218 protein-coding genes, 1 tRNA gene, 1 rRNA gene and 1 other RNA gene (1 of these 221 cut by a window edge) are annotated in these 230,686 nt (G+C 50.6%); 79 read left to right on the top strand and 142 right to left on the bottom strand.

Going from position 1 to position 230,686, the window contains the following annotated elements:
* The 3 genes in view from ACN0R1_RS03205 to nfsA are tightly spaced (at most 18 nt apart) and all read left to right on the top strand, a layout consistent with a single transcriptional unit that may run on beyond the window.
* Positions 1-845: the 3' portion of a thymidine phosphorylase family protein gene (locus tag ACN0R1_RS03205; RefSeq protein ID WP_417579860.1), read on the top strand. Its footprint begins 697 nt before the window's first position; only the last 845 of its 1,542 coding nucleotides appear in the window; its start codon lies off the left edge, out of view; its stop codon occupies positions 843-845.
* Entirely contained in the window at positions 845-1,741 is an 897-nt protein-coding gene (locus ACN0R1_RS03200) for a ribose-phosphate pyrophosphokinase (protein ID WP_417579858.1), read from the top strand. Before ACN0R1_RS03205 ends, ACN0R1_RS03200 begins: the two co-directional genes overlap by 1 nt.
* Positions 1,742-1,759: 18 nt before the next feature.
* Positions 1,760-2,500: an oxygen-insensitive NADPH nitroreductase gene (gene nfsA, locus ACN0R1_RS03195; protein WP_417579856.1), complete on the top strand. Its 741-nt coding sequence runs from the start codon at positions 1,760-1,762 to the stop codon at positions 2,498-2,500.
* Positions 2,501-2,545: 45 nt separating this feature from the next.
* On the opposite strand, the gene ACN0R1_RS03190 is transcribed toward nfsA, so the two are convergent.
* The gene (locus ACN0R1_RS03190; RefSeq protein WP_417579854.1) at positions 2,546-2,992 is read right to left on the bottom strand and encodes a flavodoxin; all 447 of its coding nucleotides are present in this window, start codon (positions 2,990-2,992) and stop codon (positions 2,546-2,548) included.
* 140 nt (positions 2,993-3,132) lie between these two features.
* On the opposite strand from ACN0R1_RS03190, the gene ACN0R1_RS03185 reads away from it, so the two are divergent.
* Complete coding sequence (locus tag ACN0R1_RS03185; RefSeq protein ID WP_417579852.1) at positions 3,133-3,465, top strand: hypothetical protein; 333 nt, start codon at positions 3,133-3,135, stop codon at positions 3,463-3,465.
* Between the two features lie 78 nt (positions 3,466-3,543).
* Here ACN0R1_RS03185 and ACN0R1_RS03180 read toward each other — a convergent pair whose 3' ends face one another.
* Both ACN0R1_RS03180 and ACN0R1_RS03175 read right to left on the bottom strand, forming a co-directional pair.
* Positions 3,544-3,753 carry a cold-shock protein gene (locus ACN0R1_RS03180; RefSeq protein WP_036520985.1) on the bottom strand — a complete coding sequence of 70 codons (210 nt, stop codon included), beginning with the start codon at positions 3,751-3,753 and terminating at the stop codon, positions 3,544-3,546.
* A gap of 564 nt (positions 3,754-4,317) precedes the next feature.
* Positions 4,318-6,534, bottom strand: coding sequence for a YgiQ family radical SAM protein (locus ACN0R1_RS03175; RefSeq protein WP_417579850.1), 2,217 nt, complete (start codon positions 6,532-6,534; stop codon positions 4,318-4,320).
* A gap of 191 nt (positions 6,535-6,725) precedes the next feature.
* Between ACN0R1_RS03175 and ACN0R1_RS03170 the strand changes: the two genes are divergently transcribed.
* Positions 6,726-7,283, top strand: coding sequence for a DUF1415 domain-containing protein (locus tag ACN0R1_RS03170; RefSeq protein WP_417579848.1), 558 nt, complete (start codon positions 6,726-6,728; stop codon positions 7,281-7,283).
* A 220-nt stretch (positions 7,284-7,503) separates the two neighbouring features.
* On the opposite strand, the gene ACN0R1_RS03165 is transcribed toward ACN0R1_RS03170, so the two are convergent.
* A complete protein-coding gene (locus tag ACN0R1_RS03165; protein WP_417579846.1) occupies positions 7,504-8,433 on the bottom strand; it encodes an exopolyphosphatase in 930 nt (309 codons plus the stop codon).
* A 171-nt stretch (positions 8,434-8,604) separates the two neighbouring features.
* On the opposite strand from ACN0R1_RS03165, the gene ACN0R1_RS03160 reads away from it, so the two are divergent.
* On the top strand, positions 8,605-9,696 hold the full coding sequence (locus tag ACN0R1_RS03160; RefSeq protein WP_417579844.1) for an efflux RND transporter periplasmic adaptor subunit: 1,092 nt from the start codon (positions 8,605-8,607) through the stop codon (positions 9,694-9,696).
* 1 nt (position 9,697) lies between these two features.
* The gene (locus tag ACN0R1_RS03155) at positions 9,698-12,748 is read left to right on the top strand and encodes an efflux RND transporter permease subunit (protein ID WP_417579842.1); all 3,051 of its coding nucleotides are present in this window, start codon (positions 9,698-9,700) and stop codon (positions 12,746-12,748) included.
* A 2-nt stretch (positions 12,749-12,750) separates the two neighbouring features.
* Here ACN0R1_RS03155 and ACN0R1_RS03150 read toward each other — a convergent pair whose 3' ends face one another.
* Both ACN0R1_RS03150 and ACN0R1_RS03145 read right to left on the bottom strand, forming a co-directional pair.
* Positions 12,751-15,813 (bottom strand): efflux RND transporter permease subunit, encoded by a 3,063-nt coding sequence (locus ACN0R1_RS03150; RefSeq protein ID WP_417579840.1) that lies wholly within the window; start codon positions 15,811-15,813, stop codon positions 12,751-12,753.
* Positions 15,813-16,868 carry an efflux RND transporter periplasmic adaptor subunit gene (locus ACN0R1_RS03145; protein ID WP_417579838.1) on the bottom strand — a complete coding sequence of 352 codons (1,056 nt, stop codon included), beginning with the start codon at positions 16,866-16,868 and terminating at the stop codon, positions 15,813-15,815. The genes ACN0R1_RS03150 and ACN0R1_RS03145 overlap by 1 nt, the downstream gene beginning before the upstream one ends.
* Before the next feature lie 184 nt (positions 16,869-17,052).
* Here ACN0R1_RS03145 and ACN0R1_RS03140 point away from each other — a divergent pair, with 184 nt between their 5' ends.
* The 3 genes from ACN0R1_RS03140 to ACN0R1_RS03130 all read left to right on the top strand — a co-directional run bounded on the left by ACN0R1_RS03140 (position 17,053) and on the right by ACN0R1_RS03130 (position 18,857).
* On the top strand, positions 17,053-17,493 hold the full coding sequence (locus tag ACN0R1_RS03140; protein WP_417579836.1) for an OsmC family protein: 441 nt from the start codon (positions 17,053-17,055) through the stop codon (positions 17,491-17,493).
* 103 nt (positions 17,494-17,596) lie between these two features.
* A complete protein-coding gene (locus ACN0R1_RS03135; protein ID WP_417579834.1) occupies positions 17,597-18,448 on the top strand; it encodes an ion transporter in 852 nt (283 codons plus the stop codon).
* Positions 18,449-18,695: 247 nt separating this feature from the next.
* On the top strand, positions 18,696-18,857 hold the full coding sequence (locus ACN0R1_RS03130) for a hypothetical protein (RefSeq protein WP_417579832.1): 162 nt from the start codon (positions 18,696-18,698) through the stop codon (positions 18,855-18,857).
* Here the strand turns inward: ACN0R1_RS03130 and ACN0R1_RS03125 are convergent.
* The 6 genes from ACN0R1_RS03125 to ACN0R1_RS03100 all read right to left on the bottom strand — a co-directional run bounded on the left by ACN0R1_RS03125 (position 18,854) and on the right by ACN0R1_RS03100 (position 26,634).
* On the bottom strand, positions 18,854-20,512 hold the full coding sequence (locus ACN0R1_RS03125; RefSeq protein WP_417579830.1) for a HAMP domain-containing methyl-accepting chemotaxis protein: 1,659 nt from the start codon (positions 20,510-20,512) through the stop codon (positions 18,854-18,856). The two genes, ACN0R1_RS03130 and ACN0R1_RS03125, sit on opposite strands and share 4 nt — an antisense overlap.
* A 133-nt stretch (positions 20,513-20,645) precedes the next feature.
* A complete protein-coding gene (locus ACN0R1_RS03120) occupies positions 20,646-22,007 on the bottom strand; it encodes a TRAP transporter large permease (protein ID WP_417579828.1) in 1,362 nt (453 codons plus the stop codon).
* Positions 22,008-22,068: 61 nt separating this feature from the next.
* Positions 22,069-22,665 (bottom strand): TRAP transporter small permease subunit, encoded by a 597-nt coding sequence (locus tag ACN0R1_RS03115; protein WP_417579826.1) that lies wholly within the window; start codon positions 22,663-22,665, stop codon positions 22,069-22,071.
* Between the two features lie 43 nt (positions 22,666-22,708).
* Positions 22,709-23,770 (bottom strand): TRAP transporter substrate-binding protein, encoded by a 1,062-nt coding sequence (locus ACN0R1_RS03110; protein WP_417579824.1) that lies wholly within the window; start codon positions 23,768-23,770, stop codon positions 22,709-22,711.
* Between the two features lie 85 nt (positions 23,771-23,855).
* The gene (locus tag ACN0R1_RS03105; RefSeq protein ID WP_417579822.1) at positions 23,856-24,638 is read right to left on the bottom strand and encodes a 3-hydroxybutyrate dehydrogenase; all 783 of its coding nucleotides are present in this window, start codon (positions 24,636-24,638) and stop codon (positions 23,856-23,858) included.
* Between the two features lie 49 nt (positions 24,639-24,687).
* On the bottom strand, positions 24,688-26,634 hold the full coding sequence (locus ACN0R1_RS03100) for an acetoacetate--CoA ligase (RefSeq protein WP_417579820.1): 1,947 nt from the start codon (positions 26,632-26,634) through the stop codon (positions 24,688-24,690).
* 217 nt (positions 26,635-26,851) lie between these two features.
* On the opposite strand from ACN0R1_RS03100, the gene ACN0R1_RS03095 reads away from it, so the two are divergent.
* Positions 26,852-28,312, top strand: coding sequence for a sigma-54 interaction domain-containing protein (locus ACN0R1_RS03095; RefSeq protein ID WP_417579818.1), 1,461 nt, complete (start codon positions 26,852-26,854; stop codon positions 28,310-28,312).
* Here ACN0R1_RS03095 and ACN0R1_RS03090 read toward each other — a convergent pair.
* Together ACN0R1_RS03090 and msrA are read right to left on the bottom strand one after the other, a co-directional pair.
* On the bottom strand, positions 28,305-29,027 hold the full coding sequence (locus ACN0R1_RS03090) for a 16S rRNA (uracil(1498)-N(3))-methyltransferase (protein WP_417579816.1): 723 nt from the start codon (positions 29,025-29,027) through the stop codon (positions 28,305-28,307). The genes ACN0R1_RS03095 and ACN0R1_RS03090 overlap by 8 nt on opposite strands.
* Before the next feature lie 62 nt (positions 29,028-29,089).
* Positions 29,090-29,560 (bottom strand): peptide-methionine (S)-S-oxide reductase MsrA, encoded by a 471-nt coding sequence (gene msrA / locus ACN0R1_RS03085; protein ID WP_417579814.1) that lies wholly within the window; start codon positions 29,558-29,560, stop codon positions 29,090-29,092.
* A gap of 117 nt (positions 29,561-29,677) precedes the next feature.
* On the opposite strand from msrA, the gene ACN0R1_RS03080 reads away from it, so the two are divergent.
* Genes ACN0R1_RS03080 through ACN0R1_RS03070 form a run of 3 tightly spaced genes read left to right on the top strand, consistent with a single transcriptional unit; the run spans position 29,678 to position 31,940 of the window.
* Positions 29,678-30,517, top strand: a complete 840-nt coding sequence (locus ACN0R1_RS03080; protein ID WP_417579812.1) for a symmetrical bis(5'-nucleosyl)-tetraphosphatase — start codon at positions 29,678-29,680, stop codon at positions 30,515-30,517.
* Positions 30,517-30,834: a thiosulfate sulfurtransferase GlpE gene (glpE, locus tag ACN0R1_RS03075; RefSeq protein WP_417579810.1), complete on the top strand. Its 318-nt coding sequence runs from the start codon at positions 30,517-30,519 to the stop codon at positions 30,832-30,834. The genes ACN0R1_RS03080 and glpE overlap by 1 nt, the downstream gene beginning before the upstream one ends.
* Positions 30,798-31,940: a hypothetical protein gene (locus ACN0R1_RS03070; RefSeq protein WP_417579808.1), complete on the top strand. Its 1,143-nt coding sequence runs from the start codon at positions 30,798-30,800 to the stop codon at positions 31,938-31,940. The genes glpE and ACN0R1_RS03070 overlap by 37 nt, the downstream gene beginning before the upstream one ends.
* 18 nt (positions 31,941-31,958) lie before the next feature.
* Here the strand turns inward: ACN0R1_RS03070 and ACN0R1_RS03065 are convergent, their stop codons facing one another.
* The 3 genes from ACN0R1_RS03065 to folB all read right to left on the bottom strand — a co-directional run bounded on the left by ACN0R1_RS03065 (position 31,959) and on the right by folB (position 35,502).
* Positions 31,959-34,559, bottom strand: a complete 2,601-nt coding sequence (locus tag ACN0R1_RS03065) for a putative bifunctional diguanylate cyclase/phosphodiesterase (RefSeq protein WP_417579806.1) — start codon at positions 34,557-34,559, stop codon at positions 31,959-31,961.
* 65 nt (positions 34,560-34,624) lie between these two features.
* Positions 34,625-35,146 carry a 2-amino-4-hydroxy-6-hydroxymethyldihydropteridine diphosphokinase gene (gene folK / locus ACN0R1_RS03060; protein ID WP_417579804.1) on the bottom strand — a complete coding sequence of 174 codons (522 nt, stop codon included), beginning with the start codon at positions 35,144-35,146 and terminating at the stop codon, positions 34,625-34,627.
* Positions 35,146-35,502, bottom strand: a complete 357-nt coding sequence (gene folB / locus ACN0R1_RS03055; RefSeq protein ID WP_417579801.1) for a dihydroneopterin aldolase — start codon at positions 35,500-35,502, stop codon at positions 35,146-35,148. Before folB ends, folK begins: the two co-directional genes overlap by 1 nt.
* Before the next feature lie 29 nt (positions 35,503-35,531).
* Between folB and plsY the strand changes: the two genes are divergently transcribed.
* Positions 35,532-36,119, top strand: a complete 588-nt coding sequence (gene plsY / locus ACN0R1_RS03050) for a glycerol-3-phosphate 1-O-acyltransferase PlsY (protein WP_417579799.1) — start codon at positions 35,532-35,534, stop codon at positions 36,117-36,119.
* A gap of 5 nt (positions 36,120-36,124) precedes the next feature.
* Here the strand turns inward: plsY and tsaD are convergent, their stop codons facing one another.
* Positions 36,125-37,153, bottom strand: coding sequence for a tRNA (adenosine(37)-N6)-threonylcarbamoyltransferase complex transferase subunit TsaD (gene tsaD / locus ACN0R1_RS03045; protein WP_417579797.1), 1,029 nt, complete (start codon positions 37,151-37,153; stop codon positions 36,125-36,127).
* 239 nt (positions 37,154-37,392) lie between these two features.
* Between tsaD and rpsU the strand changes: the two genes are divergently transcribed.
* From rpsU to ACN0R1_RS03020, 5 genes are all read left to right on the top strand, one after another.
* Entirely contained in the window at positions 37,393-37,608 is a 216-nt protein-coding gene (gene rpsU, locus ACN0R1_RS03040; protein ID WP_036521983.1) for a 30S ribosomal protein S21, read from the top strand.
* Between the two features lie 80 nt (positions 37,609-37,688).
* Positions 37,689-38,132 carry a GatB/YqeY domain-containing protein gene (locus ACN0R1_RS03035; RefSeq protein WP_417579795.1) on the top strand — a complete coding sequence of 148 codons (444 nt, stop codon included), beginning with the start codon at positions 37,689-37,691 and terminating at the stop codon, positions 38,130-38,132.
* A 37-nt stretch (positions 38,133-38,169) separates the two neighbouring features.
* Entirely contained in the window at positions 38,170-40,038 is a 1,869-nt protein-coding gene (gene dnaG / locus ACN0R1_RS03030; protein WP_417579793.1) for a DNA primase, read from the top strand.
* 161 nt (positions 40,039-40,199) lie between these two features.
* Positions 40,200-42,044 (top strand): RNA polymerase sigma factor RpoD, encoded by a 1,845-nt coding sequence (rpoD, locus tag ACN0R1_RS03025; protein ID WP_417579791.1) that lies wholly within the window; start codon positions 40,200-40,202, stop codon positions 42,042-42,044.
* Positions 42,045-42,108: 64 nt separating this feature from the next.
* Positions 42,109-42,185, top strand: a tRNA-Ile gene (locus ACN0R1_RS03020).
* A 40-nt stretch (positions 42,186-42,225) separates the two neighbouring features.
* On the opposite strand, the gene ACN0R1_RS03015 is transcribed toward ACN0R1_RS03020, so the two are convergent.
* Complete coding sequence (locus ACN0R1_RS03015; protein WP_417579789.1) at positions 42,226-42,858, bottom strand: LysE family translocator; 633 nt, start codon at positions 42,856-42,858, stop codon at positions 42,226-42,228.
* 361 nt (positions 42,859-43,219) lie between these two features.
* Here ACN0R1_RS03015 and ACN0R1_RS03010 point away from each other — a divergent pair, with 361 nt between their 5' ends.
* From ACN0R1_RS03010 to ACN0R1_RS02985, 6 genes are read left to right on the top strand one after another with little or no spacing between them, the layout of a single operon-like run.
* Positions 43,220-46,015 (top strand): monovalent cation/H+ antiporter subunit A, encoded by a 2,796-nt coding sequence (locus tag ACN0R1_RS03010; protein ID WP_417579787.1) that lies wholly within the window; start codon positions 43,220-43,222, stop codon positions 46,013-46,015.
* Positions 46,015-46,371, top strand: coding sequence for a Na+/H+ antiporter subunit C (locus ACN0R1_RS03005; RefSeq protein WP_417579786.1), 357 nt, complete (start codon positions 46,015-46,017; stop codon positions 46,369-46,371). The genes ACN0R1_RS03010 and ACN0R1_RS03005 overlap by 1 nt, the downstream gene beginning before the upstream one ends.
* Positions 46,371-47,897: a monovalent cation/H+ antiporter subunit D gene (locus ACN0R1_RS03000; RefSeq protein WP_417579784.1), complete on the top strand. Its 1,527-nt coding sequence runs from the start codon at positions 46,371-46,373 to the stop codon at positions 47,895-47,897. Before ACN0R1_RS03005 ends, ACN0R1_RS03000 begins: the two co-directional genes overlap by 1 nt.
* A gap of 1 nt (position 47,898) precedes the next feature.
* Positions 47,899-48,402 (top strand): Na+/H+ antiporter subunit E, encoded by a 504-nt coding sequence (locus ACN0R1_RS02995; protein ID WP_417579782.1) that lies wholly within the window; start codon positions 47,899-47,901, stop codon positions 48,400-48,402.
* Positions 48,396-48,665, top strand: a complete 270-nt coding sequence (locus ACN0R1_RS02990) for a K+/H+ antiporter subunit F (protein ID WP_417579780.1) — start codon at positions 48,396-48,398, stop codon at positions 48,663-48,665. Before ACN0R1_RS02995 ends, ACN0R1_RS02990 begins: the two co-directional genes overlap by 7 nt.
* Before the next feature lie 11 nt (positions 48,666-48,676).
* Entirely contained in the window at positions 48,677-49,066 is a 390-nt protein-coding gene (locus ACN0R1_RS02985) for a Na+/H+ antiporter subunit G (RefSeq protein ID WP_417579778.1), read from the top strand.
* A gap of 5 nt (positions 49,067-49,071) precedes the next feature.
* Here the strand turns inward: ACN0R1_RS02985 and mutT are convergent, their stop codons facing one another.
* The 21 genes from mutT to rsmI form a co-directional block, all read right to left on the bottom strand.
* Positions 49,072-49,509 carry an 8-oxo-dGTP diphosphatase MutT gene (gene mutT, locus ACN0R1_RS02980; RefSeq protein WP_417579776.1) on the bottom strand — a complete coding sequence of 146 codons (438 nt, stop codon included), beginning with the start codon at positions 49,507-49,509 and terminating at the stop codon, positions 49,072-49,074.
* Positions 49,490-50,710, bottom strand: coding sequence for a bifunctional glutamate N-acetyltransferase/amino-acid acetyltransferase ArgJ (argJ, locus tag ACN0R1_RS02975; RefSeq protein WP_417579774.1), 1,221 nt, complete (start codon positions 50,708-50,710; stop codon positions 49,490-49,492). Before argJ ends, mutT begins: the two co-directional genes overlap by 20 nt.
* A 27-nt stretch (positions 50,711-50,737) precedes the next feature.
* Positions 50,738-53,485: a preprotein translocase subunit SecA gene (gene secA / locus ACN0R1_RS02970; protein WP_417579772.1), complete on the bottom strand. Its 2,748-nt coding sequence runs from the start codon at positions 53,483-53,485 to the stop codon at positions 50,738-50,740.
* Positions 53,486-53,694: 209 nt separating this feature from the next.
* A complete protein-coding gene (gene lpxC, locus ACN0R1_RS02965; protein ID WP_417579770.1) occupies positions 53,695-54,609 on the bottom strand; it encodes a UDP-3-O-acyl-N-acetylglucosamine deacetylase in 915 nt (304 codons plus the stop codon).
* An 87-nt stretch (positions 54,610-54,696) separates the two neighbouring features.
* Positions 54,697-55,857 (bottom strand): cell division protein FtsZ, encoded by a 1,161-nt coding sequence (gene ftsZ / locus ACN0R1_RS02960; protein WP_417579768.1) that lies wholly within the window; start codon positions 55,855-55,857, stop codon positions 54,697-54,699.
* A 61-nt stretch (positions 55,858-55,918) separates the two neighbouring features.
* A complete protein-coding gene (ftsA, locus tag ACN0R1_RS02955; RefSeq protein ID WP_417579766.1) occupies positions 55,919-57,187 on the bottom strand; it encodes a cell division protein FtsA in 1,269 nt (422 codons plus the stop codon).
* Positions 57,177-57,995, bottom strand: coding sequence for a cell division protein FtsQ/DivIB (locus ACN0R1_RS02950; protein ID WP_417579764.1), 819 nt, complete (start codon positions 57,993-57,995; stop codon positions 57,177-57,179). The genes ftsA and ACN0R1_RS02950 overlap by 11 nt, the downstream gene beginning before the upstream one ends.
* Positions 57,996-57,997: 2 nt before the next feature.
* A complete protein-coding gene (locus ACN0R1_RS02945) occupies positions 57,998-58,957 on the bottom strand; it encodes a D-alanine--D-alanine ligase (RefSeq protein ID WP_417579762.1) in 960 nt (319 codons plus the stop codon).
* On the bottom strand, positions 58,954-60,402 hold the full coding sequence (murC, locus tag ACN0R1_RS02940; protein WP_417579760.1) for a UDP-N-acetylmuramate--L-alanine ligase: 1,449 nt from the start codon (positions 60,400-60,402) through the stop codon (positions 58,954-58,956). The genes ACN0R1_RS02945 and murC overlap by 4 nt, the downstream gene beginning before the upstream one ends.
* Entirely contained in the window at positions 60,399-61,484 is a 1,086-nt protein-coding gene (gene murG, locus ACN0R1_RS02935) for an undecaprenyldiphospho-muramoylpentapeptide beta-N-acetylglucosaminyltransferase (protein WP_417579758.1), read from the bottom strand. The genes murC and murG overlap by 4 nt, the downstream gene beginning before the upstream one ends.
* The gene (ftsW, locus tag ACN0R1_RS02930; RefSeq protein WP_417579756.1) at positions 61,481-62,707 is read right to left on the bottom strand and encodes a putative lipid II flippase FtsW; all 1,227 of its coding nucleotides are present in this window, start codon (positions 62,705-62,707) and stop codon (positions 61,481-61,483) included. Before ftsW ends, murG begins: the two co-directional genes overlap by 4 nt.
* The gene (gene murD, locus ACN0R1_RS02925; RefSeq protein ID WP_417579964.1) at positions 62,704-64,050 is read right to left on the bottom strand and encodes a UDP-N-acetylmuramoyl-L-alanine--D-glutamate ligase; all 1,347 of its coding nucleotides are present in this window, start codon (positions 64,048-64,050) and stop codon (positions 62,704-62,706) included. Before murD ends, ftsW begins: the two co-directional genes overlap by 4 nt.
* Before the next feature lie 18 nt (positions 64,051-64,068).
* Positions 64,069-65,151: a phospho-N-acetylmuramoyl-pentapeptide-transferase gene (gene mraY, locus ACN0R1_RS02920; RefSeq protein WP_417579754.1), complete on the bottom strand. Its 1,083-nt coding sequence runs from the start codon at positions 65,149-65,151 to the stop codon at positions 64,069-64,071.
* Entirely contained in the window at positions 65,151-66,533 is a 1,383-nt protein-coding gene (locus ACN0R1_RS02915; protein ID WP_417579752.1) for a UDP-N-acetylmuramoyl-tripeptide--D-alanyl-D-alanine ligase, read from the bottom strand. Before ACN0R1_RS02915 ends, mraY begins: the two co-directional genes overlap by 1 nt.
* On the bottom strand, positions 66,527-68,026 hold the full coding sequence (locus tag ACN0R1_RS02910; protein WP_417579750.1) for a UDP-N-acetylmuramoyl-L-alanyl-D-glutamate--2,6-diaminopimelate ligase: 1,500 nt from the start codon (positions 68,024-68,026) through the stop codon (positions 66,527-66,529). Before ACN0R1_RS02910 ends, ACN0R1_RS02915 begins: the two co-directional genes overlap by 7 nt.
* Positions 68,023-69,732, bottom strand: coding sequence for a peptidoglycan D,D-transpeptidase FtsI family protein (locus ACN0R1_RS02905; protein ID WP_417579748.1), 1,710 nt, complete (start codon positions 69,730-69,732; stop codon positions 68,023-68,025). Before ACN0R1_RS02905 ends, ACN0R1_RS02910 begins: the two co-directional genes overlap by 4 nt.
* Complete coding sequence (gene ftsL / locus ACN0R1_RS02900; RefSeq protein WP_417579746.1) at positions 69,716-70,084, bottom strand: cell division protein FtsL; 369 nt, start codon at positions 70,082-70,084, stop codon at positions 69,716-69,718. The genes ACN0R1_RS02905 and ftsL overlap by 17 nt, the downstream gene beginning before the upstream one ends.
* The gene (gene rsmH, locus ACN0R1_RS02895; protein ID WP_417579744.1) at positions 70,075-71,013 is read right to left on the bottom strand and encodes a 16S rRNA (cytosine(1402)-N(4))-methyltransferase RsmH; all 939 of its coding nucleotides are present in this window, start codon (positions 71,011-71,013) and stop codon (positions 70,075-70,077) included. The genes ftsL and rsmH overlap by 10 nt, the downstream gene beginning before the upstream one ends.
* Before the next feature lie 36 nt (positions 71,014-71,049).
* Positions 71,050-71,502, bottom strand: a complete 453-nt coding sequence (gene mraZ / locus ACN0R1_RS02890) for a division/cell wall cluster transcriptional repressor MraZ (RefSeq protein WP_036521942.1) — start codon at positions 71,500-71,502, stop codon at positions 71,050-71,052.
* A 271-nt stretch (positions 71,503-71,773) separates the two neighbouring features.
* Positions 71,774-72,128: RNase P RNA component class A (rnpB, locus tag ACN0R1_RS02885), an RNA gene on the bottom strand.
* A 38-nt stretch (positions 72,129-72,166) separates the two neighbouring features.
* On the bottom strand, positions 72,167-73,006 hold the full coding sequence (rsmI, locus tag ACN0R1_RS02880) for a 16S rRNA (cytidine(1402)-2'-O)-methyltransferase (protein ID WP_417579742.1): 840 nt from the start codon (positions 73,004-73,006) through the stop codon (positions 72,167-72,169).
* Between the two features lie 33 nt (positions 73,007-73,039).
* Here rsmI and ACN0R1_RS02875 point away from each other — a divergent pair, with 33 nt between their 5' ends.
* Genes ACN0R1_RS02875 through ACN0R1_RS02860 form a run of 4 tightly spaced genes read left to right on the top strand, consistent with a single transcriptional unit; the run spans position 73,040 to position 76,374 of the window.
* Entirely contained in the window at positions 73,040-74,839 is a 1,800-nt protein-coding gene (locus ACN0R1_RS02875; RefSeq protein ID WP_417579740.1) for a penicillin-binding protein activator, read from the top strand.
* A gap of 3 nt (positions 74,840-74,842) precedes the next feature.
* The gene (locus ACN0R1_RS02870) at positions 74,843-75,193 is read left to right on the top strand and encodes a YraN family protein (RefSeq protein ID WP_417579738.1); all 351 of its coding nucleotides are present in this window, start codon (positions 74,843-74,845) and stop codon (positions 75,191-75,193) included.
* Positions 75,194-75,216: 23 nt separating this feature from the next.
* Entirely contained in the window at positions 75,217-75,804 is a 588-nt protein-coding gene (locus ACN0R1_RS02865) for an SIS domain-containing protein (RefSeq protein ID WP_417579736.1), read from the top strand.
* A gap of 3 nt (positions 75,805-75,807) precedes the next feature.
* Positions 75,808-76,374, top strand: coding sequence for a BON domain-containing protein (locus ACN0R1_RS02860; RefSeq protein WP_417579734.1), 567 nt, complete (start codon positions 75,808-75,810; stop codon positions 76,372-76,374).
* Positions 76,375-76,422: 48 nt separating this feature from the next.
* On the opposite strand, the gene ACN0R1_RS02855 is transcribed toward ACN0R1_RS02860, so the two are convergent.
* The 15 genes from ACN0R1_RS02855 to glcC form a co-directional block, all read right to left on the bottom strand.
* Complete coding sequence (locus tag ACN0R1_RS02855) at positions 76,423-76,875, bottom strand: ClpXP protease specificity-enhancing factor (RefSeq protein WP_417579732.1); 453 nt, start codon at positions 76,873-76,875, stop codon at positions 76,423-76,425.
* Positions 76,876-76,908: 33 nt separating this feature from the next.
* Positions 76,909-77,541: a glutathione S-transferase N-terminal domain-containing protein gene (locus ACN0R1_RS02850; RefSeq protein ID WP_417579730.1), complete on the bottom strand. Its 633-nt coding sequence runs from the start codon at positions 77,539-77,541 to the stop codon at positions 76,909-76,911.
* Positions 77,542-77,631: 90 nt separating this feature from the next.
* Positions 77,632-78,408: a cytochrome c1 gene (locus ACN0R1_RS02845; protein WP_417579728.1), complete on the bottom strand. Its 777-nt coding sequence runs from the start codon at positions 78,406-78,408 to the stop codon at positions 77,632-77,634.
* Positions 78,408-79,664 carry a cytochrome b gene (locus ACN0R1_RS02840; RefSeq protein ID WP_417579726.1) on the bottom strand — a complete coding sequence of 419 codons (1,257 nt, stop codon included), beginning with the start codon at positions 79,662-79,664 and terminating at the stop codon, positions 78,408-78,410. Before ACN0R1_RS02840 ends, ACN0R1_RS02845 begins: the two co-directional genes overlap by 1 nt.
* Entirely contained in the window at positions 79,664-80,260 is a 597-nt protein-coding gene (petA, locus tag ACN0R1_RS02835) for a ubiquinol-cytochrome c reductase iron-sulfur subunit (protein ID WP_417579724.1), read from the bottom strand. The genes ACN0R1_RS02840 and petA overlap by 1 nt, the downstream gene beginning before the upstream one ends.
* A 235-nt stretch (positions 80,261-80,495) precedes the next feature.
* Entirely contained in the window at positions 80,496-80,888 is a 393-nt protein-coding gene (rpsI, locus tag ACN0R1_RS02830; protein ID WP_151053798.1) for a 30S ribosomal protein S9, read from the bottom strand.
* Positions 80,889-80,901: 13 nt separating this feature from the next.
* On the bottom strand, positions 80,902-81,333 hold the full coding sequence (gene rplM / locus ACN0R1_RS02825; RefSeq protein ID WP_417579722.1) for a 50S ribosomal protein L13: 432 nt from the start codon (positions 81,331-81,333) through the stop codon (positions 80,902-80,904).
* A 233-nt stretch (positions 81,334-81,566) separates the two neighbouring features.
* The gene (locus tag ACN0R1_RS02820) at positions 81,567-82,550 is read right to left on the bottom strand and encodes an MDR family oxidoreductase (RefSeq protein WP_417579720.1); all 984 of its coding nucleotides are present in this window, start codon (positions 82,548-82,550) and stop codon (positions 81,567-81,569) included.
* A gap of 70 nt (positions 82,551-82,620) precedes the next feature.
* Positions 82,621-83,727, bottom strand: coding sequence for a cell division protein ZapE (gene zapE, locus ACN0R1_RS02815; protein ID WP_417579718.1), 1,107 nt, complete (start codon positions 83,725-83,727; stop codon positions 82,621-82,623).
* A 95-nt stretch (positions 83,728-83,822) separates the two neighbouring features.
* On the bottom strand, positions 83,823-84,710 hold the full coding sequence (locus tag ACN0R1_RS02810) for a LysR family transcriptional regulator (RefSeq protein ID WP_417579716.1): 888 nt from the start codon (positions 84,708-84,710) through the stop codon (positions 83,823-83,825).
* Positions 84,711-84,752: 42 nt separating this feature from the next.
* Positions 84,753-86,414: a GMC family oxidoreductase gene (locus ACN0R1_RS02805; protein ID WP_417579714.1), complete on the bottom strand. Its 1,662-nt coding sequence runs from the start codon at positions 86,412-86,414 to the stop codon at positions 84,753-84,755.
* A gap of 14 nt (positions 86,415-86,428) precedes the next feature.
* On the bottom strand, positions 86,429-87,928 hold the full coding sequence (locus ACN0R1_RS02800; RefSeq protein ID WP_417579712.1) for a CoA-acylating methylmalonate-semialdehyde dehydrogenase: 1,500 nt from the start codon (positions 87,926-87,928) through the stop codon (positions 86,429-86,431).
* 156 nt (positions 87,929-88,084) lie between these two features.
* Positions 88,085-88,801 (bottom strand): LrgB family protein, encoded by a 717-nt coding sequence (locus tag ACN0R1_RS02795; protein ID WP_417579710.1) that lies wholly within the window; start codon positions 88,799-88,801, stop codon positions 88,085-88,087.
* The gene (locus ACN0R1_RS02790) at positions 88,788-89,156 is read right to left on the bottom strand and encodes a CidA/LrgA family protein (RefSeq protein ID WP_417579708.1); all 369 of its coding nucleotides are present in this window, start codon (positions 89,154-89,156) and stop codon (positions 88,788-88,790) included. Before ACN0R1_RS02790 ends, ACN0R1_RS02795 begins: the two co-directional genes overlap by 14 nt.
* Before the next feature lie 33 nt (positions 89,157-89,189).
* Positions 89,190-89,945: a transcriptional regulator GlcC gene (gene glcC, locus ACN0R1_RS02785; protein WP_417579706.1), complete on the bottom strand. Its 756-nt coding sequence runs from the start codon at positions 89,943-89,945 to the stop codon at positions 89,190-89,192.
* A 260-nt stretch (positions 89,946-90,205) separates the two neighbouring features.
* Here glcC and glcD point away from each other — a divergent pair, with 260 nt between their 5' ends.
* From glcD to ACN0R1_RS02755, 6 genes are all read left to right on the top strand, one after another.
* The gene (gene glcD, locus ACN0R1_RS02780; protein ID WP_417579704.1) at positions 90,206-91,705 is read left to right on the top strand and encodes a glycolate oxidase subunit GlcD; all 1,500 of its coding nucleotides are present in this window, start codon (positions 90,206-90,208) and stop codon (positions 91,703-91,705) included.
* Positions 91,705-92,814 (top strand): glycolate oxidase subunit GlcE, encoded by a 1,110-nt coding sequence (glcE, locus tag ACN0R1_RS02775; protein WP_417579702.1) that lies wholly within the window; start codon positions 91,705-91,707, stop codon positions 92,812-92,814. Before glcD ends, glcE begins: the two co-directional genes overlap by 1 nt.
* A gap of 18 nt (positions 92,815-92,832) precedes the next feature.
* Positions 92,833-94,050: a glycolate oxidase subunit GlcF gene (glcF, locus tag ACN0R1_RS02770; protein WP_417579700.1), complete on the top strand. Its 1,218-nt coding sequence runs from the start codon at positions 92,833-92,835 to the stop codon at positions 94,048-94,050.
* Positions 94,051-94,084: 34 nt separating this feature from the next.
* On the top strand, positions 94,085-94,492 hold the full coding sequence (locus ACN0R1_RS02765; RefSeq protein ID WP_417579697.1) for a GlcG/HbpS family heme-binding protein: 408 nt from the start codon (positions 94,085-94,087) through the stop codon (positions 94,490-94,492).
* Between the two features lie 341 nt (positions 94,493-94,833).
* Entirely contained in the window at positions 94,834-96,330 is a 1,497-nt protein-coding gene (locus tag ACN0R1_RS02760; RefSeq protein WP_417579695.1) for an alanine/glycine:cation symporter family protein, read from the top strand.
* Positions 96,331-96,550: 220 nt separating this feature from the next.
* Entirely contained in the window at positions 96,551-97,084 is a 534-nt protein-coding gene (locus tag ACN0R1_RS02755; RefSeq protein ID WP_417579693.1) for an OmpA family protein, read from the top strand.
* Between the two features lie 170 nt (positions 97,085-97,254).
* Here ACN0R1_RS02755 and aceF read toward each other — a convergent pair whose 3' ends face one another.
* The 3 genes from aceF to ACN0R1_RS02740 form a co-directional block, all read right to left on the bottom strand.
* Positions 97,255-99,207 (bottom strand): dihydrolipoyllysine-residue acetyltransferase, encoded by a 1,953-nt coding sequence (gene aceF, locus ACN0R1_RS02750; protein WP_417579691.1) that lies wholly within the window; start codon positions 99,205-99,207, stop codon positions 97,255-97,257.
* A gap of 39 nt (positions 99,208-99,246) precedes the next feature.
* Entirely contained in the window at positions 99,247-101,904 is a 2,658-nt protein-coding gene (gene aceE / locus ACN0R1_RS02745; protein WP_417579689.1) for a pyruvate dehydrogenase (acetyl-transferring), homodimeric type, read from the bottom strand.
* Between the two features lie 216 nt (positions 101,905-102,120).
* Complete coding sequence (locus ACN0R1_RS02740) at positions 102,121-102,882, bottom strand: FCD domain-containing protein (protein ID WP_417579687.1); 762 nt, start codon at positions 102,880-102,882, stop codon at positions 102,121-102,123.
* Between the two features lie 160 nt (positions 102,883-103,042).
* On the opposite strand from ACN0R1_RS02740, the gene ACN0R1_RS02735 reads away from it, so the two are divergent.
* A complete protein-coding gene (locus tag ACN0R1_RS02735) occupies positions 103,043-103,936 on the top strand; it encodes an AEC family transporter (protein WP_417579685.1) in 894 nt (297 codons plus the stop codon).
* A gap of 36 nt (positions 103,937-103,972) precedes the next feature.
* Here the strand turns inward: ACN0R1_RS02735 and ACN0R1_RS02730 are convergent, their stop codons facing one another.
* From ACN0R1_RS02730 to gyrA, 12 genes are all read right to left on the bottom strand, one after another.
* The gene (locus ACN0R1_RS02730) at positions 103,973-104,260 is read right to left on the bottom strand and encodes a ComEA family DNA-binding protein (RefSeq protein ID WP_417579683.1); all 288 of its coding nucleotides are present in this window, start codon (positions 104,258-104,260) and stop codon (positions 103,973-103,975) included.
* 128 nt (positions 104,261-104,388) lie between these two features.
* Positions 104,389-105,105, bottom strand: a complete 717-nt coding sequence (pyrF, locus tag ACN0R1_RS02725) for an orotidine-5'-phosphate decarboxylase (RefSeq protein WP_417579681.1) — start codon at positions 105,103-105,105, stop codon at positions 104,389-104,391.
* 15 nt (positions 105,106-105,120) lie between these two features.
* Positions 105,121-106,293 carry a lipopolysaccharide assembly protein LapB gene (gene lapB, locus ACN0R1_RS02720; protein WP_417579679.1) on the bottom strand — a complete coding sequence of 391 codons (1,173 nt, stop codon included), beginning with the start codon at positions 106,291-106,293 and terminating at the stop codon, positions 105,121-105,123.
* A gap of 1 nt (position 106,294) precedes the next feature.
* Positions 106,295-106,600, bottom strand: a complete 306-nt coding sequence (locus ACN0R1_RS02715; protein WP_417579677.1) for a lipopolysaccharide assembly protein LapA domain-containing protein — start codon at positions 106,598-106,600, stop codon at positions 106,295-106,297.
* Between the two features lie 27 nt (positions 106,601-106,627).
* Positions 106,628-106,939 carry an integration host factor subunit beta gene (gene ihfB, locus ACN0R1_RS02710; RefSeq protein WP_417579962.1) on the bottom strand — a complete coding sequence of 104 codons (312 nt, stop codon included), beginning with the start codon at positions 106,937-106,939 and terminating at the stop codon, positions 106,628-106,630.
* A gap of 66 nt (positions 106,940-107,005) precedes the next feature.
* The gene (gene rpsA, locus ACN0R1_RS02705) at positions 107,006-108,691 is read right to left on the bottom strand and encodes a 30S ribosomal protein S1 (protein WP_417579675.1); all 1,686 of its coding nucleotides are present in this window, start codon (positions 108,689-108,691) and stop codon (positions 107,006-107,008) included.
* A 26-nt stretch (positions 108,692-108,717) separates the two neighbouring features.
* A complete protein-coding gene (gene cmk / locus ACN0R1_RS02700) occupies positions 108,718-109,407 on the bottom strand; it encodes a (d)CMP kinase (protein ID WP_417579673.1) in 690 nt (229 codons plus the stop codon).
* An 81-nt stretch (positions 109,408-109,488) separates the two neighbouring features.
* The gene (locus ACN0R1_RS02695) at positions 109,489-110,439 is read right to left on the bottom strand and encodes a prephenate dehydrogenase/arogenate dehydrogenase family protein (RefSeq protein WP_417579671.1); all 951 of its coding nucleotides are present in this window, start codon (positions 110,437-110,439) and stop codon (positions 109,489-109,491) included.
* Complete coding sequence (gene hisC, locus ACN0R1_RS02690) at positions 110,436-111,536, bottom strand: histidinol-phosphate transaminase (RefSeq protein WP_417579669.1); 1,101 nt, start codon at positions 111,534-111,536, stop codon at positions 110,436-110,438. Before hisC ends, ACN0R1_RS02695 begins: the two co-directional genes overlap by 4 nt.
* A gap of 19 nt (positions 111,537-111,555) precedes the next feature.
* The gene (gene pheA / locus ACN0R1_RS02685; protein WP_417579667.1) at positions 111,556-112,452 is read right to left on the bottom strand and encodes a chorismate mutase; all 897 of its coding nucleotides are present in this window, start codon (positions 112,450-112,452) and stop codon (positions 111,556-111,558) included.
* Entirely contained in the window at positions 112,445-113,527 is a 1,083-nt protein-coding gene (serC, locus tag ACN0R1_RS02680) for a 3-phosphoserine/phosphohydroxythreonine transaminase (protein ID WP_417579665.1), read from the bottom strand. Before serC ends, pheA begins: the two co-directional genes overlap by 8 nt.
* 72 nt (positions 113,528-113,599) lie before the next feature.
* Positions 113,600-116,212, bottom strand: a complete 2,613-nt coding sequence (gene gyrA, locus ACN0R1_RS02675; RefSeq protein ID WP_417579663.1) for a DNA gyrase subunit A — start codon at positions 116,210-116,212, stop codon at positions 113,600-113,602.
* A gap of 147 nt (positions 116,213-116,359) precedes the next feature.
* On the opposite strand from gyrA, the gene ubiG reads away from it, so the two are divergent.
* From ubiG to ACN0R1_RS02660, 3 genes are read left to right on the top strand one after another with little or no spacing between them, the layout of a single operon-like run.
* The gene (gene ubiG, locus ACN0R1_RS02670) at positions 116,360-117,082 is read left to right on the top strand and encodes a bifunctional 2-polyprenyl-6-hydroxyphenol methylase/3-demethylubiquinol 3-O-methyltransferase UbiG (RefSeq protein WP_417579661.1); all 723 of its coding nucleotides are present in this window, start codon (positions 116,360-116,362) and stop codon (positions 117,080-117,082) included.
* Positions 117,079-117,753: an HAD family hydrolase gene (locus ACN0R1_RS02665; RefSeq protein ID WP_417579659.1), complete on the top strand. Its 675-nt coding sequence runs from the start codon at positions 117,079-117,081 to the stop codon at positions 117,751-117,753. The genes ubiG and ACN0R1_RS02665 overlap by 4 nt, the downstream gene beginning before the upstream one ends.
* A gap of 34 nt (positions 117,754-117,787) precedes the next feature.
* A complete protein-coding gene (locus tag ACN0R1_RS02660; protein WP_417579657.1) occupies positions 117,788-118,531 on the top strand; it encodes a YciK family oxidoreductase in 744 nt (247 codons plus the stop codon).
* A 21-nt stretch (positions 118,532-118,552) separates the two neighbouring features.
* Here the strand turns inward: ACN0R1_RS02660 and rluB are convergent, their stop codons facing one another.
* The 4 genes from rluB to ACN0R1_RS02640 all read right to left on the bottom strand — a co-directional run bounded on the left by rluB (position 118,553) and on the right by ACN0R1_RS02640 (position 121,475).
* Positions 118,553-119,455, bottom strand: a complete 903-nt coding sequence (gene rluB / locus ACN0R1_RS02655; RefSeq protein WP_417579655.1) for a 23S rRNA pseudouridine(2605) synthase RluB — start codon at positions 119,453-119,455, stop codon at positions 118,553-118,555.
* Positions 119,456-119,493: 38 nt separating this feature from the next.
* Positions 119,494-119,889 carry an H-NS family nucleoid-associated regulatory protein gene (locus ACN0R1_RS02650; protein ID WP_417579653.1) on the bottom strand — a complete coding sequence of 132 codons (396 nt, stop codon included), beginning with the start codon at positions 119,887-119,889 and terminating at the stop codon, positions 119,494-119,496.
* Between the two features lie 83 nt (positions 119,890-119,972).
* Complete coding sequence (locus ACN0R1_RS02645) at positions 119,973-120,593, bottom strand: L-threonylcarbamoyladenylate synthase (RefSeq protein WP_417579650.1); 621 nt, start codon at positions 120,591-120,593, stop codon at positions 119,973-119,975.
* An 18-nt stretch (positions 120,594-120,611) separates the two neighbouring features.
* Positions 120,612-121,475, bottom strand: coding sequence for a PHP domain-containing protein (locus tag ACN0R1_RS02640; protein ID WP_417579647.1), 864 nt, complete (start codon positions 121,473-121,475; stop codon positions 120,612-120,614).
* A 184-nt stretch (positions 121,476-121,659) separates the two neighbouring features.
* On the opposite strand from ACN0R1_RS02640, the gene ACN0R1_RS02635 reads away from it, so the two are divergent.
* Both ACN0R1_RS02635 and ACN0R1_RS02630 read left to right on the top strand, forming a co-directional pair.
* Entirely contained in the window at positions 121,660-121,959 is a 300-nt protein-coding gene (locus ACN0R1_RS02635) for a YciI family protein (RefSeq protein ID WP_417579644.1), read from the top strand.
* 160 nt (positions 121,960-122,119) lie between these two features.
* Entirely contained in the window at positions 122,120-122,713 is a 594-nt protein-coding gene (locus ACN0R1_RS02630) for an OmpA family protein (RefSeq protein ID WP_417579642.1), read from the top strand.
* 107 nt (positions 122,714-122,820) lie between these two features.
* On the opposite strand, the gene purL is transcribed toward ACN0R1_RS02630, so the two are convergent.
* A complete protein-coding gene (gene purL / locus ACN0R1_RS02625; RefSeq protein ID WP_417579641.1) occupies positions 122,821-126,723 on the bottom strand; it encodes a phosphoribosylformylglycinamidine synthase in 3,903 nt (1,300 codons plus the stop codon).
* Positions 126,724-126,830: 107 nt separating this feature from the next.
* Here purL and mltF point away from each other — a divergent pair, with 107 nt between their 5' ends.
* Positions 126,831-128,327: a membrane-bound lytic murein transglycosylase MltF gene (gene mltF, locus ACN0R1_RS02620; RefSeq protein ID WP_417579639.1), complete on the top strand. Its 1,497-nt coding sequence runs from the start codon at positions 126,831-126,833 to the stop codon at positions 128,325-128,327.
* Here mltF and tadA read toward each other — a convergent pair.
* A complete protein-coding gene (gene tadA, locus ACN0R1_RS02615) occupies positions 128,322-128,768 on the bottom strand; it encodes a tRNA adenosine(34) deaminase TadA (RefSeq protein ID WP_417579960.1) in 447 nt (148 codons plus the stop codon). The genes mltF and tadA overlap by 6 nt on opposite strands.
* Positions 128,769-128,983: 215 nt before the next feature.
* On the opposite strand from tadA, the gene ACN0R1_RS02610 reads away from it, so the two are divergent.
* Positions 128,984-130,303, top strand: a complete 1,320-nt coding sequence (locus ACN0R1_RS02610; RefSeq protein ID WP_417579637.1) for a tetratricopeptide repeat protein — start codon at positions 128,984-128,986, stop codon at positions 130,301-130,303.
* 134 nt (positions 130,304-130,437) lie between these two features.
* Positions 130,438-130,845: a YbaN family protein gene (locus ACN0R1_RS02605; RefSeq protein WP_417579635.1), complete on the top strand. Its 408-nt coding sequence runs from the start codon at positions 130,438-130,440 to the stop codon at positions 130,843-130,845.
* On the opposite strand, the gene ACN0R1_RS02600 is transcribed toward ACN0R1_RS02605, so the two are convergent.
* The 4 genes from ACN0R1_RS02600 to ACN0R1_RS02585 form a co-directional block, all read right to left on the bottom strand.
* Positions 130,832-131,116, bottom strand: coding sequence for a sigma-70 family RNA polymerase sigma factor (locus ACN0R1_RS02600; RefSeq protein ID WP_417579633.1), 285 nt, complete (start codon positions 131,114-131,116; stop codon positions 130,832-130,834). The two genes, ACN0R1_RS02605 and ACN0R1_RS02600, sit on opposite strands and share 14 nt — an antisense overlap.
* Positions 131,117-131,193: 77 nt before the next feature.
* Entirely contained in the window at positions 131,194-131,997 is an 804-nt protein-coding gene (locus tag ACN0R1_RS02595; protein WP_417579631.1) for a superoxide dismutase family protein, read from the bottom strand.
* A gap of 105 nt (positions 131,998-132,102) precedes the next feature.
* Positions 132,103-132,546, bottom strand: coding sequence for a DUF2383 domain-containing protein (locus ACN0R1_RS02590; RefSeq protein WP_417579629.1), 444 nt, complete (start codon positions 132,544-132,546; stop codon positions 132,103-132,105).
* Between the two features lie 263 nt (positions 132,547-132,809).
* Positions 132,810-133,730: an ADP-ribosylglycohydrolase family protein gene (locus tag ACN0R1_RS02585; protein WP_417579627.1), complete on the bottom strand. Its 921-nt coding sequence runs from the start codon at positions 133,728-133,730 to the stop codon at positions 132,810-132,812.
* A gap of 62 nt (positions 133,731-133,792) precedes the next feature.
* Here ACN0R1_RS02585 and ACN0R1_RS02580 point away from each other — a divergent pair, with 62 nt between their 5' ends.
* Positions 133,793-134,686 (top strand): NAD(+)--dinitrogen-reductase ADP-D-ribosyltransferase, encoded by an 894-nt coding sequence (locus tag ACN0R1_RS02580; protein ID WP_417579625.1) that lies wholly within the window; start codon positions 133,793-133,795, stop codon positions 134,684-134,686.
* A 148-nt stretch (positions 134,687-134,834) separates the two neighbouring features.
* Here ACN0R1_RS02580 and ACN0R1_RS02575 read toward each other — a convergent pair whose 3' ends face one another.
* The 5 genes from ACN0R1_RS02575 to guaB form a co-directional block, all read right to left on the bottom strand.
* Complete coding sequence (locus ACN0R1_RS02575; protein WP_417579623.1) at positions 134,835-136,727, bottom strand: response regulator receiver domain; 1,893 nt, start codon at positions 136,725-136,727, stop codon at positions 134,835-134,837.
* Positions 136,720-139,689, bottom strand: coding sequence for an ATP-binding protein (locus tag ACN0R1_RS02570; RefSeq protein ID WP_417579621.1), 2,970 nt, complete (start codon positions 139,687-139,689; stop codon positions 136,720-136,722). The genes ACN0R1_RS02575 and ACN0R1_RS02570 overlap by 8 nt, the downstream gene beginning before the upstream one ends.
* On the bottom strand, positions 139,686-140,888 hold the full coding sequence (locus ACN0R1_RS02565) for a DNA cytosine methyltransferase (protein ID WP_417579619.1): 1,203 nt from the start codon (positions 140,886-140,888) through the stop codon (positions 139,686-139,688). The genes ACN0R1_RS02570 and ACN0R1_RS02565 overlap by 4 nt, the downstream gene beginning before the upstream one ends.
* Positions 140,889-141,186: 298 nt before the next feature.
* A complete protein-coding gene (gene guaA / locus ACN0R1_RS02560) occupies positions 141,187-142,767 on the bottom strand; it encodes a glutamine-hydrolyzing GMP synthase (protein ID WP_417579617.1) in 1,581 nt (526 codons plus the stop codon).
* A gap of 108 nt (positions 142,768-142,875) precedes the next feature.
* A complete protein-coding gene (gene guaB, locus ACN0R1_RS02555) occupies positions 142,876-144,345 on the bottom strand; it encodes an IMP dehydrogenase (protein WP_417579615.1) in 1,470 nt (489 codons plus the stop codon).
* 139 nt (positions 144,346-144,484) lie between these two features.
* Here guaB and xseA point away from each other — a divergent pair, with 139 nt between their 5' ends.
* Entirely contained in the window at positions 144,485-145,837 is a 1,353-nt protein-coding gene (gene xseA, locus ACN0R1_RS02550) for an exodeoxyribonuclease VII large subunit (protein WP_417579613.1), read from the top strand.
* Positions 145,834-146,598: an alpha/beta fold hydrolase gene (locus tag ACN0R1_RS02545; RefSeq protein ID WP_417579611.1), complete on the top strand. Its 765-nt coding sequence runs from the start codon at positions 145,834-145,836 to the stop codon at positions 146,596-146,598. Before xseA ends, ACN0R1_RS02545 begins: the two co-directional genes overlap by 4 nt.
* On the opposite strand, the gene ACN0R1_RS02540 is transcribed toward ACN0R1_RS02545, so the two are convergent.
* The 7 genes from ACN0R1_RS02540 to bioB all read right to left on the bottom strand — a co-directional run bounded on the left by ACN0R1_RS02540 (position 146,595) and on the right by bioB (position 152,431).
* A complete protein-coding gene (locus ACN0R1_RS02540) occupies positions 146,595-147,551 on the bottom strand; it encodes a putative metalloprotease CJM1_0395 family protein (protein ID WP_417579609.1) in 957 nt (318 codons plus the stop codon). The genes ACN0R1_RS02545 and ACN0R1_RS02540 overlap by 4 nt on opposite strands.
* A 53-nt stretch (positions 147,552-147,604) precedes the next feature.
* Positions 147,605-147,856 carry a hypothetical protein gene (locus ACN0R1_RS02535; protein WP_417579607.1) on the bottom strand — a complete coding sequence of 84 codons (252 nt, stop codon included), beginning with the start codon at positions 147,854-147,856 and terminating at the stop codon, positions 147,605-147,607.
* Positions 147,857-147,960: 104 nt separating this feature from the next.
* Positions 147,961-148,644, bottom strand: coding sequence for a dethiobiotin synthase (gene bioD / locus ACN0R1_RS02530; protein ID WP_417579605.1), 684 nt, complete (start codon positions 148,642-148,644; stop codon positions 147,961-147,963).
* Positions 148,645-148,655: 11 nt separating this feature from the next.
* The gene (gene bioC / locus ACN0R1_RS02525) at positions 148,656-149,459 is read right to left on the bottom strand and encodes a malonyl-ACP O-methyltransferase BioC (RefSeq protein WP_417579603.1); all 804 of its coding nucleotides are present in this window, start codon (positions 149,457-149,459) and stop codon (positions 148,656-148,658) included.
* The gene (locus ACN0R1_RS02520) at positions 149,453-150,214 is read right to left on the bottom strand and encodes an alpha/beta fold hydrolase (protein ID WP_417579601.1); all 762 of its coding nucleotides are present in this window, start codon (positions 150,212-150,214) and stop codon (positions 149,453-149,455) included. The genes bioC and ACN0R1_RS02520 overlap by 7 nt, the downstream gene beginning before the upstream one ends.
* Positions 150,201-151,373, bottom strand: coding sequence for an 8-amino-7-oxononanoate synthase (gene bioF, locus ACN0R1_RS02515; protein WP_417579958.1), 1,173 nt, complete (start codon positions 151,371-151,373; stop codon positions 150,201-150,203). Before bioF ends, ACN0R1_RS02520 begins: the two co-directional genes overlap by 14 nt.
* Entirely contained in the window at positions 151,373-152,431 is a 1,059-nt protein-coding gene (gene bioB, locus ACN0R1_RS02510; protein WP_417579599.1) for a biotin synthase BioB, read from the bottom strand. Before bioB ends, bioF begins: the two co-directional genes overlap by 1 nt.
* A 116-nt stretch (positions 152,432-152,547) precedes the next feature.
* Between bioB and ACN0R1_RS02505 the strand changes: the two genes are divergently transcribed.
* Together ACN0R1_RS02505 and ACN0R1_RS02500 are read left to right on the top strand one after the other, a co-directional pair.
* The gene (locus ACN0R1_RS02505; protein WP_417579597.1) at positions 152,548-153,252 is read left to right on the top strand and encodes a ComF family protein; all 705 of its coding nucleotides are present in this window, start codon (positions 152,548-152,550) and stop codon (positions 153,250-153,252) included.
* A gap of 72 nt (positions 153,253-153,324) precedes the next feature.
* Positions 153,325-155,172 carry an ABC transporter ATP-binding protein gene (locus ACN0R1_RS02500; protein WP_417579595.1) on the top strand — a complete coding sequence of 616 codons (1,848 nt, stop codon included), beginning with the start codon at positions 153,325-153,327 and terminating at the stop codon, positions 155,170-155,172.
* A gap of 54 nt (positions 155,173-155,226) precedes the next feature.
* Here ACN0R1_RS02500 and ACN0R1_RS02495 read toward each other — a convergent pair whose 3' ends face one another.
* From ACN0R1_RS02495 to ACN0R1_RS02480, 4 genes are all read right to left on the bottom strand, one after another.
* Positions 155,227-155,382 carry a DUF3096 domain-containing protein gene (locus ACN0R1_RS02495; RefSeq protein ID WP_417579593.1) on the bottom strand — a complete coding sequence of 52 codons (156 nt, stop codon included), beginning with the start codon at positions 155,380-155,382 and terminating at the stop codon, positions 155,227-155,229.
* A 148-nt stretch (positions 155,383-155,530) separates the two neighbouring features.
* Complete coding sequence (locus tag ACN0R1_RS02490) at positions 155,531-156,574, bottom strand: alpha/beta hydrolase family esterase (protein WP_417579591.1); 1,044 nt, start codon at positions 156,572-156,574, stop codon at positions 155,531-155,533.
* 91 nt (positions 156,575-156,665) lie between these two features.
* Entirely contained in the window at positions 156,666-156,905 is a 240-nt protein-coding gene (locus ACN0R1_RS02485; protein WP_417579589.1) for a prenyltransferase, read from the bottom strand.
* 138 nt (positions 156,906-157,043) lie between these two features.
* Positions 157,044-157,955, bottom strand: a complete 912-nt coding sequence (locus ACN0R1_RS02480) for a LysR substrate-binding domain-containing protein (RefSeq protein WP_417579587.1) — start codon at positions 157,953-157,955, stop codon at positions 157,044-157,046.
* Between the two features lie 88 nt (positions 157,956-158,043).
* On the opposite strand from ACN0R1_RS02480, the gene ACN0R1_RS02475 reads away from it, so the two are divergent.
* Both ACN0R1_RS02475 and ACN0R1_RS02470 read left to right on the top strand, forming a co-directional pair.
* Positions 158,044-159,108, top strand: coding sequence for a tartrate dehydrogenase (locus ACN0R1_RS02475; RefSeq protein ID WP_417579585.1), 1,065 nt, complete (start codon positions 158,044-158,046; stop codon positions 159,106-159,108).
* 445 nt (positions 159,109-159,553) lie between these two features.
* Positions 159,554-160,102, top strand: a complete 549-nt coding sequence (locus ACN0R1_RS02470; protein WP_417579583.1) for a DUF3087 family protein — start codon at positions 159,554-159,556, stop codon at positions 160,100-160,102.
* A gap of 25 nt (positions 160,103-160,127) precedes the next feature.
* Here the strand turns inward: ACN0R1_RS02470 and ACN0R1_RS02465 are convergent, their stop codons facing one another.
* The gene (locus tag ACN0R1_RS02465) at positions 160,128-160,688 is read right to left on the bottom strand and encodes a TIGR00730 family Rossman fold protein (protein WP_417579581.1); all 561 of its coding nucleotides are present in this window, start codon (positions 160,686-160,688) and stop codon (positions 160,128-160,130) included.
* Positions 160,689-160,871: 183 nt separating this feature from the next.
* Between ACN0R1_RS02465 and tsaA the strand changes: the two genes are divergently transcribed.
* From tsaA to ACN0R1_RS02450, 3 genes are read left to right on the top strand one after another with little or no spacing between them, the layout of a single operon-like run.
* Positions 160,872-161,576: a tRNA (N6-threonylcarbamoyladenosine(37)-N6)-methyltransferase TrmO gene (gene tsaA, locus ACN0R1_RS02460; RefSeq protein ID WP_417579579.1), complete on the top strand. Its 705-nt coding sequence runs from the start codon at positions 160,872-160,874 to the stop codon at positions 161,574-161,576.
* A gap of 35 nt (positions 161,577-161,611) precedes the next feature.
* Positions 161,612-162,907 (top strand): adenosylmethionine--8-amino-7-oxononanoate transaminase, encoded by a 1,296-nt coding sequence (gene bioA, locus ACN0R1_RS02455; protein WP_417579577.1) that lies wholly within the window; start codon positions 161,612-161,614, stop codon positions 162,905-162,907.
* Positions 162,908-162,956: 49 nt separating this feature from the next.
* Positions 162,957-163,388, top strand: coding sequence for an acyl-CoA thioesterase (locus tag ACN0R1_RS02450; RefSeq protein WP_417579575.1), 432 nt, complete (start codon positions 162,957-162,959; stop codon positions 163,386-163,388).
* Positions 163,389-163,390: 2 nt separating this feature from the next.
* On the opposite strand, the gene dnaB is transcribed toward ACN0R1_RS02450, so the two are convergent.
* From dnaB to ACN0R1_RS02405, 9 genes are all read right to left on the bottom strand, one after another.
* The gene (dnaB, locus tag ACN0R1_RS02445; protein ID WP_417579573.1) at positions 163,391-164,776 is read right to left on the bottom strand and encodes a replicative DNA helicase; all 1,386 of its coding nucleotides are present in this window, start codon (positions 164,774-164,776) and stop codon (positions 163,391-163,393) included.
* Between the two features lie 126 nt (positions 164,777-164,902).
* A complete protein-coding gene (rplI, locus tag ACN0R1_RS02440; RefSeq protein WP_417579571.1) occupies positions 164,903-165,349 on the bottom strand; it encodes a 50S ribosomal protein L9 in 447 nt (148 codons plus the stop codon).
* 37 nt (positions 165,350-165,386) lie between these two features.
* On the bottom strand, positions 165,387-166,241 hold the full coding sequence (locus ACN0R1_RS02435; RefSeq protein ID WP_417579569.1) for a hypothetical protein: 855 nt from the start codon (positions 166,239-166,241) through the stop codon (positions 165,387-165,389).
* 18 nt (positions 166,242-166,259) lie between these two features.
* Complete coding sequence (rpsR, locus tag ACN0R1_RS02430; protein ID WP_036547161.1) at positions 166,260-166,487, bottom strand: 30S ribosomal protein S18; 228 nt, start codon at positions 166,485-166,487, stop codon at positions 166,260-166,262.
* Positions 166,488-166,510: 23 nt separating this feature from the next.
* On the bottom strand, positions 166,511-166,933 hold the full coding sequence (gene rpsF, locus ACN0R1_RS02425) for a 30S ribosomal protein S6 (RefSeq protein ID WP_417579567.1): 423 nt from the start codon (positions 166,931-166,933) through the stop codon (positions 166,511-166,513).
* Positions 166,934-167,052: 119 nt separating this feature from the next.
* The gene (locus ACN0R1_RS02420; RefSeq protein WP_417579565.1) at positions 167,053-167,451 is read right to left on the bottom strand and encodes an OsmC family protein; all 399 of its coding nucleotides are present in this window, start codon (positions 167,449-167,451) and stop codon (positions 167,053-167,055) included.
* Positions 167,452-167,480: 29 nt separating this feature from the next.
* Positions 167,481-168,290 carry an indole-3-glycerol phosphate synthase TrpC gene (trpC, locus tag ACN0R1_RS02415; RefSeq protein ID WP_417579563.1) on the bottom strand — a complete coding sequence of 270 codons (810 nt, stop codon included), beginning with the start codon at positions 168,288-168,290 and terminating at the stop codon, positions 167,481-167,483.
* Entirely contained in the window at positions 168,287-169,330 is a 1,044-nt protein-coding gene (gene trpD, locus ACN0R1_RS02410; RefSeq protein WP_417579561.1) for an anthranilate phosphoribosyltransferase, read from the bottom strand. The genes trpC and trpD overlap by 4 nt, the downstream gene beginning before the upstream one ends.
* Before the next feature lie 16 nt (positions 169,331-169,346).
* Entirely contained in the window at positions 169,347-169,943 is a 597-nt protein-coding gene (locus ACN0R1_RS02405; RefSeq protein WP_417579559.1) for an anthranilate synthase component II, read from the bottom strand.
* Positions 169,944-170,137: 194 nt separating this feature from the next.
* On the opposite strand from ACN0R1_RS02405, the gene ACN0R1_RS02400 reads away from it, so the two are divergent.
* The gene (locus ACN0R1_RS02400; RefSeq protein WP_417579557.1) at positions 170,138-170,959 is read left to right on the top strand and encodes a M48 family metallopeptidase; all 822 of its coding nucleotides are present in this window, start codon (positions 170,138-170,140) and stop codon (positions 170,957-170,959) included.
* Between the two features lie 69 nt (positions 170,960-171,028).
* Here ACN0R1_RS02400 and ACN0R1_RS02395 read toward each other — a convergent pair whose 3' ends face one another.
* Positions 171,029-171,478: a cold-shock protein gene (locus tag ACN0R1_RS02395; protein ID WP_417579555.1), complete on the bottom strand. Its 450-nt coding sequence runs from the start codon at positions 171,476-171,478 to the stop codon at positions 171,029-171,031.
* A 208-nt stretch (positions 171,479-171,686) separates the two neighbouring features.
* Here ACN0R1_RS02395 and ACN0R1_RS02390 point away from each other — a divergent pair, with 208 nt between their 5' ends.
* Complete coding sequence (locus tag ACN0R1_RS02390; protein WP_417579553.1) at positions 171,687-171,893, top strand: SlyX family protein; 207 nt, start codon at positions 171,687-171,689, stop codon at positions 171,891-171,893.
* A 7-nt stretch (positions 171,894-171,900) separates the two neighbouring features.
* Entirely contained in the window at positions 171,901-174,165 is a 2,265-nt protein-coding gene (locus ACN0R1_RS02385; protein ID WP_417579551.1) for a 1-acyl-sn-glycerol-3-phosphate acyltransferase, read from the top strand.
* Position 174,166: 1 nt separating this feature from the next.
* On the opposite strand, the gene ACN0R1_RS02380 is transcribed toward ACN0R1_RS02385, so the two are convergent.
* The 5 genes from ACN0R1_RS02380 to mpl are packed head-to-tail and all read right to left on the bottom strand — an operon-like array spanning position 174,167 to position 178,462.
* Positions 174,167-174,970: a class I SAM-dependent methyltransferase gene (locus ACN0R1_RS02380; RefSeq protein WP_417579549.1), complete on the bottom strand. Its 804-nt coding sequence runs from the start codon at positions 174,968-174,970 to the stop codon at positions 174,167-174,169.
* A gap of 1 nt (position 174,971) precedes the next feature.
* Positions 174,972-175,793 (bottom strand): undecaprenyl-diphosphate phosphatase, encoded by an 822-nt coding sequence (locus ACN0R1_RS02375; RefSeq protein WP_417579547.1) that lies wholly within the window; start codon positions 175,791-175,793, stop codon positions 174,972-174,974.
* Entirely contained in the window at positions 175,793-176,479 is a 687-nt protein-coding gene (gene tsaB, locus ACN0R1_RS02370; protein WP_417579545.1) for a tRNA (adenosine(37)-N6)-threonylcarbamoyltransferase complex dimerization subunit type 1 TsaB, read from the bottom strand. The genes ACN0R1_RS02375 and tsaB overlap by 1 nt, the downstream gene beginning before the upstream one ends.
* Positions 176,476-177,099, bottom strand: a complete 624-nt coding sequence (locus ACN0R1_RS02365; RefSeq protein WP_417579543.1) for a flavin prenyltransferase UbiX — start codon at positions 177,097-177,099, stop codon at positions 176,476-176,478. The genes tsaB and ACN0R1_RS02365 overlap by 4 nt, the downstream gene beginning before the upstream one ends.
* Positions 177,092-178,462 carry a UDP-N-acetylmuramate:L-alanyl-gamma-D-glutamyl-meso-diaminopimelate ligase gene (gene mpl, locus ACN0R1_RS02360; RefSeq protein WP_417579541.1) on the bottom strand — a complete coding sequence of 457 codons (1,371 nt, stop codon included), beginning with the start codon at positions 178,460-178,462 and terminating at the stop codon, positions 177,092-177,094. Before mpl ends, ACN0R1_RS02365 begins: the two co-directional genes overlap by 8 nt.
* Positions 178,463-178,658: 196 nt before the next feature.
* Here mpl and ACN0R1_RS02355 point away from each other — a divergent pair, with 196 nt between their 5' ends.
* On the top strand, positions 178,659-179,633 hold the full coding sequence (locus ACN0R1_RS02355; protein WP_417579539.1) for a class 1 fructose-bisphosphatase: 975 nt from the start codon (positions 178,659-178,661) through the stop codon (positions 179,631-179,633).
* Between the two features lie 110 nt (positions 179,634-179,743).
* Positions 179,744-180,283, top strand: a complete 540-nt coding sequence (gene ppa / locus ACN0R1_RS02350) for an inorganic diphosphatase (RefSeq protein WP_417579537.1) — start codon at positions 179,744-179,746, stop codon at positions 180,281-180,283.
* A gap of 72 nt (positions 180,284-180,355) precedes the next feature.
* Here the strand turns inward: ppa and ACN0R1_RS02345 are convergent, their stop codons facing one another.
* Both ACN0R1_RS02345 and upp read right to left on the bottom strand, forming a co-directional pair.
* Positions 180,356-181,663 carry a uracil-xanthine permease family protein gene (locus ACN0R1_RS02345; protein WP_417579535.1) on the bottom strand — a complete coding sequence of 436 codons (1,308 nt, stop codon included), beginning with the start codon at positions 181,661-181,663 and terminating at the stop codon, positions 180,356-180,358.
* Between the two features lie 103 nt (positions 181,664-181,766).
* On the bottom strand, positions 181,767-182,393 hold the full coding sequence (gene upp / locus ACN0R1_RS02340; protein WP_417579533.1) for a uracil phosphoribosyltransferase: 627 nt from the start codon (positions 182,391-182,393) through the stop codon (positions 181,767-181,769).
* A 204-nt stretch (positions 182,394-182,597) separates the two neighbouring features.
* Here upp and ACN0R1_RS02335 point away from each other — a divergent pair, with 204 nt between their 5' ends.
* The gene (locus ACN0R1_RS02335) at positions 182,598-183,158 is read left to right on the top strand and encodes a hypoxanthine-guanine phosphoribosyltransferase (RefSeq protein WP_417579531.1); all 561 of its coding nucleotides are present in this window, start codon (positions 182,598-182,600) and stop codon (positions 183,156-183,158) included.
* A 16-nt stretch (positions 183,159-183,174) separates the two neighbouring features.
* Here ACN0R1_RS02335 and ACN0R1_RS02330 read toward each other — a convergent pair whose 3' ends face one another.
* On the bottom strand, positions 183,175-183,942 hold the full coding sequence (locus ACN0R1_RS02330; protein ID WP_417579529.1) for a ParA family protein: 768 nt from the start codon (positions 183,940-183,942) through the stop codon (positions 183,175-183,177).
* A 253-nt stretch (positions 183,943-184,195) separates the two neighbouring features.
* Between ACN0R1_RS02330 and aroQ the strand changes: the two genes are divergently transcribed.
* From aroQ to ACN0R1_RS02270, 12 genes are all read left to right on the top strand, one after another.
* On the top strand, positions 184,196-184,636 hold the full coding sequence (gene aroQ / locus ACN0R1_RS02325; RefSeq protein ID WP_417579527.1) for a type II 3-dehydroquinate dehydratase: 441 nt from the start codon (positions 184,196-184,198) through the stop codon (positions 184,634-184,636).
* Positions 184,637-184,676: 40 nt separating this feature from the next.
* On the top strand, positions 184,677-185,126 hold the full coding sequence (gene accB / locus ACN0R1_RS02320; protein WP_417579525.1) for an acetyl-CoA carboxylase biotin carboxyl carrier protein: 450 nt from the start codon (positions 184,677-184,679) through the stop codon (positions 185,124-185,126).
* 31 nt (positions 185,127-185,157) lie between these two features.
* A complete protein-coding gene (gene accC / locus ACN0R1_RS02315) occupies positions 185,158-186,498 on the top strand; it encodes an acetyl-CoA carboxylase biotin carboxylase subunit (protein WP_417579523.1) in 1,341 nt (446 codons plus the stop codon).
* Between the two features lie 60 nt (positions 186,499-186,558).
* Positions 186,559-187,455, top strand: coding sequence for a 50S ribosomal protein L11 methyltransferase (gene prmA / locus ACN0R1_RS02310; RefSeq protein ID WP_417579521.1), 897 nt, complete (start codon positions 186,559-186,561; stop codon positions 187,453-187,455).
* Positions 187,456-187,461: 6 nt separating this feature from the next.
* Positions 187,462-188,214 (top strand): zinc-ribbon and DUF3426 domain-containing protein, encoded by a 753-nt coding sequence (locus ACN0R1_RS02305; RefSeq protein WP_417579519.1) that lies wholly within the window; start codon positions 187,462-187,464, stop codon positions 188,212-188,214.
* 137 nt (positions 188,215-188,351) lie between these two features.
* Entirely contained in the window at positions 188,352-189,332 is a 981-nt protein-coding gene (gene dusB / locus ACN0R1_RS02300) for a tRNA dihydrouridine synthase DusB (protein WP_417579517.1), read from the top strand.
* Between the two features lie 24 nt (positions 189,333-189,356).
* A complete protein-coding gene (gene fis, locus ACN0R1_RS02295; RefSeq protein ID WP_417579956.1) occupies positions 189,357-189,635 on the top strand; it encodes a DNA-binding transcriptional regulator Fis in 279 nt (92 codons plus the stop codon).
* 33 nt (positions 189,636-189,668) lie between these two features.
* On the top strand, positions 189,669-191,252 hold the full coding sequence (gene purH, locus ACN0R1_RS02290) for a bifunctional phosphoribosylaminoimidazolecarboxamide formyltransferase/IMP cyclohydrolase (RefSeq protein ID WP_417579515.1): 1,584 nt from the start codon (positions 189,669-189,671) through the stop codon (positions 191,250-191,252).
* A gap of 18 nt (positions 191,253-191,270) precedes the next feature.
* Positions 191,271-192,557 (top strand): phosphoribosylamine--glycine ligase, encoded by a 1,287-nt coding sequence (gene purD, locus ACN0R1_RS02285; RefSeq protein WP_417579513.1) that lies wholly within the window; start codon positions 191,271-191,273, stop codon positions 192,555-192,557.
* Positions 192,558-192,573: 16 nt separating this feature from the next.
* Entirely contained in the window at positions 192,574-192,945 is a 372-nt protein-coding gene (locus ACN0R1_RS02280) for a histidine triad nucleotide-binding protein (RefSeq protein ID WP_417579511.1), read from the top strand.
* Positions 192,946-193,026: 81 nt separating this feature from the next.
* Positions 193,027-193,992 carry a bifunctional enoyl-CoA hydratase/phosphate acetyltransferase gene (locus tag ACN0R1_RS02275; RefSeq protein WP_417579509.1) on the top strand — a complete coding sequence of 322 codons (966 nt, stop codon included), beginning with the start codon at positions 193,027-193,029 and terminating at the stop codon, positions 193,990-193,992.
* Position 193,993: 1 nt separating this feature from the next.
* The gene (locus tag ACN0R1_RS02270) at positions 193,994-195,178 is read left to right on the top strand and encodes an acetate/propionate family kinase (RefSeq protein ID WP_417579507.1); all 1,185 of its coding nucleotides are present in this window, start codon (positions 193,994-193,996) and stop codon (positions 195,176-195,178) included.
* A 66-nt stretch (positions 195,179-195,244) separates the two neighbouring features.
* On the opposite strand, the gene rlmB is transcribed toward ACN0R1_RS02270, so the two are convergent.
* Positions 195,245-195,982, bottom strand: coding sequence for a 23S rRNA (guanosine(2251)-2'-O)-methyltransferase RlmB (gene rlmB, locus ACN0R1_RS02265; RefSeq protein WP_417579505.1), 738 nt, complete (start codon positions 195,980-195,982; stop codon positions 195,245-195,247).
* Positions 195,983-196,151: 169 nt separating this feature from the next.
* Between rlmB and ACN0R1_RS02260 the strand changes: the two genes are divergently transcribed.
* Entirely contained in the window at positions 196,152-196,628 is a 477-nt protein-coding gene (locus ACN0R1_RS02260) for a YbhB/YbcL family Raf kinase inhibitor-like protein (RefSeq protein ID WP_417579503.1), read from the top strand.
* A 9-nt stretch (positions 196,629-196,637) separates the two neighbouring features.
* Here the strand turns inward: ACN0R1_RS02260 and ACN0R1_RS02255 are convergent, their stop codons facing one another.
* Both ACN0R1_RS02255 and ACN0R1_RS02250 read right to left on the bottom strand, forming a co-directional pair.
* Positions 196,638-198,293, bottom strand: a complete 1,656-nt coding sequence (locus ACN0R1_RS02255) for a DUF342 domain-containing protein (protein WP_417579501.1) — start codon at positions 198,291-198,293, stop codon at positions 196,638-196,640.
* A 292-nt stretch (positions 198,294-198,585) separates the two neighbouring features.
* Entirely contained in the window at positions 198,586-200,022 is a 1,437-nt protein-coding gene (locus ACN0R1_RS02250) for a PLP-dependent aminotransferase family protein (protein ID WP_417579499.1), read from the bottom strand.
* 94 nt (positions 200,023-200,116) lie between these two features.
* Between ACN0R1_RS02250 and ACN0R1_RS02245 the strand changes: the two genes are divergently transcribed.
* Together ACN0R1_RS02245 and ACN0R1_RS02240 are read left to right on the top strand one after the other, a co-directional pair.
* Positions 200,117-200,713 (top strand): pyridoxamine 5'-phosphate oxidase family protein, encoded by a 597-nt coding sequence (locus ACN0R1_RS02245; RefSeq protein ID WP_417579497.1) that lies wholly within the window; start codon positions 200,117-200,119, stop codon positions 200,711-200,713.
* Between the two features lie 77 nt (positions 200,714-200,790).
* On the top strand, positions 200,791-201,087 hold the full coding sequence (locus tag ACN0R1_RS02240; RefSeq protein ID WP_417579495.1) for a 2Fe-2S iron-sulfur cluster-binding protein: 297 nt from the start codon (positions 200,791-200,793) through the stop codon (positions 201,085-201,087).
* Positions 201,088-201,130: 43 nt separating this feature from the next.
* Here the strand turns inward: ACN0R1_RS02240 and ACN0R1_RS02235 are convergent, their stop codons facing one another.
* Entirely contained in the window at positions 201,131-202,627 is a 1,497-nt protein-coding gene (locus ACN0R1_RS02235) for a diguanylate cyclase domain-containing protein (RefSeq protein ID WP_417579493.1), read from the bottom strand.
* 175 nt (positions 202,628-202,802) lie between these two features.
* Positions 202,803-204,773, bottom strand: a complete 1,971-nt coding sequence (locus ACN0R1_RS02230) for a sigma-54-dependent Fis family transcriptional regulator (RefSeq protein WP_417579491.1) — start codon at positions 204,771-204,773, stop codon at positions 202,803-202,805.
* Between the two features lie 396 nt (positions 204,774-205,169).
* On the opposite strand from ACN0R1_RS02230, the gene ACN0R1_RS02225 reads away from it, so the two are divergent.
* Complete coding sequence (locus ACN0R1_RS02225; protein WP_417579489.1) at positions 205,170-206,984, top strand: NAD(P)-binding domain-containing protein; 1,815 nt, start codon at positions 205,170-205,172, stop codon at positions 206,982-206,984.
* 362 nt (positions 206,985-207,346) lie between these two features.
* On the opposite strand, the gene ACN0R1_RS02220 is transcribed toward ACN0R1_RS02225, so the two are convergent.
* A complete protein-coding gene (locus ACN0R1_RS02220; RefSeq protein WP_417579487.1) occupies positions 207,347-209,383 on the bottom strand; it encodes an FAD-dependent oxidoreductase in 2,037 nt (678 codons plus the stop codon).
* Between the two features lie 144 nt (positions 209,384-209,527).
* Here ACN0R1_RS02220 and ACN0R1_RS02215 point away from each other — a divergent pair, with 144 nt between their 5' ends.
* Positions 209,528-210,151: a TetR/AcrR family transcriptional regulator gene (locus tag ACN0R1_RS02215; protein ID WP_417579485.1), complete on the top strand. Its 624-nt coding sequence runs from the start codon at positions 209,528-209,530 to the stop codon at positions 210,149-210,151.
* A 9-nt stretch (positions 210,152-210,160) separates the two neighbouring features.
* On the opposite strand, the gene ACN0R1_RS02210 is transcribed toward ACN0R1_RS02215, so the two are convergent.
* The 18 genes from ACN0R1_RS02210 to rpoE all read right to left on the bottom strand — a co-directional run bounded on the left by ACN0R1_RS02210 (position 210,161) and on the right by rpoE (position 227,811).
* Entirely contained in the window at positions 210,161-210,304 is a 144-nt protein-coding gene (locus tag ACN0R1_RS02210) for an oxidoreductase-like domain-containing protein (RefSeq protein ID WP_417579954.1), read from the bottom strand.
* An 84-nt stretch (positions 210,305-210,388) separates the two neighbouring features.
* Complete coding sequence (adk, locus tag ACN0R1_RS02205; RefSeq protein ID WP_417579483.1) at positions 210,389-211,045, bottom strand: adenylate kinase; 657 nt, start codon at positions 211,043-211,045, stop codon at positions 210,389-210,391.
* A gap of 126 nt (positions 211,046-211,171) precedes the next feature.
* The gene (ppc, locus tag ACN0R1_RS02200) at positions 211,172-213,787 is read right to left on the bottom strand and encodes a phosphoenolpyruvate carboxylase (RefSeq protein ID WP_417579481.1); all 2,616 of its coding nucleotides are present in this window, start codon (positions 213,785-213,787) and stop codon (positions 211,172-211,174) included.
* A complete protein-coding gene (mazG, locus tag ACN0R1_RS02195) occupies positions 213,777-214,589 on the bottom strand; it encodes a nucleoside triphosphate pyrophosphohydrolase (protein WP_417579479.1) in 813 nt (270 codons plus the stop codon). The genes ppc and mazG overlap by 11 nt, the downstream gene beginning before the upstream one ends.
* Positions 214,589-216,862 (bottom strand): GTP diphosphokinase, encoded by a 2,274-nt coding sequence (gene relA / locus ACN0R1_RS02190; protein WP_417579477.1) that lies wholly within the window; start codon positions 216,860-216,862, stop codon positions 214,589-214,591. The genes mazG and relA overlap by 1 nt, the downstream gene beginning before the upstream one ends.
* Positions 216,863-216,889: 27 nt before the next feature.
* Positions 216,890-217,792, bottom strand: a complete 903-nt coding sequence (gene cysM, locus ACN0R1_RS02185) for a cysteine synthase CysM (RefSeq protein WP_417579952.1) — start codon at positions 217,790-217,792, stop codon at positions 216,890-216,892.
* 83 nt (positions 217,793-217,875) lie between these two features.
* A complete protein-coding gene (gene acpS / locus ACN0R1_RS02180; RefSeq protein WP_417579475.1) occupies positions 217,876-218,250 on the bottom strand; it encodes a holo-ACP synthase in 375 nt (124 codons plus the stop codon).
* Positions 218,247-219,020, bottom strand: a complete 774-nt coding sequence (gene pdxJ / locus ACN0R1_RS02175) for a pyridoxine 5'-phosphate synthase (protein ID WP_417579473.1) — start codon at positions 219,018-219,020, stop codon at positions 218,247-218,249. Before pdxJ ends, acpS begins: the two co-directional genes overlap by 4 nt.
* Positions 219,017-219,706 (bottom strand): DNA repair protein RecO, encoded by a 690-nt coding sequence (recO, locus tag ACN0R1_RS02170; protein WP_417579471.1) that lies wholly within the window; start codon positions 219,704-219,706, stop codon positions 219,017-219,019. The genes pdxJ and recO overlap by 4 nt, the downstream gene beginning before the upstream one ends.
* Positions 219,706-220,605, bottom strand: a complete 900-nt coding sequence (era, locus tag ACN0R1_RS02165) for a GTPase Era (RefSeq protein WP_417579469.1) — start codon at positions 220,603-220,605, stop codon at positions 219,706-219,708. Before era ends, recO begins: the two co-directional genes overlap by 1 nt.
* Positions 220,598-221,287, bottom strand: a complete 690-nt coding sequence (gene rnc / locus ACN0R1_RS02160; RefSeq protein ID WP_417579467.1) for a ribonuclease III — start codon at positions 221,285-221,287, stop codon at positions 220,598-220,600. The genes era and rnc overlap by 8 nt, the downstream gene beginning before the upstream one ends.
* Positions 221,284-221,664 carry a DUF4845 domain-containing protein gene (locus ACN0R1_RS02155; protein WP_417579465.1) on the bottom strand — a complete coding sequence of 127 codons (381 nt, stop codon included), beginning with the start codon at positions 221,662-221,664 and terminating at the stop codon, positions 221,284-221,286. Before ACN0R1_RS02155 ends, rnc begins: the two co-directional genes overlap by 4 nt.
* A gap of 10 nt (positions 221,665-221,674) precedes the next feature.
* The gene (gene lepB / locus ACN0R1_RS02150; RefSeq protein ID WP_417579463.1) at positions 221,675-222,487 is read right to left on the bottom strand and encodes a signal peptidase I; all 813 of its coding nucleotides are present in this window, start codon (positions 222,485-222,487) and stop codon (positions 221,675-221,677) included.
* Between the two features lie 7 nt (positions 222,488-222,494).
* Positions 222,495-224,285 carry a translation elongation factor 4 gene (lepA, locus tag ACN0R1_RS02145; RefSeq protein ID WP_417579950.1) on the bottom strand — a complete coding sequence of 597 codons (1,791 nt, stop codon included), beginning with the start codon at positions 224,283-224,285 and terminating at the stop codon, positions 222,495-222,497.
* 165 nt (positions 224,286-224,450) lie between these two features.
* Positions 224,451-225,875 (bottom strand): DegQ family serine endoprotease, encoded by a 1,425-nt coding sequence (locus ACN0R1_RS02140; protein WP_417579461.1) that lies wholly within the window; start codon positions 225,873-225,875, stop codon positions 224,451-224,453.
* A gap of 21 nt (positions 225,876-225,896) precedes the next feature.
* The gene (locus tag ACN0R1_RS02135) at positions 225,897-226,334 is read right to left on the bottom strand and encodes a SoxR reducing system RseC family protein (RefSeq protein ID WP_417579459.1); all 438 of its coding nucleotides are present in this window, start codon (positions 226,332-226,334) and stop codon (positions 225,897-225,899) included.
* A gap of 6 nt (positions 226,335-226,340) precedes the next feature.
* Positions 226,341-227,189, bottom strand: a complete 849-nt coding sequence (locus ACN0R1_RS02130) for a MucB/RseB C-terminal domain-containing protein (protein ID WP_417579457.1) — start codon at positions 227,187-227,189, stop codon at positions 226,341-226,343.
* A 31-nt stretch (positions 227,190-227,220) separates the two neighbouring features.
* Positions 227,221-227,811, bottom strand: a complete 591-nt coding sequence (gene rpoE, locus ACN0R1_RS02125; RefSeq protein ID WP_417579455.1) for an RNA polymerase sigma factor RpoE — start codon at positions 227,809-227,811, stop codon at positions 227,221-227,223.
* 233 nt (positions 227,812-228,044) lie between these two features.
* On the opposite strand from rpoE, the gene nadB reads away from it, so the two are divergent.
* Complete coding sequence (nadB, locus tag ACN0R1_RS02120) at positions 228,045-229,700, top strand: L-aspartate oxidase (protein WP_417579453.1); 1,656 nt, start codon at positions 228,045-228,047, stop codon at positions 229,698-229,700.
* On the opposite strand, the gene ACN0R1_RS02115 is transcribed toward nadB, so the two are convergent.
* The 3 genes from ACN0R1_RS02115 to rrf form a co-directional block, all read right to left on the bottom strand.
* Positions 229,633-230,079 carry a protein YgfX gene (locus tag ACN0R1_RS02115; RefSeq protein ID WP_417579451.1) on the bottom strand — a complete coding sequence of 149 codons (447 nt, stop codon included), beginning with the start codon at positions 230,077-230,079 and terminating at the stop codon, positions 229,633-229,635. The genes nadB and ACN0R1_RS02115 overlap by 68 nt on opposite strands.
* On the bottom strand, positions 230,057-230,311 hold the full coding sequence (locus ACN0R1_RS02110; protein WP_036520833.1) for a succinate dehydrogenase assembly factor 2: 255 nt from the start codon (positions 230,309-230,311) through the stop codon (positions 230,057-230,059). The genes ACN0R1_RS02115 and ACN0R1_RS02110 overlap by 23 nt, the downstream gene beginning before the upstream one ends.
* Before the next feature lie 169 nt (positions 230,312-230,480).
* A 5S ribosomal RNA gene (gene rrf, locus ACN0R1_RS02105) occupies positions 230,481-230,596 on the bottom strand.
* Positions 230,597-230,686 lie beyond the last annotated feature (90 nt).

Raw genomic sequence — 230,686 nt, 5'->3', positions numbered from 1 at the left:
AGATGCGAGATGTTGTCAGGCGCGTGGGAGGCTGTCTGGCCTGGGGAGGATCAGTACGTCTGAGTCCGGCCGATGACTTATTGATACAAGTCGAACGCGCCCTCGATATCGATAGTGAGGGGCAGTTAATTGCGTCGGTACTATCGAAGAAAATTGCTGCAGGTGCCACACATGTACTGATCGACATACCGGTCGGACCGACGGCTAAAGTGCGCAGCCAGGAAGCGGCTGACAAGCTCGCAGCCAGCTTTAAAACAGTTGCCGCCAATCTTGGCCTGAATATCCGAGTATTGTTTACCGATGGTTCACAACCTGTCGGTCAGGGTATAGGACCTGCACTGGAAGCCAGGGATATTCTTGCCGTACTGCAAAACCTGGCTGATTCGCCGACTGATCTACGTGACAGAGCGGTATTGATTGCCGGTGCCATGCTGGAGATGGTCAAAGACCTGGCACCAGGAGAAGGGATCGATCTGGCGATGAAAACACTGATTTCAGGGGCCGCCTGGAACAAATTTATGGCCATCTGTGCCGCTCAGGGTGGTATGAAGTCTCCCCCCATCGCCCCTTATCGCTTTGCCCTGATTGCCAAACAAAGTGGCATAGTGACCAACATAGATAACCGCCAACTGTCCAAGGTGGCCAAACTTGCCGGCGCCCCGGCTGATCCGGCCGCAGGCGTTGATATGCATGTACATTTAGGCCAATCGGTAGCGGCCGGAACAGCCTTACTGACCATTCACGCTGAAAGCGTTGGAGAACTGAATTACGCGGTGGATTATCTCGGTGAACATACCGAAATAATCTGTTTAGCCGCCGAACGCAGAGACAAGGAAAAGCACTGATGACAACACTCTTTTATAACCTCGAATCAGATGCTGCCCTGGCAGCACAAATTTGCACAGCACTGCCTGCCGAAGCTGGCACACTGGAAATACGCCACTTTCCGGATGGCGAGAGTTATGTACGCATACATGATAGCTGCCAGAACCGCCCCTGCGTGGTTTTCTGCAATCTGTTTCATCCTGATAACAAGTTGTTGCGCTTGTTATTTTTGGCTGACACACTGCATGAACTGGGAGCCAGCCAGGTAATACTAGTAACCCCTTATCTGGCGTATATGCGCCAGGATAAACGCTTTCATGACGGCGAGTGCGTCAGCTCTGTACCCTTTGCCCGTTTGCTCTCCCAGGCATTTGACGGACTAATCACTATAGATCCACACCTGCACCGCTATGCCAGCCTCTCGGAAATCTACACGATACCAACAACTGTCGTGTCAGCGGCTCCGTTGATTGCCAAATGGATCCAACAGCATATTGCCAATCCAGTACTGATCGGGCCAGACAGTGAAAGTGAACAGTGGGTCTCCCATGTGGCTAAGCTGGCCAGTGCTCCCTTTCAAATTTTAGAGAAACAACGCTTTGGCGATTATCAGGTATCCGTTTCTCTACCGGAACTAGCCCCCTACCACGACCACCAACCAGTACTGGTAGATGATATTATTTCCAGTGGCCGGACCATGCTGGAAACTATTGCTCACCTCGATCAGGCTGGCCTGCCACGCACGACAGCGATAGGCGTGCATGGTATTTTTGCTGGTAGCGCCTATGCGCAATTGAGTGAAAAAGCACGCGTGGTAACCACTGACTGCATTCCGCACATCAGTAATCAGATTGAGACCAGTACCGCTCTGGCAGCCGCGATTCGCTTATTACAAACAGGCCATTCGGCAGCGTAAACCTATTCAGGATCAGCTATGACAACTCCGACTATTGATTTACTCAAACAACATCGCTCTATTCGCAAATTCACCCAACAAACGCTTTCACCAGACTGGATCAATGCCATTATCGAAGCCGGTCAAGCGGCAGCCACTTCTAGCTTTATTCAAGCCTGCACAGTGATTCAGATTACCGATAAGCACAAGCGCGAACAACTGGCTGAATATGCCGGGAATCAGGCTTATGTCGCCACGGCTCCGGTATTCCTGGTGTTCTGTGCCGATATGCAGCGGCACAAGCTGGTATGTGATATGCACCAGGCCGAGATGCTCAGTGGCTTTACCGAGCAGTTCATTACCGCCACTGTAGACTGTGGTCTGTTTGCCCAGAACTGTGCCATAGCAGCAGAGTCCCTGGGACTTGGCGTCGTCTATATTGGTGGTATTCGTAATCAGATAGCGCGGGTGTCCGAGCTACTGGCGCTGCCTGAGCTGGTCTATCCGGTGTTCGGCATGTGTATCGGCCACCCCGATCAGGATCCAGAAATAAAACCCCGCCTCCCCCTGTCTGTAGTATTAAAGCAGGATAGTTATGATGACAGTAACGATGCTGACAGCATCCGCGAGTATGATTTGGCGGTCAGAGACTACTATCGCAGCCGCACAGGTGGCACCAAAGAGATGAGCTGGAGTGAACAAATTTCCGGTATGCTAGTGAAAGAAGCGCGTCCGCACATGCTGGATTTTCTGCACAGCAAAGGCTTTCTAAAACGCTAAAACTTCGGGTTCACGGCACCTGCATGCAGCCGTGAACCCGCTCGATCAAAGCGCCTGCATCCACGCCTTCATCCATGCCACAGCCACCCCTTCCGGATCGGCTGTTTCACAGGCATCAATATACAGTACCTCGCCGATACGTTGCGCCTGAAGCTCTTGCAGCAACTCATCGCACTGCCGCCCGGCATCGGCAAAGGTATCATAGGAGCTATCACCCAGTGCAATGACGCCATAACGACGCTCTGGCATCAGCGGAAACTGTTCACGCAACTCACTTACCAGTGAATAAATATTGTCAGGCAACTCTCCCTGACCGGTTGTGGAGGTACAGATAATCAGCACAGCCTCAGGTTGCGCCAACAAGTCATCCAGCGTTGCGTTCGAATATATCTCGGCTTCATGGTCAGCACTGCGCAGCAGCTCGGCACATTCTTCGGCAACTGATGTACTGTTACCATACACAGACCCTACTGCGAAGATCACACTCGCCATACTTCTCCCCTTTATCCTTTATTAAAACTTACTGATTTACAGGCATGATAATCGATAGTATCGCTACTTAACACGGTGAAGATTCAGGGCTTTTGCGCTATTCTATTAGTCAGGTTACCTGCTTGTCGGAGATAGAGACCATGTTAGACGATTATTTCAGTGCCCTGCTGATAAAACTGGAACGTAAAGCCACCCAGCGCGCGGGGCAGCAAACAGTCACCCTGCCAATACATCAGGAAGACCTTTTCAGGCTACAAGCGCTTTGTGAGGTATATGCGGTGTCGATGGAAGAGCTTGGACCCGCTCTATTTCAAACCTTGCTGCAGGAAATTGAAGCACGCATGCCCTATCGACCAGGGCCGCGAGTCATCCGCGAAGAGGATGGTGATCCTGTCTATGAAGATATTGGTCCGACACCACGTTACCTTGAGATCATCAGGCGACTGGAAAAAACCTCGGATAATTCGCAATAAAGAGGATTATATGACGCTATAAAACAAGACGGCGGACCCTTGGGATCCGCCGTCAGAAGGTACTATCTTAGTCTGAAATCAGACGATAGATACGTTCTCAGCCTGAGGACCTTTCTGGCCCTGGGTAACTTCAAAAGTTACCTGCTGGTTTTCATGCAGTGTACGACGACCATTGCCGTTGATTGCACGGAAGTGTACGAATACATCCGGACCGTTCTCCTGCTGGATAAAACCGAATCCTTTCTCATCGTTGAACCATTTTACGGTACCGGTAACTAGCTGTGACATGTCTTGCCTCTTTCTTTTACGTATTTGCCATCAATTGGCATTTTTTCAAAAGACCGGATTATCCGATCCCGTTTCTGTTCCTGTACCCGGATATTTCCGCATACACTGAACGCTGTTTAGAAAAACCGACCTAAATGATCGGCTTCTCAGAATCTGTTTCCGACTGAACGGACAAAGGCTGCAAAATTACGCACAAAGATTTCCCGAGGATGATGCCATCCTGACGAGGGAAAAACTGATTGATCGATTGAGTGGTGTTCAAACGAGGAAGTGAGCGAATCAGCCTAAGCTGTTTGCTGCTTTGTGAGTATGTGGATCGGAGTGGTGTGTTCCGATCAGTGGCGAACCGCAGTCCGCTTGTTTTAACTTGCATCAAATCTTCTATAACTCTAATCCAGCATCAAGGCTGGTAACCCGGTCAAAACATTTACAGACACGCTGTAATTCGAAGCACAACCGCTTACCGGGAAGCTGTTGATAAAAATAACTATACACCTGTTCCGACGAATTACAACGTTGAAAAGGTTAATAATTGCGGATTTTTGCAAAAACTCCACCCCTTTTTCACCCCTTCCTGTGTCCTACCGTTGCTGGTTTGCGATTTTTGCCCCCTTTGTGCGCACGTGGTGGCAATCCGGTATGCTGGGTCAACAGCTTTCCTTTGGCTGTGCCCGAAGTACGCGGCGCATTTTTGCGGCGCTGGCCTGGATAAGCTTCGGTAACCTCCTCGTCAGGTATTAATTGCTGCTCACCCGAACCGATCAAATCGGCACGCCCCATCGACTTAAGCGCTTCACGCAGCAGCGGCCAGTTTTCCGGATCATGCCAGCGTAAAAATGCCTTATGCAGACGGCGCTGTCGCTCACCTTTAACCGTGTCCACCTTCTCTGCGTTCTTCTTATAGGAAAGGCGACGCAAAGGATTACGCCCGGTATGGTACATGGCTGTTGCGGTCGCCATAGGAGAAGGATAAAAAGCCTGTACCTGGTCGGCTTTAAAGCCGTTAGTTTTCAGCCAAAGTGCCAGGTTGAGCATATCCGTATCGGTGGTGCCTGGATGTGCAGCAATAAAATAGGGAATCAGATACTGATCTTTGCCTGCTTCTTTGGAAAAGCGCTCAAACATTTTCTTAAACGTATCGTAGCTACCGATACCCGGCTTCATCATTTTATCCAGCGGCCCCTGCTCTGTGTGCTCAGGTGCTATTTTCAAATAGCCGCCGACATGATGAGTCACCAGTTCACGCACATACTCCGGATCTTCAACGGCCAGGTCATAACGCAATCCTGAGGCTATGAGGATTTTTTTCACGCCTTTGAGCTTACGTGCATCACGGTATAACTGTGTCAGTGCGGAATGGTCGGTATTCAGATTCGGACAAATGCCCGGATAAACACAGGAAGGTTTGCGACAGGCCGCCTCAATCTCCGTAGTTTTACAGGCGATGCGATACATATTGGCGGTCGGGCCACCCAGGTCTGAAATCACCCCGGTAAATCCTGGCACCTTGTCACGTATCTGTTCAATCTCTTTAATGATCGAGGTTTGTGAGCGATTTTGAATAATCCGCCCCTCATGCTCAGTAATAGAGCAGAAGGTGCAGCCACCAAAGCAGCCACGCATGATATTGACTGAGAAGCGAATCATCTTGTAAGCCGGAATCTCGGCCTTGCCATACAGCGGATGAGGCACACGGGCATAGGACAGATCAAAAACATAATCCATTTCGTCAGTGGTCAAGGGGATTGGCGGTGGATTCAGCCAAACTTCCTGATCACCATGCAGCTGCACCAGCGCCCGAGCATTGCCTGGATTGGTTTCCAGATGCAGTACCCGGCTGGCGTGGGCATAGAGCACTGGATCCTTGCTGACTTTCTCAAACGAGGGAATACGTATCACAGTTTTGCTGCGATCCAGGCGCACGCGGGGTTCAATATGCAAAACCTGCACTTCATCGTCCGCGTCCATTTCGGCGGTTTCACCTGAGCTGCGCTGCTCGATCTCGCACTCAGGAAGATCACGGGTATTGACGTAAGGATTGATGATTTTGTCGATTTTTCCTGGACGATCGATGCGCGTTGAATCGATTTCCATCCAGTTTTCTGGCGTATCTTTGCGTACAAAAGCAGTCCCGCGAATATCACGCAGGCTATCGATAGGCTCACCCGCTGCCAGACGATGTGCCACCTCGACTACCGCCCTTTCTGCGTTACCGTAAAGTAACAGATCGGCCCGCGAATCCAGCAAAATAGAGCGGCGAACTTTATCCTGCCAATAATCATAATGCGCAATACGGCGCAGTGACGCTTCGATCCCGCCAAGCACCAGCGGCACATCCTTATAGGCTTCACGACAGCGCTGGCTGTAGACAATACTGGCCCGATCCGGCCGCTTACCAGCGACATTCCCCGGCGTATAAGCATCATCAGAGCGGATTTTGCGATCGGCGGTATAGCGATTAATCATCGAATCCATATTGCCAGCGGCAATACCGAAAAACAGCCCAGGCTTGCCCAGCGCCTTGAAGGCTTCGGCGGAGTGCCAATCAGGCTGAGCGATAATACCGACCCGAAACCCCTGCGCTTCTAACAGGCGTCCAATAATAGCCATACCGAATGACGGATGATCCACATAGGCATCGCCGGTGACCAAAATGATGTCACAGCACTCCCAACCCAACTGCTGCATTTCCTGGCGGCTCATGGGCAAAAACGGGGCGGCCTTTGACTTACTCTGCCGGAATGCAGGGCGTGTATGGATCGGGGTGAATACCTGGGTCATGTAAAGCTCATTGAGTGAAATTCGACCAAAAATAGTAACAGAAAATGATGCATAACACCCACTATTGTCGAATATGAGGCAGAGGAATTGCTTTGGTGTGAAGCGCCAAGCAGGTGCCAGGTTGGGGTTTCAAAAACAGCAAAATATCATTTACGTTACAATGTCTTTTTATAGCAGAGGCTTTTCTCGACATGGCAATATCAACGCAGGATATCCCGCAGGCGACCCAGCTGGTGCAGCAATGGCTGGAACAGGTGGTGATAGGGCTTAATCTATGTCCATTTGCACACAAGCCTTATCGAGAAGGGCTGATACGCATACAGGTCAGCACGGTTGCAACAGAGGCGGAGGCGCTGGCTCTTATGGTTGAAGAGTTGGGATGTCTTGATGCAAGCCAGCCTGAAACACTGGAAACGACGATTCTGGCATTTCCGAACCTCTGGCCAGACTTTCTTGATTACAATGATTTTCTGGATCTGGCGGATGCCTGCCTGGTATCAGTTGATCGTGTAGACCAGTATCAGGTTGCCAGTTTTCATCCGCACTATCAGTTTGGCGGCACCCAGTCTGACGATGCCGAAAATCTGACCAACAGAGCGCCTTTCCCACTACTTCATCTGCTAAGAGAGGCGAGTGTCGCTGATGCGATTGAGCGTCATCCTGATGCTGAAGGCATACCTGAACGCAATATCCGACGTGTTGGTGAATTGAATGAAGCGGAACGACAAGCACTCTTCCCATGGCTTTAGCCTCTCGCCTCAGACTTACTGAGTGCTGGCGCGTCACAGTAACGTCTGGCCGCGAAGCACTTATGCCAAACCGACTTTACGCCGGCACCCAGGTTGGTAAGGGCTGATGGGATCGGATCTGTCTGACCCTGTGCGCCATGGATGGCGCACCGGAGCCCCCAAGGATGGGTTCACGGCGTGGCAGACAGATCTGGCCCATTAGGCCCTGGACACATGAAAATCAACCGTCCTGATTAATCTGCACAATCAGCTCGTTGAGAACCGTTTCAGCCTGATCGTTAGCCACCTGACAGGTACCTGCCGCCTGATGCCCTCCACCGCCGTATTTCAGCATGAGTTCACCAACATTGGTTTTAGAACTGCGATCAAAGATGGATTTACCTGTGGCAAACACGGTGTTCTGCTGCTTCAGTCCCCAAAGGACATGGATAGAAATATTGCACTGAGGAAAAAGTGCATAAATCATGAAGCGGTTACCGGCGTATATTATCTCTTCATTACGCAGATCCAATACCACCAAATTGCCGTGAACCGTTGCACAACGCTTAATCTGCTCCTTGAACTTGGTTTCCTGCTCAAAATACAGGTCTACACGCTCTTTAACATCTGGCAAAGAAATGATTTCATCAATATTGTGATTTTTACAGTAATCGATCAAATCCATCATAAGGTTGTAATTGGAGATACGGAACTCACGAAAACGCCCTAAACCGGTACGCGCATCCATCAAAAAATTCAACAAGGGCCAGCCTTGTGGATTCAGTACTTCTTCTGGCTCAAATTGCGCCGAATCGCCTTTATCCACGGCGTCCATCATTTCATCCCATTCAGGCGGGAAGGCTTCGTGAGCACCATAATATTTCCACACCACGCGCGCGGCTGAGGGGGCATCAGGATCAATAATATGATTGTCGCGTTTCTCATTACGCAGAGTTTCAGACAGGTGGTGGTCAAATGCCAGATACACACCCTCGACATAGGGCAGGTTGGTTGAGATATCGGTGGCGGAGATAGCCACACTGCCGTCCTGCATATCTTTGGGATGCACAAATTTGATATCGTCAATCAGATCCAGATGCTTCAGTAATACGGCACAAACCAGTCCATCAAAATCACTGCGTGTGACCAGGCGAAACTTTTGAGCTGTCATGGGATTATTGACCTCCAACCAATTAGTCTTCAAGTGTGGGTAAAACATACCCGCAAACCTGTGAAATAGGAACCGTTATAGCCAATAAACTCACTTCTCATACGTTTAACACCCTGCTGCAACTTGCTATGCTGTAGACTGCTATCTGACCGGACACAGGGACACTTTTTCATGGCTTTTTTAAAGATACGTTCATCGCATTTTTCGCTTGCATTAGCCCTGTTGCTTGCCGCTTTATTGGCAATATGGTTACTCAGCGGCTCAGTTTACACCCTCGCCACTGATGCACCTGAATTTACCCCTGCTAGTCAGGAAGCTGAACGCCCTGTTGTGGAAATACAGATACTGCAAGCTAGCACCTACCACCCCCGTCTCCAAGTGCAAGGTCAGTTGGTACCCTATCGACAAAGCACCCTGACAAGTCGGATCAACAGCCAGGTCGAAGCCTGGCATGTCCGCCAGGGTCAAGCCGTTAAAGCTGGTGAGCTGATTATTTCATTGGATCAGGAAGACCGTCAGGCACAGCTACAACGTGCTGAAGCTGACCTGCGACTTGCTGAAGCCAATCTGCAGGCAACTGAGCGTCTGAAAAGCCAGAACCTATCCTCGGAAACAGCGCTGTTAAATCAGCAGGCCCTGGTTGCCAGCACCCGTGCAGAACGAGACCGAGTAAGTATGGAGCTGCAACATACACAAATCTTAGCCCCCTTCGATGGTTTTATTGAGTCTTTACCGATTGAGGTTGGCAACAGCATACAACCAGGTGATGCCCTGGTGAGCCTGGCCGATACACGCACCTTGAAACTAACCGCCGATATCCCACAACAAAAAGCCAGCCAACTGTCCGAAGGGTTGACCACCGAAGCCCAACTGCTGGACGGAGGCCAACTGACAGGAAAAATCAGCTTTATCGCCCATGTAGCTGATAGCGCCACGCGCAGTTATCGTATTGAAGCCCAGATAGATAATCCGGAATTGCGTCGCGTAGCCGGGGCCAGCGCTACGATTAGTATTCTATTACCCGATCTGTCAGCACACAGGTTTTCACCCGCACTACTGGCGTTGGACAGCACAGGACAAACCGGTGTCCGCATCATCAACGATGAACAAATCATGCAGTTCATGCCAGTGCAGATTCTCAGCCTAGACACCGGTGGTGTCTGGGTCAGTGGCTTGCCTGCTGAAATCAAGCTGGTAACCCAGGGCGCCGGTTTTGTCAGTGAAGGCGAACAGGTTACCGCCGTTCAAGTGGAGTCAGACTGATATGGAGTCTCTGATCCGTGCCGCATTGTTTCGCGGCCGCGCCACCCTGACCCTGTTTATATTCTTGATGTTGGGTGGGCTTGCCGCCTATCAGATCATTCCCAAAGAAGCCAATCCAGATGTCGTCATTCCGATGATGTATGTGTCGATGAGTCTTGAAGGCATCAGTCCGGAAGATGGTGAACGCCTGCTGATCCGTCCAATGGAGCAGGAGTTACGTTCACTGGAGGGGGTCAAGAAGATGACCTCAACCAGCAGCGAAGGCCATGCATCGGTCATGCTCGAGTTTGATGCCGGTTTCGATCCTCAAAGCGCATTACAAAACGTTCGCGAAAAAGTTGATACCGCCCAGTCAAACCTCCCTTCAGAGGCTGATGAACCCAGTGTGCATGAAATCAACGTAGCCCTGTTCCCAGTGCTGTCCGTTGCCCTATCCGGTCCTGTGTCTGAAGCCGAACTGGTCTACATGGCACGGCGTCTGAAAGAGCTGATTGAAGGCATCCCTGAAGTCCTTGAAGTGGATATCGGCGGTGACCGAGAAGATCTGCTGGAAATTATTGTTAATCCCCAGGTACTCGACAGCTACCAGATAGATTACACCCAGTTATTTGATCTTGTCTCCCGTAATAACCGTCTGGTGGCCGCTGGCAGCCTCGATACAGGTGCCGGACGCATGTCGATGAAAGTACCTGGGGTCATCGAAAATCTGGATGATGTACTCAGCATGCCGGTGAAAGTTGACGGCGACACAGTCATCACCTTTGCCGACATTGCGGTGTTACAGCGCACCTTCAAAGACCCGTCAGGTTTTGCCCGCATTAACGGTCAGCCAGGTATTGTACTGGAAATCAGTAAGCGTGCCGGTGCCAACATCATCGACACCAACACTCAGGTGCGCGAGCTGGTTGAGCAGGCGCGTGCACAAATGCCTGAAGACATCAGCATCGATTACATCATGGACCAGTCCGATGAAGTCCGGGTAATGCTGGATGAGTTGCTAAACAACGTGTTGACCGCCGTAGTGCTGGTACTGATGCTGATCATAGCCACCATGGGGTTAAAGTCAGCAGTAATGGTCGGACTGACAATTCCCGGTGCATTTCTAACCGGTATTCTGTTGGTCTGGGCAGTTGGTTACACACTGAATATTATTGTGCTCTTCTCACTGATTCTGGTAGCCGGCATGCTGGTCGATGGTGCCATCGTTGTCAGTGAACTGGCCGATCGCCACCTGCGTGAAGGCCAAGAGCCAAAAGAAGCCTGGATAGGTGCTGCCACGCGTATGAGCTGGCCGATTATTGCCTCCACTGCCACGACGCTATCAGTGTTTATTCCACTGCTGTTCTGGCCCGGCGTGGTAGGAGAGTTCATGAAGTACCTTCCTGCTACGGTGATTCTCTGCCTGCTGGCGTCTCTGGCTATGGCACTGATCTTTCTGCCAACCATGGGCGGCATACTCTCAGGTCGTGTGCCCAAGGAAGAAACCCAGGCCGGACTTTTTACCCACGCTTACCGGCGCTTGCTATCAACCCTGCTCAAAGCCCCCTGGTTGACCCTGCTCGGCATGCTGTTACTGATTATGTTGATCTATGCCGCCTATGGTCGTCTCAACCACGGCGTTGAATTCTTTCCAGATATCGAACCGGAAACCCTGCAGCTGCAAGTCCGTGCGCGCGGTGATCTTTCCGTGTATGAAAAAGATGATCTACTGAAGCGAGTGGAAGCTCGTCTGAACCATTATCCGGAGGTCGAGTCGGTTTATGCCCGTAGTTTTGCCATGCCATCGATGCAAATGGGCACCGACGTTATAGGTATTCTGCAGTTCCGCTTAATCGACTGGCACCAGCGCCGAGCTTCCGAGTCTGTTATTCAATCGTTGCGCGAACTGACCCGGGACATCCATGGTATCGAACTGGAGTTTCGCAAGCAGGATATGGGGCCAGGAGAAGGCAAACCGGTCGAACTGCTCATCAGTGCCCAGGATCCACAACTGGCTGAACAGGCCGTGACCCAAATCCGGGCTCTGATGCAGGAACTGGGTGGTTTTGTAGATATAGAAGATGACCGTACCCTACCGGGTATTGAGTGGCGGCTGCAGGTGGATCGTGAAGCGGCGGCCCGAATGGGAGCCGATGTATTGAGTGTGGGCAATGCGGTACAACTGGTCACCAACGGCCTGATGCTGGCCACCTACCGCCCAGAAGATGCCACCGATGAAGTGGATATCCGCGTAAGGCTACCGGCAGACTGGCGCTCTATCGATCAACTCTCACGTTTAACCATCAACACCAACCGTGGACAGGTGCCACTGATCCACTTTGTCGATCTGGAACCGGCGCCACGTGTTGGTAATCTGCATCGTGTGGATGGTGTCCGGACTCTGACACTCCAAGCCGATCTGGCCGAGGGTTTCCAGCTGGATGAACGGTTGACCGCACTCAACAGTCACTTTGACCAGTTGCCTGAAGGTGTGCAAATACGCACTGGCGGGGAGGATGCCGACCAACAAGAGGCCTCACAGTTTCTTATCTCAGCCTTCATTATCGCTATTTTGCTGATGCTGCTGATTCTGCTGATACAGTTCAACAGCTTTTATCAGACCATCTTAGTGTTGTCAGCTGTCGTTTTTTCTACCGCTGGCGTATTACTGGGATTATTGATCAATGGCCAATCCTTTGGTGTGGTAATGGTAGGCATGGGTATTATTGCGCTGGCCGGTATTGTGGTTAATAACAACATTATTCTTATAGACACTTATAACACCCTGCGCCAGGAAGGCATGAGCGCTTACACAGCGGCACTGGAAACCGGCGTGCTGCGCCTGCGCCCTGTGCTGCTGACCGCCATCACCACTATCTTAGGGCTGATACCGATGGTGCTGGGAGTGAATGTCAATCTGCTTGAACCCAGCTTGGGCTTTGGCGCACCCTCAACACAATGGTGGACACAACTATCCAGCGCCATCGCCGGAGGTCTGGCGTTCGCCACACTATTGACGCTGTTGCTGACGCCCTGCATGTTGTTGCTGGGCACCAAAGTGCTGAAGCGCTAATTTCAGCGACTTTCAGCAACTTCAGCGCGACTGGCAACTGGCTGGCGGATATGGAAGAACAGGCTGTACAAGGCCGGTACCGCCAGCAAAGTCAGGAGCGTCGCGAAGGCCAGACCACTCATAATGGTCACGGCCATATCAGCAAAGAACACATCAAATGCCAGCGGCAGCATGCCCAGAATAGTGGTAATTGCCGCCAGAACGACGGGCCTCAAGCGCGACACACTGCCTTCGATCAGCGCCTCGGCAGGTGATTCACCCTGAGCAATACGCTGATCAATTTCATCCACCAGCACGATGGCATTTTTAATCAACATGCCTGACAGACTGAGCATACCTAACAGCGCCATAAAACCAAATGACATCCCCGTCACTAACAATCCCCAGGTCACGCCACAAATGGCCATGGGTACACAAAGCCAGATAATTAAGGGTTGTTTCAGTCGTGCAAACAGCAATATTGAGATCAGCATCATCGCCAGAAGGCTCAAAGGTAGCTGGCTAGCCAAGGCACGCTGGGCATCACCAGAGCTCTCATGCTCGCCCCCCCATTCCAACTGATAGCCAGGTGGCAGGGCTAAGGCCTCAATATCTCCTCGCAGCTCAGCAAACGCAGCGGCCACATTTACCCCCGGCAAAGGGTCCGCACTGACAGTGAGCGTGCGTTGCATATCACGTCGCAATATCAGCGCCTCTTCCTGCCGGGTTTCAAAGCGGTCTACTACCTCACTAGCCGGTATGAAGTGATCCGCTGCCTGACTCCAGATCATCCGATCCTGAAGCTGCGTCGCCCGGCCCCGCTCATTCGCAGGGGCGCGTAACAACAACGGAATCAGACGATCTCCCTCACGGTATAATCCCAGCGTTTGTCCGGTGGTGATCATTGACAGGGATTGGGCCAGATCCTGACGGCTTACGCCCAGCACACTGGCACGATCATCGGCCAGATGCGGCACGATCACACGCTCAGGCTGACGCCAGTCAGTACGTAGATGCGTCAAGTGCTGACTGTCACGAAACACCTGCTTGGCGGCTTCCGCCAGTTGTCGTAGCACTTGCGGGTCCTCGCCTTTAAAACGTGCCTGAACCGGTGCTCCCTTTCCAGGCCCCAAACGAACTCGCTCCACCCAGGCCTGAGCCTGAGGGTATTGCTGCAGCTCTGTTTCGATCTGCTGGGTCAACAGCTCAATCTGTTGTATTGAACTGGCAGTAATAATCAACTGGCCATAGGCTGGATTGGTGCGTTCCGGCTGATACACCAGCATCATCCGCGCCGCGCCCATACCGGCAACACTGGTTACCTGTTCTACACCCTCCAGCTCACTGACAAAGGCACTCAGTGACGCCAGATCATGGTCAGTCGCACGAATATCTGTACCCTGCTCCCGCCAGTAATTGAGATAAAAAACCTCTGTCTGCGCATTAGGGAAAAAAATCTGTGGCACTTGGGTAAAGGCAACAAAACTGATACCGGTAAACCCTAGCAATCCCAGCAAAGTCACACGGCGATGACGCAGCACCCGTAATAACAGACCACGGTATCCTGACGAACCTGCAGCTGGAGCAGGTGTTGCGGTGCCTTCGGTTTGGCTGACAAACAACAGGCTGGCCAGCAAAGGGACAACGGTAATCGCCAAAATCCAACTCAGTAGCAATGATAATCCAATCACCACAAACAAAGATAAGGTATATTCACCGGTGACATCCTGCGACAGGCCTATGCCCGAAAACGCCAGAATACCGATAAGGGTTGCCGCCAACAGGGGCATCTGCGTCTGTCCGGTAATCCCGCTAGCCGCTTCCCGCGCACTACGCCCCTGCTGCATCCGCACCAGCATACCTTCGGCAACAACAATGGCATTGTCCACCAGCATACCCATGGCAATAATCAATGCCCCCAACGAAACCCGTTGCATTTGCAAACCAGTGACCTTCATCAGAAACAGCGTTCCGGTAACCGTCAGTAACAGTGCACTTCCCACGACGATTCCGGCACGCCAGCCTAAAAACAGACAAAGCACCAGAATGACGATCGATACGGACATCAGCAAATTGAGCATAAACGCATTCAGTGAGCGTTCGACGATATGGTGCTGTTGATAGATAGGTTGCAGGGATACGCCCAACGGCAGTGCTGTCATATGCCCGGTGAGCGCGGCCTCCACTGCATGACCCACTTCAACAATGTTACTATCGCCCGTCGCTGCAATACCGATGGTGACCGCATCTTCACCAGCAAAGCGGATCAACTGCCGAGGCTGTTCATGATAATCACGCGAGATGACAGCCACATCGCCCAAGCGCAAGGTATCGCCGGATGGCGTGGTAATAAATAGGTTACGTATCTGCTCCAGACTGTCGAAGTCGCCCGTAGGGACAACTCGCACCGCCAAGTCATCGAGTGTCTGACGCCCTGCATCAATAACAGCATTTTGCAGTTGCAGACGCCCAGCCAGTTGCTCCGGACTCAGGCCCAGCTGAATCAAAACCGTCTGGGGAATTTCGATAAGGATACGCTCGTCGCGTTCACCGTTGATCACCACCTTGGCAACACCCGGAACGCGTAGTGCAACCCGGCGTAATTCACGGGCAAAATCACGCAGCTCAGCCACTTCGAATCCGGGTGCCGTCACAGCATAATACAGGCCGAAAACGTCGCCAAAACTATCATTCACACGCGAAGGCCCTGCGCCAGGCGGCAGGTTAGGCTGGGTATCCTGTACTTTGCGTCGCAACTCATCCCAGACCTGAGGCAGATCAGCCGAACGAAAGGCATCTTTGATTTCAACCGTTATTTCTGACAGTCCCGGCATGGAACGGGATGTTAAACGCTTCAGTTGCGGCATCTCTTGCAACGCGATTTCCAACTGATCCGTAACTTCCAGCTCCACCTCCTGAGCCGATGCGCCTGGGTAAGGTGTCAGTATAATCGCTTCCTTGATGGTAAACTCGGGATCTTCCAGTTGCGGCAGCGTCAGAACAGCCCAGACCCCTCCCAATAAACAGATCAAAATTAATAACCAGGTGTTGACTGGCTTATCAATCGATGCGCGTGCAATATCCATCAACGCTGCTCCTGCTGATCCAGATCCGCACGCACCTGCATACCGTCACTTAGAAAGCCTGCTCCAGTTGCAACCACCCATTCACCACGCTGAATTCCCTCCAGAATTTCTATGCCTTCAGCCATTAATCGTCCGGTAATCACAGCCCGAAGAGCCACCTGCTGAGCGTCTGGATCATACACAAACACCTGCGTTTGATCGCCTTCACCCACCAGGGCATGCAAGGGCAATACAGGTAATGGGTTTTTATCTTGAATCAGCGCCACCCGTACGGTGGCACTCATACCGGGTAATAATCGCAGGTCTGTCGGGTTCTCCATATCAAAGGTAACTCGATAGGTGCGCGAGCGTGGGTCTGGCTCAGTGGCGTATTCTTTGAAACTCAGCTCAAACTGCCGATCCGGTACTGACGGCAGCGTGGCCGTGACATAATAACCAGCGGGATCCTGCACTTGTGGCAGCAGCATTTCCGGTACCGCTATCTCAACTTCAATGCGACTTAAATCCTGAATACGCACCAAGGGGGTGCCCGCGGCTAACTGCGTAAATTTATCCGCCATGCGATCGGCTATTAAGGCATCATAGGGTGCAAATATTTCGGTATAAATCAGATTCTGCTTGGCACGATCCAGTTCAACAGACGCTCGGTCATATACTGTACGGGCCTCATCCAATTGCGCTTGTGAAACATGATTCTGACTGCGTAATTGTTCTAACCTGTTCAGATCACGTTCGGCTTGTGCATAGGCTACACGTGTTGATTCCAACAACAATTGATAGTCAGTCTGATCCAGACCAGCGATCAATTCTCCTTTGCGGATCTGATCACCTTTGATGACAGGAAAGTGCACCAGTTTGCCCGACACTTGAAATGACAAATCAGCCGCCTGCGCAGCCTCCAGGCGCGCCGGAAAATAACGTTCAGCTGTAGTAGAGTCAGGACTTATCTGTAACAACCTCACTAGAGGAACCGTCGGTGTCTGTTGCTCGGTATGTGAATCATTGCAGCCGGGCAGAATAAAAAAGGCTGATGCAATTAGCAGTAATCTGAACATTTCACTTCCCTCTGTAACACTATCCTGAAAAACCTGATTGAAGGCGCTATACTACGACAGCATAAGGACATTCCCTTAAGTATGACGCCTTTTACGCAGGCTTCAATAACATTTCAAGTCATTCTGGCAGCAATCAGACCTTTTCAAACTGATGGCCCAGAGGGTAATAATGAACGGAGAGTGTATGAGTCAGACCAAATGCATCAGTGTTAATGCCGAGATGGGCGAGGGCTTTGCTGTAGAAGCGGTGCTCGGAGAGCACAGAGTGGTGATAGATCAGCCTGTCGCTGCCAGAGGGACGGGATTAGGTCCCACACCACTGGAGTATTTTCTGTTTGCCATCGCTGGCTGTATCGGCACCATTGGTCGGATTGCAGCCATGCAACAAAAAATTGAACTGCGGGGCATGAAAATCGCCGTTGCTGGTGATTACAACCCGGCCGGACTGCTCGGCAAACCCTCTGAAGATCGTACCGGCTTTCAACAGATCCGTATCGAAGCTGAAATCGATGCCGACATGAGTGATGCTGAAAAAAAGGTTTTTCTGGATGAAATCTGTGAACGCTGCCCGCTACACGACAACACTCGATTGGAAACCAGTGTCGTTCACAGCTTGAAAGACTGAGTTTTTCAGCTTTCCGTTACACGCCGCTTTTGTGTATCCGCCGTATCAGCGATAATAGCGCGTTCGATACGGCTGATGTTTACCTGCGGAGTGTGTACAGGCTATGAAAAACTATTGGAGTCGCATTCAGGATAAACTGGAGCGGCTGCGCGCTAACAAACTTTTTGAAACCTTTGTAATCTTCGTGATCATCGCGTCAGCCCTGCTGATAGGTGCTAAAACCTACGAAGAAACATCTCGCTTTGATATTGTCATGCGCTGGCTGGATCTTGGTATCACGCTGTTTTTTCTATTCGAGCTCTGTATCCGCTTGGCAGCAGAGAAAAGAACGCTCGATTTTTTCAAAAAAGGCTGGAACATTTTCGATTTTCTCATCGTCACTGCCAGCTTGATTCCAATCGATGATTCTGAAATGGTGCTGATCGCACGCTTGCTGAGAATTTTCCGGGTATTGCGTCTGGTGTCGATGATACCAGAGCTGCGCATGCTACTCGCTGCACTGTTGAAATCCATCCCACGCATGGGTTATGTGGCCCTGCTGATGTTTATCATTTTTTACATTTACGCGGCTATCGGCAGTTTCCTGTTCGAAAGTGTGGATGAAAAGCTTTGGGGGAATATTTCACTGGCAATGCTCACACTATTTCAGGTAGCAACCTTTGAAAGCTGGGCCACCGCCGTACTTTACCCCACTATGGAGCAATACCCCTACAGCTGGATTTTCTTCCTCACCTTCATTTTTCTGAACGCGTTTATCTTTTTGAATATGATGATCGGCATAGTGCTGGATGTGATGCAGAAAGAGAACACGGCAGCCCAATTAGAATCCGGCGAAGGTGAAGCCGCAGAAATTCACTGGATGCGTGAGCACATGGTCACCATGGCAGAGCAACTCAATCGCATGGAGCAACAACTTAACCAGGTCAACAGCCAGAACCGCAGCAACAACGAATAGCAGGGTATGGTTCGTGTGGTGGGCTTGATGGGGTCGGATCTGACTGACACGCCGTAAACCCATCCCTGGGGGCTCAACTGCCGCCATCCAGGCGGCAGATGGTCAGTCAGCCCCCACCCCATCAACCCCCTCCGAGACATAGCAGTTGCGGCTGGCACTTGGCTATAGAAGGGTGTTGCTATCACCTCTGTGTGACCGTCAGCCGCCAGGGAAGGCGGCTGACGAGCGGTCAGGGATGACGTAAAGCGTGTCACACGGAGGTGGTGGCAATACCCTGACTATTGATACAGTCCAAGTACAAGTACAACTGCGCCTTACCCGTAACGCACCGCCGGAAGCCAAAGTACCAGATCCTTCCAGTAGAACACCATCACCACTGCCAGCCGCTGAACTACCTCGACCCTATTAAAATTTTAACTGGCTGACTATGGCCTTGAGTTTATCAGCCTGTTCAGCAATGCGACGACTGGATTCAGCTGTCAATTCTGACGCTTGAGAAGTCTCATCAGCTGCCATATTGATGCGATTAAGGTTTTCGTTCATCTCATCAGCAACAGAACTTTGCTCCTCGGCTGCACTGGCAATCTGCGTATTCATATCATTAATGGCCATAATAGCCTCCATGATCTTTTCCAGAGCCTGACTTGCTTTATTGGCATGTCCAACGCCCTCACTTGCACGCTCCTGGCCTTTATTCATCACCTCAGTAGCATTCACGGCAGAGGTTTGCAGGTGTGAAACCATTGATTGTATTTCACTGGTGGATGCTTGCGTCCGGCTTGCGAGTGAACGTACTTCATCGGCAACCACGGCAAAGCCTCTACCTTGCTCACCGGCTCTCGCAGCCTCAATCGCAGCATTAAGCGCCAACAGATTGGTCTGTTCTGCGATATCGCGAATTACATCTACAACAGATCCTATTTTACGTGCATCTTCAGCAAGATCATTAATGACCCGAGCAGCCGATTCAACCTCAAGGGCAAGTTGCTTCATTCCCTCTGCACTACTACCTACCACGTTTTGACCTTCGCGTGCACGTTGATCAGCGTCATTGGCACTGGATGCAGCGCTGGCTGTATTTTTGGCAACATCATGTACTGTGGCATTCATTTCATACATAGCCGTTGCCACCATGTCTGTTTCAGCTCGTTGCTTTTGAATTCCTCGACTGGCTTGCTCTGCTACGACTGAGCCTTGCTCAGCCAACTCAGATAGATTCAGGCCCGCCTCACCGATCTGGCGACTCATTTCATTCAATTGAGTTCGAGTAGTGATAAATTGACGGATAATATCGCCAAATTCATCAGTTGCTTGATGATGTGTAACCAGGTGGTTTCTAAAATCCCCGTGCGCCATGTAAGTCGCTAAAGTAGACAATCCACCCATACCCTTGTTTAAACGACTAATCACACGCCAGGCAAAGAGTAACGCCAACAATATAGCTATCAGACCCAAACCGTACAATTGATAGGTCAATACAGCCGAAGTGCTATCCATTTTCGCTTTTGCTTCTTGCGCACCACGCAGCTTGCGATCACTCAACGCCTCTCTGGCTCTATCTACCTGAGCATAGAGGGGGTTTACAGAACGTAATATGTGCAAATTTGCCTGAACATATTGTCCATTGCTTATATAATTTATTGTGGGGCGCACACCATCAGTTAAATAGCGTTGATAAGCTGCTTCAAACTCACCACTGAGTTGCATGGCTTCTTCACCATGATATACCGACATAAAGTGTGTCCATAATCGATCCACTTCATCTGCACTGACCTGAATTTTATCAAGATGCAATTTTGTAGGATGATCATGCATCTCTACAAATTGTCCTGCCGGATTATGTTGTATTGATAACAACAACTCGGTGCGTATCTGTTCTATCAAACCGCCGATTCGCTCTACTTCGTATAATGGCACCATGCGACGATCATAATTATCGTCAAATTCAAACGCCTCATATTTAAGGCCATAAAGTGCGAAGGATAAAATACTAACAATAGCCACTAAAAATACTAAAACCAGAAAACGCATCTGGAATTTGATTGAGTTAACATTCAAGGTCATTGGGATGCACCAGTAGCAAGCGTTAAACAAAAATAAGAAGCTGAATTATATAATGGCCATCTAATATTTACACGCCATACTCTCAGCTTCTTAACTGGTTTTATTGTTTATTTACAACCCAAATACATGTAAATCAGCCATAGCGCACCGCCGGTAGCCAAAGTACCAGATCCTTCCAGTAGAACACCAACGCTACTGCCAATAACTGAATTAAAATGAATGGAACGACACCCTTGTAGATATCCGTGGTCTTGATACTCGGGGGTACCACGCCCTTCAGATAAAACAGCGAGAAACCTACCGGTGGCGTCAAGAATGACGTTTGCAAGGCCAGTGCGAACAGCACCACAAACCAGGTCAGATCAAAACCCAGAGCAGAGACGACCGGCCCAACCAGCGGTAACAGAATCAAACTGATTTCCAGCCAGTCGAGGAAAAATCCAGCCACGAAGGTGATCAGCAGAATTACAATTACTATGCCTTCCGGTGACAAGGGAATCGACTTCAGCAACCCTCCGATGAACTCATCCCCACCTAAGGACCGCATAACCACCGCAAAGGCCGTGGCACCGAGGAAAATACCAAAGACAAAGGCCGTGGTGATGCTGGTCTTGATACTCACATCTTTGAGGACTTCTTTATTCAGGCGACCATTCATCGCCGCCAGGATAGTTGCCCCCAACGCACCAACCCCCGCAGCTTCTGTGGGTGTAGCAATACCCAGGAAAATCGATCCCAGCACGGCCAGAATCAGTCCCAACGATGGTACAACAGCCCACAAGGTTGATAGCACCATTTTAAAAGAGATCGGTGGCAGATCTGTTTTCGGTCGTGCCAGTGAGGGGACCAACATCGCCGCTATCACCACATAGGCTATATACATTAACCCCAACATCACACCAGGAATCAAAGCACCCATAAACAGGTCACCGACAGGCAGCGAAAGCTGGTCGGCCATAATGATCAGCATAATGCTCGGGGGGATTAGAATACCCAGCGTACCTGCTGAGGCTACGATACCACTGGCAAAGGCGGGCGAATATTTTTGTTCCAGCATGGTGGGTATAGACAGCATCGCCAGTAACACCACAGAGGCACCGACAATACCGGTGGAAGCTGCCAGCAAAATACCTATGGTAATAACAGCCACACCCAAACCACCCCGGAAGCGGCCAAACAGCTCGACAAAGTTCTTCATCAGCTTTTCAGCTACGCCGGATCGTTCCAGCATTAATCCCATAAAAATAAACATGGGCAAGGCCACCAGCACCCAGTTAGTCATCTGCGTGTAGATTCGTTGGACCATCACCCCAAAGATACGCCAATCAGTCAGAAAGTAGGTATCTACATCAAAATATTGATAGGCAAGGATTGAACCGGCACTAAACAGCACCGAGATACCGGCCAGTATCCAGGCAACAGGATAGCCAGAGAAGATCAGCAGTATAAAACTGCCAAGCATGGCGATTACAATTAATTCATTGGTTTCGAACACAAAAAAGTCCTCTTGCACAGCCTGGTGTTCGCCTGAACCTTAGGTTACAGGCAAGTTTTTATTATTTGTGGCTTGGCTTTCGTTCACGTGGAAAACCGGTCAGAAAAGAAAACGCTCGGATCAATCTCGCAATGGCAGCCATCGCCATCAGCGTAAACGCAAGCAAAATGACCGATTTGATCAACCAGCGCATCGGCAACCCTCCCGGTGCCGCAGATACTTCACCAATCCGGTATGAGCGCTCAACAAAGGGCCACGCGTAAGAAAGGATGAAATAGCAGAAAGGTAAGAACAGCACTACCAATCCGATAATTTCAACGACGGCACGGGTGCGTGGATGCCAGTGTTCTGCCAGGACATCAACGCGTACATGGCCATCATGCAAGACGCAATAGGACAGGCCTACCATGAAGCCTACAGCATAAAGATGCCACTGGAGTTCTTCCAGTGCGATAAAGTTGGTTCCGAGGGTATAGCGCATCAGCACATTGACCACGATCAACAACATCAGCACTATCCAGAGTAAGGAGGTGTACTTGCCGAACAGCTCGACAGTTCCTTCAAGCACATCAGAAACCAGCGTTCGAGGGTATTCGACGGCCGCCTTGTGAGCGACCGCCTCCTCGACTTTATTCAGATCTACGTTATATTCATCCATTGTGAATATCGCCTTTAAGTTTAAGTCAGAGGGCTAGCAAATGTCAGTCTTCAACACCCCAGTCACGCGGCAGGTAACCCAGATGTTTCCAGGTACGATGCTCGGCCTGGAAGGCTTTCATAGACTCGTAAACCTTGGCGAACATAGGATCGCTTTCTGAACGACGCGCCATAACACGATCAGTGGCTTCTTCAAAGGCCTCCAATACGTCTTCGGGATACTGATGCAGAGTTACACCCTTCTCTTTGAAGCTTTCCAGTACCGCCCCCTGCAAGGCTTCAGCCTTAGCAAGTGCCATAGCGTTACCCGCCATACAGGCATTTTCAATCAACGCCTGGGTCTGCTCATTCAAGCGATTCCACTCATCCATATTGACATAAAGGAACTGGTTGGTAGACGGCTGATGCCAACCTGGCAAGTAGTAGTGTTTCGCCACTTGGTAGAAACCTAACTGCTCATCCACGGTTGGCAGAGAAAACTCGGTGCCATCCAGCACACCGGTTTCCAGCGCCTGATAAAGCTCGCCACCTGGCAACAAGGTCACAGACATACCGAATTCGGCCATGATCTCACCGCCGACACCGGCAGCACGGAACTTCAAGCCCTCAAACTTATCCAGTGAATCCATCTCTTCGCGGAACCAACCTGCCGCTTCCGGACTGATGGTGCCACAATGAATCGGATAGACATTATATGGGGCAAAGGCTTCTTTCAGCAGTTCATCACCACCGTGAAAGTTCATCCAGGCGAGGAACTCTTGGGACTCCAGTCCGAAAGGTGTCGCACCAAACAATGCAGAAACCGGCAGTTGGCCCCACTCATAACCCATCCAGGAATAAGCGGCGGGTACGTTGCCGTTACTGACGTTTTCGAAAGCCCCCAAAGCCGGGATCAGGGCACCTGGCTCAAAGGTCTGCAGGGTGACTTGGCCACCACTCATTTCACTGATCATGCGTGCCACTTCCGGCATGGTGTCACCCAGTGCAGTCAGCGTTGAGGGAAAGCCCATCGGCACCTGCCAGCGCACTCGATCGAAATCAGCCATGACAGCTGTAGAGGTCACCAGTGAGAAAGAAACAGCAGCGGCTAGTAGTGATTTTTTCATGCTTTTTTACCTTTTTTTTAGATTTATAAAACAGGCTTATTTAGCTTAGATTTTTTATGTTTACGTGCTTAGTTGTGCATATAGCTCAATGGGCAGTCCAACCTCCATCTATCGGCATTGATGTTCCGGTAATCGCTTTGGCAGCGTCAGAACAGAGAAAAAGTACCAACTGACCTATATCAGCTGGAGACACGAAATCAGGGTAAGGAGCCTTCGCTTTGATCAAGCCTTGCTTGGCTTCTTCATAACTGGTGTTATTGTCTTGCGCATAGGCTTTAAATTGCTCTACCAGCAATGGCGTATCCGTCCAGCCAGGACAGATGCAGTTAGCGGTTATCCCCTTGGCTGCCAGTTCAAGCGCCGTCACTTTGGTCATACCGATCAGACCGTGCTTGGCGGCGCAATAGGCGGCCTTGTGCACCGAAGCTACCAGCCCATGAACTGAAGAAATGTTGATAATGCGTCCCCAGCCCTGGGCCTGCATGGCCGGAATAGCCAGGCGAGTAGTATGGAATGCAGCCGATAGATTCACCGCCAGAATCTGATCCCACTTCTGCGGTGGAAAATCCTGTACCGGCGCGGTGTGCTGGATACCCGCATTATTGACTAGAATCGTTACTGGCCCGGCCTGTGCTTTAATCTGCACCATCATGGCATCAATATTGTCCGGATGACTGATATCGGCCTGAACATAGATGGCTTCAACACCATGCTGATGGTGAAAGGCGGCAGCAAGCTTGTCACCTTCTTCCTGTGAATCCAGGCCATGTAACACAACATCCGTTCCGGCAACCGCAAGCTGATGGGCGATGGCAAGACCGATACCACTGGTAGACCCAGTGATCAGTGCGCGTTTGATTCGACTCATAGGTTACTTTCCATTGTTGTTATTTTTTAGTTATGGCTTTAACACGTTATTACTGTAACTGTGGCAGATCCCTGAACAATTCCAGTGCTTCAGGATTGGCCAGTGCATCTTTGTTTTTAACCACTTCGCCCAGCACCATTTTTCTAACTGCCAACTCCACAATCTTGCCACTGATGGTACGTGGAATATCGGCTACTTGAATAATCACACCAGGCACATGACGAGGTGTAGTATTGGCACGAATAGTGGTTTTGATAGTGTCAATCAAGGCGTCATCCAGGGTAATCTCAGGCTTTAACCGTACAAACAGCACGACACGCACATCATCTTTCCAAGGCTGTCCAATACACAGACTTTCCAGTACCTGATCAACTTTTTCCACCTGGCGATAGATCTCGGCGGTACCAATGCGCACACCGCCGGGGTTGAGTACCGCATCAGAACGGCCATGAATGATCACACCATCATGTGCCGTGATTTCACCGTAATCACCGTGCGCCCAGATATTATCGAACTGAGAAAAATACGCCTCGGTAAAACGGCTGTTATCTGGATCATTCCAGAAACCAATCGGCATACTAGGGAAGGGTTTGGTACAGACCAACTCTCCCTTTTGCAGACGCAGCGATTGGCCCTCGTCATCAAAGATATCCACGGCCATAGCCAAGCCACGGCACTGTAACTCACCCGCCCAAACCGACAGAATGGGTGAGCCTAGCGCAAAACAGGAAACGATATCTGTACCGCCGGAAATGGACGATAGCTGCAGATCCTGCTTGATCTCACGATAGACATATTCAAAGCTTTCATGTGCCAGCGGCGAACCGGTGGATAACACCGCCTTGAGTGAACTCAGATCAAAATCGCGACCTGGTTTCACATCAGCCTTTTCTAACGCGGCTATGTATTTGGCACTGGTCCCAAATACACTGATCTGCTCCTCTTCTGCCATTTTCCAAAGCACTGAGGGCGATGGCGCAAAGGGTGAGCCATCAAATAAAACCAGCTTGCAGCCAGTGGCCAGTCCGGTAACCATCCAGTTCCACATCATCCAGCCGCAGGTGGTGTAATAAAAGAAACTGTCTTCCCGCGAAAGATCGGTATGCAGCACCAGTTCCTTCAACTGTTGCAACAAGGTGCCACCGGCACTGTGAATAATACATTTAGGCACCCCGGTGGTGCCGGAGGAATACATGACATACAGCGGATGATTAAAAGGCAGTTGCTCAAAAACCACGTCAGTGGCAGCCGTATCAGTGAAATCTTGCAGCAAGGTAGCTTTAGGCAGGGAAGTTATATCAGGATTGGCTTCAACAAAAGGAATAACAACAAGGTGCTCGACGCTGGTTAATTCAGACGCTATTCCGGCGACCCGCTCAATCGAACTGTTAACTTTACCGTTGTATATATAGCCATCGGCGGTAAACAGAACTTTGGGCTTGACCTGACCAAAGCGATCCAGCACACCATTGATGCCAAAGTCCGGTGAACAGGAGGTCCATACAGCACCAATCGAAGTAGTTGCCAACATAGCAATCACTGTTTCAGGGATATTGGGTACAAATCCGGCGACGATATCGCCCTTTACAACCCCTTTCTGGCGCAAGGCAGAAGCCAGTCCGGCCACCTGGATATAAAGTTGTGCATAGCTGTAACTTTGTCGACGCCCATCCTCCCCACAGAATACCAGTGCAGGCTGGTCATCCCGGTATTTCAGCAGATTTTCTGCAAAATTCAGTCGAGCCTGAGGAAACCACTGTGCACCGGGCATTTTGTCGGCATCGATAAGTACCTGTGCGCCTTTTTCAGATGCCACCACACCCGCGAAGTCCCAGAAATGATTCCAAAAGCTCTGAATATCATCCACACTCCATTGCCAAAGATCTTGATAAGTGGAAAAGGAGGTACGCTGATGCTGATTAACGTATTGAATAAATGATTCGATACGGGTCGCCTGAATGCGATCGGCTGACGGGCTCCAGAGAGGCGTTGGCATAGACTGTCCTTATTATTATTTTGCTATTGAACGCTGACAGGCAGGTTCAATGAATTTCTTTTTTAATGTTTTTATTGTTGCAGATAACGTGCCAACTCCACACAAGGCAGGCAGTACGCTTAACATCGAAATACCTTGTTGAAATTATGTTTACAAAAAAAGACACCGTGTCTAGTATTAACAACAAACACTGTCCAATAATAAAGACAATACAACTATGACAGCACTGAATCTAAAAGAATTTGACACCCGCATTCTCAGAACACGCATCCTCAAGTTTCTGCAACACTCCTTTGATGATTTTTACGAACACACCATCGCGGTGGATAAAAAAGGCATCATCACCTGGATAAGCGAAAGCTATTGTCAGTTTTTAGGGCTTACTGAAAGCCCAGTCGGTAAACACATCACGGAGATCATTCCCAACAGCTACCTGCCGCAGGTGATCGCTAGTGGTAAGCCGGTATTGCTGGACGTACTGTATATCCGCAACCAATGGGTTCTAATCAGTGCCATCCCGCTGTTGAACAAGCAGAAGGAGGTCGAAGGGGCTTTCGCCTTTGTTGCTACAGACAGTCCGACCACAGCCAAACCCTTGTTGGCTAAATACAACCGCCTGCAAAGCGAAGTGCGCAACTCCAAGCATTATCAGTCCGAACGCAGCTCCCGTTATCAGCTGTCACAGATCTCCGGACAAAGTGAGGCATTAAAAACCGTCAAACATCAGATACGTCAGGCAGGCCGCTTTGATATCTCGGTACTACTCACGGGTGAGACAGGTACGGGTAAAGAGCTGTTTGCCCATGCACTGCATAACCTGTCTGATCGAGCAGATAAACCCTTTGTATCCATCAATGTGGCGGCCATTCCAGATACGTTGATTGAATCAGAGTTTTTTGGTGTCGCACCGGGAGCCTTTACCGGCGCAAAAAAAGAGGGTCGTCCCGGCAAAATAGAGATAGCGCAGGATGGCACACTGTTCCTGGATGAAATTGGTGATATGCCCCTTGCCCTGCAATCCAAGTTGCTGCGGGTTTTACAGGAAAAAGAGTTCGAAAAAATAGGCTCCAACGAAGTCCAGGCTACTAATGTCAGAATTGTGGCTGCCACCAGCCGTGACCTGCTGCACATGGTCTCCATGGGGGAGTTTCGTGCCGATCTGTACTACCGTCTCAGTGCCATGCCAATCCATCTACCACCCTTACGAGAGCGCATGGAGGATATCGAACTGCTCAGTGAACGTATTCTGGATGAATGCTGTGAGCGCCTGGGCGTAGCCACCAAAGAGATGACAGCGGATGCGCTGGAGTTACTCAAATCACATGACTGGCCAGGGAATGTGCGTGAACTTTATAACGTTATCGAACGCGCCTGCATCATGAATGAAAATGCCACCCAGATCAGCGGCAAGGGTTTTCGTGCGGTATTCACCAACAATCTGATACGCCATGACGAGCTGCGCACTCCCCTACCAGCACAAACAAGCGCTCAGCAGCCTCCTTGGCAAGATATGAGCAACGGCCCCAAAACCCTCAAGGAGCAGGTTCGTGAGACAGAGCGCCAGGCCATTATCGAGGCGCTCAAACACGCTAGCGGCCAACGCACTCGAGCGGCTAAAGCACTGGGAATTTCGCGCGCGGCTCTGTATCAGAAGCTGGAATCACTGCAAATCAACTGAGTGGGAAGAGTCGCGCTAACAATACGGGTACAGCCGTTTCCACACGCAATATTCGCGAACCCAGGGACAAACGGCGTAAGCCAGCCTCTTGCAACTTGTCTACCTCGTAGTTGATAAAGCCCCCCTCGGGGCCTACAGCTACCAGTGCCGGTGCAGTGGATGCAGGTGGACAGGGCTCGGCATCATAAGGATGTGCAACCCATCCCTGTCGACCAGCCAACAACCCAGGCAACTCATCCTCAACAAAGGGCTTAAAGCGTTTACGTATCTCGACCCGCGGCATTAGCGTATCGCCTGCCTGCTCCAACCCCAACAGCAACTGAGTCTGAATCATCGCATCACTTAGCAAAGGTGATGACCAGTAACTTTTATCCACTCGGTAGGAATGTATCAACCAGATCTCTTTAACACCAAGGCTCGCCACCGTTTGCATAATACGTTTGAACATTTTCGGCCGTGGCAGTGCCAGCACCAAAATCACCGGCAGGGGCGCTGGCGGCTGACGCGGTGCGCTAAAATCCACCGCCAGTTCCACAGATTGTTTATCCAGCCGATTAACGCGAGCGACCCCGATAGCACCATCCAGTATCCCTACTCGCAAACTGTCGCCTGGCTGCGCACGATGCACATCGCGGATATGTTCAAAACGACGATCCATCAACACCACGGTAGCTGATTCAGTCAGCTCACTGGGGTACAACAGTATAAGGTTCATGATGCAGTTTCAGCCGATACTAGCGGGATAAGCCAGCTATCTTAGCAAAAACACCAGGGTTTTCAGAGTGGGCAATGCCCCTGACCGCGCTTAGCAAGATACTGCTGGTGATAGTCCTCGGCTCGCCAGAAGCTTTCGGCTGGCAGAATCTGCGTCACGATAGGCTGCGCAAACACACCGGCGGCATCCATTTCCGCTTTACTCTGCTCGGCCAGTACGCGCTGCATGTCATCCTCATAGAAAATCACCGAACGGTACTGCGTGCCGACATCTGGGCCCTGTCGATTCAACGTGGTTGGATTATGACACTGCCAAAATACAGCCAAAAGGGCTTCATAGCTGATCTGCTCTGAATCGAACACCACCTGCACCACCTCGGCATGACCGCTATCTCCTTGACACACGGCTTGGTAATCAGGATGTTCCGTATCACCTCCCATATAACCCACGGCGGTCTCTGTAACCCCGTTCAATGCTGAAAATGTCAGCTCCACGCCCCAGAAACAACCGGCGGCAAACGTTGCTATGGCCATGCTTTTACCTCAATTTTCATAGATTAAATGCTTTTATATTCTACGCAAAAACGCTTTACTTAGATTAGAAGTTTATAGCCTAACTGGGGTATGATTCAGTGACAACACAGGGGACTTATGGCTACTTACGCAATTGGCGATATTCAGGGCTGCTATGATGAGCTGATGCAACTGCTTGATCTGATCAACTTCAGCGATACAGACCATCTCTGGTTTGCAGGTGACCTTGTCAATCGCGGCCAACAGTCGCTGGAGGTGTTACGCTTTGTATCCGGATTAGGCGAGCGAGCCCAATGCGTGCTGGGTAACCATGACCTGCACCTGTTGGCTCTGCATTATGGCGCCACACGCGATAAACGTAACAGCACCCTGCGTCAGGTTCTACAAGCGCCTGATCGTGATGAGCTGATGAACTGGCTCAGGCACCGTCCTTTACTAGTGGAAGACGAACAGCTCGGTTATATCATGACACATGCCGGAATTCCGCATATCTGGTCGCTGGGTAAAGCCAGAAAACGTGCTCAGGAAGTAGAGCGCATGCTGCGCAGCAACGATGCTGGTGATTTCTTTAATCACATGTACGGCAACAAACCGGATACCTGGCATAACGACCTGGAAGGCTGGGCACGCTTACGCCTGATTACCAACTATTTTACCCGGATGCGTTTTATCACGCCCAACGGACAACTGGAATTTAACGGCAATGGTGAAGCGGAGACAGCACCAGAAGGGTTTTTCCCCTGGTATGCTGTCAGGCGCCAGTCACCCCTGCCCCGTCGCCAACTGTTCGGACACTGGGCGGCGTTGATGGGTAGCACAGGCCAGCCGGAAACCATTGCACTGGATACGGGTTGCGTCTGGGGTTTTAGCCTAAGCGCTTTCTGCCTGCAGAGCCAGGTAATGACTCGCTGCAGCTGTACCGCCTATCAACCCAAACCACATGAGAACCTTGCCTGATGAGCCAATTTAAAGCCATTGCACCCCAAGCAGCCGCCACCCTCTTGGAACAAGGCGCCGCTATCGTCGATATACGTGACCAGAATAGTTTTAATGCCAGTCATATTGTACAAGCCCATAACCTGAACAACGATAACCTACCAGTCTTTCTGCAACAGGCTGACCGCAATCAAGCGCTGATTATCTACTGCTATCATGGCATTAGCAGCCAGTCAGCAGCTGACTTTCTGGCCGGACAGGGCTTTTCCGAAGTCTATAGTCTGGACGGTGGTTTTGAGCAATGGAAACTGCAGTTTCCGGAACTGTGCCAATCCTAATGGAAATCTGCCTGGTCGGTGGGGCCGTACGTGATCAACTATTGGGGTTGGATATCAAAGACCGTGACTGGGTTGTTGTTGGCGCCACGCCCGAGATAATGCAACAACAAGGCTTCCGTCCAGTTGGTAAGGATTTTCCAGTGTTTATCAAACCGGATACCGGCGAAGAGTATGCGCTGGCCCGCACAGAGCGAAAATCCGGACAGGGATACCAAGGCTTCACCTTTCATACCAGCCCGGAGGTCACGCTGGAGCAAGATCTGCAGCGGCGTGATCTGACCATTAATGCCATGGCGATCCGCCCTGATGGCACCTTGATAGACCCATTTCACGGCCAGCAAGATCTACAGCAGCGCAAGCTACGCCATGTATCCTCGGCATTTGCCGAAGACCCTTTACGCGTTCTGCGCGTGGCACGTTTCATGGCGCGTTTTGCCGCACTAGATTTTAAGGTGGCACCTGAAACCCTGATGCTGATGCAACAGATCAGTGCCAGTGGTGAACTTGACCATCTGAGTGCTGAGCGCGTATGGATGGAATTTGAGCGAGCTTTGACAACCACACACCCGGTTACCTTCCTGCGTTGCTTGGCTGAAGCTAAGGCGCTTGAACCCCTATTACCCGAATTCTGCAGCCTCAACTTCAGCGACTGTGAGCAACTGATCCAGCCGCTGAAAGCTGAAGACCTCAGTGCTGAAAGCGGCTTTGCTCTACTCTGTCAGCAAGGGCTGACAGATGATCCTAACACCCAGTTAAACCGTCTGTGTGACCGGCTGAAGACCCCAAACCGCTTTCGCCAACGAGCCGGTGACTTAATCGACTGGCACACCAGGCTTGCTACATTGGAAAACTGCAGTGCAGCAGAGCGCATGGCTGTGATCAAAGCATTAAAGTTACTGCGAACCCCTGAACGTGTCAGGCCACTGTTGCGACTATCCCGTTTACTGCATCCACAGATGCACGTCTCTGTGGACGCACGCTTGTATGCTTTGCTGGAGCAACTGCAACAACTATCCGTAGAACCCTTCATTCAACAAGGTTTACAGGGTAAGGCTCTGGGCAAAGCACTGGAAGATCGGCAACAGCAACTGGCCGAAAGCTTCTGATACTGCCAGCTTACGCTATTATTCTGAGCCACCCGACCCAACTGGCAAAGCCAGTTGTGGCGAAGGTCGACCGATAAAATAGCCCTGCCCATAATCGATCCCCAACGCACGAATGGCATCCATGACGGCCTGATCTTCAACAAACTCAGCCACCGTCTGAATACCCAGGTTGTGCGCCAGGGTGACAATGCTTTTAACAAATGCCATATCTTTATCGTCAACGAGCATATTACGGATAAATTCCCCTTCAATTTTGATCACATCAATAGGGAAGTGCTTAATGTAGTGGAATGAAGAAAAACCCGAACCAAAATCATCGATGGCAAAGTTAAAACCTTCCAGCTTCAAGTCCTGCACAAAACGCTCCAGCAACGCCATATTGCTGACAGTTTCTCGCTCGGTCAACTCAAACACGATGCGTTTGGGTTCTATTTCGTACTCCATCGCCAACTGGCGCACCCGAGAAATGAATTCACCTATAATGAGTGATTTAGGCGACAAATTCACGAACAGCATGCCTTTGTACTGTTGCTCATGCATCTGCTGAAAGGCTTTTTCGATCAACAAATAATCCATTTTATGTACCACACCGATTGACTCAGCAATATCGATAAACTCGCCAGCCGGCACGATTCGATCACCCATATCAATACGCATCAGCAACTCATGGATTGCAATATCGCCGCTTTCCAATGCGATGATCGGCTGAAAATATGGCACGATTCGCTGCTGTTCCAATGCATCCAGCACCATCAGGTTCTTCTCACCCACAGCCTTGAACACTTCAGCCATTTCATGTTCATCCGGAATGGCGATCTGGTTCTTACCCTTGCGCTTAGCCTTGTACATCATGTTATCGGCTACCACAAACAGGTCACGGGGATCATCAGCATGACGAGGATAGATCGCAATACCAATCGACGTGGTTGCGCGGACATTACTGCCATCCGGTGCTGTCAGTGCCAGCTTTTGTAGTAGCGTGGCAATCCGTTGAGCCACGCTATGCGCCTGCTCTTCACCGGTTTCAGGCAAGATAATGGTGAATTCATCACCACCGTAACGCGCCACAAAATCCCCCGGACGCACGGCATTCTCTAGTACTTTGGCAAATGCATGCAGGAACTGATCACCAAAGGCATGGCCATAGCGGTCATTAACGTTCTTGAAGTTATCCAGATCCAGCATTATCAGGCTGAATTCCTCTTCATGACGTGAAGCACGACCGACTTCGTAGCCAAGCAACTCACGGAACATACGCTGATTATGCAGTGCAGTTAGCGGGTCACGGGTAGCGTAGTATTCCAGATCCTTGGTGTATTTATAAATCGCTTTGACTGAGCCTACCAGGTTCAACAGAGTTGTCAGAATACTGTCAATGACAATATGCCGAATGGGATCACGCGCCATTTCAGACTGCACGCCTATACCGACCACGCCGCCTATCTTTGGCGTTTCCAGCAACAATGACTTGGTCTGCAACTCAATATCATGTGAGCTCAGGCTAAGCTTTTCATGCTCCTCAAGTTCTTCAGGGCAGGCAACATGGTGAATAATATTCAGTATGGGAACACCACTGTGGTAATGCGTATTACTGCCCAACTGGCGTGTCACTACGGCTTCAAACTGCTGCTTGGTGGTTTCACACACTTCGTGATGCCAGAACACCTCCAGCTCATAACCCTCTTCTTCGACCTGGAAAATAGTGACCAGCGTGTGCGCCTTGATGATGGTATTAATATCAACCAACAGATCCTTGATAAAGTCACGCCAGTCTTTAACCACCTCGGAAGTAATGATGAACTTGCTCAGCAGACGGATTTCAAATTCAAGAATATCCTTATCCACCGCCACACCTTTCAGACGTTCCATCAGCACATTGATCTGGCTGAAGGTGTTGTTGAACTCCTGAAAGTACAGATCGACATCACTGATATCCAACTGTTTAAAGTCAGTGACGGTGTTAACCGAACGCAAGCGACTGCCAAACTGCGCTACAGAATCATTAATGCGACGTGACGCAAAAGCCGAAATCAGAGTTGCCACAAAGAAGGTAAATACACCAAACAGCAAAAACAGAATCACGTAGTCACGGCGCAGCTCTGAGCTGATCACCTGTTTGTCCTGCTGCAGCTCAATAACACCCAGCACATCGCCGGGACCGGCATTGGCGTGACAACTCAAACACTCCTGACGGGCTTCAACCGGGTAGAGGCGACGAATATGTGCCGCCTCCTCAAGCACCTGCATACCGGCTCCGGCAAAGGTACGATCAACAGCTTGATCGGATTGACGCTGTGCCACCTCACCATAGAGCCTGGTAACTTTATCACCGCGGTACAATGCAATTTCGAAGGGACTGTTCGCATACGCCGACTGAGTGGCCTCAACGAATGCCTCCATCTCGGCACGCGACCAGCCCTGGCTCATAATCATGAACATGCTATTGAAGGTGTGATTGGCTATCGCCTCAGACGTTTGCTGTGCCTGACGGTCAATCACGCTCTCGTAGAGCAGTGAAACGGCCAGCGTTACCCCCAAGAACACAGCAAGGGTAACGGCCATAATGGCCGAAAATACAAACCCTGGCAGGGTTTTTACAAAATAAATAATACGACTCAAACCAAATTCTCATCAATGCATTGAATATATCCTGCAAAAATATGTGGATACGTGACTCAAGTCAATCAGACCTTTGGGTTTGCGTATGAAATTTGACGACCCTGCCAACTAAAGTCAACCGGCCAGAGCTTCTGATCCTGATCATAAGCCTGCCATAAACTGGCATAAGTCAGGTGACGGACGGGATGGCAATGATCTGGCAGAAGTTCAGCTAAGGGCCACAAAACAAAGGCATTTTTATCTACTTCATCGCGTGGTAAAAGCACGCCATCGACCTCCCCCACTCGATCATCGTAGGTTAGAATATCAATATCCAAGGTACGTGAACAAAAACGCGGGCCATTTCGCTGACGCCCATTAATGTCTTCAATCTGTTTTAATCTACGTGATAGCTCAGCCACCGACAGATCTGTCTGGATCGCCACCACCAGGTTATAAAAGGGACTGCCCTTGAAGCCAACCGATTCACTTTCGTAGACAGATGACAGCGCCAAGTCTCCGAACTGCTCAGCCAGTGCATCCAACCCGGCGGTGATGTAGCGCACCCGATCAAGATTACTGCCTAAGCTCAGCAACACCTGGGCCATTAACGTTTATCTCCACGCTCAATAATGATGCCGACATCACGCGCCTCAGGTACCGCTCCTGGCTTACCCAGCTGTAAACGTAACCAGGGCACGGAAAACTCATCCATCAATAACGTAGCAATCTCTTCTGCCAAGGCTTCAATCAATAAAAACTCACTGCCGGATATAAACCCAATCAATCGATCAGCAATGCTTTTATAGTTCAAGGTGCTGTCGATATCATCCGCCTGTGCAGCCGCACGAATATCCGTGCCTAAATCAAGATCGACACACACTGTCTGGCGAACTTCGCGCTCCCAGTCATATATCCCGATAACCGTTTCCACCTGCAACCCACGAATGTACACTATATCCATTACTTACCCCTGAAAACTGTGAGCCAGCCATGCTAACCGACAGTTTATTAGAACCTGCCCTGATCAGCCTTGCCTATCTATTGGGTTCTGTGCCGACTGCGTTACTGGTGTGCAACTCTATGGGGATCGCTGACCCCCGTCAACAAGGCTCCGGTAACCCAGGCGCCACCAACGTACTCAGAATCGGCAACCGGGTTGCTGCGGTGCTAACACTGCTGGGTGATTCCAGCAAAGGCGCTCTGGCCGTCTATCTGGCCGTCATCACTCAGCAATCACCCGGCATCATCGGACTTTGCGCCCTGGCCGCCGTGCTCGGCCATCTATTTCCCTTGCTAGGGGCCTACCGAGGCGGTAAGGGTATTGCCACTTTTCTCGGTTGCAGCCTGGTACTCAGCTGGCCACTGATGCTGGCTCAGTTACTAAGCTGGTTACTGGTTGCCAGCGTCACCCGTATTGCCTCTCTAGCCTCAGTGATGATGGCTCTGATAACCCCGCTACTGGCCTTATTGCTAGCTCCGCAGCTACTCAGCCCCATGTCCCTGATTTCTTTATTACTGATCGCTCGTCATCGCTTAAACCTGGTACGACTTTTTAAGGGCCAGGAAGATCGTTTTTAGCCAATTCACAACGGCGGTAAACTATCCATCGGCCAACGCGGTTTAGCTATTATGGTAAGATCACTCTGCTGCCCTGCCATTAAACGCTGACAACCCGCATACGCAATCATAGCGCCATTATCGGTGCAAAACCTTGGGCGGGCATAGTACAAACTGGCTTTTTCCGCCGAGACAGTGTCGGCCAACTTTTCACGCAAACGCCGATTGGCGCTCACCCCGCCGGCGATAATCAACTGCTTCAGACCGGTTTCACGCAATGCCCGGCGGCATTTTATTGCCAGCGTATCCACCACGGCCTCTTCAAAAGCCGCCGCAATATCGGCCATGGTTTGTGGATCTATGACACCCTCTGCATCACGACAGGACTGGGCGGTGTTCAGGGTAAAGGTCTTCAATCCCGAAAAACTAAAGTCCAGCCCGGGGCGATCCGTCATCGGCCGCGGAAATCTGAAACGTGTCCGATCACCCTGCTCTGCCAGTTTGGCAATCAGTGGGCCTCCAGGATACTCCAGACCAAGCATTTTCGCCGCCTTGTCAAACGCCTCTCCGGCGGCATCATCAAGGGATTCACCCAGTAGCTTGTACTCACCTATGCCATCCACCTGAACCAGTTGCGTATGGCCACCGGATACCAGCAACGCCACAAACGGGAAAGATGGCGGTGATTCCTCCAACATGGGCGCCAGCAAGTGCCCTTCCATATGATGGACACCGATGGCCGGTATACCTAACCCTAGCGCCAGAGCTCGCCCTGTCGAGGCACCTACCATCAGCGCCCCGATTAAACCGGGACCCGCGGTATAGGCAACAGCATCCAGATCCGCCAGCACCAGCTTAGACTCGACCATTACTTCACGAATCAGCGGTATGAGTTTGCGGACATGATCACGGGACGCTAATTCAGGTACAACACCCCCATACTCGGTATGCATTTCCACTTGACTGTACAGGGCATCACCCAGCAATCCCTGTTCGCTGTCATAGACCGCCACACCGGTTTCATCACAGGATGTTTCAATACCCAGCACACGCATGTTTGTCGCTCACTCAGAGTAAAACAGGCATTCTCAGCCTGCCGAAAGAAGAAAGGCTGCATTATCACCAAAACTCTATTGAATTTCACCCCCATATCACTTTACTTCGCCCCTCGCTACCAGTAAAATTTTGCACCTTGATCACAAACTCGCCCAAATTCCGTTTGTTTAGCGCAAATACTCTGGATGAACTTACTGATCAAGAATTAACCTAACCCTAATCTACTGAAGGAGCATTCATGCCAGCAGTAAAAGTTAAAGATAACGAGCCGTTTGACGTTGCTCTGCGTCGCTTCAAGCGTTCTTGTGAAAAAGCCGGTGTTCTGGCTGAAGTTCGTCGTCGCGAACATTACGAAAAACCAACTACAGTGCGCAAACGTAAAGCCGCTGCAGCTGTTAAGCGTCATGCAAAAAAAGTATCTCGTGAAACCGCACGTCGCGTTCGCCTGTACTGATTAAGCGTTACACCTTTTTTATAACGTAATAACCGACTTGTAATCGAACCCAACAGGTGTTCATAACAACAGGACTCAAGATGTCTGATCTGAAGCACCACATCACAGAGCAGATGAAGGCCGCCATGCGTGCCAGGGATAAAGTGCGACTCGGCACTATCCGTCTGATCCTGTCTGATCTCAATCGCATTGAGGTAGATGAACGCATTGAACTGGATGATGCACGCGTACTGGCCTCATTAGATAAAATGGCCAAACAGCGTCGCGATTCGATTGCCCAGTATCTAGCGGCTGAGCGTCCGGAACTGGCAGACAAGGAGCAGCAAGAGTTGGAGGTGATTAAAACTTTCTTGCCGCAACCTCTCAGTGATAGTGACATAGAACATATTATTGATGATGCCATTAACGCCACAGGTGCATCCAGCATGCAGCAGATGGGACAGGTTATGGCACTAGTCAAGCCCAGGGTTCAAGGGCGCGCCGATATGGGTCAGGTCTCAACCCGAGTGAAAGCCCGGTTCTGACACCAGCAATTTCGCTGGACATTACAGCGGAGTAATTATGGCAGGGCGAATACCGCAATACTTTATTGATGACTTGCTGGCCCGCATCAATATTACCGACGTAGTGGAAAGCCGCGTAAAATTGCGCCGCAGCGGTAAAAATTACTCAGGCCTCTGCCCTTTTCATAAAGAAAACTCTCCATCCTTTACCGTTAGTCCTGACAAGCAATTCTACTATTGCTTTGGTTGTGGCGCCGGTGGCAATGCACTCGGCTTTTTAATGGAATATGAACGCCTTTCTTTTCCAGAAGCTGTTGAAGAACTCGCCCGCCTCGCCGGTGTCGATATCCCGCGTGAAGAGCAAAATCCACAACAAATTGAACGTGATCATCAGGTCAAACAACAGATCTCACTGCTCGATCAGGCCAGCCAGTTTTATCGCGAACAACTGCGTAGCGCCACCACTCGCGATATAGCCATTCAGTACCTGCAGCAGCGCGGACTCTCCGGTCAGATTGCCTCACAATTCCAAATTGGCTACGCACCCCCTGGATGGGACAACCTGATACAACATTTTAGTGATCAGAAAGACTCCATCAACCTGCTGGAAAAAGCCGGCATGGTGATCCATAACGAAGAAAAAAACCGCCACTATGACCGCTTCCGTGATCGCATCATGTTCCCGATTCGGGATATGCGCGGCCGCGTGATTGCCTTCGGTGGGCGGGTACTGGGGGACGATAAGCCCAAATACCTCAACTCACCCGAAACCGACACCTTTCACAAAAGCCGTGAACTCTATGGCCTTTACGAAGCCCGTCAAAGCAATCGCCAACTCAACAGACTACTGATTGTTGAGGGCTATATGGACGTGGTTGGCCTGGCACAAAACGGCATCACCTGGGCTGTCGCCACACTCGGCACCGCCACAACCGAACAACACCTTATCCGCCTGTTCAAATTGGTGCCGGAGCTTATTTTCTGTTTCGACGGCGACCAGGCCGGCCGCAAAGCTGCCCTGCGCGCTCTGGATATCGCCCTGCCAGCACTGCAGGATGGCAAATCCGTGCGCTTCCTGTTTCTGCCTGAAGGCGAAGACCCGGACAGCCTGATTCGCCAGGAAGGCCAAAGCGCCTTTGAGCAACGCATCCTCAATGCCACCCCCTTGAGTACATTTTTTTTCAATAATTTATCCGAAGGCTTCAACCTGGACAGCATGGATGACCGTGCCCGCCTCGCCTCGGCGGCACTGCCACCCATTCGCAGCATGCAGCCCGGCCTATTGCAACAGATGATGCTGGACCGCGTCAGTGAAATCACCGGCCTAAGTGCCGAACAACTGGCGAGCCTGGTCAACCTGCACAAAATTAGCCAACCCGCTACACCAGACACCCAGGAAGGCAGCTATCACCCCGATCAGGAATATGGCGACTACCCGGAATTGAGCCTACCCGATAGTGGCGAAGCCTCCTCCTCCCCAATACAAACCCAACGCCCAGCCGTCCGCAGCCGTACAGTCAGCCTGGTGAACCGGATTATCTCTATCCTATTGCACCGCCCAGCATTGGCCCGCGAACTTAAAGATCCGGAAGCTTTAGGCAACCTGCAGGAATCTAATATTGATCTTTTGATAGAACTGATCACCTACCTGCGCCAGCACCCAGATAACTCACTTGGCACCCTGCTGGTAGACTGGCAACACGACACACAACGCGCCGCTTACCTAATGATACTGAACGAAATATCTCACCTGGAACCCGTGCCTAAAACAGCTGACCCACTGGCTGAATTAAATGGTGCTCTAGAGCGCCTGCTGAGTCGCAACACAGAAAATCAACTCGACCGCCTCTTGAAAAAACAACGTCAGTCCCCATTAACTCAGGAGGAAAAAAATTTATTGCAGCAACTTCTACTATCCGGACGTTAAAAACACCGGAACAGGTTTGGCAAATACCCGTTAATGCTCTACTTTTATACAGTAGATTACGAATTACGGCGCTAAATCTATTCAGCAAGGTCTGAAACAGCTATAATGTTGCGCTTCTTTTTTCACCTATTATTCACATCAGCATTCATCGCAGGGGCTCTATGTCAGATACTTCCCAACAGCAGTCTCGTCTGAAAGAACTCATCGCACGAGGCAAGGAACAGGGTTATCTTACCTATGCAGAGGTAAACGACCACCTGCCAGAAGATATTGCCGACCCAGATCAGGTCGAAGATATCATCCGCATGATTAACGACATGGGCATCAGCGTATCTGAAGAAGCGCCCGATGCAGAAACCCTTCTGATGACTGAAGGTGATTCGGCAGAAGAAGCCGACGAGGAAGCCGTTGCCGCACTTGCCGCGGTTGAATCCGACGCCGGTCGTACCACCGACCCAGTACGTATGTATATGCGTGAAATGGGCACTGTAGAGCTGCTGACTCGTGAAGGCGAGATCGAGATTGCCAAGCGCATAGAAGAAGGCATTCGCGAAGTCATGATGGCGCTGGCACATTTTCCAGGCAGTGTCGAAGCCATTCTTTTGGCCTACGATGCCACCCTGCAGGAAGAAGGTCGCCTCAGTGATATTTTCAGCGGTTATATCGATCCTGACGCACCGATTCCAGAAGAGGAAGTCGAAGTCGATGAAATCGATGAAGATGATGCGGATTCCGATGATGACGACGATGACGATGACAGCACCGATGACAGTGCAGACGAGGAAAAGGATCGCGGTCCAGATCCGGAAGAAGCTCGTCAGCGTTTTGGTCTGATTCGTGACAAGCTGGACGCCTACCTGCTGGTTCTGAGTGATAAGGGCAAAGACAGCCCGGAAGCCAAGCTGGCTCTGGAAGAGCTCAGTATTGCATTTTCACCAATCAAACTGTCACCACGCTTCTATGAAATGCTGGTCAGCCGTATTCGTGCGTTCATCGAGAAGGTTCGTGCACAGGAACGCACCATCATGCGTATCTGCACCCAGCGCGCCGGCATGTCACGCAAAGATTTCATCAGCGGCTTTCCTGGTAATGAAACCAATCCAGAGTGGTTCGACAAACTGGCCAGCGGCAAACAAAGCTGGGCCAGTAAAATTGAACAGAGCCTGGATGACTTGAAACGCGCCCAGCGTCGCCTGATCAATATTGAAAATGATGTCGGCATCAGCCTGGCTGAAATCAAAGATGTAAACCGCCGCCTGTCGATTGGTGAAGCCCGCGCCCGTCGCGCCAAGAAAGAGATGGTTGAAGCCAACCTGCGTCTGGTTATCTCTATCGCCAAGAAATACACCAACCGCGGCCTGCAGTTCCTGGATTTGATCCAGGAAGGCAACATCGGCTTGATGAAAGCGGTAGACAAATTCGAATACCGCCGTGGCTACAAGTTCTCAACTTATGCCACCTGGTGGATACGTCAGGCGATCACGCGCTCGATTGCCGATCAGGCCCGTACCATTCGTATCCCGGTACATATGATCGAGACAATCAATAAGCTCAACCGTATTTCCCGTCAGATGCTGCAGGAAATGGGTCGCGAACCCACCCCTGAAGAACTGGCTGAAAAAATGGAAATGCCGGAAGACAAAATTCGCAAGGTACTCAAAATTGCGAAAGAGCCGATCTCAATGGAAACCCCCATCGGTGACGATGAAGATTCCAGCCTGGGCGACTTCATTGAAGACATCATCATGGCCTCGCCGGTGGACACCGCCACAGGAGAGGGCCTGCGTGAAGCCACACGCAGCGTACTGTCGGGACTCACCGCTCGTGAAGCCAAAGTACTCAGAATGCGTTTCGGTATCGACATGAATACCGACCACACGCTGGAAGAGGTTGGCAAACAGTTTGATGTCACTCGTGAACGTATCCGTCAGATCGAAGCCAAGGCTCTGCGCAAACTGCGTCACCCCAGCCGCTCCGATCACCTGCGCGGCTTCCTCGACGAATAACTCAACGCGTTCAACATATTGCGCCAATGCATACTTCTCTGTATCATTGGCGCTCGCTTTTCAAGGGCCTATAGCTCAGTTGGTTAGAGCAACGGACTCATAATCCGTTGGTCGCTGGTTCGAGTCCAGCTGGGCCCACCACTTCATGCATGCAAGTCACTTATAAATCAGAACATTATCGCTACCCCGATACCTGATTCCGGGATAACAACGCCCAAAGACCCGCCGCTGAGAGTAACGACCCGCCCACCAGGTTAAAACCTCGATGTGCGCCTGGACGCGACAGCAATCGACGGGCTGAACCGGCAAACACGGCGTAAAGGGTTGCATTCAGGGTAGCCATGACCACGAAGGTGACGCCCAGAATCCAAAGCTGCTGAACGTGATCGGTGCCCGGATGAATAAATTGCGGCAGGAAGGCTACAAAAAACACCATGCCTTTCGGGTTCAAGGCCGTTACCAGATAGGTATTCAGAAACAATCGCCAGCGTGATCCGGGTTTTGATGGCGCTGTCATATCAACAGCGACAAAGCCACTGCGTAATAGTTTAATGCCAAGGTACAGCAAGTAGAGTCCACCCAGCCATTTGATCACCATAAACCAAAAGGCTGACGTCGCCAGCAATGTACCTAAACCTAACAGTGATACCGCCAGTGCCGTGGAGTCTCCCAGTGCAACCGCCGTCACCAGAGGTACATTGGCGCGTCGCCCATGAGCAATAGAATAACTAATCACTGCCAGAATAGTGGGCCCAGGAATGATCAACAACACGGCTGAGGCTGCAACAAAGGCAAGCCAGAGTTCGACAGGCATGGGGTTACTCCTTGATAAGCTTGAAATAGAGTCTGTAAATTTAAAAGACTATAGCACCAAGATAAACCAAAATATGTCCTTTGTTCGGCTTTCTGAACCGAACTCTGATAAATTTTCTTGCCCAACTGAAGACCGTCCAGTGTTTTATTTCAACTCACCTTTAAATTAGATTATCCTTATATTTTGAGTCGGTATTGATAATCAGCAAGGCCTAGCGCTGTAAAGGCGCACATTTTTACAGTAAACTTCCACGGCTGCGTATAGCTAGTTAGCAGCACGACTAATTTTAAATGTCTAAGCATGACAGTCGTGCTGAGCAGATTACACGTTATTTATTATCTTGCAGGAGCATGCTGCCACTATGAGTCTTTTCTGGATTCCTTTACTACCTGCCTTGGGAGTACTAGCACCACTGCTATCTCAGCGTTTTGGCAGAACCCGGTGTGCATTTGCAACGGCTGCAGCGCCAGCGCTGGCCTTGTTGCTGCTATTATTTAGTGCCCCGGCTGTATTTAGAGGTGAAACACTGATAGCAACAGCCAATTGGGTTCCAGCACTGAGTATGGATATCTCTTTTCGCTTGGATGGCCTGGCTTTTCTGTTTGCCCTGCTTATTTTAGGTATCGGCTTACTCATAATTCTCTATGCACGTTACTACCTCTCAGCCAAGGACAACATGGCGCAGTTTTATGCCTATTTAATGTTGTTTATGACCGCCATGCTGGGGATTGTCTTGTCTAACAATTTGATTCAGTTGTGGATGTTCTGGGAGCTAACCAGCATCAGTTCATTCCTGCTGATCAGTTTCTGGCATGGAAACACCGAGGGACGCAAGGGTGCTCGTATGGCACTGACGGTCACCGGTGCAGGCGGGCTCGCCTTATTAGCCGGTCTTATTTTAATTGGTAAGATTGTCGGTAGCTATGATCTGCAAACTGTCCTTGAAAGCGGCGATATCATTCGTGCCCATGCGGCTTATCCGGTTGCGCTGATATTGGTGCTATTAGGAGCCTTCACCAAGTCAGCTCAGTTTCCGTTTCATTTCTGGTTACCGCATGCGATGGCAGCCCCCACTCCCGTTAGTGCGTACTTACACTCAGCGACAATGGTAAAAGCCGGTATCTTTTTGATGGCGCGCTTTTATCCCGCGCTGGCGGGTACCGAGCTGTGGATCATTATTGTCACCCTCACCGGACTGGCGACGCTGCTACTGGGGGCCTACACGGCGTTATTTAAGCATGACCTCAAGGGATTGCTGGCTTACTCAACCATCAGTCACCTGGGCCTGATTACCCTGCTGCTGGGTATGGGAACTGAGCTGGCCGCCATTGCCGCTATTTTTCATATTATCAACCATGCCACCTTTAAAGCCTCTTTGTTTATGGCGGCGGGGATCATCGACCATGAGGCCGGCACGCGAGATATGCGTCGTCTTAACGGTTTGTGGAAGTTCATGCCTTACACTGCCACCCTGGCGATGGTGGCCGCGGCTTCGATGGCGGGTGTGCCGCTATTAAACGGCTTCTTGTCAAAAGAGATGTTCTTTGCAGAGACACTGCTGCAGCACACCCTGGGTTCCTTGTCCTGGATGGTGCCCGTTCTGGCAACTCTGGCAGCGGTCTTCTCGGTGGCTTACTCGTTGCGTTTTATCCACGATGTGTTTTTCAATGGCGAGCCGGTTGATCTGCCCAAGATCCCGCATGAACCCCCTCGTTATATGAAAGTACCCGTCGAAATACTGGTTGGACTCTGCTTGTTAGTCGGTCTGTTTCCAGGCTTCATGGTCGGCAGTCTGCTCTATTCGGCGTCTGCAGCCGTACTGGGTGGCGAAGTGCCCTATTATTCTCTGTCTATCTGGCACGGCTTCAACCTGGCACTGATCATGAGCATAGTCGCTATGGTTCTGGGTGTTATCATTTACCATAACCGCCGCAAACTGTTTAAGTTTCAGAGCCAGTTCCCGGAAACCGACGCCAAGCTGGTGTTTGAAAGCCTGATGCAATGTCTTGTCCGGGGATCAACGAAGATTAATCAGTTTTTTGAGAATGGTTCGCTGCAGCGCTACCTGTTCCTACTCTTTTTAATGGTGATAGTGTTCGCTGGAAAACCGCTGTTGCAACTGGTACAAACCACCGGTGATCGCGAACAACTACCCCTTAATAGCATCAGCATAGTACTCGCTGTCATTCTGATATTTGCGGCACTCGCCACGGTTATCTGGCACCGCCAGCGTTACATATCCTTGCTGACGCTGTCGGTGGTAGGCTTAATTGTTTCCGTGTCATTTACGTATTTTTCAGCCCCTGACCTGGCCCTCACACAATTGTCAGTTGAAGTGGTCACTATAATATTATTGATGCTGGCGTTGTTTTTCCTGCCGCAACAGACGCCCAAGGAGTCTAGCCCCGGACGTGTGGCGCGAGACCTGGGTGTTGCCGCCCTGGTCGGTGGTATTTTTGGAACGCTTAACTATGCCATCATGACCCGTTCTGGTCTGAGCATTTCGGATTTCTTCCTGGAAAACAGCAAACCTGGCGGCGGTGGCACCAATGCCGTCAACGTCATCCTGGTAGATTTCCGTGGTTTCGATACCTTTGGTGAGATTCTGGTACTAGGTATTGCGGCTTTGGGTATTTTCAAACTGATCAATCGGATGAAAATATCCAAGCCGTCTGGGGATATTAAAGGGCGTAATTGGACTCAAGACAGCCATCCAATGATACTGCGAACGGTTTCCCAGTCGCTATTACCACTGGCGCTACTGGTATCAGCTTATATTTTCCTTCGCGGCCATAATCTACCAGGCGGTGGATTTATTGCCGGACTGATCACCGCTGTCGCCATCATCCTGCAATACATTGCCCATGGTGTTGATTGGATTAAACCTCGCCTTAAGGTCAACTATCAATGGTCTATTGCCATCGGTGTATTGATTGCAGCCGCCACCGGCGCTGGCAGTTGGCTGTTTGGAAGGCCCTTCCTGACCAGTTGGTTTGATTATTTCCATCTGCCTTGGATTGGTGAGTTTGAGTTAGCCAGCGCCATAGTCTTTGACCTTGGCGTCTACATTACCGTGGTAGCAGCGACACTGCTGATCCTGGCGAACCTTGGCAAGCTGACAACATCGCACCGTCCTAAAATGGAGGATAAATCCTAATGGAAACGCTTTTTGCTCTTTGCGTGGGCGTACTCACCACCTGCGGTGTATTTTTAATTCTGAGAGGGCGTACCTTTCCTGTCGTAATTGGCTTAACCCTGCTGAGCTACGCCGTCAATCTGTTTCTGTTTGCCAGTGGTCGCCTGTCAGTTAACTCGGCGGCCGTTATCGGTGCCAGTGATACTTATGTCGACCCACTACCTCAAGCACTGGTACTGACGGCTATCGTCATAGGCTTTGCCATGACCGCTTTTGTTGTGATTTTGTCCATGCGCGGACGTGGTGATCTAGGCAACGACCACGTTGATGGACGCATCCCCGATCATTCTTCACTGTCAGATAAGGAGCGAGGTTGATGTCGCAGCATCTGGTTATTCTGCCGTTCCTGCTCCCAATCGTCGCGGGCTTGCTACTGCTTTTACCGCCGATTCAGAATAGTTTGCAGCGTCAACGCATCTTTGCCGTCATCGCGGCGAGTGTGTTGATCCTGATATCAGCCAACCTACTGCACACGGCTTACAGCCAAGGTACCCAGATTTATATGCTGGGTGATTGGTCGCCGCCCTTCGGTATCGTACTGGTAGCCGATGTGCTGGCTAGCCTATTGGTGTTGCTCACCGCGATTCTTGGCTTGGCGTCTATCCTGTTCGCTACAGCAGGTGACGATGAAACCGGCATGTATTACCACACTCTGATCCTGTTACTTGTAGCCGGTGTCAATGGTGCCTTTCTGACCGGTGATCTATTCAACCTGTTTGTTTGCTTTGAAATTCTACTCATTGCCTCTTATGCATTGCTGATTCATGGGGGTGGCAAGCAAAAGACCCAGGCCAGTTTGCACTATGTAATTTTGAACCTGGTAGGCTCAAGTGTTTTCCTGTTTGCTCTGGGTATTCTCTACGGCATGCTCGGCACATTGAATATTGCCGATATGGCCGTCAAGGTAAACCTGCTGAATCACGACGACCAATTACTGGTCAAGGTAGCCGGTTTGCTGCTACTGGTAGTATTTGGTCTCAAGTCGGCTATGCTGCCGTTGCACTTTTGGTTACCACGGACCTATGCAGTGGCCAGCGCTCCAGTGGCAGCGATGTTTGCCATTATGACCAAGGTGGGGATATACAGTATTTTCCGCGTTCATACTGTCATTTTTGGTGATTTTGCCGGAGAGCTGGCTAATATCGCCCAGTTCTGGCTCTGGCCTATCGCTATTCTAACCCTATTCATAGGGGCTATAGGTTCACTGGCAAGCTCCAATCTGCGCATGCTAACAGCAAATATGATTTTAATTTCAGTAGGTACGCTATTGGTGGGTGCCGCACTGGGTAGTGAACAGTCAGCGGGGGCGGCATTTTATTACCTATTACACACCACACTGGTATCAGCGGCCATGTTCCTGATCGCTGATATGATCACCCGTCAGAGAGGTAAAGCCGAAGACCGTTTTGTGCCTGCACGCATGATGAAGCAACGTGACCTGCTAGCCGGACTGTTTTTTGTAGCCGCAGTAGCCATGGTCGGCATGCCGCCACTGTCCGGTTTTATTGGTAAGGCTCTAATGATGCAATCGGCACAAACTGGCGCCGAAATGGTTTGGTCTTGGACAGCTATTTTGCTGGCAAGTCTTGCCGCAATCGTTGCCTTATCACGCGCAGGTACCACCTTGTTCTGGAGGGTAACGGGTAGTACCGCTGATGGCGAAGATGTAAAAATGCCGAAACTGATCGCTGTTGCTATTTTGTTGCTATGCTCACCACTGATGGTGCTGTTTGCCGGCCCAGTTACTGCTCTGACCGCTGAAGCCGCCGCAGCTCTGTACAACCCGGAACTATCAGTACAAGCCCTACTACCTCAACTGCTGACACTTTCAGGAGGGCAATAAGATGCTTGCCAAACCACGCTTTCGCTGGTTACCTATGCCGTATCACAGCATCTTGCTGTTTATGACCTGGTTGCTACTAAACAACACAGTAGCACCGGGACATCTGGTGCTGGGGGCCTTTCTGGCCCTGGGTATCCCGATGCTGACCAGCGGCTTGAGCAAACCGCAGCCGGCGCTGCACAAGCCGTTGAAAACCGCACGTTATGCCCTGCTGGTTCTAGGCGACATTATCACCGCCAATCTTGAAGTCGCTCGTCAAGTGATGGGACCGATTAAAGAGCTGCATCCAGCGCTGATTGCTATGCCACTGGATATTGAGGGGGATCTTCCTATTACCCTGCTGGCAAGCACGATTTCACTCACACCTGGAACCGTCAGCTCGGAAGTGTCGGAATGCAAGAAATTCATTTACATTCATGCACTGTCAATGACCGATGAAGCCGAACTGATTGCCACCATTAAACAGCGTTACGAAAAACCGCTGATGGAGATTTTTTCATGCTAGCCTGGACTGTCATTCTGGTGGGCATCATGGTTGTGATTGCTCTGATGCTAAATCTCTGGCGCCTTTTTGCCGGTCCGGATCTGGCCGATCGCTTGCTGGCGCTGGATACTATGTATATCAACAGTATTGCTCTTATCATCTTGCTAGGGATTTGGTTCAGCACAACGCTTTATTTTGAAGCCGCTCTGCTGATCGCCATGCTGGGTTTTGTGAGTACGGCGGCCTTGTGTAAATACTTATTACGCGGCGACATTATTGAATAAGGTAGGTGTAAATGAATTTTCTACTCGAACTGATTGTATCCATATTTTTGCTGACCGGTGGTGTATTTATTCTGGTAGGTTCCATCGGTTTGGTAAGGCTGCCGGATTTCTTCATGCGCCTGCATGCACCGACTAAAGCCACTACACTGGGTATGGGAGGCTTACTAATTGCATCGATGATCCTGTTTACGTTACGCGAACCTGGCCACATCAGTGTTCATGAACTGCTAATCACCCTGTTTTTGTTCATTACAGCACCCGTGAGTGCGCACATGATGGCAAAAACAGCGCTGCATCAGAAACTGAAGATGATGAAGCGTACACAGGGACAACATTTGGTGGAAACAGCCGCACGTCAGGAAGCGCCTGCGCAAGCCAAAGCATCAGAGAACACGCTCTAAATATCTTAAGAAACTGAGAGATCCGCGCTTATGCGGTCGAGAATCGGCTGATTAGCCGCTGGGAAAGGGTAGTGATTCAATTCAGAGGCATCTACCCATGCCAGGGGCTGACCTTCACAGCCTCTGGCTTCCCCTTTGAAAGCCGTCACGCTAAAAACATCCAGTAACACATGACGCTCAGGATATTCGTAGGGTATCTGTATAAACGGCTGGGCAGCCGTCACCTGAATGCCCAACTCTTCAAACAGTTCCCTATCCAGTGCCTGACGCGCACTCTCATCTACCTCAACTTTACCACCGGGGAACTCCCATAACCCACCCTGATGCTTATCGAGCGGACGGCGTGCGATCAGGATACGTCCCAAAGGATCGTATATGACAGCCGCCGCCACATGCAGTGTTTGGCGAGACTCTGAAACCTGTTCAGGAGCGGTATTCGGCATTGATCTTGACATAATCATGTGACAGATCGGTGGTCCAGACACTTTCCTGAACCTGACCGCGGTTCAGCGACACACGAATCAAAATAGTGTCTTTGTTCATGACCGCCTGACCCTGTTCTTCAGTATAACTATCGGCACGACCACCCTGCTTAACAATCGCAATATCATCAAGCCAGATAGCGACTTCATCAACATCCAGTTCGCTAACACCAGCACGGCCGACACAGGCCAGAATACGGCCCCAGTTGGGGTCACTGGCAAACAGCGCGGTTTTCACTAAAGGTGAGTGTGCAATGGTGTAAGCCACTTTTAAGGCTTCATCAACACTGGCCGCTTTTTCAACACGCACTTCAACAAATTTGGTAGCCCCTTCTCCGTCTTTAACAATTGCCTGTGCCAGCTCCAGCATCACGTCGCGTAAGCCAGCAACAAACTTATCCATCAAGGCCGGTTCCATATCACTCAGCTCAACACCACTTTGACCTGTAGCGACCAGCATGCAGGCATCGTTGGTAGAGGTGTCACCATCTACGGTAATACGGTTAAAGGTCTGCTCATTCACCTGGCTCAGCAGTCGCTGCAGCAGGTTAGCATCGATAATGGCATCGGTAGCGATATAACCCAGCATGGTCGCCATGTTGGGCATGATCATGCCCGAGCCTTTGGAGATGCCGGTTATAGTAATCAACTTACCTTGATGGTCTATCTGCACACTGTGGCCTTTCGCACGCGTATCCGTGGTCATGATACCCTGAGCCGCTTCAAGCCAGTGATTTTCATCAAGGTTATCCAGTGCTGCATCCAGCGCAGACACCACCTTAGCAACCGGCAGAGGCTCACCGATAACACCGGTAGAGAAAGGCAGTACAGATTCTGTATCTACACGGGTTTTCTCTGCCAGAGCCGCACAACAAGCGCTGGCGGCGTCTAAACCGGCTGCTCCTGTGCCAGCATTGGCATTACCGGTATTCACCAGCATGTAGCGAGGCAGAGCACCACAAGCAAGATGCTTTTTCGCTAATAGGACTGGTGCTGCACAAAACTGATTACGGGTAAAAACGCCAGCGATCGTAGCGTCTACCGGAATTTCCATCACAACAATATCTTTACGTCCCGGTTTTTTGATACCGGCAGACGCAATACCCAGACGAAACCCTTTGACCGGATGCAGTTCCAGTTTTTTTTCAGCACCTACTGCCATGTTGCCTTCCTCAGTTATGCGCTGGTGTTAAATTTTACCGTGGCATTGTTTGTATTTTTTACCTGAACCACAAGGACAGGGCTCATTGCGGCCTACTTTGGGCACATCACGCACGAAGGGTTCCTGTTTATCGCCTTCAGCACCTGCATCAGCCTCCTTATCCTCATCAGCCTGTTGCATGGCACTGCTTTGAGAATGTTCAAAGTTCATTTTCTGACGCTCAGCCGCTTCACGACGCTGACGCTCAATCGCTTCAACATCCTCAGGCTCACGAACCTTCACATGACTGATAATGCGTACGACATCCTTTTTAATATTCTCGAGCAGCGCCTGGAATAATTGGAAGGATTCGCGCTTGTATTCCTGTTTTGGATTCTTCTGTGCATAACCACGCAGGTGTATACCCTGACGCAGTAGGTCCATAGTTTGCAGGTGCTCTTTCCAGAGGGTGTCCAGCACCTGCAACATCACCTGCTTCTCGAACAGACGCATGGTCTCCGCACCGACCAACTGCTCTTTCTCGGCATATTTATCACTAATAGCCGTATGAATTTTACCGCGCAGGGGCTCTTCATGCAGCAGCTTATCTTCATCCAGCCATTGCTGAATTGGCAGTTCAATAGAGAATTCAGTGTTCAACGCTTTTTCAAGGCCAGCCACGTCCCAGGTTTCGGCCAGACTTTCCGGAGCAATAAAGTCACTGATGGTTGTGTCGATCACTTCTTCACGTATTGCAACGATGGTTTCGGAAATATCATTAGTCGCCATCAGGTCATTACGCTGTTCATAGATTACACGGCGCTGATCGTTGGCCACATCATCGTATTCAAGCAGATTTTTACGTATATCAAAGTTGCGCCCTTCAACTTTCCGTTGGGCTTTTTCAATCGCGTTGCTGACCATTTTGTGTTCGATGGCCTCACCCTTGTCCATACCCAAGGCCTGCATAAACTGGCGGATACGGTCAGAGGCGAAAATACGCATCAGATCATCTTCCATCGACAGGAAGAAACGTGAAGAACCTGGATCGCCCTGGCGACCCGCACGTCCCCGCAACTGGTTATCGATGCGGCGTGATTCATGCCGTTCCGTACCGATGATATGCAAACCTCCAGCGGCAACTACCTGCTCATGGCGCTGCTGCCAATCGGCCTTAGCCGCTTCTATCTGCTCAGTGGTGGGGTTTTCCAGAGCATCCAACTCAACTTCGAGTTTCCCACCCAGCATGATATCGGTACCACGACCGGCCATATTGGTGGCAATGGTAATAGCACCAGGGCAGCCAGCATTGGCAATGATACCCGCTTCACGTCCGTGATTTTTGGCGTTCAAAACATTATGAGTGATCTTCTCTTGTATCAGCATCTTGGACAAAACTTCAGATGAACCGACGGATGCTGTACCCACCAGAACCGGCTGTCCTTTTTCCTGACAGTTACGGATCTCTTTGACGATGGCGTTAAACTTTTCTTCGATGGTCAGGTAAACCAAATCATTGTAGTCAGTTCTCTGCACCGATTGGTTGGTCGGAATCACAACCACATCCAGGCCATAAATCTGACGCAGTTCGAAGGCTTCGGTATCAGCTGTACCGGTCATACCAGACAGCTTTTCGTACAGCCTGAAGTAGTTCTGGAAGGTAGTAGAAGCCAGAGTCTGGCTTTCCAATTGAATTTTGACACCTTCTTTGGCTTCAACCGCCTGGTGCAAGCCTTCAGACCAGCGACGTCCCGGCATAATACGACCGGTATGTTCGTCAACGATCACCACCTGTTGATTCTGGACGATATAGTCTTTATCACGCTCAAACAGGTAATGGGCACGCAGCCCTGCCAGCACATGGTGCAGCAGGTTGAGATTGCCGGAGGCATAGAGGCTTTCATCTTCCTGCAACAATCCCTCTTCACGCAGCAGATCTTCCACTAGCTGGTGACCGGCTTCGGTAAGCTCAACTGTGCGGTTTTTTTCATCCACCACAAAGTGTTCTTCAATAATTTGCGTATCATCTTTAACATCAACCTCACCGAAGAACTGCTTCAGTTTTGGAATGATTTTATTGATATGCGCATACATGGCCGAGCTGTCTTCAGCCGGACCTGAAATAATTAGTGGTGTGCGAGCTTCATCGATGAGGATGGAGTCAACTTCATCGACGATGGCAAAATTGAAGCCACGCTGTACCTTGTCTTCAACACTGAACGCCATGTTATCGCGCAGATAATCAAAGCCGAATTCATTGTTAGTACCGTAAGTGATGTCGCAGGCATAGGCTTCGCGCTTGCCCGCATTGTCCTGACCGGAAATAATTACACCGACGCTCAAACCCAGCGCTTCATACAGTGGGCGCATCCATTCAGCATCGCGGCTGGCCAGGTAGTCGTTCACAGTAACAACATGTACGCCCTTGCCGCTGATGGCGTTGAGGTAAGCGGGCAGTGTAGCCACCAGCGTTTTACCTTCACCGGTTTTCATCTCGGCCACTTTGCCTTCGTGAAGGGAAATACCACCGATCATTTGCACATCAAAGTGACGAAGGCCCATCACCCGACGAGAGACTTCTCGCACAGTAGCAAAGGCTTCCGGCAGTAGCTTCGTTAGTGAGTCGCCCGCTTCAAAACGCTGCCGGTAGGCAGTCGACAGTGCCTTAAGCTCATCATCACTCAGTTGTTCCATCTGCACTTCCAGTGCATTGATGTCCTTAACGACGCGCCCCATACGTTTGAGTTCACGATCGTTTTTGCTTCCGAAGACCTTTTTCAACAGTGATGTGAGCATAATTCAACTTTTACCGTTAATTGGATGTTATTCGCGCAATGTCCATCGCGGAAAGAGCACATTATTCTACAGTGATTCCTGTAGATAATTGAGTTTCCAGACGCAATGTTCAACCCCTACAGGTCGATATAGACAAAAAAAGCCGGACAAGAACCGGCTTTCTGCTGTTATTTTGTTCTTTAGTGGGTTAAAAACACCCGTAAATAGAATCAAATAGCGGCTGCCGGGCGTAGAAAAGCTATGGGGGATGCCTGCTCCATCGTCTCAAAAGTGACTATTTCATAGGCATCTTCGGTTTCCAGCAGTTTCCTGAGCAGCAGGTTATTCAGGTGATGACCTGATTTATAGCCGTAATATTCGCCGATCAGACTTTTTCCCAGTAAATACAGATCCCCGACCGCATCAAGAATCTTGTGTTTGACAAACTCGTTTTCGTAGCGCAAACCCTCTTCATTCAGCACCCGGTAGTCATCTACTACAATGGCATTATCGAAACTGCCACCCAGTGCCAGATTCTGTGAGCGCAGAAATTCGATATCACGCATAAACCCAAAGGTTCTGGCACGACTGACTTCACGCACAAACGCGGTGCTGGAAAAATCCAGGCAGGCTTCCAAATGACGATCCGTAAAGGCCGGATGGTCAAACTCGATACGAAAACCGACCTTATAACCTTCATAAGGCTTGAAACTGGCTGTTTTGCCGTCCACTTCAACCGTGACCGGCTTTTTGATACGCACAAATTGCTTGGCTGCATTTTGCTCAGCAATACCCGCTGACTCTATCAAAAACACGAAGGGTGCCGCACTGCCATCCATGATCGGCACTTCTTCAGCCGTTAGATCGACGTATAGATTATCAATCCCCAGCCCGGCAAGCGCCGACATCAAATGTTCAACTGTTGCCACACGAACACCGTCCACCGATAAATTGGTAGACAACACCGTATCAACTACATGGGTAGCAAAACCCGGAATTTCCACCACCGGATCCTGATCCACACGCCGGAAAACGATACCGGTATTGACCGCTGCCGGCCTCAGGGTCAAATAGACTTTCTGACCGCTATGCAGTCCGATACCCGTCGCCCGTATGCTCGTTTTCAGTGTGCGTTGCTTAATCATTACAATTCGCCAGATAACCACAAAAATAAATGAGAATGATAACAGACTCAGCCCATTTCAGGCAATCGGCCCATAAGGCCGCTGCCTTTAATCCGCCTGGCGTCTGAGGAAGGTTGGAATATCCAACTCACCATAATCCTTGCGTTTACCTGTCTCTTTATCATGGCTATCCGGCTTATCCAGCAACGCTTCCTGCTTCTGCCGGCGCAGGACTGACGGTAGCTCGATTTCTTCCTGACGCAGATCGACTTTCGGTGCTTCAGAAGCCACCAACTTGAACTCTTTTTCTTTTGGGCGATCAAGGCCGGTAGCGACTACTGTCACACGCAGCTCGTCCACCATGTCTGGATCAATCACTGTACCGATTACAATGGTCGCATCGGCATCAGCGCATTCTTCGATAATTTCACCGATTTCACTGTATTCACCCAGACTCAGATCCAGTCCAGCGGTGATATTAACCAGAATACCACGCGCACCACGCAGATCGATATCTTCCAGTAGCGGGCTCATGATGGCAGAACGTGCGGCTTCCTGTGCGCGTTTATCTCCCTTGGCAATGCCTGTACCCATCATCGCCATGCCCATTTCAGACATTACGGTTTTGACATCGGCAAAGTCGACGTTAACCATACCGGTACAGGTGATCAGATCGGAAATGCCCTTTACCGCTCCTTTTAGTACATCATTGGCGGTATTGAATGCATTGATCAGGCTGGTGTTCTTACCCAGCACCGCAATCAGCTTCTCATTCGGGATGATGATCAATGAATCCACATTTTCACGCAGCTCACGTATCCCTTCCTCAGCGATGGCCATCCGCTTGCGCCCTTCAAAACGGAAAGGACGGGTCACCACAGCGACCGTCAGAATGCCCATTTCACGGGCAATCTGTGCCACAATCGGCGCCGCTCCGGTACCTGTACCACCGCCCATACCGGCGGTAATAAAGACCATATCAGCCCCTTTGAGACTTTCAGCAATACGGTCACGATCTTCCAGTGCCGCTTTGCGTCCGATCTCCGGATTAGCACCGGCCCCCAACCCCTTGGTCAATCCACCACCAATATGTAGGGCTGCACGCGTTGCCAGGCGTTCCAGTGCCTGCGCATCGGTGTTGGCGCAGATGAACTCTACCCCGCCCAGATCATCGGATACCATGTGTTGAACGGCGTTACCGCCCCCCCCACCGACACCAATTACTTTAATGACGGCTTCCTGAGGTACATTATCAATTAATTCAAACATTTTTTTCCTCCCCTGACATGCCTGCTTTTACCTTCCGGTCATGCCACGCTTAACGATTCATTCAGAAGTGACGCTTAAACCAGTCTTTTACTCGACTCACCAGATCACCGACCTGTGGACGCTGCAGACGTTTTTCGCGCATTTCCGGTACAATTTCTTTTGCTGTTGGTTTCTGCTCCGCTTTTGCATAGTGCAGTAACCCGATTCCGGTTGCGTAAATCGGGTTTTTAAGCAGCGATTCCATACCCCGGACGCCTTGCGGAAGCGCCAGTCTAACTGGCATATGGAAGATTTCTTCCGCCAGCTCAACCGCCCCTTCCATTTTTGATGTACCCCCGGTCAGCACGATGCCTGCAGCGATCAGGTCTTCAAAACCTGAACGTCGCAACTCGGCCTGCACCAAGGCAAACAACTCTTCATAACGCGGCTCGACCACCTCAGCCAGTGACTGCCTGGACAGATCTCTGGCGGGACGGTCACCCACACTGGGCACCTTGATGGTTTCATCAGGGCGAGCTAACTGTGCCAAGGCACAGGCATATTTAATCTTGATTTTCTCGGCATGCTGCGTCGGTGTACGCAGCGCCATGGCAATATCATTAGTAACTTGATCGCCTGCAATAGGGATAACCGCTGTATGACGGATAGACCCATCAGTAAACACGGCAATATCTGTGGTACCGCCACCGATATCCACGATGCAAACACCTAAATCCTTTTCATCTTCAGCCAGTACGGCATAGCTGGAGGCCAGTTGCTCAAGCACGATGGCATCGACATCCAAACCACAACGACGGATACATTTATCAATATTCTGAATCGCATTGGACGCACCGGTAACCAGGTGCACCTTGGCTTCCAGACGCACTCCAGACATTCCCAGAGGCTCTTTAATACCTTCTTGCGTATCGATCAGGTACTCCTGCGGCAGAATATGTAATATGCGCTGATCAGCTGGTATCGCTACAGCGCGAGCGGCGTCGATCACTCGCTCCAGATCATATTCAGAGACCTCACGATCCCTCACCGCGACAATTCCGTGGGAATTCAGACTGCTGATGTGATTACCAGCAATCCCCACCGTCACGGAGTGAATCTTGCATCCAGCCATCAATTCAGCTTCTTCAACTGCACGCTGTATCGCACTAACAGTTGATTCAATATTCACCACCACGCCACGCTTCATACCGTGAGAAGGCTGTGAACCAACACCGACTATCTCAATACCGCCGTCAGCACAGACTTCCCCTACCAAACACACCACTTTCGATGTGCCTATATCCAGTGCAACGATCATACTGTGATCTGATGTCGCTCTTTTATCCTGCATCGCCTTGCCTCTCTTCGGTGCGCCATCTGACAGCCACACCGTTGGTGTACCTTATATCAACCTGTTCAATCTTATCCGCCGACTGGCTGAGCTCAGTTTCATAGATACTGATGAAACGCCTTAATCTGGGCATCAACTGTTCTCGCCCGGCCACAACCTGGATGCCGTTATCCAACTCCAGATTCCAGGCCCCACGACTTTCCAGTGACAGTCCTGTAATACGCAAACCTGAACGGGCAAACAGCACACTCAGGTCATGATACTGTTCGATAATCGCGCGCGTTTCGTGCGCCGGACCATTAAGCCTGGGTAAAAATTCATAGCCAGCACTCAAATCCGGCCAGAAAATATCGCCCTGATGATTCAACAGTCCGCGCTCACCCCAGCGCGCCACAGGCACCTGCTCAGCAATAGCGACATGCACCGCCGCTGGCCATTGACGCCGTACTTCAGCCATGTGCACCCAGGGATTAGCCAGTGTCGCATCACGCAAACTGCGCAGATCCAGCGACAAGATCGGTGCCTTAACCTCTGTTGCCAGGTGACTTGCCAAGGCCTGGCCATCGAGATAACGCATCTGCCCGCTGATACTGACTGCGCTAACTGGTTTATCCAACCAGGCCAATGCTTTACCCGCCAATCCAAGTACCAGGGCCGCAAACAGTAACAACAATCCCAGCAACATCACTACCCGCTTAATGGCCGGAGGTTCAACCAATTGCTCAGACTGGCGTTGCACGGCCACAGCACCACGTACCGGTGCAACCGGTTGCGGGTCTTGCTTCAGCCAGGGCAACGACAAATTCATTTTCAGCTCTCCCTATCCCGTTTGGCCGTACGAAGAATTTCAACCACCAATTCCGAGAAACTCATACCGGCCTGTTTTGCCGCCATAGGTACCAGGCTATGGTCTGTCATACCAGGCAGGGTGTTCACTTCCAGCAACAGAAACTCTCCCGCACTGTTCATCATCACATCCACCCGGCCCCAACCACGGCAACCCACAGCACTAAAAGCCTTAACTGCCAGGGTTTGCAGCGCCTTATGCTTCGCTTCAGTCAGACCATGCTCAAACAGGTAACGGGTATCATTGGATTCGTACTTGGCATTAAAATCGTAAAAGTCGTGAGAGGTTTCCAACTTGATCACAGGCAGAGCCGCATCACGCAAGACAGCCAGGGTAAATTCAGACCCCTGCACCCACTGCTCCGCAATCACCAGATTGTCATAGCGGGCCGCTTCCGCATAAGCCGCCTGCAACTGCGCCAGGTCCATGACACGACTCATGCCTATACTGGAACCTTCATGTACGGGTTTGACCATCATCGGAAAGCCCAGCTTGTCGGCTACAGCCTGTAAGTCAGTATCTGCATTAAGCTCAGCAAAAGGCGGTGTGGGAAAACCGGCTCCCAGCCAAAGCTGCTTGCAACGCAGCTTATCCATTCCCAACGCAGAGGCAGCCACACCACTGCCGGTATAAGGCTTTTTCAGCATTTCCAGCAAGCCCTGCAAGGTGCCATCTTCTCCACCACGGCCATGCAGAATCAAAAAAGCACGATCAAACTCGGCTTCAAGTAATTGCGCAACCGGATCAGCTCCCTTGGCGCACAGATCGATAGCAAAGGCATCAACGCCGGCCTGACATAAACCTTTCAATACTTCGGCACCACTACGCAGTGAGATACTGCGTTCAGCGGAGTCTCCGCCCATCAGCACGGCCACTCGCCCAAAAGTCTGCTTTTCAGCCGCGCTTATTTCAAATGCTTTCATTGCTGTACCTCACCGACACGGCTTAGATTCAGTTTGCTTAGCGTATGCGCCAGGGTAGTAATATCACCGGCCCCCTGGGTCAACAGCAGATCACCGGGACGCAACAAAGTACTCAGCAACTCTGGAAGGTCATCTGTTGATTCCACAAACACCGGTTCCATGCCACGCTGACGTATGGATCGGCACAGGCTGCGGGTATCGGCACCAGGAATTGGCTGCTCACCAGCGGCATAGACCTCCAGCATCAGTAGCAGATCTGTTTCTGACAACACCCGGGCAAAGTCTTCATACAGATCGCGCGTGCGGGTGTAGCGGTGTGGCTGATACACCATCACCAATCGGCGGTCCGGCCAACCATCACGAATAGCCTGAATAACCGCTTCCACTTCGCGGGGATGGTGACCATAATCATCCACAAGCGTTACGTCCCCTCCCGTGACAGGTACTTCGCCTAAAATCTGGAAACGACGACCCACACCTTCAAATTTCTCCAATGCCCGACAGATGGAGGCATCCGCCAAGCCTTCATCGGTAGCCACAGCAATACAGGCCAAGGCATTGAGTACGTTGTGGCGACCCGGCATATTCAGAGTGACATTCAACGGCTCATGTCCGCTGGGACGCTCGACTCGGAAACGGGTCTGCAAGCCTTCCATGTGCAGATCAACGGCTCTGAAATCAGCCCCTTCATTAAAACCGTAGGTCAGTATTGGACGGCTTACCTGTGGCAGAATTTCAACAACCACCGGATCATCGGTACACATCACTGCCAACCCGTAAAAGGGAAGATTGTGCAAGAAGTTAACAAATGTCTGCTTGAGCACATTAAAGTCACCGCCATAGGTATCCATATGGTCAGCATCGATATTGGTGACGATTGCCACCATAGGCTGCAGGTGTAGAAAGGACGCATCACTTTCATCTGCCTCAGCCACCAGGTAACGACTACCACCTAACTGTGCATTGGTGCCAGCACTGTTAAGCCGCCCACCGATAACAAAGGTCGGATCCAGTCCAGCCTCTGCCATCACCGAGGCCAACAGGCTGGTGGTGGTGGTCTTACCGTGTGTGCCGGCCACCGCGATACCATGCCGATAGCGCATCAGTTCTGCCAACATCTCGGCACGACGCACTACGGGAATACGTGACTGACGTGCAGCGATCAATTCTGGATTATCTTCGGCTACAGCCGTAGAAATCACCACCACATCGGCCATTTCGACGTTGCTTTGCTGATGACCTATATATATCCGCGCACCAAGAGTTGCCAGGCGGTCGGTTACAACCGAGTCGCGAATATCGGAACCAGAGATGGTATATCCCTGATTCAACAAAACTTCGGCAATACCACACATACCAACACCGCCGATGCCGACAAAATGGATTTGACGGATACGACGCATTTCAGGCACTTCATACACGCCCATCGCATCATTTTTACTCATGCCATTACCTCCAGACAGGCTTCAGCTAACTGCCTTCCAGCTTCCGGCTTACCCTGATTACGTGCTAACTGCGCCATTTTTAACAAACGCTCACGTTGATTGAGCTTGCTCAACAACTGATGCAATACATCACTACTTAAATCGGCTTGCTGTACCAGTTCCGCTGCGCCACAATTCACCAGAAACTGTGCATTGGCCGTCTGGTGATCATCCACAGCGAAGGGAAAAGGCACGAGAATTGCTGCCACACCGGCAATAGCCAGCTCGCTCACTGTGAGGGCACCCGAGCGACACAGCACCAGATCAGCCCAGCCAAAGGCTTCATCCATTTGTTCAATAAAGGGCACCACGCGCGCCGCTATTCCGAGTGATTCATAATGCTCAAGCGTCTGTTTATGATGAGTTTGTCCTGTCTGGTGCCACACTTCCGGACGTGCTTCGGCAGGTATCCTGGCCAGCACTTCGGGTAAACGTTCATTGATGGCTTTAGCCCCCAGACTGCCACCTACCACCAGCAGGCGGATGGGCCCTGTCCGGTCTTGCATCCGCTCAGCTGGTTCTGGCAATTCCAAGATCGGTCCTCTGACCGGATTACCGATAGTATCTTTATCCTGGCACTGCTCAAAGGCACCAGGAAAAGCCTGTAATACGCGCGTTGCAATACGTGCAAGCACCTTGTTAGTCATCCCCGGAATGGCATTTTGTTCATGTATCACCACCGGTATACCCATAAGGCGTGCGGCCAACCCACCCGGTCCGGAAGCAAAACCACCCATACCCAACACCACGGCTGGCTTCACACGTTTGATGACGGCCCTGGCCGCCAATACCGCTTTCAGCAGGCTGATGGGCGCGGTCAGCAATCGCAGCGCCCCTTTACCTCTCAAACCAGCCACAGGTATGCAATTCAGTTTGATATCCGCAGCAGGAACCACTCTGGCTTCAATACCACTTGCTGTTCCCAACCATTCCACATGCACACCTTGAGCACGTAACAAGTCAGCTGTTGCCAGAGCCGGAAATACATGTCCACCTGTGCCGCCAGCCATCACCAACAGCGTTTTTGTTGTTTCAGCCGTCATGCGATTGCCCTCCTTGTGGCTTTACGCGAACTACTAGGTTTGCCTGATGCCGATAAAGCAGCCACTTCTGCACGTTTCAGCTCATAATCAATACGTAATACGATGGCGATCATGATGGATGAAGCCAGCAAACTGCTGCCACCATAGCTCAGCAATGGCAACGTCAGCCCTTTGGTTGGCAAAGCGCCGACATTGACACCGATATTGATCAGTGCTTGTCCGGCAAAAACAAAAGCGAAGCCATAACAGACATAGCCCATGAAAAACTGCTGCTGCTTTTCAGCTCGACGTCCGGCCATAAAAATGCGAAACACCAAAAAGCAGTAGAGGGCAATAACGACCAACGCGCCCATCAGCCCTAACTCTTCGGCCAGAATCGAGTAGATGAAATCTGTGTGTGCTTCGGGCAGATAAAACAGTTTTTGTATACTGTTTCCAAGACCTGTGCCGAACAACTCGCCACGACCAAAAGCGATTTGCGCCTGAGATAGCTGATATCCAGCCCCAAATGGATCGGCCCAGGGGTCAAGGAAGGTTTTCAGACGCTGCACACGATAGGGCTGCGTCACAGCCAGCAGACCAGCCATTAAGATGCCTACCAGCAGTACACTTACAAACTGTATAAGGCGCATTCCACTGAGAAACACCATGCCCATAACTGTACACATCAGCACCACTGTGACCCCAAAGTCCGGCTGACTAATCAGCAATCCGACATAGATCGACAGAGGCAAGACCGGTTTAATCACACCTGACCAGGTTGTCCGCACTTCAGACAACCGCCTGACCAGATAGCCGCTGATGTAGATCACCATGAAAATTTTGGCCAGCTCAGAAACCTGCAGGTTAAAAAAGCCCATACTAATCCAGCGACGAGCACCGTTAACTTCACGTCCGATACCCGGAATCAACACCAGCAACAGCGCAATGCCACCAATAGCCAGCAAAGGCACACTATATTTCTGCCAAAGCTGTATCGGTATAGCCGACACGATTGCCAAAGTGATGAGCGCCATGACGACAAAAATGCCATGACGCATTATAAAGAAATAGGCTGAACCAAAATCCCGCGCGGCCACATCCATGGAGGCTGACGCAATCATCACGAAACCTGTCAGCATCAGGGTCACAGCGCTGAGAATTAAAAACGGATCAAATGACAGCTTGCCAGGAGGCATATCCAGCACAGCAGGCCAACTAAGATTCAGAGACAGTCCGTTCATATCAGACCCTCCACGATCTCAATAAAGCGATCACCACGTGCTTCATAGCCACGAAACATATCGAAACTGGCACAAGCCGGAGACAGCAACACCTGATCACCCGGCTGGGCGAATTCAGCGGCCATAGCCACAGCCTGCTCCAGGGTTTCTGCACGTTGTAGCGGCAAGCCCTGCAGATCTTTGGCAATAAGTTCAGCATCGCGACCTATCAGCACTACTTGACGGGCATAGCGAGCCAGCGGTGATTTGAGCTCAGCAAAGTTCTGTTCTTTACCCACACCACCGAGAATAATCAGTAATTTTTGTTCATCGTCCAGTACCGAGCCCAGTCCTTGTACTGCTGCCAGTGTGGCACCTACATTGGTACCCTTAGAGTCATTGATATAACCCACGCCCTGTTTTTCAGCCACCCATTGGCAACGATGTCTAAGCCCTTCGAACTGTCTGGCCGCCTGTAACATAGCCTCTAGCGGCAGACCTGCCGCCGCACCCAAGCTCAATGCCGCCAACACATTCACAACATTGTGTTCGCCCTGTACTTTCAGCTCAGATACCGGCATCAACGGCTGCAAACCACGGAATAACCAGGGCTGATCCGCTTCCAGCGCAATACCATACTGCCCCAGATCCGGCGACGACAGGCCGAAGCTGATCTGCTTCATTCCCTGGGCCATCAGCGGTACGGTCAAGGGGTCATCGCGGTTGACAATACAATGGCGACAGCCCCGGTAGATGCGGTGTTTAGCCAGATAGTAGCTTTGCATATCCGTATAGCGGTCAAGATGATCCGGACTGATATTCAAGACAGTGGCAGCAATCGCTTTCAGCTCATGCGTGGTTTCCAATTGAAAACTGGATAACTCCAACACGTACAGATCAGCGGTGGGCTGCTTAAGCAGGTCCAGTACTGGCGTACCGATATTACCGCCGACAGCCACATTGATACCGGCGGCTTCAGCCATCTTACCCACCAGCGTGGTCACCGTGCTCTTGGCATTGGATCCGGTAATCGCCACTATAGGTGCCGAAACTTCACGACAGAACAGGTCGATATCACCGATCACGCGGCAACCCTGCTGCATGGCGTACTGTATGGCGGTCGAAGATTTGGCCACGCCTGGGCTAAGAATCAATTCGTCTGCACTGGCCAGAAGAACAGGATCAAGCTCCCCCGTGTAAAGCTTCACCTGAGGGAACTCATTGTAAAAATCTGCCGCCAATGGCGGCTTCTCACGCGTATCAACAACAGCGAACGGCCAACCTTTGGCTGCCATATATCGGGCACAGGCATACCCGGTCTGACCCAGACCGATAATAATGCGTAGTGTATCCGTTGCTATCATTGACACTTAGTTCTCCAGTTAACGCAGTTTCAGGGTAGCCAGGCCAATCAGCACCAGCACCACACTAATAATCCAAAAACGCACGATGACGCGGGGTTCCGGCCAACCTTTTAATTCAAAGTGGTGATGAATAGGTGCCATTCGGAAGATGCGTCGACCAGTCAGCTTGTAAGATGCGACCTGCAAAATGACTGACACAGTTTCCATCACGAACACACCGCCCATAATCACCAACACCAACTCCTGGCGCACAATGACCGCTACAACACCGAGCACAGCCCCTAAAGACAGCGCTCCGACATCCCCCATGAATACCTGAGCGGGATAAGTGTTAAACCACAAAAACCCGAGACCTGCCCCGACGATTGCACCACAAATAATAATCAGCTCACCGGCACCCGCCACGTAGGGGATGTGTAGGTAGTTGGCAAACTGCACATGCCCCCCCAGATAGGCAAATACGGCAAGCGCCCCAGCCACCATCACTGTTGGCATAATCGCCAGACCATCCAGGCCATCTGTCAGATTCACGGCGTTGGAACTACCCACTATGACGAAGTAGGTAAATACGATGAAGAAAATCCCCATCTCTATGACGATACCTTTAAAAAACGGTACGATCAGTTGCGTCTCAACCGGACTCTGAACCGTGATATACAGCAACACCGCCGCACCGATTCCCCCGACGGACTGCCATAAATATTTCCACCTTGCGGGCAATCCGCGCGGGTCTTTTTCGATCACTTTTCGCCAGTCATCTACCCAACCCACGGCACCGAAGACAATCAGCACGTACAACGTAATCCACACGTAACGGTTGGTAAGATCGGCCCAGAGCAAGGTACTGACAGCAATCGCCAATAAGATTAAGGCGCCTCCCATGGTCGGCGTACCTGACTTACTCAGATGCGATTGTGGTCCGTCGGTTCTGACCGCCTGACCTATCTGTCGACTTCGCAACTGATTGATCAGGTAAGGGCCCAGTAGCAGCGAAATAGCCAGCGCCGTTAACACTCCGAGAATACCTCGCAGAGTGATATAGCCAAACACTGAGAAGGCTGAGTAGTACTGTGTCAGGTACTCTGTTAGTAACAACAACATTACCGAGCATCTCCATTTTGTAGAGCAGTCACTACTCTATCCATTGCCGCACTGCGTGAGCCCTTAACGAGTAACGTAACTGGCTCGCTCAGCATCTGTTTTAGCGCTTCTATCAAAGCACTCTGGTGTTCAAAATATTGTGCATTCAGGCCAGCTTGTCTGGCAGTTTCAACGGCAAAGCACATCAGTGGACCAGTTGCATAAAGCCCATCCAGCGCCGCGTCAGCGGCATACTGGCCAATCTGGCTATGCAGCTCGATTTCATCTTCACCCAGTTCAGCCATATCACCCAGTACCAGCAGACGCTTTCCCTTACGGGAAGCCAGATAATCAATGGCGGCCTGCATGGCCTGAGGATTAGCGTTGTAGCTGTCATCAATGAGCAGTGCCGATCGCAGTGCTATCGGCTTCATCCGACCTTTCACAGCATCACAAGCTTCCAGACCCGCTTTGGCGGCTTTCAACGGCAAACCCAAAGCAATCCATGCCGCCGTTGCCGCCGCTGCATTGGCAACATTATGTTTACCCAAGAGTTTGAGCTGAACCTTGATTGAATCCTGCTGATGATGCAGTCGAAAATGCCAGGCACCTACCTCATTCTCAGCTAAATCACTGGCCCAGATATCAGCAGCCGGATTGCTAACCGAAAACGTCAGGTAAGCACGGCACTGATTGTCGAGTTTCTCTTGCCAAAAACCGGCATGCGCATCATCCAGGTTAAGGATGCCGGCATCTTCATCTGTCAGCGCATTGAATATTTCTGATTTGGCTCGCACTACACCATCCAGTCCACCAAAGCCTTCGATGTGCGCTGCACAGGCATTATTGAGCAGAGCAACCTGTGGTTGCGCCAAGTGGACGGTGTAGTCAATTTCACCTTCAGCACTCGCTCCCAACTCAACCACGGCATACTGGTGCTCAGCCTGTAAGCGCAGCAGCGTTAAGGGAACACCGATGTGATTATTCAGATTGCCCTGGGTATAGAGGGTCGGGCCAAGCTGCCCCAACATACTTGCCAGTAACTCTTTCACCGTGGTTTTGCCACTACTGCCGGTCACTGCGATCAATTTTCCACTGAAACGACTGCGATTGAGGGCCGCCAGCCGCCCCAGTGCTATCAAGGTATCCTCAACCACTAGCTGCGGCAGTGCATCATCTACGTGATGATCGGTCACAGCAGCCAGTGCCCCCTGCTGCCGCGCCTGGGCTATAAAATCATGGGCATCAAAATGCTCACCTTTCAGACAAACAAACAGATCACCGGGTTGAATCTGGCGCGTATCCGTACAGATGCGCACTATCTGTCTTTGAGGATCAGTAACACCCTCAAGCCTGGCTTCAGTTGCTGTCGCCGCGATGCTCAGTGTCCATTCACCTAGCATGCCGTCCTCCTGCTTTTCAGCACATCTCTGGCCACAGTCTGATCACTGAATGGCTGGCGTTCACCCTGCACTTCCTGGTAATCCTCATGCCCTTTACCGGCAATCAACACGATATCCTCTACGCGGGCCTGCGCTATGGCGGAAGCTATTGCCGTGGCACGGTCGACCTCAACCTGCGGCTGATGCACAGCACTGACACCTGACAACACTTGCTCAATAATCTTATGCGGGTCCTCGAAGCGAGGATTATCACTGGTGATAATCAATTGATCGGCCAAACTGCAGGCTACCTGGGCCATGAGTGGACGCTTACCCTGATCTCGATCGCCACCACAGCCAAACACACAGATGATTCGACTAGCTGTTTTACGATGTTCATTCAGTGCTGACAGAGTTTGCAGCAAGGCATCCGGTGTATGAGCATAATCAACCAACACTAAAGGCTCGCCCGCTAAAGACACTTTTTCCATGCGTCCACAAACTGCTGAAACCTGTGTTAATGCACGACTAATACGGCTAGCTTCATAACCTGACAATCCCAGGGACGCCGCCGTTAAGAGTAAATTGCTCAGATTAAAGCGCCCGATTAACGAGGAACTGGCACTGATTTCACCCCAGGGTGACGCAACAGCAAAACTCATGCCTTCATCATGCAGTTCAGAGGTTTTCACCCACAAATCGGCTGACTGATCCAGCAATGAATAAGTAGTCACTTTATGCCCTTTAGCTTTACTTTGTTCAGCCAGCTCACAGCCAAACGCATCATCCAGATTCAGAATCTGTTGACTACCGGCTTGCTCAAATAAACGCCGCTTGGAGTCGGCATAAGCCGCCATACTCTGGTGGTAATCGAGATGATCGCGGGTAAGGTTGGTAAAACCGACCTGACGGAATTGCACGCCTGCCGTGCGCGCCTGATCCAGCGCATGACTGGAAACTTCCATGACGACAGTCTCGGCTCCGGCCTGGTGATACCCTGACAACAATTGATGTACGCTGAGCACGTCTGGTGTTGTGTGGGTAGAGCGATCCAGTGAGCTGAGAAATCCATTGCCAATGGTGCCGACAATCGCTGTTTTTTCACCTAGCTGATTCAATGCCTGCGCAATAAAATGGCTACAAGAGGTTTTACCGTTAGTGCCGGTGATCCCTATGACCTTGATAGCCTCAGATGGACGCTGGTAATAGCGACTGATCACCTCACCAGCCACTTGATTGAGGTTATCTACCGGAAAAATCCAGTCAGCATAGGCATCCAGGCCGGAATGGTACTCTGAGGCATGCATAATAACGGCAGAAGCACCGGCACTGATGGCCGGAATAACAAAATCAACACCCTTGTACTGCGTGCCGGAGCGTGCAATATAAAGATCACCGGCACGTACATCCCGATTATCCAGCACCACATTACGAATCAATAAATAATCAGGCACGCCGGGAAAATCCGGTAACAGGCTTTTCAAACTGGGAAGGTCTGACCGCACGGCATTCATCGTCCGGCCACCTGTGTTTTTTGCTCCGGCCAGCTATCTGGATCCAGGTTCAATAGCCTTAAGGCACCAGCAGCCACCCGGGCAAAGACTGGCGCAGCCACCTCTCCACCGTATATTTCCCGACCCTTCGGGTTATCCACCATCACTACAATCGCCAGGCGCGGATCGGACACGGGTGCAATACCAGCAAAAACCGTGGTGTATTCTTCACGATTATAGCCACTGCCACCAATACGATGAACGGTTCCCGTCTTACCGGCAACCCGATAACCTTCTACCGCCGCACGACGTGCAGTACCCTGAGGACCGATGACGGTTTCCATCATCTGCAACACCTGATTACCTACACCTGGCGGCATCACTCGGGTACCTATTTCCGGTTCTTTTTTCAACAAAGACACCGGGTGAAAAATGCCATCTGACGCAAAGGGTATATAGGACTGAGCCAATTGCAGCGGGGTTACCGACAAGCCGTAGCCATAGGACAGCGTGGCACGCTCAACAACCTGACGCTCTACCAGATCCGGCAGATAGCCGGTGCGCTCTCCTGGAAAGCCGGTTGTACTCATCTGGCCTATGCCAAAGTTATGCATCAAGCGAGGTAGTCGATCGTATTCCATGTCCATAACCAGTTTTACTACACCCACGTTGCTGGACTTGGTGATGATACCGGTGAGGTCCAAATCGCCGTAGTCGCGAAAATCCCTGATAGTTGCACTGCGCACCCGCATAGTACCCGGGGTGGTATGCACGACCGTTTCTGGTGTATAACGCCCTGTCATCAACGCAGCAGCTATGGTCATGGGTTTAACTGTAGATCCCGGCTCAAACAAGTCGGTCATGGCCCGATTTCTCAGCGCAGCTGGGTCAAGGCGACTGCGATCATTGGGGTTATAGGATGGCTGGTTAGCCATCGCCAGCACCTCACCGGTATGCGTATCCAGTATCACAATAGAACCCGCATCAGCCTGGTGTGCTTCAACAACAGCCTTGAGCTCACGATAAGCCATGTACTGTAGACGCAGATCGATGCTCAGTTGCAGCTCATCGCCCTGATGTGCATCCTGAATTGAACGAATATGCCGGATAGTTCGACCCACCCGATCTCGCATCACCAGCTTGCTGCCTGGTTCACCTGTAAGCCAGTCATCAAAGGCCAGCTCCATGCCTTCTTGTCCATCTCCATCCACATTAGTGAAACCCACCAAATGGGCGGCCACTTCACCCGCTGGATAGAAGCGCCGGTATTCTCGATCAACATTAATACCCGGAATACCCAGTACGCGGACGGATTCAGCTACCTCCGGGGTAACCTGCCGACGCAGATAGATGAAGCGGCGCTCTGCATTACTGCTAAAACGCTCCAACAGACTATCCTGAGGCATCTCTAGCAATTGGCTGAGACGATTTAAGTAGGGGTGTTGTAGATCAATCAATTTCGGGTCTGCCCAGATACTGGCAACCGGTGCACTGACTGCCAGCGGCTCACCATTGCGATCGGTAATCACGCCACGATGTGCCGGAATCAACATGGTTCGAATACTACGGGCATCTCCCTGGTTCTGCAGAAAAGCCTGATCTGTCCAGTAGAGTGAAACCAGCTTTGCCAGAACACCAGCCACAGCAAGGCTCAGCAGGAGGAAAACCACCCACATACGCCAGCTTCTGGCGGCCAAGGTTTGTGTCTGTTCAGTTTCGCTGCTCATTCCTGATTATCTCAGTTTCATCCACTTCGGGAACCCGCATTTGCAAACGGGTCTCTGCTTCACTCTCAATACGGCCATGCCCACCCCAGGTACTTTGTTCCAGTAATAACTGACCCCATTCCACCTGCAGCTCATCCCATTGATGCACCAATACTTGATGATCATTAAACAACCGGCGGTAGTCATAGGCCGCCTTAATGACCGTCAATGCTGACACCAAAATTGCCAATATCAGCACGATTAAAATAACCAAGGGCCGATAGAGTTCCGTATGACTGATGTAACCTTTACCCGTCTCTTCTGCCTTGCCATTACCCAAGACACTAAACACAGCATTCAGCTTCAGACGCACTTCTCAGCCACTCGCATCACAGCACTGCGGGATCGAGGGTTAACCTCAACCTCCGCTGCACTGGCTTTGACGGCTTTGCCAATACCGTTCAATCGCTGGTTAAGCATGGACTGAGTAAACGGTAATCCAGCAGGAAGATGCTCATCCCCTTTTACATGCTTACGGATAAAGCGCTTTACGATACGATCTTCCAGCGAATGAAAACTGATAACCACTAAGCGCCCCTTGGGAGCCAACACATCCAACGATTGATCCAGACAGGTTTCAATCTCTTCCAACTCACGATTGATATGGATACGGATACCTTGAAAGGCTCGAGTTGCAGGGTTTTTCCCCTTTTCCCAGCGCGGATTGGCTGCCGTGATAATGCTGGCAAGACGTGCCGTGGTTGTAATCGGGGATAAGGCTCGCTCGGCGACCACAGCCTTGGCCATGCGACGAGAAAAACGCTCTTCACCATAGTGAAACAACACATCAGCAATTTCAGCTTCTGTAGCACGATTAATCCATTCAGCCGCACTTTCACCCGCTGCTGTATTCATGCGCATATCCAGGGGGCCATCGTTTTGGAAACTGAATCCCCGTGAGGGATCATCCAACTGCGGCGAACTCACACCCAGATCCAGTAGCACACCGGTCACTTGCGCATCCATGCCACGCGCCGAAACCAGCGCAGCCAGTTCACTGAAAGAACCATGAGCAATACTAAAGCGGGGATCATCACCAAAGCGCCGCTGAGCTTCTGCCACAGCCAAGGGATCTTTATCGATGGCCAGTAAACGTCCCTGATCGCTCAGACATGACAAAATACGCGCGGAATGACCGCCCCGCCCGAAGGTGCCATCAATATAGAAACCATCAGTGTCCGTCACCAACTCGGTAACAGCTTCTTCAAGTAACACGGTGATATGGCTGAATTCCTGACTCATCTAAGATCCTGTAAACCTGTATTGAGGATTGTGGCGTTAAAGCGACAAATCCAGCATTTCTGGTGGCAGGGTATCTTCGCCAACCTCGTCGAGGTATTCGTCTCGAGTGGCGCTCCACTGTGCTTCATCCCAAATTTCAAACTTGCGTCCCTGACCCAATAACACAATTTTTTTATCCAAACCTGCGTATTCCCGCAAGCTCGCTGGCAACAGCAAGCGGCCATTACCATCTAATTCCAGATCAGTGGCATGCCCGATCAGCAAACGCTGAATCCGACGAGCCACCTTATTAAAACTGGGCAACGCCTCGATCCGAGCCTGAATATCTTCCCACTCGGGCAAGGGATAAAGCAGCAAGCAGCGGGACTCGGTGTCGATCGTGGCGACCATCTGATTACTGCAATGCGACGCTATCATCTCGCGATAGCGTGCCGGGATCGCCATGCGACCCTTAACATCCAGATTGATCGGATTGACTCCGCGGAACATTATGCCCACTGAATTCCCCAAATTTAACCACTTTGAACCACTTTTACCCACTATTGCACACTATAGTGAGTAACCCCAGGCAATGCAAGGCACAACCCTGGGTCAAAACGGCATGAAAAGTGATTACAAACGCCGATCAATGAAGGGCATCAAAAGAATTATTAGCGAATCAATTAATTAAAGAGAAACAAACAGATAGGCTGTATATACATACAGTTAAAAGATTTTTTAGCGATTATATAATTCGACAGGAAAGTCGTAAGCAGGCAAGTGTGGGAGTCTGCCTGTAAGCCGGGTTTTGTCGGGGACAATCATTCATCTGGGATACATGTCACCATGCACCTCAAGCGACCTACCCGGATCCAGTGCGGGCCACACCTTAAGGATCCCTATTTGGTCTTGCTCTGAGTGGGGTTTTCCATCGCCGTGGAGTGTTGCCACCCACGCGGTGCGCTCTTACCGCACCATTTCAACCTTACCGTGACTCCGAAGAGCCCTTAGGCGGTATACTTTCTGTTGCACTTTCCGTCGGCTCACGCCGCCCAGACGTTATCTGGCACTCTGCCCTGTAGAGCCCGGACTTTCCTCCCTCCTGCAAGCAGAACAGCGATTGTCCGGCAGACTCCCGCGCGCAGGATAACAGGAAACCCAGCAAGTGCAAGCATTACCGCTCCAGCAATGCCTCGTAAAGACTCTTTTTATGTACCCCAGTAATCTGCGCTGCCAGAGCTGCGGCTTTTTTAGGTGGCAACTCCTCTGCAAGCAACCTGACAATTTCCAGGCTTCGGGCATCTGGACCCTCATTATCAGCCTGGGGAGCAACAGCCCCACGTACCAGCACAACAAACTCGCCTTTTTGTTGATTGGCATCAGACTGCATCCAAAGCAACAACTCTGCCAGACTTCCATGCTTTATGGTTTCAAAGGTTTTGGTAATCTCACGCGCAACCACAGCTTCGCGATCAGTACCAAAGACCTCAATCATGGCCTGCAGTGAATCCAGTATACGGTGGGTTGATTCGTAAAAAATCAGTGTGCAACTGTGCTCCACCAACGCAGCAAGGCTTTTTAGACGCGCTTGCTGTTTTGCAGGTAAAAAACCGATGAACATAAAGCGGTCTGATGGCAGGCCCGCCGCACTCAAGGCGGCAATAAAGGCACAGCAGCCAGGCACTGGTGACACAGTATAACCCGCCTCGCGCACGCGCCTGACCAGAGAAAATCCTGGATCCGAAATCAAAGGTGTTCCCGCATCAGACACCAACGCAATCGTCTTACCGGCTGATAAATGGCGTATAATCAGATCTGCACGGGCATTTTCATTGTGATCATGGACTGAAATCAGAGACGATTTAATGTTAAAGTAGGCTAGCAGTCGCCCTGTATGACGGGTATCCTCAGCAGCAATGAGATCCACCTTGCCCAGCAACTCGATGGCACGAGGTGAAAGATCACCCAGATTGCCAATAGGCGTCGCAATAACATATAAAACCGGTTCAGCCATGAAGGTTATTCTCTTTTAAGGATTGATGAGTTTATGACAAAGCAACTAGGCCTGCTTTTATGCCTAATACTGACTTTACTGCTGCTCTCGGCCTGCGGTACCAGACCAACAACAACCCTACCCTCCGTAGCCGACAATGCAGATGTACAGCAGCTACTGACATCCGCACAGCGTGCAGGCCCCGAACAGGCGGCCACACTGAAACTTGAAGCGGCACGACTGCTCGTCGAAGATCAGCAAATCGACACAGCCGTGAGTATACTGGAAAGCATCGACAAACGCAGACTTCCGCCGCAATTGGGACTGGATATTGCCAGCCTGCAGGCCAAACTATTATTACAGAACAACAAGTCCGCTCAAGCACTCGACTCTCTGGATTTCCGTCAGCTCCCTCCTCAACTGACCAACGAACAGGTTATACAGCTCAACCAGCTTCGTGCTGAAGCCTTTTCAAACCAACAGGATTACATCAATGCTGCCCGCGAACTAATTGCTGCCAGTCAGATGACAACTGAGCAGAATATTCGCCAAATGCTGCACACACAGATATGGGGTCTACTGACGTCTGCCAGCAATGCCCAATTGAACAGTGCTACAGATAATAGAGGCAACAACTACACAGAACAGGGTTGGTTTGAACGTGCGTCTGCAGTTGCCGGCATAACTGATTTTGGCGAACAACAGGAAAAACTGTTCGACTGGCAGCTTCTCTGGGATCAACATCCGGCGGCCGAATTACCACCGCAGGATCCCGATGCACTGATTGCCACAGAGCTTTCACCCATACAACTTCCAACGGCAGGCATCCAACGCACCGCCCTGCTCTTGCCTATGACAGGTGAGTTGGCAAATATAGCCCGCATCATTACCGAAGGCTATGTTACAGCAATGCAAGCTGCCGGCTCATCGGACACAGAACTCGTTTTACTTAACAGTACCGAGATACACACGCCCGAACAGCTGTTTTATGCCGCCAGAACACAAGGTGCCAATTTTATTGTGGGTCCCCTGGAACGCAGTTTTGTCAATCAACTGGCCGATTATCCGGAACACCCGATCACCGTTCTGGCATTGAACCCAGCACTGGAGGGTAACAACCCTCCCCTGCAACTTGACCTATCCAGTGATCATGAAGCCCTTGCATTGGTTCAGAAAGCCTTGGATATGGGCTACCATAATGCCATGATCATTCACAGCGACACCCGTTCAGGACAGCGCTTTGAACAACTGATTCGTGAAGAGTATGAGCAGCGCGGCGGCTTTATCCGCGCCACACTCGGCTTCAAGGCCACTCAAAGCAACAGCGAACAAGTTAGAGAACTCCTGCTTCAGGATCCTGAAATAGCCCGCACCATGCCGAATCGTTCCCGTAGCGGCATGAGCGTTAATGTCAGACATGAAACGGATGTCATTTTCATGGCGGCAGAGGCTGGAGATGCCCGCTTGATCCGTCCGATGCTGATGTATCACTTTGCTGGAGCCATTCCAGTCATGGCTACATCTCAGGTGTACGAAGGCAACGCCAGCGCATCCAGAGACACGGACCTGAATGGCATCACTTTTGTGGATTTACCCTGGAGAATTGCCGAACCCAGCCCCACGCGCCTTCAACTGCTTGAATTACGTGATAATGCCGACACAGATCTCGGCAAACTCTATGCCCTGGGTGCTGACGCCTATTTAATCAGCCAGAATCTACCGACATTACTGAGCCAGGATGGCATACTCGCCGGAGAAACCGGCAATCTGCAACTTGGCCCCAATCGCAGGTTGAGCAGAGCACTGGTCTGGGCAGAATTTGTAAATGGAGAACCTCAACTCATTACGGAGTAACTCATGGACAGACAAACTATCGGCAAGGAAGCCGAACGTAATGCAGAAACCTGGCTAACAGCCCAGGGATTGCAATTGATACAGCGTAACCTGCGCTGCCGTCTAGGCGAAATTGACCTGATTATGACTGACGGCCCTCACCTGGTTTTTATTGAAGTCAGGCACAGGAAGTACAGCCTATACGGTGGTGCCGCGGCTTCAGTTGACTGGCGCAAACAACGCAAACTACTTCAGGCTGCACGGTTTTTTCTGGCTGGAAATCCCGGCTGGGCCAAACACCCCTGTCGCTTTGATGTCATTGCATTTGAAGGCAACAACGAACCTTTGTGGTATCGTAACGCCTTTCAGAACTGAAGCCATCAAGCTGGAACCGTACCATGGAACTTGAAGACCGTATTATTCGCCAGTTTCATCAATCAATGGAAGTCAACGCCCAGACGATTGAGCAGTTTACACCGGTCATCGCAACAGCCAGTGAACTGATTCTCCAGTGCCTGATCACTGAGCATAAAATACTGAGCGCCGGGAACGGCGCCTCCGGTGCACTGGCACAACATTTTGGCAGCCTGTTAATTAACCGCTTTCGCCAGGAACGCCCTGGATTACCAGTGGTCACATTAAATGCAGATAGCGCTGCCATCAGCGCCATCGCTGAAGACAGTGGCTTTGCCGATATTTATTCCAAGCAGATCCGGGCGATAGGCATGCCGGGAGATATATTGCTGGCGATATCAGCCAATGGTCGCTCAGCCAGCCTGGTACAGGCCATCCAGGCGGCCCATGATCGTGAGATGAGCGTCATAGCCCTTACGGGTGGAGATGGTGGTAACATGACTGCACTACTCAGACCGGATGAAACTGAAATCTGTGTACCCAGTACTGATGAAGCACTGGTACACCACGCACAACTGCTGGTATTACATAGTCTAACCGACTTGATTGACTTTCAACTTTTTGGAGCCTGATCGATGAAAAAGCTTATTTTTGCACTCTTCACCTGCCTGTTCATTCTTAGTGGATGTTCTACACTGGTCAGCTCAACCCGCGAAACACCCATCGAAGAAAATGAAGGCCGTCGGACAATAGGCAGCTACATCGAAGACAACAGCATTGAATTCAAAGCCAAAGTAAATATCAATAAAGGCTCGCAGGCGCTCTCTCAGTCTAACATCAACGTTACCAGCTTTAACGGCCAGGTACTGCTGACAGGCCAGGTGCCCGATGACCGCACCAAAAATGAAGCCACAGAGGTTGTTAACCAACTCCGCGAAGTGCGCAAAATACACAATGAATTAGAAATTTCCGGACCCACCTCGATGATGATCCGTGCCAATGACACCTACCTAACCGGGCGCGTCAAGGCTCAATTACTGGCTGACAAGAGCACCAACGGCATGCGTATCAAAGTCGTATCTGAAAATGGCACTGTGTTTCTGATGGGGCTGGTCACAAATCAGGAAGGCGATCTCGCTGTCGAGGTCGTTCGTAATATAGTCGGCGTCAACCGGATAGTGAAGGTATTCGAATACATCTGAAAGCATACAGCAGCCAAGACTTAGTCAATGGCTGCTGTATTAGAGGACTTACTTAACCACCTTAAGTGTTGTTCTAGACTTGCTGCCCGCGCCTTTTTTACTACTCACAGAGACTGGGCCACTTGGTGTGGGTGGTGAATCTTCTGGTGGCTGCTGCTCAGCCAGCTGCATTAACTCCTCAGCACCCGGCTCCATGCCAAACCCCATCCCCTGGCCATTCTCCCTGGCATAAATTGCCAGAATAGCCGCCAGCGGGACAAAGATATTCATTGGCACGCCGCCAAAACGCGCATTGAAAGACACACCGTCCTGATCAATGGACAACTGCTGCACAGCAGAATAGCTGATATTCAACACCAACTGATCATCCAGCGTGAATTGCTCAGGAACCATTACACCCTGCACTCTAGCATCCACAGCCAGATAGGGCGTGAGATCATTATCCGTAATCCACTGGTGCAATGCACTCAGCAGATAGGAGCGGCTTGGCGTCATGCTCATGAAAAGTTCAACACCTCTGGTAATTTGGTTTTATCAGTCCCGCATCTCTTTTTCAGCTTCAGACAAGCTGGCCTGAAAAGATTCACGTTCAAAAATGCGCTTCATGTACGACAATAACGGGCCAGACTGCGCCTGAGGCAGTTCGATACCCATCACCGGCAAACGCCACAACAGCGGAGCTATACAGCAATCCACCAAAGTGAATTCATCGCTCATGAAGTAGGGCTTTTCAGTAAAGATTGGCGATATAGAAACTAGGCTATCGCGCAACTCTTTACGGCAATACTCTATCTGCTCAGGATCAGCCGTACCGGTCAGAATGGTATCGGCATAGCCACACCAGTCGCGCTGAATTCGATAGATATACAGTCGACTATCCGCGCGGGCAACAGGATATACCGGCAACAGTGGCGGATGAGGAAAACGCTCATCGAGGTACTCCATCATTACACCCGGCTCATACAACACAAGATCTCTGTCCAGCAAGGTGGGCAGAGTATTGTATGGATTCAGCCCTGCCACATCTTCAGGCATATCATCAATTTTGCAGTCGACAATATCAACTGCTACACCCTTCTCAGCCAGTACAATACGTACACGATGGCTGTAATGGTCATCACCATCTGAAAAGAAAGTCATGGAAGAACGTTTTGCTACCACTCCCATTGAGGTACCTCTTTGTTACAGGGATCAAAAAACAAAAAGCTACGCGACCAAAATGGCCGCGTAGCTGGCGTAACTTGAATAAATTCAAGCTTAATGTATATCTCTCCAATACTCACGTTTCAGCAGGTAAGCAACAAAAGTGAATATAGCTAAGAAGATCAGCACATAAGTACCAATACGATGCGCCTGGAGTTTAGATGGCTCACCCACATAGGTCATGTAGTTGGTCAGGTCATATATCGCCTGATCAAATTCGGCTACAGACATACTGCCTGTTCCTGGCTGAACCTGCAAACACTGACCACTACGGGTACCTGTCAGTGGATCCAGCGTACCTGAAAATCCACCATGGGCCACAAGATCTTCATGGCTGCAATGATTCACTACAACACCCTGAAGGTCTTCCAGCACATTCGGCATACCGACATCTGTGAATACGGCGTTATTGACGCCAAAGCGCGCTGCATCATCACGGTAGAAGGTACGCAGGTAATTATACACCCATTCACCACCACGAAGACGTGTTTCCAGCGACAGATCCGGTGGCGGTGCACCAAACCAACCCTCAGCATCATCCTTGTCCATAGAGATGGTCATCTGGTCGTTAACGCCATGATTTCCCAGGATCAGATAGTCTTCCATCAGATCTTCAGGAATACCTATATCTTCACCCGTACGAGCAAAACGCTGATATTCCATGGAGTGACAACCCATACAGCGGTTAACAAACAGCGCCATACCGCGTTGTAAGGATTCCTGATTACGCAGGTCAGCCTTGAATGAGTCCATCGGGTAGGTTGCGCCGCCAGCCGCTAAAGCCAAAACCGGGAAACATACCATCAATAATGCAAATAGATATTTTTTCATCAGCCTGTCACCCTTTGCGGAACCGGTTTAGTGCTTTCCATTCTGGTGTAGAAAGGCATCAGAAGGAAATAAGCGAAATACAGCACTGTACAGATCTGAGCTACAGTCGTTCGCGCATCAGTCGCAGGCAGCACGCCCAGCACACTCAGAATCACAAAACTAACGGCCAGTATTGCCAGGAACACTTTACTGATCCAGCCTTTATAGCGCATCGATTTTACCGGGCTGCGATCCAACCAGGGCAGTACAAAGAGTATGGCAATCGCCGCACCCATGACCACAACACCCCAGAATTTCGCATCCAGACCAAACAGACTGAAGGTCACGGCACGCAACATCGCGTAGAAAGCAGTGAAGTACCAAACCGGCGCGATATGGTCTGGCGTCTTCAGTGCGTTTGCAGGTTCAAAGTTTGGCTTTTCAATGAAGTATCCACCCCCTTCCGGGAACCAGAAGACTACAACAGAGAAAACAAACAGGAACACGCCCACACCCACCAGATCTTTCACAGAATAATACGGGTGGAAAGGGATACCGTCTTTGGGTATACCGTTTTCATCAAGATTATCCTTGATTTCAATACCATCCGGGTTATTTGAACCCACTTCATGCAGGGCAAGAATGTGCAAAACAACCAAAGCCAACAGTACAATCGGCAGAGCAACCACATGCAGTGCAAAGAAACGGTTCAGAGTAATACCAGAAATCAGGTAGTCACCACGAATCCATTGCTGCAGATCAGGGCCTATGACTGGAATCGCACCGAATAGAGAGATGATAACCTGAGCACCCCAATAGGACATCTGCCCCCAAGGCAGCAAATAACCCATGAAAGCTTCAGCCATCAAAGCCAGATAGATCGTCATACCGAAAATCCACACCAATTCACGCGGCTTGCGGTAAGAGCCATACATCATGCCACGGAACATGTGCAGATAAACAACCACGAAGAATGCGGAGGCACCGGTAGAATGCATGTAACGCAACAACCAGCCATACTCTACATCACGCATGATGTATTCCAACGACGCAAATGCACCCTCAGCTGAAGGGTTATAGCTCATTGTCAGCCAGATGCCGGTCACTATCTGGTTAACCAGAACCAACAGAGCCAACGAGCCAAAGAAATACCAAAAGTTAAAGTTCTTCGGTGCATAGTATTTGGAAAGATGGTCTTCCCACATGGCTGTTGCAGGGAAACGATCATCGATCCATCCCATCAAGCCCGGATTACCTTTATTACGATGACCAGCCATTATACATCCTCCGGATCTATACCAATTATCAGGGTGTTATCATCCAGATACGCATGGGGTGGGATAACCAGATTGGTTGGTGCTGGCTGCGCACGGTACACACGACCTGACAGGTCGAAACGCGAACCATGGCATGGACAGAAGAAACCGCCTAGCCAGTTTTCACCCAAATCAGCGGGTGCAACTTCCGGACGATACGTTGGTGAACAACCCAAATGCGTACAAATACCAATCAACACAGCATAGTCTGGACGCAAAGCGCGCTCAGGTGTCTTGGGAATATAATCAGGCTGCTCTGAACGATTGGACTCAGGATCAGCAAGACGTTCATTCAATGACGCCAGACTTCCCATCGCCTCTTCAGTACGGCGAACAATCCAGACCGGACGCCCACGCCACTCAACAATCATCTGCTGACCCGGTTCCAGCTTGCTCACATCAGCGCGGACAGGTGCACCCGCTGCTCTAGCTTTAGCACTCGGATTCCAGGACGCTACAAACGGCACAGCGACTCCAACAGCACCCACTGCGCCCAATGCAGATGTGGCACCTAAGAGAAGCCGACGCCGACCTTTATTCACGCCGTCATTGCTCATTAATTTTATCTCCACTCATTCAGCCTTGCTGAGCAAAAATTACTCAACTCAGCCGCCAGTCATTAAACCCAAGAATTGAATTCTTCAAATGGCGCAAATATTAAAGAAAATACACAATTTATACAAGGTAAAAACCTACCGACCTTATGCCTATTGCTTCTTATAATACCGTAAAACACAAAAACCCGGACTGTTGTGCAGACCGGGTTTTTTGGACAACCGAAGTGGCTGAAACTTAACGTTTGGAGAACTGTGGACGTTTACGTGCTTTACGCAGACCCACTTTCTTACGCTCAACCATACGTGAATCACGGGTAACAAAACCAGCTTCACGCAGTACTGGACGCAGCGTTTCATCATATTCCATCAGTGCACGGGTAATACCGTGACGGATTGCGCCAGCCTGACCGAAACCACCGCCACCAGCGACAGTAACATAGAGATCAAACTTATCTTTATTGCCAGTCAATTCCAGCGGCTGCATCACGATCATGCGAGCTGTTTCACGACCAAAGTAGTTTTCCATGGTGCGCTGATTGATGGTGACTTTACCAGTACCTGGGCGCAAAAATACGCGTGCAGTAGAGGTTTTACGACGGCCTGTGCCGTAATACTGAGTAGTAGACATATTCGCCTTCCCCTTAGATATTCAGTTCTTTAGGTTGCTGAGCCTGATGCGGATGTTCTTTGCCGGCATAGACTTTCAGCTTGGAGTACATAGAGCGACCCAGTGGACCTTTAGGCAACATACCTTTAACAGCCAACTCAATAGTACGCTCTGGGAAGGTCTGGATCATCTTATTGAAGCTTGCTTCTTTAAGACCACCCGGGAATCCAGTATGACGATAGTACATTTTATCGTTACGCTTGTTACCAGTTACATGAACCTTCTCAGCGTTAACAACAACAATGTAATCACCGGTATCAACATGCGGTGTAAATTCCGGCTTATGCTTGCCACGCAGACGACGTGCAATTTCAGTTGCCAGACGACCCAGGGTTTTACCCTCTGCGTCAACAACGTACCAGTCGCGTTTAACTTCGGCTGGCTTAGTGCTAACAGTAGTTTTCATTGGTAGTTTCACCTTAACTCGTTAAGTCTCGATCCGCTACAGCGGTTCCGACTTACCTTATAGTTATTTGTTGCCAGCCACAGCTGACAACCTTCGCATACCCGCTATTTACGGGAGGCGAGATTATACTGGGGTTTTCTCAAAAAGACGAGCCCATTTGATAATTTTTTAACCAACTAACCGCCGACTCAAATCTTCATCTAAATCGATTGGCTCGCTTAGTATCTACCCTGCTACCTGGCCAGATTAACCAGCACACGTCCTCGCACCTGACCATCCATCAACGCGCCAGCCGTTTCAATAACCTGATCCAGTCCTATCTCTTGCCCTATAGTGTCAAAATCAGCCGATTCCAATAATTGCGACAAGCGTGACCAGGCTTCAATACGATCATCCAGCGGGCGCATCACACTGTCGATACCTGCCAAGGTAACACCGCGCAAAATAAAGGGTGCCACACTGGATGGAAACTCCATGCCCTGCGCCAGCCCACAGGCGGCCACCACACCGCCATAACGCATTTGTGCACAAGCATTCGCGAGCGTATGACTGCCAGCTGAGTCCACTACTGCCGCCCAACGTTCCTTCTGCAGGGGCTTACCCGGCTCACTCAGATCTGAGCGCGGAATAATTTCTGCTGCACCCAGGTCTGTCAGATAGGCAGACTCTTCCGGACGCCCGGTTGATGCTACTACCCGGTAACCCAGTCGACTCAGAAGCTTCACGGCAAAGCTACCCACTCCGCCATTGGCACCAGTAACCAGCACATCGCCCGCCTCTGGCTTAACACCCTGCTTTTCCAGCGCCATGACACAGAGCATGGCGGTATAGCCCGCTGTACCTGCTGTCATGACTTCGCGAGCACTCAAGCCCTCTGGAAGAGGGATAAGCCACTCACTTTTCAAGCGCGCTTTTTCAGCCAATCCACCCCAATGCACTTCACCGACACCCCAGCCATTCAACACAACCTGATCACCCGGTGAAAAACGCTCAGAATCACTTTCCAGTACCCTACCAGCCAAATCGATACCCGGTACCATGGGAAACTTACGAACCACAGGCCCCTTACCGGTAATAGCCAAACCGTCCTTATAGTTAAGCGTGCTGTATTCCACTTTGACCAACACATCACCATCAGGTAGCTGCGACTCATCCACCTGGCTCAATGTGGCGTGGTATCCCTGATCGTCTTTGTCGATGACCACTGCGTTAAACATACAACCTCCGCTTATCCTGGTGTCCAGGTGATTTATTGTTTTTTGTTACGTCCGTATTGATACCCTCACATCAAGCCCGGTGCGCTTTCGCCAGATACTCATGGGACTGCATTTCCAGCAATCGGCTTTTGGTCCGGTCTATTTCAAAGGATAGACGTCCTTCAGTATAAATGTCATGAATACTGACTTCGGCTGACAGGATCAACTTGACGCCACTATCATAAAACTCATCGACCAGATTGATAAAACGCCGCGCGGCGTCATCATTTTGCCGCCCCAGTTGCGGCACATTACTGATTAACACTTCATGGTAGATCTTACCGAGTTCAATATAGTCATTCTGTGATCTTGGACCTTCACACAGCTCTTTAAAATCAAACCAGATCACATCTTCACATACCCGGCGACAACGAATATGGCGGCCATTTACCTCAACCAACTGATCATTTCTGGCCTCACTTATATCCGGCGCCAGACTCTCAAAGCTACCATTAAGGCTGATATCAGCCTGCTCATCCAACGGGTAGTGATATAACTCTGCCTGCTCAAGCACCCGCAGTCGATAGTCGATACCGCCATCGACATTGACCACTTCAGTGAATTTATTCAGCAAAGCGATGGCAGGTAGAAAGCGCGCCCGCTGCAAACCATCTTTGTACAAACCATCCGGTACAATATTGGAGGTTGCCACCAGCGAAACACCATTAGCAAACAACTGCTCCAACAAACCACCCAGAATCATGGCATCAGTGATATCTGATACAAAAAACTCATCGAAACAAATGATCCGTGATTCATCAGCAAACTTTTTACCTATCTGCACCAAGGGATTTTTTGTGCCTTCAAGTTGCTTAAGCTCTTGATGTACGCGCTGCATAAAGCGGTGAAAGTGTGTACGGGTCTTCTGCTCAAACGGCAGGCTGTCGTAAAAGGTGTCCATAAGATAGGTCTTGCCGCGCCCGACCCCACCCCAGAAGTACAACCCCTTCAAAGGCTCGCGCTGCTCTTTACGAATCATACCCGAAAGGCGACGAATCATACTGGGTACAGGTGCATTTACCGATTCGATCAACTCATCATAAAGGCGCTGCAAGTGTTTGACAGCCATTTCCTGCGTAGCGTCATAGGAAAAATCCTCGCGCAATAGATCTTTTTGGTAACGCTCTAAGGGTGTCATAAACGCTCAAGCCTCAGTCTTATCGTGACAAGCGCAAAACTTTACTGTGCGACAGAGCAACATGCAATAATCCATTGGCTATAGAGCTGATAGCTTCACCCCCAAACAGCACGGACGATATCCATTGCGGCTTGCACAGGAGGTTCGGCAATACGATCCTTTCGGCACACAAATCCTAAAGACGCATCAATACTGACTTTATCCGCAATCACGATACCCTGCTCATGCGCCGCCCTTAACGCCAGCGTGTCACGGGCAAGCGCTAATGCCACGCCAGAGCGCACCAAGTCCATCATCGATGACTCAACATCCACTTTTGCCACTATATTAGGCTCAATCGACAACTCAGCAAACACACGACTCAAAAGGCGATGGTGAGCCGAATCAGAGGGGGTTGCGATCCAAGGCAAGCTCGACAACGCTCGCCAATCCTTGCCCTTGACTAAACTACGCCAACTGGGCGGTGCGATAACTCGATAATTAAAATCAGCCAACCTATGCACACAAAACCGACTTTGTAGCTCATGCAACCCAGGAAACCCCAGGGTAAACGCAACATCCAGTGTACCCAGCTCAATTTCACGCAGGATTGAACCTGAAATCCCCTGACGAAGCTCGTAGGATAAGCCCGGATGATGATTAGCCATAAGCCTCAGAAATGATCCAAGCCTGAGAAATTCAGGATCAACAATTGTGCCAATCTTCAATTCACCATGAATCACGCCTCGAAGACCTGAAGCTGCGGAGTTAAATGCAGTCAATGAGTCCAGGGCCTGCTCTGCCGATGAAAGCAAACGTCGCCCTTCATCGGTTAACTGCATACCACGTGGCGTTCGTTTGAATAACACCAGCCCTAGTGACAGTTGCAATTTTTTTAACTGCAGGCTGAGTGCCGGCTGTGTAATACACAAGCGATCAGCCGCTCGGGTTAGATTTCCTTCCTGTGCAATTGTCACAAACGCTTTGATTAACGCATAGTCCATATCACTTCCAGCCTGCAAAGTATTGCATTGGGTGTGGTGCCGCTATTCAGAATTGATAATCCATCCAGCCGCTTTTTCCGCAATCATCAGTGTCGGTGAGTTTGTATTCCCGCTGGTAATCACAGGCATAATACTGGCATCGACAACTCTCAAACCCTGCACCCCCTTTACCCTTAAATGTGAGTCAACCACCGCCATCGGATCATCATCACGTCCCATCTTCACAGTACCGACTGGATGAAAAATGGTAGTCGCAATATCACCTGCCAGCATGGCCAACTCATCATCTGTCTGGTACTGCACACCAGGGCGCCATTCTTCCGGTTCATACTGCTGCAAGGCCGGTTGTGCAACAATTTCACGGACTTGCCGCAGGCTTTGCGCAGCGACTTTTCGATCTTCATCCGTACTAAGGTAGTTCGGAGCAATGATAGGTGGCGCATCAAACTTATTTGAACGAATCCGGACATAACCGCGACTGGTTGGATTGAGATTACAGACGCTTGCCGTAAACGCGGGGAAAGGGTGTAAGTCTTCACCAAAAGCATCCAGACTCAACGGCTGCACATGATACTCAAGGTTGGCATGGGGCTGATCAGGATCAGACTTGGTGAAAGCACCTAACTGACTGGGGGACATACTCATCGGGCCTGAACGCTTGAGCATATATTCCAAACCTATTGCGGTCTTACCCAGCAAGCTGTTAGCCATGGTATTGAGTGTTTTCACTCCCTTCACTTTGAATACCGCACGAATTTGCAAATGATCTTGCAGATTCTCGCCCACGCCAGGGGCATCAACGTGTACGTCAATACCATGCTGACGCAACAGATCTGCCGGACCTATGCCAGACAGTTGTAGCAATTGCGGAGAGCCGATCGCACCTGCAGACAGGATCACTTCTTTAGTGGCTCGAACCGTAATGGCATCACCACCTCGGCGAATAATGGCACCAACACAACGAGGCTGGCCACCGACGGGGGTGTCCAAAATCAGCCGTTCAACCTGGGACTCTGTCCAAATACTAAGATTGGAACGCTGCTTCACCGGCCTTAAAAAGGCCTTTGAAGTATTCCAGCGCCAGCCCTTAGATTGATTCACATCGAAGTACCCGACCCCTTGATTATCACCTTGATTAAAGTCGTCTGTTTTGGGTACGCCGGACTGAACAGCGGCTTCAGCAAAACGTTCCAGTACTTCCCAGCGCAAGCGCTGCTTTTCAACCCGCCACTCCCCCCCGTGGCCATGCAGTTGTGAAAAACGTTCACCGCTGGCCAAGACTGGGTCCTGCCCTTCATCCAATCGATAGTGGTGTTCATGCTTGATAAAATCCGCAAGGCAGTTTTCCCAATTCCACGCATCATCACCGCTAAGCTCAGCCCAGTTGTCATAATCCCGCGTCTGGCCACGCATGTAGATCATGCCATTAATTGAAGAGCAGCCACCGAGGGTTTTACCGCGAGGATAACGCAAGGAACGACCATTGAGCCCGGCATCTGGCTCTGTCTGAAACAACCAATCTGTTCTGGGATTTCCAATGCAGTAAAGATACCCCACTGGAATATGAATCCAATGGTAGTTGTCTTTCTTGCCAGCTTCGATCAGCAGCACACTTTTGGTCGGGTCCTGGCTCAGCCGGTTTGCCAACAGACAACCGGCTGAGCCAGCACCAATAACAATATAATCATAGGGATCACGAGGCATAGCGATCTCCTGGCTTAATTAGATACAGGCATAGTGAATTCGGCACCGCTAGCAATACTTTCCGGCCAGCGCTGCATGATGGATTTTTGCTTGGTGTAGAAACGTACACCTTCTTCACCATAGGCATGCATGTCACCAAACAAACTTTTCTTCCAGCCACCAAAACCATGCCATGCCATAGGTACAGGTATTGGCACATTCACACCAACCATACCCACTTGTACCAGACGACCAAACTCTCGCGCTACATTACCGTCACGCGTGAACAATGAAACGCCATTACCAAACTCATGACGATTAATTAAATCCAACCCGTCGGCAAAACTAGCTACACGAAGACAGACCAAAACCGGACCAAAAATCTCCTCTTTATAAATGCGCATCTCTGGTGTGACCTTGTCGAAAAGAGTACCCCCTAACCAATAACCCTTCTCATGTCCCGCCACGGTATAACCTCGACCATCGACCAGAAGTTCAGCGCCCTCTTCAACACCCTGAGCGATATAGTCACTAATACGCTGATGCGCTTGAGCCGTAACAATTGGCCCCATTTCCGCATCCAGTTCCAGACCATTTTTGACTTTTAGCTGCTGGGTTCTTTCAATCAGTTTCGGAATAATCAGATCCCCAGAATCACCGACAAACAGTGCAACCGAAATAGCCATGCAACGCTCACCGGCAGAACCGAAAGCAGCCCCCATCAGTGCATCGATGGTTTTATCCAGGTCGGCATCAGGCATGATCAACATATGGTTTTTAGCACCACCCAACACCTGAACTCGTTTACCAAAGTGTGCTCCACGCTCATAAATATAGTTTGCAACAGGGGTGGAACCAACAAACGATAATGCCTGGACATCCTCATGCTCAATCAACGCATCAACGGCCTCTTTATCGCCCTGAATAACATTAAACACACCATCAGGAAAACCGGCTTGCTGCATCAGATCAGCATACATCAAAGCAGGCGTAGGATCAGTCGGAGACGGTTTGAGTACAAAGGTATTGCCTGCAGCAATAGCTACAGGAAACATCCACATAGGCACCATGACCGGGAAGTTAAAGGGTGTAATGCCAGCAACTACCCCCAAGGGCTGTCGCATTGTCCAGTTATCAATTCCGGTTGAGACTTGCTCGGTGTAATCCCCTTTTAGCAGTTGAGGAATGCCACAGGCAAACTCAATGATATCGATACCACGCTCCACTTCGCCACAGGCATCGGTAAACACTTTTCCGTGTTCAGCGGTAATCGCTTTAGCCAATGCCTCTTTGTTCTCGTTGACCAACTGTAAAAAGCGATTCATTAAACGAGCTCGACGCAAGGGAGGCATAGCAGCCCAAGCAGGAAAGGCACTTCGTGCCGCTGCAACGGCACTTTCAACATCAGCTTTTGAAGCCAGCCTCACTTCACCAGTTTGCTCACCCGTAGCCGGGTTAAAAACCGGTTGTGTACGTGCGGATTCCCCCATCACGCGCTGACCCGCTATATAATGCTCTATAGTTATTATTGTCATGTTTCGAACTCCGCTCTTGTATATTCACTGTCATTGAACACTTGAGGATCAAACCCCTCTTACTGCTGAAATGTCGCAAATAGCAGCAGTTAAATCCAATGAGAATATCAAAACAGCATTATTACGATTTATTATATTAGTAACAATTGAATAGTGTCATAACCCTAAAATGCGCACAATAAGGGGAATTAATAACGAACTCACCACCCCGGTCAAGCCCATGGCCAGCCCGGCAAATGCACCCGCTATGGAGCTGATTTGCATCGCATAAGCGGTACCGAAACCATGTGCAGCCAACCCCAGAGCAAAGCCTTTTGCCGTTTGCGATTCCACTTTTAGCAAGCGAAACACCAGTGGTGCCAGCAAACAACCGATAATACCGGTTAACAGCGCCAGCCCGGCAGACAAGGACGGATAGCCGCCAATCTGTTCCGAAATACCTATGGCGATTGGTGAGGTGACCGACTTGGGAGCCAGCGACAGTAGCAACCTGTCAGGGCCACCCAGTACCAGGCCAATACCCAACGCAGTGACAGCCGCCGTTACACTGCCAACCAAACAGGACAGCAATACCGGCAGGAGCAGCTTACGAATACGCGCCATATGATCATAGAGGGGAATAGCCAAGGCCACAGTAGCCGGGCCGAGTAAAAAATGAATAAACTGAGCGCCCTCAAAATAGGTGTCGTAATCTGTCCCAGTTAACAGTAACAATGAAATAATCAGCGCCATAGCGACAAAAACCGGGTGTAGCAAAGCGGTACCGCCTGCTTTACGATTCAGCCAGGTTGCCACTAAAAATGCAATCAAGGTCACCACAATCCAAAACAAGGGACGGGCGGCAAAGTATACCCAGAAATTATCTATCTCCATGTTCACCTCGACGACGCGCCTTATAGGTCTCCATGCGTTGCATCATCCATACAGTTAACACTAGCGTGATCAACGTACTGCCTAGCAGCGATGACAGTACCACCAACCAGTGTGCAGCCAACAACTCTGCAAACACCATTAAGCCCACCCCTGCTGGAATAAACAGCAGGGATAAATGACGGATCAAACCCTCGGCTGGCAAGCGCAGCGTGTCCGGCACCTTGCCATAGACCAGCAACCCCAACCAAAGAATCAACATGCCGGCTACCGGTCCAGGTATTGGCGCACCCAGAGCCACCATCAGCCACTCTCCGAGCAACTGACAAAACAGTAGAATCAACATACCTTGAATCATAGAAAACCCTAATTATTAATTACGCTAGCCTAATCACCAGCCATTCAGCCGCATGGAGGCACGTAGCAGTCGTTGCTCTTCCACTTCAATATCCTGCAACTCGTCACGAATACCCTGAATATGCTCAACCGCCGCTCGGCGTGCCTGCTCCGGCAGACGATCCACCACCGCATGAAATAATCGGGCGTGCTGTCGGTCGATCTGTCGCTTTTGCACCGGACGGTGGTAAAGGTTGTTCAGCGAGGCAAACACGGAACTGATGAGTAAATCAGTCAGGGATTGCAGGGTATGCACCAATACGGGGTTGTGCGACGCCTCGCACACAGCCAGATGAAACGCATGATCAACGCGGGCATGCTCACGCAATTCCACCGGTTCTTCCGACTGTATCAGCGCCACCATCTCTTCATAACGGCGGCGAATCATGATGAAGTCAGCCTCTGTGCCGCGCATAGCGGCAAGACGAGCTGACTCTCCTTCCAGCAGCGCACGTACCTCCAGCAGATCATAGAGGGTGCGCGGGTGCTCGCTAAACAGATGCATCAGCGGCGTAGAGGGTTCTGGCATCATCCTGGCGACATAGGAGCCACGACCCTGCTCAGTCAGAATAATTCCACGGGCACGCAATAATTTCAGCCCCTCTCGAAGTGCTGAGCGGGAAAATCCCAGTTTCTCTGACAGTTGCCGCTCTGAAGGCAATCGCTGCCTTGGTTTAAGCACACCATCCAGTATCAAGGTTTCAATCCGATCAGCCACTAGATCGGCGATCTGACGCGCTTCTTCTACCATTAACTTTTTACCCGCTACACTTTACTTAAGGTTGCCTTACATTAACTGGTAGGACCAGTTTGAAAACTTTGCACAGATCCACATACCTATCAGTAATAATACAGCGCAGTGTCTTATTCTTGGGTAAATTTTACAAATTTATATAAAAATAACTGGTAGGACCAGTAAAGTTAAAGATTGACCTATCCGTTCCTAGCAACCAAGATCTATGCAATAAAACTCATAATAACGAAGCCATACCTCAACACAGGACAGGATTGATGAACATACTCCATGATGAGCGCCTTGATGGTGTGCTGCCCATGCCGGACCGTACAGCATTACTGCACAAGCTCAGCATTCGCTTGCCCGATCTACATGTTTTACACCGTGATGAAGAACTCAAACCTTATGAGTGTGATGGTTTGGCCGCCTATCGAGCTACCCCTTTACTAGTGGTCCTACCGGAAACGCTGGAGCAGGTTCAGATCATCATGCAAACCTGCAACGAGCTGAAAGTACCGGTGGTCGCCCGCGGTGCAGGCACAGGTCTATCAGGTGGTGCACTGCCGCTGGAACAGGGCGTGCTGCTGGTCATGGCTAAATTCAATCGCATCCTTGAAGTGAATCCCGAGGGGCGCTTTGCACGGGTTCAGCCAGGGGTTCGAAACCTGGCCATTTCTGAAGCCTGTGCAATACACAGCCTGTATTACGCTCCAGACCCTTCCTCACAAATTGCCTGTTCTATCGGTGGCAATGTGGCGGAAAACGCTGGTGGTGTGCACTGCCTGAAATATGGCCTGACCGTACACAACCTGATCAGTGTTGACATTATCACCGTGGAAGGTGAACAGATGACGCTGGGCAGTGATGCGCTGGACTCACCCGGTTTTGATCTAATGGCCTTATTTACTGGCTCCGAGGGCATGCTGGGTATTGTTGTAGAAGTCAAAGTTAAACTGCTACCCAAACCGCAGGTCGCCCGTGTGCTCATGGCCAGTTTTGATGATGTTGAAAAAGCCGGGCTGGCCGTGGGTAATATTATTGCCGCCGGTATTATTCCCGGTGGTCTGGAAATGATGGACAACCTCGCCATACGCGCTGCTGAAGACTTTATTCATGCCGGTTATCCGGTGGAAGCCGAAGCGATTTTGCTTTGCGAGCTCGATGGCGTTGAATCCGATGTTGATGAAGAAAGCGCCCGGGTTCAGGAAGTGCTGGAGCAATCCGGTGCCACAGCCGTACAAACGGCCAAAGATGAAGCGGAGCGCCAGCGTTTCTGGGCCGGTCGTAAAAATGCCTTTCCTGCCGTAGGACGCATCTCACCGGATTATTACTGCATGGACGGCACCATTCCACGGCGTGAATTACCTGGCGTATTGAAAGGCATTGCCGAACTGTCTGAGCGCTATGACCTGAGGGTTGCCAATGTGTTTCATGCTGGCGATGGCAACATGCACCCACTGATATTGTTTGATGCAGATGTACCCGGTGGCCTGGAAAAAGCCGAAGCACTGGGCGGACAAATTCTGGAACTCTGCGTCAAGGTCGGCGGTTCCATTACCGGTGAGCATGGAGTGGGCCGGGAGAAGATCAATCAGATGTGTTCACAATTCAATGACGATGAACTGGAACTCTTCCATGCGGTAAAAGCCGCATTCGACCCGGATCGCCTGCTCAACCCTGGCAAAAATATCCCGACACTACACCGCTGTGCCGAATTTGGTGCCATGCATATTCATCATGGCGAACTACCCTTCCCAGAACTGGAGCGTTTCTGATGTCTGCAGCCAACTCTCAAACAGATCAACAGACTCACCACCGCCCGGGAGAACGACCCGTCAGCCAGACGGAAGCGGCCCTGCTGGAGCAGGTCTGTGAAGCGCTACACCAAGCGACACCGCTACGAATTCAAGGTGGAAACTCTAAACATTTCCTCGGCCGAAAAACCCAGGGAGAGGTACTGGATATCACCGCTCATCAGGGCGTGGTCAGCTATGACCCAACCGAGCTGGTGATTACGGTACGCGCCGGTACATCCATGCAACAACTGGAAACCCTGCTGGCCGAGCAAGGGCAGATACTAGGCTGTGAGCCGCCCCACCTGGGCGACAACGCCACGGTGGGTGGCATGGTCGCGACTGGCCTGTCCGGTCCACGCCGCCCCTGGTCAGGCTCTGTCCGCGACTTTGTACTGGGCACCAAAGTCATCACCGGGCACGGCAAACTGCTGCGCTTTGGCGGTGAGGTGATGAAAAATGTCGCCGGTTATGACCTGTCCCGCCTGATGGCCGGTAGCTTTGGCTGCCTGGGTGTACTCACCGAAGTTTCCATGAAAGTCCTGCCAAAGCCGCGTCATGAGTACCACTTGAGCATGCCTTGCGATCAGGCAGACGCGCTGCAGAAGCTAAGCCTCTGGGGACAGCAGCCGCTACCAATCACAGCCGCCTGTCACTATCAGGATCAACTCTATCTGCGCCTGGAGGGCGGTGAAGCCTCGGTGAAAAACTTTGCGGATAGCCTGCAGGGCCAGGAAATCGATCCGGAATTTTGGACACAACTCAAAGAGCAGCGGCTGGCATTTTTTCATGACTCTCGCCCGCTGTGGCGACTCTCCCTGCCTGCCAATGCCTCACAGCCTGATCTGGATGGTGATTGTCTGATCGACTGGGGTGGCGCACAGCGCTGGATCAAAACTGACCAGCTGGAAACAGCGGTAAGGGAAGCGGCGATACACGCCGGGGGCCATGCCACCTGCTATACCCCAGATCTCACAGATCAGCCATTGCATCCGCTACAACCTTTACTGATTCGCTATCATCAGCAACTCAAGGCGCAACTGGATCCGAAAGGCATCTTTAACCCCGGACGCATGTACAGCGACTATTAAGCAGTAGAGATAAATACTATGCAAACCAACCTGTCTGAAGACGCTAAAAAACTGCCCCGCGCCCAAGAGGCTGAAGATATCCTGCGTAGCTGTGTGCACTGTGGTTTCTGCACGGCAACCTGCCCAACCTATCAACTGCTCGGTGATGAGCTGGATGGACCGCGTGGACGCATCTACCTGATGAAGAGCTTCTTCGAAGGGGGTGAAGTCACCCGGGAAACCCAGGCCCATCTGGACCGCTGCCTGACCTGTCGCAACTGTGAAACCACCTGCCCGTCAGGGGTTAATTACCATGCCCTGCTGGACATAGGTCGTGCGGCTATAGAAGACAAAGTAGGACGCCCTTTCAGTGAAAAACTGGTACGCAGTGCCCTGCGCAAGGTTATTCCCAATCCACAGATCTTTGATCCCTTGATGAAAACTGGCCAGTTGTTTAGGCCAATATTACCCACCAGTCTGAAACAAAAAATACCAGCACGCAGTATCAAGGCAAAACCACGCCCTGATAATCAACATGTCCGAAAAATGCTGATTCTGGAAGGCTGCGTTCAACCTTCACTGTCACCCAACACCAATGCGGCGACCGCTCGTGTTTTAGATAAACTGGGCATTCAGGTCATAACGGCCAAAGAGGCTGGTTGCTGTGGCGCGGTGGACTACCATTTGAATGCACATGAAGCCGGACTGGTTCGGGCACGACAGAATATTGATGCCTGGTGGCCGATGATCGAATCCGGTGCTGAAGCGATCATTCAAACTGCCAGCGGCTGCGGTGCATTTGTAAAAGACTATGGCCATCTACTCAAAGATGACCCTGTCTACGCTGATAAAGCCAACAAGATCAGCACACTGAACAAGGACCTGGTGGAAATACTGGCCAATGAAGATCTTGCTCCATTAAGCCTGAACAGCCATCAAAAGCTGGCTTTTCATTGCCCCTGTACTCTGCAGCACGCGCTCAAACTTAACGGTGCGGTTGAGGGGGTGTTACGCCGACTCGGATTTACCTTGACCGCAGTACCCGATGCCCATTTGTGCTGCGGTTCAGCTGGCACCTATTCGGTCACCCAACCCGAGCTATCCATTCAACTCAGAGATAACAAACTAAACGCATTAGAAAGCGGCAAGCCTGATATGATCGTCACCGCTAATATTGGCTGCCAGACACACCTCAATGGTGCTGGACGTACGGAAGTACGTCACTGGATTGAAATCGTTGAAGATGCACTCAGCTAATTACCGACAAGAAAAACACAACAGGAGATCACCCATGTACACAAAACAGGCACTTACACTGTCAGAAGCCAACCAACTGATTGACGCCGCCTTCACCGAAGCCAAACAAAATGGCTGGGCTGTGGCAGTCGCCGTAGTTGATGACGGTGGCCACCTGCTGTCAATGCAACGTATGCAGGACTGCGCGCCAGTCGGTGCTTATATCGCCGTCGAAAAAGCACGCACCGCTGCCCTGGGTCGGCGTGAAACCAAAATTTATGAAGATATGATTAATGCCGGTCGTAGTGCGTTCCTGTCAGCGCCAGTTATCAGCGCTACGCTAGAGGGTGGTGTACCGGTGATTCATGAAGGACAGGTCATAGCGGCCGTCGGTGTTTCAGGAGTAAAACCAGACCAGGATGCTCAGGTTGCCAAAGCCGGTGTTGCTGGTCTGCAAATCTAAACAGAACTTTTTCCTATCGGAAAAGCCGTTTAAAATCGGCTTTTCCATTCACACCGCCAAAACCCACCTGCTTTTTTGTTAAATTTCAGAAAATTATTCTATTTCAATACATTATACTTTTTACAGGAATTATTATTGTTTTTTACGCCATAATAGATTTTTTAACTGAGTATTATTTTTATTTCAAAACTAAACACTAGCACATAAATAGATATTAGCTTTTTGTTACTGCAAAATACCTTCCCTTAGTGTCGAAGCCTAAAGGTTATAAGAAACACTCGTATCTATAACCTCAAGCTTATCGACAAAGGCCAACAACAATAACGAACCGGAATCTCATCATGGAAACACTGGTTAATACTCTTAACGGTTTTATCTGGAGTGATGCTCTGATCTTTCTGTGCCTTGGCGCAGGTCTTTTCTACTCCATCCTGACGCGTTTTGCGCAGGTACGTCACTTCAAAGAAATGTGGCGTCTACTGTTCAACTCCAACGAGACGGACAAAGGTATCTCTTCATTTCAAGCACTTGCCGTGTCGCTTTCTGGCCGTGTGGGCGTCGGTAACATCGCAGGTGTTGCCGCAGCTATAGGTTTTGGTGGCCCTGGCGCCATTTTCTGGATGTGGGTAGTGGCCTTTCTGGGTGCAAGTACCGCCTATGCCGAATCCACTCTGGGTCAGATCTACAAGGTTAATGACAATGGCCAGTACCGCGGTGGTCCAGCCTACTACTTTGAACGCTGTCTGGGCTGGAAATGGCTCGGTGTACTTTTTGCCATTTCAGCGATAATCGCCTGTGGTGTTTTCCTGCCAGGTATCCAGGCAAATGCGGTCGGTAACGCCGTTGCTCAAGTATTTGGTGAAGGGCAGATAGTGTCCAGTAGCTTTGGCGAAGTCGGCAGCACCAAACTGATTGCACTGGCGATTATACTTATCGTGCTTGCTTTCATTATCTTTGGTGGCATCAAACGCATCGCCCACTTCACTCAGTTTGTCGTACCCTTTATGGCACTGGGCTACATCATCATGGCGATGATCATTATTTTCCTCAACCTGGATAAAGTACCTGGGGTATTTGGGCTGATATTCTCTGATGCCTTTACCGCTCAAGCGGGTTTTGGTGCAGCCATTGGCTGGGGCGTTAAACGCGGCATCTACTCCAACGAAGCGGGTCAGGGTACCGGTCCTCATGCGGCAGCGGCAGCTGAAGTAGAGCATCCTGCCCAGCAAGGTCTGGTACAAGCCTTCTCGGTTTATGTCGACACGCTGTTTATCTGCACGGCCACAGCCCTGATGATTCTGATCACTCAGCAGTACAATGTTCAGGGCTCTCTGGAAGCAGGCCAGTTCATTGTTCAGAACGTCGCCGCTGGCACTGAAATCGGTTCACCGGCCTTTACGCAACTGGCATTGCAGAGTGTATTCGGTGGCGTAGGTCCCATTTTTGTGGGCATTGCGCTGTTCTTCTTCGCCTTCACTACCATTCTGGCCTACTACTACATTGCCGAAACCAACGTAGCTTATCTACGCCGTGCACTGAAGTTGGAAATTCCTCTGTTTATCGTCAAGCTGGTGATCATGTTCATGGTCGCTTACGGTACCGTCAACACCGCTGGCTACATCTGGGGTCTGGGTGACGTCGGCGTTGGTCTGATGGCCTGGATCAACATTCTTGGTATTCTAGTGATCTTCTTCGTCTCCAAGCCAACAATGCGGGCACTGCGTGACTATGAAGAGCAACAGAAAGCCGGTGGGCCTATCACGTTTGATCCAGTAAAACTGGGCATCAAAAACGCCACCTTCTGGGAAGAACGCCTAGAAAAGCAGAAGTCTGAATAAACCAGCCCTGCAACACAAACACACAAGCCCGGCATCGTCCGGGCTTTTTATGTACAGAATATACAGTATGCCGCTAGCGCAAGGATGCGCCTGCATTTTCTGCAAGCCAGTCGTCCACAACACTATATTTAGTGGATTTTTTCAGTGAATCCACTTACTATCCCATAACATGGATGCATGCGATTTGGAACGCGTCTTTAATAAGTATTCGGAGGATCAAATGGATTTTAATCTAAAAAAAGCAATCACCGTTGGTTGTACTTGTTTCTTTTTAGCAGGCTGTGCAGCAAACCAATCCCAGGTAGAATCAAGTAACTACCCTTCTTCGCAAGTAATGGAATCCATTAGCTGGGTTTCTCAAACCCTGGTTACCTCACCTTACCTGCAAATGCTACAACAAAACGACAGTAGCTTGCAGATTGGATTTCCCGATATTCAAGCCTTCAGTTTTGACGGTGCAAGCTTAAGCCAGGAATTACAGCTGGCGCTCACTGATATTGCCGAGGCGCTAATTGCCCAACCGATTTTGAGTGCCGAAGTCATTGGTCACACCGACAATATTGGTAATGCAGAATACAATCAGACCCTCTCAGAAAATCGTGCTCATCAGGTTGCTGACTATTTAGCGCAACAAGGCGTGCATATGACACGGATTAAAGTCACAGGAATGGGACCCTCTGCCCCTATCGCTGACAATAAAACAGCGGAAGGCCGGGCAGCTAATCGTCGAGTCGAACTCATCATCTCTGAATAACCAATGTTTTTATTCAACGCTTTTGACACACTTCCTGAATTGTCGTATCTAGTGCTCCGGAATGCGGCACATAGCACAACGAACCTTGAGCATACAAAACATTGCCTGTAGCCCCTGTACGCAAAAAGGCCCCAAAAGGGGCCTTTTATCATCCATCGAAGGGCTTCAAATCAAAGCAACAAACGCCGAATATCGCTGAGCAAGCCATTCAATTCCGTCAGGAAACGACCGGCATCACTACCGTTGATAGCGCGATGGTCATAGGAAAGACACAGCGGCAACATCAGGCGTGGCTCAAACTCCTTACCATTCCAACGTGGTTTGATATCCGCTTTGGAAACGCCCAGTATGGCCACTTCAGGTGCATTCACAATTGGTGTAAAGCCCGTGCCGCCAATGCCACCCAAACTTGAGATAGTAAAGCAGGCGCCCTGCATCTCGTTTGGTTTAAGTTTGCGATCTTTCGCCTTACCCGCCAGCTCAGCCGCTTCTTTGGACAGGTCGTAAACGCTCTTTTTATCAGCGTCTTTGATGACCGGCACCATCAAGCCATTCGGGGTATCGACTGCCAAACCTATGTTGACATACTTCTTATACACCACATGCTCACCATCGGCGTGCAGGGAAGCATTGAATTTCTGATGACGCGACAGCGCAAGGGCGCAGGCTTTAATCAGGAAAGGTAGTGGTGTCAGCTTCACACCTGACTTCAATGCCTCTTCCTTCATCTCCTTACGGAAAGCTTCCAGCTCGGTGATATCGGCATCATCAAACTGGGTCACATGAGGAATATTTAACCAGCAACGAGCCATGTTATCGCGGGTCAGGCGAGCAATTTTGCTCAATTTGACCATCTCGATTTCACCAAACTGACTGAAATCCACCTCAGGTATTGCCGGTATTCCCGAACCACCCGTGATAGCAGCCTGAGGCTTATCGGTGATCTGTTTCAGTGCTGTTTTAACGTAGAGCTGCACATCTTCTTTGAGTATACGGCTTTTCGGTCCAGTACCACTGACTTTGGACAGATCAACACCGAACTCACGCGCCAGGGCACGCACAGCGGGGCCAGCATGCACTTGACGATTGCTCTTTTCCAACGCATTCAGATCTGCTGCAGGAGCGGTTTTCGCAGCGACAGGGGCTGTTTCAGCGGCAGGAGCAACTTTAGATGCGACTGGCTTTTCCTCTGCGGCCACAGGGGCTGGCGCACTTCCGACGACTTCAAGTTCCAGTAACAGGTCGTTTTCATTAACCTTGTCACCTTCTTTAATGTGCATCGCTTTGATCACACCCGACTTAGGTGCAGGGACTTCCATCGATGCCTTGTCAGTTTCCAGTGTGATCAGACTATCGCCTTCACTGACACTGTCACCCGCTTTAACCAATACTTCAATAACATCCACATCCGTCGCGCCGCTGAGATCGGGTATCAGCACTTTTTCCACACCGCCTGAAGCGGCTGGTGCAGGTGCCGGCGTACTGGCACTCGCTTCTTTAGCAGGTGCAACAGGGGCTTCTGCCGATGCAGGCGCAGCGGCAGCGGCACCCTCAACCTCAAGCTCCAGTAACAGGTCATTTTCGCTAACCTTGTCACCCTCCTTGATGTGCAACGCTTTGATCACCCCCGACTTAGGCGAAGGGACTTCCATCGATGCCTTGTCGGTTTCAAGTGTAATCAAACTGTCGCCTTCGCTAACACTGTCACCCACCTTGACAAGGACCTCGATGACATCAACATCGCTGGCGCCGCTCAAATCAGGGATCAAGACTTTTTCAACGCCGCCGGAAGCGGCTGCCTGAGCGGCTGATGAAGCTGGCGCAGGCGCCGCTTCAGCAGCAGGCTTTTTTTCTGCCGCCGGTTCCGCTACGGCTTGCTCACCGTCTTCTACTTCCAATTCAACAACAGCATCACCTTCACTACAGGTCTCACCTTCTTTCAGTAATAACTTGGTGACTTTACCTGCCGCTGTGGACGGGACCTCCATCGAGGCTTTATCGGTTTCCAGTACAATCAGGGAATCGCCTTCGGCTACCACATCACCCTCTTTGACACAGAGTTCAATGATATCTACGCCTTCATAGCCACCAATGTCTGGAACTGTTACGGTAATTTTACTCACATTCGTATCCTCTCGCTTAACCAGTCAGAAGTGCCTGTATCACACGGTCCAAGGGGCCGGTTTTTCAGGGTTGATATTGAACTTCTGCATGGCCTTGGCGACAACGGAGGCCTCCAGCTTGCCATCTTCCTGCAGTGCTTTGAGTGCTGCAACCACCACATAGTGTCGATTCACTTCGAAGAACTCACGCAACTTGGCACGGGTGTCAGAACGACCAAAACCATCGGTACCCAGTACTTTGTAACGGCGCGGGATATACTCGCGCAGTTGATCCGCGTACAGGCGCATATAGTCTGTCGATGCCACTACAGGCCCTTCGCGTCCTTTCAGACACTGCTCCACATAGGATTCACGTGGTTGTTCTTCAGGGTGCAACATATTCCAGCGGTACACAGCCTGAGCATCACGGCGCAGCTCATTGATTGATGTCGTACTCCAAACGTCAGCCTCGACACCAAACTCTTCACGCAGAATAGTGGCCGCTTCGCGGACTTCGCGCAGGATTGAACCACAACCCATCAACTGTACCCGCAAGTCGGCTTTTTTGCCCTCTTCAAGCAGGTACATACCCTTGATGATGCCTTCTTCCGCTCCGGCTGGCATATCAGGATGCTGATAATTTTCGTTCAGCGTTGTTACGTAGTAAAACTTGTTTTCCTGATCATGGAACATACGCTTCAGACCGTCCTGAATAATCACGGTCAATTCATAGCTGTAAGTAGGATCATAGCTGACACAGTTAGGAATCATCTGCGCCATCAAGTGACTGTGGCCATCCTGATGCTGCAGACCTTCACCATTCAGCGTAGTACGTCCTGAGGTTGCCCCGATCAGGAAACCACGTGCCTGTGAATCACCCGCGGCCCAAATCAAATCCATCACACGCTGGAAGCCGAACATGGAATAGAAGATATAGAAGGGAATCACAGGGCAGTTGTTGTTACTGTAAGAGGTGGCACAAGCCAACCAGGCGCTGAACGCACCGGCTTCGTTGATCCCCTCTTCCAGTATCTGGCCAGTTTTCGACTCTTTATAGAACATGATCTGATCACGATCATGTGGCGTGTAACGTTGACCTTGAGAGGTGTAGATACCCAACTGGCGGAACATACCCTCCATACCGAAGGTACGCGCTTCATCCGGTACAATCGGTACCACACGATTGCCAATGTTTTTATCTTTAACCAGCGTACTCATCACTCGGTTCAACGCCATCTGCGTTGAGATTTCACGCTCACCGGTACCCTTGAGCTGACTACTGAAAGTCTCCAGATCAGGTGTTTCCAGTTTATCGAAACTGCTGCGTCGGGCAGGATAAAAACCGCCCAGTTGCTTACGCCGCTCAAACATGTACTTCATTTCAGGTGAGTCTGGCGATGGGCGGTAATAAGGCACTGTCTCTAACTGATCATCGGTCAGCGGAATGTTGAAGTTGTCACGGAAGAGTTTAAGGTCTTCCAGCGCCACTTTTTTCAGTGAATGGGTATCGTTTTTAGCCTGTCCTGACTGCCCGGTACCATATCCCTTAACGGTTTGTGCCAGGATTACGGTAGGCTGACCTTTATGACTCATCGCTGCATGATAGGCTGCGTAGACTTTGTAAGGATCATGTCCACCGCGGTTCAGGTTCATGATTTCCTGATCTGTCATATCCTTGACCATTTCCAGCAACTCGGGGTATTTGCCGAAGAAATGCTCACGAGTATAAGCGCCGCCATTAGCCTTATAGTTCTGCAGTTCACCATCGACAACTTCATCCATGCGCTTCTGCAGTAAACCCTTGTCGTCTTTATCAAACAACGGGTCCCAATGACGACCCCATAGGCACTTGATGACATTCCATCCGGCACCACGGAAAATGGATTCCAGTTCCTGAACGATCTTGCCATTACCACGCACCGGACCATCCAGGCGTTGCAGGTTACAGTTGACCACAAACACCAGGTTTTCCAACTGCTCACGGCCAGCCAGCGAAATGGCACCTAATGACTCAGGCTCATCACACTCACCATCGCCCAGGAAGGCCCAGACTTTACGCTCACCGCGCTTAACCAGATCGCGAGCTGACAGATAACGCATAACATGCGCCTGATAGATCGCCTGAATCGGTCCCAGCCCCATAGATACGGTCGGGAACTGCCAGAAGTCTGGCATCAGCCAAGGATGCGGATAAGAAGGCAGACCGTTACCATCCACTTCGCGACGGAAATTATCCATCTGCTCTTCTGTCAAGCGCCCTTCAAGGTAAGCACGGGCATAAATACCCGGAGAAATATGGCCCTGAAAAAACACCATATCCGACTCACGATCCCCTTCTGGACCATGAAAGAAATAGTTAAAGCCTATGTCATACAGCGTAGCGGATGAAGAAAAACTGGAAATGTGCCCACCAAGCGCATCATTATTGTCATTCGCACGCATGACCATAGCCATAGCATTCCAGCGAATAAAAGAGCGTATGCGCCGCTCCATAAATAGATCACCCGGCATCCGCACTTCATCACGTGGCGAAATAGTATTGCAGTAGGGTGTTGTCAACGAACCGGCCGCACCGAGTCCGATATCAGAAGCCTTATGACCCAGCTTCTTTAAAATATAGCGCGCTCTGTCGTCACCTTCATGTTTGGCAACTGACTCAAGCGCGTCCAGCCACTCTTGAGTTTCCAATGGATCCACATCTTCTCTTATGTCGTGCACTTTGTATTCTCCGGCCAGTAGATAACTGTGTTATGAAAGCCTAGACGTATGCTGCACGTTTTGCATGCTGCACCGCACAGAAATTATTATGTAGTAATACTACCTTTTTTGATGTTTTCTGTCCATATTGCGAAAAATAGTCGCTTATACAGCACACAAATAAACGAATAGTGTAATAAATATACAAAACTTGATAAGTTAACTTGCTGTTTTTTATTATAGGTTAAGATCAGCTCGACGTAACGAGCGTTCAACACGGGTATTTTCCTTACCCTGCTCCTGCAAGGCGTCCTCAACATAAGCCAAATGATCATGAACAGCCTGCCTTGCAGCAACCGGATCACCTGTTTCAATTGCGGCAAGCAGCAGACCATGCTGTGCATGTATGGTGCGGCGGTAATCAGCTTTGGGATAAATTTTGCTCAGGTTACCACCGATATGATGGCTTAGCAGACTGAACAGCGCCCGCATCATATGCAGAAGCACGGTGTTATGCGCGGCTGCAGCAATCGAAAGATGAAACTCTACATCAGCACGTACTTCATTATCAAATTCGCGTAAATCATGAAAGCGCTGCAACTCTTCGTAACAATGGCGTATTTTTAGCTTATCCGCCGAAGTGCTGCGCAATGCGGCATAGTATGCGGATACGCCCTCCAATGCATAGCGAAACTCCAGCAAGTCGTACTGAGCTTCAGGATGACTTTCAAATAAAGCCATCAGTGGATCAGAAAAACCCGATCCGAGATTATCTGCCACATAGGTACCCCCACCCTGTCGGCTAGTCAATAAACCTTTGGCAATCAGCTTCTGTACTGCCTCACGTAACGAGGGCCTAGAAACACCAAATTTAACTGATAACTCACGTTCAGGCGGCAAGCGCTGCCCTGAATTTAGCGCGCCTTCAAGAATCATTTCTTCTATCTGCTGCATAATGACATCAGATATTTTTGGTTGCCTGACACTTTTATAGACCATCGGACTCGCTACCCTTCACTGAACAACTTCACCACAGCGGCCAGATATGAATCCGGCAGCCTATATATCCCCGTTAAAAGGAATTTAACCATAAATGGCCTGACATGGCAGTCACTTAATCGTATAGTCAGCGGTTTCAAGACGTAAACAGGTTGTTTTTATGGAAGTCACCGCTTGGATGGTTGCTGATCGTATCTTTCAGACCATATTCCCGTTGTTGGCCATTGTGCTGATCGGGTTTGTCTATGCTCGTAAACGCCCAACTGATATGTCAGTTGCCAATAAAGTAAACATCGACATTTTCACCCCAGCGCTGATTTTCTCTGTTATGTCTGCTGAGAGCTTTGACCTGCAAAATTACTACCCCCTGGCATTTGGGGCGCTAGTCGTTATTCTCGCTTCCGGCTTACTCATCTGGCCAGTGTGCCGATTTATCGGTGTCAAGCCAAAAACCTTTCTACCACCGATGATGTTCTCCAACAGCGGCAATCTAGGTATTCCATTAATTGTGCTGGCATTCGGAGAATCGGCTCTACCCGCAGCCGTGGTGTTATTTTTGGTCGAGAATTTACTTCATTTCACCCTGGGTCTGTATATTCTTGATCACAAAACCCGTTTACTTAACTTGCTGCGAATGCCGATGATCATTGCCACCCTTGCCGGGGTTGCCTGGAGCTATTCAGATATGGTTCTACCACCAGCGTTACGCACCTTTGTTGACATGCTGGGCCAAATTGCCATTCCATTGATGCTGTTTGCACTTGGGGTACGCATGACCAGTATTGACTTTACCCACTGGAAAATTGGTTTGTGGGGCGCCGTGTTGGCTCCGGCATCCGGTTTGCTAGTTGCATTAGCATTACAGCCTTTCTTGCAACTAGAACCCCAGCACTTTGCTTACTTGCTTCTGTTTGCGGCACTGCCACCAGCCGTACTCAACTATATGATTTCTGAGCGCTATAATCAGGAACCTCATTTAGTTGCTGCCATTGTGTTAATTGGCAATGTTGGCAGCTTACTGTTCATCCCGGTTGTACTGGCATTTACACTCTGACGACAAGCTCTAAGCTGCCGCCAGAGTGAGGCTGCATCAGTCCTGCACTGCGAGCTGCTCAACCTGTAACAGGTCGCGATTACGTTCCAGCGTAGCTGGACCTATACCCTGCACCTCAGTCAGCTCGTCAATACTGACAAAGCCTCCCTTTTCCGTGCGATAATCCACAATAGCCTGGGCCTTGGCCGGACCTACACCGGTTAAGGCTGCGGCAATCTGTTCAGCAGTGGCAGTATTCAGGTCAATCGGTGTAGAAGCCGATAACGGAGCGGCGAAGCATAATGCGAAGATCAGTGCTAAAGCACCAACAAATGACAGTTTCATTGTAAACCTCCATGTTTAAGAAAAACGCCGGTCTCCAGACCAGCGCCTTAAATTTAATCTGATCGGCCCTGACACACCAGAGGCTGATGCATAAAAATGCAGCCGAATTGATACAGATCAAAAATCGATCAGAAATAGCCACCCTGCTGCAATTCTTTTAATATTTGATCACAGCGGGCGGCAGGATCTTCTGCACGGGTGATGGGTCTACCAATGACCAGGTAGTTACTCCCTTGGCGCAGGGCCTCAAGCGGAGTCATAATTCGTCGTTGATCACCTGCATCCGCATCCAGCGGTCGAATTCCAGGAGTGACAAGCTTAAAGCTTTCCGGTAACTGCTGGCGCAACAGGCTAGCCTCCTGAGCAGAACACACCACACCATCAAGTCCACACTCGGCTGTCAAATTGGCTAAACGCTGCACCTGCTGCTGCGGCTCAACGGCAATACCTATCTCCGCAAGATCAGCCTGTTCCATACTCGTCAGTACGGTGACAGCAATTAACAGAGTCTGGCAGTTTGATTGTTTATCCAGCCGTTCCCGTGCGGCTTGCATCATGCGCCGACCACCGGAGGCATGCACATTAACCATCCAGACACCCAGTTCTGCCGCTGCACCGACTGCACTGGCGGTAGTATTGGGAATATCGTGAAACTTCAGATCAAGAAACACTTCAAACCCACGCGACTGCAAGGCTTCAACCACAGTCGGTCCAGCCCGGGTAAACAGCTCTTTACCCACTTTGACCCGACAAGAGTTCGGGTCCAGACGATCGGCCATATTAAGGGCAGCCCCCTGCTCAGGAAAATCCAGTGCTACTATGATCGGTTTTAACGCATCAGTCATTTTTGATATCCTGCTTCATTCGCCTTCCAACCCCTGTACAGGACGTGAACTGTCCCAGGTTTTACAGGAAGGGCACTGCCAGTAAAGTGTTTTGCTGTCATAACCACACTGGCCACAACGGTAGCGGGGTTTATTTTGCGCCAACTGCTCAGTAAGTTCGCGCAGGGTGCTTAAACTGCCTTTTACAGCAACATCACTCTGCTGTAACTGCAGACTAATCAGATAATTGAATCCCCGCAGTGATGGGTGTTTTTTTAATGCATCGATGATGTACTCAACTGCCAATTGATCACCTTGGCTCGCGTGTAGCAACTGTGCTTTTGCAACAATCAATGTGGTGGACGGATGCGGCCCCAGACATTGCTCCAAATAGCTCTGATAAGCCTTGACATTGTCCAGTTCGGTGTAACATAACCTGAGCATTTCAACTGTTTCAGGTATCATCAAGGGATCCTGATCGGCCACTTCTTTCAGATGTTTGATTGCACCGCGCCAAGCATGGCGCTGCATTCGATGCTCAGCCAACATAAGATTTGCACGTACACAGGTGGGGTCCAACTTTAACGCCTGCTTGAGTCGGCTTTCTGCATCAGTACCCTGTTCCCCGAGTCGTCCATCGGCAAGCTGACAAGCATAATGTGCCATTTCATGAGCAACAGCCGTGCGTTTGGAGTCGGGTAATTTCAACGCGGTATTCAGAGCCTTGTCCCACTCCAACTGCTTTTCATACAGCTTTGCCAGAAGTCGGCGAGCGCTATGGCGTAACTCGTCACGCGGATTATCACTGATCACTGACTGTAATAATGTTTCAGCCCTGTCCAGCAAACCTACGGCATTATAGTCTTTGGCCAAGGATATTTGTATATTCAGAAAGTCCTCATGCAACAGGTCGCTACGCGCCAATAAAGTCTGGTGCAACTCTATTGCTTTCTCATACTCACCTTTTTTCCGGAACAGATCGGCCAACGCCAGGTAGGCAGGGACCGTGTCAGAGTTAATCTCCAATACACGGATAAAACGCTCTACAGCTTCATCAGTTTTGTTGTGAATCAAAAAATTAAGGCCATGATAGTAATCACGGCCAGGTTGGGACTGAAGCGGATGGGCCGGTCGCCGATAGCGGCCTAATAGCCAACCTGCCGCTATCGCAGCCATCAGCAACGGAATCAGTACAACATAGTCTGACATATCAGGCTGGGTCTTTCAGACTCGATGTTCTCAACTTGTTAATTTCCTGGCGTGCTGAAACCATCTTTTTATTCAGATAGTAAAGTCGGGTTTTCAGAGACAGTACTACCACTGAACTCAGCAATACCCCCAAAAGCCCACCGACAGCAAATGCCCCAAGCAACCACAACGAAAGACTGGCTTGTGGTAGCGTGAAGAAAATCAGATCTATTTGCACTGGCGTCATGTTATGCAAGGTAAACAGTATCCCAGCCAGCAATACCAGCAATACAATAACCACCACAATAAAACGCTTCAGAAAACGCACGTTACAACCTCCGTCAGACCAGGTTTATCAACCGGCATTCATACTGTTGTTTACCTGATCCCGCATCTCTTTACCGGGTTTGAAATGAGGCACATATTTCGCATCCAGCGATACGGCTTCACCCGTTTTTGGGTTGCGTCCAATACGCGGAGCACGGTAATGCAGTGAAAAGCTACCAAAACCACGTATTTCGATCCGATCACCATCGGATAAGGCTTCGGTCATGTGATCGAGCATGGTTTTCACGGCCAACTCCACATCCTTGACAGATAACTGCGGGTGCTGCTCTATCAGGCGTTCAATAAGCTCTGATTTTGTCATGGTTTCCTCCACTAAAATCGATGAATGCTCATCGCTCTGCCGAACACGAGCACATAAACCACCCTCGGGCAGTTACTTGCCAGGTTATCGGCTATCTTTTTTCATCTGCGCCTTGATCAACTCGCCGATCGTTGTCGGACCAGCTGCTTCAACAGGAGCCTGCTCTTTTACCGCTTTAATAGCATCCTTTTCAGCCTGCTCAGTCAATTGCTTCACCGACAGGTTTACACTGCGATTACGGCGGTCCAGACTGATAATAATAGCATCAACCAGCGTTCCGACCGGATACAGCCCGGGAAGATTATCAACCCGGTCACGCGAAACTTCAGAGACCTTAAGCGTACCTTCAACACCCTCAGCCAACTCAACGATAGCCTGGCGTTCATCACAACTGATCACTTTACCCTGAACCTGAGCCCCTTTCGGATTTATATCAGCAAAGTTAGCAAATGGATCTGAGCTGGCCTGTTTGATGCCCAGCGCAATGCGTTCCCGTTCAGGATCTACCGACAGCACCACAGCCTCGACTTCCTGGCCTTTGCTGTACAGCTTCACAGCCTCTTCTCCTGACTCGTCCCAAGACAAGTCAGACAAGTGGACCAGACCATCGATTCCACCATCCAGACCGATAAAAATACCAAAATCTGTAATGGATTTAATCACACCGGCAACACGATCACCTTTCTTACAACGGTTCGCAAAGCCTTCCCAGGGGTTTTCACAACACTGTTTCATGCCTAGCGAGATACGACGACGTTGCTGATCAATATCCAGAATCATAACATCAACTTCATCTCCTACCTGTACAACTTTGGAGGGATGAATATTGCGGTTGGTCCAGTCCATTTCAGATACATGAACCAAGCCTTCTACACCTTCACCTATTTCGGCAAAGCAGCCATAGTCAGTCAGATTAGTAACGCGAGCCCTGACCTTGTCACCAACATTGTTTTTGCTGACCAGTTGATCCCAAGGATCAGCCTGCAGTTGTTTCAGGCCCAGAGAAACCCGGCTACGCTCTTTATCAAACTTGAGCACTTTAACATCCAGTTCCTGGCCAATGCTGAGCAGTTCACTCGGATGCTTAACGCGTTTCCAGGCCATGTCGGTAATATGCAACAAGCCATCGATACCGCCTAGCTCAACAAAGGCGCCATAGTCAGTTAGGTTTTTAATAACCCCTTTGATGACCAGGCCCTCTTCCATTTTTTCCAGCAGTTTTTCGCGTTCTTCAGTATAGGCGGCTTCAAGAACGGCGCGTCGAGAAACAACGATATTATTAGTACGGGCATCCAGCTTTACCAGCTTGAGTTCCAGTTCCTGCCCTTCGAGATAGGCAGTATCACGGACTGGGCGTACATCAACCAGCGAACCCGGCAAGAAAGCACTGATGCCATTAACATCCACGGTGAGGCCACCACGCACTTTACCGGTAATGTAGCCGGTAACGGTTTCGTTGCCTTCGTAAGCGCTTTCCAATACACCCCAGGATTCAGCTCGGCGTGCTTTTTCACGGGAGAGAAGTGTTGTGCCGAATCCATCTTCCAGTGCTTCAAGAGCCACTTTGACTTGGTCACCTACGGCAACGGTCAACTGTCCCTTGTCATCCTTAAACTGCTCTAACGGAATCACACCTTCAGATTTCAATCCAGCGTTAACGATGACGAAATCGTTTTCAACAGCCACCACCGTACCGGTGACTATGGAGCCTGGAGCCATTTCAAGCTCTTTCAGACTTTCTTCAAACAGCTCTGCAAAACTTTCGCTCATTACCCGCATCCTCAGACTGAAACTGCCTAACGCAGCCCTTTATGTTTTGCTTCATCCAGCACCACCATCAACACCTCCTCAATTGTCATTTTGGTGGTGTCAAGAATCACCGCATCAAGCGCCGGTTTCAGTGGCGAGACACTGCGGTTCATATCCCGCGCATCCCGCGCTTTTAAATCCAATACTATATCTTCAAGGCTAGCACTCAGGCCCTTGCTAATCAACTGCTTATAACGGCGACTGCCACGTTCTTCTGCACTGGCGTCCAAATAGACCTTTAGACAGGCTTCCGGGAAGATCACAGTGCCCATATCACGGCCATCAGCTATCAGGCCAGGGGCCGCAACAAAGTCACGCTGACGCTGTAGCAAAGCCTGACGCACCGAGGGCATAGCAGCTACAACCGAGGCATCAGCCCCTACTGCCTCAGTCCTGATGGTATCAGTAACTTCCTCACCTTCTAATACAATTTTAACATCATCTGCAGATCCAGCCAGAAACTGCACATCCAGATGGGCAGCCACAACTTCCAGAGATTCTTCATCATCCAGTGAAATACCATGATGCCGGGCGGCAACAGCTGTCAGGCGATACAAGGCTCCACTATCCAACAGATGCCATCCCAGGCTCTGAGCTAACAGACGACAGATTGTTCCTTTGCCGGAACCACTCGGACCATCAACAGTAATGATAGGTACTGAAACTCTGGTGGACATCAGTCCGCCTCCTTTCTGGATTAGTAGACTGCACTGCAAACAGCACAGAACCAAATTGGTAAATTCTTACAGCTACACCCGTCACTCACCCGGATTTTCTGCACCCTTGGCTGGTATATCAGCCGAGGTGGGTGCCGATGGCAATTCATAGGCCGTACCGGTCAGTAACGTGCTGAAATATTCACGCGCAATGCGTGCACGAGTGAAAATACCCAGCAATGTCTGACTGTCATCTGTATCTATCGCCTGGCGCAGGCGCGACAAGCCCGTGGTGAACTGGTCAATCTGATTCAGTAGCGCCTCCCGATTTGCCTGACAGATATCGTGCCACATGACCGGATCACTGGCGGCAATACGGGTAAAATCGCGAAAACCACCCGCGGCATAGCGAAAAATATCTTTATTTTCTTCTTCATGCGCCAGCGTATCTACTAGCGAAAAGGCCAATAGATGCGGGAGATGACTGGTAGCGGCTAATACCTCATCATGACGCTGAGGCTCCATTTGCAGTACTTCAGCACCCAGTGACTGCCATAACTCTGCAACCACGCTGACCGCTAAGGGGTCAGTTTCTGGCAAAGGGGTCAGAATCACCTTATGGCGTTCAAACAGGTCGGCATTGGCAGCCATCACGCCGCTTTTTTCCGCACCCGCTATCGGATGCCCTGGCACAAAGGTGGCTGGCATAGTTGGAAATACACGCTGAGCGGCTTCAATTATATTCATTTTAGTGCTGCCAGCATCGGTAACCAAAGTGTCTGGTCGCAATGCAGGCGCAATAGCTCCCAGCAGTTGCTCCATCGCCTTGACCGGCACAGCCAGCATCACCAGGTCAGCTTCAGCTACGGCGTCCAGCAGGGATGTGACTTGTTTATCTATCACGCCTAACTGCAGCCCCAGTTCACACTCGGCCGAATTCAAATCGTAACCGCTCACTTCATCAACAAGATGGCGTATTTTAAGTGCCTTGGCAAACGATCCACCAATCAACCCCAGGCCAATTACCAACACCTTGTTCAAGGTATATTTCACGCTATCACCTTTTTCAACACGTTCAGAAAGCGTTGATTTTCTGTTTCTGTACCCAGCGTAACACGCAAATGTTGCGGCATGGCATAGACACCCAGCGGTCTGACAATCACGCCTTGTTCGAGCAGCGCTTGATAGACAGGCAAGGCATCTTTTTCACAATCAAGGGTGATAAAATTGGCCGCCGAAGGAATATAGCTCACACCCAACTCGGCTAACCCGGCTTGCATCTGCTGCAACCCCTGTCGATTTAAACTGACTGTACGCTCCAGATACTCCCAGTCAGTCAATGCCGCCATGGCCGCTGCCTGAGCGACTGAGCTGACATTAAATGGCTGACGGACACGGTTCAGAAGATCAGTAACAACCGGATTGGCAACAGCAAAACCAACACGCAGTGCAGCCAGTCCATAGGCTTTGGAAAAGGTGCGAGTTACGATCAAATTGCTGTAGGTAGATGTGAGCGATAGACCATCCGGCGTATCGGCCTGATCGGTATACTCGCTATAGGCTTCGTCTAGAACCACGAGCACCCGTTCGGGTATACGCGCCATAAACTGCTGGAATGCCTGTTTGGACAGTAAGGTACCGGTAGGATTATTAGGATTGGCAATGAAAATGACACGAGTATATTGCGTGACGGCATCGGCCATGGTATCAAGATCGTGGCCGTAATCCCGTGCAGGCACTCTAATACCCGTGGCTCCGCAGGCTTTGACTACCAGCGGATAGACAATAAAGGCATACTCAGAATAGATCGCCTCGACCCCTTCATGCAAAAAGGCACGAGCAACCAACTCCAGAAGATCATTGGAGCCATTCCCTAGGGTCAATTGGTCAGTAGCAAGATTAAAGCGCTCACTCAGTGCCTGTTTGAGATAATATCCGTTACTGTCAGGATAACGGGTCATACCTGCCAGCACAGACTGTACCGCCGCAACAGCGGCTGGCGATGGCCCTAACGGGTTCTCGTTGCTGGCCAGTTTGACAATATCGCGAATTCCCAGTTCACGTTCCAACTCTTCCGCAGGCTTGCCTGCCTGATAGGGTTGAAGTGCCTGTACACCGGGATTTGACAGAGCTACAAAATCACAGCTCATAGCGGATTTCCTGTTGTAATTAGAGGACGGCTCTGGGATATGAACCCAGCACTTTAAGAGTATCGGGACCACTTGCCAGTTCGTTCAGTAATTCCATAACGGATGCATCTTCCTGATGCCCCTCAAAGTCGATGTAGAATAAGGAGTAATCATCCAGCCCCTGATGCACCGTCCGGCTTTCCAAACGGGTTAAGCTGATATTACGCTGCCGGAATGCACCCAACACATCATGGAGCACGCCAGGCTGGTCTTTGACCGAAAGCAAAATTGAGGTTTTATCATGGCCACTGGGCTCTACATACTGTTTACCCAAGACCAGATAACGGGTATCAGCCGCCAGGGTTTTATCATCTGTAGGATCAAGCAATAGCTCTACTTCGCCACAGATCCGTAAATCATAGCGACGAAACAAGTCCAGCGTATGACTGACCAAACCTTCGTGGGCACTCTCTATCGGGGTGACAGCATAGTGACAGTGACCTTGCTCTACCGCCTTGAATGCCTGTTCCGGATCGGTCATTGCTACTCCCTTAGCCGAAAGCCCGAAATGCTTACGCACGGCTTGTTCGGTATATCCTCCCTCTGGTCCTGGGTAGGCCACACTCAACGGCTGCTCCAGCGCAAGACACACAGACATAATTTCACGAAACAAGCGGGCCATATCCTGATCTGGCAGCGGCCCAGTATTACGTGCCATAACACGTCGCAATACCTGTGCCTCGCGTTCAGGACGGTAAAACACAGCCGGTAAATTCTGATTAAAGCGCTGCTTTACCTCGGCCACTTGCTGCGCACAAGCCGCGCGTTTATTGATCAACATTTGTAACTGCTGATCTATGGCATCGATCTGATCACGCAGTGTCTTGAGTTCAGCTTCGGCGCTGGCCGATGGAGTCTCCGGAACCTGCTCAGCCATGCTGCGTCTCGAAATCGGACATAAATGTCAGCAACGCATCGACAGCCGCTTCGGGTACGGCGTTATAGATACTGGCACGCATCCCGCCGACAGAACGGTGTCCTTTTAAGTTTAGCAAACCAGCCTCTTCAGCCTGCTGCAGAAACAGCTTATCCAGTGCCGCATCAGCCAGAGTAAAGGGCACATTCATGCCAGAACGGCTATCCATTGCTACCGGGTTGGCGTAGAAATCGCTGCGATCTATGGCGGCGTATAGCTTAGCGGCTTTACGCTGGTTAACCTCAGCCATTGCCGTAACCCCTCCCTGGCGTTTCAGCCAATCAAACACCAGCCCTGATAGATACCAGGCAAAAGTTGGAGGTGTGTTGTGCATCGACTCACCCTCAGCATGCACTTTGTAATCATACATGGTGGGAGTTCCTGCCAGGGTCTGCCCCAACAGGTCTTCACGCACAATCACCACAGTCAAACCGGCTGGGCCGATATTTTTCTGTGCTCCGGCGTAGATCACCCCAAAACGGCTGACATCCAAGGGACCTGCAAGAATATCCGATGACATATCGACGATCAGGGGCACAGAGCCACTATCGGGTATGTAATTGAATTCCACACCACCAATGGTTTCATTACTGGTGTAATGGAGGTAAGCCGCATCCGGGCTCAACTGAATTTCGGCTGGGGTGGGTGCACGCCGGAAATGCTCAGCTTCGGTTGTAGCGGCCACATTAACACTACAGTAACGAGACGCTTCAGCAATAGCTTTCGTCGACCAGATACCGGTGTTTATGTAATCAGCAGTCTGTTTGCCGCGCAACAGGTTCATCGGCAGCATAGCAAACTGACTGCTCGCCCCACCCTGCAAAAACAACACCTTGTAATGATCCGGAATCGACATCAGCTCACGCAGATCCTGCTCAGCCTGGTGTGCAACCGAAACAAATTCATCACTACGGTGACTCATCTCCATGATCGACAGGCCCTTTCCTTGCCAATCACATAAATCCCGCTGCGCCTGTTGTAACACTTCATCTGGCAAGGCGGCTGGCCCTGCACTGAAATTAAATTTACGTGTCATTACGTCTATCAGTCCAGTTGCTCAGGTGGGAGACGCTCTCCCACCCAGTTGATGGTGCTTAGTTTGATGTACTTATTCGTCTGCGCCTGTGTCAGCGTCGGAAGAATCATCCTGAGGTTGCTCCAGCGCATCAGCGCTCAATTCAACATCATCATCCTCCGGCTCTTCTATACGTGCCAGACCTACCAGTTTTTCATCTTCACTCAGGCGAATCAGCATAACTCCCTGGGTATTACGACCCAAGACAGAGATTTCTTCTGTGCGTGTGCGAACCAGCGTACCGCGGTTACTGATGAGCATCACACCATCACCGTTGAAGACCTGAACAGCACCCGCGAGGGATCCATTACGATCCGTACACTGCATAGCGATAACCCCTTGACCGCCACGACCTCTGAGTGGGAAATCTTCCACAGCTGTTTGCTTACCAAAGCCTTTTTCAGATGCAGTAAGCACCTTGCCACCCGGCTGTGGAATCATCAGGGAGATAACGCTGGCCTCTTCCGGCATTCTGACGCCGCGCACACCCCGAGCCGTACGACCCATGGAGCGAACATCCTGTTCATTAAAGCGCACCGCTTTTCCGGCACTGGTCACCAGCATCACATCATCATTACCATTGGTAATGGCGGCACCTATCAAATGATCACCTTCGACGATATCCAGTGCAATCAAACCTGTACTACGAGGTCTGGCAAAGCTCTGCAATGGTGTTTTCTTCACGGTGCCCTGAGCAGTCGCCATGAAAACGAAGCGATTTTCGTCAAACTCTTTGACCGGCAGAATCGTATTGATCCGCTCACCTTCTTCCAACGGCAGTATATTCACCAATGGTCGACCTCGGGAAGCACGACTGGCCGGTGGAATTTCATAAACTTTCAACCAGTAAACCTTGCCACGACTGGTGAAACACAACACGGTGTCATGGGTATTGGCAATCAGCAGATGTTCGATAAAGTCTTCATCTTTCATTGCTGTAGACGACTTACCCTTACCACCACGCTTCTGTGCCTGATACGCATCCAGCGGTTGTGTCTTGGCATAACCGCTGTGCGAAATCGTCAGCACCATGTCTTCTTCAGTGATCAGATCAGCAACGGTAAGATCTTGTTGCGAAGACATGATTTCCGTACGGCGCGGATCAGCGTATTCATCAACAACAGCCGCCAGTTCTTCACGGATCACTTCCATCAAGCGCTCACGTGACGACAGGATATATAAGAGCTCGGCAATTTTTTCGACCAGATTGCGGTACTCGCCAATCAGCTTTTCATGCTCCAGCCCGGTCAGACGATGCAAGCGCAAATCCAGAATAGCCTGCGCCTGAACCGGTGACAGGTAATAATGACCATCGCGCAGACCGAACTGAGGCTCAAGGTCTTCGGGACGGCAAGCATCTTCACCAGCACGCTCGAGCATTTCTACTACATCACCTGGCTGCCAGGGCTGAGCGATCAGACGATCACGCGCATCCGCCGGAGTCGGAGATTCTTTAATCAGCTGAATAACCGGGTCAATATTGGCCAGTGCAATCGCCAGACCTTCCAGGACATGGCCTCGCTCACGCGCTTTACGCAACTCATACACAGTTCGGCGTGTAACCACCTCACGGCGATGCAGGATGAAGCACTCCAGCATGGTTTTCAGATCGAGCGTACGCGGCTGCCCATCTACCAGTGACACCATGTTGATACCAAACACGCTTTGCAGCTGCGTTTGAATAAACAGGTTATTGATAATAACTTCAGGGACTTCACCACGGCGCAACTCGATGACAATACGCATACCGTCTTTATCGGATTCGTCACGCAGCTCGCTGATGCCTTCCAGCTTCTTCTCTTTAACCAGATCAGCAATTTTTTCAATGGTGCGGGCTTTATTAAGCTGATAAGGAATTTCGGTAATCACCAGCATCGGCCGGCCATTACGCGGGTTATCCTCAACATGATGGCGCGCACGAACATAGATACGCCCACGCCCGGTCCGATAGGCCTGCAAAATACCCGCACGACCATTAATAATCGCACCTGTGGGGAAATCCGGGCCTGGAATGAACTCCATCAACTCATCAACCGTGAGTTCCGGGTCATCAATCAACGCCAGACACCCTTTGACCACTTCACTGAGGTTATGCGGTGGAATGTTGGTTGCCATGCCCACGGCAATCCCTGAGGAGCCATTGACCAACAAGTTCGGCACACGGGTCGGCAACACAGCAGGAATACGTTCAGTGCCGTCATAGTTATCAACGAAATCGACCGTTTCTTTATCCAGGTCAGCCAGCAGATCATGTGCGATCTTGGCCATACGGATTTCGGTGTAACGCATGGCAGCCGCGCTGTCGCCATCCACGGAACCAAAGTTACCCTGGCCATCAACCAGTGGCGCCCGCATGGAAAAGCTCTGTGCCATCCTGACGATGGTATCGTAAACAGCGCTATCACCATGTGGATGGTATTTACCGATGACGTCACCGACAACACGTGCCGATTTCTTGTATGGTTTGTTCCAGTCATTTCCAAGCTCGTGCATGGCAAACAGAACCCGGCGATGCACCGGTTTCAGACCATCACGTACATCAGGTAATGCTCGACCTACAATGACGCTCATGGCGTAGTCGAGATAGGACTGTTTAAGCTCATCCTCAATATTGACTGGCAGGACTTCTTTGGCTAGATCACCCATTCGCTCAGCGTTCCTTGATTCGGTATGCTTACACGCCGTTGATACGGCAGTTTATTAACGGGCTATTATACCATAAACACACGCTGACTCACCTCTGCTATGAGTGTTAGAATCAACTTGAACTGACCAATTGGAAATTAATTGACCATGAGCAACCCGCGCGCACTGAACCTTGACCCTGCCGAGATTGCAAAATTTGAAGAACTGGCCAGTCGCTGGTGGGACAAAAACAGTGAATTCAAGCCACTGCACGACATTAACCCGCTTAGAGTCGGCTTTATTGACCGCATTGCCGGACTGGCTGGCAAGCGTGTCATTGATATCGGCTGTGGCGGTGGCATCCTATCAGAAGCCATGGCAAGACGCGGCGCCGAGGTAACCGGCATCGACATGGGCGAAGCCCCACTGAAAGTGGCTAAGCTGCATGGACTGGAAAGTGGCGTAAAAGTTGATTACCAACGCATTACCGCCGAAGAGATGGCCATCACCCACCCGCAAGCCTTTGATGTCGTGACCTGCATGGAAATGATCGAGCATGTACCCGATCCGGCTTCAGTGATCAATGCCTGTGCCAGCCTGGTAAAGCCTGGTGGACAAGTATTTTTATCCACGCTCAACCGCAATCCGAAAAGCTACCTGTTTGCGATCCTCGGCGCTGAGCGCTTACTCAGACTAGTCCCCGCAGGCACGCACGATTTCAATAAATTTGTCCGACCTGCCGAGCTGGCTGGCTGGGTGCGTGAAAATGGATTGCATATTACTGAAATGACCGGCCTGACCTACAACCCGCTGACCCGCCAGTATCGCCTTGATCCAAATGATGTGGATGTAAACTATATGCTCGCCACTCAAAAGGCCGCGCTGACATGACACCAATTCAAGCCGTACTGTTTGACCTTGATGGCACGCTGGTTGACACCGCACCGGACTTTCTGCGCATCTGCAACCAGCTGCTTGAAGCCGAAGGTCGTCCAGCCGTTGACTATGCCCAGTTGCGCTTATCTGTATCCAACGGTGGTCGCGCTGTCATTAAGGGTGCATTTGGCATTCAGGATGATCACCCAGACTTTGAGCGACTGCTTGAGCAGATGCTGTCGCTTTACGAAGCCTCACCCGCACAAGATAGCCGACTGTTTGCCGGTTTCGATGAAATGCTTACCTGGCTGGAGGAAATCAATATCCCCTGGGGCATTGTCACCAACAAGCCCGCCCGCTTCACCCACAAACTGATACAACAACTGGCATTAGATAAACGTTGCGCCGTCACTATCTGTCCTGATGACGTCAGCCGCAGCAAACCCGATCCAGAGGGGCTGCTACTGGCCTGCAAACGCATTGACCGCCCACCAACCAACACCCTCTATATCGGCGATCACCAACGCGACATTCAGGCCGGTCAGGCAGCTGGTATGCGCACTCTGGCTGCCGCCTTCGGCTATCTGAGCCCAAAAGACCAACCGGAACTCTGGCGTAGCGATTTCTGCATCCAGGAATCAACACAACTGCTGCCTCTGCTAAAATCACTTATACAACCGTATTAACAGTACTACAGGCTTAAATAGGAGCACCAAGATTATGTTTGCATACAACGCGCCGACTGATCTGCTTAAAGACAGGATCCTTCTCGTTACTGGCGCTGGTGAGGGTATAGGACGCGAAGCAGCCAAACACTATGCCGCTCATGGCGCCACAGTGATTTTGTTAGGTAGAACCCAGGAAAAGCTAGACGCTGTTTATGATGAGATAGAAGCTGCCGGTTACCCTCAGGCCGCCATTGTACCAATGAACCTGGAGGTGGCGACCGAGCATGACTATATCGAGCTCTGCAACACACTGCATCAAGAGTTTGGACGCCTGGACGGCATCCTCCATAATGCGGGCATCCTGGGTGTAAGAACCCCGATTGAAAATTATGACCCAGTCATCTGGCATCAAGTCATGCAGGTCAATCTCAACGCCCCCTTTATGCTGACCCAAACACTCATGCCCTTATTGCAGGCATCGGAAGATGCATCAATCATCTTCACCTCATCAAGTGTAGGGCGCAAAGGAAAAGCTTACTGGGGAGCTTATGCCGTATCTAAATTTGGCACAGAGGGATTGATGCAAGTACTGGCTGATGAGCTGGAAAATACGCCCAACATCCGCGTCAATGCGATCAATCCCGGCGGCACACGCACCAATATGCGTGCCTACGCCTACCCGGGAGAAAATCCGGATACCCTGCCAACACCAGCGGACATTATGCCAGTGTATTTATACCTGATGGGGCCGGACAGTAAAGACACCCAAGGCCAATCAATCGACGCACAAGCCTAAACGGGTGCGCAGTGCTGGCTGTTAGCGAGCATTGCGCTTGCCAACTGTGCGTCCACGAGGCTTTGCTTTTACTGACCTAACATCACCCTTTCCAGCTACGGCGTGCTGACGCACTCGCTGTTTGCGAAAACGTCGCTCATCAGCATCCAACTGCGCTGGCGTGCGGTCAAACGGGGTTTTATCCGCTTCAAGACCCACTTCAGCCGCCAGCATATTACTCTCTTTACGACCCAGCTCACGCCAAGTGCCTACTTTGACATCACTCGGTAGAAATACCGGCCCAAAGCGCACCCGCTTCAGACGATTAACCTGGATACCCTGAGACTCCCATAGACGGCGAACCTCACGATTACGCCCTTCCATAAGCACACAGTGGTACCATTTATTAGCGCCCTCACCATCAAAGAAACGCACGTCGGTAAAACGCGCCATACCATCCTCAAGCAACACACCTTTGGTCAGTTGCTCCAGCATAGTCTCAGTGATCTCACCCAATACGCGTACCGCATACTCACGATCTATCTCCGCCGAAGGGTGCATTAACCTATTGGCTAACTCTCCATCGGTAGTAAAGATCAGTAAGCCAGTGGTATTAATATCCAACCGCCCGACTACTATCCAGCGCCCTTGTTTCAGCGGTGGCAGATTATCAAAAACGGTCGGCCGCCCTTCTGGATCATGGCGAGTGCACACCTCATCCAAAGGCTTATTATAGATAACAACGCGCCTGGGCGACTCTGATGCGAAAATCAACTTTGCAGCACGACCATCAACCATGACCTGATCACTTTCACCAACCCTGTCTCCAAGGGTGGCCAGCCTGCCATTGATTGATACTCGACCTGCTTCGATCCAACGCTCCATCTCACGACGTGAGCCAACTCCAGAGCGCGCCAATACTTTTTGAAGTTTTTCACTTTCCATTGACGCTACCCTGATAACCTATCAATAAAACCATTAAATCAATCTACACTCGGCAACTGATCTTTGCTGATACCACGTTGCTGCATATATTCAGCAAACACCACCGGCGTTCTACCACGGCCGGACCACTCATGACGCTCACCTTCTGCATCAACAATATAATACTTTGCCTTTACAGTTTTTTTCGGTGCCACTTCAGCCAATTCAGACAAGTCTGAAATATCCAGGCCCGCTTCTTTCATTGCCAGACGAATCTGTTCGATTTTTTCAATGCGTTTATTTTCTTCTGCTGCTTTGATAGTTTCTTCTTCTTTGCGTTCAGCAAGAATATCAGTCAAATCAGACAGCACTTTTTCCACATCACCAACAGACAACTCCTGACACTGCTTTCTTAAGGAGTTTTTACGCATTAGTATTTTGATAAAATCAGACATTCCATTAATTCCCATCTTGTTTATTGACTTGCCCATTATCTTCAGAAATACAACATTTGCAATATCAGACCAATAAAAACTTTTTATATAAAAGAATTTATATTACCCGCACCTTCTCGTGCTATTTCAGGCTCATCTCCAGTGAGATTAATAACACTGGTTGCCTCCATTCCACAAAAACCACCATCTATCACTAAATCAACATGATGCTGCAGGGTATCTCGAATATCATACGGATCAGTCAAGGGCACCGTCTCATCGGGCATAATCAGAGACGTGCTCATAATAGGCTCACCCAGCTCAGCCAATAACGCAGCGACGATAGGGTTATCCGGAACACGAATACCAATGGTGCGGCGCTTCGGATGCAACAAACGCCTTGGCACTTCACTGGTCGCATTGAGTATAAATGTATAGGCACCAGGTGTATGTGCTTTTAATAACCGATACACTGAATTATCCACCTTAGCATAGGTGGAGATAACCGACAGATCACCACAGACAAGCGTGAAATTATGCTTATCATCTAAACGGCGTATTTGACGAATACGATCAACGGCTTTTTTATTTTCGAGACAACAACCCAACGCATAAGCACAATCAGTTGGATAAACAATAACCCCACCCTCTCTCAGTATTTCAACGGCCTGAGTAATCAGGCGTTTCTGAGGGTTTTCAGGATGAATCTGAAAGAACTGGCTCACTACTACCTCCATCGCCGGCTAGCTCAAACCGACTTCCACATTAAAATTCACAACCAACTTATTTAACAAATGCCTGTCATCGACATCAATAACTGGAAAACGGCCCGGTGCTGTCCAACCAAATTCCGGCGAATGAAAATCGCTGCCTGCAGACACCAGAAGCTCATATTGCTTAACCACTTTTAGCAACTCCCGAGCCTGATCAGGATTCATACCTGGATAACTGACTTCAACCGCATCACACTGCCAACCTTGTAACTCACCGAATAATAATCTTAGCCGGGTAAATGTCATATTATATTTGGTCGGGTGTGCCAGCACGGCATAACCACCGGCATGGTGAATAATGTTAATGACATGCTCAGGATCCGGCCACTCCGCTTTTACATCCCCAACCTTGCCCTGCCCCAGATAGACATCAAACGCGGCTTTAGCTGAGGCAACATAACCACCTTGAATAAGCGCCTTGGCAAAGTGGGGTCGGCAAATACTGGCATCTCCAGCAATAGTTCGCGCTTGATCCAGTATATCGGCTGAAATACCTTTTTTTATCAAACGCTCTGCAATTTTCTCCGCGCGTTTATCACGCACGGCAACCAACTCAAGCATATAAGCCTGCAAATCCGGGTCTTGCTCATCCAGATTCAAGCCCAATATATGCAATACCTGCCTACGCCACAGACAGGTAAACTCTGCTCCTGGAATAAAATGCACACCCCGATCCGCCGCAATTCGACTCGCTTCAGCAATTCCGCCAAGCGTATCGTGATCAGTTAGCGCCATAATTTGTATGCCTTTATCTACACACAAGTCCACCAGCGCACCTGGAGCCAACACACCATCGGATGCATTACTGTGCATGTGCAGATCATATAACAACATGTATCTCCGGATTCAGGGTATGGATAAGTCAGAGCATCAATACAGACAAAACCCAATAGCAGACGCCATATCAGGCTAAAAATAACGCAGATTCTGAAACTCCATTATAGTGGTATAATATTAAAAACGCCCGTCCTATATAGGGCATTACAGATAGAATCAGTAAAAACACCGGAGACAAATCATGTTCTATGCCATTATTGCCGAAGATAATGAAGGCAGCTTGGAAAAACGGCTTGCAACTCGCCCTGCACACATTGAACGTCTGAAGCAACTCAGCGCAGAGGGACGTATACTTATTGCGGGACCGCATCCGGCGATTGACAGCGAAGATCCAGGCGAAGCTGGCTTTAGCGGTAGCCTGATTGTGGCCGAATTCCCCTCATTAATCGATGCACAGTCATGGGCGGACCAAGATCCATACGTTGCAGCGGGTGTATACAAAAGAATTAGTGTCAAACCCTTCAAGAAGGTGTTGCCCTGACCTCAGTAGTTTCTGCTATACTCCTCTGTGTAGAACTTAACCGAAAAAAGCGACACTTATCTATGAAGTGCGTTTATCTTGGGTTAAGCTTTAGTATGCTTAAATTAAGCTGAGAAATTAACTAAAAGACCTACATCCAACCTGGCACAAGGAAATGATGATGAAGAAAATTGCTATAGCTGCCGGCCTGGCCATGACTCTCGGCTTCTCTGCCGCACAGGCTCAGGTTTCAGGCTACGCCGCAAATTCAAGCGATACTGTATGGCGCACCAGCTTTGGTGAATGCTGGCAGACAAGTTCTTGGAGCGTTGATAAAGCGGTTCCAGGTTGCGCTGGCTATGTTGCTCAGGCTGATGCTGCTCCAGCACCTGCTCCAGCACCTGCAGCTGAAACTGCTGATCTTGAGCGCAAATTTGCACTCTACTTCGACTTTGACAAAACTAATGTTGGCGACATCTCTACCATTGTTAACCATATCGGTTCATTGGCTAGCGTTGAAAGCATCGAACTGGTAGGTCACGCTGACCGCATCGGTAACATGACTTACAATGACGGTCTGTCACAGCGTCGTGCTGATGCCGTAGCCGCTGCATTGGCAAATGCTGGTGTTAACCGCAACCTGATGAGCACTAGCTCTATGGGTAGCCGTTCACCTGTTGCTAACTGTTCTGGTCGTGGTGCCGAGCTGATTGCTTGCCTGCGTCCTGACCGTCGTGTAGACGTTGAAATCAAAGGTACTCGTCGCGCTCAGTAATAACTGACCGATAAGAGACAAAAAAACCAACCTTCGGGTTGGTTTTTTTTCGCCTTAAATTCGTTAAGCGGCTACCCATCTGAATAGATAGGTAGCCGCTTAGCTGCTTATTTCAGCCAAGCACGCGCATTTCTGAACATACGCATCCAACTGGCATCTTCATTCCAGTCTTCTGGACCCCATGAATGCTGAACCGTTCGGAACATCCGCTCCGGGTGTGGCATCATAATAGTTACGCGACCATCCGGTGTCGTAATACCAGCAATCCCGGCTGGTGAGCCATTGGGGTTAGCTGGATAGCGCTCAGTTACCTTGCCGTAGTTATCCACATACCGCATGGCGATATCCGAGGATTGCTGCAAGCGCTGCAGCTGATCCGCATCACTGAACTCAGCACGCCCTTCTCCATGTGCGATTGCAATTGGCATACGCGATCCAGCCATCCCCTGCAGGAAGATTGAAGGCGTCTGTTGGACTTCTACCATAGCCTGACGCGCTTCAAACTGCTCAGAACTATTACGTACAAAGTGCGGCCAGCGCTCAGCACCGGGAATCAACTCATGCAGATTAGACATCATCTGACAGCCATTACACACACCCAATGCAAAACTGCTTTGACGGGCAAAGAAGGCGGCAAATTCATCGCGAGCACGGCTGTTAAACAACACAGACTTCGCCCAACCCTCACCAGCGCCCAGTACGTCACCGTACGAGAAGCCACCACAAGCCACCAATCCCTGGAAAACATCCAGAGAAACGCGACCAGAGAGAATATCGCTCATATGTACATCCACGGCGGTAAATCCGGCACGATCAAAAGCAGCGGCCATTTCAACCTGGCCATTCACTCCCTGCTCGCGCAAAATAGCCACCTGCGGCCGCTGCCCTGAAGCTATATAGGGTGCCGCAACATCTTCGTTTACATCATAACTCAGAGCCACATGCAGACCTGGATCATTTCGATCCTGAATCTGCTCAAACTCCTGCTGAGCGCACTCAGGGTTATCACGCATCGACTGCAACTGATAAGACGTTTCAGCCCAATAGCTTTGCAATAAAGAACGGCCTTCGCTGAAGATTTCTTCTTCATCAAAGTAAAAATTAACCGAATCATCTTCATTGATCGTCCCGATAACACTGACCAGATCACCCAGACCGGCGGCATTCAGCTCCGTTAGCACCTCAGCGGTGTGTTCACGGCGCACCTGAATCACAGCACCTAACTCTTCAGCAAAGAGTGCCGCTGCAATCTCACTCTGATCGGCTGCCAGCATATCCAGATTGATATCAATACCACAGTGACCGGCAAAAGCCATTTCTGCCAGGGTGACGAACAAACCGCCATCAGAGCGGTCATGATAGGACAGCAGCCTACCCTGGGCATTAAGCTCTTGAATCGAAGCAAAGAAAGCACGCATCAATCCGGGATCATCCAGATCCGGAACCTGCTGCCCGACCTGATTATAGACCTGTGCCAAGGCTGACAGACCGAGTCGATTCTGACCCGCACCCAGATCGATCAACAGCAGATCGGTTTCACCCTGATCTGTACGTAGCTGCGGTGTCAGAGTCTGACGCACATCCACCACCGGTGCAAAACCTGATACGATCAGAGACATGGGAGCGGTGACGCTCTTCGACTGATCATCCTCTGTCCATACCGTGCGCATCGACATGGAATCCTTGCCTACCGGAATGGTAATACCCAGTTCAGGACACAACTCCATACCCACAGCCTTTACCGTGTCATAAAGCTTTTCATCTTCTCCCGGGTGACCGGCGGCACACATCCAGTTGGCTGAGAGCTTAACATCACGAATATCGGCAATCCGCGCCGCTGCCAGGTTAGTCAGGGTTTCACCAACAGCAATGCGCCCAGAGGCTGGCGAATCAATCAATGCCAGGGGAGTACGCTCCCCCATGGCCATGGCTTCACCGGCATAGGTATCAAAGGAGGCAGCGGTAACGGCACAGTCAGCCACCGGTACCTGCCAGGGGCCGACCATCTGATCGCGTGCCACCAGCCCGGTAATCGTCCGATCACCGATAGTGATCAAGAAGGATTTGGAGGCTACGGCTGGCAGTTTGAGCACTCGCTCAACCGCTTCTTCCAGATCAATATTACTGGCATCAAACTCTGGCAGATCATAGTTAATACGGGTAACGCTACGATGCATTTTCGGTGGTTTGCCAAACAATACTGACATCGGCAAATCAACCGGTTTAGATTCAAAATGGGTGTCATTTAAGGTTAGGTGATACTCATCTGTTGCCTCACCCACCACCGCGTAAGGACAGCGTTCACGCTCACAAATGGCTTCAAAACGTGGCATATCCTCTGGACTGACCGCCAGCACATAACGTTCCTGCGCTTCATTACACCAGATTTCCAGTGGTGACAGACCGGGTTCATCATTATTGATGTTACGCAGTTCAAAATGACCGCCGCAACCGCCATCTTTAACCAGCTCAGGGAAAGCATTGGATAAACCACCCGCACCAACATCATGGATAAACGCGATCGGGTTTCTATCCCCCAACTGCCAGCAGCGGTCAATTACCTCCTGACAGCGACGTTCCAGTTCAGGATTTTCGCGCTGTACCGAAGCAAAATCCAGATCAGCTGCTGAGCTGCCCGATGTCATCGAGGAAGCGGCACCACCACCCAGGCCGATCAACATGGCCGGACCACCTAGACAAATCAGCTTAGCCCCTACCGGAATCTCGCCCTTTTCAACGTGATCTTCACGAATATTGCCTAAACCACCGGCAATCATGATCGGCTTGTGATAGCCGCGTACTTCGTCACCTGCCGCACCGGGTACTTGCTGCTCGAAGGTGCGGAAATAGCCAGTCAGGTTTGGTCGTCCAAATTCATTATTGAACGCCGCACCGCCAATCGGACCTTCCAGCATAATATCCAACGCGGTCACGATGCGCTCAGGCTTACCATAATCCGACTCCCAAGGCTGTTCAAAACCAGGGATATTCAAATCGGATACCGTAAAACCGTTCAAACCGGCTTTCGGCTTGGCGCCTTTACCTGTAGCACCTTCGTCACGAATCTCTCCACCCGAGCCTGTTGCCGCACCTGGATGCGGAGCGATAGCCGTCGGGTGGTTGTGTGTTTCAACCTTCATCAGGATATGAATCGGTTCCTGATGATAGCCATAAACGGCTGAATCTGGGTCTGGATAAAACCGCCCGGCAACCGAACCGCTAATGACCGCGGCATTATCTTTATAGGCCGAGAGGACATTCTCGCCACCCACTTCATTGGTATTACGGATCATCGCAAACAGGGATTTATCCTGTGCTTCACCATCAATATCCCAGCTGGCATTAAAAATTTTGTGACGGCAATGCTCCGAGTTCGCCTGGGCAAACATCATCAGTTCCACATCGGTCGGATTACGTTTCAACTCGGTGAAGCTGTGCAACAGATAATCAATTTCATCGTCTGCCAGAGCCAACCCTAATGTAATATTGGCGTTTTCAAGCGCTGCCCGACCTTCTGTTAACAAATCAACCAAGGCAAGCGGGCGAGGTGTTTCATGCCGAAACAGGCTGGCAGCCGCCTCCAGGGTGTCAACGACTGACTGCGTCATACGATCATGCAACTGGGCCTGAATAAGGCGGCGCTCGTCATCGCTCAGTGCAGTAGGGCTATGAATATAGTAGGCTAACCCTCGTTCCAGTCGATTTATTTGCGCTAGACCACAGTTATGTGCGATATCTGTAGCCTTGCTGGACCAGGGTGAAATTGTCCCGGGTCGGGGAATGACCAGAAACAGCTCGCCCTCAGGATTTTCAGCCGTTCCTGTGGGGCCATAACTCAGAATTCGGTCGAGCACATCTTGCTCCTCGCCCTTCAGCGGAGCCGGTGTATCGGCAAAATGAATGAACTCAGCATACAGACCGGTTACGGAACCGGTTTGAGACTGAATGAGTGATAGTAACTTATCACGACGGAAAGCCGAGAGAGCGGGTGCTCCACGCAGAACGAGCATGTCGATTTCGAGCCTCTTTTGGTACCTGTAACGCCAGGCATTAACAGCGGGAAATTAAGTGTATAGTTTACCCGAACAGGGGTATCCGATACCAGAAAAGCAAAGACATGATACCAACACTAAAATCTAACTACCTGCGCGAACTATTGCTGACCCTACTGGTACTCGGCCTGACCTTTGCTGTGGTGTTGATCAGCCTGAACAATGCCACGCAACTCAAGCTGATCCAAAACCAGGGTAAACTGCGCGTGGGGTCGATCAACAGCCCGATGACCTGGTACCTGCTACGGGGGGACCCCGCCGGTTTCGAATACGAACTCAGTCAAGCCTTTGCCGAATATCTTGGTGTGGAACTAGACCTGACGGTTAATCGCGATTACAACGAACTGTTTGGCAGTCTACAGGGCCGTAGCGTGCATCTGCTGGCAGCCAATCTGCTGGCTACCGATGAGCGCCGCCTGCTATTCAAAGCTGGTCCGATCTACCGCGAAAGTAATTCAGTGCTAATCTACAGACAACGTCAGGGGCGGCCAGCCCCGCAAACAGCGGATGACTTGATTGACAGCCGAATCGGCGTATTACCAGGCACCAGCCATGAAGCCAGCCTGCGCAACTACATCTCAGGTCTCGACTCAATAGACATAGTCACACCCGCCGATGCCGACAGTATCGATCTACTGAGAGCCGTGCACGAAGGCGAACTGGACTATACCGTCACCGACACTTTCTTTTTTGGTACCCAGCGCTCTTTTTTTCCAGGCCTGCAGGAAGCTTTTGCGTTAGGCGAGCCCATCGCAGTGAGCTGGCTATTACCCCTGCAAAGAGACCAGTCCTTCATCAATGCACTAAATGATTTTTTTGCAGAACCCGACACTCAGGCACTGATAACCGAGCTGGAAGCCCGTTACTTTACCCAGGAAAACCCACTGAATTTTTTTGATACCGTGTCCTTCCGCAGTCACTTGACCGAACGATTTATACCGCTCAAGCCGTATTTTTCACAAGCTGTTGAAAATACCGGTTTTGGATTATCACTACTGGCCGCCATTGCTTATCAGGAATCACACTGGAATGCTGATGCCGTTTCACCAACAGGGGTCAGAGGTGTGATGATGCTGACTAATGCCGCCGCCAGCGAAGTCAATATTGAGGACCGCACCGATGCAGAACAAAGCATTTTGGGCGGAGCACAGTATTTATTGAATGTTAAACAGCGCATACCCGAACGCATTCCCGAGCCAGATCATACCTGGTTCGCTCTGGCGGCCTACAATATAGGTTATGGTCACCTGGAAGACGCTCGTCGACTAACCCAACAACTCGGTGATGACCCAGACCGCTGGGCCGATGTTCGCTCACACTTACCCAAACTGGCCCAAGAGCGTTATTACTCTCAGCTCCGGTATGGCTATGCCCGTGGCCATGAGCCCGTCCGTTATGTCGATAATATTCGTCGTTACATTGATGTGTTTGAGTGGGAGTACCAGTTATTGGCCCGCGAAAGCCTGGACCCACTTGGCGAACATGAGATAACTAACAACAATCCGGATGATTTCCGGGACATCAGCGAAAAAGTGTTAAGAAATTTTGCACCCAGCTTATGATGAACGTTTAGCCGCTCGTCGCGCCTTAAAAAAACCACTCAACTGCTCACTGCACTCAGCTGCCAACACGCCCGCTGTCACAGCCGGACGATGATTCACATGCGCCAGATCAAAGCTGTTGAGCTGGCTGACTACAGCCCCCGCTTTAGGCTCAGTCGCAGCGAAAATAAGCCGCTCTATGCGCGCATGGATCATCGCCCCAGCACACATCATGCAGGGCTCCAGCGTGACGTAGAGTTCAGCACCCGGCAAACGGTAATTACCCACCCGCAAGGCCGCTTCACGCAAGGCAATAATTTCAGCATGCGCACAGGGGTCATGCGCACCGATCGGCTGGTTGAAGCCCGCTCCGATCACCTCTCCATCCAGTACTACCAACGCACCCACTGGCACTTCACCTAGATCGGCGGCCTGTTGAGCCAACACAAATGCCTGCCTCATCCAGTCGATATCTACCTGATCAGTCACAACCTGTGCAGCTCCCACCTAATTATCAAACCGATAACATAATATCAGATTACACCCACACCGGCGACAGATCGGTATCAGCCCATTTTTTTCAGCTTCTATTTACTGATTCAGACTTCTCGCGCGGTATATAAGTTGCCACTGATAACTACAGTGCTTGAAAGTCATGTTCCGATAGTGAGAATTTTATGCGACAACTTCATCTTGGTTTATTGATCCTGAGTTTATTATTTTTCAGTCTGCAGTCCCATGCGAGCACTGCAGACTGGCAAGCATTTCAGTCACAGGCAACTCAAGCCTATCAGAACGGATACTATCTACAGGCCGAGCAAGCGATACAGCAAGCCATCCGCGTGGCCGAAAAGGCTGATAATGGCGACGCCTATCAAGCCAGCAGTTTAAATATGCTGGCCTATATTCACTCAGCGCAAGGGCAAACAGATCAGGCTCTGGAGGTGATCGCTGAAGCCGTGCAACTGAGCAGGCTGGCATCTGGAGACCATCAGGAACAGTTAGGTCAATTATTATTCAACCAGGGACAGTTATTGCAACAGGCCAATCGCTTCGAGCAAGCCAGACTGGCTTATCAGCAGTCCATTGAGCGTTACCTCGTCCTGATGAGTACCGGTGAAGGTAAGTTGTGGCAGGCCGTGTTGGCGCAGGCACAGATGCTAGCGCAAGAACATCAGTATGCCGAAGCAGAAAACCTGATCAACAATGCCTTGGCGGGCTTTGCGGAGACAGAGCACTATAATCCACAACCCACCTCCGCACCGGACAGGGCGGATTTACTATTATTGCTGGCGCAGATACACACCGCACAGCAGCAACCGCAACAAGCCATTGATGCCTTGGAACAGGCCAGACAAGCCTTACAGCAAAGCTCGCAACCAGATAATGAACGCCTACTGAATGCATTGGAGCACCTGGCGAATGTCTATGATGATGCAAACCAGGAAACCAAGTCTACTCCCCTACGCGAACAGGCCTTATTGTTACGCCAGCAACAAACTGAGCCGAGCCTGGCCAGCGTGATGCACCTTAATGAACTGGCACTGCGCCATCAACTAAATGAAAACTACCTACAAGCCGATAGCCTGTACCAACAGGCGCTTGACCTGCTGTCAGAGTTGAATGAAAACGAATCTATTGAGCAGGCGCTGATCTTGGGCAATCTGGCCAGTCTAAAACTTTTACAGAGAGATAACACTGCCGCGTTGGCCTTATTTGAGCAAAGCCTGTTGCTGCATGACCAGTTGAATCAGCGTCCGCTGGAAGCATCACAAATAGCCAGCTATACTGCCACTATCTATTACAATCAGCGGCAATATGAGCAAGCTGAACCACTGTTTCTGCAAGCCTTGGCTTTACTGGACAACACCCCATCGGTGGATGAGAACAGCCTGCTGGTTGCGCTCGATAATCTTGCTGCCCTCTACACATCTTGGGGAAAGCCCGGCAAGGCGAGGCCTTATACTAATCGGGCCAGAGCCCTGAAAACAAAATAAACGCGAATCTCAGTTTATTTTTACGGAAATCATGTTTTCATTCGGTATATAAAGTATACCCACTGAATTTTAATGGATAATAGCCTGATGACCTTAACGATAAACAATGAAACCCCAAAACCTCTGGTTGGCTTATGTTAATCATTGCGTTATGGCGTTTGTTGGCTCTATTTTTTGTCGGATTGGCTTTTATCGGTGCTATTCTTCCAGGCATACCCACGACCGTATTTCTGCTTTCAGCCGTATGGGCTTCCTCCAAAGGCTGGCCAAAATTACACGATTGGCTATTGGCACACCCTCGTTTCGGACCACTGATTAGCCAATGGCAAACTCATAGAGCCATCCCACGCCGCGCCAAGTGGATTGCCGGTCTCAGCATGCTAGTCAGTACGTTCTTGCTTCTTTCCAGTAGTGCACCCTTATGGGTTAAATGCACTGCACCGACCATCATGGCGGTGGTGATGATATGGTTAGCTAGCCGACCTGAAATGCCGACCACCTGTCCGATGAAAGTTAAAACGAAAGTAATTAATCCTGAATAATATCAGCCATACAGGCCTGAAGCGCTTTGGCTACATATTTTTCCACTGAAGAAACCGATACATTCAAACGTTTTGCAATTTCTTTATAACTGAGATTATCCAACTGCCTTAACAATAATGCCTCACGCACTTTATCAGGCAAGCGGTGCAGCAGCGCATCGATACTGACAAGTGCTTCCATCATCAGCACATGTTCTTCAGCCGATGGAGCAAATTGCTCCGATAGACCTGATGCAAGTGTTTCACTCTTACCGACAAAAACGATCTGCACTACAGTAAACTGCCACCCTGAACAGCCGGTGCTGTATGCCGCAGAAGCCCAGATAGGCTCCTGCTATGGTCACACACTCACTCTACAGAAGCCTGCTCATCACTTTGAATGACGCCGCAGCCTACCCGCTCACCAGCATCACCAGCGGGCTGGCTCTCCAAGTCATCTTCGTCACTGTGAATCACGACCGACTTTTCCAGTATCGAGGCAGGCCCGACAAAAGCAAGACCGGGAAAGCTTAGCTCAGTGGAAACCCGGCCATCTTCATCGGCTTCGATATTGCCCATATCCCCAATATGCTGCTCGGTCCCATCTGGTGAGCCATGCGGTGTATCGTTTGGATTGAAGTGTCCACCGGCAGACGAAGCATCATCCGCTGAGCAATCACCTACCTCGTGAATGTGAAAGCCGTGCAGACCAGGCTCCAGTCCCGTGAGCTCAACACTGACCCGCATTTCCTGATCATTCTCTCCAGCCGTAAACGTCACGGTACCTCCTGCATTACCGGCACTTGTTGGCTGGATCTGCGCTACGGCCGACTCTATCTGCATCGGATTCTCATTGGCCGCAGGCTCATCTGATGCCCCGGCGACGCCCTGGTCCTGCTCTGAGGTCTGGGTTGAATTGGTTGCACCGATATCAGGACTGGTATCGCCCGCTACATCCTCATCCGAAGCAACGGGTGCTGGTGGTTGTGCCATGTCATCTCTGTTCTGGTCGGGATCGCTCACTGCGCTCTCTGTCGCAGCGACAGGTGACGGAGTTTGTGCAATATCATTTCTGTCCTGGCCAGAATCGCAGCCCATGAGCGCTACTAGGATAGCGAGAGCAGCTGTGCCCTGCAGAAGATAGCCTTTTGTCTGAGTTCGGTCACTATTCATAAGGACCTCCAATTGTTTTATGTTGCAAAAATTACGTTTATATCGGGTCAATCTCTAGTGCCTTAAAAACAACAAGCGGGACAATACCCGGGCGACGTCACTCCCTTAAAGTGTCGCGAGGGTTTTTTCTATCCAGTCCTTATGACGACGCTCATCAGCAAGGCCCCCTCGTAACAGCGCCTGGATGTGCTCGGCATAGCCAGTGTCCACGGCTTTCTCATAGGTGGTGTTCGTAACGACCTCATTAGCCTTCATTGCCTTGCGAATAGCTTCATCACCAATGAGACCTGCAAGTACTACCTTGCCTTGGGTCAGAATCTGTTTGAAATCTCCTTCTGTGGGTGGGTTTCCTCCCTCCTGGCGAACGACATTGCTCAAATCCTCGACATGTCTTACATGATCACCAAGAAATTCAGTGAGTTGTAGCTTGTACGCTGCATTATCCAATCGTTCGATGGCACTGCGGTAGGCGGCGATGGCATCATATTCGAGTTCAATCAGGTCGCTTAGGTCAGAGATGTTCTGCTTTGTATCCATTACCGTTTCCATAAAAAATCCTCGCTAATGATTAGGTTTCGGGTCTCTGGTCAGGATCACTTTGTCGCGCCTGACTCGACAGATCACCGAATAATAAAGCTAGCTCCCTACACCTCATTAGACTGTGCGATAGCGAACCCATAGGATGGTATTTGTACGCTTGTTCGATAAAACGAGGGATTGGCTTGGATTGTTATCGCCTGCTTGTTGTAGTTACAGCAGGGATGGGTGGGTAGGAATGTGGAGGGTGTGCTGCTGGTTAATAAACCGACAGGTCAAGTTTTACCACCCCCGGAAGATTCTTTTAACCGATCAGCCAGTTCAAGAATCTCCTTGCCCATCACTACGCGTTCTTGCCAGTGTGTGGGAATGCCGTCCAGTCCGTACCAGGCACCGGCAAGCTGTCCGCAGACAGCAGCCGTGGTATCAGCATCATCGCCCAGGTTGGCCGCCGCCAGCACCGCATCACTGAAACTCTCGGTGTGATAGAAACACCAGAGAGCAGCTTCGAGGCAGTCGATGACGTAACCACTGCCTTTAATTTCGTCTCGGCTTTTATGCCGGTAATGCCCTTGTTGAATCGCCTGAACCCTGGCTGTTTCTGGCTGATACCCTGCGCAACTCAGCAGGGCTTCACGATCTTCGCTGGTGCCTGCGTAGGCCTGGTGCAGCAGGGCCGCAAAATAACGACAAGCATCGATACACTCTTTTGCACCGTGCGTGGTGCGGGAGCTTTCGCCAGCAAAGTGCAGGGCTTGTTCGGCATCGGGGCTGAAGTACATCACCACCGGTGCCAGGCGCATCAGCGAGCCATTGCCCGCCGAGAAAGGATCACGGGAACCTGCCAGCGGGTTGCCCGTGCGCCGATAACAACTGATGGCCTCAGAGACAGTGGCACCGATATCAAAACAGCGGCCATTACTGCTCATGTAACCATTGGAGCGCCAATCACAGTAACGGCGCATCTGATCTTCGGCATCAAACCCCTGGCAGTCCAGAAGTGAGTGAGCCAGGCACAGCGCCATGGAGGTATCATCCGTCCACTGGCCGGGTTTGAGCAAAAACGGCCCGCCACCCACCATATCGGTGATGGGATCAAAACTGCCGCGTTGACGAAACTCGAGCGTGGTGCCAAGCGCATCTCCAACCGCCAACCCCAGCAGAGAGCCGCGATAGCGTTGCTGTCGGTCAGGCATCGGTTTTTCTCCTGCTGATTGTTGTAAAACCCTTTATACTGTCCGGGAAGATAGATAATAGAGTGACACCCATCTTGACCTATCGCAATCACCATTTTTCCGCACCCTCAGCCCTCGAGCTGGCACAATCAACCAGTGGTGAGGCAACCCTGCCAGTATGGGCGCGACGCTCTATCAATCGTTGCAATCTGCCGCCAGTGATTCTCGGCAGTCTGGCTTTTCAACAACAACCGACCCCCTTGTTCATTGATGGCGTGCATGCCTTGCACCGGCAGCTTTTTACCACGCTGAATGCCTTGGCAGAACCCACCGTGCGTGCGCTGCACTTTCGCCAGTACATGTGTTGCGCTTTTTTGCTGGATCACCTGGATAGTGCAGGTGCGAATCCACAGCGCCAACGCCTGAAACGCCACAAGGCCGATTATCTGAGACTTTTGCGTGGCTGGATGTTTAATGCCGATGGTATGGAGGCGGCGGTACTGAAACACTGGGTCGAGTCACGCTTCGGGCTCTTGCCGCGTAACCATCGGGGATCACTCAAGGACATCAACAGCCCCTGTTATGCCGCCTATCTGGCCGATGTTTCACGAGGACTGTACAACGCCAATGCCCTGGAGGCACAACTGGATCTGCTTTACAGCTTCTGCCAGTACGAGCTGGGGCGGCGTTTTCCAGAGCAGCAACACTGGCGGCTTTATCGAGGAATTAATCGTATCGAAGCCCACGAACTACTGAACCAACATGAAGCCGGTCATTATCAGCTGGTACTGAACAATCTCAACTCGTTTAGCGGTGACCGAGACACCGCCAGTGCCTTCGGCGATGCCATTCTGGACACCCTGGTGCCCGGCCCAAAACTCCTCTACTTTCCTGGTCTGCTACCCGGTATTTTACAGGGGGAGCAGGAGCATCTGGTCATAGGCGGGGTGTATGAGGTTCAGCTGGGCTGGTGGTGAAAGAGATCACCAACAACTGCTGCAGCAAGGTGGAATGCATCAAAAAACAGCCTGGCAAAACTCAGACAGAGACAATGGTAGGAACGAGATCAGATGTGATGAGACACCTCATTCAATTTAATAGAGCCTCGTATTCGTCCTCAGTGGTTCATGCTGACACATATTCAAGGCCGATACGGCTGACGCTAACTCCTACTCGCTGAATATAGTTGAGTGCGTATTCATATCTTAACTTTGCGATGACCTCAGCCTCTTTGTGGTTGTTCTTAATTCTCAGGCGATCATATTCGAGCTGTATCTCCAACAAAGAAAGCTTCCCATCTTTGATCACCCCACCCTTTTGAGCAACAAATGCACACCAATCAACCTTCTGAATCGCAGGGCTTGTGGAGTCTTCTTTTGGAGGCTTAACGCCAAGCACTAATATTTTCCCCTTATATTCAATATAGCAATAAGATCCGCTGTTGATATGGTTTTCGGTTAAGTCGTTGAGTTTTGTGACTGGATGAAGTCTAATAGCTGTGAAGGGCCGCAGAGTTGGGTCATTCCCCTTTTTAAAAGCGATCGTTCTTTGCCCTGGCTGCAAATCACAGGCAGGTGTAGCGCAAACCCACCAGGCTTCATCAAGTTTAAAAATATGCCCGCTATCCAATTGTTCAGAACTCACATTTCCCGAAGTATCTTCTTTCAAGGGTAGGCAGCAAACATAGCGGTTATATTGGCTAATAGCTATTTGATTTTCATCAGCATCCTCCAAGTTAACTCTATAATGATCTTTAAAGTTAAACCCTTCCGCTGCGTCAGCTTCATAAATTTTCTGACCGAAATCGGCGACATTATCCTCTACTAAAAACGAAAGCATTTCAGATTGACGGGAAACATGATCTTTTAATTTGTATTTTCGATGAAGTGCAGTCTGCTCTGGAGGAAGACCATCCATGCACGGTTTCCGAATTGTCTCGTAGAACTTAGCAAATGCGTGCCGCCGTCTCAAAGACGTATCTTCAACCTCCACTCCCATTCTACTAATTTCATCTCTATACTTTGCCGAAAGCAGGCGAGACGGTGTTGGTCTCCAGTCAACAAGAGCATTTTCAAGCTCAGCCAAAAGATTTTCAGGGCCTTTTTTTACGAAACACACAAACCCGCGAGATGTACGAAGCCATTTACTTGTATCAGAAATGTGCCATGACAAGCCTCTAGGAGGAGTTTCTGTAAAATCATTCAGATACCGCGTTTCAAAGGCGCGTATAGCCCAGTAAAAAAACACTCTCTTTTGTTGTTTTTTTAACTCTAACTTGTCTGCCCATGTATATAAATTAGCAAAAGCCCCCTGGCCCTGCATAAACTCACCTAAAGCGCTCATCAAGACGCCATCAGGGTCTCGCGTTTGAATATAAGTCGCCATGTCAAGACATTCCTCAACATGCTTGCGATCAAAATCACCCGCATCTTCTTTTTCAGTAATAAATGTATCCAGTTCCTCAATCTTTTCAACAATTTCCTTATCATACTGAGAAGCACAGCTTTTCATTAGAGCGCGTAGACACTCCTGCATAGCTCTGTCGAGGTCTTCGCTCGTATGAACTACAACCAAATTAAAATGTTGATTATCCAAGACCGAAGATAGAATTTCTCGAGCAATGTCACCACCTGTTCCGGCTTCAGGGCCTTCCAGATTGTAGTCCAGAATCAACAAATCTGATTGATGCAGGTGGTCTGCCAGTTCATTGGGAGTTTCACTGCCAGTTATTTGCACTGTTGTACTTTTTGAAACCCCATCATGAATATCAATAATGAAACCTGGTTTTTGACTGCGAAACTTTTTGATCAACCGCAGGATCTCGTCAGCAGTCGCAGAATCATGCCATCTTTTCTTAGTAGAGCTGGTCTCAATTTCTTCAGAATGCTGTTCTCCCGTAATTTTTGCATTAAAAATTTCTTCCCATGTTGGATATTGATCATCAACAATCAACACAGAGCGAAGAGGTGCTATAAATGCCTCACGGACCAAATCTGCAAAAGTATTTGCCTCAGCCAAAGTCAGCTCCTTTGAAATCAATCACGAAATTAGCACCATCCAAGCACCTAAATTTACGTTCTGTGGAATATTCAATCGAATGACCACCTGCCATTAAATTCACTCTACAGAGGTACAACCCAATGCCTCTCCCTCCGCTAGACTTACGCGTAAAAAACATTTTAAAGAGGTTTTCTTGATCTACCGGATTAATACCTGGACCATTGTCAGATACAATGATCTTGCCATCTTCAACTGAGAGATAAACTTCTGGCTCAGGCGTATGAGAGTTCACCAACCAGTAGACACTATTGTTTACCAAGTTTACAAAGACCGGATACAAACGAGATGGCTGATCATAGATTGAAAACGCGCGAAATGCGTCGGAAGCGTGTATTTTAATGGATCGATTGCGAGAGACAGCATCGAAAAATCCTCTGAGATAGCTCTCAATTTCTTTTCCGGTGATTTCACGGCGTGAGCGGCTCCCCGAAACCTTCAGCGGGGAAAGGAACTCAAGCTGTTGACTAAGGGCCTCAAACCCTTCCACGACCAAGTTAGCTCCGGGAACATCTCCAGCCTGCCGAATTTGCCTAATACCTTCTCTGATCATCCGCTCATTGGTATTTAGCTCGTGACCTAAGATTTCGACAGTTATGCCAAGCTGCGCAACCTGATTAAGACGATTAAGATCGTCACGCAGTGTGATGTTTTCCGCTGTCCCTTGCCGTGCAATTAGCTCAATATTGATGTTCTCGCTCATTATTTCCAGAGCGCCTAGGTAGGCTTGGAAAGTATCCTCGTTTTCCGAATCAAGCTTGGCATGAATGGCTTTCATTTGCTCCAAAGCTTTCTCAAGACCGAGCCGCCCCAAACGAACCTGATCGACTAATGGCATCGCTTCATAATGAAACGCTTTATTGCGCTCATCGAACAGTGCGGCAACCCTTTCTCTCTCAGAACCTTGCAAGGCATCAATGGACTTACGCCAAGCCTTCAAACGAGCTTGTAACCGACTGGCATGGCTATTGAGCTGCTTCTGAGCAAAGTCTTCAGGCTTTGAAGGGCTGATTTTTTCAATAGCTATTGCTCGTTTTTCTTCCAGGGCGCGGATGCGCTCCTGCACATTGGCATACATGGATCGGAATACGCGATAATCATCCTCAACTGAACCGAGTTTTGCTGGTGCACCGACAATCCGCAAATCAGCTAAGCGGTTGCTCAACTCACCAATTAACTCTTGAATGTCATTCAGACCCTGCTCGTCGTCTATATTCGTGTCATAGACAATATTTTCTGTGCCATCGAACATGCTAACCATAAGCGGCATATTCTTTTTTAGCCGTGCACGAAAGCTCTTAGCGTTCTTTTTAGCAAGCTCTTTGCGTTGACTTTCGGCTTTATCTTTTTCATTCTGTGCTTGGATATCGGGGAGAAGTTTATTCCGCAGGTCTGAGTTACTTCCAAAATATTCGTAGGCTGCACGTTTGAGAATATTCATGACAATCGCGCGTAGTACTTTGGCTGCACGATTGTCTATAAAGCCCTCGCGTCCTGCTTTGTCACGCAAGTTTGGGTTCATCTCCCTAGATATTGCCACACGGCCAAACATACGCCTGGCATTCCAATATTCACGTCCGGCATTGATACTTCGATTTGTTTCGATATTGAAAAAATCATTATCTACACGGCCATAGGGTAAAACGCGCAATCCATTACGAAAAAGCAAGAACCCCCCATGCTGAATAGCAAGATCATTGAACCTCTTAAAATCAATATCTGACAAAGTTGAATTTTGCCTATCACGCTCATAAGTTGACACATGGATGCTAAAAGGCCCAACAAACGTGGTAGGCCCTTTCGGAATCGTGAGATCTTTTGGCGGATATATTTCATAATCCGAACCTTGTCGCCTCCACTCACCAAAAGCCTTAACCTGCCCTCGGAACACGCCATCTGCATCTATATTCCCAGAAAGAACATGCTCCATTTCTTCTGTAGTTTCGCGGTTTATGACTTCCCGCTCATCCTCCACAATAGCCGAAGCAACTGCGCTAGACCACACCTTCACTTCGTAAGCAAACTCAGGGTCGAATGCATTAAACTCGCTAGCATCTGTTCCAACATAGGGATCGGTAAATGCTGAAAGAGTACCAAAAAAAGCCTCTCGAATGCTCTTAACGTTAGAATCCGGTTCAATTGAGGGTAGTTGAGCCCGGAGATCATAGTTGATGTCAGAAACAAGTAGAGCGGTGCCATGCCCTCGCTTCCCGCTCCAAACCAACCAAGGATCGAAGTAGCGTTCTTCGAATCGTGCATTAATGATTGTGTTAGCTATAAACTCAGATGGTTTTGTTGCTTCCGGATCACCTTCTAGCGTCACTCTATCATATGTTTCCCATGCAAGTTTTAGCCGGTTTCCACGTTTTTCATCTGAAGGGTTACCCCAAATATTGTCCATCAAACGATCAAACAATTGAGGCAGCAGCTTAAAGAGTTCAGACTTAACAGTGAACTGGGTTACAGGGACTTCAATATCTGACAAAACCAGATAGGGGTTTTCGAAGATACGCCAATCAATCAGTGCTGCGACAAAATTCTGATTTTTTCTTTTACTTACAATCAGCAGAAGGGGTCCAAGATTTGCTGATGACAGTCGACCGATTCCTTTTTGGCCTTGCTTAGTCCGCCTTGGTAAACTGTCGCGATCATCCTCATCTGAGATACTTTTATCATATTTTGAGTCTGTACCTACAACGAGCCACCGTGTGATGAACTCATCATAGCTCATACCATGCCCATCATCGAAAACAGCAGCTACTGGCTCTGTATCATCGAAAATGTGAAGACTTACATTTCGTGCATATGCATCGTAGGCATTTTTCCAAAGTTCCGAAATTGCTGTAGGACAGTCAGCAATTTGTTCACGCCCCAAATGATCAATCGTGCGAGCTTGGGTCCGAAAAGCGAGTGTCTCAATCATACTGTTTCAACTTCACGTTCTTCAGCTCTTGTAGTCACGGCAACCTGCTCCTGTTCAAATTTTTCATCAATCAAACTGGTTTTAATATATTGAATCAAGTATTTACCAAGTTCAACCGGAACAGCATTGCCGATTTGTCTACCAGCGGCAGTAAGCCCCCCTATAAAAGTGAAATTATCTGGAAAAGTCTGAATTCTTGCCGCTTGACGCAATGTAATACCATGATGCTCTGTTGGATGCACGAAGCGGCCTTTGGATGGATTAATGCATGCAGTGGTCATCGTTGGCGCAGGCTCGGCCGGGTTGATACGACCATATACATCTTTGTGCCCATCATGTTTTTTGTGGCACGGCAGGATTCGGCCTGAATCCTTCCTGCTTCCGCCATTTGGTGGCGTGTTACGAAATGCATCTACTAATTCAGCGCCATGGTTCATATGGATATCATTTTCGTCGCCCACTACTGCGGGCTTAAAAACATTTGCACACGAGATCCATTTTTTTTGCCCTGCCTGCGCCTTTCCCGGTGCCACGTGAGTTGCTGCTGGTGGCCACATAAAACCCTGTATGTCCCTGTGATCCCTAACCCCTAAGACAAAAACCCGCTTCCTGCGTTGTGGCACACCAAAATCTCGAGCATCTAATACTACTGGCTTAAAAAGCTGGTACCCAGCTTTAACCCCTTCCTCATAAAACTTTTCAAGAAATTTTTTGTGCCTAGGCCAGAGTATACCGGGAACATTCTCCATCAGAAAAACGCGTGGACGAAGTGCTTTTACAAAACGGAAATATGCAAGAACTAACTGATTTCGAGGATCATTGACACCCGCATCCAATATTCGATGCGTAGAGAAGCCCTGGCAAGGAGGTCCACCTAAAAGTAGATCGCACTCCATGCCCCCAAGGATTTCAGCATGCACTGCCTCTGGCACATACTCCAAAATACTTTTATCTAGGACCTGTGCATTTTTCGCAGCATCATACTGAAGCAAATTTGTCTTATACGTTTTGACTGCATAAGGGTCATTTTCGATAGCGAGGGCGATTGAACAGCCTGCTTGGACAGCAGCAAGGGAAAAACCACCAGCTCCCGCAAATAAATCGACAACAACAGGCCTGACTTTACATTTTTTTTTGTCCATTCGAGTTTTGAGCGCCCAACTATGTTTAGCTTGTCGATAAGTCCATTTGGTAAACATTTCTAACACAACAACAGGGGCATAATACAAATAGCTACACCCACGTGACCGTTCTGCATTATAAACTGTGCTATGTCACCCTTATTTTGTGCGCATCAAAAGTCTAACAGGTGATCCAGCTACAATAAAGTCTGATATCAATAAAGCCAGCCTGCTCCAGCTTTTTGTTCCAAAGCAGGCAAACATCTAGCCTGATTGCTACAGGGTTCTATATGAATAACAGAAAGCCAATAATTTTGCGGTCTTATATCTGATTTACTTCTAGTCAGTGCTCCCCTAACTACTACCTAGCGTGTGATCACTCCCACTCAATAGTAGCCGGTGGCTTGCTGGACACATCATAGGTCACGCGCGAAACCTGCGCGATTTCATTGATAATCCGTCCAGACACGGTTTCCAGGAAGTCATACGGCAGGTGTGCCCAACGGGCGGTCATGAAGTCGATGGTTTCCACGGCACGCAGGGCGATGACGTATTCATAACGGCGTCCGTCACCGACGACACCGACTGATTTGACTGGCAGGAAGACGGCAAAGGCCTGGCTGGTTTTATGATACCAGTCGGCTTTGTGCAGCTCTTCAATGAAAATAGCATCGGCTTCACGCAGGATATCGGCGTATTCTTTTTTCACTTCACCGAGGATACGCACACCCAGGCCAGGGCCGGGGAAAGGATGGCGGTAAACCATATCGTACGGCAGACCCAGTTCCAGGCCTATCTTGCGTACTTCATCTTTGAACAACTCACGCAGTGGTTCAACCAATTCCAGATTCATATCGTCTGGCAGGCCGCCGACGTTATGGTGCGATTTGATCACGTGTGCCTTGCCGGTTTTGGAGGCGGCGGATTCAATCACATCCGGATAGATGGTGCCCTGTGCTAAAAAGCGGCACTCGGTCAGTGTCTGCGCTTCTTCATCAAACACTTCAATAAAGGTGTTACCGATAATTTTACGCTTGGCTTCAGGGTCGGCCTGACCGGCCAAACGTCCGAGGAAACGCTCTTCGGCATCCACACGAATTACATTCACCCCCATATTGCGGGCAAACATCTCCATCACCTGATTGCCTTCTTGCTTACGCAGCAAACCGTTATCGACAAACACACAGGTGAGTCGGTCACCGATTGCCTGATGCAACAGCGCCGCTACGACCGATGAATCGACACCACCGGATAAGCCCAGCAATACCTTGTTATCGCCAACCTGATCACGCACCTTGCTGATCAGATCGTCAATAATATTCTGTGCTGTCCACAGCGCTTCCGCACCGGAGATCTCACGCACAAAACGCTCCAGGATACGCATACCTTGCTTGGTGTGTGTCACTTCTGGATGGAACTGCACGGCATAGAAATCACGCTGCGGATCACACATAGCGGCAATCGGAGCGGATTCCGTAGACGCGATGACATGGAAACCCTCTGGGATCTCAGTCACCTTATCGCCATGACTCATCCACACATCCAGCGATAGCGCACCGTTATTGCCAATATGATCTTCAATACCTTCGAGAAGACGGCTGGGGCTATCGGCCAGTTTGACGCGGGCATAACCAAACTCGCGCTTTTCAGAACAACTGACCTTACCGCCTAACTGTTCAGCCATCGTCTGCATGCCGTAGCAAATACCCAGCAGCGGAATTCCCATTTCAAACACTTCAGCGGGTGCACGTGGTGAATCCAGCTCAGTTACTGACTCAGGGCCACCTGCCAGAATAATACCTTTGGGAGCAAAGTCACGAATCGCTTCTGGTGTCATATCCCAAGGGTGGATTTCACTGTAAACACCGATTTCCCTGACACGGCGCGCAATCAGCTGCGTATACTGGGAACCGAAATCCAGAATCAGAATTCGTTGCGCGTGAATATCTTTACTCATCTTTGCTCACTCCGGCAAATGGTCTGATGGGACAGTGCAAAAATCAGACCTCTGTAAAACGAAAAATGGGGCGGCAATCGCCCCACTGATCAATACGTTTAACTAGGCTTAACTGACGCGGTAATTCGGTGCTTCTTTGGTAATACTGACATCATGCACATGGCTTTCAGTAATACCGGCACTGGTTATGCGCACAAAAGAGGGCTTGGTACGCATCTCTTCTACTGTCGCACAACCGGTATAGCCCATGGAGGCACGCAAGCCACCCATCAACTGATGCACCACATTATGCATCGGTCCTTTACAGGGCACACGACCTTCAATACCTTCCGGCACCAGCTTTTCAACACCGGCTTTAGCATCCTGAAAATAACGATCTGAAGAACCGGTCAGGCCAGACATAGCGCCCAAAGAGCCCATGCCACGGTAAGACTTGAATGCCCGACCCTGGAATAACTCCACTTCGCCGGGTGCTTCATCGGTACCCGCCAGCATGGAGCCAACCATAACAGCTGCCGCACCGGCGGCAATCGCCTTGGCCAAATCACCGGAGAAACGTATACCACCATCGGCAATCAGGGGAACGCCATAGTCTTTCAACGCTTCAGCTACATTAGCTACGGCACTGATCTGCGGCACGCCGATACCGGCAACGATACGGGTGGTACAGATAGAGCCGGGGCCTATGCCCACTTTAACGCCGTCTGCACCGGCCTTGGCCAGGGCCACAGCCGCATCAGCCGTAGCAATGTTGCCGCCAATCACCTGCACCTGTGGGAAATTCTGTTTGATCCAGGCCACGCGATCGATCACACCTTTGGAGTGCCCATGTGCAGTATCCACAACAATCACATCAACGCCGGCATTAACCAGCGCTTCAACTCGTGCAGGTGTTTCTGGGCCTGTTCCTACAGCTGCGCCAACAATCAACCGAGCCTTACTGTCTTTCGCCGCATTCGGGAAAGCCTGGGCTTTATTCATATCCTTAACTGTCATCATGCCGGTCATGTGGAAGTTATCATCCACCAGCAGGATTTTTTCAATGCGATGTTCGCGCAATAATTCACGAATAGCCTTAGGGTCATCACCTTCTTTCGCTGTCACCAGATGCTCTTTGGTGGTCATGATACTGGAAACACGCGCATCCATATCACTTTCAAAGCGCACGTCACGGCTGGTGACTATACCCACCAACTCATCGCCTTCAAGTACCGGGAAACCAGAAAAACCGTGGCGCTGAGCCAGGTTACGCACTTCACCTACGGTAGTATCAGGTGTACAGGTAACCGGTTCAGAAACCACACCGGATTCATATTTCTTAACCCGACGCACTTCTTCAGCCTGTTGTTCCGGCGTCAGGTTTTTGTGAATAATACCTATGCCACCTTCCTGAGCCATGGCAATCGCCAGACGCGCTTCCGTGACAGTATCCATTGCGGCTGAAACCAGGGGTACATTCAGCACGATTTCTTTCGTCAGGCGGGTTTTAAGTGAAACGTCTTTTGGCAGTACTTCAGAGTACCCCGGAATCAGTAGTACATCATCAAAAGTGAGCGCTTCTTCAACGATTCGCAACATGATCAGCCAGCCTGTTTATCTTGGAAAATTAAGCACGTCATTTTACACCAAAGCCAGCCTTGTCTCAATCTGAACACTCATATCAACCGCGCTTAATCCAGAGTTTTACTCCATACCCCGGAGACACTACTATAGCGACATGAATAGTCAATCCAACACCGCCTTATCCGTCAGTCAGTTAAACCGCGAAGCGCGTCGTTTACTGGAGCACAGCTTTTCCATCATTCGTGTGGAGGGTGAATTAAGCAATTTTGCCCGACCAGCCTCCGGGCACTGGTACTTTACCCTCAAGGATAGCCAGGCTCAGGTGCGCTGCGCCATGTTCAAAAATCGTTCGCAATTGATCGGTTTTCGTCCTAAGGAAGGCGATCAGGTGATTGTCACCGCCAAGGTCAGTTTGTATGAAGGACGCGGTGATTTTCAGCTGATTTGTGAACAGATGATGCCTGGAGGTGAGGGTCAGTTACAAAAAGCCTTTGAAGCACTCAAGTTAGAACTCAGTGCCCGCGGTCTGTTTGCCGAGGAACGCAAAAAACCACTACCGGCTCACCCGAGGTGTATCGGCGTGATCACCTCGGCGTCTGGCGCCGCTATTCATGATATTTTGCATGTGCTGAATCGACGCTTCCCTGGCTTGCCGGTTAACCTCTATCCGGCCGCAGTGCAGGGAGTCGAAGCTGCTGATCAACTGGTTAGCGCATTGGCGCTGGCTAACCGGCATGGCGAGTGCGATGTATTGATTATCGGGCGTGGCGGCGGTTCACTGGAAGACCTCTGGCCCTTCAATGAAGTGCGTGTTGCCGAAGCCATTGTGGCATCGAACATCCCGGTCGTATCGGCTGTGGGCCATGAAACCGATACCACTATCAGTGATCTGGTGGCTGACTACCGTGCCCCCACGCCATCAGCCGCAGCGGAAATCCTCAGTCCGGACCAGACGCTGTTGCGCCAGCGCCTGCAACAAACCGCCGCTACACTGCAATGGCATTTGAGCCGAGCCCTGCAGCAATCGAAGCTGCAACTGCAGAACTACCGCAAGCGCCTTAGACATCCAGGTGAACGATTACAGGACCAGTACCAGCGATTGGACCGACTGGAGATGCAGCTAAGCAAACAACTCAGCAGTCGTCTGCAGCAAGAAGAGCAGCGTTTGAATGGCTATTCACGACGTTTGCTACGCCGTAATCCGGCTCAACAATTGCCGGAATGGCAACAGCAGCTGCAGCAGTTGCAGCAACACCTGGTGTTACGCATGCACCGCTCTCTGGTAGCTCAACAGACCCAGCTTAAACAAGCAGCCTTACGGCTAAATGCGGTCAGTCCACTGGCTACATTGGAGCGTGGTTTCAGTCTGCTATTGGACCAGGATGAACAAATCATTCGTCACTGCAATCAGGTAAAACCTGAGGATCTGATCACAGCACGCTTGCAGGACGGTGATATTATCTGTCGGGTTATCGAACACAAACCCTCTGAGAGTCACTCACTATGAAACTGCATTTTCAGCGCAGCGGACAGGGCAACCCCCTGGTTATCCTGCATGGATTATTTGGCACTCTGGAAAACTGGGGTGCCCAGGTCAAGGTACTCACCGAGCATTTTGACGTGATAGCCGTTGACCTGCGTAACCATGGTCGCTCTCCACACAGTGCCGATATGAGCTACCCGTTAATGGCGGCCGATGTGATTGAACTGCTGGATGATCTCGGACTTGATCGGGTGGATATGATCGGCCATTCCATGGGTGGCAAGGTAGCGATGCAACTGGCGATGCACCAGCCTGAGCGACTCAATAAATTGATGGTGGTCGATATTGCGCCGGTCAGCTATGCACATGACCATGATGAGGTATTCAGCGGGCTGTTCAGTGTCGAACTTGAGCAATTGCACTCACGCGGCGATGCGGATACGCAGCTGAAACAACATATCGACAACCCGGCAATACGCGCTTTTCTGCTGAAAAATCTTTACCGTAATCAGGATAAGGCTTTCACCTGGCGGATGAACTTAAATGCCTTAAAAAATAACTACGATGCTATCGCTGCGGCCCCTGAAGGATCGCCATTCAGGGGACAGGTTCGGTTTATCAAAGGTGGACAGTCACACTACCTGCAGCCGGAATATAGCCAGCAAGTTAAGCAGTTGTTTCCAGAGGCAGATGTGAAGGTGATTGCGGATGCAGGACACTGGCCACATGCGGAAAAGCCAGCAATATTTTCTCGTTTGGTGATGGAGTTTTTTCTGGCAGATTAAATCTGCTGATCCAGAAGGTTTCCTGGCGCATTGAGCTTTTGCAAGGCACCGGTCTCGAGCAGACGCTTATTCAGCTCACGCAGTTTATCCTGTATTTCAGCGAGATCGCGAGCAAACTCGCGCAAGGACTCAGCGGCACGTTCTCTACGTTCACGCTGCTCTTCCACAACGTCTTCACGGCGAACCTGCTGGGCTTCGAATTCGTCGATCAACTCAGCCCGGCGATTAGCGGCGTTATCATCTTCAGCCGCCCTTTCCCTTTCAGCCGCTTCATCGGCAGCCGTTGCAACGACAGACTCTTGCTGTGTAAAAATCGTGGCAGTCGCATCGTCAGCATCAGCTAACTCGCGCAACGCTTGCTCCTCGGTCTCTGGCAACCCATCCAAGGACTCTTCCTCATTTTGGATCGCATTCGACTGTTCGCGCAGCAGCTCGGCACGCGCCTCCGCTGCCATAGCCCGGGCAGCGGAAGCAACGCGCTGATCCTGTGCGGACGGCTCAGCCGGTGCCATAGCTGCGCGTTCTATTGCCTGTGCTTTTTGCAAGGTTGCTTCAGGATCACCGGGTACAGATGAGGTATCAATACTGACTTCACCCCCTACGGCATACATCACACCATCAGGGCCGCGTTCAAAAGTATAAGTCGCCCCACCGGTATATTGACCACCTGCCGTCTGGTGCGCCATTTCATGCTGTCGCACTTCACGATCACGCGCGGCCAACTCACTTACAACCGCCTGCTCTGCTTCCTGTTGCTGACGATTTTCAGTGGATGAGGTAGATGTGCCTGCCGCTACACGGCGACCGGAATCTGACTGTGCCGTAGATTCGGCTACGGCAACCGATGCGGTAGCAGTTGAAGTTTCAGCCAGCACAATCCGTTCACGCGATACGGCGCTGTAAGTATTTAGCCCCGGCGTGATATGTGAATTGGAAAAGCCATTGACTTGCATGCAATAGCCCTCACGTTATAGCAAAAATAACCCCTGACTGGAGCCATTCTCAGTTATGCACGGGTATCAATCAATGAACCCAGCGCTTCATCCGCTTCTCGGACTACTTGAGTGGATGCTGTGGCTTCATTCTGATTGACTGCGGCCTGACTCACAGCCTGATCTTCTCCCCGCCCAGAAGCAAGTTCAGGACGATCAGGAGCACCGCTGCCTTGCACATCACCAGCCGCACGTGCTGAGTTATCCAGTCCACGGTTAACATTCATAAGACCACTGGTTTGCGCAGCAATACCATTAATATTCATAAATCACCTGTCGTCTTGGGTTAAAACAGTTTTTCAACTGCATTAGCAGTATAGCACCTAAGACCAACCTGTACATAATTTGTTCAATCTTACTGCTTGGTTTTTTACTTTGGCAGGAGTAGCGACAGATCCAGATAGCCTGATGCAGTAGCAGGGTCCGGCTGTTCGAGCCAAGGGATAAACCCCAGTAGCGGTGCCCGAATACGCTGCTGCAAACTTGCCAGATTCTCATTAACACAATGCATATCCGCATCAGTCTGACAGGCAACCCAACCCGCCAGTTGCACACCATCTCGAGCAATCGCTTCGACCGTTAGCAATGCATGATTCAGACAACCCAGTTTCATTCCGACCACCAGAATAACCGGCAATTCGAGCAGTTTTACTAACGCAGACAAATTTTCGCGCGGGTTCAGCGGCACACGCCAGCCTCCCGCACCTTCAACCAAGACCAGATCCGCTTTCTGCATCAAGGCACCACGACAATAAGCCGCTAGCCTATCGGCGCTGAGCTGGCGTCCAGCTGCCGCAATATGCGGAGCCACAGCAGCTTCCAGTGCCACCGGGTTTATCTGATCATAGCTCAATGAGATACTGGCATAGCGTTGCAGTAACAAGGCATCGGCATTGCGCAGCCCCTCTGAAGTCTGCTCACACCCGGCAGCCAGGGGCTTCAATCCGATGGTCTGCAGTTGCTGCTGGCCTGCCTGATATAGCAACGCGGTGGTCACCAAGGTTTTGCCAACATCAGTATCCGTACCCGTTATAAAATACGCCTGTTTCAACACTGACCCCTTAATTATTCCTTGCACCACTGCAGGTAATAGACTTCATAGCTGACGGGTAAACAACCGTCTTGCTGACGAAAATGATCATACGCACGCGTCAGTTGTTGCAGTCGGTCACGACCACCCAATCCAGCGAGAGATTGCCGTCCTTCTACAGCGGACGCACCCAGCATTTTCAACGCTTTCATCACCGCCCGCAAGTCTGGATAGGTCAGTGTATAAAAGGCCGTCTGCGACTTGAGTAACTGCAAACCTGGCGGTTGCAGGGCCAACAACGGCTCCAGCGCCACAAAGCGGTTCACATGGGGCAGTTGATCGACGCTTTGCCAGGCCGCTCTCATCTCACACAGACTTTTTGGTCCCAAGGTTGCCAACATCAGGCGCCCACCAGGCTTTAACACCCGACAGCACTCAGCAAACAAGCGTTTGTAGTCACTGCACCATTGCACCGCCAGACTGCTCCAGATCAGATCAACCTGCGCATCTGCCAGGGGTAAGGCCTCAGCATCCGCACACAAGGGCACCAGGTCCATCTCAGCATGAACTGACTTCACCTGCTGCAGCATTCCCTGGGCAATATCCAGCGCCAGTAATTGGCTGGAAGGATAGCGTTTACGTAAAGACGGCAGACCGTAGCCAGTACCGCACCCCAGATCGACAACGCGTTCGAGCGTTTGTATCGGCAAATCGGACAACAGCGTATCGGCGACTTCTCGCTGTAGATCAGCCACGGTGTCATAGGTCGTCGCGGCCCGACTAAAGCGAGAGGCTATATCCTGCTTATAGGCTTGATTGGCGGTAACCAGTGTCAGCATAGACCCGCCTCCCAGCTCAACACATCCGTTATTACTCTGTCAGCCGCTGAAATAAACGGCAGGTGCGATGCCCCGGGATAGCAATGCACGCTGGCATCACTACTCAGTAACGGCAGCAGCTCAACCAAGGGGGATGCTGGCACCAATGCATCCGATTTACCCAGCAAATGCAGAACAGGCAACTGAAGTTGAGCCAAAGCTGGACGAACATCTTCAAGCAACAGCGTCAGTAAATCACTCAGATAAGCCGTCGATAGAGGACTACAAGATCTGTGCAGCAAATCAAGCAGATGGCGTTTGTCCGTAGCACCCAATACCTGCAATGCATGAAAGCGTTGCAGGGTCGCTTCGGGGTTGGAAGAAAAGTCTGTCTGAAAACGACTAAACTGAGCCTGTGGCATGGCACAGTGCCAATCATCACGCTGCACAAAACAGGGGTTGAATGCCACAGTGATCAAACCTATGACATGCTCAGGTGCCTGAGCAGCCAGCTGTGTTGCCAGCAAGCCGCCCAGCGACCATCCCATCCATAGCGCCCGCTGCGGTGCCTGGCGTCTCAGGCATTGAATTAGGGTGTAATTGAGCGCAGCAGGTGAGGTTTTACGCCAATCAGAGTGATCAAAGACCACACGGTGCACCCGAAATTCAGCCATGAGCGCATCCAACAGCGGATCAAAAATATCGGCACTGCTGCCCCAACCCGGTACTAATACTAAGTCCCGCCCTTTGCTATTCAGGCATTCAATCTGCAGCATTATCCGACTCCATCACCTGCTTCAACCCTTGCACCAGCCTATCCACCTGCCCAATCGTGTGTGTTGCGGTCAGGGTCACACGCAAACGGGCGCTGCCTGCTGGTACCGTGGGTGGGCGGATAGCAGTAACTAACAATCCCTGTGACAGTAACTGCTCACTAATGCGTATCGCCTTGCCTGCACAGCCGATCATCAGCGGCTGAATCGGTGTATCAGAGGGTAGTAAACACATCCCGGCGGCGGCACATGACTGACGAAAGTGCTGGATCAACTGCTGCAGGTGCTGGCGACGCCAGTCTTCTGCCTGTACCAGTGCAAGACTGGTACGGGTCGCTTCGGCCACAGCCGGCGGCAGTCCTGTGGTGTAAATGTAGCTCCGGGAAAACTGAATCAGGGTTTCAATCAGTGCCTCCGAACCGGCGACAAAAGCGCCAGCTGTACCAAAGGCTTTACCTAGCGTACCCACTAAAACTGGTAGTTCTTCAGGCGCCAGCCCACTGACAGCAGCACTGCCACCACCCTGTGCACCCAACACACCAAAGCCATGCGCATCATCGACCACCAACCAGGCCTGATGCGACTGACACAAGGCTGACAAAGCCACCAGGTCAGCCTGATCACCATCCATACTGAACACCCCATCGGTGACAACCAGCCGACGTTGTGACTGACTAGTCTGTAACATGCGCTCCAGCGAGCCTGTGTCCAGATGCGGATAACGGCGAAAACGGGCACCACTCAGCAAGGCACCATCCAGCAATGAGGCATGGTTAAGCCGATCATGGAATACCGCATCGCGCCGCCCAGCCAGGGCCGTCATGACGCCGAGATTGGCCATATAACCGGAACTGAATAACAACGCCCGTTCACGCCCGGTGAAAGCCGCCAGCTCCAGCTCCAGTTGATGATGTGCATCCGTATGGCCCGCGGTCAGATGGGATGCGCCACTGCCGACACCATAACGCTGGGTGCCTTCGATCATAGCCTCTGCCACCCGGGGATCAGCGGCTAACCCGAGGTAATCATTGCTGCAGAAACTCAACACCGACTGATTACCCAGCATCCTTTCTGGCTGCTGCGCTGAGTGTATAACCTGGCGCTGACGATAGAGCTGCTGTTGGCGGCGCTCCTCCAGTGCCGGTTTGAGCAGACTGTCCATCACTGAGCCGACTCAGCCGCATTGTAGAAAAAGGCTTTATCCTGTTCGGTGGCGATCCGCTGCATCAGTGCCGTCTCACAGTCATCATCCGACGCCATCTCCACAGCTTCCGGATACAGGCCTAACTTGGCAAACAGTGCTTTATCGGCCTCAGCCTGTGGGTTCTCTGTTGTCAGCAGGCGATCACCGTAAAAAATCGAATTAGCACCGGCCATAAAGCACAAGGCCTGCATCTGCTCATTCATTTCGGTGCGGCCAGCCGATAACCGCAGATGTGATGCTGGCATCAGAATCCGGGCAACCGCCAGGGTACGGATAAACTCAAAGGCATCCAGTTCCGGCGCATCTTCCAACGGGGTACCTTCGACTCTCACCAGCCGATTCACCGGCACAGATTCCGGGTGTTCAGGAAAGCATGCAAGGGTTTGTAACAGACTGACTCGATCCGTCCGCGATTCACCCAGCCCCAGAATACCGCCACAACAAACTTTCATCCCGGCGGCCCGAACATGCCCCAGCGTATCCAGTCGATCCTGATAACTCCGGGTGGTGATGATGTTGCCGTAAAACGCCTCAGAGGTATCCAGATTGTGGTTGTAATAATCCAGACCCGCGGCCGACAAGGCCTGTGCCTGCTCCGCTTTGAGCATGCCCAATGTCATACAGGTTTCCAGCCCCAGCGCTTTAACCCCCTGGATCATCTCCAGTACGTAGGGCATATCCTTGGCACGCAGGTGCTTCCAGGCGGCACCCATGCAGAAACGGCTGGCGCCCTGTGTTTTAGCGGCCTGAGCTTCTGCAAGTACGGCTCGTACCTGCATCAGTTTTTCTGTTTCCAGTTCAGCGTTATGATGGATACTTTGAGGGCAATATTTGCAGTCTTCCGGGCAGGCGCCGGTTTTGATCGACAATAAGGTACTGATTTGCACGGCGTTGGGATCAAAAAACTTACGATGCACCGTCTGAGCTCGGTACATAAGCTCGGTAAAAGGCAGATCAAACAGCGCACTGATTTCGGCATGCTGCCAGTTATGTCGAACGGAAACCCCGGTGGTCATAGCATCACCCTACATAAATGTTTTACAGTAGTCTGGCCTGAAGCCAGTAAACGAAGAGCCAGGAAAGCTCTGATAATGGGCAATGATAGTAAATTGACACAAGGACTTGTCAACTTATGTTTTTCGACAAAGTTAACTATAGATTACTATTTAAACAAACCTGTTCACTTTGCCAACTTCAAACTGCTCAGATTAATGGCTTGTGTGAAGACTGCCATGCCGATCTACCCTGGCTGCTGCTGGGCTGTCCCGTGTGTGGCCTGCCTCGATCCTTTCCCGATCAGACCTGCAGCCATTGCCAACAAGCCATCCCCAGGTTTGACCGCTGTGAAGCACCGCTTGAATACCGCTTTCCAATCAACAGTCTGCTGCCAGGAATCAAATATCATGGCCGTATACAGGCGCTGGGTTGGTTAGCCGAATTATTGTCACACCACCTTCAGGATCGCTGTGAAACCTGGCCAGACCTACTCTTGCCCGTTCCCATGCACCCCATTGATGAAGCCTTGCGAGGTTTCAATCAGGCGGAATTACTGGCCAACCTGTTAAGCCAAAAGCTACAGATTCGCTGTGATTCAGGACAACTTCGTAAGGCACACCGGAGGGTGAAACAGATGACACTGAGTGCATCTGCCAGACGAAACAATCTGAAAGGTGCCTTCAGCATTCGTGGTGAATTACCCCAAAGCGTCGCACTTATCGATGACATCATGACCACCGGCGCTACCGCTGATGAAATTGCAGGCTTATTAAAAAACCAGGGGGTAAGCCATGTACAGGTTTGGGTGCTGGCACGTACGCCAGAGCCTGATCTGGACTGAGAATTACGCTGAATAATCCTGTAATATGGATGCAATTTCATGATTTTGCTGTCATACCCTGAGGATAGCTACTTGGCTGAAAAACCTGACTGGCCTAAATCCACTAGCAAGCTGCGCGACTTCCTGTCGGTATTTCAATACAGCCAACGGGCCTTACAACTGGTCTGGAGCACCTCGCGAGCACTAACCTGGGGGCTGATGCTGTTGACGCTGGTCGCGGGTGTCATGCCTGCTCTGGCCGCTTACCTGGGCCAACTGATCGTTGATGGTGTACTCGCGGCAATCAGCACCTATCAGCATCAGGGAGAGGTTGATTACTGGCCCATTATGCAACTGGTTGCACTGGAAGGGCTGGTCATTACGATCCTGGCCGCAGCACAACGTGGTCTATCAGCTCAGCAATCCTTGCTGAAGGCACTGATGGGTCAACGTGTCAATGTGATGATTCTGGAAAAAGCACAGACATTATCATTAGCTCAATTTGAAGATTCAGAATTTTACGACAAATTAACGCGAGCAAGACGCGAAGCATCGACCCGTCCACTGGCCTTGGTCAATAAAACCTTCAGTCTGATTCAGAACTCGATTGCTTTAGCCAGTTTTGCAGTATTGCTGGTGCAGTTTTCTCCCTGGGCTTTGCTGGTGCTGTTTATTGCCGCCCTACCTGTATTTATGTCCGAAGCAAAATTTTCCGGTGATGCGTTTCAGCTGTCGCGCTGGCGCTCTCCTGAACTCCGTAAGCAGATGTATCTGGAAACGCTGTTGGCACGCGAAGACTCAATCAAAGAAGTGAAGCTGTTTGGACTGGGCACCCTGCTGCTGGATCGCTACAAAGCCATTTTCAACACCTTGTTCAGTGCCGAAAAACGGCTGATTATACGCCGTGATCTCTGGGGTTTTGCCCTGGGTCTGTTGGGGACACTGGCTTTCTATGCCGCCTATGCCTGGATCGTGGTTGAGGCTATTCAGGGAGTCATCACCCTTGGGCAAATGACCATGTACCTGCTCATATTCAAGCAGGGTCAAACGGCCATCAGCACCAATTTGACCGCCATCAGTGGCATGTATGAAGACAACCTCTACCTGTCCAATCTCTATGAGTATCTGGAACAACCAGTTGAAGCGGAATCTGGTAGCGCGCACCACGGCCCCTTGCCGAATGACGGCATTCGCTTCGACGCCGTCAGTTTCACCTACCCTGGCGCTAATAAACCGGCCCTCAAGCGCATATCCCTACACCTGCCACCGGGCCAAAGCTTAGCCCTGGTAGGTGAAAATGGATCCGGGAAAACCACGCTGATCAAATTACTGACCCGCCTTTACCATCCGGATGAAGGTCGTATCCTACTGGACGGACTGGATTTAAATGAATGGGATCCACAGAGCTTGAGAGAGCGTGTGGGGGTGATTTTTCAGGATTTTGTTCGTTACCAGTTTCTGGTAGGTGAAAACCTCGGTGCGGGTGATGTTTCCGAATTCGACAATGAAGAGCGTTGGCAAGAAGCCGGCCGGCTCGGTTTGGCAGACCCTTTTATTAACCAGTTGAATGATCAATACCATACCCAATTGGGGCGCTGGTTTAAGGGCGGTCAGGAGCTCTCAGGTGGCCAATGGCAAAAAATCGCTCTAGGACGTGCGTTTATGCGCTCTAAAGCAGACATACTGGTATTAGATGAACCCACGGCCGCTATGGATGCTGAAGCTGAGGCCAAAATTTTTGAGCACTTTCGCAGCCATGCCAAGCAGCGCATGGTAATTTTGATTTCACATCGCTTTTCAACGGTCAGAATGGCTGACAACATTTTGCTACTGCGCAATGGCGAAATTATTGAGCAGGGTAATCATGCGTCGCTCTTGGCAAAAAATGGACGCTACGCTGAGTTGTTTCATTTGCAGGCCAAGGGTTATCGGTTGGACTAACCCAGCATTGGTTAGAGTCTAGACCAATGCTGTAGGGAGCATTGGCCATAGCATTCAACGGAAGTTGAGGCTGCCCACGCCGAAGATACCAATCAAGCCAATGACAATCAGATAGATAGCCACGATGTAGTTGAGCAAACGCGGCATGACTAGAATGAGAATCCCGGCGATCAGGGACACCAGTGGCGCAAGGGCTAGATGGATATTCATATGCATACCTTTAAGTTGATTTGGATCGTTTCACAGGCTACGCCTTGAACGAACCAGGCTCTGTGCGTTGTCGCACACGGCAGGATGCATTATAGCACAAGCCCCGCACAACAAGGATCATCCAACGCAAACCGCAGCTACTGGGTGGTCATGCACGAAACTGCCTTGCCACAAACGCCCAGACCATGCGCGACGCATCAGGTCCCCGCGCGTCACTAAAATCACCACCACTGGCAGAGCCGCCACTCCACGCATGCCCGAGTGACTCAATTCCAACCAGCGTCGCCACCGTTTTCACACCACACTTGAAGTCCGTTACGGTCATCGGGTAGCGCTTGCCGCGCTGTATATTGCGCGACGCGCATGTGCGTGCGCCAGCGGCTTCGGCCCAGGCATTTACTGCGGCCTGACCATTACTGGCAGCCACCACGCTATCGCCATGGATCACCAGCAAGAACGGCCAGGACTTAGCCATGACTGTCGGCGTGGCATCCAGACGTCCCGCCCCCAGGAATCCATGCATCGCACCGACGGCTGTCAGCGTGGAATGCGCAGTGCCGGTGGGTATGCCGGAATGCATCGCCACTGCCCTGAAGCGCTCCGGGTGACGCGAAACCAGCAGCACCGCCATGCTGGCCCCGGCAGACAGGCCCGCTACCGCAACCCGAGCAGGATCTACCGGATAAAGCAGGTTGACCTGATCAATTGCATTCATGATCAACTCAACTTCTCCAAACGCACGCCCGGTAGCCGTCGTATCAAACCAGTTCCAGCAGCCCTGTGCATTGGACAGGCGATCCTGTTCAGGGTAAAGCACCAGAAAGCGCTCACGATCCGCAATTTGATTCATGCGAGTACTTACCGCAAAGCTGCGGGCATCCTGGCCACAGCCATGCAGCATAACCAGCAGAGGCACGCGCTCATTCGCGCGGATGCCTAGCGGACGATACACTCTGAAGCGGCGCGCTCCAGCTGTCCCTACAGCAAGCCCGCGGATCCAGCGGCCCGCACCTGGTGGTGGCTTTTTCGCGTCCACGCGCCGCTTGATCGCTTTGGTAACTGTGTGGGTAACTGTGCGAGTGCTCGCTCGCTTGACTGCTCGGGTTCCTGCGCGCAGCGCCTTTTTCGTAGCCGTCGAGAGTCCACGCGACATGATCGTGTTCCAGCTTGGTGCGCGATAACGTTTAGGCATATTTCGCACTCCAGTGCTTGAACGAACTGAACGAGCCTGGCCCGCTCTATTGGCCGTCGATCAGACTCAAGTCTGACTGACTGCTTGACTGCTACTTGCTGATTTCACGACCGATGATGCCACCAACGGCTGCACCACCCACGGTTCCGATCGCACTGCCGCCAGTCAATACCGCACCGCCAACGGCGCCAATACCGGCACCGGCCGCTGTATTTTTGTCCTGGTTCGACATACCAGCACATCCACCGAGTCCGAGCAGCACCGCAATGGTAGCAACGCCGAACAGTAGATTGCGCGATGAATTGATCGAACGATGGTTGAAGATGCTCATGATAATACCTCGATGGGGAGACTTGGGAAGCATGTCGCGACGACTGTCTGCGATAACAAAGCATGCAGGATGGAGGCAATATCGTCTGTCCGTTGCCACACATATCGGGTATTCACACGGGGTGACGGGTGTGCAAAATTACCTGTATAAGGGCAGCAAGGGCGCAAACCACTGTTGCAGGTGCTCGACACAGGCACGTACCTTGGCCGAGTCAGCCAAGCGCTGCGGATAGACGGCCCAGACATTGGCCGTTTGCCAGTATTCCGGCAATATATGTCGCAGCTTTCCAGCCTCGATCAACGGCGCCACCTCCCATGCCGAGCGCAGCAGTATTCCCTTACCCTGAAGTGCCCACTGCAAGGCAATTTCACCATGATTGGATGACAAACGCCCCTGTACCCGTATCTGCTTTTCGCCACCCGCTGACTCCAGGCGCCACAAACCAAACGGGTGGTCCCGCTCTTTGATCACCAGACACTCATGTGCTGTCAACTCGGCCAGGGTTTGTGGTTCTCCTCGCGCATCCAGATAGGCAGGGGCCGCGCAGAGCAGCCGTCGGTTATCTGCCAACTTACGTGCGATCAGATGACTGGCTATCTCTTCACCAATGCGCACATCCAGATCAAAACCTTCGCCGGCCACATCAATCAGACGGTCAAACACTTCCAAGCGCACAGCTAATTCCGGGTATAGCTCAGTCAAGGCAGCCAAAGCCGGGGCAACCTGCTGACGACCAAAGCCGAAGCTGGAACTGATGCGCAGCACCCCACTAGGCGTCTGACGTGTCTGAGCGACCTCTTCATAAAGCTGGTCAATATCATCCAGGATCTGCTTAGCCCGACGCAGCACCTTTTCGCCTTGCTCTGTCACACTCACACGACGTGTTGTACGGTGCAATAAACGGGTATTCAATGCCGATTCAAGGCTACGTATGCGCTTGCTGATATAAGCCACTGACACACCCAGATCGACCGCCGCCGCGGCAAAACTGGCTTTTTCAGCCACTTGTATAAACACCCGCAAATCATCATTCGATGGACTTTTATGCATGATATGGAAACAGTAGGTTAACTTGAAACGGTATTGTATTCATTTTGTACACAATTAATATAGCCATATTAACTTAGGAGAATCGAATATGAATCAGTCATTCAATATTGCAGTCATCGCTGGGGACGGCATAGGTAAGGAAGTTATGCCCGAAGCGCTGCGTGCCCTGCAAGTGGCCGCTGAGCGCTTTAATATCAACCTGAATTACACCCCTATTGAATGGGCCAGCTGTGACTATTATCAGCAACATGGCCAGATGATGCCGGATGACTGGAAGGCACAACTTTCTGGTATGGATGCGATCCTGTTCGGTGCCGCAGGCTGGCCGGAAACCGTTCCAGACCATATTTCACTCTGGGGATCGTTACTGAAGTTTCGCCGTGAATTTGATCAATACATTAATCTGCGTCCGGTGCGTCTTTTTGAAGGTGTGCCCTGCCCTTTAGCCGGTCGTAAAGCCGGTGATATCGATTTTTACGTGGTGCGTGAAAACACCGAAGGTGAATACACCAATCTGGGTGGTCGCATTTTCGAAGGGACAGAGCGTGAGGTGGTGATACAGGAATCCGTATTTACCCGCTACGGAACTGACCGGGTACTGAAATACGCCTTTGAGCTTGCCCAAAGCCGTGCAAGAAAACACCTGACCGTCGCTACCAAAAGTAATGGCATTGCTATCAGCATGCCCTGGTGGGATGAACGTGCCGATGCCATGGCAGCGCATTACCCGGACATTAACGTCGACAAGCAGCATATCGACATCCTGTCTGCCCGCTTTGTATTGCAACCCGACCGCTTTGATGTCGTAGTCGCCAGTAACCTGTTCGGCGACATCCTGTCAGACCTGGGGCCAGCCTGCACCGGCACCATCGGCCTGGCGCCCTCAGCCAACCTGAATCCTGAAGGCCTTTTCCCTTCCCTGTTTGAACCTGTACACGGCTCAGCCCCGGATATCTATGGCCAGAATATTGCCAACCCCGTTGCCATGATCTGGTCAGCCGCATTGATGCTTAACTTCCTCGGTTGTACCGAAGCCCATGATGCCATGCTCAACGCCATCGAAACGGTCCTGGCCAAAGGACCACGTACACCTGATTTAGGTGGTACCGCCAGTACCACCGAGATGGGCGAAGCGATTGCAGCACTGATCTGATTATGCTGTTCTGTGACTTGGGCTCATAGGCACACGGCCTTGGGCTAATGGCATCGGACCTGGCTGACACGCCGTAAACCCATCCCTGGGGGCTCCAGTGCGCCATCCATGGCGCACTGGGTCAGCCACATCCGATCCCATCAGCCCCCATCAACTTGGGTGCCTGCGTAAAGTTGGTTTGGCACAGGACTGTAGGCGGGGTGTTGGTATCGTTTTGGTGGGACCGTCTGGCGGCAGCCGAGCGGTCAGGATGACGAAAAGCGTGTCCCACCAAAGCGATGGCACCACCCCAGCATGGCACTAACTTAACAAGCCAAATCCCTTACAAAAAACACTGAAATAAGGGTTTGCACCACAAAAAAAATGTTAATCTTGTCTGCAATCTACTCATGCGCATGCTGGGTCATACCACCAGAGCATCAGGAACAATAAACAGGAGACCAGAATGTCAGATATTTTTGAGCTGGAGCAGCGCGATCCAGACAACTATCGCAAAGAAACCCGAAAAAACACCCTGATTCTGATCGTAATTTTTGTGGTTCTGGCGATGGGGCTGTCAACCTTGAGCGTGTCGCTCTTCGGCCAGCCAGACGGCAATAACTTTGTCTGGAATGTTGCCGGTGTATTGGCGGGGTTTATACTCACAACGCTGATTTTCAAGCAGGTTCTCTGGTATAAACCCTGGATGAATGCATCTGTGTATGGCTGGAAACTCAAACGCTGCTTGATGCGCATCACCAACATTATGCACCATGTCGAAACGGGTGTTGAACAGAACGACATCACCGCCATCAAGCTACTACGCTTCTACCATCTTGGCCTGATGCAGATGCATCAATTAGAAGGCAATGACGGCGGTGTTAGTGAATTGCAGAAACCGGTCCAAAAGCTATTGCTGAAAATTGAGGCGCTTGAACTGGATCCTCAACAGATCCGCTTTGATTCAACCTGGATAGACTCAGCGAAACACTCAGCAAAACAACAGACCCGTTAGATTCAAAGGTTTTATTCCTCAGCTGCTAGGACCATTTATGTTGCGGCGGCTGATACTGCTCTAACGCCTGCAGCAGTGCTTCGGGCTGATCAGCCCGAATCAGCATATTGGCATGCACAGGCTTCAGAAAACCGGCCTCTGTCATGTTGGTTACCATCTGCAGCAGCGGATCATAAAAGCCGTTCACATTGTAAAAAGCGCAGGGTTTGGTGTGATACCCCAGTTGCGCCCAGGTCCAGGATTCGAAAATTTCTTCCAGTGTTCCTGCCCCACCCGGCATGGCAACGAAGGCATCTGCCAGTTGTGCCATTTTAGCCTTGCGCTCATGCATATCGGCGACAACAAATAGTTCTGTTAAACCAGGATGCGCCAACTCTTTGGATTGCAGCGATACCGGAATAACACCATACACCTGCCCACCGGCATCCATGACGGTGTCAGCAATAACGCCCATCAAACCGACTTTACCGCCACCATAAACCAACGCAATCTGCCGCTCAGCAAAATACTGCCCCAGCGCTCTGGCTGCCTGGGTATAGACTGGATCAAGGCCTGCACTGGAGCCGCAAAATACCGCAATTTTCATAAACTCATCCCTTTAGCTTCATACAAACTGGTATGGGTCTCCGGCTTTGGCCAGCCTACCCAATGGCGAATTATCTAAGCATGTGGTTCAGTTGAAATCAACACAGACTTTGTCTCTCGGCAGCAAGCCGGTTATCATCCTGCCAGCTATCACCCCATCACCAGCCTGCAGGAGATATACCCGGTGTTTCAGTTCGATGCGATCGGTTATGTTCACAGCCCGTTCAAGGAAAAGTTTGGCATCCCCAGACAACCCGGCCTGACGCAGTCACTTCGCACCCGCATCCACCTGCATGCGCCCTATAATCACCCGGATACCACCAAAGGGTTAACCGACTGCAGCCATATCTGGATTATCTTTGTATTCAGTGCCACACAGAATCAGGGTTGGCATGCCACCGTGCGTCCACCACGGTTGGGAGGTAACAAACGCCTTGGCGTATTTGCCAGCCGCTCCACCTTTCGCCCCAATCCTATCGGCCTTTCAGTGGCCCGGCTCGTAGGTATCACCCGCGAAGGTGATGAGCTGATACTGGAAGTGGCCGATGCCGATCTGCTCGATGGCACACCGGTACTGGATATCAAGCCTTATTTGCCCTATGCCGACAGCCTGCCTGAGGCCCACTTTTCACTCGGCAGCAAGCCAGAGCCCCTGGCGCTGCCGGTTATTTTTTCGCCACAGGCCGAGCTGTTCTGCCAGCAGTATCAGCAAGCTCAGGGTGAGCCGCTGCAGGAACAAATCACTGAACTGTTGCGCTGCGACCCTCGACCTGCCTATCAAACTGACAGTGAGCGCATCTACGGCATGCGCTTGCATGACCTGAACCTGCACTGGTCTGTGAGTGATTCAGTGATCCATGTTATCGACATCCTACCGGTCACTGCTTAAGCTAGGCACCACTTACCAGCATCCACGGAGCCCCCATGCCCCTGACATCAGTCACACAGAAACAACTCCTCGACTATGACCGCGAGCATATCTGGCACCCTTACTCATCCATGACCCAACCCACACAGGTGTATGCCGTCAGTTCTGCCTCAGGTGTCAGGCTTCAGCTAAGTGATGGTCGCGAACTGATTGATGGCATGGCTTCCTGGTGGTCGGTGATTCATGGCTATAACCATCCCCAACTGAATCTGGCAGCAAAGAGTCAGATTGACTGCATGGCGCATGTGATGTTTGGCGGACTGACGCATCAACCCGCCGTGGAGCTGGCGCGACGACTGGCTGAGATCACCCCAGCGGGACTGGAGAAGGTGTTTTTTGCCGACTCCGGCTCAGTCAGTGTGGAAGTAGCCATCAAGATGGCATTGCAATACCAGCAGGCACGCGGAGCGGCACACAAGCAACGCATTATCAGCCTGCGCCGTGGTTATCATGGTGACACCTTTGCTGCCATGTCGGTTTGCGATCCGGTCACGGGTATGCACCAGTTGTTCAGTGGCGCACTGGCACAACAGATCTTTTTACCCGCCCCGCAAACCCCCTTTGGCCAGCCCCTGTATGCTGAAGATCTATACGCGCTGGAGCAGACATTAGCGCAACAACATGATCAGGCGGCGGCGCTGATACTCGAGCCGATTGTGCAGGGTGCCGGCGGCATGCGTTTTTATTCCGCCGAGTATTTGCAAAAAGCCAGAGCCCTCTGTGATCACTATGATCTGCTGTTGATTGCCGATGAGATAGCCACAGGTTTTGGCCGGACCGGCGAGCTGTTTGCCTGCCAACATGCTGATATCAGCCCCGATATTCTCTGCCTGGGCAAGGCGTTGACTGGCGGGTATATGACGCTGGCCGCCACACTGACCAACCGTCACGTGGCCGAAACCATTTCTAACGGCGGTGCCGGTTGCTTTATGCACGGCCCCACCTTTATGGCCAACCCACTGGCCTGCGCGGTGGCCTGTGAATCAATCGACCTGCTGCTAGAGCAGGACTGGCAAGCCACTATTCAACGCCTTGAGCAGGGTTTGCGCCAGGGACTAGCCCCCGCAGCTGAGTTTGATTCGGTCGCTGAGGTTCGCTGCCTGGGTGGTATAGGTGTGATTGAGCTCCACTCAGCGGTTGATATGCAAACTGTACAGCCGCGGTTTGTTGAGCGGGGTGTCTGGGTACGCCCCTTTGGTAAACTGGTGTATGTCATGCCTCCCTACATCATGGATAATGCCGATCTGAAACAGCTGTGTAGTGCCATCATTCAGGTAGTGAGTGAGCTATAATATAGCCAGATTAAATAGTGTAGTTTTATAGAACTCTGAAGGACATATCATGCCACGCATTAAAATAGACATGCCTGAGAACTATCTGTTCACCACAGAGATACCCGTGCGTATCAGTGATATCAATTACGGCGGTCATTTAAGCAACGACGCCATGCTCTCGATTATTCACGAAGCCCGTATCCGTTTTTTAAACCAGTATCAGTATTCCGAACTCGACATTGAAGGCTTTGGCATCATCATGACCGATTCAGCTATTGTCTATAAAGCGGAAGGCTTTCACGGCGATGTTTTGCAGGTCAACATAGCGGTAGCCGACTTCAACAAATATGGCTGTGATCTCTACTATCTGCTGGCTAACAAGAAAAATGCCAAAGAAATAGCCCATGCCAAAACCGGCATTGTCTTTTTCGACTATCAGGCGCGCAAAGTAGTACCTGTGCCAGAAGCCTTCAAAGACCGTATGCTGAAAGAGACCTGAGCTTAGTCATCACCATAATCATAATGGATGTGACTGAGGTTTTCAAAGCGGGTGTACTTACCGATAAAGGCTAGGCGCGAGGTCCCTATAGGTCCATTACGCTGTTTACCAATGATGATTTCGGCCACGCCCTTCTCGGGACTGTCTTCGTTATAGACTTCATCCCGGTAGATGAACATGATGACGTCAGCATCCTGCTCGATCGCGCCGGATTCCCTCAGATCGGAGTTAACCGGGCGTTTATTGGGACGGTTTTCCAGGCTTCGGTTCAGCTGTGACAGCGCTACGACCGGGCACTCCATCTCTTTTGCCAGCGCTTTGAGTGAGCGGGAGATTTCGGAGATTTCAGCGGTACGCCCCTCTGATTTACCTGTCTTAATCTGCATCAATTGCAGGTAATCGACCATGATCATGCCCAGATCACCCTGTTCACGAAACACGCGACGAGCACGGGTACGCATCTCATTCGGGCTGATTCCCGCTGTGTCATCAATAAACAGCGGCTTGCCCTTGAGCATATTCACCGCCGTGGTCAGCTTAGGCCAGTCCTCTTCCAGCAACTGCCCGTTACGTACACGCGTCTGATCAATTTTACCCAGCGATGACAACATACGTGTAACCAGCTGATCGGCGGGCATCTCAAGGCTGAATACCAGCACAGGTCGCTGCGTGCCCATCAGCGCATTTTCAACCAGATTCATGGCAAAGGTGGTTTTACCCATGGAGGGTCTGGCCGCTACAATGATCAGATCTGACTTTTGCAACCCGCCAGTACGGGTATCCAGTTCATCAAATCCAGTGGTGACGCCCGTCAAAGCGTCGGCATTATTGAACAGGTGGTCAATACGTTCAACTGCACGCTTGAGCAGGGGGTTAATCGGTTCCGGACCACTTTGATTCGGGCGATTTTCAGCAATTTGAAAGATTTTCTGCTCAGCTTCGTTGAGAATCTCATCAGAAGCCCGGCCCTGGGGCTGAAAAGCGCTGTCGGCAATTTCATTGGCCACATGGATCATCTGACGCAACAGGGCCCGATCACGCACTATTTCAGCATAAGCACGAATATTGCTGGTACTGGGTGTATTACGCGCCAGTTCGACCAGATACTCTAAACCACCTGCACGCTCCAGCTCGCCACCACGATCCAGCTCTTCTGACAGGGTGACTACATCGAATGGACGACTGTCATCGACCAGTTTTTGCAGCATCCGGAACAGCATGCGGTGCTCGGAACGATAAAAGTGGCTGTCGACAAGAATTTCGGAAACGCTATCCCATGCCTGATTATCCAGCATCAAGCCACCCAGCACAGACTGCTCGGCTTCTAGCGAAAAAGGTGGGGTTTTAGCCTGGACGAGAGCGTCCTGGTGCTGTTCAGCAAAATCCATAGTCTTATCTATACCGGTAGGCGGTGAAAACAAGGCTGCATTTTAGCTGGATTGGATTCGCGGGTACAGCGAACTAAGGCAGAAACGCCTGTCTGGATAAACCAGACAGGCATTCAGTGTGCAGGATTACTCAGCGGCAACTGTCAGGGTAATGGTGACAGTGACTTCTGGGTGAAGCTGCAGATCAACGGCGTATTCGCCAAGATGACGGATCGTACCTTCCGGCAGACGCACTTCGCTTTTATCAACCGCATGACCCGTTTCAGTCAGTGCATCAGCAATGTCACGCGTTCCGATAGAACCGAACAGCTTGCCTTCTTCACCGGCTTTGCTAACCATGGTCAGGTGTGCTTCATTCAGCGTTTCACCACGTTCCTGTGCTTCAGCCAGCTTAGCAGCCGCCGCAGCTTCCAGTTCAGCACGGCGCTCTTCAAACTTAGTTACGTTTGCAGCCGTAGCAGCAACCGCTTTACCCTGAGGCACCAGGAAGTTACGTCCGTAGCCTGCTTTTACAGCTACTTTGTCACCCAGCTTGCCTAACTTGCCAATATTTTCGAGCAGAATAACTTCCATCTCGTAAACCTCTTTTTTCTGCAGTAGTTGCAGTATCTTAATTCTTTGCTGGCAGCCTTGCCCGAAGATTCATCAACGAATCTAGCAGCGCAAGAATCACCAACAATGTAACCATATAGGGACCGACAAAAATCAGCGACAGATAAAATGCTGCCAGCCAGCTAGTGTTCAGCCCCCGCTTAGAAACCAGTCCATGTATCAGTGCAATGCCTGCTACCAACAAGGGTAACAGCAGCAGTGTAAACCAGCGCGACATATCCATTCCGGTAATCTGCCCGGACAACAGCAGCGCAACCAGTGCAATCGCAGCAGCCGACGGTAGTCTCAACTGGTGAAACTCCTGCCGAAAACCACCCGGATTAAACAAGGCAGCCTGCCAGCTTCGCGCCAACATCAGACACCCCAGCATAGTGGCCGTCTGAAAGGCACTAACCACACCCAGCAACAAGGTACGAATATCTATATCCGACCAAGCCTGCATGACCGATGCATTTGACGCACGGCGCTCGCTAACCATCTCCTGAACAGCAACGGCAATCTGATCTAACAAATTGCCCAATCCGGCATCCAGAACAACGCTGGTCACTACGCCAATCGGCAGTAGTACCAGTAGTACTTTTTGCCAGGACCTTGTCTGTCTCAGTAAAACAGCCAATAAATATGTCCCAGATATGACCACTAGGGCCGAGGGATCTCCGGATAACATCCAGAAAAAACCCGGCAATAATGCCCAAATCAATAGTTTTACACCCTCTGATACACCCTTACGCAGGGTTATCAGAGCAACCCCCGCTGCACTGACCCAGTAAAGCAGAGGCAACATAGCAGCAACAAGTACCACCATGACCGCCTGACTGCGACCCTTCATTAGCGTTTCTGCCAGGGCTCGCACGACGGTTACCTCCGCAACTTACTCGTGACCGTCAGTGTACGGCAGCAGCGCAATGTAACGGGCACGCTTGATAGCGGTTGCCAGCTGACGCTGGTAACGTGCTTTAGTGCCAGTGATGCGGCTAGGTACAATTTTACCGGTTTCAGTAATATAAGCTTTCAGAGTTTCCAGATCTTTGTAATCGATCTGAGAGACGCCTTCTGCGGTGAAACGACAGAACTTGCGACGACGGAAAAAACGTGCCATTTCCTTTCTCCTGTTAATTCAAATTAATCTTCAGCAGTTTCCTGCTCTGTTTCATCAGCTGACTCGTCATCTTCACGAGGCTGACGCTCAGAGCGCTCTTCACGGCGAGGCTTACGCTCTTCGCGTGACTCAGCTGCCTTGACAGGAGAAACTTCAGTTACGGCTTCCTTACAACGCAGAATCATGCTTCTCAGCACAGCATCGTTGTAACGGAACAGACTTTCCAGCTCATCCAGGGTTTCCTGGTTGCATTCGATGTTCATCAGAACATAGTGGGCTTTATGAGCATTGTTGATCGGGTAAGCCATCTGACGACGACCCCAGTCTTCAAGGCGATGAATCGTGCCTTCAGAACCTTCGATCAAGTTTTTGTAGCGTTCCAGCATAGCAGGAACCTGCTCGCTCTGATTCGGATGAACCAGAAATACGATTTCATAATGACGCATTTTTGCTCCTTACGGTTTTGCAGCCCCCAGATCATTTCATATGATTGAAAGCAAGGAGTTGAACAAATAAAACGGAGTCAGAATTATACGCGTCTATTGACGCAACCACAATCCCGTGCTTAGGCTATTTCGTAACTATGTGTAATCTCCACACCACCGCGTTCCAGCATCAGTGACGCTGAGCAATACTGTTCAGCGGACAGACGTACCGCGCGCTCCACCTGTGTCGGCTTTAAATTTTCACCCGTCACCACAAAATGCACATGAATTTTAGTGAACACGGCCGGCACAGTATCAGCGCGTTCTGAGGTAATTTCAGCACGACAGTCAGTAACCTGCTGGCGAGATTTTTTCAGAATCTGCACCACATCATAGCTGGTGCAACCGCCCAGCCCAAGCAGTATCAGCTCCATCGGACGCGGGCCCTGCTGCTGATCTGCATCGATCATTACCTCAAAACCACTACCACTGGTAGCTTTAAAACGCAGCTCACCATCCCATTGTATACTGGCTTTCATTGGTCACTTATCCTCTTAAGTCGGCCTGCTCAATCAAACAGCGCCCGTAGTTTTTCGCCTGGATCGGTGGCACGCATAAACGCCTCTCCAACCAGAAAGCCTTGTACGCCACGCTCACGCATTTGCGCCACATCATCAGGTGTATTGATACCACTTTCAGTGACGACTAAACGATCCGCCGGAATACTAGCCAGCAAATCAAAGGTATTATTCAGTGACACCTCAAAGCTGTGCAGATCACGGTTATTAATACCTAGCAGCCGGGTGTTCAACGGCAGAGCTCGCTGCAACTCGTCAGCCCCATGCACTTCAACCAGCACATCCATTCCCAACTGCTGCGTCAGTTCTGACAACTCGGCCAGTTGCACATCACTCAATGCGGCGACGATTAACAGAATACAATCAGCACCCAGCGCTCGGGCTTCATAGATCTGATAAGGATCAACGATAAAATCCTTGCGGATTACCGGTAAGCTACAAGCCGCGCGTGCCAGCTGCAAATTACGGTCCGAGCCCATAAAAAAGTCTTGATCCGTCAGCACCGACAAGCAACTGGCACCGGCCGCTGCATAACTGCGGGCAATTTCAGCCGGATCAAAATTTTCGCGGATAACACCCTTGGATGGGCTGGCCTTCTTAGCTTCCGCTATAATTGCCGCACGCCCCTGCGCAATAGCCGCTTCCAACGCTGCAACAAAACCACGTGGATCGGTTTCGCTGCCGCGCTGCGCATCTATACGCGCTTGCAATTGCGCAATGGAAACCTGCGCTAGTCGCTCCGTAACTTCTTCATGTTTACGGGCTATGATTTTTTTTAAAATAGTAGGCGTCGCGTTCATGAATCAGCCTTAACATACTGCTGACTAAAATGCGCCAGCGCTTCCATTTTCTTCAAGGCACTGCCATTCAACATGAGCTCCATCGCTCTGGCAACACCCGCTTTATGAGACTCAGCTTCCCCGGCCAGCCAGATGGCGGCACCGGCATTTAATGCAATAATCGACCGCGCTTTTTCAGCCATGGGGGCCGTATCACCGGAAAAAGCCGCACGTATCAGGTTCAACGAATCCAGGGCCGTTTCCACTTCCAGCCCGATCAGACTCTGACTATTAACGCCAAGCTTTTCTGGTGTAATGCTGTACTCGGTTATAAACCCATCTTTCAATTCAGCCACATGTGTTGCTGTAGCCAGGCTGATCTCGTCCAAACCATCATCAGCATGCACCACCATCACCCGCTCAGCACCCAACTGCTGCATCACTTCCGCCATCGGGCGGCACAAGGGCTTACTGAACACGCCAATAACCAAGCGCTTAACACCGGCCGGATTGGTCATAGGCCCGAGAATGTTGAAGATCGTGCGGATACCCAAGGCCTTACGTACACCTATGGCATGGCGCATCGCCCCATGATGAGCTGGCGCAAACATAAAACCTACACCGACCTGATCTATACAGGCCGCGACCTGAACCGCATCCAGATTAAGATTAATACCAGCGGCTTCCAACACATCAGCACTGCCACTACTAGAGGAAACGGCACGATTGCCATGCTTGGCAACACCAATGCCAGCCGCCGAAGCCACGAAGGCAGACGCAGAAGAAATATTAAACAGGTTAGCACCGTCACCGCCGGTACCGACGATATCTACCAGGTTCTGCGATTGAGCCTTGACCGGCGTCGCCAGTTCACGCATCACCTGCGCCGCGCCGGCAATTTCATCAATCGACTCACTTTTCATCCGCAAGGCTACCAAAAAGGCCCCCATTTGCGCTTCATTGCACTGACCGGTCATGATCTGACGCATGACATCCACCATCTGCGCACGGCTAAGATCCAAGTGTTCTACTACCCAGCTCAGCGCTTCTTGTATATGCATTCTTCAATCTCTCCTGTCAGGAAACAGCAGCAACAGGCTGCTGCAAAAAATTAGCCAGTAGTGCGTGCCCTTGCTGCGTCAAAATGGCCTCCGGGTGAAACTGCACCCCTTCAATAGCCAGATTGCTATGTCTAACTGCCATGATTTCATCAATCCGCCCGTCATCATGTTGCGTCCAGGCGGTCACTTTCAGACACGCTGGCAGACAATCCGGGTCCAATACCAACGAATGGTAACGAGCAACCTGGAATGGATTCGGTAACCCGCGAAACATCCCTTGACCGGCATGATAAACAAACGACGTTTTACCATGCATCACCTGCCGCGCCCGTATTACTCGTCCACCAAAGGCTTGACCAATACTCTGATGCCCAAGACAAACCCCCAGCACTGGTATCCGACCAGCAAAGTGCTCTATAGCCGCCACTGAAATACCGGCTTCAGTTGGTGTACAGGGACCCGGTGAAATCAACAGGTAATCAGGTGAACGATCTTCAATACCGGCCAGGGTAATTTTATCATTACGCACAACCTCTACTACCTGACCTAATTCACGCAAATAGCGCACCAGATTCCAGGTAAAACTGTCATAATTATCAATCACCAGCAGCATGCTTGCACCATCAGCCCACCATCTACAAAACGCCGAATACAGCGCTGCCTGCACCCAAACACGCTAGAATAGTGCAAATGCTGCAACACCGAAACCCTTTACCCACTTTTACAGCCGCTGGTTCATGTTACAGTCAGCTAACTTATTGATAATTTATTATAGCAATTTCTTCTTATACTGAGCAGGACCTTCTTATGTCAGCAACACGCCCTCGTGCCTTATATCGTCAGGCCAATTTTTACATCACACTTTTGTTGCTATTGCTGTTAGGCGGCTGCACAACATCACCCACTGGTCGCTCACAATTCACCATGTTCAGTGAGCAGCAGATGGCTAGCATCGGACAGGCCAACTTTCAGCAAATGAAGCAAGAGGAAAAAATTTATCGCCATCCAGCAACACAGAACTATGTGCAATGTGTTTCAAATTCGCTGTTTGCTGTCAGCGGCACACCTGGTAACTGGGAAGTCGTAGTATTTGACGATGACAGCCCTAATGCCTTTGCCCTGCCTGGCCAGAAAATTGGCGTCTACCGTGGCATGCTCAAGATAGCAGACACCCCTGCCAGACTCGCCTCGGTTATTGGCCACGAAATTGCTCACGTTCAGGCTAGGCATGGTAATGAACGTGCCAGCTCAACGCTGGCCACGCAAATGGGACTGTCACTAGCCAGCGCGGCGTTAGCGACTCAAGATGGTTCGGACGAGCGCATTATGGCCGCACTGGGACTGGGGGCCCAAGTGGGCATTTTACTGCCTTTTTCCCGCCAACATGAGACCGAAGCCGACCTGATCGGGCTGGATTTGATGGCCAAAGCCGGATTTGATCCACGTGAAAGCATCGCACTATGGGAAAATATGCGCACCAATGCCAGCGGTAGCCCAGTCGAGTTTTTATCTACCCATCCAGGGCACGCCACCCGCATTCGCACTTTGCAGAATGCCATGCCAACGGCTCTGCAAACCTATGAAGCCGCCTTACGCCAAGGTCGAAAACCCCGCTGCTCGGCACCCTAAATCGCCCGCAACAAGCAAAACGACCGCCTCAAGGGCGGTCGTTTTAACTACGAAGCGAGTACAGGTACATCAGTCACGCAAAATGGATACGTCTTCAGCCTGCAGGCCCTTATCACTTTGACGCACATAGAACCTCACTCGCTGACCTTCATTCAATGAACGATGACCCCGTCCGCGGATATTTCTAAAATGTACGAAGACATCATCACCATTTTCACGGGTAATGAAACCAAAGCCTTTAGACACATTAAACCACTTAACACTACCTGCTTCACGGTCATCATTCTCACTGATATAGTCGTCTTCCTCATCATCCAGCTGGGCATTGGCCGGACGAGCAGATTGAGAAACAGACGCCAGACTGACAGATGCACTCAGTACAAAGCCAGCAATCAGTGTCAACACAAAAGCAACCGCAGTAACAACCCACAGATTACCTGAATACGCCTGTGCAAGACCGGCACCGGCTGCGACAATAACAGCAAAAATGATCGTTTTTATCAATTGATTACCACTCATTTATCTTATCTCTTTCACTTTTCACAACAGATTAATTATATTCATCAAGCGGTCAGGGCAAGATTCCCTCTTTTCTGACAAAACTTCCTTAAACCGCCAAACGAACAAGATATATATTATTTTGCGCTTTTTTTCAATGCGTTATACATAAGATGTCAGACTTAGTACAATATTAGCCCAGCCATCCCTGACACAGGAGAGCCATACCATGTCAGATTCAACGCCGCTACACAACCTGGAAGCTCGTGTCGCCTTTCAGGAAGAGGCCATTGATCAGCTCAGCAATGCACTGGCAAGACAAGAGCTGGATCTGGAAAAAATGTCACGCATGATTCATCATCTCAGCCAACGGATCAGAGAACTCAGTGACGGCAATCCGCTGGGTGAAGATAACCAGCCACCACCGCACTATTGAGTTCAACATGACAATCAGCACCACAGCCTACCGCTTACTACTGAAGTTATTAATCCGTGACAGGGTAACTGGCAGCGGCACCTTGAGCCAGCATCCAGATACTATCTACGTACTGGAGAAACCCTTTACAGCAGACAGATTGATACTGGAAAACCGCTTCAGAAAACTGCACAGTAACTACCGTGCAGAGCAACTCACAGCTGTCGACAATCAGAATCCCGAAGCCCTTCGTCAGCAGATCGAAAACCTCGCAGCCTTGCAACGTAATGAGCCTGACCGTGACATTCGCCTGCAACCGATCATGGTACTAGCAGGCCACATGCCGACTAACGACAAACCGATGCTCCGTGCATCCCTATCTGAAAGCTGGGCCAGTAGCGGCAGCGCGCTGCGCCTATTTAAACTCTTGCTCAATGGCCGCTCTACCCTGATCCGTATTGATGAACCGCTGGTACTGAACGATTTGATTAAACCCGGTATCAGTGACACTGAAGTCGCCCGACGGGCAGTCTGGGTATTACGAACGCATTTTCAACGCTGTCGACAGGCTATTCTTGGTCCGGATCTGTCACACCGCCGCACCCTGATGCAACAAGTACTTGACGCACCGGACGTTGGCTTGGCCATTACCGACGCCGCCTTGCGCCAGGGCATCTCGCCACAGAAAATGGAACGACAACTGGCTGACGTCCTCAGCAAAATCATGGCTGACTTTAACCCACCCACCGCCAGAGTTCTCAATCGCCTGATCAGTTTTTTGCTGGGCCGCCTGTTCAGCCGCATTAATATTCAGGGAACTGAACAGATTCAACAACTGGCGCTGACCCATAACCTAGTCTATCTGCCCTGTCACCGCAGCCATCTTGACTACATACTGCTGTCCTGGTTGCTTTACCGTCATGGCCTGATGGTGCCTCATGTTGTTGCGGGCGACAATCTGGACATGCCGTTTATTGGTAATTTACTGCGTCGTGGTGGCGCGATATTCATGCGCCGACGCTTTCGTGATGATCCGCTCTACACCACTGTGTTCAGGCGCTACATGATGCTGATGATGCACCGCGGACATAGCATAGAATATTTCATTGAAGGAGGCCGGAGCCGAAGCGGACGCTTACTTTCACCCAAAACCGGACTATTAAAAATGACCCTGGAAGCCTGGTCACAGGATACTGCTCGCCCCATGGCACTGATTCCGGTCTCCATCAGCTACGACCGACTAGTCGAGGGGCGCAGCTATCAGCGCGAGCTGTCAGGTGCAGGTAAAGTTCGAGAAAACCTTCTGAGCACGCTTAAATCACTGCGCATTCTGTTTCAGCGCTATGGTGAAGTCAGCATCAGCTTTGCGCAGCCAATCAAGCTTGAACAACACCCTGACACCCCGCTGGATCAACAGGTCAACCACCTGGGTCAACAAGTGATGGAACGCATCAACGCAGCGTTTATGCCATCACAAATATCACTCATCGCCAGCCTGCTACTTTCCGCACCCGGGCAGCAAATGCGTGAAGCCGAGCTGCTGATGCGGCTGGAGGAACTCGGCAGACTGCTTCAACAGAATGGTGCAAGCCTACCAAACAACCTTCCTAGAGACTGGATTAAAGCCGCCGTTCAACGCAAACAGATCACCCGAGGACAGAATGCTGTTTCCCTGTCGCCCGAACAGGCCGCTGAACTCACGTTTTACCGTAACATGCTGATGCACAAATTAATTTTACCCGGCCTTGTGTTGCTTTTTCAGCGCCGCTTATGCCGATCTGGTACCAGCACGCAAACCCGTTTGATCAGAGCACTTTATCCTTACATCCGTGCAGAACTGAGCTTACCCGATCCGCAGCAGGATCAGGATCTGCTACTGATCCGTAAAGCCAGGGAAAATCTAATTCAACAGCAGTTGATGTCGATCGAAGATGAGGCGCCACCTCCTCTGAGCGCACACCTGATACGCTTGGCCGAGCCGGTACTGTTACGTCAGTACTTACTCATCCGAGTGCTTGTTCAACTGCAGCAAACCACCGAGACAGAGCTGATGGAAACCACCCGTGAGCTGGCGCTGCACTTGCATCAGGAATATGGCTATGCGGCACCAGAGTATGCCGACCAACGGGTATTTGAAGACATCACGACACAGCTGCTCAGTCAAGGCTTGATATTGGGAGAGCCGAATGAATTAAGACCGGCTCAGCAGCTCAGCAGCCTGATACGACTGGGTAAAAAACTACTACCGGACAGTCTGGTAACCAAAGCAGATAACTGGCTAAAAGGGGCTTGATTCAGAAAAGTTTTTTCAAACTATAGACATCGTAGCGACTGCTTTTCCCTTCCAGACGAAAGGCAGGCTCACGCTGCAACAGACAAGGTGCTTTACGTGGGCGTTTCACCACGACACGGCATTGCGCCACCGCCAAGGCGGCTTCCAGCAACCCATCCGCATCGGCATCATCACCGACTAAATCCCTGAACAACAGCATCTCTTTCTTGACTAGTGCGGTCTTATCCCGATGCGGAAACATAGGATCCAGATAAACAACCTGTGGGCGCATAGACTCGGATAAAGACGCCTGTTGCTGTAACCAGTCAAGGGCATCTGCATGCACTAAAGCCATGCGTGAGATGATCTCTTTCAGCTCATAATGCTCAGCTGCACGCACCAGCCCGTCTTCCAGCAACAGATGCACCAGCGCAGAACGTTCAACCAGCTGCACCTGACAGCCAAGACTTGCCAACACAAACGCATCACGCCCTAAACCGGCAGTGACATCAGCCACACTCGGTCGGATACCTTTTGCGAGACCACAGGCTTTGGCAATCATTTGCCCCTGCCCGCCCCCGAACTGACGGCGATGAGCCACAGCCCCACTGACAAAATCAGCCCGTACCGGCCCTGGTGGTTTTTTGCCACACATTTGCAATGCAAGGCCCGACGCATCACAGAGCAACAAGTAAGCAAAAGGCAGATCCTGCAAAGACACTAGCTGAACCACTGGCACCTTAAGCTGAGCTGCCAGAAGCTCGGCTCTGGCAGCAAAAGCAGACTCCTGCCAGCCACAGGCCAGCAAGGCTTGTTCTGATTGCACCCTAAGCCAGCTCCGGTAAGTTGAAATAGATGAATAGCAACACAACACCAAGTACCACTCTATAAACTACAAAAGGCATCATGCCAATACGAGCTATCCACTTCAGAAACAGATGGATACATGTCCAGGCACTGATACCAGCGATCACCGCACCAGCAAACAGCATTTCCAGTGGCAGAATACTTTGTCCCGAAGTAATTCGGGTCGCCATCATCACACAAGCACCAAGTGTCACCGGAATGGAGAGCAAAAATGAAAAGCGTGCTGCTGTAGCTCGATCAAAACCAAGTATCAAGGCAGCGGTAATCGTCGCACCTGAACGTGAAGTGCCAGGAATCAACGCCATCGCCTGCGCCAAACCTATCCAGATGGCATCTCTGACTTTCAAATGGCCAATATCGCGCTGTTCTTTGCGCTGCATATCAGCCCACGCCATCACCGCAGCAAACAGCAAAGTTGTCGCTGCAATCACCAGAATTGAACGTCCCCAGGTTTCGATCAGGCTGACAAAAAAGAAGCCAGCAATCACCGCCGGAATCGTACCCAGAACCACCAACCAGCTCAGCGTCCCATCCGCACTCTGATGCCCTCGGATAGACGCTATCCAGGCAAAGAACATCCGGGTCAGATCATGGCGAAAGTACACTAGTACCGCACAGAGCGTACCCAAATGCACACCGACATCAAATGCCAATCCTTGATCTTCCCAATTGAGCAGTTGAGCAGGCAGTATCAAGTGCGCAGAACTTGAAATTGGCAAAAACTCAGACAAGCCCTGTATCAAAGCCAATACAGCAACTTGAATCCATTCACTAATAGGCATTATTGATCCTTCTTCTTCCAGGCTACTTGATCTCTGAGATAAACAGGCTGCGCATCCTCTGGTGCCATCACAGCGCCAGCCTGCAGTTCAATCATCGCCAATTTCAACATACTGGCCGCATGGGGATAACACTCACTATCCACCTGTTGGAATTGTCTGATACTTTCGGGAGGCATTTGTTCCACATAACGCAAACCACTGCCCACAGCGACCAACACCGACTCAAATTCATTCAGCCGCACCGCTGCCGGAGAGGACACTGACTCAGCTTGAAGCACTTGAATACCATCACCGTTACGCGCACATACCGACCAATACACTTCATCCATGCGTGCATCCAGTGCCGCCAAAACCACAGCCTCTGGATAGCGATCTGTTGCGTCCAGCGCCAGTGCGCTTAGGGTTGAAACAGGAATCAGGGGTAAATCAGCCGCTAGCGCCAAACCTTGCGCCGCACCTGTAGCAATACGAATACCAGCAAAAGAACCAGGCCCACGCCCAAAGGCAATCGCATCCAGATCCTGTACACGCAAGCCTGAATCAGCCAGCATTGCATCCACCATCGGCAGCAACAGGTGGGTATGTCGACGCGGCTCGATGCGAAAATCCTCACGCACCGACTGCCCATCCATTAAGGCTACAGAACAGGCATCCGTTGAGGTATCCAAAGCCAGTATTCGTGTCATAAATATGTTTCTCCCCAGCGCGGCAGCAACGTCTGCTCGATACCCAATTGATTAAGAATACGTGCCACCACAAAGTCGACCATGGCTTCGACACTGTCTGGTCGGTGATAAAAACCGGGCGAAGCCGGCAGAATCACAACCCCTTGCTGTGAAAGCTTGAGCATGTGTTCCAGATGAACAGTGGAATAGGGTGCCTCGCGTGGTACCAAAATCAATTTTCGACGCTCTTTCAGCGCCACATCAGCAGCACGTTCAATCAAATTATTACTGGCACCCGTAGCTATAGCAGACAGGCTGCCGGTACTGCAGGGACACACCACCATCGCTGACGGAGCACCAGAACCTGACGCCACCGGTGCCAGCCACTGCTCGCGACCAAATACCCGCAACTGATCAGGCTTCGCTTGATAATGTGCGGACAAAAAGGTTTGTTGAGCGTCCGGAGTACCCGGCAGATTAATATCGGTTTCTGTTGCCACGACCACCTGGGCCGCTTTGGAAACCATCATCATCACCTGATAGTCAGCTTGCAACAAGCACTGCAGCAGGCGCAAACCATACTGCACACCCGACGCACCTGTCAGAGCCAGCGTCACACGCCCTTTAAACGCATCAGTCATTCGGCAGCTCCTTAAGAGCGGTCAAAAGTTTAGTATGAATACCCGCAAAGCCGCCATTGGACATGATCACCAGATGCATGCCTGGGCGAGCTTGTTGCACCAGTCGCTTAACCAATTGATCTATATCGCCATAGACCTCCGAGGGCACCGGACAGGCAGCGGCAAGCGACGCCAGGGACCAGTCCATCGCCGGCGGTTGATACCAGAAAACCTGATCAGCCTGCTGAGTCGATGCCATCAACCTGTCACTATGTGAGCCCAGGCGCATGGTATTGGAACGCGGTTCAATTACCGCTACCAAGGGGGCGTCACCAATCTGGGCACGCAGCCCTGCCAGTGTAGTCGCAATGGCGGTGGGATGGTGAGCAAAATCATCGTACACACTCACCCCACCGACCTGCCCCAACAGCTCCATACGTCGCTTGACGCCGGAAAAGGCGCTCAGTGCCTGAATAGCCTGCGACGGCAGCACACCAACATGGCGTGCGGCGACCAGAGCATTCAAGCCATTCATGACATTGTGATCACCGCTAAGCGACCAACTGACTTCACCCAGTTTTTCTCCCTGATGGTACACAGCGAAGCAACTACCATCCGGCTGCAGCAACTGCGCTGACCACTCGGCCTGGCTGTTCAAGCCAGTGAGTTGTTGTTCACTCCAGCAGCCCATTTCGACCACTTCATCCAGTGCCGCCACTCCAGCTGGGCGTATCAACAACCCTTTACCCGGCACCAGGCGATTCAGGTGATGGAACTGTCGCTGAATCGCCGCCAGATCCGGGAAAATGTCAGCATGATCATATTCCAAGTTATTCATAATCAGCGTGCGCGGTTGATAATGAACAAACTTGGAACGCTTATCGAAAAAGGCGGTATCGTATTCATCGGCTTCGATCACAAAAAATGGCGTTTCACCCAACCTGGCAGAGCAGTCAAAGCCTTGCGGTACACCACCAATCAGAAACCCGGGTGCCATACCGGCCTGATCCAGAATCCAGGCCAGCATGGTCGCTGTCGTCGTTTTACCATGTGTTCCGGCAACGGCCAACACCCAGCGCCCGGGCAGCAGATGGTCATGCAACCACTGCGGACCAGAGGTATAAGGTAGCCCCTGTTCTAACATGTACTCAACACAGGGATTACCGCGAGACATGGCATTACCCACAATAATCAGATCCGGAGCCGGTCGTAACTGGGCAGGATCATAGCCTTGAATCAACTCAATGCCCTGTGTTTCTAATTGCGTACTCATGGGCGGATAGACGTTTTGATCCGAACCGGTCACTCGATGACCCGCTTCCCGCGCCAATATAGCCAGCGATCCCATGAAGGTTCCGCAGATACCAAGAATATGAATATGCACCTTTAAATCCGTCCTCAGAAAAACGTCTCAGATCATAACAGTTTTACCTAAATCTGTTTATCCCTTACGCAAACGCAGCATTGTCTTTTTTTAGCCAGACGTGATTATGCATTTGTACCTTTTTTCGCGTACAATCGATGCTATTGTAAGGAACACACACATCTGCCTGTAATTCATGCTGGGGACCGAGCACGCCATGCAACTGCTGAGCAATTTTCTTAAGCACAAAAAAATCGACACTGAACTCATTGAGCTCATTGATACCCTCATGCTTGCCTGCAAGGAAATTGCGCTGCAACTGCGTGAAGGAGAGCTAGCTGGTGTGCTGGGCATATCAGACAATACCAATGTTCAGGGCGAAACTCAGAAAAAACTCGATATTATCGCCAATGAAATCCTGAAAAAAGTTCTTTTGGATAACCCGTTGGTACGTGGAGTAGCCTCTGAAGAAGAGGATCATGCGGTCTTCGGCAATCCCGAAGGACGGTTTCTGGTTACGTTTGACCCGCTGGATGGTTCATCCAATATAGATATCAATGTATCTGTTGGCACCATTTTCTCGGTATTGGAAGCACCACAGGGTGAACATGAAGATTCCGATTCGTTGTTTCTACAACCAGGCACCCAACAGCTGGCAGCAGGCTATGTCCTCTACGGACCGCATGCCGTTCTGTCCTTGACCACTGGTGACGGTGTCAACATGTTTACCCTGGCACATACGGGTGACTTCCTGCTAACGCAGGAAGATGTGACCGTACCGGAAACAACAGCTGAGTTTGCCATCAACATGTCCAACCAGCGTTTCTGGGAACCCGCCATGCGCAGCTATATTGATGACCTTCTGGCAGGCACCGAAGGCCCCCGCGCGCAAAACTACAATATGCGCTGGATCGCCTCGATGGTGGCTGAAGTGCATCGTATTCTGACCCGAGGCGGCATGTTTACCTACCCCTGGGATTCGCGCGATCCGAAAAAACCCGGCAAGCTCCGCTTGATGTACGAGGGCAATCCGATGAGCATGCTGATTGAACAGGCAGGCGGTGTATCCAGTACCTGCTATGAGCGCATCATGGAAATTCAGCCTGAGCACATACATCAGCGTGTATCCGTGGCACTGGGATCACGTGATGAAGTTAAAGCGCTGGTCGAGTACCACCAAAAACCTGAGTGAAAAATAACAGGCTGACTGACCCTAAGTCGTATAGCGAGCGTGCAGTTCAGCCTTTAAACTATACGCATTAGCCGGAATTATTTTTTAACTGTTATCACAGGAACCTACCCATGAGCTTTGTAAACGTACCTTCAGGCAAAGACCTGCCGAATGATATTTACGTCGTCATCGAGATCCCGGCTGAAAGCTCGCCGGTTAAATACGAAATAGATAAAGACTCTGATGCGGTATTCGTAGACCGTTTCATGGCAGCCCCAATGTTTTACCCAGCCAACTATGGCTACATCAACCACACCTTGGCTGATGACGGCGACGCGCTCGACGTGCTAGTAATTACACCTTACCCGGTTGTTGTAGGCTCTGTAATTCGCTGCCGCCCGGTTGGCATTCTCAACATGACCGATGAAGCCGGTGAAGATGCCAAGTTGGTTGCCGTGCCACACGAAAAGCTGTCCAAAGCCTATGGCGATATCCAGGATGTTGAAGACCTGCCACAGCTGACCAAAGACCGCATTGCCCACTTTTTCGAAAACTACAAAAAGCTGGAAGTCGGTAAATGGGTCAAGGTTGAAGGCTGGTCTAATGCCGATGCCGCACGCCAGGCCATTATGGACTCCGTTGCCGCTTACGAAGCAGACGCTAAAAAATAAACCTGAATCCTGGCACCACCTCCCTCCTCCCATAGATACTTGCTGGAGAGAGGGAGGGGGAGCTATCAAGCATTAGTCCCGGGCGTGCTTAACCAAGTCTTCAACCACTTCCTGCTCCACGTGAAGATCATCATCGTCCTTATGACTGGCTGGCAGAATCAGGTTCAGCACTATGGCAACAATACCGCATAGACTGACACCCTGCAGACTCATCTCTCCATCACCTAACGCCATACCACCTATACCAAATACCAATACAGTTGCCACGATCACCAGATTACGCTGCTCAGCCATATCCACACGCGCCTTGATCAGTGTATTCATACCCACCGCCGCAATAGAGCCAAACAACAGAATCAATATGCCACCCATGACTGGCGTAGGTATGGTCTGCAACAACATGCCAAATTTGGCCACAAACGCCAGCAATATGGCAAAACCAGCAGCCCATATCATAATGATTGGATTGAATGCCCGTGTCAGCATGACCGCACCTGTCACCTCAGAATAGGTGGTGTTTGGCGGACCACCAAACAGCGCTGCCGCCGAGGTCGCCACACCATCACCAAACAAGGTACGATGCAGGCCCGGTTTTTTTACGTAATCCTTACCTGTCACGTTACTGATTGCGATCATATCGCCTACATGCTCGATAGCTGGAGCAATGGCAACAGGAATCATGAAAAGTATGGCCTGCAAATGAAATTCAGGCATGATAAACGCAGGCATAGCCAGTAGTGGTGCATCCTGCACAGCCGCCAGATCCACCATACCCATTATCCAGGCCGCAATATAACCAACCACCACACCACAGAGTATTGGTAGCAGGCGAAATATGCCGTGTGCAAATACAGCCACCGCGCCGGTCGTCACCAGAGCGGCCATCGCTACGATCATGGCATCCTGATAGGGATAGATCTCGAATGAACCATCCCCCGCTTTACCCATAGCCATATTGACAGCAATCGGCGCTAAACCCAGACCGATAATCATGATCACCGGCCCAGTCACCACCGGTGGCAAAAGGCGGTGCAAAAACCCCACACCTTTAATACGCACCATGGCTGCCAGGCACATATAGGCAATACCGGCGGCAAATAAGGCCCCCATGGTGGCTGGCACACCCCAGGTTTGAACTGAAAACACAATCGGAGCAATAAATACAAAAGACGATGCCAGAAAGATCGGCACGCTGGCGCCGGTAATAAGATGGAAAAGCAAGGTTCCCATACCGGCGGTAAACAGCGCCACACTTGGATCCAGGCCGGTCAATAGCGGCATCAGCACCAAGGCACCAAATGCCACAAACAGCATTTGTGAGCCAGCCAATGCGGTGCGCCAGTGAAAAGGCTTATCTGTACCCGCCGTTGATTCACGCATCGTTGATTCCTTTATAAAGTAGAATATTTCAGACAAAGCCTATGTCAGTTCCTGAGAACGACACTCAGCGATATTTGCCTAATTGCCAAACCAGAGTCACACCTTACCGTGTACCAAAAATCTTATCGCCAGCATCACCCAGCCCAGGAATAATATACCCCTGCTCATTCAGATGAGAATCTACAGCGGCAGTAAAGATATCCACATCCGGATGCGCTGACGTAACCTTCTTGATGCCTTCTGGTGCGGCCACCAACACCAGTGCACGTATACTGCTGCAACCGGCTTTTTTGAGCATGTCGATAGTCGCGATCATCGAGCCACCAGTTGCCAGCATCGGATCGACAATTAACGCCATACGTGAGTCGATATCACTGGCCAGCTTCTCAAAATAGGTAACCGGTTCCAGAGTTTCCTCATCTCGGTATACCCCGACCACGGAGATCTTTGCACTGGGCACCAGCTCCAACACACCATCCAGCATGCCCAGACCGGCACGTAGAATCGGCACTACGGTGATTTTTTTCCCCTTGATACGCTGCACTGTAACCGGACCATTCCAACCCTCAATTTCATAGGGTTCCAGTTCCAGATCCTTGGTGGCCTCATAAGTCAGCAGACAGCCGACCTCAGCAGCCAACTGCCTAAACCCACGGGTACTTTTATCAACAGACCGCATTAACCCCAGCTTATGCTGTACCAATGGATGCTGTATTTCATGCAGACTCATGCCAAACCTCTCGATCTATTCAGTTAATCCAGCCAAAGATAGTTCAATGCCTGCAATTCTTAGGGAAACACCGGCGCATTTCAATCAATTTAGCGGATATCTGCAATAAAGACGGTTGCCCTTTGCTGATCAGATCAGTATTGTTCTGCGTTTATTGACCCCGAATGCTTCAGGGTTTTTAGTCGACATGAAAGAGCCAAACGCATGACACAGTTTGAATTGGACGAAATCAAGCAGGTCTATCAGGAAGCCGATCTGCTGTTTAGTAGTGAACAAGTGGACCAGGCCATCAACCGCATGGCCGAGGCGATCAGTGCTTCGCTGAGTGAGCAGAACCCAGTAGTTTTCTGCGTAATGAATGGTGGGCTAGTGATAACCGGGCAACTGCTAACTCGGTTGAATTTCCCCCTTGAAGCCAGCTATCTGCATGCCACACGTTACCGCAACACCACGTCAGGTCACTCGCTTGAATGGAAAGTCCCTCCCATGTCAGTGTTTCGTGGCCGCCCGGTACTGATTGTTGATGACATTTTGGATGAAGGTCACACCCTGGTTGAAATCATGGATCACTGCCGACGCGAAGGCGCCAGCGCCGTGTACTCGGCGGTATTAATCGACAAACGCCATGACCGCAAGGCCCAGCCTGGGCTAAAGGCCGAATTTACTGGCCTGGAAATTGAAGACCGCTACATCTTCGGCTACGGCATGGATTACAAAGGCTACTGGCGGAATGCCCCCGGCATTTTCGCCGTCAAAGGGTTATAACAGAGGTATAAAAAGCTCAGCCGTGAATCTCCTCATAGAGCGCCAGAAACTCTTGGGTTAGCTTGTGAGTGGGTGCCATGTGAATCAATGGACTGGCCGCATTATGCGATTCTTTCATTTTCACTGAGGAAGAAATGCGTGAGCGCATGACCGGAACCGTTTCATTTTCCAGCTCTTCCACCATACGTCGCGGCAGGGATGCCCGTGGCTGAAACTGATTGACCACTATCCCTTCAACGACTAAATCCGAATTATGATCGGCACGGGTTTCTTCAATATTGTTGAGCAGACTGTATAGCGCCTGTCGCGCAAACTCGTCACAATCAAATGGAATCAGGCAACGCTCAGCACCGGCTAATGCTGACAAGGTAAAGAAGTTGAATGCGGGGGGTGTATCAATATAAATGACATCAAAGCTGTCACGCAGCTCGGTTAAGGCATCACGTAACTTATAAATTTTGTGCTTACTTTCCAGCTTCGATTGCAAATCCGTCAAATCAGGATTGGATGGCAACAGCCAGAGGTTTTCAAACGGCGTTTCATGGACATAATTCATTGCTGGATGCGGCTTCAGTTGAAAGGACAACGTCTGCTCAAAAAAATCGCGCACATCGGTCTGAGGTAAATTGGAGTCATCACCCAACAGGTAATGCGTCGAGTTACACTGAGGATCCAGGTCAATAACCAGCGTTTTCTGCCCCTTAAACGCACTGATAGCCGCCAGATTAACAGCAATACTTGACTTACCTACACCACCTTTCTGATTAAACACCACACGAATCATAACCTATACTCCGATGCGAAACGCCATTTGCTTCTGCCCTGAAAATCCTATCGCACTATGCTACGAATGGCCCTTACCGGTCAACGGTCTGAAAGTCTCAGAGCGATCCTCTCGACATGCCCCTCTAGCTAAATGCGCTTAACTTCGGCTAACTGGCAGCTATCAGACAATTCCACCCGAACAAAATAGACACACTGTCCAATTTCAGGCAAACTACGACTTTTATCGCATGGGGACAGAATACGGCCTGCTTATGGTTAAATTACTGCTTATTAACGGCCCCAATCTAAACCTGCTGGGCACGCGCGAGCCCCACATTTATGGAAGCCAGCGTCTGCAGGATATTGAAACCGCTTTAACCCTTGAAGCGAAACAACTGGGTGCCGAACTTTATTGCTTTCAGAGCAATGCCGAGCATGCGCTGATTGAGCGTATACACCAGGCCCGTGATGAGAAGATAGACTTTATTCTGATCAACCCAGCCGCCTATACACATACCAGCATTGCGCTGCGGGATGCGTTGGCAGGCGTTGCTATTCCATTTATTGAAATACATCTGTCCAATGTTCACGCCCGAGAGCCCTTCCGGCATCATTCCTATCTGTCGGATTTGGCTCGAGGGGTTATCTGTGGACTTGGCACAGATGGCTATCGTTTTGCCCTTCAAGCTGCACTGAACAGCTTGAAGCTTTAACTAATTTTTACCGTCACTCCCAACCAGAGAAGCGAAAAGAATGGATATTCGTAAAGTTAAAAAGCTCATTGAGCTGCTTGAAGAATCAAACATTAACGAAATTGAAATCAAAGAAGGCGAAGAGTCTGTTCGCATAAGTCGTGGCGGCACAGTCACCTCAGCCCCGATATATCAGCAGGCACCAATTTATCAGCAGCCGCCAATACAACAAGCACCGGCAGCCGAACCTGAAAAAGCGGCTGAAGCCGCCCCTCGTGGTCATGTGGTTCGCTCACCGATGGTCGGAACCTTCTACTCATCACCTTCACCCAGCTCACCCGCATTTGCCGAGGTAGGTAAGTCTATCAAAGTGGGTGATGTGATCTGCATCGTTGAAGCGATGAAGATGATGAACCAGATTGAATCCGACAAGGCCGGTGTCATCGAAGCCATACTGGTCGAAGACGGACAGCCGGTTGAGTATGATCAGCCCCTGTTTACCATTGTCTGATCAAATATACTGACGCAAGGATCTTTTCAAGATGCTGGAAAAAGTGCTGATTGCAAACCGTGGTGAAATAGCACTGCGTATTCTGCGGGCATGCAAGGAGCTGGGTATTCGCACCGTTGCCGTGCATTCGCAGCCTGACCGGGACCTGATGCATGTACGACTGGCTGATGAAGCCGTTTGTATTGGTCCGGCGCCTTCTAACAAAAGCTACCTGAATATTCCTGCACTTATCAGTGCAGCCGAAGTGACGGACAGTATTGGCATTCATCCAGGTTATGGTTTTCTGGCTGAAAGTGCCGCCTTTGCTGAGCAAGTAGAGCGCTCAGGCTTTACCTTTATCGGCCCGACAGCCGATGTTATTCGCCTGATGGGCGACAAGGTCTCCGCTATTGCAGCGATGAAAAAGGCCGGTGTACCCACCGTACCTGGATCTGACGGCCCACTCCCTGATGACAGCACAGAGCTCTACGCTATCGCTGAGCGCATAGGCTATCCGGTGATAGTTAAAGCCGCTGCCGGTGGTGGTGGTCGTGGTATGCGCGTGGTTCACTCGGAAGCCAGCTTGCTGAATGCCATTCATGTGACCCGCTCTGAAGCGGGCGCTGCTTTTGGTGATGACACCCTGTATATGGAGAAATTTCTGGAAAACCCACGCCATGTGGAAATCCAGGTTCTCGCCGATGGACAAGGCAATGCAGTGCATCTATATGACCGAGACTGCTCTATGCAGCGCCGCCACCAGAAGGTTGTCGAAGAAGCACCGGCTCCCATGATCGATGAGCAAGCCCGTCAAAAAGTCTTCAAGTCCTGCGTAGACGCCTGTCTACACATAGGCTACCGTGGCGCGGGAACCTTTGAGTTCCTCTACGAAGATGGCAACTTCTATTTCATCGAAATGAACACCCGCGTTCAGGTAGAGCATCCGGTGACGGAGATGGTAACGGGTATCGACATCGTCAAGGAGCAGTTGAAGATTGCCTCTGGCATACCGCTGTCATTCAAACAGGAAGACATTCAGCTTCGCGGGCACGCGTTTGAATGCCGTATCAATGCAGAGGATCCGAAAACCTTCCTGCCCTGCCCTGGCAAGATTTCGCATTTTCATGCACCAGGTGGTAATGGTATTCGTGTTGATTCACACCTGTATGACGGCTATACCGTACCGCCTCACTACGATTCACTGATCGCCAAACTGATCAGCTATGGCGAAGACCGCACTATCGCACTGAAACGTATGCAGAACGCACTGGATGAAACCATGATTGATGGAATACGTACAAACATTCCACTGCACATGGAAATTGTCCGCGATGCCAACTTTGCCAAAGGCGGTGTTAACATTCACTACTTGGAGAAAAAGCTCGGACTGTAACGTCCGGCCTACTCTTCTGAAAGCCCGCTGTTGCGGGCTTTTGTTTCAGGAAACTACACTATGTCATGGCTGCAGATTACCATCCCCACCTCGCCCGATCAGGCCGAACTATTTGAAGACCTGCTACTGGAAGCTGGCTGTGCCGCCGTAACCTTTCAGGATGCCGAAGACAACCCGATTTTCGAGCCAGATCTGGGCACTACGCCGTTATGGCAGTCCACCGTAGTCACTGGTCTTTTTTCCGCTGAGTATGATCTGGAATCCACTCTTGCCTATATCCGTACAGAACTACGCACACGCATTAGCGGCGCTCAGTCTATCCCGCAGGTAAATGCTGAAATTCTTGAAGACAAAGACTGGGAACGCGCCTGGATGGATACCTACCACCCCATGCGTTTTGGTCAGCGTCTATGGGTCTGCCCCAGCTGGCGTGATGTGCCTGATCCAACTGCCGTAAACCTGCTGCTGGACCCTGGACTGGCCTTCGGCACTGGCACCCACCCAACCACGGCGCTATGCCTGGAATGGCTGGATGCTCAAGCGCTGGAGGGGCTTCAGGTGATAGATTACGGCTGCGGTTCCGGCATTCTGGGTATTGCAGCACTCTTATTGGGGGCCGAGTCAGTCGTTGCCGTTGATATCGATCAGCAGGCGCTGACCGCCACCCGCGACAATCTGTCTCGAAACCAGCTTTCAGATGCCAAACTGACCGCTTATCTACCTGAACAGGTTCCGCCACTCCAGGCAGAGCTACTGATTGCCAACATACTGGCAGGTCCTCTGGTTCAACTCAAACCGGTTTTTGCCGCGCTACTCAAACCGGGTGGCAAGCTACTGTTATCCGGCCTGCTGCAGCATCAGGCTAGCGAAATTCAGGCGGCCTATGCCGATAGTTTCATCGTGGATGAACCCGTCGAGAAGGACAACTGGATCCGCATCACAGCCATACGTCGGTAACCTGCGATGAAAAAACTGGTCGCACAATGCCCCACCTGCCAGACACGCTACAGTGTCTCCCAAGGACAACTAAAGGTTGCCAAGGGCCGGGTCAGATGCGGCCAGTGTTTAACTGTTTTCAGTGCAGTCAACCCGACAGAGCCATCGGCAGTACCGGCAGTACCGGCAGCACCACCCACACCACCGCCAGAAAACCTCAAACCCAAAACTGATCCACTGACTTTGCTCCGGCAAATGCCGTTGGATCCGCCAGAACTCAGCCCTGCAACCAGGCTACCGGCACCCTCACAAAAACTCGCTATGACTGGATCCTTTCTGGCATTACTGCTATTGGCTGGCCAGTATCTCTGGTTTGAACGTGCCAAGCTGGCACAGGAGCCGCTACTCGTTCCACTCTATAGTATGCTTTGCGAACAACTGGACTGTACTTTACCCAGTCATCACAGCCTAGCCTGGTTACAGACATCACACTTGCTGGTACGCAGCCAGGCAGAGCAGCCAGACGTCCTGGAAGTATTAACCGGGCTGACCAATACCAGCCCACTCCCAGTGCCACTGCCCGTGATGCGATTACAGTTTACCGATGCCAGTGGGCGCATAGTGGCCGCCAGTGATTTTCAACCCGAGGCTTACCTTCCAGGCGATGCGACGACCCGACTGCAGCCAGGACAACGGCAGACATTTCGTCTGTTGCTTCAGCGTCCTGCCGCTGGATATTTAGGCTATGAACTGGATTGGCTCCCGGTCGCGGCTCGCTGAACTTAGCAACAGATCAAAAAATCATCAGATTCGACTTGGAGCACCCGCACTTAAGGGGTATCATTGTCCCCCTTCCGAGAAACTACCCTGTTACGGCACGCAAGTGTCGGATGTTATCTGACCCATTAAGGTATTGCATGTTCCGGATCGGCCCCTACAGCATTAACAGCAAGGTGATCCTGGCTCCCATGGCAGGGATTACTGACCGGCCCTATCGACAGCTATGTCGTCGGCTAGGTGCAGGCATGACTGTATCCGAAATGGTCATATCCGATACCGCTTTCTGGAAAACACGCAAATCAGCCTATCGCCTGGATCATACCGGTGAAATAGCCCCGCGCTCTGTTCAAATTGCTGGGGCCGATCCGGTTATGATGGCTGAGGCCGCTCGGATGAATGCGGCGCGTGGAGCCCAGATTATCGATATCAATATGGGATGCCCGGCAAAGAAAGTTTGTAACCGGGCCGCAGGTTCTGCACTGATGCGTGAACCTGAACTGGTGAAAAACATTCTTGAAGCTGTGGTAAAGGCTGTCGATCTGCCGGTTACGCTGAAAATGCGCACTGGCTGGTGCCACGACAGCCGCAATGCGGTAGAACTGGCCCGGATGGCTCAAGCTGTAGGCATTCAAGCACTGGCCGTACATGGCCGGACGCGTACCGATGGCTATCGAGGTGAAGCCGAATACGACACACTTGCGCGTATTCGTGATGTCATTGAGATACCCCTGTTTGCCAATGGCGACATCAACTCTCCGGAGAAAGCCAAAGGCGTGCTGGAAAAAACCGGTGCCAACGCCGTTATGATCGGACGTGCTGCTCAAGGGCGCCCCTGGCTGTTTCGGGAGATTAGCCACTATCTGCAAACTGGTCAGTTATTGCCATCAGCCAGCCTGAATGAGATCAGTAAAATCATGCAGCAACATTTGCAGGAACTACACCTTTTTTATGGTGAGCTACTGGGTGTAAGAATCTCCCGCAAACATATAGGCTGGTACATGCAACACTTCGAGCAGGGACAGGCTTTTCGGAAGCACTTTAATACAATCGAATCAGCAGAACTCCAGAGCAGTACCTTGGCCGAGTTTTTAGCGGCCCAGTGTCGCACTGCTGCCTGACATCAGGATAAGCTTATGAACGCAATGGATAACAAAGTTGTGAAAAACGCCGCTCTCACACAGCAGACAACACCTCCTCAAACACTGCGTGACAATGTGCACCAGTCTATGATCAGCTACTTCAAGCAGCTTGATGGGCAACCGGTTACTGATGTGTACCAAATGGTGCTGTCAGAAATTGAAGCACCGCTGTTTGAGAGTGTTATGAACTACACTAAAGATAACCAGACCAAAGCGTCTGAATTGCTCGGTCTGAACCGTGGCACCCTGCGAAAGAAATTGAAACAGTACGGTCTCCTGTAATTTTCGAACCCACAATCTGGTCTGAATAAACTTATGTCACAGCTCCCTGTCACCCAAGTTCGCCGTGCGCTGATCAGCGTATCTGATAAAACTGGTATTACCGAATTTGCCAAAGCGCTTAGCGATAGAGGTGTAGAAATTCTGTCCACTGGCGGCACCTACAAACTGCTGCGTGAGCATCAAATTCCAGCCATTGAAGTGTCTGATCACACCGGCTTTCCAGAAATGATGGATGGACGCGTCAAGACCCTGCATCCAAAAATTCACGGTGGTATTTTGGGACGCCGTGGTCAGGACGACGCCATTATGGCGGAGCATGCCATCGCACCGATTGATATGGTTGTCGTCAACCTCTACCCGTTTGCAGAAACCATCGCGCGTCCAGATTGTGATCTGGCCATGGCCATAGAGAATATTGATATTGGTGGCCCAACCATGGTGCGTTCCGCGGCTAAAAACCACAAGGATGTGGCCATAGTTGTTAATGCAGATGATTATGACAGCATCATTCACGAGCTGGATGCGTCTCAAGGACTGACCCATGCCACCCGCTTTGACCTCGCTATCAAAGCCTTCGAACACACCGCTGCCTACGATGGCATGATCGCCAACTACCTGGGTACCGTCATTGAAGGCGATGAACTGGAACCGGCCAATTTCCCACGCACGTTCAACACCCAGTTCATCAAAGCACAAGAAATGCGCTATGGCGAAAACCCACATCAGAAGGCCGCCTTCTATGTCGAGGCCAACCCATCTGAGCCCTCTGTTGCCACAGCACGTCAGGTGCAGGGTAAAGCTCTGTCTTACAACAATGTTGCTGACACAGATGCGGCGCTGGAATGCGTCAAACCCTTCCGTGAGCCAGCCTGCGTAATTGTAAAACACGCCAATCCTTGTGGCGTGGCGATCGGTGACAATCTGCTGGAAGCCTATAACCGCGCCTTTCAGACCGACCCGACATCCGCCTTCGGTGGTATCATCGCCTTTAACCGCGAACTGGATGGCAAAACGGCACAGGCCATCGTGGATCGTCAGTTTGTTGAAGTTATTATTGCCCCAACAGTCAGCGCAGAAGCGTCAGAGATAGTCGCTGCCAAGCCGAATGTGCGCTTGTTGGAATGCGGTGAATGGAGTGAACAACGTAGTGCAGCCTTCGACTACAAACGCGTCAACGGAGGCTTGCTAATTCAGGACCGTGATATCGGCATGATCGATGTATCACAACTGAAAATTGTCACTGAACGTCAACCTTCCGAACAAGAGATCCGTGATCTGTTGTTCTGCTGGGAAGTGGCTAAATTCGTCAAGTCCAATGCCATCGTCTATGCTCGTGACGGACAGACCATCGGCATAGGGGCTGGCCAGATGAGCCGCGTTTATTCAGCCCGCATCGCCGCCATTAAAGCGGCGGATGAAGCACTCGAAGTCAAAGGCTCAGTCATGGCTTCAGATGCCTTCTTCCCCTTCCGCGATGGCATAGACTCAGCCGCAGAAGCTGGCATCACCGCGGTGATACAACCGGGTGGTTCTATGCGTGATCAAGAAGTGATCGATGCCGCCAATGAGCACGGCATGGCGATGGTCTTTACAGGTATGCGCCATTTCCGTCATTAATCCGGTTCAGGAGACAAGATGAAGGTATTAATTATAGGCTCAGGTGGGCGCGAACATGCCCTGGCCTGGGCAGTTGCTCAAGACGCTAACGTACAGCAGGTTTTTGTAGCGCCAGGCAATGCTGGCGGTGCCACAGAAGCCAAGGTCAGCAATATTGATCTACAGGCCATGGATACCCAAGGCCTGATCGATTTCGCTCACGCCAACCAGGTAGACCTGACTATCGTCGGGCCAGAAGCACCGCTGGTTGCTGGCGTTGTCGATCAGTTCCAGGCCGCTGGGCTGAAAATTTTCGGTCCCAGTGCCGCCGCGGCTCAACTGGAAGGCTCCAAAGCGTTCACCAAAGACTTCCTGGCGCGACAGAACATTCCTACCGGGTCCTACAGCAACTTTACTGAAGTAGAACCAGCGCTGGCTTACCTGCGCCAGCAGGGTGCACCTATCGTCATCAAGGCCGATGGACTGGCGGCAGGCAAAGGTGTGATCGTCGCCATGACTCTGGATGAAGCGGAAGCCGCGGTCAAGGACATGCTGGCAGGCAATGCCTTTGGTGATGCTGGGCACCGAGTTGTCATCGAAGAGTTTCTGGAAGGCGAAGAAGCCTCTTTTATTGTCATGGTCGATGGTGAACATGTTCTGCCTATGGCCACCAGCCAGGATCACAAGCGTGTAGGGGATGCGGATACCGGCCCGAACACCGGCGGCATGGGTGCTTATTCACCGGCGCCTGTGGTAACAGCTGAGATACATGAACGCATTATGCGTGAAGTGATTATGCCTACCGTCAAAGGTATGGCGGCTGAAGGCAATCCCTATACCGGCTTTCTCTATGCTGGCCTGATGATCAGCCCAGCTGGCGAGCCCAAGGTCATCGAATACAACTGCCGCTTTGGTGATCCGGAAACCCAACCGATCATGATGCGCCTTAAAACCAGTCTGGCAGAGCTCTGTCTGGCGGCGCTGGATCAGCGACTTGATCAGGTCACCGCTGAGTGGGATGACCGCCCTGCCGTGGGTATTGTGATGGCGGCTGGCGGTTACCCAGGCGACTATCGCAAAGGCGACGAAATCGAACTGCCCACAGCCGAGACTACTGACTGTAAAATTTTCCATGCTGGCACCGCATTGAAAGGTGATCAGGTGGTGACGGCGGGTGGCCGGGTGCTCTGCGTTACCGCCCTTGGAGACAGTGTCGGTGATGCGCAGCAACGTGCCTATCAGACGGTACATCAAGTCCGCTGGCAAGACGCCTTCTACCGTCATGATATCGGCTATCGCGCCATAGCCCGTGAGCAACTGGACTAGCCTGCAGGAGAAGATGATGGACTGTTTATTTTGTAAAATCGTCAACAATGAAATCCCGGCTGATATTGTTTACCAGGATGATAAGGTCGTGGCCTTTATGGATATCAATCCACAGGCGCCCTTTCACGCCCTGATCATACCGCGCAAGCACATAGCTACGCTCAACGATATAACAGCCGATGACCGTGAAACGGCTGGGCACCTGCTATGGGTCGCTGCAAAGCTGGCCGCCGAACAAGGCTTTGCCGAAGACGGCTACCGTACCGTATTTAACTGCAACAGCCATGCAGGACAAACGGTCTACCACATTCACCTGCACCTTCTCGGGGGCAAACCGCTCGGATGGCCACCCTATCAGGACACATTGAAAGTTAACCTTAACAACTGAAGTGACTCTTATGCTGCAGTGCGTCATAATGACTATAAGTCTGCTATTATGACGCACAGTGACTAACCAAGGAGTCAGACAATGACTGAGAAGAATCCATCCGCTAACTTGCGTAAAGAACGCCCGCCAGTGCATGATCAACTGGAGTTTTTCATCGAGCAGGCTCGCCAGGCAACCCCTATACGCACCGCCGTTGTCCATCCGGTTGACCACAACAGCTTAATGGGTGCTATAGAAGCGGCTGAGCAGGGCCTGATTGAGCCGTTATTGGTTGGCCCAGAGCACAAAATTCGCGCCGCCGCTGAAGCTGAAGGCATTGACCTTTCCCCATACGAAATCGTCAGTACCGAGCATAGCCATGAAGCGGCTGAACGCGCCTGTGGACTGGTCCGTAGTGCAGAAGCCGTTGCACTGATGAAAGGCAGCTTAGGCACGTCCGAACTGCTGGCCGCGATTATCCACAAAACCAAAGGCATACGCACCGAACGCCGCCTCAGTCACGTGTGGGTATTCGATATCCCGAATTATCATAAGCCCCTGGTTATCACCGATGCCGCCATCAACGTTGCACCGGACCTGCTGACTAAACGTGACATCGTGCAGAATGCGATCAATTTCTGTCACTCACTGGGCATTCACAAACCCAAAGTGGCCATTCTAGCCGCCGTCGAGAAAGTCAAACCCGCCATGCAAAGCACCATTGATGCGGCGGCACTGTGCAAGATGGCAGATCGACGCCAGATTACCGGCGCCATTCTGGATGGACCTCTGGCGTTTGATAACGCCATATCCTTACAAGCGGCGATCGACAAACACATAGACTCTCCCGTCTCCGGCGAAGCCGATATTCTGCTGGCACCTGACCTGGAATCTGCGAACATGATTGCCAAACAGCTGATCTATCTGGCGGGCGCCAAATCCGCTGGGCTTGCCGTGGGTGCCAAAGTGCCGATCATACTCACCAGTCGCGCCGAAGGTACGCTGGGACGTTTAGCCTCCTGTGCTATGGCTTCCCATATGGTTCACCACCCAGAACAGGACGCCTGAAATGAAAACGCTGCTGACCGTTAACGGTGGATCATCCAGTCTGAAATGTGGTCTTTATCAGGTTTGCCAGGAGGGTCTGAAAAATCTTTGTGTGGTCAAACTCGGTAACCTGCTAGGTGACGGTGTTCGCTTTAGTGCGACCGATGCCCAGGGAAGCCCACTGGATACACGAACCCTGGATATGGGCGACTGTGGACGGGAGCAGCGCCATCAAGCCGCACTCAATGAAGTGCTTAACTGGCTGCATAAGCAATATCAGGGTCATGAGCTGGTCGCGACAGGGCACCGAATCGTGCACGGCGGCAATGATTTCAGCAAACCGGTATTGATGACCGATGAAGTCAGCAGTCAACTGCTGCAATTTATTCCACTCGCACCCCTGCATCAGCCTTACAACCTGAAGCTGATAGAAGCAATCAAAAATCTGCTGCCAGAGTTACCGGCTGTGGGCTGCTTTGATACTATGTTTCATGCCAGTCAATCGCGCCTGGAACGTCTCTATGCCATTCCTAAGCATTTAACCGACGAAGGCGTGATCAAATATGGCTTTCATGGGCTGTCTTATGAATTTATTCTGCATCAACTGCGTCAAATGGATAGCAGCCAGCTGAAAACAGTTGTGTGTCACCTGGGGGCCGGTGCCAGCATGTGTGCTATCAGCGATGAAAAATCCGTGGCATCCAGTATGGGCTTTACCGCTGTAGAAGGCCTACCCATGGGCAGCCGATGCGGTAATATAGATCCAGGTGTCATACTCTATTTGATGCGCGAATACGCCATGGATATCGATGCCATTGAGAAGCTACTCTACAAAGAGAGTGGTTGGTTTGGGGTATCCGGCGGTATCAGCTCCGACATGCTGGAGCTGCACAAGGCGGGACATCCAGATGCCGAAGAAGCTATCGACCTGTTTTGTCTGAGAATTGCTGAAGAAGCCGGACGCCTTGCTGCGGCCATGGGTGGCATTGAGCAGATCGTATTTACCGGTGGTGTTGGCGAAAATGATGCCATTGTACGCAGCCGTGTTATTGAGCGTTGCCGCTGGCTCGGTGCCGAGTTGGACAGCGAGGCCAATCAGAAAAATGCCCTCATCATCAACACCGACAGTTCAACGCTGGCATTGCGGGTCATTCCCACGGATGAAGAGATGATGATCGCCATGCATACGCTCAGCAAGATCAACTAGCCTTCTGCTCACAGCTTAAGCCAGGTCCGGCACATGCCGGACCGCTTAGACAACGCATTAAGCAGTTCAGAGACTGCGCTGACGTACTATCTCGAACAAGCACACTCCAGTTGCCACCGACACATTCAGACTGCTGATGCTGCCCAGCATCGGAATCTTGATCAACTGATCACAATGTTCCCGGGTCAGACGACGCATCCCCTTACCTTCAGCCCCCATCACCAGCGCGGCCGCCCCTTTCAGATTAGCCTCAAATAAGGTCTGCTGTGCTTCCCCAGCCGTACCCGTGATCCATACGCCAGCCTGTTGCAATGCCTGCAGGGTGCGCGACAGGTTCGTCACCTGTATGTAAGGTACGATCTCGGCGGCACCGCAGGCCACCTTACTGACGGTAGCATTCAATGGCGCTGACTTATCTTTCGGTGCAATCACCGCCAGCACACCGGCCGCTTCGGCTGTACGCAGACAGGCACCCAGATTGTGTGGATCTGTGACCCCATCCAGCACAAGAAACAGAGGGTTTTCCGGCAGTTGAGCAAGCAACTTCTGCAGATCAGACTCATCACCAGCGCTGATCGCTTTACAGTCCGCCACTACACCCTGATGAACCCCATCTACCATTCCATCCAGTCGTTTCCGTGCACTGCGCTGAACAGTAACACCCGCTGCTTCGGCCTGTTCCAGCAAACGGTTCAGACGATCATCGTCACGACCTTCTTGAACAAACAATACTTTGATGCGCACCGGATCACGCTGCAACACGGAACTGACGGCATGAAGCCCAAACACTCGCTCTGAGGACATGAAAACCCAACCCTTGTAAATAAACGCTGATTTTAACAGAAATTACCGCTGAGGTTGCAGTTGCCGAATGAAACTGGAGACGTTGCCACAGGCCCGAGCTTGAAAAGCCTGATCTTAGCGTTAATACTAAAGCCCATCGCCTTATCATTTGACTTAAGGAGCACAGAATATGGGTTTTGCACTCTCAAGCATCCAACTGACCAGCAGCGCCTTCCCACTGGCTGGCCAGATCCCCAGCAAACATACCGGTGAGGGAGAAAATGTCTCACCCGCACTGAGCTGGAACTCTGTCCCTGAAGGCACCCAGGCCTTTGCCTTGATCTGCCATGACCCAGACGCTCCCTTAGTCAAGCTGGGTAGCTACGGCTTTGTGCATTGGGTGCTCTATAATCTGCCCGCCGAGCTGTACAGCCTGGTTGAAGGCAGCACCGAAGGTACCGCCGGGATCAATGATTATGGTAAAAGCGGTTATGCTGGTCCAATGCCGCCCGAAGGACATGGTGTACACCACTACTATTTCTGGATTCTGGCACTGGATCGTCAGTTGGATCTTCCACCTGGATTGAGCATGGCGGAATTACTGGAAAAAACCGAGCCCTATTTGCTCGGTGCCAATCGGTTAGTCGGTACTTACCAGCGCGATTGACTTAACTCGCTAATGAACTCCGTGCGAGACAACCTCGGAACCTTCACGTACCAGGGTGCAGCCGCCTTTGCGCAACCGATTGTTAAAGCTAGCACCATCGATACCTATACAGACGTTTGGATAGATTATCCCATTGACTGTCACTTTGGCATCGTCGTTTGACTGTTTTCTGGCGCTCAATTGCACCTGTATGGCCTTGATCCGCTCAGCTTTCTGCTCATAAGAGGTTAGTGTAGTTTTGATCTTAAGGCACATCTGTTCATTGATTGATGCTTTTGGCTCTGGATTTTCAGCAGACTTGAGCACTTTTTCCAATTTTTCGCAGTTCTTCAGGCAGTTTTTATGCTCCGCCTGTAATTGCTCTTCCAGCTTGCGTTTGCAATTGACTCTACCGACTCTCACTACCGTCGGGACATTCGCATCACTCCCCAGGCCGTTGACAATAATTTCGGTGCGGGCCAGGGTTTTACCACCGATGATGCAGCCTTTACTCCCCGGTTGGGTCAGATAAACGCCGCCTTTGGCTGACAGGTGGCTTTGCAATACAAACTCACGAATAAGGATATCGCCATTGGCACGAAGATAAGCAAGATTAGCGTATTTAGCACTGATATTGCCGCCCGCTCTGATACGCGCCTTGAGAATCAACTGGTTGTTATGGTCACGCCCAAGATCCTCCCCTGCCACGCCGCCAACAATGGTGAGATTCCGACCGGCAACTACCGTAGCTTTTTCAACCATACCGCCAATAAAGACATTACCGGTCGCCTGGAGTGAAAAGCCGCTGGTAACATCACCCTTCACTTCAACTGAGCCATCAAAATCTATATTGCCACTCTCCAGATTAATCGTATCGATCCTTAAGGTCGGATCAACCACAACCCCATTCTCAATCAGGATCGGATGACCTTTTACCGCTGCAATTAATAGATCCGGATTATTCGGGTCAATAATCGCACCCTCTGCACCAGCATTAAATTCCAGTTCACAACCTGGTTCAGTGGGAAGCTTTTCACCCAGCACGGTTAAACCCAGCACGCCTGGCGTGGGTGGCAAGCGCTGCATCAGAGCCTCTCCCTCTTCAACCACAGTAAAATTCTGCACCTGATGAAAGTCGACCTGATCCTCATCTGAGTAGCCTGCAAGCAGGTTCTTGCAATCCTCAACCAGCACTTCAAACCGGCTATCCAATCCAGGCTCCGGCTCAATACCACGTGCCACACAAAGACGCTCAGCCTGACCAGCCTCCAGTACCTGCTCCAGTGCGGCTTGATCCACACAGCTTTCATCTATTCCCTGCGTTTGCAGCTCTTCAAACACCCACTCACGGGTTATTTTCTTACCCCCATAAGCTGGCACCACCGTGAGATAAACAGCCATTTTATTGGGTTTGATCACCCATTTCAGCTCAGCATCACGTCGATTGGCTATCACCTTACTGCCATCTTTACCCTGATTGGCCTGAAGGATCAATTCATGCATAACCGTTTTGGACGTATAAAACTCACCATATCCCTGTGCTTGCAACAGCGCCTCAAGCATGGGCAAGTCTATTTTATGAGCAGTCGGGGAGGGCTCCAGTGTCGCCAGTACAGACTGGGTATCTGGATCGAAAGTGAGCAGAACTGCTGAAACCAGAGACTGATTTTCAGCAGCATTATCCATAGGAGGTTCCGCTGCTAATGAAGTCATAGGGCCTTCGTCATTATTTTAGTGGTTAAAAAAAGACCAATTCAAACAGACATAATGATTAACTTATAGCATAAAAACTGACAAACAAGAAAAAATTCAAACAATGGCAGCCAACACCGGTGTCGGTTAAATTATTAACAACCACGTACTTTCACAGAAAAGCTATATTAATCAGCGAGGATCGACTCGGCCTTATTCCCCCCAGGCGAATACTACTTATTCTAAATATCCTACATTTTCAGCAAGACCCCTACACCTTTCAACATCATGTTTGACTATATACCTGGCCTAGCTGGGCAACGGCCCATGCCATTTGGGCAGCCGTATCTGCGCTAAAACCCAGTATCAACCCCTGTTGCTGTGTCAATGAGTCATAGGCCGATAAAGGGCGGACTCCAATACCGGCATTATTGAGCTGCTGACACAAAGGTTGATCCAGGCGGTCCGGTGGTAACGCCTGTACCAGGTGCATCCCTCCACCCGCATCGATCATCGGTAATTCCGATAAGGGAGAAGCTGATATCAACGCCATCAATGCATCTCGACGTTGCTGATACAGCTGGCGCATCTTTTTCAAATGCCGACTGTAATAGCCTTCAGCCATGAATTGACCCAGTGCATGCTGGGGCAGGCGTGTCAGCCCCCCGTCCTGGTATCCACGCAGCTTAAGCATGCCAGGCACCAAAGCCTGGGGTAGTACTAGATACCCCAGGCGTAAGGACGGAAACATGGTGCGGCTGAAGGTACCGGTATAAATAACACGCTGCTCCCTGCTTAACGCATATAAGGCCGTGATTGGCTGTCCAGTCGCAAATTCGCAGTCAAAATCATCTTCAATAATCCAGCAGCGTTGCTGTTCAGCCCAGTTAAGCAGCGCTAAACGCGCCGTTAAGGTCAAAGTATGCCCCAAAGGAAAGTTACGTGATGGCGTCACGCACAAACATTTTGCCACCAGCCCACTAGGTAGCCCTTGCTGCAAAGACTGCCAGCTAATGAACTCTACCTTAGCTCCGGCGGCACGCATTACCGCCGCCGTACCAGGATAGCCTGGGGACTCTACTAAGGCTGTATCGTCTGAGCCCAGCAGCAACTCAGCCACTAAATGCAGGGCTTGCTGCGAACCTGAGGTAATCAGCAATTGTGATGCATCCACCTGAATACCACGGCGCATAGCCAGATACTTAACCAGTTCATCGCGCAACAACGGCTCACCTGCCAGCGGGCTGTGCTGCAGCAGAGGCCGAGAAGTAGACTGATTCAGGCAGCGCTTCCACTGCGGCAAGGGAAAAGCATCTAACGCCGGTAGCGCAGGCTGCAAACGCTGAGAAACCCGTGTTTCCGGTATGCGGAAGGCTTGCAGCGCATGCAGACGATGATTCAAGTCAGGTAGAGCCTGTTGCGGATAGACATCAGGATCAGCCACGGGGGCATGACGCAACAGATGGGCAGGCAACTCAACAACAAAACTGCCTGCACCCTGACGCGCTTCAATATAACCTTCAGCCTGAAGCAACTCGTAGGCTTCCTTCACGGTATTACGGGACAAGCCCAGTTGACGGGCAAGATCCCGTGTAGCGGGCAGCTGTTCACTACTTTTCAGCTCATCGGCGAGTATGGCCTGCTGTAACCAGACAAACACTTGGCGATAGCGTGGCAGACTTGGATCAGCCATAGGATTGAAAGGTGTTCGCGGTAGACGCATCAAAATTGGACCTATAAATTTGCTATAAATTGGATCTTTTACAATCCATTTTAGCCCTCTACACTGGCTTTTATCCACAGTGAAGGAAATGACTATGAGCGAATACCCGATCAATGAGCGAAACCGTGTTATCCGTGGTCCCAAGCGGGCCAATTATGATCAGGCCGTTATTCATGCCATTATTGATGAAGCCCTGGTGTGTCATCTTGCCTGCGGCGATGAGCAGACATCTTATATCCAACCCACTCTGCACTGGCGTATAGGCGAAACTCTGTATGTACACGGTTCTGCTAAAAACGGGCTGTTCCAACGGCTGATGAACGGGGCGGAAGGCAGCATTGCCATTACCTTGTTGGATGGGATAGTGTTTGCGCGCTCAGCCTTTCACCATTCGGTGAACTACCGTAGCGTTATTCTGTATGGTAAAGCCAGATTGGTGACCGATGAACAGGAGAAATGTGCGGCACTGGATGCGCTGATGGAGAAATTCCATACAGGTCGCTCAAAAGAAGCACGTCCTGCCAATGCCACTGAACTGAAAGCCACCAGTGTATTAGCGTTTACGCTAAGCAACATTGCCGCCAAAGTCAGAACCGGCGGGCCAGTGGATGATCCAGAGGATATGCAACTTCCGGTTTGGGCAGGTGTTCAACCGATACAGCTGCAACTGGGCGAAATTATCTACGAATAATCAGTTTACTGGCAGGCTGTGGCAGAGGAGACTAGACGCCAAGATCACAATCAGGGTTTTGGCCAGGCCATATCGGTATGACTGAAATAACATTACAGCTGGACGATACACCTATAGTCACCTTATCCGCCCATACGGAAAAGAGTCTCTTTGACACGCTGACCGATGCAGATATTTTGCTGCGCAAAGCCTGTATAAACGGCGCCTGTGGTGTCTGCCGCTGTCGATTGGTATCTGGCACTATCGATTATCGGGGGCGTCACCCCTATGGGCTCAATGACGGCGAGCAGGCTGGTGGCTGGATACTGCCCTGCATCGCCTTCCCGAAAACAGACCTGAAGCTGATGCAGCTTAAACGCCAGGAACCCAAATGATCTACTCCGAACACGTTAATCTCTAACAGTAAACTTGAAACGCCTATCGGTACCGATCACGCTCGGCATACCAGCGTTTCTTATCTTCGTACATGCGTTCATCGGCACGCTTTAGTACGTCTTCCGGCGGAACCTGATCAGAGCGCGCCAGACCAATGCTGAGTTCAATACGCACATCCATCGCAGCACCTTGATCGGTTGGCAAAGACACCTTCTGCCCCTTGACGCAGTGATCAATACGCTTCATCAAGGCTCTGGCACCTTGACCCGTTTCATCTCGACAGAGGATGACAAACTCATCACCACCAAATCGAAACAGACGATCATGCTCTCTACAGGTGGCACGTAGTGCATCGACAACACGGCAAATCAACTGATCACCCGCTATGTGCCCGTACTGATCGTTGATCGATTTAAGGCCAATCAGATCAATCAAAATAACAGCAAAATGTGCATCCACATTGTCGCGTAGCCTCGCCTGAGCGGCCGCGATTTCTTGTTCCAGCCGACCACGGTTATAGATGCCAGTCAGTGCATCCCGCTCGGCCGCTGATTTCAACTCAAGGGAAAGCAACTTATTGGCAATCGTGGTACTGAGTTGCTTTAGTAACAGCCTCATCGATTGCCGTTCTTCCTCCGGTAGCTTCCGTCCATGAATCAGTAACAACCCTTGAAAACGATCCACTCGCTGCTTCAACGGAAACACAAAACTATTATCATCCTGATCAGCGATGCTGACGAATTGCCCTTTAGGTAAATACTCGCACACGCGCGACAACTGGCAACGCAATAGGGCGCGTTGTTCCTCGTCCAGATCTGAGGTATAGGCGGCAAAGTGCAGGGTATCAGACTCGTCAGGATCCTTGAGTACAAAACCAAAAGATTGATTCGGATAGAGTCCTTGCAACACCTTCAAGGCCTCATCGACCAAATGCTCCAGCGTTTCGGACTGATCACCCAGATCGGTCAGTTTGAGCATGGTTAAAAAAATGACATTCTTCTTTTCGGCATCAGTTTTAGTACGAAACAGCCGCTGGTTCTGTATAGAAAACACCCAGGCAACTCCAAAAATATAGATCTGCAGTGAAATCATAGTAAGAATTTCGATACCCAGCGGGGCCTCGGGTGACCAATTTACCCCAAATAACCAGGCTCCGACTAACAGGCCCAATCCATAACAGGCGGCGGCTCGCATGAACTGGGTGATGCCACCGGTCATGGTGTTGTTGAGAATAACAGCGGCCAGTAAGGTAAAGCTGACCCAGCCGGAAAATTCGATTGCAACCGTCCATAGCGCCAGCATAAAAGCATCGAACAGCATAGCAGGAACTTCGATACCCTTACGTGACTCGCGTAAACGGTCGAACCAATACACACAATGGGGGTACAGCAGAAAGTAGACAGCCGCAAGGACATAGAGTCCGGCGGACCAGTCGCGAACATAAGTCAGCCAGGAAATGGCAACAAAAATCGCACCGAACCCGAGAACTCGGGGCGTGTAATTGATGCGCGTTAACCGGGGCATGCGTTTACGGCGCAAATCTCTAGCAACCGTAGTCAGCGTTCTATCTCCTAATTATTAATTTTTGGAGTCTTTGGAGCATAATCCCCCTATTCGGAATAGGCAAATCCTCCTTCCTGTCAAGGAACAGGTGAAAGATGCTTTCACCTCACTTTTAAGCCTGTTTTTTAACCGATAGCGTCGCAATCGGGCTTTACGCATCCTTTGGCATAACAATGTTCAACTTCTTAATCCGCCGGTATACGGTGGGACGCGACACACTCAATTGTTTGGCAACCGCTGATATATTCCAACGCTGCTGTCGCAGCAGATTCAGCAGAATTTGTTGTTCAGAAGATTGTGAGTAGCTGTCGGTAATGTCTGATTGGGAAAGCTCGTAAGGCGTTTGCATTGGGAAAGAAAAAACCGGCCGCTCAGGTTGATGTGTTGTAATTTCTTTAGGCAAGTGGTGTACGGTGATTTCGCCAGCTTCGCTGATGGCTTCTGCAAAGGTCAACACATTAGCAAGCTGCCTGATATTACCAGGCCATGCATAAGCGAGTAAGGCGCTCACCGCATCGGCTCTTAGCCGGATATTGGGGTTAATCTGCTGTAGCAAGGCTTGGATAAGGTACTGCTTGTCGGCACGTGCTCTCAGTGTAGGCAGTGTTAGTGTTGCTCCATTTAAACGATAGAATAAATCTTCGCGAAAGCGGCCCTCTGCAACAAGTTTCTGAATATTACAGTGGGTCGCCGCCAACACTCTAATGTCCAGATCAATAGGTGTTACTGCACCCAAGGGTAACACCTGCCCTTCTGCCAAGACGCGCAGCAAACGAGTTTGCAGATGTAAGGGCATATCGCCAATTTCATCTAAAAAGAGTGTGCCACCGTTTGCTTGCTGGATGATCCCTTTTGCACCTTTTGCACGCCCCCCAGTAAAGGCACCCGGTACATATCCAAATAACTCACTTTCTATCAAAGAGTCAGGAATAGCGGCACAATTGACAGCCATAAACGCACTGTCGGCTCGATGGCTCGTGGCATGAATCGCCTGTGCCAACACCTCCTTACCCGTGCCTGTTTCGCCGAGAATAAGCAAGCTCACATTTTTATTACGTAAGCGTTTTGCCAAACCTAGAGTTTGGCGCATGGTGGGATCATCGGCACATAAACGGTCTAATGCAGGAACTGGCTCAGCTTGCTGCGTAACGCTGGGGGTCATGAAGAACCGACTCGCTGTAGGCGACTTCGGCTCAATAAGTGTGCCGTACAAGGTTTGCTGAGTACCCTCTACCCGGAAAGCGCGCGTGCCATCATGACAAGCATTAATGGATAAAATGTCTTGCCATTGGCACTCAAGCAGCTCAGGTAATGAAAGCTTTGGCAGATCAATTTTGTTGAGTTGCATGAGTAAGTCCCGTGCGGCGGAGTTAGCTGCCAGCACCACACCTTGTTCATCCAGAGCAAACAGCAATTGTCCGCTTACTTGTACAAGTTCTCGGGATTGATCACACTTAAACACTAAGTGATGACGATAACGCCTTAGAAAATAGACGTCTTCAATTAAGCGCGCATAGAGCTGGGTCAGGTGCAAGGCAAAATTCTGGCTCTCAGGTGTGCGGGATGAATTTAGAGCAGAGATATCCAGAACCGCAAGCAGCTGACCCGACGGGTCTTTTATCGGAGCGGCGGTACAAGTTAAGCTAATGTGCGAACTATCAAAATGATCAACCCGATGGCAGGTAAGCGCTTGCTGCTCCTGGATGCACGTACCCACTGCCGAGGTGCCTGCGTATTGCTCACTCCAGTCGGCGCCCAAGTAGAGTCCCGCCTTATGCAAGCGCTCATCACGCTTATCCCCCAGAAACTGAACAGTGATACCACGATAATCACTTAATAACAGGACATAACCCAAGCTGGCTACCTGAGCATACAACTGTTCTACACCTGCTCGCGCCACATTCAAGAACTCATCGACTGAATCTTGATGCTCGCGCAAGGTTTGCTGCGTGACAATGCGTGCAGGTCTCGGTTGGCAAGGATCTAAACCATATTCACTCAAACAGCGCTTCCACGAACGGCCAATGAGTTCATGTATGGGCGCATAGCGCCTAGGTGCGGATTGATGCCCACCATAGCTAAGTATTGTGTCTATATGACGACGCTGGCTTAAGTTATGCATGTTTTTCCTTGGTCCGCGACTGTTATTTTTATTGCACGGCACTCCCGAGTTTACTCTGTAAAAGACTGGCTTTCTATCTTTCTATATAGGGCTGATGTGATCGCGTTACACCTGTAAAGCTGAGCTTGGTTTCACGTTACAGTTGTGACTAGAACAGGTTACAACTGTAAAAAAACCTGTAGCAATTCCTCAGCCAATCGCCGCCACACTCTGCGCAATAAATATAAAATATTATTTAAATTCAATTACATAAAAACGAAAACCCTTGCAGCACCGCGCTTTGGCACGCTTACTGCTCTATCTCTGTTATCAACATTGCCCTGTGATGCTCCTGCCCCATGAGCAATGCTGGTGTTAACGCAGTAACAAAAACAATAGTCTGCATTGGAGAGATCTATGACTCGTACCACACTCACCCCAAATCATAAGCCGACACTTGACGCCGTCGCATGGGTGGAAAAATTAGCGGCTGCTTTGAGTTCCGGCACACCGACGCAAGCGGCTCAATTATTTGAAAAGGAAGGCTACTGGCGCGACCTGGTCGCCTTTACCTGGAACATAAAAACCCTGGCTGGCCGATCAGCTATTAGTGACATGATCGCAGCGACTATGGCAACGGTGGCCCCTAGCAACTGGCGCGTGGAACAAGATGCTACCGAAACAGACGGGGTAGTCGAGGCCTGGATTACCTTCGACACCAAGGAAGCTACAGGACGAGGCTATCTGCGACTTCGCGATGGACTGGCATGGACCTTCTTAACCACCATGACCGAGTTAAAGAATTACCCCGAAAAACGCAATAAGCTACGCCCCAAAGGGGCAGAACATGGTGCCAATAAGAACCGTCAGACATGGTTAGAAAAGCGCCAGCATGAGCAAGCAACCCTTGGCTATAGCGAACAACCTTACTGTTTGATCATTGGTGGTGGCCAGGGAGGTATTGGCTTAGGCGCTCGGCTTCGACAGCTTGAAGTGCCGACCATTATTATTGATGCGCTGCCTAAGCCCGGAGATACCTGGCGTAATCGTTACAAATCACTCTCATTGCACGATCCCATCTGGTATGACCACATGCCCTATATCCCATTTCCCGAAAACTGGCCGGTATTCACCCCCAAGGATAAGATCGGTGATTGGTTAGAAATGTACACCAACGTCATGGAGCTGAACTACTGGGGCTCCACCCGTTGCACCCAGGCAAAATATGACGAAGATAAACAGGAGTGGACAGTTGAAGTCGATCGCAATGGCGAAAAACTGACACTTCACCCCAAGCAGTTGGTTCTGGCAACGGGCATGTCGGGTATCCCTAACATTCCGGATATACCGGGTATGGATGTGTTTGAAGGTGAACAGCATCACTCTAGTAAACACCCTGGAGGTGAAGCTTACAAAGGCAAAAAATGCGTCGTCCTTGGTGCGAATAACTCAGCTCATGATATCTGTTGTGCCCTTTGGGAAAATGAAGCTGACGTCACTATGATTCAGCGCTCCTCTACACATATCATCAAATCAGATTCACTGATGGAGCTGGTGTTAGGTGGGCTCTATTCTGAAGAAGCTGTTGAAAATGGCATGACGACTTACAAGGCCGACCTCACATTCGCATCCATACCTTTTGAAATCATGCCACAGTTCCATATCCCGGCTTACCAAGCCGTAGCGGAAAAAGATGCTGAGTTTTACCAACGCCTAACCGATGCAGGCTTCCTGCTTGATTTCGGTGAGGATGGTTCAGGCCTGTTCATGAAATACCTGCGCCGAGGTTCAGGCTATTATATTGATGTCGGGGCATCGGACTTAGTGGCTAACGGAGAGATCAAACTAAAATCAGGCGTATCGATTGAGCGCATCAAAACCAACTCAGTAGTGCTGACCGACGGTACTGAACTGGAAGCAGACTTGATTGTATATGCAACGGGCTTTGGGTCGATGAATGGTTGGGCGGCTAAAATCATTTCCCAAGAAGTTGCGGATAAGGTCGGCAAATGCTGGGGTATGGGCTCAAACACCGCCAAAGATCCCGGACCATGGGAGGGAGAGCTACGCAATATGTGGAAACCCACACAGCAGCAAGCGCTGTGGTTCCATGGCGGCAACTTGCATCAGTCCCGGCACTACTCTCAATACCTGTCCTTACAAATAAAAGCGCGCATGGAGGGGATCGAGACGCCTGTGTATGGCATGGAACCAGTTCACCATCTGAGTTAAGCATGGATACATAAGCTAGCCGAGCTCAGGTGGCGTTAGCTTGCAGATTAGCAGGTGGCTGAGCGGAAAATCACCGTGTTCAACACCTGCTTTGACGTATCCGATTATGTTGACTAGTCTTAAAGTGTTGTATTTATTAACAAGATGGCAGGAGTAGCCCATGTCGAGCAGCAAGAAGAAACTCAAAAGTGCAATTAAAGCCACTAAAGCCAAAGTCGCCAAGCAAGAAAAGAAAGTGCAGAAACTGAAGAAAAAACTGAAAAAAGCCTGAAGCTAATTCAGATGCTGTTGGCGTGAAGATCTTAGCACCAGCACCTGAATGCCCCAGTTGATGCAAGCCCGGCAGTGCCGGGCTGTGTCTGTCAAATATCTTTGACCAGTCGTAGCGCATCATAAATAGCCGCATGAGTATTGCGTGCTGATACGGCATCGCCGATACGGTATAAGCGGAACTGACCTTCAGGATTAGAGACCAGTGTTTGAGGTGCTCCCGCAATCAGGGCTTCATAATCCACGGCGCCCAGATTGGTTGACTGAGGCTTGAGATCGAAATACAGATCATCCAATGGCAAGGTGCCATGATTGACTACGACCTGATCCACATGACGGGTATTGAGCACACCGCCATAGTCACTGCCCAACCTGGCTAGCAATCCCCCCTCATGACGCTCTACCGACTCCAATCGGTAGGTCACTGTAAAGGTGACATCATGCTGTTGCAGACTGCGCATATAGGGCACCAGATTCATCGCCATGACTTCAGGGGCGAAGGTTCTGTCGGGGGTTATAATCTCTACTTTGGCACCACTAGCCGCTATAACTTCCGCGGCTTGCAGCGCCGCATGATCACCCGCATCATCATAAATCAGTACCTGTTTGCCTGGTTTCACATCACCGGCGATAATATCCCAGGTTGATACCACCAATTCATTACCCTGTGCCAACACCTCTGTGTGGGGTAAGCCACCAGTTGCAATAATCACCACATCGGGCGCTTCGCTCATTACATCGTCGGCTTCAGCCCAGGTGTTAAAGCGAAAATTCACCCCCAGTGTTTCACATTCAGCCATACGCCAATCAATGATACTGATCATCTCGCGCCGCCGCTCACTCTGAGCGGTTAAGCGCACTTGACCTCCGGGTAACGCGGCGGCTTCCATCACGGTCACCGCATGGCCACGTTCAGCCGCCACACGTGCGGCTTCCAGTCCAGCAGGTCCGGCACCAACGATTAACACTTTTTTATGCTCTGTTGCGGGTGGAATATCATGCGGCATGGTCAGTTCACGACCTGTGGCTGGGTTATGAATGCAGTAGGCATCACCACCCTGATAAATCCGGTCAAGACAGAAATTAGCCCCAACACAAGGACGAATACGTTCTTCTTGCCCGGCAAGAATTTTACGTACGATATGCGGATCGGCCATATGCGCACGTGTGAGGCCGACCATATCCAGTTTGCCAGAGTCGATCGCATAGCGTGCGGTAGCGATATCCGGAATTTTAGCCGCATGAAAGGTCGGCATACCGGTGCGTTTACGCACCTCACCGGCAAAATCCAGATGAGGCGCATTGCGCATCCCTTGTACCGGAATCACATCAGTTAAACCGGCATCGGTATCAATATGACCCCGTATCACATTCAGAAAGTCGACCATGCCACTGTCTTTCAAGCGGTCAGAAATCAGCAGCCCTTCCTCCACACTCAGACCACCTGGCAACTGCTCATCAGCGGTATAACGCACACCGACAATAAATTGCTCGCCGACACGTTTACGAATTTCGCGTAACACATCAAAGGTAAAGGTAAGACGATTATCTAAAGAGCCACCATAAGGGCCCTCCAGGGTATTGGTCAGCGGAGACCAGAACTGGTCCATCAAATGGCCATAGGCCTGCAGTTCGATACCATCCAGACCCGCGACATACATGCGCTCAGCCGCATCGGCATAATCTTTGATGATCCGCTCTATATCCCAGTCTTCCATTTTTTTGGGAAAGGCACGATGGCTGGCTTCTCGCTGGTGAGACGGTGAAACCACCGACAACCAGTCGCCCTTTGCCCAATGCGTCCGACGGCCTAGATGTGTCAACTGCAGCATGATCGCCGTGCCATGCTCGTGGCAGGCATCAGCCAAGTCACGCATATAGGGCACCACTTCATCTTTGTAAGCGAGAATATTGTTGAATACCGGCGGGCTGTCTTTAGATACAGTCGCCGAGCCTGCCGTCATGGTCAGGGCAATACCAGCTTTAGCCCGTTCCGCATGATAGGCACGGTATTTGGCTTTAGGCATGCCATCTTCCGGATAAGCCGGTTCATGTGCGGTGGTCATGATGCGGTTTTTCAGCGTCAAGTGCTTCAGCTGATAGGGTTGCAGCAAAGGATCTTTAGACATATGAACAGCCTCCAGCGATGGTTACATATAGGTTTTTAAATCCGTATGCATTGAGATTAGTCAAAATGTACACATGTGTCAATTATAAGTACATAGGTGAACATTGGATTGCCATGAACGACCAAAGACCGTATTCTTCGCGACATGAATATGCCTGAAACCGGCTGGCGCGGCTCGCCAGAAATATGGATAGATATTGCCTATGACACGCTGATAACGCGTGGTGTAGAAACTGTGCGTATACAACCCTTATCCAAACAACTGGGACTGTCGCGTACCAGTTTTTACTGGTTCTTCAAGGACCGGGAGGCGCTATTAGAGGCACTAATACAACGCTGGCGAGATAAGAACACCGGCAACCTGATTCAGCAGACGCAAGCCTATGCCGAAAATATCACCGAAGCGGTGCTGAATCTGTTTGACTGCTGGCTCGATCAGGAACTGTTTGATGACGCCTTTGAATTTGCGATGCGCAACTGGGCGTTGCAATCAGCCGAGGTGGAAGCGGAAATCGAACAGGCAGACCAACGACGACTGCAAGCGATCCGTGAGATGTTTGAGCAGTTCGGTTTTGCTAGCCAGGAAGCCGATATTCGCGCGCGTACTATTTATTTAACTCAGATCGGCTATGTATCCATGCGCACGCATGAAAGCCTTGCCGTACGTATGGCACGCATTAAAGATTATGTATGGGTGTTTACTGGACAAGCCGCCTCACCAAACCAACTTAAGCGTTTTTATCATCGACATAGCTTTTCACCGGATTAAATTTTCGCACTATGCTTTTGATTCTTGGGCTTCTGCAGCCAACTGTTGCGCCACCCATAAACGTCGCTGTTGGTAATAATAATCCCACACACAAGGACAGCAAGATCCGCCACCACAGCATTCGCCAGGGGCAGGGGGCAAAGGCTCAAGCATTTTTTCTGTGTCAGTCATTAGCGATCATTAGCGGCATTTATTAAAAAGAGGCCAAGCCCTGGCTGCGCAGGGCTTGGTTATGTATTAACCCTGCAAGCTGGCAAATACCTTGTCACGAATATCTTCAACACTGCCAACACCGGCGACATACACATAGGTCGGCGCTGTGGCTGCATCCTGTTCGGCCCAGCTTTTGTAATAGTTGATCAACGGTTTGGTCTGCTCATGATAGACATTCAGGCGCAGACGCACGGTGTCTTCCTGATCATCTTCACGCTGCACTAAATCTTCACCAGTGACATCATCCTTACCGTCGGTTTTCGGTGGATTAAAGCTCACATGATAGGTTCGGCCAGAGCCTGGGTGAACACGACGGCCACTCATACGACCGATGATTTCTTCATCGTCTACATCGATTTCAACCACAGCATCAATTTTCACACCAGCTTCTTTCAGCGCATCGGCCTGCGGAATTGTTCTTGGGAAGCCGTCGAACAAGAAGCCATTGGCACAATCGGCTTCGGTGATACGCTCTTTCACTAAACCAATAATGATGTCATCAGACACCAATCCACCCTCATCCATGACTTTCTTCGCTTGTATGCCCAGTGGGGTTCCGGCCTTAACCGCTGCACGCAGCATATCACCAGTGGAGATCTGTGGAATGCCGAACTTTTCAGTAATAAACTGCGCTTGAGTACCTTTACCGGCACCAGGGGCGCCGAGCAGAATAATTCGCATTGAGGGTTTTCTCCTGATTTAATTGTAATAAGTCGTCATTCCGGCTTTTTCAGTTGAGCCGAACGCAAGTAAAATAGTAATCGAGGGTAACGTCATGGGTTATCCTGCCACAATTCGACATTAGCACTAGCCGGTGTTACGCATACCCGCCGAGATGCCAGCCATCGTAACCATCAATGCTTGCTCTAGGCACTGATCTGGCTGGTTTCGATCACGGTATAACAACTCTACCTGCAAAAAATGCAGTGGATCCAGATAGGGGTTTCGCACCTCAATAGACTGGCGGATAATCGGATTTCCTGATAGCAGTTGGGCTTCCTGTTTAATCTGCTTAATCAGGCCAACACAGTATTTAAGCCGGTCTCGCAAACTAGCCCCCAGCACCCCAAGTTCATCCGAGGTGAGGCGCTTCTCATAATACGTGGCAATGCTGGCATCACTTTTAGCCAGTACCATCTCTAACATATCAATGTTTGTGCGAAAGAAGGCCCAATCACGGTAGAGCTGTTGTAATCGAACCAACTCCCCACGCTCAATCGCTTCACCCAGCGCCGTATCGGAACCAAGCCAGGCGGGCAGCATCAGCCGGATTTGTGTCCAGGCAAAAATCCAGGGTATAGCTCGAAGGCTTTCCACACCGCCATCCACACGCCGTTTGGCTGGTCTTGAGCCCAATGGCAACTTTGCCAGTTCCTGTTCCGGTGTCGTGGAACGGAAATAAGGTACAAACTGTGGGTCTTCACGGATAACTGAGCGGTAACCACGCAAACCGGCGCCAGCTAAATCATCCATATACTGACACCAGGAATCCTCAGCAGGTCGGCCTGGGCAGAGTGTTGCCTGTAGCACGGCCCCGGTGTAGAGCTCCATATTGCGAATAGCAATTTCTGGCACACCGAATTTAAACCGGATCATCTCCCCCTGTTCAGTAACCCGCAAGGCACCAGCGACCGATCCCGGTGGCTGTGACAGAATAGCCGTATGACTGGGGCCGCCCCCTCGGCCTACAGTACCACCGCGGCCGTGAAACAGCGTCAGGTGTACACCTTCCTGCTGACACACGCGGGTCAAGGCTTGCTGGGCACGATACTGCCCCCAGGCGGCAGCCAATTGACCGGCATCCTTAGCCGAATCTGAGTAGCCTATCATCACTTCCTGACGGTTTTCAGTGTAGGCTTTATACCAGTCGATATTCAGCAACGCGGCAATACAATCAGGGCCACCTTCAAGGTCATTCAGAGTCTCAAACAGCGGAACTACACGCATATTCCAGCCAATGCCCATCTCTTTTAACAGCAGAATTACGGCCAAAACATCCGAGGGCTTACTGGCCATAGAGATCACATAAGACCCCAACGAATCCGGTGTGGTCTCGGCCACTACCTGACAGGTATCCAGCACCTCTTGAACCGCGGCTGAAGGCTGCCACTGGTGCGGAATCAGTGGACGTCGGGACTGGAGCTCACGCAGCAGAAAATCCTGCTTATTACTTTCTGACCAGCTGGCATAGCTGCCCAGTTGATAAAAGTGGGTGAGTTCATCAAAGACTTCGATATGACGATCAGCATTCTGGCGTATATCGATTTTGACCAGCGCCAACCCAAAACAGGAGACTCGACGGATGATATCTTCCAGCAAGCCGGCCGCGATATTCGCCATACCGCACTCGGTCAGGGAGCGATGGCACAGCAACAAGGGCTCCAGCAACTCCTGGTCATTGCTGATCCACTGACTGGTATCAGCTGTCTCGCCGCTCAACTGTGCCGCTATACCGCTTCGTGTGGCTTCCAGTCGATTACGCAAGCCGCCCAGAAGAGCCCGATAGGGTTCAGCCGCCTGTTCACCCACCTGTTCAAGCAACTCGGGTGTGGCGCGATACATCGACAACTCTTTTCTAAGTTCATCGATATCCTGGGCAAACAGATCTGCAGCCATCCAGCGTGATAGCTGTAAAACTTCCGCGGTTACCTTCGCTGTAACGTTCGGGTTGCCGTCACGGTCCCCCCCCATCCAGGATGAAAAACGTACCGGTGAGCTATCTAACGGAAGTCGATAACCCAGGGTAGTCTGCAGGGTTTGATCAAGACGTTTACAAAAACGAGGGATGGCATTCCACAAGGAGTTTTCAATAACGGCAAAGCCCCACTTGGCCTCATCAACCGGTGTTGGACGTTGGCGGCGAATTTCGTCGGTATGCCAGATCTGTGCAATCAATTGATCAAGCCGTTCATTCACTGGCTCATTTCGATCCAGTCGCTTGAGGCAGTCGGTAATCGCATCGTATTTCTGAATCAGAGTACGCCGATTGACCTCAGTAGGGTGAGCCGTGAGTACCAGGTCAATCTGCATCTGAGACAGAGTCTCGGCAATCTGCTGTGCTGATTGGCCACACTGGGTATGCAACTGTTGAATCAGTTCAGCCAGATCATCAGGCTCATTCTGTTCATCGGCATCAAGCTGACGTCGGACGCGATGATGTTCTTCGGCAATATTGGCCAGGTTGAGGAACTGGGTAAACGCACGTGCCAGAGGCAACACTTCATCTTTTTGCAGACTTTCGATGGCCGCCAATAGCTCATCATGCACGGGCTTTTCAGCACTGCGTCCCTCTTTAGCCAAATGCCGTATCTGCTCGACACGCGCTAAAAATCCTTCACCCAGATCCTGTTCTATGGTTCGCCCCAGGCTATCGCCCAGCATACGTACATCATCACGTAAGGCTTCATGCAGATTAATGCTCATCGGCTGTTTCTCTCTGTTTGGCTTGATTCCAGAAGGCATCCAGCTCTTCCAGTGAGTAGCTGGAGAAATCTCCCCGCTGCTGCTTAACCTGGGTTTCGACATAGCGGAAGCGCCGTTCAAATTTACGATTGGTACTGCGCAGGGCTTGCTCAGGATCAAGTTTAAGGTGCCTGCAAAGATTTACCTGGGCAAACAGAAGATCACCGGCTTCATCAAGCACTTCACTATGACGGCCGCCACGGATAGCCTGGCGCAGTTCGGCGATCTCTTCTTCAATTTTGTCCAGCACACCCTCGGCATCAGCCCAGTCAAACCCGACATTAGCAGCACGTTTCTGCAATTTAGCTGCACGATTCAGTGCTGGCAACGCCTGAGGGACTTCATCCAGAACGGAGTGTTGCTGTCGTTCACCACGCTCCTGCTGCTTGATCGTTTCCCAACGTTGGTTAACCTGAGCCGGATCAATCGATGGCTGTTGCTTATCGGTATAGAGCTGCCCATCCGGAAATACATGCGGGTGACGCCTGACTAGCTTAGCCACCAACTGATCAATGATATCAGTAAATCTGAACAGCTCGGCTTCGTCAGCCAGTTGGGCATAGAACACCACCTGAAACAACAGATCACCCAGCTCATCTTTCAGATGTAGCCAGTCCTCTCGTTCCAGAGTATCAATCACCTCATACACCTCTTCCAGGGTATGCGGCACGATCGAACTGAAAGTCTGTTGTTGGTCCCAGGGGCAACCTTGCGGGCTGCGCAGCCGTGCCATAAGAAACAGCAGATCATCCAGTGTATACATCAGTGCTTCCCGTCTCTTTCACGATGAACATCGATAACGTTAGGCAACTGATTGAGCTTATCCATCAGACGCCCCAACATTTCCAGCCGGGATATTTCTACAGTCATCGACAGACGGGCAATATTACTTTGCTTATCCGTTTTGGTGTTGGCCGACAGGATATTTAATTTTTCGTTGGCCAGAATCATCATCACATCCCGCAATAGTCCAGAGCGGTCATAAGCTTCGATCATTACATCGACTGGATAGGTATTTTCACCAGCCTCATCCCAATCGACCGATACTATCCGGCGAGGCTCAGTTTCCCGTAATGTCTGCAAATTACTACAGTTTTCATGATGGATCGACACGCCTCGTCCTTGGGTAATAAAACCGACAATCGGATCACCCGGTACCGGCTTGCAGCAACTGGCCATAACGGTCAACAAATTACCGACACCCTGAATACTTACTGCATCAGCACTGCCCTGAGTATGACTTACATGGCGATGCTGGCTTGGCAGTAGCTGCAGATCCATCTGCTCATCATGGGTGGGTTCAGTCTGTTTCTGTGCTTCATTCAGCAGTTGCGACAGACGCAGATCACCCGCACCTATTGCCGCAAACATGTCATCAACAAATTTGAAATTCAAACCCTGTGCTATCAATTTCAGATTCAGCTGGTGAATATCCAGAGCCAGGCGACGCATTTCACGCTCAACCATATCTCGACCAGCTTCAGCATTTTGATCCTTGGCCTGCTGCTTAAACCAATGAGCCACTTTGGCACGGGCCCTGGAGGTAGTCACATACCCCAGGTTGATGTTCAGCCAGTCTCGCCGTGGGCGCTGCTCACTACTGGTAAGAATCTCGATCTGATCGCCAGTTTTCAGCGCATGGTTCAATGGTACAATACGACCATTAACCTTGGCCCCCCGACAACGGTGGCCCACCTCAGTATGCACACGGTAGGCAAAGTCCACAGGTGTTGAAGCGGATGGCATATCGATTACGTGACCATCCGGTGTGAATACATATACACGGTCCTGGGTTACATCACCGCGCAGAATTTCGCGAAGACCTTCGCTTTCACCCAGGTCATCGTGCCACTCCAGCACCTGACGCAACCAGGATATTTTCTCTTCATAGCCATCGCGACGGGCGCGCACATCGGTACCTTTATACAGATGGTGAGCACAGACACCCAGTTCCGCCTCTTCATGCATTTCAAAGGTACGAATCTGTATCTCCAGCACCTTACCTTCCGGCCCGAATACAGCCGTATGCAGAGAACGGTAGCCATTGGACTTGGGTGAGGCGATATAATCGTCAAACTCATTGGGAATATTACGCCACAGGCCATGTACTATACCCAGTACGGTATAACAGTCACGGACTTCAGGTACCAGAATGCGTACAGCACGCACATCAAATACCTGATTGAACTCGATGTTCTTACGCTGCATTTTGCGCCAGATACTGTATATGTGCTTGGCTCGGCCATGAACATCTCCGGCAATCGCGGCATCTTCCAGACGACTGCGTAGCTGATCTACCACTTCATTGATAAACAGCTGGCGATCCAGGCGTTTTTCATCCAACAAACGGGCAATGTTTTTATAGTCATTCGGCTTGAGATAGCGGAAAGACAGATCCTCCAGTTCCCACTTGATATGACCGATACCCAGGCGGTGAGCCAAGGGCGCATAGATATCAAAGACTTCGCGAGCGACCAGGTAGCGTTTCTTGCGGCTATCATCCTTGACCCGACGAATAGCACAGGTACGCTCGGCAATTTTGATCAGCGCCACGCGGACATCATCAATCATCGCGACCAGCATTTTACGCAGGTTATCTACCTGCCCTTCGCTCTCACCCAACACCGTAGAGTCATGACGCGGATTTTTGCGGCTGCCAATGGCGGCCATCTGCAACACACCCTGAATCAGGGTTTCTATACTGGCACCAAATTCTTTTTTAACGGTTGCCAGACTAAGCTTTTCCTCTCGCACAGCTCGGTAGAGCACAGCGGCTACCAGCGTCTCCTGATCCTGCTGTAACTCTGCCAGTATCTGCGCCATTTCGAGGCCGATGCTGTAACAGTTTTTGTGCGACTCGGTCCAATCAGCATTTCCAGCTAGCGAAGCTTCATGCGCACTTCTGACCGTTTCACACGCTCGGCACAGTTGTTCCGCATCGGCAACGTCCGTTTGCATCTGCAAGCGCTGCAGCCATAATTCCAGATCGACAGAGCCATCATCTCTGACAGGATGTTCGTCGCGTACCTTAACCATTAGGGTGGTTACTCCTTCCCTGACAGTTTAATGAGGGTCAAAAACACCGGTGGACAGGTAACGATCTCCACGGTCACAAACGATACAAACAATCGTGGCACTCTCTACCTGTTCGGCCAGCTTCAATGCACCTGCGACTGAACCACCGGACGATACGCCCGCAAAAATACCTTCTTCCCTTGCCAAACGACGCATCATGGTTTCAGCCTCTTCCTGGGTGATATCAAATACCTGATCCACGCGCGCGCTCTCAAAAATTTTTGGCAGATAGGCTTCCGGCCAGCGGCGAATTCCCGGAATAGCTGAACCCTCAGCAGGCTGCAGGCCGGCAATACGGATAGCCGGGTTTTTCTCTTTCAGAAACCGCGAAACTCCCATAATAGTTCCGGTTGTTCCCATGGAACTGACAAAGTGGGTTATTTCGCCACAAGTCTGTTGCCAAATCTCGGGGCCGGTAGTTTGGAAGTGGGCTTCAGGGTTATCCATATTAGAAAACTGATCCAATACTTTTCCCAGCCCTTCAGCTTGCATGTTCAAGGCAAGATCTCGAGCCCCTTCCATGCCCTCCTCTTTGCTGACCTCAATCAACTCGGCACCATAAGCACTCATAGCGGCCTTGCGCTCTTGGCTCATATTAGCTGGCATGATCAGTTTCAGTTTATAGCCTTTTATTGCAGCGGCCATCGCCAGAGCAATACCGGTATTACCCGAGGTAGCTTCGATTAAGACATCACCTGGTTGAATCTCACCACGCTGCTCCGCCAACTGAATCATACTCAGTGCCGGGCGATCTTTTACAGAGCCTGCAGGATTATTGCCTTCCAGCTTGCATAACAACGTGTTGTTGTTGGGGACCGTAATGCGTTGCAGACGGACCAGCGGTGTATTGCCAATACAGTCTGCGATGGTGGGATAGCGTGTTGATATCATCATTACAATCCTGTGCAAATATAAATGGAGTAGCTGTTATATGCATTGCCAACTACCGATGGTAACGGCTTGCAGGTTTTGGCTCAACTTTCCGCAATAGCCATGGCCACAACATAGGCTTTTTCATCTGTATAGGACAGATGCCAATTACGGATGTTCAACTCTTCTGACAAGCTTTTAGCATAGCCACTGAGTGTCACCAGCGGTTTACCCAGCGCCGTTTTATCTATCTGTAACTGCTGCCAACCAACACCCTGGCCAATTCCAGTTCCTAGCGCTTTCACCACGGCTTCTTTAGCGGCAAACCGCTTAGCCATAAAACGTTCAGGATCTCTGGATTGCAGATACTGCTGATATTCCACTTCAGTCAGTACCCGCTTAGCCAAACCAGGTGTACGCGACAGCGCCTCCGCCATGCGTGAAATCTGAATAATATCAACACCTAACCCGTAAATCATTTTGAACCTGACTGGGCAGCCTGCTCAGCACGCTGCCGAGCAGCCAGCATCAGAGCTTTCATTTCTTTAACCGCATCAGATACACCCACAAACAACGCATGAGCGATCAAGGCATGACCTATATTAAGCTCATTGAGCTCCAGTATCTCAGCTACAGCTTCCACATTATGATAATGCAATCCATGTCCGGCATTGACCACTAGCCCCTGGCTGAAAGCATAGCTGGCCGCTTCGCGAATGCGGGTTAGCTCTTCCTGCTGCTGCAAGGGGGTGATAGCATCGGCATAGGCACCCGTATGCAATTCAATCGCTGGAGCTCCACAGCGAATCGCCGCATCGATCTGGGCATTATCCGGGTCGATAAATAAAGAAACTTCAGCACCTGTCGCACCCAGCGTCTGACAAAAATGCTCAACCTGGGCTTCATGGGTAATCACATCCAGGCCACCTTCCGTGGTCAACTCTTCGCGCTTTTCAGGAACAAGACATACATGTGCCGGTTGAATTTCCAGCGCAAATTCAAGCATATCAGGCGTCAACGCCATTTCCAGATTCATCCGGGTTTGCAGCACTTCTTTCAGTATGCGTATATCACGCTCCTGAATATGGCGACGATCCTCGCGCAGATGCACGGTGATACCATCTGCACCCGCCGCTTCAGCCAGCAAGGCAGCATAGACTGGATCGGGATAACGCGTACCACGCGCCTGACGCAAGGTGGCGATATGGTCAATATTGACACCCAGCAACAGCTGCTTTGGGTAGTTCATGCCGTTCTCCTGGTTTTCATAAACAATTCACGACTTTTTAACGGTTTTGCACCCAGCAAAGGTGCCAGCGCTTCACGCATCAGCCGCTTGGCTGCACGTCTGACATCAGCCAGCTCATAGCGGTCCTCGGCAATGGCCAGTAAACACTCACCGGTGTAACTGGCACTATCGGCTGTGGTTTCAACCATGCCTTGCTGGGCATTATATTGATAATAATGTCCAGCAAGGCAATGACTCAAGGCGATACCGTAACCCATATTTTCCAGCACTTGGCGCTCAAAGGTACGTAACGCCCCTTCCAGATCAATCGACTGCTGTAGTTCCTGAATCAGATAGGTGTAATAGAGGTACAGTCGCGGATGGGGATCAGCTGGCTGCAACAGGCGCTGCAACAGCTCATTGGCATAAAGGCCGCAAAGCAGCGCTTTGCCCACTGGCTGCGCCATAACCTGAGGTACTTCCGCCTGACTCAAATTTTTTAATTCATGCCGCCCTGACCAACTGACATGCAGTGATTGAAACGGCTGCAGCGTAAAGCGTCGAGCGGATCCGGAGCGACGCGCCCCGCGAGCGACAACGCTGATACGCCCATACTCGAGGGTAAACAGATCAACCAACAAGCTGGTTTCTCGGTAAGGGCGAGAATGCAGAACGAAGGCTGCAGCCTGTTCAGCATGCTGAGACATTACTCGTGCCTGTATCCCAGACTGTGAAGAGCACGCTCATCATCTGACCAACCTCGGCGCACTTTAACCCAGAGATTCAGCATCACTTTACTCTCGAACATCTTTTCTATATCGAGGCGCGCATCACGTCCGATGTTTTTTAATACCGCACCCTTGTCACCGATCACAATGCGTTTTTGCCCTTCGCGTTCAACCAGAATCAGTGCACTGATAGTCAATAGTGAACCATCGTGCTCAAACGCTTCGATCTCAACGGTGATACCATAAGGAACTTCATCGCCCAGATTCCGCATTAGCTTTTCACGCACAATTTCAGCCACAACAAAGCGCGAACTGCGATCGGTTATCTGATCTTCTGGATAGTGGTGAGGACCTTCAGGTAAGTAACGACTGACTAACTGCTCCAGCTCAACGACATTATGTCCCTGCTTGGCTGACAGTGGCATGATCGCGGTAAATTCACGCTTGTTGGCAAGCACATCAATCTGTGGCAGCAGCTCATGCTTCTCTTTCAACTGATCGATTTTATTCACCGCCAGGATCACCGGGCAGGTCACGTAACGCAGTTTTTCCAACACGATATCATCTTCTTCAGTCCAACGGGTCCGATCGACCAGAAACACCACCAGGTCGACATAACGCAGGGCATCAGAGGCCGTCTTGTTCATATAGCGGTTCAGCGCTTTGCCTTTCTCATCATTATGTAGCCCGGGGGTATCCACGTAAACCACCTGATCCGCACCTTCAGTTTTAATGCCGAGAATCTGGTGGCGGGTAGTTTGTGGCTTGCGTGAGGTAATGCTGAGCTTCTGACCAAGGATCTTATTCAGCAACGTTGACTTGCCTACATTCGGACGGCCAACAATCGCGACAAAGCCGCAACGAGTTACTTCAGTCACGACGATTCTCCTGTTTCAACTGCGACAAAGCCGCTTTAGCGGCATTCTGTTCAGCCTGACGGCGGCTGTTACCTTGGCCTTCTGTAGGCTTGTTTAACAAGGCCGTATGACAATGTATGTTGAAGGTTTGAGCATGTGCTTCACCCTCGACACTCACCAGCTCGTAATCAGGCAGATCCAGGCGACGTGATTGCAGGAACTCCTGTAAGCGAGTTTTTGAATCTTTGATCGAACCATCCAGATCCAGCTCGTCCAAGCGCTTTTCATACCATTTGAGCACATAAGACTCGGCTGTGGCCAAGCCAGCATCTCGATAGATGGCACCGATAATGGCCTCTACGGCATCCGCCAGAATAGAGTCACGTCGAAAGCCACCACTTTTGAGTTCACCGGAACCCAGGCGAAGGTAATCGCCCAATCCAAGCTCACGGGCAATCTCAGCTAGCGTCTCGCCCTTCACCATCATGGCACGAAGACGGCTTAGCTGTCCTTCCCGAGCCGAAGGAAAACGCTGATAAAGATCGGCTGCAATAACGAAATTAAGCACTGAATCGCCAAGAAACTCCAGGCGTTCATTATTACGCTTACCACAGCTACGGTGAGTCAGCGCCAATTCAAACAAAGACTCATCAACAAACTTATACCCTAAACGCCGGGCCAGCTCTTCTACAGGCTTTTTCAAGGCTTTCTGGCTTCGTAGTTATCCTGGAACATTACCACCGCATCCACATTACCGAACATAGGCACCCTGACTTCGTAGTCGAGGTTGAAAAATATCACGCCAGCATCCTCGGTGATCGTTAGCGCATCCTGACTCGGCAAAGAGACCTGATTGATATTAAAACGGCGATTTAGATTGGAGCGTATCTGCACAATCGGCTTGGCAAGCTCTTCCCGATCTTCACTGGTTGCCTTCACCACAGAGGTAATCGTTCGATACTCCCAGTAGGGTGAAAACAGCTTAAACCCGACAGAGAGAAAGATCCCGAGGACAATCAGTACACTCAGAACACCGAAGAAAGATGCACCATTTTGCCTACTGCTAGCATGAAGTTCCATTAGCCTATTCCTATCTGATTTTACGCATCACACTGAGATCAGGCAGACTGAAGAAGTTGTCCCAATGCATCCAGACAACAACAGCTTTACCTACCAACAATTCTTCCGATACAAATCCCCAATACCGGCTGTCATTACTGTTATCACGATTATCACCGATGGTAAAGTAATGGCCTTCCGGTACCACCCACTGAGCCGTCATAGAGGGCCGACCTACATCCTGATAGGTGGTATAACTATGTTCACCCAGCGTTTCATTGAACAACAGCACTTCCGGATTAACAGGAGGCAATCTGGCCAGCAACTCAGCCTCCACCTCTTCACCATTAATATAGAAGGTTTTATTCTGATAGCTAATCACATCACCAGGAAGCCCGATGACTCGCTTAATGTAGTTGATGGATGGATTATTCGGGTAACGAAAAACAACGACTTCACCATGCTCTGGCTCATTAATGGACACCAGCTTGGTATGAGTTACAGGCAAACGCAGACCATAGTGAAATTTATTAACCAGGATGAAGTCACCAATCTGCAGCGTAGGTAACATCGAGCCAGAAGGAATCTGAAACGGTTCAAACAGGAAAGAACGCAGCACCAACACCACAGCCAGCACTGGAAACATGGATTTACCCAGATCAGCCCAACCTGGCTGCTGCAGAATTTTTGCCCGAGTGGTCTCAGGCAAAACCTGGCCTTGCTCTGCTTCTGCTGCCGCGAGTTTTGCCTTACGTTTTGGCGCAAAAAACAACGCATCGATCAACCACAAAACGCCGGAAAGGGCTGTCAGGCTTACCAATATCAGCGAAAAATCAAAATCCATGTAAACCTCAGTTATCAACTTTTAATACGGCAAGGAATGCATCCTGGGGAATCTCGACTCGCCCAACCTGCTTCATACGCTTTTTACCTTCTTTCTGCTTGGACAGCAGTTTCTTTTTACGACTGACATCACCGCCATAACACTTGGCAAGGACGTTCTTACGCAAGGCTTTAACTGTGGTACGCGAAATAACTTTACCGCCAATCGCCGCCTGGATAGCAACATCAAACATCTGGCGGGGAATCAGGTCTTTCATTTTTTCACATAAGGCCCGACCTTTGTACAGCGCATTATCTTTATGCAGTATGACAGCCAGTGCATCAACCTTTTCACCGTTGATTAGCACATCCAAGCGGCATAGTTTAGCGGAATCGAAGCGGATAAAGTTGTATTCCAACGACGCATAGCCACGACTGACCGATTTCAGCCGATCGAAGAAGTCCAACACCACTTCTGCCATGGGCAATTCATAATGCAGCTGTACCTGGTTGCCGACAAACAGCATGTTTTTTTGCACACCGCGTTTTTCAACACACAATCCGATTACCTGTCCCAAGTAGTCCTGTGGCACTAAAATACTGGCTTGCACTATGGGTTCACGCATCTCTTTCATGGCTGCAGGATCTGGCATTTTAGAGGGGCTGTCGATGTAAATGACTTCACCATTATTCAGCTCAACCTCATACACAACGGTCGGCGCGGTGGTAACCAGATCGAGATCATATTCGCGCTCCAGACGTTCCTGGATGATTTCCATATGCAGCATGCCAAGGAAGCCACAGCGGAATCCAAAGCCAAGCGCATCCGAGCTTTCCGGTTCAAAAAACAGCGAGGCATCGTTCAACGTCAGTTTATCCAAAGCCTCACGGAAATCTTCATAATCGTCTGAGCTAGTGGGGAATAGGCCAGCATAAACTTGCGGCTGCACCTTTTTGAAACCCGGCAGACTATCAACATCAGGTGTTTTTGACAGCGTCAACGTATCGCCAACTGGTGCGCCATGGATATCTTTAATACCAGCAACAATGAAACCCACCTCACCTGCTTTGAGTGAATCGGTTACTAAGCGCTTGGGTGTGAAAACACCAACACTGTCAACGACATGCACTTGACCGGTCGATTTCACCAGAATTTTGTCTTTTTTACGCAACTGACCATGCTTGACTCGTACCAGAGACACAACGCCCAGATAGTTATCAAACCAGGAGTCGATAATCAGTGCTTGCAGGGGGGCATCCAGATCACCCACAGGTGGTGGAACGAGTCGCACCAGCTCTTCCAGCACCTCATCAACGCCCATGCCACTTTTGGCAGAACAGGCGACAGCATGCGTTGCATCAATGCCGATCACTTCTTCGATCTCAAGTTTAACCCGTTCCGGTTCCGCTTGAGGAAGATCCATCTTATTAAGTACAGGTACCACTTCCAGCCCTTGCTCAATAGCGGTATAACAATTGGCTACTGACTGCGCTTCAACACCCTGAGCTGCATCGACGACCAACAAAGCCCCTTCACAAGCGGCTAAAGAACGCGATACTTCATAGGAAAAATCAACGTGCCCGGGGGTATCAATAAAATTCAGCTGGTAAGTTTTACCATCCTTGGCGGTGTAATTAAGTGTGACACTTTGCGCCTTGATGGTGATACCACGCTCACGCTCGATATCCATAGAATCCAACACTTGTTCTGCCATTTCACGCTCAGCCAGGCCACCGCAGACCTGGATAAAACGGTCAGCCAAGGTAGATTTACCATGGTCGATATGGGCGATAATGGAGAAGTTGCGGATATGGTCCAGATTACTCACGTGTCAGTGTCTCAAATCAGTTTCCGGAAGGGGCAGAAGTGCCCGGACAGGGGCCGTAGTCTACCCTATTCCAGCGATTTCAGCCATCTACACAAACACAATTAGATAGCCGCCCGGCAAGAGGCGGCTATCAGCTTAAACCATCACTTTGTAACCCTAAGGAGTAAGTCGCAAGGGGATAAACATGGCACTGCCTCGGCGAACAATCCGCATAGGCACAGCCCTGTCTTGCGGCAGTTCAGACACTACGCGATAAAATTGCTCTGGCATTTCGATGCGCTCACCATTTAGCATGGTTATTACATCACCGCCGATCAATCCAGCGGCAGCGCCTGGCCCCTCGTTCACCTGCATGACTACAACACCAGAATTAAGATTCCAGCTTGAACGCTGCTCTTGCGTTAAGGGTGAAACCACCAATCCCAGTGAGGCATCGGCAGATGGCCCACCCGAGGGAGCCCGGCCATTTTGAGCCAACTGGTCGTCGTCGGGTAACGCGCCTATGGTGGCTGTAATCGTCTCGCCACGACCATCACGAACTATACCAATCCGCACTTTTTCACCTGGTTTTATGCGTCCAACCTGATGGGGCAGATCAGAAGACAAGGCTATATCATTGCCATTAAACTGCACGATCACATCACCTTCTCTTAGACCTGCAGCCTGAGCTGGACTATCGGACATTACATTTACAACCAGTGCACCGGCAGGCTTATCCAACCCGAAAGACTCAGCCAAATCCCGATTAACTTCTTGAATAACCACGCCAAGCCAACCACGGGTTACACTACCCGTTTCGCGCAGTTGATCTGCGACCTCCATAGCGACATCCATCGGAATAGCAAAGGAGAGCCCCATAAAGCCACCAGAACGGGTATAGATCTGGGAGTTAATTCCGATGACCTCACCATTCAGATTAAATAAGGGCCCTCCTGAATTGCCAGGGTTAATCGCCACATCTGTCTGGATAAACGGTACATAGGTGTCATTAGCCAGTGAACGCTCTGTGGCACTCACAATACCAGCGGTTACGCTGTGATCAAAACCAAATGGGGAACCTATAGCCAACACCCATTCGCCGACCTCTACGGCTGAAGATTCACCTATTTCGACATAAGGCAAATCACTGGCTTCCACCTTGAGCAGAGCTACATCAGAGCGCGCATCGGAACCAATTACCTCGGCTTCTATCTCTCGACGGTCGTTTAACCGCACAATGACCTCATCAGCATCTTTAATGACATGATGATTGGTCAAAATAAAACCATCAGCAGAAATGATAAAGCCAGAGCCCAGTGAGCGTGGAGCAGGCGTGCCCCGACGGGGTGAAGGTGCTATTTCAGGAAAACCACGAAAGAAATGTCGAAAAATATCGGGCACATCCTCGTCACCCGGACCACGAAACTGACTGAAAGGATCCTGGCTTTCTTCAGGAACCTTCTGGACAGTACTGATATTTACTACAGCAGGAGCGGCTTCTCTAACCAGCGTTTTAAAATCAGGCAACTGCTGTGACCAGGCGTGTACTGGCAACAACCACAAACTCAATAGCAATATGAAAGTTGACTGTGCTTTTTTCATAGCGAGACCTTATATCAGCGTTTAGTTATTCACTCTCAATAAAACTGGGTAGTAGCTTGGATTCGACAGTAAATTTGCAGATAGGATCCTTGCTAACCAAAAACCGCCAGACAGCCCGGTAATACCTGCCAAAATCACAATTAACTCCCGATCAAAAAACCAAGAGGCCAACAGTGATGCACCTATAAGTACCAATAAAGGCATCAGATACAATAGCAGTGAAGACTTGAGTATGGCCCCTTCATGCAAACCTATCACGACAGACTGACCAGGCTGAGTAGACAAGCCCTCTGGGTTAGCTATTTTGAGGAAAGCAGGTTTGCTACCGAATAATCCGGCTAGTTTTCGCTGGCCACAATTGTCATGGGATTGACACGACTGGCAGGCACTCAACCGACGGGTTTCTATCACCAGATGATCCGGGTGCACCTCACTGACCTGAGCCACTTCTTCCAACACGTCGGTTTACCGTCCGGAGATAACAGAGGTAGCAATACGCTCAGCCACCATAATAGGCATATCACCTACAACCGTAATGAAACGGTCATCACTGCGCAGCCCTAATGCGATGAAATTTCCTGCATCGGTAACACCCTCAGGCAGCGTTTGCTTTCCAAGCTGTTCCACACTGACTGAAAAGGCTTTATGTCCGTTAGAGAACACCATCACCTCACCCGCCTGGGTCACTTGATGACGAATATTCTGATAACCTTCCGGCAACCAGGACAATCCCCACTGCAGGGGACGCTCCTCCATCAGAGATAAATGCTGATCAATATAACGCTGCATCCCTTCTGGAGCACGAATCATATCATCGTCTCTAGACAGCATTGAGCCCTGATACGATGGAGCTATCGGACGACTACCAAAGGTCACCGGCTGAGCCAGGCTATTACTCGGAACACTACTAGCCGCAGTAGCGATCACTGGCTGAGGTTGTGACGTTTGCACATCACCTGCGATCCAGCCTGGCCCTAGAATAATAACTGCGGTAACCGATGCGGCTATAGCCATACTGGCAAGCGAACGGTACATTCCCGAAAAACTGCCAGAAACACTCTCAGACAACCCTTGTTTTGGCTGTTCTGAAGCCACACTATCGCTTTCAGAAATAGCGACCATCACTCGACTACTTAAGTCCTGACCAGACCACACAGCAGACTCTTTTTTCAGCAACATAGCGCTGAACTGATATCGTTGCCACTGCTGTGCTAATGCAGGGTCTCGCTCGACCTGTTTGAGCAACCGCCGCAATTCCAGCTCATTTACTTCACCATCCATGAGCGCGGACAGGGATTCATTATGCTCACTCATGTGTCACCTCAGCTATTACAGATCGCTAGTCTCAGACTGTACTGAGCAGCGGTGCTATCTCATTATCTATGGCTTCTCTGGCTCTGAAAATACGGGATCTCACCGTACCCACAGGGCAGTCCATCACCTTGGCTATTTCTTCGTAACTCATCCCTTCAAACTCTCGAAGTGTCAACGCCACCCTGAGGTCTTCTGGCAATCGATCCAAAACCTGGTTGATCACACGCTGTAATTCATCCCTGTACAAGGCATTCTCAGGATTTTCTATCTGTCTTAAATCCGAGTCAGCTTCAAAGTACTGCGCATCATCCGCATCAATATCGGTATCGGGCGGACGTCGCCCTCTCGCTACCAGATAGTTCTTGGCCGTATTAATGGCAATTCGATACAACCAAGTATAAAACGCACTATCGCCACGAAAATTAGGTAAGGCACGATAAGCCTTTATAAAAGCTTCTTGAGCCACATCCATCGCTTCATGGTGGTCGTATATATAACGCGATATGAGTCCAATGATCTTGTGCTGATATTTTTTTACCAGCAGATCAAATGCTGTTTTGTCACCTGCCTGAACACGCTCCACCAACAGCTGGTCAGCACTTACCTGGCTATCTTTAGACACTTAGAATCCTTACGAGCCGGTTTATATAACCTATTCATTCATTACAAAATTCAGTATGTGGTTAACCCAGCCTTCATTCAACCCCAGCGTCTCAGTTTTTAACTCTTCTAGTTCGATTCAGCACAGACAGCTTAGTTCCGGTAACAGCTATTTTTTTTACAAACAAGACTAACGTATCAATGCTGGTAACGGCATAATGCAAAGAGCGTTCACTACAGGAGTCGGCCCAAGCCATGACGGAAGCAAAAAACTATGATGTACTGGTAATAGGTAGCGGTGCCGCTGGACTCACACTGGCACTCCAGTTGGCAGACAGTGCACGAATAGCGGTGCTCAGCAAAAGTACATTACAAGCAGGCGCTACTTGGCTGGCACAGGGCGGTATTGCAGCAGTACTGGACCCCGAAGATAATTGTGAAAGTCACATTCAGGACACCTTGGTCGCTGGTGCACACCTCAGTCGACTACCTGCTATTGAACATACCATTCGTAATGGTCCGCAAGCTATTCAATGGCTCATCGAACAAGGCGTTCCTTTTACCCGCGACCAGCAGGGCTATCATCTGACTCGCGAAGGCGGACACTCTCACCGTCGGATCATTCATGCCGCCGATGCAACCGGCCGCGCGGTGCATGAAGTATTAATTCGCAATGCACTTGCGCACGCTAACATCGACATTTATGAACAGCACATAGCCATTGACCTGATTACACGTCGTAAACTTGGGCTTGCAGGAAACCGCTGTATCGGTGCTTATGTTCTCCATCACATAACCGGCAAAGTGAGTGCCTTTAAAGCACCCATTGTCATTCTTGCGACAGGCGGCGCCTCCAAAGCCTACCTTTATACCAGCAATAATGATGGCACTACCGGCGATGGCATTGCCATGGCCTGGCGTGCGGGCTGTCGTATTGCCAATATGGAGTTCAACCAGTTCCACCCTACTTGCCTCTACCATCCCAAAGCAAAATCCTTCCTTATTACCGAAGCGGTTCGAGGCGAAGGCGGTGTATTAAAATTACCGGATGGCAGCCGATTCATGCACAAATTTGATTCTCGCGAAGAACTTGCTCCACGAGACATCGTTGCGCGCGCCATTGACCATGAGATGAAACGCCTTGGGTGCGACTGTGTTTACCTTGATATTTCGCACAAACCAGCGGTATTTATTAAAGAACATTTCCCAACCATCTATCAGCGCTGCCTGGAATATGGCATAGACATAACCCGAGAGCCTATCCCTGTTGTTCCTGCCGCACACTATACCTGTGGAGGCGTCATCAGCAATGAGTTTGGGGGTACGGACATACCTGGGCTTTATGCCATTGGTGAAACGGCCTTTACCGGTTTGCATGGTGCCAATAGACTCGCATCAAACTCCTTACTTGAATGTGTAGTCTATGGTCGATCAGCTGCCCAACATATACTGACCCTCCCGGCTTCGGAACTAAGCATTACTACAGTTCAAATACCAGACTGGGATGAATCACAAGTAACCGACTCAGATGAAGATGTTATTATTTCGCATAACTGGGATGAGTTACGCCGATTCATGTGGGATTACGTCGGTATAGTTCGCACAACAAAACGTCTAGAGCGGGCCAAGCATCGTATACATCTACTAAAGCAAGAAATTGCCGAATATTATTCCAACTACAAAATCAGCAGAGACCTGATTGAATTGCGCAATCTGGCAACTGTCGCTGAACTGATTATTCTTTGTGCAATGCAACGCAGAGAAAGCCGTGGGCTTCATTTCACCAAAGACTTTCCTGGGCAGACAACTGAAGCATCAGATACGATTATTACACCAGTCAATTTTACCTGGCCAGATTCGATAAGGTACGATGATGTGTCAAAACCACTCTCAAACGACGAAACACATTAAGCGTAACAGCATCACGAGGAACCAGAAACCAGTGCCGGTGCCCTCCCTCTACTGACAAATAAAGAACCAGCAAGAAGGGCAACGAAGCTGAATGATTGAGGTACTCAACATTAAACACATCACCGTTGCGATTATAGATTTGCAACCACTCTTCGTCCGGACAACAGCTCAACGCAGTAATATAGTGATCAGCAACTAGCAGCTCATACAAACAGCGCCACAACAGCAGTGCAGATAGCATAATGCCAACAAATTTTACCGGCACAGGAATGGTCGCCAGCAAAACAGCGAGGCTGGCACATAAATGAACAAAGACCAGACCCCAGATGAGTGATCTGGAGACACTAACCTTTATATTAAGCTGGCTGAACCCGCTCAAGTATTATCCTCACAATCCTTTGTAGATCTGGATCTTCCGGCACGTCCCGCTCCATAAACCAAACAAACAAGTCTTGGTCTTCGCAAGCAAGCAACTTAACAAAACGATCCTGATCTTCTTCCGCAAGCTCACTGAAAGCCTCTTTAGCAAAGGGTTCCAGGAGGATATCCAACTCCAGCATGCCGCGACGGCACTGCCAGGCCAACTTCCTAATGTCCACTTCTGTATACATTATTGGGTGTTTCCATCAAGATTGATTAAGGCCAGTATTTAACACCTTCATATGTGTAAAAGCAAAGCTGAAATAGCATTTATTAGGCATCGCCGCTCCTGCGCATTCCGGCGTGCGGCAAGCAAAAAAAGGGCCATCCTTCTGGATGACCCTTTTTTAAGTATTAAGTGCCTGGCGATGACCTACTCTCACATGGGGAGACCCCACACTACCATCGGCGATGACGCGTTTCACTACTGAGTTCGGGATGGGATCAGGTGGTTCCACGTCTCTATGGTCGCCAGACAAAACTGGAACAACTCGGACTTAAAAGAAATAGATGTGTTTTAACTTTGTCTTATAGCACTACAAGCAACAACCGCGTATCGATCATTT

It is taken from the genome of Nitrincola sp. (assembly GCF_048264025.1).
Classification (GTDB): Bacteria; Pseudomonadota; Gammaproteobacteria; order Pseudomonadales; family Balneatricaceae; genus Nitrincola.
This window is presented reverse-complemented; position numbering and strand designations above follow the sequence as displayed.

Bases quoted from the DNA above. Each gene is read 5' to 3' on its own strand.
- ACN0R1_RS03200 (WP_417579858.1), top strand. From the start codon at position 845: ATGACAACACTCTTTTATAACCTCGAATCAGATGCTGCCCTGGCAGCA.
- nfsA (WP_417579856.1), top strand. From the start codon at position 1,760: ATGACAACTCCGACTATTGATTTACTCAAACAACATCGCTCTATTCGC.
- ACN0R1_RS03190 (WP_417579854.1), bottom strand. From the start codon at position 2,992: ATGGCGAGTGTGATCTTCGCAGTAGGGTCTGTGTATGGTAACAGTACA.
- ACN0R1_RS03185 (WP_417579852.1), top strand. From the start codon at position 3,133: ATGTTAGACGATTATTTCAGTGCCCTGCTGATAAAACTGGAACGTAAA.
- ACN0R1_RS03180 (WP_036520985.1), bottom strand. From the start codon at position 3,753: ATGTCACAGCTAGTTACCGGTACCGTAAAATGGTTCAACGATGAGAAA.
- ACN0R1_RS03175 (WP_417579850.1), bottom strand. From the start codon at position 6,534: ATGACCCAGGTATTCACCCCGATCCATACACGCCCTGCATTCCGGCAG.
- ACN0R1_RS03170 (WP_417579848.1), top strand. From the start codon at position 6,726: ATGGCAATATCAACGCAGGATATCCCGCAGGCGACCCAGCTGGTGCAG.
- ACN0R1_RS03165 (WP_417579846.1), bottom strand. From the start codon at position 8,433: ATGACAGCTCAAAAGTTTCGCCTGGTCACACGCAGTGATTTTGATGGA.
- ACN0R1_RS03160 (WP_417579844.1), top strand. From the start codon at position 8,605: ATGGCTTTTTTAAAGATACGTTCATCGCATTTTTCGCTTGCATTAGCC.
- ACN0R1_RS03155 (WP_417579842.1), top strand. From the start codon at position 9,698: ATGGAGTCTCTGATCCGTGCCGCATTGTTTCGCGGCCGCGCCACCCTG.
- ACN0R1_RS03150 (WP_417579840.1), bottom strand. From the start codon at position 15,813: ATGGATATTGCACGCGCATCGATTGATAAGCCAGTCAACACCTGGTTA.
- ACN0R1_RS03145 (WP_417579838.1), bottom strand. From the start codon at position 16,868: ATGTTCAGATTACTGCTAATTGCATCAGCCTTTTTTATTCTGCCCGGC.
- ACN0R1_RS03140 (WP_417579836.1), top strand. From the start codon at position 17,053: ATGAGTCAGACCAAATGCATCAGTGTTAATGCCGAGATGGGCGAGGGC.
- ACN0R1_RS03135 (WP_417579834.1), top strand. From the start codon at position 17,597: ATGAAAAACTATTGGAGTCGCATTCAGGATAAACTGGAGCGGCTGCGC.
- ACN0R1_RS03125 (WP_417579830.1), bottom strand. From the start codon at position 20,512: ATGACCTTGAATGTTAACTCAATCAAATTCCAGATGCGTTTTCTGGTT.
- ACN0R1_RS03115 (WP_417579826.1), bottom strand. From the start codon at position 22,665: ATGGATGAATATAACGTAGATCTGAATAAAGTCGAGGAGGCGGTCGCT.
- ACN0R1_RS03110 (WP_417579824.1), bottom strand. From the start codon at position 23,770: ATGAAAAAATCACTACTAGCCGCTGCTGTTTCTTTCTCACTGGTGACC.
- ACN0R1_RS03105 (WP_417579822.1), bottom strand. From the start codon at position 24,638: ATGAGTCGAATCAAACGCGCACTGATCACTGGGTCTACCAGTGGTATC.
- ACN0R1_RS03100 (WP_417579820.1), bottom strand. From the start codon at position 26,634: ATGCCAACGCCTCTCTGGAGCCCGTCAGCCGATCGCATTCAGGCGACC.
- ACN0R1_RS03095 (WP_417579818.1), top strand. From the start codon at position 26,852: ATGACAGCACTGAATCTAAAAGAATTTGACACCCGCATTCTCAGAACA.
- ACN0R1_RS03090 (WP_417579816.1), bottom strand. From the start codon at position 29,027: ATGAACCTTATACTGTTGTACCCCAGTGAGCTGACTGAATCAGCTACC.
- msrA (WP_417579814.1), bottom strand. From the start codon at position 29,560: ATGGCCATAGCAACGTTTGCCGCCGGTTGTTTCTGGGGCGTGGAGCTG.
- ACN0R1_RS03080 (WP_417579812.1), top strand. From the start codon at position 29,678: ATGGCTACTTACGCAATTGGCGATATTCAGGGCTGCTATGATGAGCTG.
- glpE (WP_417579810.1), top strand. From the start codon at position 30,517: ATGAGCCAATTTAAAGCCATTGCACCCCAAGCAGCCGCCACCCTCTTG.
- ACN0R1_RS03070 (WP_417579808.1), top strand. From the start codon at position 30,798: ATGGAAACTGCAGTTTCCGGAACTGTGCCAATCCTAATGGAAATCTGC.
- folK (WP_417579804.1), bottom strand. From the start codon at position 35,146: ATGGCCCAGGTGTTGCTGAGCTTAGGCAGTAATCTTGATCGGGTGCGC.
- folB (WP_417579801.1), bottom strand. From the start codon at position 35,502: ATGGATATAGTGTACATTCGTGGGTTGCAGGTGGAAACGGTTATCGGG.
- plsY (WP_417579799.1), top strand. From the start codon at position 35,532: ATGCTAACCGACAGTTTATTAGAACCTGCCCTGATCAGCCTTGCCTAT.
- tsaD (WP_417579797.1), bottom strand. From the start codon at position 37,153: ATGCGTGTGCTGGGTATTGAAACATCCTGTGATGAAACCGGTGTGGCG.
- rpsU (WP_036521983.1), top strand. From the start codon at position 37,393: ATGCCAGCAGTAAAAGTTAAAGATAACGAGCCGTTTGACGTTGCTCTG.
- ACN0R1_RS03035 (WP_417579795.1), top strand. From the start codon at position 37,689: ATGTCTGATCTGAAGCACCACATCACAGAGCAGATGAAGGCCGCCATG.
- dnaG (WP_417579793.1), top strand. From the start codon at position 38,170: ATGGCAGGGCGAATACCGCAATACTTTATTGATGACTTGCTGGCCCGC.
- rpoD (WP_417579791.1), top strand. From the start codon at position 40,200: ATGTCAGATACTTCCCAACAGCAGTCTCGTCTGAAAGAACTCATCGCA.
- ACN0R1_RS03015 (WP_417579789.1), bottom strand. From the start codon at position 42,858: ATGCCTGTCGAACTCTGGCTTGCCTTTGTTGCAGCCTCAGCCGTGTTG.
- ACN0R1_RS03010 (WP_417579787.1), top strand. From the start codon at position 43,220: ATGAGTCTTTTCTGGATTCCTTTACTACCTGCCTTGGGAGTACTAGCA.
- ACN0R1_RS03005 (WP_417579786.1), top strand. From the start codon at position 46,015: ATGGAAACGCTTTTTGCTCTTTGCGTGGGCGTACTCACCACCTGCGGT.
- ACN0R1_RS03000 (WP_417579784.1), top strand. From the start codon at position 46,371: ATGTCGCAGCATCTGGTTATTCTGCCGTTCCTGCTCCCAATCGTCGCG.
- ACN0R1_RS02995 (WP_417579782.1), top strand. From the start codon at position 47,899: ATGCTTGCCAAACCACGCTTTCGCTGGTTACCTATGCCGTATCACAGC.
- ACN0R1_RS02990 (WP_417579780.1), top strand. From the start codon at position 48,396: ATGCTAGCCTGGACTGTCATTCTGGTGGGCATCATGGTTGTGATTGCT.
- ACN0R1_RS02985 (WP_417579778.1), top strand. From the start codon at position 48,677: ATGAATTTTCTACTCGAACTGATTGTATCCATATTTTTGCTGACCGGT.
- mutT (WP_417579776.1), bottom strand. From the start codon at position 49,509: ATGCCGAATACCGCTCCTGAACAGGTTTCAGAGTCTCGCCAAACACTG.
- argJ (WP_417579774.1), bottom strand. From the start codon at position 50,710: ATGGCAGTAGGTGCTGAAAAAAAACTGGAACTGCATCCGGTCAAAGGG.
- secA (WP_417579772.1), bottom strand. From the start codon at position 53,485: ATGCTCACATCACTGTTGAAAAAGGTCTTCGGAAGCAAAAACGATCGT.
- lpxC (WP_417579770.1), bottom strand. From the start codon at position 54,609: ATGATTAAGCAACGCACACTGAAAACGAGCATACGGGCGACGGGTATC.
- ftsZ (WP_417579768.1), bottom strand. From the start codon at position 55,857: ATGTTTGAATTAATTGATAATGTACCTCAGGAAGCCGTCATTAAAGTA.
- ftsA (WP_417579766.1), bottom strand. From the start codon at position 57,187: ATGCAGGATAAAAGAGCGACATCAGATCACAGTATGATCGTTGCACTG.
- ACN0R1_RS02950 (WP_417579764.1), bottom strand. From the start codon at position 57,995: ATGAATTTGTCGTTGCCCTGGCTGAAGCAAGACCCGCAACCGGTTGCA.
- ACN0R1_RS02945 (WP_417579762.1), bottom strand. From the start codon at position 58,957: ATGAAAGCATTTGAAATAAGCGCGGCTGAAAAGCAGACTTTTGGGCGA.
- murC (WP_417579760.1), bottom strand. From the start codon at position 60,402: ATGAGTAAAAATGATGCGATGGGCGTGTATGAAGTGCCTGAAATGCGT.
- murG (WP_417579758.1), bottom strand. From the start codon at position 61,484: ATGACGGCTGAAACAACAAAAACGCTGTTGGTGATGGCTGGCGGCACA.
- ftsW (WP_417579756.1), bottom strand. From the start codon at position 62,707: ATGAACGGACTGTCTCTGAATCTTAGTTGGCCTGCTGTGCTGGATATG.
- murD (WP_417579964.1), bottom strand. From the start codon at position 64,050: ATGATAGCAACGGATACACTACGCATTATTATCGGTCTGGGTCAGACC.
- mraY (WP_417579754.1), bottom strand. From the start codon at position 65,151: ATGTTGTTGTTACTAACAGAGTACCTGACACAGTACTACTCAGCCTTC.
- ACN0R1_RS02915 (WP_417579752.1), bottom strand. From the start codon at position 66,533: ATGCTAGGTGAATGGACACTGAGCATCGCGGCGACAGCAACTGAAGCC.
- ACN0R1_RS02910 (WP_417579750.1), bottom strand. From the start codon at position 68,026: ATGAATGCCGTGCGGTCAGACCTTCCCAGTTTGAAAAGCCTGTTACCG.
- ACN0R1_RS02905 (WP_417579748.1), bottom strand. From the start codon at position 69,732: ATGAGCAGCGAAACTGAACAGACACAAACCTTGGCCGCCAGAAGCTGG.
- rsmH (WP_417579744.1), bottom strand. From the start codon at position 71,013: ATGAGTCAGGAATTCAGCCATATCACCGTGTTACTTGAAGAAGCTGTT.
- mraZ (WP_036521942.1), bottom strand. From the start codon at position 71,502: ATGTTCCGCGGAGTCAATCCGATCAATCTGGATGTTAAGGGTCGCATG.
- rsmI (WP_417579742.1), bottom strand. From the start codon at position 73,006: ATGGCTGAACCGGTTTTATATGTTATTGCGACGCCTATTGGCAATCTG.
- ACN0R1_RS02875 (WP_417579740.1), top strand. From the start codon at position 73,040: ATGACAAAGCAACTAGGCCTGCTTTTATGCCTAATACTGACTTTACTG.
- ACN0R1_RS02870 (WP_417579738.1), top strand. From the start codon at position 74,843: ATGGACAGACAAACTATCGGCAAGGAAGCCGAACGTAATGCAGAAACC.
- ACN0R1_RS02865 (WP_417579736.1), top strand. From the start codon at position 75,217: ATGGAACTTGAAGACCGTATTATTCGCCAGTTTCATCAATCAATGGAA.
- ACN0R1_RS02860 (WP_417579734.1), top strand. From the start codon at position 75,808: ATGAAAAAGCTTATTTTTGCACTCTTCACCTGCCTGTTCATTCTTAGT.
- ACN0R1_RS02855 (WP_417579732.1), bottom strand. From the start codon at position 76,875: ATGAGCATGACGCCAAGCCGCTCCTATCTGCTGAGTGCATTGCACCAG.
- ACN0R1_RS02850 (WP_417579730.1), bottom strand. From the start codon at position 77,541: ATGGGAGTGGTAGCAAAACGTTCTTCCATGACTTTCTTTTCAGATGGT.
- ACN0R1_RS02845 (WP_417579728.1), bottom strand. From the start codon at position 78,408: ATGAAAAAATATCTATTTGCATTATTGATGGTATGTTTCCCGGTTTTG.
- ACN0R1_RS02840 (WP_417579726.1), bottom strand. From the start codon at position 79,664: ATGGCTGGTCATCGTAATAAAGGTAATCCGGGCTTGATGGGATGGATC.
- petA (WP_417579724.1), bottom strand. From the start codon at position 80,260: ATGAGCAATGACGGCGTGAATAAAGGTCGGCGTCGGCTTCTCTTAGGT.
- rpsI (WP_151053798.1), bottom strand. From the start codon at position 80,888: ATGTCTACTACTCAGTATTACGGCACAGGCCGTCGTAAAACCTCTACT.
- rplM (WP_417579722.1), bottom strand. From the start codon at position 81,333: ATGAAAACTACTGTTAGCACTAAGCCAGCCGAAGTTAAACGCGACTGG.
- ACN0R1_RS02820 (WP_417579720.1), bottom strand. From the start codon at position 82,550: ATGTTTAACGCAGTGGTCATCGACAAAGACGATCAGGGATACCACGCC.
- zapE (WP_417579718.1), bottom strand. From the start codon at position 83,727: ATGACACCCTTAGAGCGTTACCAAAAAGATCTATTGCGCGAGGATTTT.
- ACN0R1_RS02810 (WP_417579716.1), bottom strand. From the start codon at position 84,710: ATGGACTATGCGTTAATCAAAGCGTTTGTGACAATTGCACAGGAAGGA.
- ACN0R1_RS02805 (WP_417579714.1), bottom strand. From the start codon at position 86,414: ATGCCTCGTGATCCCTATGATTATATTGTTATTGGTGCTGGCTCAGCC.
- ACN0R1_RS02800 (WP_417579712.1), bottom strand. From the start codon at position 87,928: ATGACAATAATAACTATAGAGCATTATATAGCGGGTCAGCGCGTGATG.
- ACN0R1_RS02795 (WP_417579710.1), bottom strand. From the start codon at position 88,801: ATGGAGATAGATAATTTCTGGGTATACTTTGCCGCCCGTCCCTTGTTT.
- ACN0R1_RS02790 (WP_417579708.1), bottom strand. From the start codon at position 89,156: ATGATTCAAGGTATGTTGATTCTACTGTTTTGTCAGTTGCTCGGAGAG.
- glcC (WP_417579706.1), bottom strand. From the start codon at position 89,945: ATGGTAGAAGAAGCGCGTCAGATCGCCGATCTAGTGGCTGATCGGATT.
- glcD (WP_417579704.1), top strand. From the start codon at position 90,206: ATGAACATACTCCATGATGAGCGCCTTGATGGTGTGCTGCCCATGCCG.
- glcE (WP_417579702.1), top strand. From the start codon at position 91,705: ATGTCTGCAGCCAACTCTCAAACAGATCAACAGACTCACCACCGCCCG.
- glcF (WP_417579700.1), top strand. From the start codon at position 92,833: ATGCAAACCAACCTGTCTGAAGACGCTAAAAAACTGCCCCGCGCCCAA.
- ACN0R1_RS02765 (WP_417579697.1), top strand. From the start codon at position 94,085: ATGTACACAAAACAGGCACTTACACTGTCAGAAGCCAACCAACTGATT.
- ACN0R1_RS02760 (WP_417579695.1), top strand. From the start codon at position 94,834: ATGGAAACACTGGTTAATACTCTTAACGGTTTTATCTGGAGTGATGCT.
- ACN0R1_RS02755 (WP_417579693.1), top strand. From the start codon at position 96,551: ATGGATTTTAATCTAAAAAAAGCAATCACCGTTGGTTGTACTTGTTTC.
- ACN0R1_RS02740 (WP_417579687.1), bottom strand. From the start codon at position 102,882: ATGGTCTATAAAAGTGTCAGGCAACCAAAAATATCTGATGTCATTATG.
- ACN0R1_RS02735 (WP_417579685.1), top strand. From the start codon at position 103,043: ATGGAAGTCACCGCTTGGATGGTTGCTGATCGTATCTTTCAGACCATA.
- ACN0R1_RS02730 (WP_417579683.1), bottom strand. From the start codon at position 104,260: ATGAAACTGTCATTTGTTGGTGCTTTAGCACTGATCTTCGCATTATGC.
- pyrF (WP_417579681.1), bottom strand. From the start codon at position 105,105: ATGACTGATGCGTTAAAACCGATCATAGTAGCACTGGATTTTCCTGAG.
- lapB (WP_417579679.1), bottom strand. From the start codon at position 106,293: ATGTCAGACTATGTTGTACTGATTCCGTTGCTGATGGCTGCGATAGCG.
- rpsA (WP_417579675.1), bottom strand. From the start codon at position 108,691: ATGAGCGAAAGTTTTGCAGAGCTGTTTGAAGAAAGTCTGAAAGAGCTT.
- cmk (WP_417579673.1), bottom strand. From the start codon at position 109,407: ATGTCCACCAGAGTTTCAGTACCTATCATTACTGTTGATGGTCCGAGT.
- hisC (WP_417579669.1), bottom strand. From the start codon at position 111,536: ATGAGCTGTGATTTTGTAGCTCTGTCAAATCCCGGTGTACAGGCACTT.
- pheA (WP_417579667.1), bottom strand. From the start codon at position 112,452: ATGGCTGAGCAGGTTCCGGAGACTCCATCGGCCAGCGCCGAAGCTGAA.
- serC (WP_417579665.1), bottom strand. From the start codon at position 113,527: ATGACACGTAAATTTAATTTCAGTGCAGGGCCAGCCGCCTTGCCAGAT.
- gyrA (WP_417579663.1), bottom strand. From the start codon at position 116,212: ATGGGTGATCTAGCCAAAGAAGTCCTGCCAGTCAATATTGAGGATGAG.
- ubiG (WP_417579661.1), top strand. From the start codon at position 116,360: ATGAGCAACCCGCGCGCACTGAACCTTGACCCTGCCGAGATTGCAAAA.
- ACN0R1_RS02665 (WP_417579659.1), top strand. From the start codon at position 117,079: ATGACACCAATTCAAGCCGTACTGTTTGACCTTGATGGCACGCTGGTT.
- ACN0R1_RS02660 (WP_417579657.1), top strand. From the start codon at position 117,788: ATGTTTGCATACAACGCGCCGACTGATCTGCTTAAAGACAGGATCCTT.
- rluB (WP_417579655.1), bottom strand. From the start codon at position 119,455: ATGGAAAGTGAAAAACTTCAAAAAGTATTGGCGCGCTCTGGAGTTGGC.
- ACN0R1_RS02650 (WP_417579653.1), bottom strand. From the start codon at position 119,889: ATGTCTGATTTTATCAAAATACTAATGCGTAAAAACTCCTTAAGAAAG.
- ACN0R1_RS02640 (WP_417579647.1), bottom strand. From the start codon at position 121,475: ATGTTGTTATATGATCTGCACATGCACAGTAATGCATCCGATGGTGTG.
- ACN0R1_RS02635 (WP_417579644.1), top strand. From the start codon at position 121,660: ATGTTCTATGCCATTATTGCCGAAGATAATGAAGGCAGCTTGGAAAAA.
- ACN0R1_RS02630 (WP_417579642.1), top strand. From the start codon at position 122,120: ATGAAGAAAATTGCTATAGCTGCCGGCCTGGCCATGACTCTCGGCTTC.
- purL (WP_417579641.1), bottom strand. From the start codon at position 126,723: ATGCTCGTTCTGCGTGGAGCACCCGCTCTCTCGGCTTTCCGTCGTGAT.
- mltF (WP_417579639.1), top strand. From the start codon at position 126,831: ATGATACCAACACTAAAATCTAACTACCTGCGCGAACTATTGCTGACC.
- tadA (WP_417579960.1), bottom strand. From the start codon at position 128,768: ATGAGGCAGGCATTTGTGTTGGCTCAACAGGCCGCCGATCTAGGTGAA.
- ACN0R1_RS02610 (WP_417579637.1), top strand. From the start codon at position 128,984: ATGCGACAACTTCATCTTGGTTTATTGATCCTGAGTTTATTATTTTTC.
- ACN0R1_RS02605 (WP_417579635.1), top strand. From the start codon at position 130,438: ATGTTAATCATTGCGTTATGGCGTTTGTTGGCTCTATTTTTTGTCGGA.
- ACN0R1_RS02595 (WP_417579631.1), bottom strand. From the start codon at position 131,997: ATGAATAGTGACCGAACTCAGACAAAAGGCTATCTTCTGCAGGGCACA.
- ACN0R1_RS02590 (WP_417579629.1), bottom strand. From the start codon at position 132,546: ATGGAAACGGTAATGGATACAAAGCAGAACATCTCTGACCTAAGCGAC.
- ACN0R1_RS02585 (WP_417579627.1), bottom strand. From the start codon at position 133,730: ATGCCTGACCGACAGCAACGCTATCGCGGCTCTCTGCTGGGGTTGGCG.
- ACN0R1_RS02570 (WP_417579621.1), bottom strand. From the start codon at position 139,689: ATGATTGAGACACTCGCTTTTCGGACCCAAGCTCGCACGATTGATCAT.
- ACN0R1_RS02565 (WP_417579619.1), bottom strand. From the start codon at position 140,888: ATGTTTACCAAATGGACTTATCGACAAGCTAAACATAGTTGGGCGCTC.
- guaA (WP_417579617.1), bottom strand. From the start codon at position 142,767: ATGAGTAAAGATATTCACGCGCAACGAATTCTGATTCTGGATTTCGGT.
- guaB (WP_417579615.1), bottom strand. From the start codon at position 144,345: ATGTTGCGAATCGTTGAAGAAGCGCTCACTTTTGATGATGTACTACTG.
- xseA (WP_417579613.1), top strand. From the start codon at position 144,485: ATGAATAGTCAATCCAACACCGCCTTATCCGTCAGTCAGTTAAACCGC.
- ACN0R1_RS02545 (WP_417579611.1), top strand. From the start codon at position 145,834: ATGAAACTGCATTTTCAGCGCAGCGGACAGGGCAACCCCCTGGTTATC.
- ACN0R1_RS02540 (WP_417579609.1), bottom strand. From the start codon at position 147,551: ATGCAAGTCAATGGCTTTTCCAATTCACATATCACGCCGGGGCTAAAT.
- ACN0R1_RS02535 (WP_417579607.1), bottom strand. From the start codon at position 147,856: ATGAATATTAATGGTATTGCTGCGCAAACCAGTGGTCTTATGAATGTT.
- bioC (WP_417579603.1), bottom strand. From the start codon at position 149,459: ATGCTGACACTGGTTACCGCCAATCAAGCCTATAAGCAGGATATAGCC.
- ACN0R1_RS02520 (WP_417579601.1), bottom strand. From the start codon at position 150,214: ATGCTGCAGATTGAATGCCTGAATAGCAAAGGGCGGGACTTAGTATTA.
- bioF (WP_417579958.1), bottom strand. From the start codon at position 151,373: ATGGACAGTCTGCTCAAACCGGCACTGGAGGAGCGCCGCCAACAGCAG.
- bioB (WP_417579599.1), bottom strand. From the start codon at position 152,431: ATGACCACCGGGGTTTCCGTTCGACATAACTGGCAGCATGCCGAAATC.
- ACN0R1_RS02505 (WP_417579597.1), top strand. From the start codon at position 152,548: ATGTTTTTCGACAAAGTTAACTATAGATTACTATTTAAACAAACCTGT.
- ACN0R1_RS02495 (WP_417579593.1), bottom strand. From the start codon at position 155,382: ATGAATATCCATCTAGCCCTTGCGCCACTGGTGTCCCTGATCGCCGGG.
- ACN0R1_RS02490 (WP_417579591.1), bottom strand. From the start codon at position 156,574: ATGCCTAAACGTTATCGCGCACCAAGCTGGAACACGATCATGTCGCGT.
- ACN0R1_RS02485 (WP_417579589.1), bottom strand. From the start codon at position 156,905: ATGAGCATCTTCAACCATCGTTCGATCAATTCATCGCGCAATCTACTG.
- ACN0R1_RS02480 (WP_417579587.1), bottom strand. From the start codon at position 157,955: ATGCATAAAAGTCCATCGAATGATGATTTGCGGGTGTTTATACAAGTG.
- ACN0R1_RS02475 (WP_417579585.1), top strand. From the start codon at position 158,044: ATGAATCAGTCATTCAATATTGCAGTCATCGCTGGGGACGGCATAGGT.
- ACN0R1_RS02470 (WP_417579583.1), top strand. From the start codon at position 159,554: ATGTCAGATATTTTTGAGCTGGAGCAGCGCGATCCAGACAACTATCGC.
- ACN0R1_RS02465 (WP_417579581.1), bottom strand. From the start codon at position 160,688: ATGAAAATTGCGGTATTTTGCGGCTCCAGTGCAGGCCTTGATCCAGTC.
- bioA (WP_417579577.1), top strand. From the start codon at position 161,612: ATGCCCCTGACATCAGTCACACAGAAACAACTCCTCGACTATGACCGC.
- ACN0R1_RS02450 (WP_417579575.1), top strand. From the start codon at position 162,957: ATGCCACGCATTAAAATAGACATGCCTGAGAACTATCTGTTCACCACA.
- dnaB (WP_417579573.1), bottom strand. From the start codon at position 164,776: ATGGATTTTGCTGAACAGCACCAGGACGCTCTCGTCCAGGCTAAAACC.
- rplI (WP_417579571.1), bottom strand. From the start codon at position 165,349: ATGGAAGTTATTCTGCTCGAAAATATTGGCAAGTTAGGCAAGCTGGGT.
- rpsR (WP_036547161.1), bottom strand. From the start codon at position 166,487: ATGGCACGTTTTTTCCGTCGTCGCAAGTTCTGTCGTTTCACCGCAGAA.
- rpsF (WP_417579567.1), bottom strand. From the start codon at position 166,933: ATGCGTCATTATGAAATCGTATTTCTGGTTCATCCGAATCAGAGCGAG.
- ACN0R1_RS02420 (WP_417579565.1), bottom strand. From the start codon at position 167,451: ATGAAAGCCAGTATACAATGGGATGGTGAGCTGCGTTTTAAAGCTACC.
- trpC (WP_417579563.1), bottom strand. From the start codon at position 168,290: ATGAACGCGACGCCTACTATTTTAAAAAAAATCATAGCCCGTAAACAT.
- trpD (WP_417579561.1), bottom strand. From the start codon at position 169,330: ATGCATATACAAGAAGCGCTGAGCTGGGTAGTAGAACACTTGGATCTT.
- ACN0R1_RS02405 (WP_417579559.1), bottom strand. From the start codon at position 169,943: ATGCTGCTGGTGATTGATAATTATGACAGTTTTACCTGGAATCTGGTG.
- ACN0R1_RS02400 (WP_417579557.1), top strand. From the start codon at position 170,138: ATGTCAGCAACACGCCCTCGTGCCTTATATCGTCAGGCCAATTTTTAC.
- ACN0R1_RS02395 (WP_417579555.1), bottom strand. From the start codon at position 171,478: ATGAGTGGTAATCAATTGATAAAAACGATCATTTTTGCTGTTATTGTC.
- ACN0R1_RS02390 (WP_417579553.1), top strand. From the start codon at position 171,687: ATGTCAGATTCAACGCCGCTACACAACCTGGAAGCTCGTGTCGCCTTT.
- ACN0R1_RS02385 (WP_417579551.1), top strand. From the start codon at position 171,901: ATGACAATCAGCACCACAGCCTACCGCTTACTACTGAAGTTATTAATC.
- ACN0R1_RS02375 (WP_417579547.1), bottom strand. From the start codon at position 175,793: ATGCCTATTAGTGAATGGATTCAAGTTGCTGTATTGGCTTTGATACAG.
- tsaB (WP_417579545.1), bottom strand. From the start codon at position 176,479: ATGACACGAATACTGGCTTTGGATACCTCAACGGATGCCTGTTCTGTA.
- ACN0R1_RS02365 (WP_417579543.1), bottom strand. From the start codon at position 177,099: ATGACTGATGCGTTTAAAGGGCGTGTGACGCTGGCTCTGACAGGTGCG.
- ACN0R1_RS02355 (WP_417579539.1), top strand. From the start codon at position 178,659: ATGCAACTGCTGAGCAATTTTCTTAAGCACAAAAAAATCGACACTGAA.
- ppa (WP_417579537.1), top strand. From the start codon at position 179,744: ATGAGCTTTGTAAACGTACCTTCAGGCAAAGACCTGCCGAATGATATT.
- ACN0R1_RS02345 (WP_417579535.1), bottom strand. From the start codon at position 181,663: ATGCGTGAATCAACGGCGGGTACAGATAAGCCTTTTCACTGGCGCACC.
- upp (WP_417579533.1), bottom strand. From the start codon at position 182,393: ATGAGTCTGCATGAAATACAGCATCCATTGGTACAGCATAAGCTGGGG.
- ACN0R1_RS02335 (WP_417579531.1), top strand. From the start codon at position 182,598: ATGACACAGTTTGAATTGGACGAAATCAAGCAGGTCTATCAGGAAGCC.
- ACN0R1_RS02330 (WP_417579529.1), bottom strand. From the start codon at position 183,942: ATGATTCGTGTGGTGTTTAATCAGAAAGGTGGTGTAGGTAAGTCAAGT.
- aroQ (WP_417579527.1), top strand. From the start codon at position 184,196: ATGGTTAAATTACTGCTTATTAACGGCCCCAATCTAAACCTGCTGGGC.
- accB (WP_417579525.1), top strand. From the start codon at position 184,677: ATGGATATTCGTAAAGTTAAAAAGCTCATTGAGCTGCTTGAAGAATCA.
- accC (WP_417579523.1), top strand. From the start codon at position 185,158: ATGCTGGAAAAAGTGCTGATTGCAAACCGTGGTGAAATAGCACTGCGT.
- prmA (WP_417579521.1), top strand. From the start codon at position 186,559: ATGTCATGGCTGCAGATTACCATCCCCACCTCGCCCGATCAGGCCGAA.
- ACN0R1_RS02305 (WP_417579519.1), top strand. From the start codon at position 187,462: ATGAAAAAACTGGTCGCACAATGCCCCACCTGCCAGACACGCTACAGT.
- dusB (WP_417579517.1), top strand. From the start codon at position 188,352: ATGTTCCGGATCGGCCCCTACAGCATTAACAGCAAGGTGATCCTGGCT.
- fis (WP_417579956.1), top strand. From the start codon at position 189,357: ATGGATAACAAAGTTGTGAAAAACGCCGCTCTCACACAGCAGACAACA.
- purH (WP_417579515.1), top strand. From the start codon at position 189,669: ATGTCACAGCTCCCTGTCACCCAAGTTCGCCGTGCGCTGATCAGCGTA.
- purD (WP_417579513.1), top strand. From the start codon at position 191,271: ATGAAGGTATTAATTATAGGCTCAGGTGGGCGCGAACATGCCCTGGCC.
- ACN0R1_RS02280 (WP_417579511.1), top strand. From the start codon at position 192,574: ATGGACTGTTTATTTTGTAAAATCGTCAACAATGAAATCCCGGCTGAT.
- ACN0R1_RS02275 (WP_417579509.1), top strand. From the start codon at position 193,027: ATGACTGAGAAGAATCCATCCGCTAACTTGCGTAAAGAACGCCCGCCA.
- ACN0R1_RS02270 (WP_417579507.1), top strand. From the start codon at position 193,994: ATGAAAACGCTGCTGACCGTTAACGGTGGATCATCCAGTCTGAAATGT.
- rlmB (WP_417579505.1), bottom strand. From the start codon at position 195,982: ATGTCCTCAGAGCGAGTGTTTGGGCTTCATGCCGTCAGTTCCGTGTTG.
- ACN0R1_RS02260 (WP_417579503.1), top strand. From the start codon at position 196,152: ATGGGTTTTGCACTCTCAAGCATCCAACTGACCAGCAGCGCCTTCCCA.
- ACN0R1_RS02255 (WP_417579501.1), bottom strand. From the start codon at position 198,293: ATGGATAATGCTGCTGAAAATCAGTCTCTGGTTTCAGCAGTTCTGCTC.
- ACN0R1_RS02250 (WP_417579499.1), bottom strand. From the start codon at position 200,022: ATGCGTCTACCGCGAACACCTTTCAATCCTATGGCTGATCCAAGTCTG.
- ACN0R1_RS02245 (WP_417579497.1), top strand. From the start codon at position 200,117: ATGAGCGAATACCCGATCAATGAGCGAAACCGTGTTATCCGTGGTCCC.
- ACN0R1_RS02240 (WP_417579495.1), top strand. From the start codon at position 200,791: ATGACTGAAATAACATTACAGCTGGACGATACACCTATAGTCACCTTA.
- ACN0R1_RS02230 (WP_417579491.1), bottom strand. From the start codon at position 204,773: ATGCATAACTTAAGCCAGCGTCGTCATATAGACACAATACTTAGCTAT.
- ACN0R1_RS02225 (WP_417579489.1), top strand. From the start codon at position 205,170: ATGACTCGTACCACACTCACCCCAAATCATAAGCCGACACTTGACGCC.
- ACN0R1_RS02220 (WP_417579487.1), bottom strand. From the start codon at position 209,383: ATGTCTAAAGATCCTTTGCTGCAACCCTATCAGCTGAAGCACTTGACG.
- ACN0R1_RS02215 (WP_417579485.1), top strand. From the start codon at position 209,528: ATGAATATGCCTGAAACCGGCTGGCGCGGCTCGCCAGAAATATGGATA.
- ACN0R1_RS02210 (WP_417579954.1), bottom strand. From the start codon at position 210,304: ATGCTTGAGCCTTTGCCCCCTGCCCCTGGCGAATGCTGTGGTGGCGGA.
- adk (WP_417579483.1), bottom strand. From the start codon at position 211,045: ATGCGAATTATTCTGCTCGGCGCCCCTGGTGCCGGTAAAGGTACTCAA.
- ppc (WP_417579481.1), bottom strand. From the start codon at position 213,787: ATGAGCATTAATCTGCATGAAGCCTTACGTGATGATGTACGTATGCTG.
- mazG (WP_417579479.1), bottom strand. From the start codon at position 214,589: ATGTATACACTGGATGATCTGCTGTTTCTTATGGCACGGCTGCGCAGC.
- relA (WP_417579477.1), bottom strand. From the start codon at position 216,862: ATGGTTAAGGTACGCGACGAACATCCTGTCAGAGATGATGGCTCTGTC.
- cysM (WP_417579952.1), bottom strand. From the start codon at position 217,792: ATGATATCAACACGCTATCCCACCATCGCAGACTGTATTGGCAATACA.
- acpS (WP_417579475.1), bottom strand. From the start codon at position 218,250: ATGATTTACGGGTTAGGTGTTGATATTATTCAGATTTCACGCATGGCG.
- pdxJ (WP_417579473.1), bottom strand. From the start codon at position 219,020: ATGAACTACCCAAAGCAGCTGTTGCTGGGTGTCAATATTGACCATATC.
- recO (WP_417579471.1), bottom strand. From the start codon at position 219,706: ATGTCTCAGCATGCTGAACAGGCTGCAGCCTTCGTTCTGCATTCTCGC.
- ACN0R1_RS02155 (WP_417579465.1), bottom strand. From the start codon at position 221,664: ATGGAACTTCATGCTAGCAGTAGGCAAAATGGTGCATCTTTCTTCGGT.
- lepB (WP_417579463.1), bottom strand. From the start codon at position 222,487: ATGGATTTTGATTTTTCGCTGATATTGGTAAGCCTGACAGCCCTTTCC.
- ACN0R1_RS02140 (WP_417579461.1), bottom strand. From the start codon at position 225,875: ATGAAAAAAGCACAGTCAACTTTCATATTGCTATTGAGTTTGTGGTTG.
- ACN0R1_RS02130 (WP_417579457.1), bottom strand. From the start codon at position 227,189: ATGAGTGAGCATAATGAATCCCTGTCCGCGCTCATGGATGGTGAAGTA.
- nadB (WP_417579453.1), top strand. From the start codon at position 228,045: ATGACGGAAGCAAAAAACTATGATGTACTGGTAATAGGTAGCGGTGCC.
- ACN0R1_RS02110 (WP_036520833.1), bottom strand. From the start codon at position 230,311: ATGTATACAGAAGTGGACATTAGGAAGTTGGCCTGGCAGTGCCGTCGC.